Source organism: Providencia sp. PROV202, assembly GCF_028479565.1.
Lineage (GTDB): Bacteria > Pseudomonadota > Gammaproteobacteria > Enterobacterales > Enterobacteriaceae > Providencia > Providencia zhijiangensis.
In genome coordinates, this window is sequence record NZ_JAMPNV010000001.1 from 1 (window position 1) to 199,188 (window position 199,188).

General features: G+C 41.3%; 180 protein-coding genes. 66 read left to right on the forward strand and 114 right to left on the reverse strand.

Translation table 11 applies throughout. The annotated features are described in order from the left end of the window. The 4 genes from rsxC to PR799_RS00020 form a co-directional block, all read right to left on the reverse strand. The coding region (gene rsxC / locus PR799_RS00005; RefSeq protein WP_272520931.1) for an electron transport complex subunit RsxC at positions 1–1,771 on the reverse strand (1,771 nt) is incomplete at its 3' end. Then, positions 1,764–2,366 (reverse strand): electron transport complex subunit RsxB, encoded by a 603-nt coding sequence (gene rsxB, locus PR799_RS00010; protein WP_154626947.1) that lies wholly within the window; start codon positions 2,364–2,366, stop codon positions 1,764–1,766. The genes rsxB and rsxC, both read right to left, overlap by 8 nt. Further along, positions 2,366–2,947 (reverse strand): electron transport complex subunit RsxA, encoded by a 582-nt coding sequence (rsxA, locus tag PR799_RS00015; RefSeq protein ID WP_154603759.1) that lies wholly within the window; start codon positions 2,945–2,947, stop codon positions 2,366–2,368. Before rsxA ends, rsxB begins: the two co-directional genes overlap by 1 nt. A gap of 87 nt (positions 2,948–3,034) precedes the next feature. Further along, a complete protein-coding gene (locus PR799_RS00020; protein WP_272520932.1) occupies positions 3,035–3,475 on the reverse strand; it encodes a DUF2569 domain-containing protein in 441 nt (146 codons plus the stop codon). Between the two features lie 129 nt (positions 3,476–3,604). Between PR799_RS00020 and PR799_RS00025 the strand changes: the two genes are divergently transcribed. After that, entirely contained in the window at positions 3,605–4,648 is a 1,044-nt protein-coding gene (locus PR799_RS00025) for an oxidoreductase (protein ID WP_272520933.1), read from the forward strand. A 57-nt stretch (positions 4,649–4,705) separates the two neighbouring features. Beyond that, positions 4,706–5,683, forward strand: coding sequence for a bile acid:sodium symporter family protein (locus PR799_RS00030; protein WP_154599237.1), 978 nt, complete (start codon positions 4,706–4,708; stop codon positions 5,681–5,683). A gap of 178 nt (positions 5,684–5,861) precedes the next feature. On the opposite strand, the gene add is transcribed toward PR799_RS00030, so the two are convergent. The 3 genes from add to manA all read right to left on the reverse strand — a co-directional run bounded on the left by add (position 5,862) and on the right by manA (position 9,938). Further along, on the reverse strand, positions 5,862–6,863 hold the full coding sequence (add, locus tag PR799_RS00035) for an adenosine deaminase (protein ID WP_272520934.1): 1,002 nt from the start codon (positions 6,861–6,863) through the stop codon (positions 5,862–5,864). A 149-nt stretch (positions 6,864–7,012) separates the two neighbouring features. Then, positions 7,013–8,653 carry a YdgA family protein gene (locus PR799_RS00040; RefSeq protein WP_154626941.1) on the reverse strand — a complete coding sequence of 547 codons (1,641 nt, stop codon included), beginning with the start codon at positions 8,651–8,653 and terminating at the stop codon, positions 7,013–7,015. Between the two features lie 109 nt (positions 8,654–8,762). Next, a complete protein-coding gene (manA, locus tag PR799_RS00045) occupies positions 8,763–9,938 on the reverse strand; it encodes a mannose-6-phosphate isomerase (protein ID WP_272521032.1) in 1,176 nt (391 codons plus the stop codon). A 178-nt stretch (positions 9,939–10,116) separates the two neighbouring features. Here manA and fumC point away from each other — a divergent pair, with 178 nt between their 5' ends. Next, positions 10,117–11,514: a class II fumarate hydratase gene (gene fumC / locus PR799_RS00050; RefSeq protein WP_036947899.1), complete on the forward strand. Its 1,398-nt coding sequence runs from the start codon at positions 10,117–10,119 to the stop codon at positions 11,512–11,514. 59 nt (positions 11,515–11,573) lie between these two features. Here fumC and tus read toward each other — a convergent pair whose 3' ends face one another. The 3 genes from tus to PR799_RS00065 form a co-directional block, all read right to left on the reverse strand. Then, on the reverse strand, positions 11,574–12,479 hold the full coding sequence (gene tus, locus PR799_RS00055) for a DNA replication terminus site-binding protein (RefSeq protein ID WP_272520935.1): 906 nt from the start codon (positions 12,477–12,479) through the stop codon (positions 11,574–11,576). 153 nt (positions 12,480–12,632) lie between these two features. Then, positions 12,633–13,205 (reverse strand): lytic polysaccharide monooxygenase, encoded by a 573-nt coding sequence (locus PR799_RS00060; protein WP_272520936.1) that lies wholly within the window; start codon positions 13,203–13,205, stop codon positions 12,633–12,635. A 114-nt stretch (positions 13,206–13,319) separates the two neighbouring features. Continuing rightward, complete coding sequence (locus PR799_RS00065; protein WP_272520937.1) at positions 13,320–14,582, reverse strand: MFS transporter; 1,263 nt, start codon at positions 14,580–14,582, stop codon at positions 13,320–13,322. 112 nt (positions 14,583–14,694) lie between these two features. Between PR799_RS00065 and PR799_RS00070 the strand changes: the two genes are divergently transcribed. The 3 genes from PR799_RS00070 (at position 14,695) to bioD (ending at position 17,750) form a co-directional block, all read left to right on the forward strand. Next, the gene (locus PR799_RS00070) at positions 14,695–15,600 is read left to right on the forward strand and encodes a LysR family transcriptional regulator (protein ID WP_036947913.1); all 906 of its coding nucleotides are present in this window, start codon (positions 14,695–14,697) and stop codon (positions 15,598–15,600) included. A gap of 119 nt (positions 15,601–15,719) precedes the next feature. Further along, positions 15,720–16,931: an ROK family protein gene (locus PR799_RS00075; RefSeq protein ID WP_272520938.1), complete on the forward strand. Its 1,212-nt coding sequence runs from the start codon at positions 15,720–15,722 to the stop codon at positions 16,929–16,931. 141 nt (positions 16,932–17,072) lie between these two features. After that, positions 17,073–17,750 carry a dethiobiotin synthase gene (bioD, locus tag PR799_RS00080; RefSeq protein ID WP_036947919.1) on the forward strand — a complete coding sequence of 226 codons (678 nt, stop codon included), beginning with the start codon at positions 17,073–17,075 and terminating at the stop codon, positions 17,748–17,750. A gap of 101 nt (positions 17,751–17,851) precedes the next feature. Here bioD and PR799_RS00085 read toward each other — a convergent pair whose 3' ends face one another. The 4 genes from PR799_RS00085 to PR799_RS00100 all read right to left on the reverse strand — a co-directional run bounded on the left by PR799_RS00085 (position 17,852) and on the right by PR799_RS00100 (position 22,144). Beyond that, positions 17,852–18,223 carry a DUF1283 family protein gene (locus PR799_RS00085; protein WP_006659792.1) on the reverse strand — a complete coding sequence of 124 codons (372 nt, stop codon included), beginning with the start codon at positions 18,221–18,223 and terminating at the stop codon, positions 17,852–17,854. Between the two features lie 90 nt (positions 18,224–18,313). Then, entirely contained in the window at positions 18,314–19,060 is a 747-nt protein-coding gene (gene ydfG / locus PR799_RS00090) for a bifunctional NADP-dependent 3-hydroxy acid dehydrogenase/3-hydroxypropionate dehydrogenase YdfG (protein ID WP_154603768.1), read from the reverse strand. A gap of 119 nt (positions 19,061–19,179) precedes the next feature. After that, complete coding sequence (locus PR799_RS00095) at positions 19,180–20,808, reverse strand: mucoidy inhibitor MuiA family protein (RefSeq protein ID WP_272520939.1); 1,629 nt, start codon at positions 20,806–20,808, stop codon at positions 19,180–19,182. Positions 20,809–21,022: 214 nt separating this feature from the next. After that, entirely contained in the window at positions 21,023–22,144 is a 1,122-nt protein-coding gene (locus tag PR799_RS00100; RefSeq protein ID WP_272520940.1) for a ribosomal protein uL16 3-hydroxylase, read from the reverse strand. 491 nt (positions 22,145–22,635) lie between these two features. Between PR799_RS00100 and PR799_RS00105 the strand changes: the two genes are divergently transcribed. After that, positions 22,636–22,767 carry an alanine-tRNA synthetase second additional domain-containing protein gene (locus tag PR799_RS00105; protein ID WP_272521033.1) on the forward strand — a complete coding sequence of 44 codons (132 nt, stop codon included), beginning with the start codon at positions 22,636–22,638 and terminating at the stop codon, positions 22,765–22,767. Here the strand turns inward: PR799_RS00105 and PR799_RS00110 are convergent. The 3 genes from PR799_RS00110 to PR799_RS00120 are packed head-to-tail and all read right to left on the reverse strand — an operon-like array spanning position 22,757 to position 24,163. Then, entirely contained in the window at positions 22,757–23,458 is a 702-nt protein-coding gene (locus PR799_RS00110; RefSeq protein WP_272520941.1) for an ArsR/SmtB family transcription factor, read from the reverse strand. The genes PR799_RS00105 and PR799_RS00110 overlap by 11 nt on opposite strands. Continuing rightward, on the reverse strand, positions 23,427–23,849 hold the full coding sequence (locus PR799_RS00115) for an amino acid-binding protein (RefSeq protein ID WP_272520942.1): 423 nt from the start codon (positions 23,847–23,849) through the stop codon (positions 23,427–23,429). Before PR799_RS00115 ends, PR799_RS00110 begins: the two co-directional genes overlap by 32 nt. Continuing rightward, on the reverse strand, positions 23,849–24,163 hold the full coding sequence (locus tag PR799_RS00120; RefSeq protein WP_272520943.1) for an antibiotic biosynthesis monooxygenase family protein: 315 nt from the start codon (positions 24,161–24,163) through the stop codon (positions 23,849–23,851). The genes PR799_RS00115 and PR799_RS00120 overlap by 1 nt, the downstream gene beginning before the upstream one ends. Positions 24,164–24,384: 221 nt before the next feature. Between PR799_RS00120 and PR799_RS00125 the strand changes: the two genes are divergently transcribed. Further along, positions 24,385–25,101 carry a sulfite exporter TauE/SafE family protein gene (locus tag PR799_RS00125; protein ID WP_272520944.1) on the forward strand — a complete coding sequence of 239 codons (717 nt, stop codon included), beginning with the start codon at positions 24,385–24,387 and terminating at the stop codon, positions 25,099–25,101. Here the strand turns inward: PR799_RS00125 and PR799_RS00130 are convergent. Together PR799_RS00130 and yjjJ are read right to left on the reverse strand one after the other, a co-directional pair. Further along, complete coding sequence (locus PR799_RS00130) at positions 25,090–25,977, reverse strand: LysR substrate-binding domain-containing protein (RefSeq protein WP_272520945.1); 888 nt, start codon at positions 25,975–25,977, stop codon at positions 25,090–25,092. The two genes, PR799_RS00125 and PR799_RS00130, sit on opposite strands and share 12 nt — an antisense overlap. A gap of 49 nt (positions 25,978–26,026) precedes the next feature. Then, positions 26,027–27,340, reverse strand: coding sequence for a type II toxin-antitoxin system HipA family toxin YjjJ (yjjJ, locus tag PR799_RS00135; protein ID WP_272520946.1), 1,314 nt, complete (start codon positions 27,338–27,340; stop codon positions 26,027–26,029). A 597-nt stretch (positions 27,341–27,937) separates the two neighbouring features. Between yjjJ and PR799_RS00140 the strand changes: the two genes are divergently transcribed. Together PR799_RS00140 and PR799_RS00145 are read left to right on the forward strand one after the other, a co-directional pair. Next, positions 27,938–28,360, forward strand: a complete 423-nt coding sequence (locus PR799_RS00140; RefSeq protein WP_272520947.1) for a MerR family transcriptional regulator — start codon at positions 27,938–27,940, stop codon at positions 28,358–28,360. 87 nt (positions 28,361–28,447) lie between these two features. Next, positions 28,448–29,638: an MFS transporter gene (locus tag PR799_RS00145; RefSeq protein WP_272520948.1), complete on the forward strand. Its 1,191-nt coding sequence runs from the start codon at positions 28,448–28,450 to the stop codon at positions 29,636–29,638. 48 nt (positions 29,639–29,686) lie between these two features. On the opposite strand, the gene PR799_RS00150 is transcribed toward PR799_RS00145, so the two are convergent. Next, entirely contained in the window at positions 29,687–30,385 is a 699-nt protein-coding gene (locus PR799_RS00150; RefSeq protein WP_272520949.1) for a DUF3592 domain-containing protein, read from the reverse strand. A gap of 396 nt (positions 30,386–30,781) precedes the next feature. Here PR799_RS00150 and PR799_RS00155 point away from each other — a divergent pair, with 396 nt between their 5' ends. Then, positions 30,782–31,876: a porin gene (locus PR799_RS00155; protein WP_272520950.1), complete on the forward strand. Its 1,095-nt coding sequence runs from the start codon at positions 30,782–30,784 to the stop codon at positions 31,874–31,876. 70 nt (positions 31,877–31,946) lie between these two features. Here PR799_RS00155 and gss read toward each other — a convergent pair whose 3' ends face one another. Then, positions 31,947–33,824 (reverse strand): bifunctional glutathionylspermidine amidase/synthase, encoded by a 1,878-nt coding sequence (gene gss, locus PR799_RS00160; protein ID WP_272520951.1) that lies wholly within the window; start codon positions 33,822–33,824, stop codon positions 31,947–31,949. 173 nt (positions 33,825–33,997) lie between these two features. Next, the gene (locus PR799_RS00165) at positions 33,998–34,261 is read right to left on the reverse strand and encodes a DUF3811 domain-containing protein (RefSeq protein ID WP_132495964.1); all 264 of its coding nucleotides are present in this window, start codon (positions 34,259–34,261) and stop codon (positions 33,998–34,000) included. Positions 34,262–34,405: 144 nt separating this feature from the next. On the opposite strand from PR799_RS00165, the gene mnmH reads away from it, so the two are divergent. Continuing rightward, positions 34,406–35,500 (forward strand): tRNA 2-selenouridine(34) synthase MnmH, encoded by a 1,095-nt coding sequence (mnmH, locus tag PR799_RS00170; protein WP_272520952.1) that lies wholly within the window; start codon positions 34,406–34,408, stop codon positions 35,498–35,500. A gap of 82 nt (positions 35,501–35,582) precedes the next feature. On the opposite strand, the gene PR799_RS00175 is transcribed toward mnmH, so the two are convergent. The 3 genes from PR799_RS00175 to PR799_RS00185 all read right to left on the reverse strand — a co-directional run bounded on the left by PR799_RS00175 (position 35,583) and on the right by PR799_RS00185 (position 37,230). After that, the gene (locus PR799_RS00175) at positions 35,583–35,993 is read right to left on the reverse strand and encodes a hypothetical protein (RefSeq protein WP_272520953.1); all 411 of its coding nucleotides are present in this window, start codon (positions 35,991–35,993) and stop codon (positions 35,583–35,585) included. 21 nt (positions 35,994–36,014) lie between these two features. Beyond that, positions 36,015–36,662, reverse strand: a complete 648-nt coding sequence (locus PR799_RS00180) for a homoserine/threonine efflux transporter (RefSeq protein WP_132495961.1) — start codon at positions 36,660–36,662, stop codon at positions 36,015–36,017. Between the two features lie 109 nt (positions 36,663–36,771). Then, positions 36,772–37,230 (reverse strand): YaiI/YqxD family protein, encoded by a 459-nt coding sequence (locus tag PR799_RS00185; RefSeq protein ID WP_154626918.1) that lies wholly within the window; start codon positions 37,228–37,230, stop codon positions 36,772–36,774. Positions 37,231–37,390: 160 nt separating this feature from the next. Here PR799_RS00185 and PR799_RS00190 point away from each other — a divergent pair, with 160 nt between their 5' ends. Continuing rightward, complete coding sequence (locus PR799_RS00190) at positions 37,391–37,687, forward strand: hypothetical protein (protein ID WP_272520954.1); 297 nt, start codon at positions 37,391–37,393, stop codon at positions 37,685–37,687. 48 nt (positions 37,688–37,735) lie between these two features. Here the strand turns inward: PR799_RS00190 and PR799_RS00195 are convergent, their stop codons facing one another. The 3 genes from PR799_RS00195 to PR799_RS00205 form a co-directional block, all read right to left on the reverse strand. Continuing rightward, positions 37,736–38,761, reverse strand: a complete 1,026-nt coding sequence (locus tag PR799_RS00195) for a threonine aldolase family protein (protein WP_154626914.1) — start codon at positions 38,759–38,761, stop codon at positions 37,736–37,738. A 102-nt stretch (positions 38,762–38,863) separates the two neighbouring features. After that, on the reverse strand, positions 38,864–39,505 hold the full coding sequence (alkB, locus tag PR799_RS00200) for a DNA oxidative demethylase AlkB (protein WP_272520955.1): 642 nt from the start codon (positions 39,503–39,505) through the stop codon (positions 38,864–38,866). Between the two features lie 55 nt (positions 39,506–39,560). Continuing rightward, positions 39,561–40,439 carry an EamA family transporter gene (locus PR799_RS00205; RefSeq protein WP_272520956.1) on the reverse strand — a complete coding sequence of 293 codons (879 nt, stop codon included), beginning with the start codon at positions 40,437–40,439 and terminating at the stop codon, positions 39,561–39,563. Positions 40,440–40,523: 84 nt separating this feature from the next. Here PR799_RS00205 and PR799_RS00210 point away from each other — a divergent pair, with 84 nt between their 5' ends. Beyond that, on the forward strand, positions 40,524–41,009 hold the full coding sequence (locus PR799_RS00210) for a MarR family winged helix-turn-helix transcriptional regulator (RefSeq protein WP_272520957.1): 486 nt from the start codon (positions 40,524–40,526) through the stop codon (positions 41,007–41,009). A gap of 49 nt (positions 41,010–41,058) precedes the next feature. Here the strand turns inward: PR799_RS00210 and PR799_RS00215 are convergent, their stop codons facing one another. The 5 genes from PR799_RS00215 to PR799_RS00235 all read right to left on the reverse strand — a co-directional run bounded on the left by PR799_RS00215 (position 41,059) and on the right by PR799_RS00235 (position 51,781). After that, entirely contained in the window at positions 41,059–43,113 is a 2,055-nt protein-coding gene (locus PR799_RS00215) for an SWIM zinc finger family protein (RefSeq protein ID WP_272520958.1), read from the reverse strand. After that, a complete protein-coding gene (locus tag PR799_RS00220; protein ID WP_272520959.1) occupies positions 43,110–44,270 on the reverse strand; it encodes a VWA domain-containing protein in 1,161 nt (386 codons plus the stop codon). The genes PR799_RS00215 and PR799_RS00220 overlap by 4 nt, the downstream gene beginning before the upstream one ends. Beyond that, positions 44,263–46,836 carry a DUF5682 family protein gene (locus PR799_RS00225; protein ID WP_272520960.1) on the reverse strand — a complete coding sequence of 858 codons (2,574 nt, stop codon included), beginning with the start codon at positions 46,834–46,836 and terminating at the stop codon, positions 44,263–44,265. Before PR799_RS00225 ends, PR799_RS00220 begins: the two co-directional genes overlap by 8 nt. Positions 46,837–46,899: 63 nt before the next feature. After that, positions 46,900–48,009, reverse strand: coding sequence for an ATP-binding protein (locus PR799_RS00230; RefSeq protein WP_272520961.1), 1,110 nt, complete (start codon positions 48,007–48,009; stop codon positions 46,900–46,902). A gap of 37 nt (positions 48,010–48,046) precedes the next feature. Further along, complete coding sequence (locus tag PR799_RS00235) at positions 48,047–51,781, reverse strand: DUF4132 domain-containing protein (protein WP_272520962.1); 3,735 nt, start codon at positions 51,779–51,781, stop codon at positions 48,047–48,049. Between the two features lie 388 nt (positions 51,782–52,169). Here PR799_RS00235 and PR799_RS00240 point away from each other — a divergent pair, with 388 nt between their 5' ends. The 3 genes from PR799_RS00240 to PR799_RS00250 all read left to right on the forward strand — a co-directional run bounded on the left by PR799_RS00240 (position 52,170) and on the right by PR799_RS00250 (position 54,329). Next, complete coding sequence (locus PR799_RS00240) at positions 52,170–52,601, forward strand: RidA family protein (protein WP_272520963.1); 432 nt, start codon at positions 52,170–52,172, stop codon at positions 52,599–52,601. A gap of 44 nt (positions 52,602–52,645) precedes the next feature. Further along, positions 52,646–53,614, forward strand: a complete 969-nt coding sequence (locus tag PR799_RS00245) for a threo-3-hydroxy-L-aspartate ammonia-lyase (RefSeq protein WP_272520964.1) — start codon at positions 52,646–52,648, stop codon at positions 53,612–53,614. Between the two features lie 85 nt (positions 53,615–53,699). Continuing rightward, the gene (locus PR799_RS00250; RefSeq protein WP_272520965.1) at positions 53,700–54,329 is read left to right on the forward strand and encodes a helix-turn-helix transcriptional regulator; all 630 of its coding nucleotides are present in this window, start codon (positions 53,700–53,702) and stop codon (positions 54,327–54,329) included. Between the two features lie 54 nt (positions 54,330–54,383). On the opposite strand, the gene PR799_RS00255 is transcribed toward PR799_RS00250, so the two are convergent. After that, on the reverse strand, positions 54,384–54,581 hold the full coding sequence (locus PR799_RS00255) for a hypothetical protein (RefSeq protein WP_272520966.1): 198 nt from the start codon (positions 54,579–54,581) through the stop codon (positions 54,384–54,386). A 26-nt stretch (positions 54,582–54,607) separates the two neighbouring features. On the opposite strand from PR799_RS00255, the gene PR799_RS00260 reads away from it, so the two are divergent. Together PR799_RS00260 and PR799_RS00265 are read left to right on the forward strand one after the other, a co-directional pair. Beyond that, the gene (locus tag PR799_RS00260; RefSeq protein ID WP_154626912.1) at positions 54,608–54,883 is read left to right on the forward strand and encodes an MFS transporter; all 276 of its coding nucleotides are present in this window, start codon (positions 54,608–54,610) and stop codon (positions 54,881–54,883) included. 136 nt (positions 54,884–55,019) lie between these two features. Next, entirely contained in the window at positions 55,020–55,913 is an 894-nt protein-coding gene (locus PR799_RS00265) for an alpha/beta fold hydrolase (protein WP_154603808.1), read from the forward strand. A gap of 64 nt (positions 55,914–55,977) precedes the next feature. Here the strand turns inward: PR799_RS00265 and PR799_RS00270 are convergent, their stop codons facing one another. From PR799_RS00270 to PR799_RS00280, 3 genes are all read right to left on the reverse strand, one after another. Then, positions 55,978–56,862 carry a 4Fe-4S binding protein gene (locus PR799_RS00270; protein WP_272520967.1) on the reverse strand — a complete coding sequence of 295 codons (885 nt, stop codon included), beginning with the start codon at positions 56,860–56,862 and terminating at the stop codon, positions 55,978–55,980. Positions 56,863–56,965: 103 nt separating this feature from the next. Then, positions 56,966–57,628, reverse strand: a complete 663-nt coding sequence (locus PR799_RS00275) for a CerR family C-terminal domain-containing protein (RefSeq protein ID WP_154626906.1) — start codon at positions 57,626–57,628, stop codon at positions 56,966–56,968. Positions 57,629–57,665: 37 nt separating this feature from the next. Continuing rightward, positions 57,666–58,931 carry a M24 family metallopeptidase gene (locus PR799_RS00280; RefSeq protein ID WP_272520968.1) on the reverse strand — a complete coding sequence of 422 codons (1,266 nt, stop codon included), beginning with the start codon at positions 58,929–58,931 and terminating at the stop codon, positions 57,666–57,668. Between the two features lie 285 nt (positions 58,932–59,216). Here PR799_RS00280 and PR799_RS00285 point away from each other — a divergent pair, with 285 nt between their 5' ends. After that, positions 59,217–60,374 (forward strand): iron-containing alcohol dehydrogenase, encoded by a 1,158-nt coding sequence (locus PR799_RS00285; protein WP_272520969.1) that lies wholly within the window; start codon positions 59,217–59,219, stop codon positions 60,372–60,374. 68 nt (positions 60,375–60,442) lie between these two features. Here the strand turns inward: PR799_RS00285 and PR799_RS00290 are convergent, their stop codons facing one another. Further along, on the reverse strand, positions 60,443–61,852 hold the full coding sequence (locus PR799_RS00290) for an MFS transporter (protein WP_272520970.1): 1,410 nt from the start codon (positions 61,850–61,852) through the stop codon (positions 60,443–60,445). A 102-nt stretch (positions 61,853–61,954) separates the two neighbouring features. On the opposite strand from PR799_RS00290, the gene PR799_RS00295 reads away from it, so the two are divergent. Continuing rightward, positions 61,955–62,767, forward strand: coding sequence for a helix-turn-helix transcriptional regulator (locus tag PR799_RS00295; RefSeq protein ID WP_272520971.1), 813 nt, complete (start codon positions 61,955–61,957; stop codon positions 62,765–62,767). 266 nt (positions 62,768–63,033) lie between these two features. Further along, on the forward strand, positions 63,034–64,221 hold the full coding sequence (ydeE, locus tag PR799_RS00300) for an efflux MFS transporter YdeE (RefSeq protein WP_272520972.1): 1,188 nt from the start codon (positions 63,034–63,036) through the stop codon (positions 64,219–64,221). Positions 64,222–64,324: 103 nt separating this feature from the next. Here ydeE and PR799_RS00305 read toward each other — a convergent pair whose 3' ends face one another. The 3 genes from PR799_RS00305 to PR799_RS00315 form a co-directional block, all read right to left on the reverse strand. Beyond that, positions 64,325–65,731: an aminotransferase-like domain-containing protein gene (locus PR799_RS00305; RefSeq protein ID WP_272520973.1), complete on the reverse strand. Its 1,407-nt coding sequence runs from the start codon at positions 65,729–65,731 to the stop codon at positions 64,325–64,327. A 502-nt stretch (positions 65,732–66,233) separates the two neighbouring features. Further along, a complete protein-coding gene (gene ada, locus PR799_RS00310; RefSeq protein WP_272520974.1) occupies positions 66,234–67,298 on the reverse strand; it encodes a bifunctional DNA-binding transcriptional regulator/O6-methylguanine-DNA methyltransferase Ada in 1,065 nt (354 codons plus the stop codon). A gap of 76 nt (positions 67,299–67,374) precedes the next feature. After that, entirely contained in the window at positions 67,375–68,559 is a 1,185-nt protein-coding gene (locus PR799_RS00315; protein ID WP_272520975.1) for an MFS transporter, read from the reverse strand. 107 nt (positions 68,560–68,666) lie between these two features. On the opposite strand from PR799_RS00315, the gene PR799_RS00320 reads away from it, so the two are divergent. Beyond that, the gene (locus PR799_RS00320; RefSeq protein WP_195848218.1) at positions 68,667–69,566 is read left to right on the forward strand and encodes a LysR family transcriptional regulator; all 900 of its coding nucleotides are present in this window, start codon (positions 68,667–68,669) and stop codon (positions 69,564–69,566) included. Here the strand turns inward: PR799_RS00320 and PR799_RS00325 are convergent. Next, a complete protein-coding gene (locus tag PR799_RS00325) occupies positions 69,563–70,405 on the reverse strand; it encodes an AraC family transcriptional regulator (RefSeq protein ID WP_154626888.1) in 843 nt (280 codons plus the stop codon). The two genes, PR799_RS00320 and PR799_RS00325, sit on opposite strands and share 4 nt — an antisense overlap. Positions 70,406–70,584: 179 nt before the next feature. On the opposite strand from PR799_RS00325, the gene PR799_RS00330 reads away from it, so the two are divergent. The 3 genes from PR799_RS00330 (at position 70,585) to PR799_RS00340 (ending at position 73,760) form a co-directional block, all read left to right on the forward strand. Beyond that, on the forward strand, positions 70,585–71,127 hold the full coding sequence (locus PR799_RS00330; protein ID WP_272520976.1) for a GNAT family N-acetyltransferase: 543 nt from the start codon (positions 70,585–70,587) through the stop codon (positions 71,125–71,127). A gap of 200 nt (positions 71,128–71,327) precedes the next feature. After that, positions 71,328–72,755 carry a Na+/H+ antiporter NhaC family protein gene (locus PR799_RS00335; RefSeq protein WP_272520977.1) on the forward strand — a complete coding sequence of 476 codons (1,428 nt, stop codon included), beginning with the start codon at positions 71,328–71,330 and terminating at the stop codon, positions 72,753–72,755. A gap of 15 nt (positions 72,756–72,770) precedes the next feature. Further along, positions 72,771–73,760, forward strand: coding sequence for a D-cysteine desulfhydrase (locus tag PR799_RS00340; RefSeq protein ID WP_272520978.1), 990 nt, complete (start codon positions 72,771–72,773; stop codon positions 73,758–73,760). A 45-nt stretch (positions 73,761–73,805) separates the two neighbouring features. Here the strand turns inward: PR799_RS00340 and PR799_RS00345 are convergent, their stop codons facing one another. Continuing rightward, positions 73,806–74,729 carry a DMT family transporter gene (locus PR799_RS00345; RefSeq protein WP_272520979.1) on the reverse strand — a complete coding sequence of 308 codons (924 nt, stop codon included), beginning with the start codon at positions 74,727–74,729 and terminating at the stop codon, positions 73,806–73,808. A 107-nt stretch (positions 74,730–74,836) separates the two neighbouring features. Between PR799_RS00345 and PR799_RS00350 the strand changes: the two genes are divergently transcribed. Beyond that, a complete protein-coding gene (locus tag PR799_RS00350; RefSeq protein WP_272520980.1) occupies positions 74,837–75,703 on the forward strand; it encodes a LysR family transcriptional regulator in 867 nt (288 codons plus the stop codon). A 1-nt stretch (position 75,704) separates the two neighbouring features. On the opposite strand, the gene yqfB is transcribed toward PR799_RS00350, so the two are convergent. Together yqfB and PR799_RS00360 are read right to left on the reverse strand one after the other, a co-directional pair. Beyond that, the gene (gene yqfB / locus PR799_RS00355; RefSeq protein ID WP_181477151.1) at positions 75,705–76,034 is read right to left on the reverse strand and encodes a N(4)-acetylcytidine aminohydrolase; all 330 of its coding nucleotides are present in this window, start codon (positions 76,032–76,034) and stop codon (positions 75,705–75,707) included. 73 nt (positions 76,035–76,107) lie between these two features. Further along, positions 76,108–77,043 (reverse strand): acyl-CoA thioester hydrolase/BAAT C-terminal domain-containing protein, encoded by a 936-nt coding sequence (locus PR799_RS00360; protein WP_272520981.1) that lies wholly within the window; start codon positions 77,041–77,043, stop codon positions 76,108–76,110. Between the two features lie 522 nt (positions 77,044–77,565). Here PR799_RS00360 and PR799_RS00365 point away from each other — a divergent pair. Further along, a complete protein-coding gene (locus tag PR799_RS00365) occupies positions 77,566–78,354 on the forward strand; it encodes a GNAT family N-acetyltransferase (protein ID WP_154626871.1) in 789 nt (262 codons plus the stop codon). A 70-nt stretch (positions 78,355–78,424) separates the two neighbouring features. On the opposite strand, the gene ddlA is transcribed toward PR799_RS00365, so the two are convergent. Both ddlA and PR799_RS00375 read right to left on the reverse strand, forming a co-directional pair. Then, positions 78,425–79,528: a D-alanine--D-alanine ligase gene (gene ddlA, locus PR799_RS00370; RefSeq protein ID WP_272520982.1), complete on the reverse strand. Its 1,104-nt coding sequence runs from the start codon at positions 79,526–79,528 to the stop codon at positions 78,425–78,427. A 135-nt stretch (positions 79,529–79,663) separates the two neighbouring features. After that, positions 79,664–80,539: a LysR substrate-binding domain-containing protein gene (locus PR799_RS00375; protein WP_272520983.1), complete on the reverse strand. Its 876-nt coding sequence runs from the start codon at positions 80,537–80,539 to the stop codon at positions 79,664–79,666. Between the two features lie 202 nt (positions 80,540–80,741). Here PR799_RS00375 and PR799_RS00380 point away from each other — a divergent pair, with 202 nt between their 5' ends. Beyond that, on the forward strand, positions 80,742–81,365 hold the full coding sequence (locus PR799_RS00380) for a LysE family translocator (protein WP_154626865.1): 624 nt from the start codon (positions 80,742–80,744) through the stop codon (positions 81,363–81,365). 6 nt (positions 81,366–81,371) lie between these two features. On the opposite strand, the gene PR799_RS00385 is transcribed toward PR799_RS00380, so the two are convergent. Both PR799_RS00385 and PR799_RS00390 read right to left on the reverse strand, forming a co-directional pair. After that, positions 81,372–81,851, reverse strand: coding sequence for an NUDIX hydrolase (locus tag PR799_RS00385; RefSeq protein WP_272520984.1), 480 nt, complete (start codon positions 81,849–81,851; stop codon positions 81,372–81,374). A 28-nt stretch (positions 81,852–81,879) separates the two neighbouring features. Then, entirely contained in the window at positions 81,880–83,217 is a 1,338-nt protein-coding gene (locus PR799_RS00390; RefSeq protein WP_272520985.1) for an aminotransferase-like domain-containing protein, read from the reverse strand. A gap of 86 nt (positions 83,218–83,303) precedes the next feature. On the opposite strand from PR799_RS00390, the gene PR799_RS00395 reads away from it, so the two are divergent. From PR799_RS00395 to PR799_RS00405, 3 genes are all read left to right on the forward strand, one after another. Then, positions 83,304–84,215: a DMT family transporter gene (locus PR799_RS00395; protein WP_272520986.1), complete on the forward strand. Its 912-nt coding sequence runs from the start codon at positions 83,304–83,306 to the stop codon at positions 84,213–84,215. Between the two features lie 112 nt (positions 84,216–84,327). Then, a complete protein-coding gene (locus PR799_RS00400; protein ID WP_272520987.1) occupies positions 84,328–85,419 on the forward strand; it encodes an efflux RND transporter periplasmic adaptor subunit in 1,092 nt (363 codons plus the stop codon). Continuing rightward, positions 85,416–88,502, forward strand: coding sequence for an efflux RND transporter permease subunit (locus PR799_RS00405; protein ID WP_272520988.1), 3,087 nt, complete (start codon positions 85,416–85,418; stop codon positions 88,500–88,502). Before PR799_RS00400 ends, PR799_RS00405 begins: the two co-directional genes overlap by 4 nt. Before the next feature lie 60 nt (positions 88,503–88,562). Here PR799_RS00405 and PR799_RS00410 read toward each other — a convergent pair whose 3' ends face one another. Continuing rightward, entirely contained in the window at positions 88,563–89,381 is an 819-nt protein-coding gene (locus PR799_RS00410) for a tetratricopeptide repeat protein (protein ID WP_154626861.1), read from the reverse strand. Between the two features lie 165 nt (positions 89,382–89,546). Continuing rightward, complete coding sequence (gene leuE / locus PR799_RS00415) at positions 89,547–90,188, reverse strand: leucine efflux protein LeuE (protein WP_154626859.1); 642 nt, start codon at positions 90,186–90,188, stop codon at positions 89,547–89,549. Between the two features lie 460 nt (positions 90,189–90,648). Between leuE and PR799_RS00420 the strand changes: the two genes are divergently transcribed. The 3 genes from PR799_RS00420 to PR799_RS00430 all read left to right on the forward strand — a co-directional run bounded on the left by PR799_RS00420 (position 90,649) and on the right by PR799_RS00430 (position 92,231). Continuing rightward, a complete protein-coding gene (locus PR799_RS00420; protein WP_154603839.1) occupies positions 90,649–91,350 on the forward strand; it encodes an AzlC family ABC transporter permease in 702 nt (233 codons plus the stop codon). Then, complete coding sequence (locus PR799_RS00425) at positions 91,347–91,661, forward strand: AzlD domain-containing protein (RefSeq protein WP_036948090.1); 315 nt, start codon at positions 91,347–91,349, stop codon at positions 91,659–91,661. The genes PR799_RS00420 and PR799_RS00425 overlap by 4 nt, the downstream gene beginning before the upstream one ends. A 102-nt stretch (positions 91,662–91,763) precedes the next feature. Next, positions 91,764–92,231, forward strand: a complete 468-nt coding sequence (locus tag PR799_RS00430; RefSeq protein WP_036948092.1) for a DUF1456 family protein — start codon at positions 91,764–91,766, stop codon at positions 92,229–92,231. Positions 92,232–92,292: 61 nt separating this feature from the next. On the opposite strand, the gene PR799_RS00435 is transcribed toward PR799_RS00430, so the two are convergent. The 5 genes from PR799_RS00435 to PR799_RS00455 form a co-directional block, all read right to left on the reverse strand. Beyond that, positions 92,293–93,183 carry a LysR family transcriptional regulator gene (locus tag PR799_RS00435; RefSeq protein ID WP_272520989.1) on the reverse strand — a complete coding sequence of 297 codons (891 nt, stop codon included), beginning with the start codon at positions 93,181–93,183 and terminating at the stop codon, positions 92,293–92,295. Positions 93,184–93,227: 44 nt separating this feature from the next. Continuing rightward, on the reverse strand, positions 93,228–94,187 hold the full coding sequence (gene accA / locus PR799_RS00440) for an acetyl-CoA carboxylase carboxyl transferase subunit alpha (RefSeq protein ID WP_272520990.1): 960 nt from the start codon (positions 94,185–94,187) through the stop codon (positions 93,228–93,230). A 107-nt stretch (positions 94,188–94,294) separates the two neighbouring features. Continuing rightward, a complete protein-coding gene (locus PR799_RS00445) occupies positions 94,295–94,816 on the reverse strand; it encodes a GNAT family N-acetyltransferase (protein ID WP_272520991.1) in 522 nt (173 codons plus the stop codon). Between the two features lie 19 nt (positions 94,817–94,835). Then, a complete protein-coding gene (locus PR799_RS00450; protein WP_442959898.1) occupies positions 94,836–96,263 on the reverse strand; it encodes an AMP nucleosidase in 1,428 nt (475 codons plus the stop codon). 503 nt (positions 96,264–96,766) lie between these two features. Next, a complete protein-coding gene (locus PR799_RS00455) occupies positions 96,767–97,675 on the reverse strand; it encodes an AEC family transporter (protein WP_272520993.1) in 909 nt (302 codons plus the stop codon). Positions 97,676–97,892: 217 nt separating this feature from the next. Between PR799_RS00455 and PR799_RS00460 the strand changes: the two genes are divergently transcribed. After that, positions 97,893–98,432, forward strand: a complete 540-nt coding sequence (locus tag PR799_RS00460; RefSeq protein WP_154626849.1) for an NADAR family protein — start codon at positions 97,893–97,895, stop codon at positions 98,430–98,432. 58 nt (positions 98,433–98,490) lie between these two features. On the opposite strand, the gene PR799_RS00465 is transcribed toward PR799_RS00460, so the two are convergent. Further along, the gene (locus PR799_RS00465) at positions 98,491–98,949 is read right to left on the reverse strand and encodes a GNAT family N-acetyltransferase (RefSeq protein WP_154626846.1); all 459 of its coding nucleotides are present in this window, start codon (positions 98,947–98,949) and stop codon (positions 98,491–98,493) included. 102 nt (positions 98,950–99,051) lie between these two features. Here PR799_RS00465 and pdxR point away from each other — a divergent pair, with 102 nt between their 5' ends. The 3 genes from pdxR to PR799_RS00480 all read left to right on the forward strand — a co-directional run bounded on the left by pdxR (position 99,052) and on the right by PR799_RS00480 (position 101,788). Beyond that, a complete protein-coding gene (gene pdxR, locus PR799_RS00470; RefSeq protein WP_272520994.1) occupies positions 99,052–100,539 on the forward strand; it encodes a MocR-like pyridoxine biosynthesis transcription factor PdxR in 1,488 nt (495 codons plus the stop codon). A gap of 95 nt (positions 100,540–100,634) precedes the next feature. Next, positions 100,635–101,216, forward strand: coding sequence for a YebB family permuted papain-like enzyme (locus PR799_RS00475; protein ID WP_272520995.1), 582 nt, complete (start codon positions 100,635–100,637; stop codon positions 101,214–101,216). Between the two features lie 245 nt (positions 101,217–101,461). Continuing rightward, positions 101,462–101,788 carry a hypothetical protein gene (locus tag PR799_RS00480; RefSeq protein WP_272520996.1) on the forward strand — a complete coding sequence of 109 codons (327 nt, stop codon included), beginning with the start codon at positions 101,462–101,464 and terminating at the stop codon, positions 101,786–101,788. A gap of 107 nt (positions 101,789–101,895) precedes the next feature. Here PR799_RS00480 and ahpF read toward each other — a convergent pair whose 3' ends face one another. The 6 genes from ahpF to PR799_RS00510 form a co-directional block, all read right to left on the reverse strand. Continuing rightward, a complete protein-coding gene (gene ahpF, locus PR799_RS00485) occupies positions 101,896–103,470 on the reverse strand; it encodes an alkyl hydroperoxide reductase subunit F (protein ID WP_154626838.1) in 1,575 nt (524 codons plus the stop codon). A 126-nt stretch (positions 103,471–103,596) separates the two neighbouring features. Further along, positions 103,597–104,160: an alkyl hydroperoxide reductase subunit C gene (gene ahpC, locus PR799_RS00490; protein ID WP_006659869.1), complete on the reverse strand. Its 564-nt coding sequence runs from the start codon at positions 104,158–104,160 to the stop codon at positions 103,597–103,599. 221 nt (positions 104,161–104,381) lie between these two features. Continuing rightward, the gene (locus PR799_RS00495; RefSeq protein ID WP_272520997.1) at positions 104,382–105,509 is read right to left on the reverse strand and encodes an ABC transporter permease; all 1,128 of its coding nucleotides are present in this window, start codon (positions 105,507–105,509) and stop codon (positions 104,382–104,384) included. Positions 105,510–105,511: 2 nt separating this feature from the next. Beyond that, entirely contained in the window at positions 105,512–108,268 is a 2,757-nt protein-coding gene (rbbA, locus tag PR799_RS00500; RefSeq protein ID WP_272520998.1) for a ribosome-associated ATPase/putative transporter RbbA, read from the reverse strand. Continuing rightward, positions 108,265–109,335 carry an HlyD family secretion protein gene (locus PR799_RS00505; RefSeq protein ID WP_272520999.1) on the reverse strand — a complete coding sequence of 357 codons (1,071 nt, stop codon included), beginning with the start codon at positions 109,333–109,335 and terminating at the stop codon, positions 108,265–108,267. The genes rbbA and PR799_RS00505 overlap by 4 nt, the downstream gene beginning before the upstream one ends. 401 nt (positions 109,336–109,736) lie before the next feature. Beyond that, positions 109,737–110,213, reverse strand: a complete 477-nt coding sequence (locus PR799_RS00510; protein ID WP_132495902.1) for a GNAT family N-acetyltransferase — start codon at positions 110,211–110,213, stop codon at positions 109,737–109,739. Positions 110,214–110,641: 428 nt separating this feature from the next. Between PR799_RS00510 and PR799_RS00515 the strand changes: the two genes are divergently transcribed. Continuing rightward, complete coding sequence (locus PR799_RS00515; protein ID WP_272521000.1) at positions 110,642–112,387, forward strand: ABC-F family ATP-binding cassette domain-containing protein; 1,746 nt, start codon at positions 110,642–110,644, stop codon at positions 112,385–112,387. A 191-nt stretch (positions 112,388–112,578) separates the two neighbouring features. Here the strand turns inward: PR799_RS00515 and PR799_RS00520 are convergent, their stop codons facing one another. The 5 genes from PR799_RS00520 to PR799_RS00540 all read right to left on the reverse strand — a co-directional run bounded on the left by PR799_RS00520 (position 112,579) and on the right by PR799_RS00540 (position 118,229). Beyond that, positions 112,579–112,833 (reverse strand): DEAD/DEAH box helicase, encoded by a 255-nt coding sequence (locus tag PR799_RS00520; protein WP_272521001.1) that lies wholly within the window; start codon positions 112,831–112,833, stop codon positions 112,579–112,581. A 1-nt stretch (position 112,834) separates the two neighbouring features. Continuing rightward, a complete protein-coding gene (locus PR799_RS00525) occupies positions 112,835–113,338 on the reverse strand; it encodes a PadR family transcriptional regulator (protein WP_272521002.1) in 504 nt (167 codons plus the stop codon). A gap of 306 nt (positions 113,339–113,644) precedes the next feature. Next, entirely contained in the window at positions 113,645–114,793 is a 1,149-nt protein-coding gene (tyrP, locus tag PR799_RS00530) for a tyrosine transporter TyrP (protein ID WP_272521034.1), read from the reverse strand. Between the two features lie 82 nt (positions 114,794–114,875). Further along, positions 114,876–116,816 carry a pyridoxal phosphate-dependent decarboxylase family protein gene (locus PR799_RS00535; RefSeq protein WP_272521003.1) on the reverse strand — a complete coding sequence of 647 codons (1,941 nt, stop codon included), beginning with the start codon at positions 116,814–116,816 and terminating at the stop codon, positions 114,876–114,878. Between the two features lie 402 nt (positions 116,817–117,218). Beyond that, positions 117,219–118,229 carry an NAD(P)H-quinone oxidoreductase gene (locus tag PR799_RS00540; RefSeq protein ID WP_272521004.1) on the reverse strand — a complete coding sequence of 337 codons (1,011 nt, stop codon included), beginning with the start codon at positions 118,227–118,229 and terminating at the stop codon, positions 117,219–117,221. A gap of 342 nt (positions 118,230–118,571) precedes the next feature. Between PR799_RS00540 and PR799_RS00545 the strand changes: the two genes are divergently transcribed. Together PR799_RS00545 and uspE are read left to right on the forward strand one after the other, a co-directional pair. Continuing rightward, positions 118,572–119,327 (forward strand): FNR family transcription factor, encoded by a 756-nt coding sequence (locus tag PR799_RS00545; RefSeq protein ID WP_006659880.1) that lies wholly within the window; start codon positions 118,572–118,574, stop codon positions 119,325–119,327. A gap of 126 nt (positions 119,328–119,453) precedes the next feature. Next, entirely contained in the window at positions 119,454–120,398 is a 945-nt protein-coding gene (gene uspE, locus PR799_RS00550) for a universal stress protein UspE (protein WP_132495897.1), read from the forward strand. A 187-nt stretch (positions 120,399–120,585) separates the two neighbouring features. On the opposite strand, the gene pntB is transcribed toward uspE, so the two are convergent. Together pntB and pntA are read right to left on the reverse strand one after the other, a co-directional pair. Beyond that, positions 120,586–121,974: a Re/Si-specific NAD(P)(+) transhydrogenase subunit beta gene (pntB, locus tag PR799_RS00555; RefSeq protein WP_036948336.1), complete on the reverse strand. Its 1,389-nt coding sequence runs from the start codon at positions 121,972–121,974 to the stop codon at positions 120,586–120,588. A 13-nt stretch (positions 121,975–121,987) separates the two neighbouring features. After that, positions 121,988–123,517, reverse strand: coding sequence for a Re/Si-specific NAD(P)(+) transhydrogenase subunit alpha (pntA, locus tag PR799_RS00560; RefSeq protein WP_272521005.1), 1,530 nt, complete (start codon positions 123,515–123,517; stop codon positions 121,988–121,990). Between the two features lie 388 nt (positions 123,518–123,905). Here pntA and ydgH point away from each other — a divergent pair, with 388 nt between their 5' ends. The 3 genes from ydgH (at position 123,906) to PR799_RS00575 (ending at position 126,962) form a co-directional block, all read left to right on the forward strand. Beyond that, on the forward strand, positions 123,906–124,856 hold the full coding sequence (gene ydgH / locus PR799_RS00565) for a DUF1471 family protein YdgH (protein ID WP_036948148.1): 951 nt from the start codon (positions 123,906–123,908) through the stop codon (positions 124,854–124,856). A 319-nt stretch (positions 124,857–125,175) separates the two neighbouring features. Further along, positions 125,176–126,567 carry an amino acid permease gene (locus PR799_RS00570; RefSeq protein WP_154626820.1) on the forward strand — a complete coding sequence of 464 codons (1,392 nt, stop codon included), beginning with the start codon at positions 125,176–125,178 and terminating at the stop codon, positions 126,565–126,567. 155 nt (positions 126,568–126,722) lie between these two features. Then, positions 126,723–126,962 carry a hypothetical protein gene (locus PR799_RS00575; protein WP_272521006.1) on the forward strand — a complete coding sequence of 80 codons (240 nt, stop codon included), beginning with the start codon at positions 126,723–126,725 and terminating at the stop codon, positions 126,960–126,962. 242 nt (positions 126,963–127,204) lie between these two features. Here PR799_RS00575 and hrpA read toward each other — a convergent pair whose 3' ends face one another. Then, positions 127,205–131,104 carry an ATP-dependent RNA helicase HrpA gene (gene hrpA, locus PR799_RS00580; protein ID WP_272521007.1) on the reverse strand — a complete coding sequence of 1,300 codons (3,900 nt, stop codon included), beginning with the start codon at positions 131,102–131,104 and terminating at the stop codon, positions 127,205–127,207. A 222-nt stretch (positions 131,105–131,326) separates the two neighbouring features. On the opposite strand from hrpA, the gene PR799_RS00585 reads away from it, so the two are divergent. Beyond that, on the forward strand, positions 131,327–131,926 hold the full coding sequence (locus PR799_RS00585) for an FMN-dependent NADH-azoreductase (RefSeq protein ID WP_272521008.1): 600 nt from the start codon (positions 131,327–131,329) through the stop codon (positions 131,924–131,926). 49 nt (positions 131,927–131,975) lie between these two features. Here the strand turns inward: PR799_RS00585 and PR799_RS00590 are convergent, their stop codons facing one another. The 4 genes from PR799_RS00590 to PR799_RS00605 all read right to left on the reverse strand — a co-directional run bounded on the left by PR799_RS00590 (position 131,976) and on the right by PR799_RS00605 (position 135,901). Then, complete coding sequence (locus PR799_RS00590) at positions 131,976–132,305, reverse strand: YdbL family protein (RefSeq protein ID WP_272521009.1); 330 nt, start codon at positions 132,303–132,305, stop codon at positions 131,976–131,978. Further along, positions 132,302–132,487, reverse strand: coding sequence for a YnbE family lipoprotein (locus PR799_RS00595; protein ID WP_036948339.1), 186 nt, complete (start codon positions 132,485–132,487; stop codon positions 132,302–132,304). Before PR799_RS00595 ends, PR799_RS00590 begins: the two co-directional genes overlap by 4 nt. Before the next feature lie 38 nt (positions 132,488–132,525). After that, positions 132,526–135,156, reverse strand: coding sequence for a YdbH family protein (locus tag PR799_RS00600; RefSeq protein ID WP_336298629.1), 2,631 nt, complete (start codon positions 135,154–135,156; stop codon positions 132,526–132,528). Positions 135,157–135,391: 235 nt separating this feature from the next. Then, positions 135,392–135,901: an AAA family ATPase gene (locus PR799_RS00605; protein ID WP_272521011.1), complete on the reverse strand. Its 510-nt coding sequence runs from the start codon at positions 135,899–135,901 to the stop codon at positions 135,392–135,394. A 276-nt stretch (positions 135,902–136,177) separates the two neighbouring features. Between PR799_RS00605 and PR799_RS00610 the strand changes: the two genes are divergently transcribed. Then, on the forward strand, positions 136,178–137,176 hold the full coding sequence (locus PR799_RS00610) for a 2-hydroxyacid dehydrogenase (protein ID WP_272521012.1): 999 nt from the start codon (positions 136,178–136,180) through the stop codon (positions 137,174–137,176). A 14-nt stretch (positions 137,177–137,190) separates the two neighbouring features. Further along, the gene (locus PR799_RS00615; protein WP_154626799.1) at positions 137,191–137,628 is read left to right on the forward strand and encodes an META domain-containing protein; all 438 of its coding nucleotides are present in this window, start codon (positions 137,191–137,193) and stop codon (positions 137,626–137,628) included. 82 nt (positions 137,629–137,710) lie between these two features. On the opposite strand, the gene grxB is transcribed toward PR799_RS00615, so the two are convergent. Further along, the gene (grxB, locus tag PR799_RS00620; RefSeq protein ID WP_154626795.1) at positions 137,711–138,355 is read right to left on the reverse strand and encodes a glutaredoxin 2; all 645 of its coding nucleotides are present in this window, start codon (positions 138,353–138,355) and stop codon (positions 137,711–137,713) included. 626 nt (positions 138,356–138,981) lie between these two features. On the opposite strand from grxB, the gene PR799_RS00625 reads away from it, so the two are divergent. Continuing rightward, a complete protein-coding gene (locus PR799_RS00625) occupies positions 138,982–139,293 on the forward strand; it encodes a helix-turn-helix domain-containing protein (RefSeq protein ID WP_132495890.1) in 312 nt (103 codons plus the stop codon). A 232-nt stretch (positions 139,294–139,525) separates the two neighbouring features. Here PR799_RS00625 and PR799_RS00630 read toward each other — a convergent pair whose 3' ends face one another. The 8 genes from PR799_RS00630 to PR799_RS00665 all read right to left on the reverse strand — a co-directional run bounded on the left by PR799_RS00630 (position 139,526) and on the right by PR799_RS00665 (position 148,609). After that, complete coding sequence (locus PR799_RS00630; RefSeq protein ID WP_272521013.1) at positions 139,526–140,542, reverse strand: fimbrial protein; 1,017 nt, start codon at positions 140,540–140,542, stop codon at positions 139,526–139,528. Then, the gene (locus PR799_RS00635) at positions 140,533–143,007 is read right to left on the reverse strand and encodes a fimbria/pilus outer membrane usher protein (protein ID WP_272521014.1); all 2,475 of its coding nucleotides are present in this window, start codon (positions 143,005–143,007) and stop codon (positions 140,533–140,535) included. The genes PR799_RS00630 and PR799_RS00635 overlap by 10 nt, the downstream gene beginning before the upstream one ends. Positions 143,008–143,015: 8 nt before the next feature. Further along, positions 143,016–143,717, reverse strand: a complete 702-nt coding sequence (locus PR799_RS00640; RefSeq protein WP_132495887.1) for a fimbrial biogenesis chaperone — start codon at positions 143,715–143,717, stop codon at positions 143,016–143,018. Positions 143,718–143,805: 88 nt separating this feature from the next. Next, the gene (locus PR799_RS00645) at positions 143,806–144,381 is read right to left on the reverse strand and encodes a fimbrial protein (RefSeq protein ID WP_154626787.1); all 576 of its coding nucleotides are present in this window, start codon (positions 144,379–144,381) and stop codon (positions 143,806–143,808) included. Between the two features lie 1,667 nt (positions 144,382–146,048). After that, positions 146,049–146,492, reverse strand: a complete 444-nt coding sequence (locus tag PR799_RS00650) for a YcgN family cysteine cluster protein (protein WP_224061158.1) — start codon at positions 146,490–146,492, stop codon at positions 146,049–146,051. A gap of 17 nt (positions 146,493–146,509) precedes the next feature. Continuing rightward, positions 146,510–147,166, reverse strand: coding sequence for a fumarylacetoacetate hydrolase family protein (locus PR799_RS00655; RefSeq protein ID WP_272521015.1), 657 nt, complete (start codon positions 147,164–147,166; stop codon positions 146,510–146,512). 20 nt (positions 147,167–147,186) lie between these two features. After that, entirely contained in the window at positions 147,187–148,290 is a 1,104-nt protein-coding gene (locus tag PR799_RS00660; RefSeq protein ID WP_272521016.1) for a lytic murein transglycosylase, read from the reverse strand. Between the two features lie 49 nt (positions 148,291–148,339). Next, on the reverse strand, positions 148,340–148,609 hold the full coding sequence (locus PR799_RS00665; RefSeq protein WP_154626776.1) for a YcgL domain-containing protein: 270 nt from the start codon (positions 148,607–148,609) through the stop codon (positions 148,340–148,342). Positions 148,610–148,738: 129 nt separating this feature from the next. Between PR799_RS00665 and minC the strand changes: the two genes are divergently transcribed. The 3 genes from minC to minE are packed head-to-tail and all read left to right on the forward strand — an operon-like array spanning position 148,739 to position 150,603. Then, on the forward strand, positions 148,739–149,464 hold the full coding sequence (gene minC / locus PR799_RS00670) for a septum site-determining protein MinC (protein ID WP_154626774.1): 726 nt from the start codon (positions 148,739–148,741) through the stop codon (positions 149,462–149,464). Between the two features lie 23 nt (positions 149,465–149,487). After that, complete coding sequence (gene minD, locus PR799_RS00675) at positions 149,488–150,303, forward strand: septum site-determining protein MinD (RefSeq protein ID WP_036948201.1); 816 nt, start codon at positions 149,488–149,490, stop codon at positions 150,301–150,303. A 3-nt stretch (positions 150,304–150,306) separates the two neighbouring features. Further along, on the forward strand, positions 150,307–150,603 hold the full coding sequence (minE, locus tag PR799_RS00680; protein WP_036948203.1) for a cell division topological specificity factor MinE: 297 nt from the start codon (positions 150,307–150,309) through the stop codon (positions 150,601–150,603). Positions 150,604–150,676: 73 nt separating this feature from the next. Here minE and PR799_RS00685 read toward each other — a convergent pair whose 3' ends face one another. The 9 genes from PR799_RS00685 to PR799_RS00725 form a co-directional block, all read right to left on the reverse strand. After that, a complete protein-coding gene (locus tag PR799_RS00685) occupies positions 150,677–151,456 on the reverse strand; it encodes an energy transducer TonB (RefSeq protein ID WP_272521017.1) in 780 nt (259 codons plus the stop codon). 52 nt (positions 151,457–151,508) lie between these two features. Continuing rightward, entirely contained in the window at positions 151,509–154,541 is a 3,033-nt protein-coding gene (locus tag PR799_RS00690) for a TonB-dependent receptor domain-containing protein (protein ID WP_272521018.1), read from the reverse strand. A gap of 18 nt (positions 154,542–154,559) precedes the next feature. Continuing rightward, the gene (locus tag PR799_RS00695; RefSeq protein ID WP_272521019.1) at positions 154,560–155,969 is read right to left on the reverse strand and encodes a surface lipoprotein assembly modifier; all 1,410 of its coding nucleotides are present in this window, start codon (positions 155,967–155,969) and stop codon (positions 154,560–154,562) included. A 102-nt stretch (positions 155,970–156,071) separates the two neighbouring features. Next, the gene (locus tag PR799_RS00700; protein ID WP_272521020.1) at positions 156,072–156,839 is read right to left on the reverse strand and encodes a Slam-dependent surface lipoprotein; all 768 of its coding nucleotides are present in this window, start codon (positions 156,837–156,839) and stop codon (positions 156,072–156,074) included. Between the two features lie 519 nt (positions 156,840–157,358). Beyond that, the gene (gene rnd, locus PR799_RS00705) at positions 157,359–158,480 is read right to left on the reverse strand and encodes a ribonuclease D (RefSeq protein ID WP_154626763.1); all 1,122 of its coding nucleotides are present in this window, start codon (positions 158,478–158,480) and stop codon (positions 157,359–157,361) included. A 127-nt stretch (positions 158,481–158,607) separates the two neighbouring features. After that, positions 158,608–160,296 carry a long-chain-fatty-acid--CoA ligase FadD gene (fadD, locus tag PR799_RS00710; RefSeq protein WP_272521021.1) on the reverse strand — a complete coding sequence of 563 codons (1,689 nt, stop codon included), beginning with the start codon at positions 160,294–160,296 and terminating at the stop codon, positions 158,608–158,610. Positions 160,297–160,629: 333 nt separating this feature from the next. Continuing rightward, positions 160,630–161,232, reverse strand: coding sequence for a Slp family lipoprotein (locus PR799_RS00715; protein WP_154603886.1), 603 nt, complete (start codon positions 161,230–161,232; stop codon positions 160,630–160,632). Between the two features lie 231 nt (positions 161,233–161,463). Further along, the gene (gene tsaB / locus PR799_RS00720; protein WP_154626758.1) at positions 161,464–162,159 is read right to left on the reverse strand and encodes a tRNA (adenosine(37)-N6)-threonylcarbamoyltransferase complex dimerization subunit type 1 TsaB; all 696 of its coding nucleotides are present in this window, start codon (positions 162,157–162,159) and stop codon (positions 161,464–161,466) included. Between the two features lie 103 nt (positions 162,160–162,262). Further along, positions 162,263–164,188 (reverse strand): ATP-dependent DNA helicase, encoded by a 1,926-nt coding sequence (locus PR799_RS00725; RefSeq protein WP_272521022.1) that lies wholly within the window; start codon positions 164,186–164,188, stop codon positions 162,263–162,265. A gap of 148 nt (positions 164,189–164,336) precedes the next feature. Between PR799_RS00725 and PR799_RS00730 the strand changes: the two genes are divergently transcribed. Both PR799_RS00730 and cui read left to right on the forward strand, forming a co-directional pair. Next, positions 164,337–164,684 carry a RidA family protein gene (locus PR799_RS00730; protein WP_036963562.1) on the forward strand — a complete coding sequence of 116 codons (348 nt, stop codon included), beginning with the start codon at positions 164,337–164,339 and terminating at the stop codon, positions 164,682–164,684. 438 nt (positions 164,685–165,122) lie between these two features. Continuing rightward, positions 165,123–165,569, forward strand: coding sequence for a colicin immunity protein Cui (gene cui, locus PR799_RS00735; RefSeq protein ID WP_230088584.1), 447 nt, complete (start codon positions 165,123–165,125; stop codon positions 165,567–165,569). Between the two features lie 27 nt (positions 165,570–165,596). On the opposite strand, the gene PR799_RS00740 is transcribed toward cui, so the two are convergent. The 3 genes from PR799_RS00740 to mdtJ all read right to left on the reverse strand — a co-directional run bounded on the left by PR799_RS00740 (position 165,597) and on the right by mdtJ (position 168,350). Further along, positions 165,597–166,913, reverse strand: a complete 1,317-nt coding sequence (locus PR799_RS00740) for a colicin-like pore-forming protein (protein ID WP_272521023.1) — start codon at positions 166,911–166,913, stop codon at positions 165,597–165,599. A gap of 674 nt (positions 166,914–167,587) precedes the next feature. Further along, positions 167,588–167,920 (reverse strand): multidrug/spermidine efflux SMR transporter subunit MdtI, encoded by a 333-nt coding sequence (mdtI, locus tag PR799_RS00745; protein ID WP_211885489.1) that lies wholly within the window; start codon positions 167,918–167,920, stop codon positions 167,588–167,590. Between the two features lies 1 nt (position 167,921). Then, positions 167,922–168,350 carry a multidrug/spermidine efflux SMR transporter subunit MdtJ gene (gene mdtJ / locus PR799_RS00750; protein ID WP_036948234.1) on the reverse strand — a complete coding sequence of 143 codons (429 nt, stop codon included), beginning with the start codon at positions 168,348–168,350 and terminating at the stop codon, positions 167,922–167,924. 655 nt (positions 168,351–169,005) lie between these two features. On the opposite strand from mdtJ, the gene pdxK reads away from it, so the two are divergent. After that, entirely contained in the window at positions 169,006–169,854 is an 849-nt protein-coding gene (gene pdxK, locus PR799_RS00755; RefSeq protein ID WP_036979355.1) for a pyridoxine/pyridoxal/pyridoxamine kinase, read from the forward strand. 124 nt (positions 169,855–169,978) lie between these two features. Next, positions 169,979–170,197 (forward strand): hypothetical protein, encoded by a 219-nt coding sequence (locus tag PR799_RS00760; RefSeq protein ID WP_154626750.1) that lies wholly within the window; start codon positions 169,979–169,981, stop codon positions 170,195–170,197. A gap of 71 nt (positions 170,198–170,268) precedes the next feature. Here the strand turns inward: PR799_RS00760 and zwf are convergent, their stop codons facing one another. Further along, positions 170,269–171,744 (reverse strand): glucose-6-phosphate dehydrogenase, encoded by a 1,476-nt coding sequence (gene zwf, locus PR799_RS00765; RefSeq protein WP_154638197.1) that lies wholly within the window; start codon positions 171,742–171,744, stop codon positions 170,269–170,271. A gap of 458 nt (positions 171,745–172,202) precedes the next feature. On the opposite strand from zwf, the gene PR799_RS00770 reads away from it, so the two are divergent. Together PR799_RS00770 and pyk are read left to right on the forward strand one after the other, a co-directional pair. Further along, entirely contained in the window at positions 172,203–173,048 is an 846-nt protein-coding gene (locus PR799_RS00770; protein WP_272521024.1) for a MurR/RpiR family transcriptional regulator, read from the forward strand. A gap of 200 nt (positions 173,049–173,248) precedes the next feature. Continuing rightward, positions 173,249–174,691 (forward strand): pyruvate kinase, encoded by a 1,443-nt coding sequence (pyk, locus tag PR799_RS00775; RefSeq protein WP_036948247.1) that lies wholly within the window; start codon positions 173,249–173,251, stop codon positions 174,689–174,691. 61 nt (positions 174,692–174,752) lie between these two features. On the opposite strand, the gene PR799_RS00780 is transcribed toward pyk, so the two are convergent. From PR799_RS00780 to znuA, 8 genes are all read right to left on the reverse strand, one after another. Further along, positions 174,753–175,775, reverse strand: coding sequence for a fimbrial protein (locus PR799_RS00780; RefSeq protein ID WP_272521025.1), 1,023 nt, complete (start codon positions 175,773–175,775; stop codon positions 174,753–174,755). An 8-nt stretch (positions 175,776–175,783) separates the two neighbouring features. After that, positions 175,784–178,297, reverse strand: coding sequence for a fimbria/pilus outer membrane usher protein (locus PR799_RS00785; protein WP_272521026.1), 2,514 nt, complete (start codon positions 178,295–178,297; stop codon positions 175,784–175,786). A gap of 3 nt (positions 178,298–178,300) precedes the next feature. Next, entirely contained in the window at positions 178,301–179,098 is a 798-nt protein-coding gene (locus PR799_RS00790) for a fimbrial biogenesis chaperone (RefSeq protein ID WP_272521027.1), read from the reverse strand. Then, on the reverse strand, positions 179,016–179,537 hold the full coding sequence (locus PR799_RS00795) for a fimbrial protein (RefSeq protein WP_154626733.1): 522 nt from the start codon (positions 179,535–179,537) through the stop codon (positions 179,016–179,018). Before PR799_RS00795 ends, PR799_RS00790 begins: the two co-directional genes overlap by 83 nt. 186 nt (positions 179,538–179,723) lie before the next feature. After that, entirely contained in the window at positions 179,724–180,581 is an 858-nt protein-coding gene (locus PR799_RS00800; RefSeq protein WP_272521029.1) for a LysR family transcriptional regulator, read from the reverse strand. Positions 180,582–180,801: 220 nt separating this feature from the next. Then, on the reverse strand, positions 180,802–181,776 hold the full coding sequence (lpxM, locus tag PR799_RS00805) for a lauroyl-Kdo(2)-lipid IV(A) myristoyltransferase (protein WP_154626728.1): 975 nt from the start codon (positions 181,774–181,776) through the stop codon (positions 180,802–180,804). Positions 181,777–181,893: 117 nt separating this feature from the next. Further along, entirely contained in the window at positions 181,894–183,219 is a 1,326-nt protein-coding gene (gene mepM / locus PR799_RS00810) for a murein DD-endopeptidase MepM (protein ID WP_154626725.1), read from the reverse strand. 29 nt (positions 183,220–183,248) lie between these two features. After that, a complete protein-coding gene (gene znuA, locus PR799_RS00815; protein ID WP_154626723.1) occupies positions 183,249–184,208 on the reverse strand; it encodes a zinc ABC transporter substrate-binding protein ZnuA in 960 nt (319 codons plus the stop codon). A gap of 72 nt (positions 184,209–184,280) precedes the next feature. Here znuA and znuC point away from each other — a divergent pair, with 72 nt between their 5' ends. Together znuC and znuB are read left to right on the forward strand one after the other, a co-directional pair. Beyond that, positions 184,281–185,048 carry a zinc ABC transporter ATP-binding protein ZnuC gene (znuC, locus tag PR799_RS00820; protein ID WP_154603903.1) on the forward strand — a complete coding sequence of 256 codons (768 nt, stop codon included), beginning with the start codon at positions 184,281–184,283 and terminating at the stop codon, positions 185,046–185,048. Next, positions 185,041–185,826 (forward strand): zinc ABC transporter permease subunit ZnuB, encoded by a 786-nt coding sequence (znuB, locus tag PR799_RS00825; RefSeq protein WP_006659943.1) that lies wholly within the window; start codon positions 185,041–185,043, stop codon positions 185,824–185,826. The genes znuC and znuB overlap by 8 nt, the downstream gene beginning before the upstream one ends. Positions 185,827–185,959: 133 nt before the next feature. Here znuB and ruvB read toward each other — a convergent pair whose 3' ends face one another. From ruvB to aspS, 6 genes are all read right to left on the reverse strand, one after another. Beyond that, positions 185,960–186,970, reverse strand: coding sequence for a Holliday junction branch migration DNA helicase RuvB (gene ruvB, locus PR799_RS00830; protein WP_036948275.1), 1,011 nt, complete (start codon positions 186,968–186,970; stop codon positions 185,960–185,962). Between the two features lie 16 nt (positions 186,971–186,986). Beyond that, positions 186,987–187,604, reverse strand: a complete 618-nt coding sequence (ruvA, locus tag PR799_RS00835) for a Holliday junction branch migration protein RuvA (protein ID WP_006659946.1) — start codon at positions 187,602–187,604, stop codon at positions 186,987–186,989. An 84-nt stretch (positions 187,605–187,688) separates the two neighbouring features. After that, complete coding sequence (ruvC, locus tag PR799_RS00840; protein WP_036948281.1) at positions 187,689–188,210, reverse strand: crossover junction endodeoxyribonuclease RuvC; 522 nt, start codon at positions 188,208–188,210, stop codon at positions 187,689–187,691. A 225-nt stretch (positions 188,211–188,435) separates the two neighbouring features. After that, the gene (locus PR799_RS00845) at positions 188,436–189,179 is read right to left on the reverse strand and encodes a YebC/PmpR family DNA-binding transcriptional regulator (RefSeq protein WP_154626719.1); all 744 of its coding nucleotides are present in this window, start codon (positions 189,177–189,179) and stop codon (positions 188,436–188,438) included. Between the two features lie 30 nt (positions 189,180–189,209). Then, positions 189,210–189,644 (reverse strand): dihydroneopterin triphosphate diphosphatase, encoded by a 435-nt coding sequence (gene nudB / locus PR799_RS00850; protein ID WP_154626717.1) that lies wholly within the window; start codon positions 189,642–189,644, stop codon positions 189,210–189,212. Next, on the reverse strand, positions 189,644–191,413 hold the full coding sequence (aspS, locus tag PR799_RS00855) for an aspartate--tRNA ligase (protein ID WP_272521030.1): 1,770 nt from the start codon (positions 191,411–191,413) through the stop codon (positions 189,644–189,646). The genes nudB and aspS overlap by 1 nt, the downstream gene beginning before the upstream one ends. A gap of 352 nt (positions 191,414–191,765) precedes the next feature. Between aspS and PR799_RS00860 the strand changes: the two genes are divergently transcribed. The 5 genes from PR799_RS00860 (at position 191,766) to cmoB (ending at position 194,917) form a co-directional block, all read left to right on the forward strand. Then, positions 191,766–192,104: a DUF4377 domain-containing protein gene (locus PR799_RS00860; protein WP_036948292.1), complete on the forward strand. Its 339-nt coding sequence runs from the start codon at positions 191,766–191,768 to the stop codon at positions 192,102–192,104. 72 nt (positions 192,105–192,176) lie between these two features. Next, complete coding sequence (locus PR799_RS00865) at positions 192,177–192,581, forward strand: NUDIX hydrolase (RefSeq protein WP_154626708.1); 405 nt, start codon at positions 192,177–192,179, stop codon at positions 192,579–192,581. A gap of 105 nt (positions 192,582–192,686) precedes the next feature. Continuing rightward, on the forward strand, positions 192,687–193,085 hold the full coding sequence (locus PR799_RS00870) for an MAPEG family protein (protein ID WP_154626705.1): 399 nt from the start codon (positions 192,687–192,689) through the stop codon (positions 193,083–193,085). Between the two features lie 108 nt (positions 193,086–193,193). Continuing rightward, the gene (gene cmoA / locus PR799_RS00875; RefSeq protein ID WP_036948300.1) at positions 193,194–193,946 is read left to right on the forward strand and encodes a carboxy-S-adenosyl-L-methionine synthase CmoA; all 753 of its coding nucleotides are present in this window, start codon (positions 193,194–193,196) and stop codon (positions 193,944–193,946) included. Then, the gene (gene cmoB, locus PR799_RS00880; RefSeq protein WP_154603909.1) at positions 193,946–194,917 is read left to right on the forward strand and encodes a tRNA 5-methoxyuridine(34)/uridine 5-oxyacetic acid(34) synthase CmoB; all 972 of its coding nucleotides are present in this window, start codon (positions 193,946–193,948) and stop codon (positions 194,915–194,917) included. Before cmoA ends, cmoB begins: the two co-directional genes overlap by 1 nt. A gap of 101 nt (positions 194,918–195,018) precedes the next feature. Here cmoB and PR799_RS00885 read toward each other — a convergent pair whose 3' ends face one another. The 3 genes from PR799_RS00885 to PR799_RS00895 all read right to left on the reverse strand — a co-directional run bounded on the left by PR799_RS00885 (position 195,019) and on the right by PR799_RS00895 (position 197,241). Then, positions 195,019–195,447, reverse strand: coding sequence for a hypothetical protein (locus PR799_RS00885; RefSeq protein WP_154626702.1), 429 nt, complete (start codon positions 195,445–195,447; stop codon positions 195,019–195,021). Positions 195,448–195,747: 300 nt separating this feature from the next. Next, the gene (gene cutC / locus PR799_RS00890; protein ID WP_154626699.1) at positions 195,748–196,509 is read right to left on the reverse strand and encodes a copper homeostasis protein CutC; all 762 of its coding nucleotides are present in this window, start codon (positions 196,507–196,509) and stop codon (positions 195,748–195,750) included. A gap of 177 nt (positions 196,510–196,686) precedes the next feature. Next, positions 196,687–197,241: a VOC family protein gene (locus tag PR799_RS00895; protein ID WP_154603912.1), complete on the reverse strand. Its 555-nt coding sequence runs from the start codon at positions 197,239–197,241 to the stop codon at positions 196,687–196,689. Positions 197,242–197,416: 175 nt separating this feature from the next. Here PR799_RS00895 and argS point away from each other — a divergent pair, with 175 nt between their 5' ends. Beyond that, positions 197,417–199,147 carry an arginine--tRNA ligase gene (argS, locus tag PR799_RS00900; protein ID WP_036954545.1) on the forward strand — a complete coding sequence of 577 codons (1,731 nt, stop codon included), beginning with the start codon at positions 197,417–197,419 and terminating at the stop codon, positions 199,145–199,147. Positions 199,148–199,188 lie beyond the last annotated feature (41 nt).

Genomic DNA, 199,188 nt, shown 5'->3' on the forward strand with positions numbered 1-199,188 from the left:
TAACAGGTTCTGAAGTCTGTTGCGCAGCCACTTTCTTGGCTTTCGCTCGAGCAATAGCCGCAGCAACAGCGGCTTTGCGCGGGTCATCTCCCTCTGCGCCGCCTGCAATCACTGGGGTGTCAGATTGGGCTTGCTCTGCAACTTTTTGCGCCTGTTTAGCACGAGCTTGGGCTTTACGCGCTTCTCTTGCTGCAATAACGGCACTATTATCCGGCAATTCGCCCGAAATAATTTTTATTGGTTCAGAGGTTGATGCTTTCTTCGCTTTAACGCGAGCCAGCGCCGCATTAACCGCATCTTTATCCGCAGTATCCACTTGAACCGCTGCTTTTTTATGGCGCTCTTCACGGGCAAGTTTTTCGCGTTCCATTCGCTGCTGTTTGGCTTCAAAACGTAGTTTCGCTTCTGCTGAACGACGTTCTTCTTGGTCTATCTCGCGAATTTCAGCTTTTTCTTGGCGATAATATTGCACCAACGGAATATTACTTGGGCAAACATAAGCGCAAGCGCCACACTCAATGCAGTCGAAGAGGTTATGTTTTTGCGCTTTTTCGTGTTCGTTGCCTTTACTAAACCAATATAATTGCTGGGGCAGTAATCCCGCAGGGCAGGCATCAACACATAAACCGCAACGAATACAGGCTTCTTCGATGGGCTTTTCACCCATTTCTTCTTGGGTAGGAACCAATAAACAGTTACAGATTTTCACCACCGGCACATTCAGATCCGGCAGCGTAAAGCCCATCAATGGGCCTCCCATAATCACCATTTGCTCATTTTCCGGTTCAAAACCGGATTGTTGAAGCAGATGCTTAACTGGAGTGCCTAAACGCGCCCAGAAGTTACCGGGTTGTTTAATCGCTTCGCCCGTCACTGTCACGACCCGCTCAATCAGTGGTTGACCATCAATCACCGCGCGTTTGATAGCAACGACGGTACCGACGTTCTGCATTAGCACGCCAATTTGGGAAGAACGTGCACCAGAAGGGACTTCTTTTCCGGTTAAGATTTTTGTGAGCTGTTTTGCGCCACCCGATGGATATTTTGTTGGGATCACGCGCACAAAAATCTGTGTATCTATAGGCGTCAGCGCACGTTTTAATGCCTTGATAGCTTCAGGTTTATTATCTTCAATACCAATCAGAACTTGGTCTGGATTGAGTAAATGTTGTAAAACGCGGCAACCTTCGATGACCTCTTGGGCATGCTCTTGCATTAAACGGTCATCTGCGGTGATGTATGGCTCGCACTCAGCAGCATTGATAATCAATGTCTTAATGGCATCTTTACCGCCTGCTAGTTTAGAGGCCGTTGGGAAACCTGCGCCGCCTAAACCTGCGATCCCTGATTGCTCAATCTTATTGAGTAAATCGGCGCGTGAAAGTTGTTGGAAATTAGGTTCGGGCTGCAAAGGTGCCCAAGTATCTAAACCATCAGATTTAATTTTGACACACAGCTCTTTTAACCCAGAAGGGTGAGCGGTAACCATCGGCTCAATGGCAACAATGGTTCCTGATGTTGAGGCGTGGACGGGGACTGTGCGACCCGTACCTTTGGTGAGCGGCTGCCCTTTAAGTACAGTATCACCAACTTTAACAATCAGTTCACCTTCAGGCCCTAAATGCTGTTGCAGCGGAATAATCAATTCATCAGGGACGGAAGCGACTCGCATAGGCGTTTGGCTGGATTGCAATTTCATCTCTGGCGGGTGAATACCGCCATCAAAGTCCCAAACATTATCTTTTTTCAACCACTTAAATAAATTAAGCATGGGAACCCTCTTTAGCTGAAGAAAGAGGTGCATCCGTAATGTTTTTAACGGGGATGGTGTTTAAATCCCATTTCCAGTTAGCGGTTGTGGTTTTAACCGGTACCATTTCAATACAATCCGTAGGGCAAGGAGCTACACACAGGTCACAGCCTGTACACAAATCTTCAATCACGGTATGCATAGCGCGAGTGGCGCCCACAATGGCATCCACAGGGCAAGCTTGAATACATTTGGTGCAACCAATACAGTTTTCTTCATCGATGACCGCCACTTTACGAACGGGGTTTTGTGCGTCTTCATCACCATCAATAGGTTGAGGATCCACGTTCATCAATTCGGCTATTTTGAGCATGACTTGCTCGCCACCAGGGGCGCATTTGTTAATCATCTCACCGTTATTGGCAACGGCTTCTGCGTAGGGACGGCATCCCGGATAACTGCATTGACCACACTGGCTTTGCGGTAAAATCGCATCCAGTTTTTCAACAATCGGGTCTTCTTCAACTTTAAAACGTAATGAGGCATAGCCTAAGATCAGACCAAAAATCAGCCCGAAAACGGCTAATATGCCAATCGCAATCCACAAAGACATCATTAGAATTTCACCAAACCACTAAAGCCCATAAATGCAAGGGACATTAACCCTGCCGTGATCAGGCCAATTGACGAACCTTTAAAAGGCGCTGGGACATTTGCGACAGCCAAACGCTCGCGAATCGCAGCGAAAAGCACCATCACAAAAGAGAATCCGACGGCGGCGCTAAAGCCATAGACCGCAGATTGCAAGAAATTATGGGATTGGTTGATGTTTAATAAAGCCACTCCAAGAACTGCGCAGTTAGTGGTGATCAGCGGTAAAAAGATCCCTAATAAGCGGTATAACGTTGGGCTGGTTTTTCTCACAACCATTTCGGTAAATTGCACAACGACAGCAATCACAAGGATAAAGCTCAGTGTACGCAAATAGACTAAATCTAGTGGGATTAAGATCAACGTATCGATTAGCCACGAACAAATAGAGGCGAGGGTCATAACGAACGTCGTCGCAAACCCCATCCCAATGGCAGTTTCTAGTTTTTTTGATACGCCCATAAATGGGCATAATCCCAAGAATTTAACGAGGACAAAGTTGTTGACTAACACTGTCCCAATAAAAAGTAGAAGATAGTCGGTCATTTCATAGCCTGAAGAGAGAAAAAAGCCCAAAAACTGACCGCAGTCAGTTTAACGGAGGCTATGATATCAAAGCTATTTTTGTGATGCTTATCGATCTTGTGTGAAAGTCATTTTCACGCGTTTAGAAACTTTCATATACGGTACGAAAAATGCAGCGCCTAAGAGTGGCCATGCAAGGATTTGCAAGGCTGCCTGGTCATCAATCGGGGAAAAGGCGAAGGTTTTTAGCCCAATTAACATTAATACTAATAGCCAGATAGTAAAACGACGGGGGAAGTCGCGAGAACGTTTAAACATCAATTGCGCTACATGCACGCTAAATAGTGACATAGCGAGGCTGATAGCGAATGACAAATACCACTGAGGAGTAATGAAACTACTCCAGCTTTCAACGGTGGTTACAATCTCATAGAACTTAATGCAGTACATCACGGTCATGCTGCAAGCAGCAAATAATGTCAGCAGTAAATAGCTAGCAGGGACTAATAGCCAGCCAGTAATGCGGTCTGCGTTATAAACAGAAGTCATAAATAAGGGATCCGTTATCACTAAATAATACAGATAAATAATAATCCTATCATAGATTTATTTGCTAATTGATTCATTCTGATGGTACTTTTTTAAAATAGCAAAATATGCCACTCATGTGAGGTCAATATGTCCAAACCAATTAAAGTCGGGATTGTTGGATATGGTTATGCCAGCAAAACATTTCATGCCCCATTTTTAGCCATGTTAAAGGAGTTTGAATTAACCACAATCTCCAGTAGCGATGCGAGCAAAGTCCATGCCGACCATCCTAATGTTAAGGTAGTGGGCACACCAGAAGAGCTGTTCGCAGATGCTGAAATTGAACTGGTGGTGATCCCAACCCCGAATGACACTCACTACCCATTAGCCTGTAAAGCGCTAGCAGCGGGTAAACATGTGGTGGTCGATAAACCCTTTACACTCGATGTCAAAGAAGCCGAAGACCTTCAACAACGTGCTGAAAAATCAGGTAAATTGTTGTCGGTTTACCATAATCGCCGCTGGGACTCGGGTTATCGCACCGTGAAAAAAATCCTGCAAGATGGTTGTTTAGGTGAGATTAAATATTATGAATCTCATTTTGACCGTTTTCGTCCTGTGGTTAGACAACGCTGGCGCGAAGCCAATATTCCAGGGGCAGGAATTTGGTACGATTTAGGACCGCACGTTATTGACCAAGTCCTGCAATATTTTGGCAAGCCAAAAGCGATTACGGTGGATCTCGGTATTATTCGTCCAGGTGCAGAAGCGGTAGATTATTTCCATGCAATGCTGGATTACGCAGATAAAAAAGTGGTTCTACATTCAACGACGGTTGCTGCTGCGCCAATGCCAATCTATACCATTCATGGAATGAAGGGTAGTTATGTGAAATATGGTCTGGATACTCAAGAAGATGCGTTAAAAAGTGGCGCTATTCCTCAAGGAGAGCATTGGGGGAAAGATCCGAATAATGGTATTGTGACCCTGTCACAAGGTGATGAAATGGTGACGAAGCCGTGGAACAATGAAAAAGGCAACTATGGCGGCTATTATGAAGCCATTTATGATGCTATCCGCCTCGGTAAGCCAAATCCTGTGACGCCAAGTGAAGCCATCGATATTATGAAACTGATTGAAGCCGGTATCGAATCAGCGAAAGAAAAACGTACCATCGAAAATATTTTCTAAGGTTCAACGTTGAAGATAAAGCCAGTTAACACTGGCTTTTTATTTGTGGAAAATCGAATGAATTTATTAGCAAAACTTAAAATAGACTCTTTTCTGTTGATCATGATTGGCGTGGTTGTCATCGCCAGTATTTTCCCATGTGAAGGGGAAGTTAAAACTGTTTTTCAGCACTTAACCACAGCGGCAATCGCGCTACTGTTTTTTATGCATGGCGCTAAATTATCCAGAGAATCTATCGTTGCAGGGATGGGGCACTGGCGGCTTCATTTACTGGTATTTGCCAGTACTTTTATTCTCTTTCCTATTATCGGTATCGCGTTACGTTTCATGGTGCCTCATTGGATGTCACCGACGGTATATATGGGATTCCTCTATTTATGTGCATTGCCAGCAACCGTGCAGTCAGCGATTGCATTTACCTCGGTAGCAGGGGGCAACGTTGCCGCCGCGATTTGTAGCGCTTCGGCATCCAGCATTTTAGGGGTTTTTCTCTCACCCGTTTTGGTGGGGGTATTAATGGATACCGACGGCAGCCAAGCTATGGACACCCTGAATGCGATTGGCTCAATTATGTTGCAATTAATGGTGCCATTTATTGTTGGGCATCTATGTCGTCCGTTAATCGCCAACTGGATTAATCGTCATAAAAGGTTGGTTAATACCACTGACCGCTCATCAATTCTTCTGGTGGTTTACGTGGCGTTTAGTGAAGCGGTTGTGGAGGGGATTTGGCAAACTATCGATGCTTATTCATTGTTTATCATCACATTAGTTTCTTGCGTTGTGTTAGTGGTGGTGATGGTGATTAACGTGATGTCAGCGCGCCTTCTTGGATTTAGCAAGGAAGATGAAATTACCATCTTGTTCTGTGGCTCGAAAAAGAGTTTAGCGAACGGTGTGCCGATGGCGAACGTTTTATTCCCAGCGGCAACAGTGGGGATTATTTTGCTGCCATTAATGATTTTCCATCAAATTCAATTAATGGTGTGTGCGGTGATAGCCCAGAAATATGCCAAACGATTAGAAAAACAATAAGTAGCATGATGAGGCAGCGATAGCTGCCTTTATCAATGTGTCAATTTAGTTACAACATACTAATGGGTTTGATACTATAAATGAATTAGCAACAGAGATTACTTGAAATGTCGAAGGGTTAAATAGGGCAGAGAAGCGTCACTGCCCTAGGATTGGTTATAGGCGGTTATAACGGGGATTATCGGCTGGCTGCTTTACGCATTAACGCAACTTTTTCGCTCTCAGAAAGGAATGCCATGGTTAAACCATTACGTTGAGCCTGCTCAATTTCAGACTGTGTTAGGCCCGCTTGTGGTGCTGCCACATTATATTCGTATGGCAGCTCAATACCTTGAACAGCAGGGTCATCGGTATTAATGGATGCTAATACACCGTGGGATAAAAATGCTTTCAATGGGTGCTGAGCGAGTGAAGGAACGGTGCTGGTTTGAATGTTTGAAGTTAAACAGCTTTCAATCCCAATATTATTCTTGGCTAAAAACTCAATCAGTTCAGGATCTTCAATGGCTTTTACGCCATGACCAATACGCTGAGCGCCTAAATGCTTGATCGCATGCCAAATACTGGCTGCGCCCGCGGCTTCACCAGCATGAACGGTAATATTGAGTCCAGTATTACGCGCTTTGGTAAAATGCTCTTCAAATAGGGCGCCTGGGAATCCTAACTCATCACCCGCTAAATCGAGAGCGCACAGTTTATCTCGATGAGCGAGAAGGCCGTCTAATTCAATAGCACAAGCTTGCTGTCCAAATGTACGGCTTAAAATACCAATCAGATTGACTTGGATATCATATTGGCGACAACCAGCGGCAATACCATCAATCACTGCGTCAACAACACCTTCAACAGGAAGCTGGTGCTTCATGGCCATATAGTAAGGGGAAAAACGCAATTCAGCATAATCGATGCCTGCGTTGAACGCATCTTCCACGTTTTCAAATGCGACGCGCTTACAAGCATCTAAATCCGCGAGGACAGCAACACCCCAGTCCAGTTTAGTCAAAAAGCCCACTAAATCGGCTTCTTGTCCCATAATTTGAACGTGAGGGCGTAATGCTTCAATTTCATCGGCTGGAAGCTGAATATGATGTTGTTGTGCAAGGGAAAGAATGGTTTCAGGGCGAATATTGCCATCAAGGTGGCGATGTAAATCCGTGAGTGGGAGTTGTTTGTTTATCACAATAAATGATCCTTATAGATATATTGCCTCCATTTTGTCTGTAATTGAGTAAAAATCAATGAAAAAGAGGGTGATAAAAAGAAAAACGCCAGTCTGTGTGACTGGCGTTTACCTGATTTATCTTAAGGATAAATTATCTTAAGAATCAATTACTGTGCAGCTGGCGCTTCTGCTGGTTGTTCTGCTTCAATTGCAGGTTCTGCAACTTCTGCACCATCAGCAGGTTGAGCTTCTTCTTCGTAACCCATTTCATCTTCTGCGCCTGGCATCATTTTCATCTTAGTTAAGAATTCAGCTAAGGTATATTTGTCGTCGTTGAAGGTCAGGTCGTTACCAGAGAATTTAACAGTCATGGTTAAATCGTTTTCGCTGTCGATCATCCAAGGGTGTTTTTTCTCTTTTGCTTTTTCTGCGCGTTGTTCATCAGTCATGAACATTTCTTCGAACGGGTTAGAGAACATATCTGCAGTCAGCATTTGTTGAACGCCTGCGAACTCTTCAGAAACTTGTTCTTGAACCGCTTTCTTATCTTCTGCTGATACTGCTACGCCGCCATCTAAGATCATCGCTTGAGTCATTGACTCAATGATCATTGGCTTGTTCAGTTTCATGCTGAAGTCAAAAGAAGTGATCAGTTGCTTGAACGCTTCATCCACTTTGTTTTGCATCGCTAACGCAGTGATTTCGTCTTGATTCCACTTGTTGAATGTGATGCTTAGGTCGATAGAACTTTGACCAGCGTCGTTTTTCCAGTAGAACGGGCTCATAGTGAATACAGGCTTGCTTTTCATCAGCTCAGGCAGAGTGGTGGTCATCATCTGCATTGCGATTTTTTCGCTAACTTCACCTGGGTTGCCTGTTGCTAAGCCATCAGCCAGTGCTTGGTTGTATTGCTCAACAAATTTGCCTAATGCTTTCGCATCTAATTTTTCGATAGCAACAGTCAGCTCACCAGAACCTAAGTTTTGCTCTAACGCTTTTACATCGCTGATTTTGTAAGAAATGCTACCTTTAACATCATCACCGTTGATAGAAGTATCACTTGAAACGTCTAAGTTTTTGAACGAGAACTTAGTCTCAGGGATGCTAACATCAGTATCTGCGATCACGAAAGATTGAGTACCAGTATAGAAGCCGTGCTGAGATTTCGTTACGTTAGAAACCAGCTTCAGGCCTTTCATAGTGAGAGAGCCTTCTTCCTTGGTGCTGCTAATGACTAAGCTATCAGTCACTAAAGATGCATCAACGGTGCTTAAGTCAGAACCGGTTGCGATATCAAATTTAGCACCACTGAAAGAGAACTTACCGTCATCTTTTGTGTATTCGAGAGGGATCAGCTCAATGCTAGAATCCACGTTTTTGCTGTAACCGATAACCGCAGAACCATGCATGAATGGCTTGCCTTTAGTCGCTTCAAACAGCTCTTTAGTTACTTTAGTGTTCGCTAATTCAACATTTACTGCACCCAATTTTGGCATCAGGTTGAATTTAGCCACTTGAGATAATGGCAGCGGGCCGTGTGAGATATCCGCTTTAAAGACGATGTTTTCGTCAGCAGAAGTGGTTGAAGTAATGACGATGTCTGCTTGAGAAGAGAACACACCACGTTTGTAGTTCTCTAATTTAAAGACAACATCAGCACTTGGATCGTTAGCGGTGATAAACGCATTGGAATTCGTAATCACTTTATTCAGTTCAGCTTCGACTTTTGAACCTGTGTACCATGATGCGCCAGTCCATACTGCGCCCAGAGCAACGATAACACCTACCGCAACTAATGACTTTTTCATTATCAACATCCATCCTTTCAGTACGTACAAAACGTACTTATGTAAAAATAATATAAGTTTTTATTACCCGTTTGGCTGTGTGTACCAACGGCTAAATACAGAATACGACCTAAAAATTAAATACTCGGGCTAATTGACCATTTCCTTTAATAGAAATGTTATCCTCATAAGCAGGTAAGAATACAGATTCACCAGAATTCATGTTTATTTCTTGATTACCTGATCGCAATACTAACTTACCTTCAATACAAAACAAAATTGAAGCAACATGGTTAGTTATGGATAACCCCGAGCAGTCAATAGAATATATATTAAATGAAAAATCTTCTACTGGGATCTTATATTTCCAGACATTTCCAGATTTTTCGGGGATATTGAACAAATCCTCAGCTTTAATTGATTTAAAATCAATATTATCAACCAGTTCTTGAACATCGATATGTTTACTGGTTAATCCCGCTCGTAAGACGTTATCTGAATTAGCCATGACTTCTAACCCAACACCTTCTAAATAGGCGTGAGGGGTTCTAGCGGCTAAAAACATGGCGTCACCTGGTTGTAATTCAACGATATTTAGCATTAAAGGTGTAAATAAACCATTATCGTCTGGATATAAGTTCACCATTTGTTTAATTGAATTCCAAGGCTCTCCTTGTTTGCTATTCAGTGCGGCTTTTAATACCCCTATAGCAAGATCTTTTTGCTCGCCTGTTAGATTAAGAATTTGTGCAAATAGTTTTTTAAGTCGTTCTTCACTTGGTGTTTGGACAAATAGTTGGATTTCAGGGTGAGCGGCAGCAATAAAGCTGAATAATTCGACAATTTCATCTATAGGACGAAATGCATTCATTGCTTTAAAAGACGTTAAGGCATAAATCAGCTCTGGTTTATGATTATCATCTTTATAATTACGGATAGGGGAATCTAACGGGATCCCTTGTGCATTTTCTTTAGCAAATCCTATTTCTGCATCATGTTTATTGGGATGAACCTGAACAGATAGCGGCTGCGCAGCACACAGCACTTTAAATAAATAAGGCAGGCGGCCAAAGTGCTCGGCAATATGTTTACTCAGTATTTTCTCTGGGTTTTCGTTAATGAATGCGTTTAACGAGATCTTCTGATGTGTTAAGGGGGATATGATCTCAGAACTGGCTTTGGGGTGAGCGCCCATCCAAAGTTCAGCCATCGGTAAATTATCCGGATTAGGGTACCCATACAGTTCATTGAGGGCCGTTTTACTTCCCCAATCATAGTGTTGGATTTGGTTAATCATTTTTAGCATATCAAATCTCTCTTTTTGCAAAAATCAACTAATTTCCTTTTTACTACAGCACAATAAGCTCGACCAAGTCTCATAATTGAAATTCAATTTGTGGCATTATACTGCTCGGTTATTTGCTTACCTGCAAGCAGATGATTCTATAATTAATTATTCTGAATATGTACCTAAGGAGCTAGTAATGGCAGCCACTCGCATTGAAAAAGACTCAATGGGACCAATTGAAGTACCTGCTGACCACTTGTGGGGCGCGCAAACGCAGCGTTCTTTAGAACATTTCCGTATCTCTGTAGAGAAAATGCCTGTTGCTCTGATCCACGCATTAGCCGTCACGAAAAAAGCGGCTGCAAGCGTGAACATGGATTTAGGTTTACTGCCAAAAGATCGCGGTGATGCGATTATCGCTGCGGCAGACGAAGTCCTTGCTGGCAAGCATCCAACAGAATTCCCTCTCGCTATCTGGCAAACCGGTTCTGGTACTCAAAGTAACATGAACATGAATGAGGTACTTGCTAACCGTGGTAGCGAAATCCTCGGCGGACAGCGCGGTAACGACCGTCTGATCCACCCAAATGACGATGTTAACAAGAGCCAAAGCTCTAACGACGTCTTCCCAACAGCAATGCACGTAGCGGCCGTTGTCGCGATGCGTGAGCATTTGCTGCCAGAACTGAAAGTTCTGCATAAAACCCTCGATGCGAAAGCAAAAGAATTCAAAGACATTGTTAAGATCGGTCGTACGCATTTACAAGATGCAACGCCATTAACATTGGGCCAGGAAATTTCAGGCTGGGCGGCGATGTTAGCCCACAATGAAAAACATATTGAAAATGCAGTGCCACATGTTTGTGAGCTTGCATTAGGTGGTACGGCTGTTGGTACAGGGCTGAATACTCACCCTGAATATGCGGTTCGTGTTGCAAAAAAAATCGCTGAATTAACCGGCCAACCGTTTGTGACGTCACCGAACAAATTTGAAGCATTAGCAACCTGTGATGCATTAGTTCACGCACATGGTGCATTAAAAGGCTTAGCGGCATCTTTAATGAAGATTGCTAACGATGTTAGATGGTTAGCATCGGGTCCTCGTTGTGGTATCGGCGAAATTTCGATTCCTGAAAACGAACCAGGCAGCTCAATCATGCCAGGCAAAGTTAACCCAACGCAGTGCGAAGCATTAACCATGTTGTGTGCTCAAGTTATGGGTAACGATGTTGCAGTTAACATTGGTGGTGCTTCAGGTAACTTTGAATTGAACGTATTCCGTCCAATGGTTATCGATAATTTCTTACAATCTATCCGTTTATTAGCTGATGGTATGCGTAGTTTCAACGAACACTGTGCGGAAGGTATCGAACCAAACCGTGAGCGTATCGAGAAATTACTGCACGAATCTCTGATGCTGGTGACTGCACTAAATACCCATATCGGCTACGACAAAGCAGCTGAAATCGCGAAAAAAGCGCACAAAGAAGGTCTGACTCTGAAAGAATCTGCTCTGAAATTGAACTACTTAACTGAAGCTCAATTTGATGAATGGGTTCGTCCAGAAGATATGGTTGGCAGCATGAAATCGTAATAATCTTTATCTAAGATAAGGTTTTCAGCCCCTGAACTAGAAATAGAGCAGGGGCTTTTTTATCGCTCTATATACAGATTTAAGCGTGGTATCAGTAATTCAACTGGCTTAGCTTTTGGGCGATTACGCAGTGCGATACTGTCTTGATGATAATCCGCCAACTCCCCCAGTTTTATGTCACTCAATGCTTTATCAACAGCAAAAACCAATATCGGCGTGGCACAAGAATATTGAGTCTGTTTCTGCGTTTCTTTGTCCCAAACTCGGGCGATAGGTTGAACTTTTACCGGGCGCTGTGTTTTTAGAATGCAATCATGGGGAAGGGAGCGAACTAACTGGATCTCAGTTTCTAACTGTAACTGCCAATGTTCGCGCTGTAAATGAGCTGGTGTTCTTCCACTTTCTAAACTGGCTTGCAAACGGTTGAGCATTTCTTCTTGAGTCACTTTATTGATCACTTTCTTATTTGCCCACCCAAAACGAATGGTATCGGGGTCGACAACAGAGGTGAGGGTTCGATAGGTATTCAGCGTAAGTAGTCCATGCAAGCTTTCTCTTATAAATTCAAAACGATGAACCTCATCAACATGGGTCACTATCTGCTTTATGTCTATTTTTAATTGGTTGATATCAAAAATTAACTGCTGAAATTGTTTATATTCAGCATAAGAGGGAGCCAAACAAATCGCACCCGGTAAACGTATCGCGGTTTTATTGCTAACTAATTCTGATTTTTTATGAATAAATAATAGCTTAAATAGTTCTGTTGTTTGGGTGATTGCGTCGTGTCCCGTATGTTTATCCACAAAGATAGAATTGACATCATTGTTTTCATCCCCTTTAAGGGTTTCCGGTAAACTAAATACGGCCGCATTGATATCTTTTTGCGCCTGAAGCAATTGGCATAGCCGATTAATATTCGACTCTAATAGATTGAATGAGCTAATTAACTGTTGTTTGGACATTTTGAGTATTCAACCCTATATTTAGTTACAACATTCTTTTTGTTATAAAACAAAAGTAACATTAACATCTGTGTTTATAAACTGGCATAAACAGGAAATTAAGGGATAGCGAGGTAGGGTATTATACTATCCCATCATGGAATTTTCTTACTGTTATTTTTTATAATCTACTTCTATATCAATGACTTGATAAAATGCATTGGCTGTATCATCTATGGTCCAAACACTTAAAACAACATGATAACCTTGATAATTTTGAGGGAGCCTGCAATTGTGTTGCACTAAACTCGCCGGCATCTCCACTTTTTCGTATTTGCAAAATGGTGTTAATTCAAATTGCGCTCGAGTTAATGGCTCACTTGGGCTCCAATCTTTTCGCGTAATAAAATATTCCCATTTAGTTGTTTTGTGGATAGCAGTTAAGCGCCAGAAAAAATCAAAATCGGGCGTTTCTATTAACATTCGAGCCCAACGAAAAGGTTGCTGAACATCGAGAGGCGAAAAAGCCGCAATACCTGCACTGGCAATTTTGCCGTCAATCGGCCCTTTTTGAGGAAAACCTTTCAATCCTTCAACCGATTGAGGTTCATACTGGACAGCGCCACAGTTTTTATTGGTTTGTAATTTACACAGGTAGGCTCGGCTTGCGGGATACTCGATATAGCCATGAGGCAGGGCAAAGTAGCTATAGCAGAGTAATAAAGGAAATAATAATAATTTTTTCATTGAAGATCCTCATCATTGATTAATTTATATATTTTCTATTAACCATGATGAGGATGTGAATTCTAACCTTTAGCAGCAGTTAACTTATTGGATTATTCGGTAATTTATAAGTCACTAACATTTTGTTTTTAACTTATATGCGATACCTACGCCGGCCAGTAGAAGCACTGCAATAAATAATGCGACGCCATTCCAGCCATATGCCGACCAGAAAAAACCGCCCAATGTACCGGCTATACTGGAACCCGCATAGTAGCTAAACAAATAGAGGGACGATGCTTGTCCTCTTGCCCGTTTAGCGCGACGTCCCACCCAGCTACTTGCAACGGAATGCCCGGCGAAGAATCCGGTGGTCAATACTGTCATGCCTAATAAAATGACCCAAATATTACTGTGTAACGTCAAAATTACGCCGATTAACATCATCGCAATGGCAGCAATTAAAATTCGCCCAAAACCATGTTTCTGGGTCAAGCTCCCTGTTTTCGTCGCACTGTAAGTTCCTGTTAAATAAATAACAGATAAGAATCCCACAACAGATTGACTAAAATTATAAGGTGATTCAAGTAAGCGGTATCCAATGTAGTTATACATGGTGACGAAACCGCCCATCAAGATAAAGCCCTCAACAAATAACCAGGGCAAACCCGTATCACGTAGATGTAAATGTAAGTTAACCCAAAGGTTTTTAGGTTTGAGAGAGCTTGCACGAAAGTGTTGGGATGGTGGTAATAAACGCCAGAATCCAATCGCCGCCAACAACGCCAATGAGCCTAAAATCACAACCGCGACTCGCCATGAATAAAAGTCGGCAATTACCCCTGTCATTAAACGTCCGCTCATTCCCCCAATAGAGTTACCACTGATATATAAGCCCATCGACAGTGCGACATAGCTCGGATGAATTTCTTCGCTCAAATAGGTCATGGCGACGGCCGCTACACCACTAAGCGATAACCCCACTAATGCACGGGCGATCAAAATCCCTTGCCAGCTTTCCATTATTGAGCTCATTAACGTAAAAAGCGCAGCACAAGTCAAGGAAATGACCATCACGTTTTTACGACCAATTGCATCGGAAATAGGGCCGGTGATCAGTAACCCCAATGCCATTAATCCCGTACTTAAGGAGAGTGATAAACTGGCAGTCGCCGGGGAAATATTAAAGTCCGCGGACAACATTGGCAGAATAGGTTGCACAAAGTACAGCAACGCAAATGTTGCAAAACCCACAGTAAAAAATGATAGCGTTACACGTAGATACAGTGCATCGTCCCGTTGAATATAGTGTTTTTTCGGGGCGGCATTGGTCAAGGTTTTGGTTTGTTTTCCTTGGAGAGATTGGCTCGTTGAGAGGCTATTTGACTGCTGTTCCATGTAAATTCCTTGACGACTAGACGGACTTGATTTCGATCAAAGAATAGAAACTTTCTATTTTTTTGTCTAATATATTAATAATACATAATGATACATTTAAAATATCAATCAGATGAACATCGAATTACGCCACCTACGTTATTTTATTGCTGTTGCCGAAGAGCTACATTTTGGACGTGCGGCTGAGCGCTTGCACATGTCTCAGCCACCATTAAGCCAGCAGATCCAAGCTCTTGAAGAAATGGTGAATGCCAAATTATTAGAGCGCAATAATCGCAATGTTGCCTTAACGCCAGCCGGTGCCATGTTTCTCAAAGAAGCCTACCAAATTTTAGGGCAGGTCGATGCGGCAGCGACCAAAGCGGCTCGGATGGAAAAAGGGGAACTTGGCGAACTGTCTATTGGCTTTACGTCCACAACGCCGTTTATGCACAAAGTCACCATGAGCCTGCGCCAATACCGAGAAGCATACCCTGATGTTTCCATTCATATGCATCAAATGAATACGAAGCAGCAAATCCCGCCTTTAGTGACCGGGCGCATAGACATTGGCATCATGCGCAATACAATATTGCCTGAACAATTGGACTATCAATTATTATTCAGGGAGCCTTTCATGGTTGCGGTTTATGAAGGGCATCCTTTACTGGCTTTCGAAGAAAGTGGTGTCGATATTAAGCAGCTTGCGGCTTACCCGTTAGTTTTCTTTGAGCGGGAAGTGGGTACGGCGCTGTATGATGAGATCAACCAATTATTAGCCTCTGAAGGGGTGGTTCCTACTATTTCCCAAGAAGCGGGGGAAGCCATGACCATTCTAGGCTTAGTGTCTGCTGGAATGGGAATTTCTATCATCACTGAATCCTTTACACGAATGAAGATTGACGGCGTGAGATATCTAAAACTCGCGAATATTCAAGCTACTTCAGAGGTCTGGTTAGTCTACAATACACGACGAACGCCACCTGCTGCAGCTAAAAAACTGACTGAGTTACTGCTGCACAATATTGTGGGTATATAAGGCGTAGAATTTGAAATGATTAACGAGAGTTGCATCACGTTTTATATGTAAATGTAGCCGCGTTTTCATTTGTATCAGGCATAATCAATCATAATTTATAACGATTTCTGAGTGTTAAGATGATAAACCAAACGGGGAATACCGACCAAATAAAGCAATTAAATACTGGGCTTGTGTACCGAATTATTGCACAGCATGGTCCTATTTCCCGTATTGCGTTATCAAAACAGTCTCAATTGGCCCCAGCGAGTATCACCAAAATTACCCGTGAACTGATGGATGCTCACTTGATACAGGAACGTGAATTTCCAGTATTAGGGTTAAGAGGACGTCCAGCTGTTGGGTTAGTCATTGAAAGTGAAGGCTGGCAATTTTTAGCCATTCGAATTGAACAACAACACGCCATCATTTCGTTAAAAGAAATTAATGCTAAAACCCTCACAGAAAAAAGCTATCCTTTTGATGTAAAAGGCAATCAACAATTTAGTGATCGGTTATCGGAACTGATTGGTCTGTTTTTCGAAGAAAACGCATCTCACTTAGAAAGAGTCACGGCGATCAGTATCTTATTAGATGGCCTCTTAGACTCTTATTCAGGGGTTATTCATAGGTTGCCTGACTACCATGTTCACCAACTGGATATTGGTGAATTGCTAACAGAAAAAACAGGTCTGCCCGTCTATCTTCACCCAACTGTTAATGCCCTGGCTATCGGCGATCACCTCAAATATTCAGAGTCTCGGCCACAAAAAAATATTATTTATCTACAAATTCAAGATGTGGTTAATATCGCGGTGCTGAATCACGGTTATTCTTTGGATTCAATAACACATCAGCCTATATTATTTGCACATACTCAAACTGATTCAGAAAGACCACAATCTTGCTATTGTGGAGGAAAGGGCTGCTTAGAAACTAAGATAGCTATTCCTGCAATTATTCAGCAAGCAAGGGAATTACTTGCAGATTATCCCGCATCCATCTTGCATAAAGTGAGCATCGATATTAATACAATTAGTCGAGGTGCAATAGAAAATGATCCATTATGTATTTTATTACTCGATATAACAGCCAAGCGCCTTGCTTACCCATTAGCAATGATGATTAATTTATTTGGAACTGAATTGATTTTAGTTAATTCCCCTTTAACTGATGAGCAAAATTACTGGCTTACTCGTCTACAATATTTTATCTCTTTATATGGGAACCCTCTTTACAGTAATAAATTAACGCTTGATAAATCAATAATTTCAATTAAAGAAAGTGAAACGGCATTAATTCAGAATGCACTTTATGATGGCTCACTGTTGTTGCAATTACTGCAAGGCTAATACAATTTGATAAACTTCTCACTATCTTACACAAAATTGAGCTAACGCAAACTTATCATTTCCCCATTCCCATAAACTGAATTCATATCATTTTTATAGCATTTTGCTGACCTTAGTCTGTCACTTCAGGATAGAACAACCATGAACAATCTATTTATTACCGGGACAGATACAGATGTCGGGAAGACGGTATCGACACTAGCAATATTACAAGCACTTAATAATCAAGGTATTAAAGCCGTAGGGTACAAACCTATTGCAGATCAATGTATCGATACACCTGAAGGGAAGCGCAATAAGGATGCACTTCTTATTCATCGTGTTTCGCAAGATCTTGTCTCGTATGATGAAGTTAACCCTGTCAGACTTGGCGATAATTACAGCCATGAAAACAGTATCGATTTTAATAAAATCAACAAAGGGTTAGATCACCTTCATGAGCAAAGCGACATAGTCGTTATCGAAGGTAATGGCGGATGGCGTTATCTTCTTGATGATAATACTTTTTATGCCGATTGGCTGAAAAAACAATCTGTTGGCGTGATCTTAGTCGTTGGAATTCAGCATGGGTGTGTCAATCATGCATTATTGACAGCTGAAGCTATTCGAGCGGATGGTTTACCGTTAGTCGGTTGGTTAGCCAATAGAATCAACCCAGGCTTGGCGCATTACGCTCAAATTATCCAGCGTATGCAACAACATATTAATGCGCCATTATTGGGTGAAATTCCTTATTTATTGCGTCCTGAAGAAAAAGAATTGGGACATTATTTAGATGGTGAAAAACTGCAAGAGTTTGTTTCGGTTCCTGCATTTTAATCTTTATATAAATTTTAATTTAATATCTAAGCAAAAGGGCGCAAATAGCGCCCTTTGTTTTACCGATACAGTCTATTTTCAGCTATATAGTCTATTTTCAACTATGGATTGATAATTGGACGGCCTGAGTTAACATCAAGGCAACGTTGAGTATTTGGCTCCCAATACGCATTAAGATTCAAACTTTTCTCACATTTATCTTTCGCATCAAATGCGGCATCAATCTTATCAAACTCTTTTTCGGTGCGGCGGTTAACTTTAGAACGCAGCATTTTAGTCTCATCCCACTGTTCTTTATCTTGTCGCGCCTGTTCTTTATTCAACGGGTCATTACTACCATTACCGACAGAAACACAAGTGCTACCCGCAGCGCATGATGTATTAGCTGCTTGCGCCGCATTAACCCACATCAAAGGGAGGCAAAAGCAGATTGCAGCCAGACCATTTTTGATAAATTTTTGTGACGTGCTCATGTAATTTCCTTTCATTTCAATACTCGCTCTATACCCAGAGTATAACTAATAAACAATAATGCCGTCTTTATAGAATAGTACGAAAATTTATTATTGTTTATGTACGGTTAAGCCAGCAAATGTTTGGCACACTGGCATTAATTCCAGTGTATTAACGTTCATATGAGCCGGAAGTGTTGCCACCCAATAAACTGTTTCTGCAATATCTTCAGCAGTAAGGGCATCCGCGCCTTTATAGGTATTTGTGACTTTTTCATCATCACCTTTGAAACGGACATTTGAAAACTCAGTTCCACCGACTAATCCTGGCTCAATATCGGTCACACGAATTTTTTTGCCCACTAAATCTGCACGTAATCCTAAGGAAAATTGTTTTACAAACGCCTTGGTTGCGCCGTAAACGTTGCCGCCTTTATATGGCCAAGATGCGGCTGTAGAGCCAATATTGATAATGTGCCCGTGATTCTTTTCCACCATACCTTGCAGCACTTCATAAGTCATATTGACTAAGCCTTTGGTATTTGTGTTGATCATGGTTTCCCAGTCATCCGGATTTGCATCAAATGCGGGCTCTAATCCTAAAGCAAGCCCCGCATTATTCACTAAAAGGTCGATGTTTTTTAAGTGGGAGGGCAAATTGGCGACAGCGTGTTGAATGGCTTTTCGGTCTTGTACATCCAGAGTTAATGGATAAAATTTATCACCCAATTCTTGATGTAATGCATTTAATCTTTCAGTTCTGCGTCCTGTCCCAATCACAGTGAAGTTATGCTGAATAAATTTGCGAGCAATAGCTTCACCAAATCCTGATGTTGCGCCGGTTACTAGAATAATCATTAGGTACCTCAGGTTGTTATCGTTGTTTGTTTTGAATCATTCTAACCTTATTATTAAGGGGCTTCCAAGCCCCTATTTAGTTCTTTTACACCGATAAAATAATTAACTTATTTAGCGAGTTATAAGCCATTAATCTGCTTATTTTTAGGGTATTTCAGCGTATAACTTAACGGTAACTCGACGGTTTCTTGAGGTTTAAGCGTTAAATCCCATTCAATCTTATTCTCTGTTTCATCCAATTTTCCGCCTTTATATTCAGGGTTGAGTATTTTAATATCAGTATCTCTGCTCGTTGGGAGCTGGTCGTAAACAGATAGTTTAATGTCATTTTTCCGCGTATTACGCACCTTAATTAAGAAACTTTCTTTTTGCTCAACTGTGGAGCCCATAAAGGACGGTTTTTTACGCATAGCCGCATTATTCACACGAGAAATTTGAATGTTATCATCCACGCCGAATGGAATATCGAGAGTCTCAGTTAATTGCCCTGAATTTACGTAAAAATCACCGACATAACTGTTCATAAAGTAAATATTTGCAGGGCCATTCAGTAAATTCAGTGTATCCCAGTCATCAATTTGTGCTTGCAAATAGACTTCTTCAGCCATTTTTGGTGTTGATGTATAACGATATTTTGCATCAATATCCGCTTGCTTAATGGTAATAGATTTTGCTTTAGGGGTAGAAGCTAAGCTAAAAGGCAATTCGATGTTGTAGCTAAGATTCACGCCATTGGTATTGGTTGACACATAGTTTGCCATACCCGGGCTGCGTTTTTTTACTGTCGAGAGTTCCGCTACTGGCGCAGGTGCTGCTACTTCCATGTCCATGGTCGCGGACATTTTTCCATTCATGTAGCCTTGATTATATTGATCGTAAACTGACAATATCCATGGTGCTAAAAATGGTGGGGTGATATTGCGTGTTGGATTGGCAGAGGAAAGGGTGAGTTTAACTTTATCCCAGTCCAAGCCTGTATTTTGAATGACGTCAGCTTTATAGGTAATATTGACTGGTTTATCAATATCTTTAGCGCGAATATCATAACTTGGAGACCAACCGGCATCGGGGGTAACATACGAGATTTGCATGTTGGCACTCAAATTTTTAGGCGTATCAACCGTCAACACAATTTGCGTCTGCTCACCCATATTATCGGGAAGAATTCCTTCAAATTTTGCCTGCAATAACGCTTGTTTCTCTGTCAATTCATCAATCTGCTGCTGATACCTTAAGTTCTCACTTAATATCGCAGACATTTGCTTGCGAATAAACTCCAATTTAGATGCAGACTGCTCAAGGGATAATGTCGTTGTTTCACCAAAAAAACGCTGATCTTTCAGTAAAGCGAGTTGGTCATCACCCACTTTTATTTTGATATTAAGCGCTGAAATTTGCTTAGTGACCTCGTCTATTTGAGCTTTTAAACTTGCCGCTTCACCTGTGTAAACGGGTTCTACCGCCACGGTTTGCACGTCAATTGAGCGAATCAAAACATCTTCATTATCTAAGCTAATAGAAAGGCTTTTTTGATCAAGATGATCAGCAACATTGGTAAAAACCAGTTTACTTTCGCCTTGCGGTAAATTAACAGTGGCGCTATTCGTTAACTCAGCGCCGCGTAAAAAAATCGTGGCTTGATTGAGCTTAAGAGAGTGCAAAAGCGGCGCTGATTCAGCAAATGCTTGCCATGACGCTAATGCCGATACAAATAAAATTCCTTTGGTGAATTTGCGAGTGACAAACATATTGATACTCCATTAGCTGGATAAATTAGTTTTCTTGATAGTTTTTAATCATATTGAAATTTAATCAGTTGAGATAACAGAATAAGCTTAAAGTAAGATTCTATTTATAAAGAACAATCAGAATGGTTGGCTGATCTTTTAGGTTTGAAAGTAGGGGGAACGCTGAGATAAAACACCCGTTTGCAGGTGTTTTATCTTGTTAGGCTGATGTTATTTACTCTTCGAAATACCAATATCCCTGATTGATAAATTCGGTCAACTCAGCGACAAAAATTGGGTTCTCCAATGCTTCACCGAGTTCATTCATTCCGACTTCCGTAAGCTGGCATAATGCGTCGGCACCCTTTATTTCGGAGGTATTCCAACCATCTGAATTCACGAAGAAATAATCTCCGATGCGCATAACACGCAATCCACTTAGTCGTATCAATTTTTCACCGGTATTCAAAGCGCTCAGTACTTCTTCCGGCTGATACGGTGGTTCTGCAGGGGCAATATCCAGCTCATGGCGAGGGGTGGTTGCAAAACGGCCTAACCACTGTTCAAAATCACCGGGTTTATTGACCATTTCAATCATCATGGCTCGTAGGCGTTCCACCTCATGAGGTTCCATAATTCCCGCATTTTTACTGACTTTCAGATCAGGATCACCATAATTTATTCCGCCCAAATCCTGTTCCAGTGCATAGTCTGCAAAACTGCTCAGCAGATCGCGTCCGGTCGGACCTCGAAAGCCGACAGAATAGTTCATGGTATCTTCGAAGGTAAAACCATCGTGAGGGAATCCCGGCGGAATATACAGAATATCTCCCGGTGCCATTTCTACATCAATAATCGGCTCAAACGGATCGACATGCAATAATGCGGGATGTGCGCAAAATTGACGCATGGGAAGGGCGTCACCGACTCGCCAGCGGCGGCGTCCCATTCCTTGGATGATGAAAACATCATAGTTATCAATATGTGGCCCAACACCACCGCCAGGCACCGAATAGGAGATCATCAAGTCATCAAGACGCCATTCAGGCAGTACGCGGAACGGTTTCACCAGTTCAGCGGCAGGCATATGCCAATGGTTGACGGCTTGCACCAGCAGCGACCATCCTTTTTCGCCTAATTCGCTGTAGTCCTCAAATGGGCCATGGCTTGCTTCCCATTTGTTATCAATAAAACTGACTAGACGGCTGTCAACTTCCGGCTCCATCGCCAAACCGGCCAGTTCATCGGGAGTGATAGGGTCGACAAAATCAGGAAATGCATTTTTCAACACAACGGGTTTTTTCTGCCAGTATTTTTCTAAAAATTCAGGCCAGTTAAGGTTCAGTTTGTTAGCCATGTGACCACATCTATATGAGTAAGTAAGCCAGTCATTATAGAAGTAATGCAGCGGCATATTTTTGTTTGGCGTCAAACTTAGTATTTTGGATGTTCCATTTGCTATTAAATAAAGTATTAACATATTCATAATGCATTGAGGTGTTCTGTCATTTAAAAGCACCGATGACAAAATGGGTAAGGAAGTTCAATCGTCAAAGTTAACAACGTCAAATTGATCCCCGAGCTCACATTAAATCTCACGGAACTTTAACTGACGGACATGAAGCAACGACTAAAAGCTTAACTGGTCATAGATAAAAGGCAGTTTAAGCGATAAACGAATCAACACGATTAACCAGCCAAAATGCTGGATTTCATTATTTCATACTTAGGTTCGCATAATGCATATTATGTTAAATAAGATATATAAACTGATAATACCTTATACCTATCTCTCTCTACTGCTTATCGGGGTTCTTCCATTGAACCCCAACCTACAGATACTGGAAAATTGAAGGATTTTCTAAAGTCCCTTGTGGTGGTACACATGTCAGGTCTACTGCTGAAATTAGTACCATTCGGTTAAAAAAAGTGAATATCGGCAAAGGAAAAGAACGGGTCGAAATATATCTTAATGATTAATTTCAAAGTATTTAGCAAACGCCCTATGCCCTTTTTTACTGATGGTAATTTCTCTATAACCGGCATGTCTGAACAACCATTCTTGTTTTTCAGCATGCACAAGAAAAGCGGCTCCAACTTGCCCACCAAGATGAAAACGTCGTTCGCTCCAATCTAAACACGGACAACAAACCTTTGTTGAATTCTTGAAATTAAGATTGAGCCCCATAGTTCTAAAACTCTCAATACCCAATAACGTAATCTCAGATCCATTCTCAGTGATCCATTCTTTCTGGTTAAGTGAATCAAAAATACGAACAGCCACTTCGCCGGCTAAATGGTTATAACAAGTTCGAGATTTTCTTAAGTTAAGCGGTGTCGTTATTTTGGCTTGGGATACATTGCTTGCAGATAGTCCCATAATACTTTCAATGATATTGGCAACGCCTTCATTCGCAATTTGAAAATAGCGATATTTTCCTTGTGCAATAACCGTAATCAGTTTGTTGTCTAATAACTTTGTTAAGTGGCTGCTCGCGGTTGAGGCTGAAATTTCCGCAACAACGCCCAGCTCCGTTGCTGTCCACGCCCTTCCATCCATTAAAGCACAAAGAATTTTAACCCTCGAACTATCAGAAATAGCCGCTCCAATCGCGGCTATTGAGGATTCTAATGTGGGTTTACCCTTCACTTTTAATATTTTTATGGTCATTCAAAAAATTCTCTACGGCCCAAGGACGCGTGACTAACTCAGCAATATCCACTTTATCGGTAATCAGTATTAATTGATTAGCATGATCGCTATATTGCACTAAAATATTCACATCATGATTCGCTAATATTTGCGCTATTTCGCCTAACTCTCCGGGTTTTTCCTGTCTTAATTTACGAATAATCGGCTTGTTAATTTCAACAGATAATCCCATTGATTCTAAAACAGTTTTCGCTTTTATCCCATCCTCAACAAGAAAATGAGCATGGCTTTTCCCATCGATGGTAAATACACCGCCACCTTCCAAACCTACATGGTTATTACCTAATGTTTTTCCTAACAGTGCCAATTGCCCAGGTTTACCGTCTAAAACCACATGAATATCAAACATTATTGTTTATCCTTTTCAAATGCATATTCTCTAACCATATTAACAATACTGATTTTGTAAAAATCAAAAATCGTTTCTCGACCTTCTTGCTGAGCATTCATGTGCAAAATATTTTGTTTCCATTGCAAAACAGCTAACTCATTTTCCCACCATGACAGTGACAATATCTTGCCCTCGTTCGATAAACTTTGAAAACGCTCGATTGAAATAAACCCTTCAATATCGCTCAATAATGGCTTTAACTTTTCCGCTAAAGATAAATAGCGTTCCTGTTTATTCTGTGCAATACGTGCTTCAAATATCACTGCGATCATTTCATGTCTCCTTGTTAACCGCTAAACAGGTTATCAATCTCGTATTCATGTCACTTCGATAACTATCGAAATGACAAATATTGATGGCAATAATAGCTGTAGATTGCTGAAAACCCTGATCTGTATTTTCCGAAGCCCCCCTAAAAATAATCCATATAGGTTGTTTTTATTTTATTGATTACCCTTTAAGCAATACTCATCAATTCAAAGGTAAACCCTATATGGCGTTAATTTTATTGATCTTCTTTTTAGCGGGATTTGTTAAAGGAGTCATTGGGCTAGGCTTGCCAACATTATCAATGGGTTTATTAACGACGGTCATGGAACCCGCTGTTGCAGCAAGCATTCTGATTATTCCATCTTTCATCACTAATATATGGCAGCTTATGATCGGTGGTAAGTTTTTAAACTTAGCTCGACGATTTTACTTATTTATTATCGCCATTTTTATTGGCACTGTTTATAGCCCATTACCAAAATTGAGCTCAGCATCAGAATGGGTATTTCCTGCACTAGGTCTGGTATTAATCATTTATGGACTGGCCGCCATGTTACTCCCTAAATCGCCAACATCGAGTAAAAATGAACGATGGCTATCCCCATTAATTGGTTATATCACTGGGGTTATTACCGCAGCCACGGGGGTTTTTGTTATCCCTGCCGTTCCTTATTTACAATCATTAAATCTTAATAAAAATGAATTAATACAAACATTAGGTCTCGCGTTTACCGCGTCAACAATTGCGTTATCCATCTTATTAATAAGGGAAAATAGTAGTGAGACTATAGATTATTACACCTCTTCAATTGCGCTTATTCCAGCAATTATTGGTATGTACGCAGGTCAATACTGTAGAAATTTTATTAGTGAAAAAATATTTAGACGCTGTTTTTTCTTTGGGTTAATCGCATTGGGCGTTTATATGTTATTCAAGTAAAAACTTAACAAACTCATCCATATAACTCGGTAATTCATCAAATCTTCGGGCGCAAATATACAATTTGCGCTTTGCCCATTCATCAGATAAAGGAATGATATTTCCTGGATATATTCCGATAAACCGAGATATTACTTGTCTCGGTAAAATGGCATAGCCAAGCCCTTCACTCACTAATTGCATCACCGCATCCATTGTTGCTAAACGCATACGATAATTTAATGTAGTCCCCAAGTTCTGTGCATGATGGTCAATATAATCCTGCAAAGCATTGCCTTGAGAAAGCCCAATAAAATCATGATGGTCAATTTGGCTGAGTGAAAAGATGCTTTGCTCATTTAAATCATTAGATTTAGATAATGGCGCGAAAATAACCAAGTGGTCATCACACAAGAACTTAAATTCCAAGTCATATAATGACGACGGATTTGCAACAATCCCTAAGTTTGCCATTTGATTATTGAGGCTACTGATGATTTTTTCACTCGGCATTTCACGGATCCCAACGCTAATATTCGCATGTTTTTGCAGATAATCCGCTAATTTTTTTGGAAGAAAACCAGCTTGTGCTGAAGAGTTGCATAATAAATCAATATACCCTCGTAGACCTTGGCTGTATTGTCGCAATTCACTGCGCATATGGTCGACTTGCAATAGCACCTGATTCGCATGATTTAATAATGCCAAGCCTGCATTTGTCAGTTTTATTCCCGACGAAGAGCGCGTCAATAATAAAACACCAAGCTCATTTTCCATGCCTCGAATACGTTCACTGGCTGATTGCAAACTTAAATTAGATAAATTAGCCCCTGCTGTAATACTCCCAGCTTTGTGGGTATTTACAAATAACCGTAAATCAACCATATCAAAACGCATAGTCGCTCCGAAAATGTTTATAACCCATACTTAAGGCTAAGTTTTAGCATCATAGCTCATCAGCAAGTCGTGATATCCGCGAATTAGCCTCATCGATGTGACCGCGTAACGTTTTTAAGCATAACGCAAAGTTTTCAGAAAAACAGTCACAATCATTGGCTAAAGCAAAAAACGTCTCAGCTAACTCCAACGCTTCCCGCCAAGTTTCTCCACCGATCCCCTCACGTAATGTTACTGGCCTAAGGGTATTAACGATTTCACCACCCGACTTAGGCGCAAACCCCATCGGTAACATATCGTAAGCTGGTGCAAGATGGTATGGGCGGCCATGACTACTAATAAACGATAAATTACCATGATGCATATCGGTATTGCCGATGAGCATACCGAATGCCCAAAGCCGTGCTGTACTGGTGATAGCATCCGGATGTACATGTTTTTGCTTAACTAATTCATTGACTAATACAGGCCAAGGCTCCCTTGCCCGCCCTACAAATTCTGCATCCAGAGCTTGTAAAGAAAAAAGCCCCCGACGGCCGAGTAAACCAACGCGATCGAAGCGAGGAATTTCAAGGAAGCGTTGTCCTTCAAAATCAAACACCTCTGTTTCTACTCCTAGAACCTTTAAAGCAAGGTGCTCCGCTTGTAGCAGATCACGCCAACGCTCGCTGATAGGGTTATCATCTTGCGCCGTAAATTTTACAATGACATGCCCTCGCTCTGTGTAAGTACAAAACTTTGGTTGCTCGCCGCCTGCGGATGAGCCTGGAGCCTCTCCCGAGCTAACCGCTCGCGCTAATATTGGATACACAGTGGCTCGATCAACAGGAGTTGGTGTCTGCATTTCCAGAAATTGGTTTCTTGCCTGCTCCCCAATTAATAAGTTCCCTACAGCATCATGCCCATGAACGAGTAAGGCTCTTATAATATCGGAGTCTGACCAGCGATCTGGATTTGGCGATATTCCAAGCTGCGCTGAATAGGCGGATGCATAAGCTCGACCAAGGTATCCTTGTGGGCGCATATCGAATAGCCACCATGGTAAACCATCACTATGAAGGCATACACCGTCAACTTGCTCCATAAAAAATCCATCTGGATAAACAGGAATCAACTGACCTAGAGGCCGTAATGTCCCCTCTTCTGTGATGCGATAAATAGGTGCAGAATTAAACCCTCGAAACGTATCACGTAATGCATATTGAATAGAGGATGCAGCTCCAATCCGGACAATATCATCACCTAATGCTTTTAGTGCTCGAGACAAAGTTGGCTGACTAATATTCATAATATCAGTTAGTTGCCTTGCTTTCATTGGTCCGTTACGGAGTAACTGGCGTATCATCTCAGAGCGATTGATCATGGTATTAGCCGCTTAATGAATAAATAAATGAATAGATGTATGAATAGATGTGTGAATAGATAATTTAGCAGCTATTTTCGGTATTGTCATCTTTCTGGGCTATCTAACTTTTACTCTATCAATCATCCTGATATTCAGGATCCTATATCAAAAATTATCTGATTTTTAAAATGAGCTTGATTATTTATATTGTCGTCTATCCCAAGATAAACAAAATAATTAAGGTTTAGATATGATTACCGCTATCGTAAAAGCGACTATTTTAGCTGATAAAAAGATGAACTTAGGTGTATTGCAGACATTTTACAGTATGAATATTCACATAAAGAAACTGGCTGCCTTCAATATGAATCCTTTATTGATGGAGAAACATTTATCACGATTGAGTGCTGGGAAAACCGAGACGTTCTGGATATTCATTTAGCACAAGAACATGTCAAAAAATATGTTCCGTTAATGAAAGCATGCATTGAAGAAACGCAGACAACGCAATCATCTGTCTCATCATTGACTATTTTGGTGTACATTTATCAAAGTAATTCCAAGTCCGAATTTATCGCCATTAGCTATAGGATACTCATTTCAAGGTCAATCATCATGAAAACGCTCACTATTACTCGCGTTGCTGAATTAACCGGCCTTACCTCTGCAACTATTCGCTTCTATGAAAGCAAAGGTTTGATTCAACCGATTGGCCGAAAAGGTTTAACTCGGTTGTATGCCCCTGAAGTTCTTACTCATCTTTCCCTTATTATTCTTGCTAAACAGGCTCAATTTTCACTGGATGAAATAGCAAACATGCTAAAACGCCTGCCAGAAAATGGAATTGAACGCCCTATTTTGCGAGAAAAAATAGATGAAATTGATCAGAAAATCCAAGAGCTCCAAAAGCTTAAACAAGGGTTACAACATATCGAACAGTGCTCAGCAGATAACCATTTACAGTGCCCTAAGTTCCAAAAAATTCTCTCTACCAGCTTAAAACAAAATATCGCAAAATTGGCCAAAAACCTCGCTTGACTTAAAGTTAACTTTAAGTTGTATCATCCGGCATATTCGTTTTCTCCCTCTACTATTGTTGATTTTTATGAACAATAAGGAATGATTATGCCTCGCTCAGTTTTTTGGCTCGCCGCCGCTCTCGCATTATTTACAACGGGTAATGCCCTCGTTCTTTCTGTTGCTGTGCTGATTGGTTCGCAATTAGCGGATGACCCAGCCTATGCAACCATTCCTCTATTGTCACAATATATTGGCTTGATTTTAGCCTCCATTCCCATGGCGCATTTTATGATGCGATTTGGCCGTCGAGCTGGCTTTATGTTGGGAAACATTGGTGGATTAATGGGCGCAATTTTCGCTATTTCAGGTATTTACACTCAAAGTTTTTGGCTATTTTCTCTTGGAACTTTTTTTACAGGTATCGCGATTGGTACAGCTCAACAATATCGCTTCGCCGCTTTAGAAGAAGCGCCAATTGCCCTTCGTGCAAAAGCCGTCGGATTAGTGATGAGTGGTGGTATTGTCGCGGTATTAGTGGGGCCTACATTAGCCATGTCAACACGTACGCTTATTGCACAATACCCATTTATGGGCACCTTCGCAGCGTTGACGATAATTTATATTTTGGCATTTATACTTTTATTAATGATCCCGTTAACCACGCAACATAAAACACTATTTTCTGCAGATGTTCCGCAAGCGCGTACATATTCAAAACTCTACTCCCAGCCATTACTTATTTTAATCGCTTTCGTTAGCGCAATAAGCTATGCATTAGTAGTTTATATGGTTGGAGCATTTCCATTGGCAATGAAAGCTCAAGAATTTACATTCACTTCCATCGCCTTTGTTTTCCAATGCCATATTTTGGGTATGTTTGCCCCCTCCCTTTTTACTGGGCATTTAATCAGCCGTTTTGGGGTAAAGCCTTTCTTGTGGTTGGGAATAGCCTGCCTGATGGTGGCGAATTTATTAAATTTAACGGGGGCCAGTTATACGCACTTTTTAATATCAATGACACTAGTAGGACTTGCCTGGAACTGTATTTTAATTGGCACCACACACTTATTACCGCGAACATACCGCGATCATGAACGAGCTAAAATACAAGGAATGACCGATTTTCTTATCTTTGGTTTTGGTGCTATTGGTAGCCTATTAGCGGGTGTCACTTTTTATTTTGTCGGTTGGCAAGTGACCAATATGATAGGATTTATTGTTGGGGTGGCTATTTTCGCTGTGATGTTATTGCTTCGTCGTAGTATGGATAAAACATCCGAATTGGTTAAATCTTAGTTTAAAATAACCGCCTCGAATTTTAATTCTTCAAGGCGGTTCCCTTCACTATTTCATTTTTGGCAAAAAGCTCACATCCATATAATATTTATTGGCATTATTCTTATCGAGGTAAATTGTGACTGTTTCTCTATCAATATACGGCGATGGGTCAAAATAAATATTTTCACTCTTATAGCGCTTGATTGTATTCGTGCTTTTATCATGCACATCCGCAATAATTTGATATGGCGACTGCTTGTTTATCTGGATCATTGTATTTTCTTCAACCCCAGTAATTTTGACTTGGATTGGAGTGCCTTCACGTAATAAGCGCGTAATTTTCTTTTTGCCTACCATACCAAAAGCAAACGGAACACCACCAATTAATGTAAATACAACGCCGAAAATACCACAGAAAATACTTAACGCATAAATACCAAAGAAGGAATTAATCACAGCATCGTGGGGGTTAGCTGGATCATACAACACATCAATAGATTGCCCTATGCTGCCACGATAGCTACTGCTGCCCATTGAAGAGCGAAATTCAATTTTTTGCTTATCTTGCGTGCTAAATTCAATAATAGGGAAATAACTTTTTGATTTATCTTCAGAAACACTGACATCCAGATCAGTAATAATCCCTGTTGTTTCTACCCCATTTTTTGTCATATTCATGCTGGAATAGAGCGAGAATGCGGTACCAAGCAGAAATAGGATACCAATCACTAAAAAAACCGTAAATATAATATTTTTAATCTTCACCCTTATATTCCTTTAGTTGAGTTTTCATTCGCCTCTATTATGGTACAAATCGATAATTAATTTCAGATAAGTAAGAGCTAAAGGAAATATTTAAGACTGTTTACCCATTCAAAATATTCATTGATGAATAGGTTAAGATAGGAATCTAGAGGTAATCGCCCTCCTTCACTATACGATAATCCTGAAACCCCCTTCCTCCATCCGCACTCCCCAAATAGCTGTTTTACGAAATAATTTGCGAGTAATTATAATTAGTTCAGTGAAATCGACTTATTGAATGATTCTCATTTAATTATATATTGCCTGAATTGATACCTTCCGTTGATAATATGCGCGGTTTATTTTCCATGCATACACAAAATCAACTGTTTTATACGCGGTTTAAAGGATTTTTATATGAAATACAATAAATTAGCAACATTTATCACAACTCTGGCAGTTGCAGGCGTAGCTAACGCGGCAGAAGTTTATAACAAAGACGGCAACAAGTTTGATGTCTATGGACAAGTTGATGTTCGCCACTATATCGCCGACTCAAAAAGTGGTGAAGATGGTGATGATTCACGCGTTCGTTTAGGATTCCGTGGTGATACTCAAATCAACGACCAACTCACAGGTTATGGTCGTTTTGAATGGGAAACTCCAACCAATAAATCAGAAAGTGACCATGAAAACCAAAACCGCTTAGCTTATGCTGGTTTAAAATTCGCTGATTTTGGTTCTTTGGATTACGGTCGTAATTACGGTGTGAACTACGATGTCAATGCATGGACTGATGTTCTCCCACTTTGGGGCGCGGATACCATGGATCAAGAAGATAATTTCATGATGGGTCGCAACCGTAACTTATTGACTTATCGTAATAATAATATGTTCGGCTATGTTGATGGCTTAAGCTTTGCCCTACAATACCAAGGCAAAAATGGCGATCAGAATAAATCCTCTGGTGAAGATGCACTAAAAAATAACGGTGATGGTTATGGTTTATCAACCGCTTATGAATTAGGTTACGGCGTCACCTTAGGGGGAAGCTATGCAAACTCAAGTCGTACACCAAACCAGCGTGATGGCGCTATTGGTGCAAAAGGCGAACGTGCGCAAGTGTGGAACGTCGGGGGTAAATTTGAGTGGGAAGACCTTTACATCGCAGCCATGTATGGCCAAGCACTGAATGCAACTCGCTACGGAGAAGATGATGCCGAAGCTGTTGCCAATAAAACAGAAAACTTAGAAGTTGTTGCGACGTATACCTTAGATTTCGGCTTAACCCCTTCAATTGGTTATAACCAATCTAAAGGGAAAGATCTTGGCGAATATGGCAGCAAAGACTTAGTGAAATATGTGGCTGTTGGCGCAGCTTATGAGTTCAACAACAACATGTCCGCTGTCGTTGATTACAAAATTAACTTATTGAATAAAAATGAGTTCACTCGTGCTCACAATATCAATACGGATAATGTCTTAGGTCTGGGCTTAGTCTACCAGTTCTAGTCTATATCTCGAAAGTGGCGCTATCTTCAGTATTCAAGATAGCGCCATTTCTTTGCTTTTATTCTTATTTTTACTGACTTTGCTTCAGATAGTCATCGTCTTCAAGCACCCAAAGCGGTTCTATATCGCTGTCCTTCTTAATGACTAAAGAAGGATCAGAACGTAAACATGCGCCGCCATAATGCCCACCCACCGTAAATGTACAGACCTGAATATAACGTTCTGCCACTTTCGGTAAACACCATAATTGCTGATAAACATTCTCTTGATGGGCAAATTGCCCACAAGTTTCATCCAGAATATCGTCTTGATGATCAACCAGCCCAATGTTATTACCACAACGCCCTGCGATAGGCTTCACGGCATACCCTGTTTGGCGTAGCTCATCATTAATCTCAAAATCCGTATCCAATAAATATGGATGATGCGGAAATAGTGACCATAGAATAGGTAGGATTGATTTATTCCCAGGGATCACCGTCCATAACGGTTCAAAAACACGAATTTCTGGACGCAACAGCACATCAATCAGCCGGACATCATTATGATGTGGGTGACCGGTTAAAATAGGTAGACCAGAAAGGTCACTTTCGCTCTCTTGGCGTAACTGCTCCAGAGCGGTTTCCCATGCCCATGTTTTCCATACACATTGAAGAACTCGCCCTTCACCATCCACCACTTGACCCGTTTCATTCCAAACCAACTCATCCAAACCATGGATGATTTTGCATTCAAAACCTGCTGCCGTGATGGATTGAGCCATAAATAGCGCGTGATAATCCTCTTCACTATCTTTATCTTGCATGATGTGAATAAACGGTTTTGCAGTGGTGTGTTTCCATGTATCCGTAAGTAACTCTTGCAGTCGTTCACCTGGATTCCAGCCCGCGGTGATATCGCCTACTTTTGACCATTTATTAATAATTAACCCGGTTTCAGTATGGCAAGAAGCTGAATCCGCATTGTATTCATAAACTTTCAATCCACGATGGTCCATACAAAAATCAAGGCGACCCGTCACCATATCATGACGGCGGTTTTGCCATGATAAACGCAAACGTGGCCAGAGAATGTCGGGGATATTGAAAAGTTTCAGTAAGTTGTCGTCTTTAAGGACTTTTTCAGTCGCATGCAAATACATCAAGTGAACTTCATTTGTTGCCTGCATTAGCTGATTTTCAGCCGTGCTGGAAATCGTGAAATATTCGTGAGGGTTGGCATTCAGTTTATGCCCATGGTTAGCCTTTATATAAGCTAATTCAATCGGGTTAGATTCATCTAACCAGCTTTGATTGAAGTTGATTTGGCTACCCAACTGAGCCGCGTGCAGCTCCATTAATTGTGGATTAATTTCAGGTTCTTTATAAGCATACTGGTTATTATCCGTTTGTATCATCCAACCGAGGATCGTCGTATCGGTGAATGTATCAGACAATGTATAACTTCCATTATCGACGCTTAGAGGGAGTTCTCGGGTCCACTGCTGTCCGGCAGGGAGTTTATGGTGTAAAACATTTTGCTCAACAATTCGTACTTTATTATCAATAACTTGAGTAATAATCGCTACATGCCCAGTATGCTCAAATTCACCGCCTTCCGCCCAAATCAGTAAACTTCCTGCAGTGGGTTTCATTTGGCTGCCATTTTGATACGCACGCAATGGCAATATGCCGTCATCCACCACATGACGTAAGAAACGTAATGCAAAAATCTCATATGCCATGCCAACATCGGTGAATACCACACCATAATTGAGATAGAGAAAACGACGAGCGAATTCAACGCATTGCCATTTATATCCCATATATTCATTATTGATATAACTGCGAAACGAGATATCGTCCCGCTCACCCAGATCGGGAATGGAACTGTAATCGGAAGAGTAAATTGCAACACCACCGGGGGCGTAGCCAAGTAAAGTGCCAAACGGTTCGTGTTCTTCTGTCATGACCAGACTCCTATTACAGCTCACTGATATTATTTAAATCGCAATTATAAGGATGCTAATAATCAGTATACGCCTGTCATAATCAAAACACTGCGTTTTTTCATGGCATAAAAAAAGCACCTACTTAATAGGTGCTTTGTGGTGTTGATGTTGAATTTACGACAAAAAACTTGTTAGCGATAACCGCGAGTATGGTTATTAGATGACCAGTTGTAGGTCGCATTGCTTCCCGTTACGCGCTCTTTTTTCTTCTGGGTTCTTAAGGCTTTGGCTTCTTTTTCAACTTCAGCCGAGATTTCGGTAATGATCAATTTTTTGACTTTGCTTTCTTCTGAATTGGTCAACTCGCGCCCTAAACTTTTACGCTCTTGAGCCAGTCGTTGCCTCACCCGCATTCTTTGCGTTTCAGTCATCTCTTGCAGTGTTAGGGTTTTCATGTCATTACTCCTTCGAAAGTTGAAAGACGACTTCCAATATAGCACTTCGTTCTCTTTTCGTCCTAGATAAGGTGCCATCATCCCTATTTAGGAGTATAGTAGCCTTTATCGAAATCCGAATTGATATGAATCATTTTATTTATTATGGAATTAGCGCTCTCCACACCCGAAATTCGCCAGATCCTTGCTTCTGACACCCCAATCATTGATGTTCGTGCCCCCGTTGAATTTCAACAAGGTGCCATGCCATCGGCACTCAATTTACCCTTAATGAATGACGATGAACGCACCGCCGTCGGGATCTGTTATAAACAAAAAGGCTCCAACAAAGCAGTCGAGTTGGGTCATCAATTAGTCTCTGGTGAATTACGTGAAAATCGAATTAATGCGTGGAAAACGGCGTGTCAACAACACCCAGAAGGTTATCTCTGCTGCGCTCGCGGCGGAATGCGCTCCCATATAGCCCAACAATGGTTAAAAGACGCGGGCATTGAATACCCACTTATCAATGGTGGCTATAAAAACTTACGCCAAACGACTATTGATGCAATCGACGAATTAGCTCAGCGTCCAGTCATATTAATTGGTGGTTGTACTGGAAATGGCAAAACGCTATTAGTTCAAGGGCTTGAAGATAGTATTGACCTAGAAGGTATTGCCCATCATCGAGGCTCTTCCTTTGGTCGTACTTTAGAAGCCCAATTTTCACAGGCTACGTTTGAAAACCATTTAGCGGTTTCTATGTTAAAAAAAGCCCCCAATCACAACCGGTGGGTACTTGAAGATGAAGGACGAGCCATTGGGGTGAACAGCCTTCCTGATTCACTACGCCAAGCAATGGAAGCAGCAACAATTGCAGTGGTTGAAGACCCCATTGAGCGTCGAATGGAAAGGTTAAAAGAGGAATATTTTGACCGAATGACCCACGATTTTCTTGCCGCATTTGGTGAAGAACAAGGTTGGAATGCCTACAGCGAATACCTACACCATGGTCTACACGCCATCCGTAAACGTTTAGGTTCCCAGCGAGCGATTGAGCTAACTAAACTACTTGATGATGCGCTGATTGCTCAACGTAAAACAGAAAAAACAGACGTTCATTTCTCATGGCTTACACCACTACTTCATGAATATTATGATCCGATGTACCGCTATCAGTTGAGCAAAAAACAGGATCGAATTGTTTTCAAAGGGACATTTGAAGAAGTCACTGAGTGGGTAAAATCCACCGCTCAGTAATGTTACACATATTCTTCAATATCAAAGTAAGGTGACACTGTCACCTTACTGACCACTTCAAGCCTGTTTAACGTACTCCTGTTTAGCGTAACAGTGCACCCACTAAAAATAGTGAACCTAATATCAAACAGAAGCCCGAACTGACATACCAAAATAGGTCGCTATTACCTTTAAAGCGGCTTTTGATCAGTGGAAATATTGCCGCTCTAATTAAAAATACAGCAGCAATGGCAATGAGAATGGGTTGAGTAAAGGGTAAAGAAAAAGAACCTTGAGCTGCACTGAATGCGTACAACCCCCAAATGGTTAATACCGTTCCGACAAAAATCGCCGTAAATGGTGGGTACCAGTGCCCTTCTTGAGATTGTTTAACGATCCGTTCCCCTGCTCCGAGCCACTTAAATCCAGCTGCGCCCCAAACCAGACACGCAAAATGCAATAGTGCAACAATCCATGTCAACACAGCAGCTAAATACAATGCAGTTATTCCCATTTATAACCCTTTCAGTGAAGCTTATTTTTTAAAGGCAATCTCAGTAATACCTTGGTAAATTAATTTAGAAGCTAACCCGCCTAAAATCAATCCGACCACTTTGCCTATCACTTTATGGATACGGGAATACGTTCGTCTTACAGAAGAGAGTGAAAATGTCTGGCATAAGATAATACGCCAAATTAAAGAAGCCACCACAATTCCTAACCAAATCACAAGCTTAGTCCACAATGGTGTCGAAGGTGAAATCGTAGTAGAGAAAATACTCATGAAAAATAGAACGGTTTGAGGGTTAGATAAATCAGCAATTAACCCTCGACGAAAATAAACGCCCGTTGGAAAATTTTCTGTATTTTTTTCGGTGGCAAGAGACAGTTGCGTTTTATTTCGAAAGACACTGATCGCGTAATATAATAAATATAATCCACCCAAAATCTTAATCAGAGAAAATAGCGATTCAAACTGCGTCATTAATGCCACCAGCCCAAATAGCCCTAATCCTGAATAAATTGCATCCCCCAGAACAACCCCATAACCACAAGTTAATCCGGCTTTTTTACCTGAACTTAATGTCGTTTGAACTACCGTAAATAAGTTGGCACCAGGGTTAAAAAAGGTCAAAACAAACAAAAACAAGGTGATCAGAATACTGTGTAGTGGATCCATCATGGTGTCTCACATTAGCGGAGGATTTTTTTATTATAGACAGGGATAACCCTTCGGGATGCAATCTACGTCAGGTTATTGAAAATCCACCGTATGTGAACGAACGAAAAAACTATCCCAACGATTTTCGACGTTGCAGCAACCACTTATCTAACTCATTAGCAAATTGCTGGCGATCTCGTTGGTTTAAGCTAGCGGGTCCACCGGTTTGCACACCGCTAGCACGCATCGTATCCATAAAGTCTCTAATGGTCAGACGTTCACGGATCGTGGCTTCACTGTAACGTTCACCTCGGGGGTTCAACGCCACCGCGCCCTTTTCCATCACTTCCGCCGCCAATGGAATATCAGCTGTAATCACTAAATCACCAGCCTGTACACGTAAAACAATTTCATTATCTGCGACATCAAACCCTGCTGGAACTTGCAGTGTCTTTAAAAATAAAGAAGGAGGAACCGACAAACGCTGGTTCGCCACAAATGTAATTTGCACTTTTTCTCTATCGGCCGCGCGATATAACACTTCTTTAATCACTTTCGGACACGCATCCGCATCCACCCAAATCACCATATTGACGTTAACCTATCGATTTTATTTCTAGGAATGAATTGCTGCACATCATAGCATGTCATCAATCCCTTAGGAGGAACAAACTGCCGTTTCTTGGCGGTTGTCGAACAAATAGATGCTGAAATGAACCAACGTTTGACGCTGTCATGCCTATTTAGAAATGGCGCTCGAGCCTGAATATCAGCAAGTGATTTTACGGGATGCTAAAGCGGTGTTAAGGGAAGCCATCGCAAAGTCTAACTTACAGTGCGCGGATGCCATTGAAAAGATCATCACCAAACTGGTGGAGGATAAAATCATTGCCAACGTAGAGCCTCGCGCCCTCGCAGCATTACTCAATGGAGGCTTGTCCGAAGCAGCGTATTGGATAGCACAAGATAAGAGTGAAACGCGGCTAAAACAGAGTATTGCCAGTATCGATATACTACTGAACGGATTAAAAAAACCAGCAGAATAATAACAAAAGTAAGCCCGCTATATGGGCTTACCCGTTATTGACTCAAGATTAACGCAGTGATTTAAATACGCGAATAAATTTCTCGACATCTTCTTCGCTTGTGGACCATGACGTACACAGACGCACACAGGTTTTGCCCGCTTCCGGCGCAGGCATACTGCTTAAAATATAATGTTCCAGCAATTTCTTCGCTAAATCATCCGGTAGCACCACAAACACTTGGTTTGATTCAACTGGCGCTAAGAACTCAAAACCTTGCTGAGTAAAGAATGCGGCTAAATGCATCGCCATCTCATTGAGATGCTTACCCAGTTTGAAATAAAGGTCATCTTTAAACAGCGCGTTAAATTGAGCCGCTAATAACCAACCTTTCGCCTGCAATCCCCCTTTTTGCTTGATACTAAAGCGGAAATCAGATTTCAAGCTTGGGTTTAAAATCACTAGGATTTCACCGGTCAGTGCACCAATCTTAGTACCACCGATATAAAAAACATCCGTCAATTGAGCGATATCTTCAATCGTTACGTCGCTCGCATGGGACATTAAGCCGGAGGCTAAACGTGCGCCATCCATAAACAGCCATAAACCATGCTCATCACACACTTTACGCAGCGCAACCAGCTCATCTTTACGGTACACAGTACCAATTTCTGTGGAGTTACTGATATACACCAATTTTGGCTGTACACAATGCTCATCGGTATGATGTGCCAAAACTTGCTCAACCAGCGCTGGGGTTAACTTACCCGATGCTGAAGGAACAGTGAAAACTTTATGCCCTGTGGCTTCAATTGCCCCCGTCTCATGCACTGCAATATGCCCTGAATCTACCGCGATAGCCGCCTGATGAGGTCTTAATACATGGGAGATGGTAGTTAAATTGGTGATCGTGCCACCATTAAAGAAATGGATATCTGCATCTGGGCGCCCAATGCGCTGTTTCACTTGCTCAGCTACACTGGCACATAACGTGTCGGTACCATACCCTTCAAAACGCTTCCCCGCTAAGTTATTAAGTTCTTCCATCACTGCTGGGTGCGCTATTTCATTATAATCATTAATAAAGCTGTACATTGGCAACCTACCGTTAACTCATGTTGTATTAAAAATAAGCCAACAGTTATATGCGTATATCATTCAATGTTCAATGATATTTTTTAGATGATTACCCTCGCATTATATTACTGGTTGCGAGCGACGAAATGTCAGATTAAAGCGGTAAGCCCCAAGTTGAGGATGAACGCCTGATTTGATTTGGCGTACACCGTGATAATTGAGCCGTGATCGTCCGCCCCACACTAAAACATCCCCATGCTCCAGTGGAATTGCTTGACGTGGAGATTCTCGTGCCTGTCCACCAAAATCAAAGATAGTGGGCAACCCTAATGAAAAAGAGACTATCGGCTGGGAAAAATCCGCTTCATCCTTATCTTGATGCAGTGACATTTTAGCTCCCACACCATAGCGGTTAACTAGGCAGGCATCTGGAGCAAAATGAGAAAAGCCGGCTTTTTCAGCGGCATTTATCGCCAACTGTTTAAATAATGCGGGCATGCTGGGCCATGGCTGCTGAGTTATCGGATCGGCAAAGGAATATCGGTAGCCTTTATTATCCGTAACCCAGCCCCAATCACCGCAATTGGTCATTGCCACAGACATGGCGTACCCGCCAGGGGTTTCCATATGACGCAAAGGTGCTTGAGCAATCACTTCATTCAATGCAGCTAATAACGGCTCTCCTTGCCCAAGCAAAAAACCTTTAAGGAGATAAGCATCGGGCGCAATCTCAATCGTATTCTCTTCATCAGGAAATAACATAGTCACCACTCAGTAAAATGGGTGTCTACCTATATAAATAAGACACCTTGACCATTTAAGCGGCTTGTTGCTGCCTTTTCAAGGCCAATTTACGCTCTGCTTTTTGGCTACCCCAGACGCTGAGTAAAATCACCAACATGCCGAGAAACTGTAATGGGCTTAATTGTTGGTCGAGCCACATCCATCCCAGAATAACTGCGCTCATTGGGCTTAAGAAGCCCAGCGATGCCACTGAACTGGGTCCTAAGATAGCGAGACCACGGAACCATAATGCATAAGTCAATGCGCCGCCAACCAAGGTTAAATAACTCAGACCCGCGATATTTAACAAACTCAAGGAAGGTAACGCAGGTTCAAGTAATAGCGCGAAAGGCAGTAAGACTAACCCGCCTGCGGTTAATTGCCACGAGGTAAAGGTTAAGGCGGAAACGGGCGGCTGCCAACGACGGCTCAGTACTGTTCCTGCAGCCATAGAAAATGCCCCGGCTAAGCCCGCAATAATCCCCGTTAAATCTAACGCAGCACTTGGCGTCAATAATAAAATAGCCACTCCGAAAATACCGCTCAGTGCGGCAAATATCGAAATACTCGATAGCGGGCTGCTTAATAACCAACGGCTAAGGAATAACACAATCAGCGGCTGAATTGCCCCCACTGTTGCCGCCACGCCACCCGGTAAACGGTATGCAGAGATAAACAATAACCACCAAAATAGAGAAAAATTTAAAATGCCGAGAATAAACACCCGTCCCCACCAAATTCCTTGAGGCAATTTGCGTAAAAATAGCAACAGCAGCAGCCCTGCGGGCAGTGCGCGTAGCATCGCTAACGTCAGGGGCATCCCAGCAGGCAGCATTTCCGTGGTGACCAAATAGGTGCTTCCCCATACAATCGGTGCTAATGCCGTTAAAAACAGAACCCAATATCTATTCATGATCACGCTCACGTTGATTTATCTTGAGGTCAAGATAAATTCAAACTACCTTGACGTCAAGATAGATTATTGTATGATTTGCCGATGGATAGAATAGATAAAATCACTCAACAGTGGGAACGTGAACGCCCCGACCTTGATATCAGCGCCATGGGGCTGATTGGTCGCCTAGGTAACGTTGCCCACCACCTGACCCGTGAAATGGAAAAGGTATTTGCCCAATTTGGTCTAAATCGATCAAGTTTTGACGTACTCGCCACTTTGCGCCGTGCAGGTTCCCCTTACACACTATCACCCAGCGATATGCTAGCGACCTTGATGGTGACGTCCGGCACCATGACCAACCGCATCGATCAGCTCGAGAAAGCCGGTTATGTCGCGCGTCATGTCAATCCTGATGATGGGCGCGGTTTTTTGGTGAGTTTAACAACGGAAGGGTTGGATTTAATTAACCAAGTGGTCACCGCCCATACTGAAAATCAATCCCGTTTGGTGGCGTCACTGACGAATGAAGAGCAACAAGCGCTTAATCAGCTATTACGGACGTTTCTCAATCATTTAGAATCATGAAACTTTTAGAGGGGAATTCCTTTTCCTCTCTCTATTTTTAAGCGCTAAATTAGCTATTCAATTCAAATGGCATCAATTTTTGCGAACGCTCAAATTGATCGCAAAGATACACCAAACGCAGTAAATTTTCGGCGGTTTGATTTTCTCTTTTGACGTAATGCGCCAGTTGCTTAGCAAACCACAACATCCCCAAATCCTGCAATGTACTGACCACAAAGTTTAACTCGTCCATTTGACTTGCTGATAACTGCGCACGCCCCGTGCAGCTTTGTGTTTCCAATACCGCCAAGATTGGACGGGTAATCTGCTGTGCCAAGGTTGGCACTGGCGCAAATGCTGTGCGGTCTTGCTGCTTTTTCGCCATATATTCAGCAATCGACGTCATAAACTTGGAAGACTGTTTTTTACGAGGTACCGATTCAAAGTCGAGATAAAATAACTCAATACCCTGCTCTTTTTTCAACCAGAGGGTTTTCGGCGTAAGCTGTAGTTGTTGCTGAGAGACGCTGACTTGAACGGATACCGCACTAATTTCCCAACCTTTCTGAGTGATAAAACGCAACTCTTCAATTTTGTGATTTTCCGTACCTTGCCAGTCTAATCGCAAAAATGCCCGATTCTGATTTCCATCCAGCACTGCCCAACTGACACACTGCTCTATTTCATTCCAATGCAGCGGTTCGTAGCTGTCGATATGCAGCACAACCGGTTCAAACTGGGCATCATCGGTGAGCGCATTGAAATAGGTCGTTGCCGATTTCCAATCATCAAACCCCAGCTCACTTTTCAATGCTTGGTAATCATCGAATGAAATGTGCGGCGCTTGGCTAACTGCATAGCTATCGCCGCTAGCCGCAAGTTTGCCCTCATCGGATAAGCGTGGATTGTGCAATTCAAAGCCACTGCTCATCAGGCTATCTGCCGTTTGTTTCCAAATGGCTAGCGTTTGCCAGACAGTGTAACGGGTGAAATTCGAGTCAAGGGTATTAGCTCGAGCTTGGCTACACTGCACCACTTTTTTCTCTTGTTTATCCCAAAAACTAAATGTTCCCCCGATAGCGCCACTTTGGGTTTGCCACCACTCGGCATGAATCGGGATCAAAGAAAGAATGTCCGTTTTACTGTCATATTGGCGACGACCAAAGGCGCGCAATAGTGCAAGTTTATCGTCGCTGGCGTGAGTTAATTGGTAAAGATAGCCACTGATCTGCGCGATAAACCGCAAAACTTGCCCTTCATCCATCGTGAAATGGCGCTGGGCTAATAATTTCACTTGATAGCTTAAACGCTTTAAATAATTGGCTAAGCGAGGCAAACCTTCCGCACGCGCTGACATATTCAATAAATGCAATTGCGCGGCGCTGCTTTGGCTTATATGGGAAAGCCCCTGACGCAGCATATCGTGAATAAAACGCTGGATAGTCGCAATCACCGCATGCTCATCGGCGCTCAATGCTAGCATGGTCTCGCGGTTAGGCATAAGATCGTCAGGCCAATTCCACGGCTGATTATGTTGAAGAAAGACCTTAGCGATCGCTGCCAAATGTAGGGCTTTTTGCTGCTTCTCAGGTAATGATGACAGCATCCCTTGAAAACCATTACCCCGAATATAGATAATTGGCTCGTCGTACTGAGGGATCGTGATTTTCAGTTGGTTAGCTTGGTCGTCTAAGATCACGGTGTGATCTTGCCAATCCTGTAAGATCTTCACCGCCAAGCGGCAATCGGGCTTACTGTTTTGCTTAATTAATGTGGGAACATCGAATGCCAACAGCTCAGGTAATAGTGGTTCAATATCGACAGACTCCGAACTATCTTCTGTAGAATCAATCGATTGTTCATCGCTGTTTGTTTGTACCCAAAGCACCGCGGCTAGAATATGTTTGCAGCAACCCGAAGCCGAACAGTCGCAGCTGGCTTTTTGAACCCCTTGAGGATCTAACGTAACGTTCTGTCCATCGCTGGTAAAAGTTCCATCCGCTAAACAAATCGGAGAAACTTTACCACTTTCCAGATCCTTACGAGCCCGGCGCAGCACTCCGACGTTGGCAAATACGGCCAATGCATCATCATCATAATGTAAATAAACGGTTTTCCAACTCATTGCATCACCTCAGCCAACCAGTGAGCGAAATGCTCTGGGGTTAACGCCGCCACACTCATACCGCGATCCGCCAGCTTCTGGGCAATCTCCGTATCATAAACCGGTAATGCATCATCATCTAAAGCGGCTAATCCCAACAATTTCACTTGCTGGCTATTCAAGCGCTCAGTGCAATTGAGCAGATTATTCAACGCCCCGCCTTCTTCAAAGTCGCTGATCAACGAAATCACCGTGCGTTTCGGATTGCGGATCAAGCTCTCGCAATAATGCATCGCTTTGGCGATATCGGTTCCCCCACCGAGCTGCACGGTCATTAATACTTCCACCGGATCATGGGCCAAGTGGCTGAGATCCACCACTTGGGTATCAAACACCACCAAAGAGACACGCACCGTTGGCAATGCCGCTAAAATACTGGCACACACCGCCGCATACATAATCGAACTCGCCATCGAGCCACTTTGGTCGACGCACAAAATCACATCCCATGGCAAATGCTGTTGCTGGCGGGAGTTAAAATACGGAGTTTTAATCACTAAGCGCTGATTTTGTTGATCATAATTCTTTAAATTCGCAGCAATGGTGGCTCGCCAATCAAAATTACGACTATTGGGGAGTAGCGATCGCTTAAAACGGTTACGACGTCCCGTTAACGCTTGGCGAAACTGATTACGCATCTGGCTTAAAATATCATCCACCACTTTGCGAATAATATTCTTCACCGCATCTCGCGTGTCTTCGCTCATTTTACCGCGCAAACTTAATAATGATTTCGCTAAAGCTTTGGTGGGCTCCATCGCATTCAATGCCTGCGGGCTTTTTAATAAGCTGCTGATTTCATAACGCTCTAATGCCTGTGACTGCATTCGTTCAAACGTGCTGTTCGGGAACAATTTACGGGCTTGATTCAGCCAGTTCACTGCTGTCAATTGGGAAGCATCTAGCGAGCCATGGCGCCCACCTTCTTGGCGTAAACCGCGACGTTGGTATTCACGACGATATAAAAAATCCAATGACCGCTCGATTTTGAGCTCATCGCCATTTAACGCCGCCTGCCCCAGTGCACCATCCGCATATTGACCTAAAATAAGGCGCCAGCGTTTCGCTAATTGAAGTTGTTCTTCAGTTAATTGCGCCTCTTCTGGCTGCTTATCCATGAGATAGCCCCTCATTTTGCAGCGCAAACCACTCGGTTAACCCTTGGTTTTCAAGCTGATGCTGAATTTTTTGTTCTAATTCCATGGCTTGGAGTAATTGTTGCTGATTAAATTGTGTCTGATGGAGAGTTAAATCTTGGGTATCCATCGATAATTTTTGCGCGACCACCCGCGCCATTTGCGCATTCTGTTTCGGGGTTAATTGGCTAAAAGCAAAACGCAGATCCGGTAACACTTGCAAGAAACGTTCATCATCCCACTCACCCAATAGTTCATTGAGTAACTCTATTAATAGAGGTAAACGCACAACCAATTCCGGTGCAGTACGCATAATGCCAATGAAGTAGCCGATGGCCAGTTCCGGGTCGCTACCTAAACTGAACGTCCGCTGAATTTCCTGGGTCAGTACCGATTCATCAATTTGGCCACCAAGATAACGAATAGCATCAACCGCCCCTTTAATCAGCGGCGCGTGATTAAGGCCCCCATCCAACCGGCTCAATTGTGCATAAAATTCTGTGGAATAATCCGTATCGCGGCTTATTTCCGGCATAAAGGTAATTAATTCGCGGCAAGACTGTAACGCATTAAAATAGTGCTCTTGCTGCTGTTCGTCCCCTTGGGCCACCTGATCTAAGCAGAAAAAGGTCTGAGAGAGTACTTTATCAATCCGCTGTTTGATGCCGGTTTCTTCTTCAAGATCAAAAAAGCTACGCCCGCGCCATAGATGCACCAGCTTATGACCACAGGCCACTAATGATTCAAACTGGCTATCGTGCTGAATATAACGGTCTAATAAGGTAAACAGCGTTGGAATGCGCTGATGAAGTCCAATCAACGCAGCCTGCATCAGCAATGTCACCGCGCTTTGACTCGAACGGCTGACGCCTTGTTCCTCAAGCTGTTTTTCCATCGCTAAAATTTTATTCAGTGCAATGGCTTTTAATTGCGTGCCTTTTTCAGAAAGCGCGATCAGCTCCCCTTCCACATTTGGCGTCCACGCGTATTGCCACTCTTCAAACAGTAAATCCATCTGGTTACCCGAAAGAAAATTAGGGCCAGAAAGCGGTTTCGCGAAGTGGATCTCTAAGAAACTCAAAAGATGCAGAAAACGGCTGCGCAAGCGGTGTTGCTTATTGCGATAAACGTCTAAGCGACTAACTTTGGCTAATGTGTCATCCAATTTAAAGCGAAAGCCTTTCGCCAATGAATAGGTTTCAGACACCAATGGCGGTGTGATGGTGCCTTTGGGGATCTGCCCTAAGGTAAAGCCAGAAAAACAGGTTTTGATTTGCTGCCACAGTTCATCTTGGCTTTCATCTAAGCTGCCTTTGATAAATGCACTTTGCAGCCCATCCAATAAATCATAGCGACCCGCGCCCGTGTGCCCACGAAATGCGGCAAGTCTCAAGCTCTGTTCTGCGGCGAGTTTGACGGATAAGAATCCCGGCGCTGCATCAAATTGCTTTTCTCGTAACACTTCAGCCACGTAAGCCAAAAACTGAATACCGAGCTGATTTCGATATGCTGCCGTAGCAGCCACTTTTTGCTGAACCTGATCTGCTCGCTGCGCCAACAACCCTTCCCATACTTTTTGATAAAAGGCTGGCGAAGGCATGCCGGAGGCGTAACCATTCAACGCATCGAGCCGGTCAAAGCTATAACGGATAAGCCAAGCGCTGTCGCGTTCTGCCAACTTTTGCTGAGCCGTAAATTGCTTTTGTTGCTCGGAAGAGAGTTTAAATTGCTGTGCCGCAGCCTCCCCAAGCCCTTCAAGCAGTGCCAAGGTATGAAACCCGCCCGTCACGACCACAATTTTCGCGTTTGGCTCTGTTGCTTTAATGGTTTGAATGTGCGCTTGCATATGGGTTTCACGCTGAGTTGAACCCTCCGAAGCCAGTACTTCCGGTTCGTAATCTAAACGAGCCAATGCACACCAAATAAAGGTATCACGGAAGAAATCAGTCCAATTGGCAACCGAGGTTAATGGACGCAACTCAAACAAATGTTCCCACAGTTCATCGTGATCACGGCACCCACACTTTTTTGCTAACTGAGCAATAAATAAGCTATGGGCAAGGTAGCGCTCCCGTTGTAGGCTTTGATGTTGGCTTTCGCCTTCCTGGTCAAGTTCTACTTGCGCGGTCCATGGTAAATCGATAAAACGCAATTGTGCTTTATGCTGCTGCCCAACATGTAGCGCTTGCCATTCAGGGGAATATTCGCAAAAAGGGAAATAGGCCGAACGTGTGACAGCGTCACTTCCATCTTGCTCGGCAGTCGCATTTTTTAGGGTAGTTTGCCCCATAATCGCCACTGGTGGTCGAGTCTCTTTATCCAATAAACCCGCGATTAATGGGTTAAAACTGTCGGGACCTTCTATCAGCACGTAATCAGGCTTAACCTGCTCAATTAAGCTCAATACGCTATAAGCACAGGCGGGACTATGGTGACGAACAGGGGCAAAATAGAGCTGTTGCTCCCCCAGTGTTTTCCACTGTTCAAGCGCCAGCTGTAGCCGTTCTGGCAATGTGATATGTTGCAATGTGACCGTTGATAAACTCACCGATGATGTCTCTTATTGAGCCAGTGTGGCAACACGCTGTTTGCCACACTGGGATAACTCAGATTATTGCCAGAATTCACGAGATGCATCGAAAAAGGCTTTCCATGCTTCGCTCTGTTTCGCACGTTCGCGAGCAACGTTATCAATGTAATAACGCATCCGTTTGATATCATCTGCATTATCTTTGAGTACCACACCAATCAGCTGGCGCGCGACCGCGCCTGCGCTCAGCGTGCCATCCCCTAAATAGTGCGCTTCCAATGCACAGGCATAGGCGATATTAACTGCTTCTGCCGTAGACATCACCGCATCTGGGGTTTTAATACTCCCGCCATCTTTGGTATTGCCTGAACGTAATTCTTGGAACGTCGTGACTAATAATTCGATCACATCTGTTGGGACAGTCACTTTGCCATCCAGCTCGCCAAGTTCAACGGTCAATTGTTTGTTGATCAGTTCAATTTCAAATGCCGGATCTTGGATGGGTTTGACGGTTTCGAAATTAAATCGACGCTTGAGTGCCGATGACATTTCATGCACACCGCGGTCACGTAAGTTAGCAGTACCAATCAAGTTAAAGCCTGATTTGGCGCTGATCCGCGCATTATCTTTCATTTCAGGGATCATCATTTGCTTCTCAGACATCATACTGACCAGCACGTCCTGAATTTCAGGTGGGCAGCGAGTGATCTCTTCAAAGCGCACAATTTTGCCTTGTTGCATTCCTTGGTAGAGTGGCGAACTGACTAATGCCTTCTCAGTTGGACCTTCCGCCAGTAATAGCGCGTAGTTCCACGAATATTTAATATGATCTTCCGTGGTACCCGCCGTGCCTTGAATGGTTAAACCGGAGTCACCGCTGATCGCCGCGGCTAATAACTCGGACAGCATGGATTTCGCCGTACCCGGCTCCCCTACCAGCATTAACCCTTGTTTACCCAGTAAGGTCACAATGGCGCGATCTACTAGCGCATCGTCACCAAAAAATTTGGGGGTAATTTGCAGTGCTTCATCCCCAAGAATAAATTGACGTACCGCCCGCGGGGAACGTAGCCAACCTTGTGGTTTTGGGTTGTCTTTATCCGCTTGGGTTAATCGTTCTAATTCATCCGCAAAGCGTACTTCTGCGCTTTCACGCAGAATACTTTCCGTTACTTTTTTTGCCTTAGCCATGTCAATATCCTAAATTTATGCGTCGATTACTCAATGATTACCAAGGGGTTTTCTTTTCCCATTCAGGGTCAAAACCGCTACAGGCATCCGCGATTTTCAGGTAGTCCGCATAGCTTTCTGCTAATAAGATCGGCGGTACGTTTTTCAGTTCCACATAGCCTCTATCCCATGAACTTTTTTGTGCTTGGTCGAAACTCAAGGAGTACAATACCGCAGGGATATTTTCTTCTGGGACATAGCTACCACTGAATTCCATATATACATAGCAATCTAGGCTGGAGAAATATTTGAAGTAATGACAGAAGCTTCCACCGTCTTCCGCTTGACCGCGCTGATACCCCATTTTGGTTAACACGCCGCGTAAGGTGAAGGTATCCGTTAGCCAGCCTTTTCTATCTTCGATTTCGGTTAGTGTTAACGCCAGATCTGGAATGGTGTGATCCATCTGCGAGAATAGGAATTTAACTTTGTAATCTTTAAAGTGGACAATCCACGCTTTACGGTCTGCATCAGACAGTAACGCCGCATGACCCAGCTTGATGCTGGAATCTGCGCTTAATTCGACTTCATCATCATCGAGGTTCAATAAGCAACCATCATCGGATGGGCGGAATTGGTTGATCACTTGGCCATCTTTCACTTCTAACCAAACCAGTCGTTCAATCAATCCACGCATCACTGGGTGATTTTGAATGTATTCCTGCCAATCTGCAGTACTCCACAGACGCTCTGCACACATCGCTTCATACAGACGCGCAGTCTGTAATTCAATAACTTGCTTAAGCTCTTTTTTGCTGGATGTCAGGAGTTTTTTCGACTCTTTAATCAACTCTTCGTTGTCGGTTTTACGTGCCGCGGGCAACGCTTTAATCTCTTTACCTTCTGGGTTAAATAACACCAGTTTTTGTTGGGCATCGAGTTTAGCAGTAAATGTGCGATCGCCATATTCCAGTACTAAGGTGCCAGTTTCGTCCATACCTGCAGTTGGGATGGTTCTATCTGCCAGTTCATCCGCGCTCCAACCGTTACGCTGCGCAATGTCAGAGACTAATCCGCGAGCTTTTTCTTGGACCGATGCGGTACGATAACGACGCGATAATGACAGTAATAGCTGGATGATCAGCGGATCGTTACTGACGGCAATCGCGTCAATCATCGCTTCAATTTGAGCGCGACGCTGGTAATGGTCTCGCATATAGTTACGCAGCATAGTTACGGCAACATGTCCCTCCACACCACAAATCAGCGCAAGCATCCCTTTTTCACTGATCGCCGAGCCTAAATAACGGCCTAAAACTTCGTTTTTAATTTCGTTGATGGTCTGCTCGAGTGTGAAGTTCTCATACTTGGCATAATATTCTGGCCAGCGTTTTACCCAATCTTGGTAGTTTTTCAAGCGTGATGGAGCGTCTCTTTCGGCTTCTGCCATCGCCGCTTCCAGTGATGGTCCCGCCACATCTTGGCTAATAAAACTATTAAGAATAAAACTGCCTAACTTACGCTGGCTGTCTAATGACAATAAGCTGATATAGCGCTGTAATAGGCCGTTACCCGCTGGCATTTTTAATTTCACCGCGAGAATGATCCACCAGCGGATGATATCCGCATCCACCTTTTTATTATCTTGCCAAGTCATGTCTGGGATGGCATCCAGATCAAACCACGCCATGCTAGCCGGTGCCTTGGCTTTTAAGCCTTTTTGCGCTTCAGCCAACAGAACTTTCGGGGCTAAGTAACCAGAAATATCTTCGCCAAATTGCTCTAACGCCGTTAATAATGCGGCTCTAACCACTTCGCGCTTCTCTTTTTTCAGCAACGCGTACAGCGGTTTTAGTGAATCTGGGTGTTTCAAGCGAGCTAACCATTCGATGGCAGTGACGCGGATCTCTTGTTTACCAGAATCCAATCCTTCGGCCGCATTGACGTGAATGCTTGGTAAGGTTTCCAGTAGTTTTTGAGCGCTTAGACGGTGGGTTTTATTTTCACCCAATGCCAGTTCCATAATGCGAGGAATGAATCGCGCAGGAATGGTTGGGTATTTCCCTAAAATAGTGACTGCATTAGACGCATCATACTCTTGGTAATAACGGTGCCCTTGGTGCTGCGGGATAAGACCCAGCGCTTCACTTAAGAAATCAGGGTACTGCATAAAGAACGGCCAAATTTGTTCCGGTGCTCTAAATAATCCTAATCCATCACTGTATGAACGCAGGCATAAGTCAGCAATTAAGCGGCTCGCATTTTTAAAATGGCACTGCTCAAGCCCTTTTTCTAATTGACGTAAATCGAGCTGCGACAGGATGCGGACGGGAACTTCACGAGTGAGTTGATAGTGAGAAAAATGCTCAACATCAGAGCGGTTATGACTCAGTAAACGCAACGCGTGGAATAGCGTGAATTCCGGTAAATTATTAATGCGCTCTTTGTGCTTGATGACATTATATTCATGATCGGTGATCACCCCGACACCCGAGTTTAATTTAGCGAGTAAACCAGCACACTCATCTTCACTGTGTTGACTGAACTCTTTGTAATGGCGTTGTGACCACGTGTATTTATGCTTTTCTTGCTTATTTTCTTCCAGTTCACGCTCAGCATTTTCTTTCGCTTTTTGCAGCATTTCACGGAAGTTAGATACCAAAATATCGACTGCGCTTGCTGGCAGTGGCGTATCGTCCATCGGGATAACGTCTGGAATTTCTACCGCTTCCACTTCGCTCGCACAATCCATCACATCAAAACGAGAAATCGCACTTTCAATACTCTTGAGGACAGTTTTGTTGGTTTCCACTTTCAATGCCGCTTCAAGAATATCTCTATCTTTACCAATACGGGCAAACAGATCCGCCGCTTGCGTACGCTGTTTCGGTGTTCCTTCAAGCAACACTTTGGTTAAATGGGTTTTAACTGCCTCTTCCGGCAGAATAGACATCACTGGCTCAGCCGCTGAGCGCACGGTTTTCAGTGAACTGGTTGCCAATAACACGAGAATATCGGCAAACACACTATACAGCGCTTCGTCTTTTTTCAGCGTATCAATCAATTGAATCTGACCACAAGCGGATAAATTGCTCAGCAGGCTTTGGCGAATAAAATCTTGCTCAGCAATTAAGTATTCTTTCAAACCTGGAATAGCGAACAATAAAGCCATATTTTCGTAGTGATAATCAGACAGGTTTTGTCGATCAAAAATACCGTATAACAAAGTGTTACCCGCTTGTTCAGCTTCATTTTCCACTAACTGACTGAGCAGATCGTAGTTCCAGTGTTTACGGTGTTCATATTTAGCATGGCGTGAATTTTCAAAGGTGGTTACAAACGCATCACACAGTAAATACAGCATCCAAGACGGTAACTCTGGCGTCAGAATTTTGATATTCACCTCTTGGCAAGCCGCCGCGATCACTTTTGCAAAACGCGCGATCTGTGCTGGCGTAATATCATCACCCACTTTGGAATACAGTTTATGGCGGGCATTCTTACCTTGGCGGATCACTTTGCTATACGAGCCAGCATCAAAACTGTGGCTTCCCCACCACCAATCCACCGTTCCCGGTTTGTCTAATAATATTGTGGCTTTCTCTTTGTCCAACTGCCCCAGTTTCATGAGAATTTCAGGGGATTTACCCTCTATCACATAATCAAAGAGCGATTTGGGTAAACTTTCTTCAAATGCAGCGAAAGGAAGCAGGGATTCTTGTAAATATTGTAATCCTGCGGATTCCCCTTTTTCGCCATAAATAGCCAGAAGGTCAAAGGTAATTTTAGCCATGTTAATTTCCTAAATGTAGTTATATAACAACTTCTTATCATTTTTAGTTATTCATCTCAATTTGATTATTCTTATTCCTGATTATTTAACTTTACTGCTTAATTATTCATCTGGAATTAAATACCAATAATTTAAATATTCCCCCGCTATTTTCCCAATTCTTGCGTCAAATCCTCCCTATTATGGAAGATTGGTCAGTAATATATGACGTTGTGAGCAAAATACCGCCTATAACAATTTTTCCCATTTTTAGACTGATCTGCACAGATATCATCGGCAAATTGACGAAAATTTTTAGTTCATTTAAACAGCAAAAAAGCCATTGACTAAACATGTAGTCTAATATTAGATTAATTGTATAAATCAAATTTCCGAATGAGGAAAATCAATGAGCCAAAATACCGTTTCTACCAATATCGTTTACAGCAATATTGTTTACACTAATGCTTCCCAGTTGATTCCACCAAGAGGGCACTATTCACACACCGTCACGGCGAATGGTTTCGTGTTTGTATCGGGGCAATTGCCCACGGATAGCCAAGGAAATGTGCATGCGGACGCTCCCTTTGCCGAGCAAGCTGAACTGGTATTAGCAAATTTAGAAGCTTGCTTATCTGCCAGTGGTGTCGGTCGGCAACAATTGGTTCAGGTTCGGGTGTATATCGCGGACATGGACAATTGGCCGGTGTTTAATCAAATTTATGCCAATTGGATTGGCGAGTTTCGTCCTGCTCGCGCTGTTGCGGGTGTCCGTGAACTGCATTTTGGTGCGGGGGTCGAAATTGAAGCAACCGCTGTAGCGGCAAGTTCATTGTTATAAAAATCAAGTTATTACCAATCAGCCATTTAATAATGGGGTATATCATGTCTGAATTAACATTACCGACCTATCAAGATGTCGAAGCCGCAGCACAGCGTATTGCAGGTATTGCACACAAAACCCCAGTGATGACGTCCACGACAGTCAACAATGAGTTTGGCGCTGAGTTATTCTTTAAATGTGAAAACTTCCAACGTATGGGGGCATTTAAATTTCGCGGCGCGTTAAACGCCCTTTCACAGCTCACCCCTGCGCAAAAGAAAACGGGAGTTATCGCATTTTCGTCAGGAAACCATGCGCAAGGTATCGCGCTGGCGGCGCAAATTTTGAAGATTCCGGCCACCATTTTAATGCCAATTGACTCTCCAGAAGTCAAAGTTGCCGCCACCCAAGGCTACGGCGCTAAAGTCATCAGATTTGACCGCTATACCCAAGATAGAGAGCAACTCTGTCGAGAGCTAGCTGAAAAAGAGGGATTGACCATCATCCCACCTTACGACCATGTGGATATCATTGCGGGTCAAGGTACTGCCGCGAAAGAGCTGTTCGAGGAAGTTGGCGAGCTTGATGCCTTATTTGTTTGTCTCGGCGGTGGTGGATTACTGTCTGGTTGTGCGTTGGCAGCACGAGCTTTATCACCAAATTGCAAAATTTACGGTGTGGAACCTGAAGCGGGCAATGATGCGCAGCAATCTTTCCGTAGTGGGAAAATCGTGCATATTGAAACTCCGAAAACTATCGCGGATGGTGCTCAAACTCAACATGTTGGAAACTACACATTTGAGCTGATCAAACAGAATGTGGATGACATTTTAACCGTGACCGATGCGCAATTAGTCGATCGCATGAAGTTCTATGCTGAACGCATGAAAATGATTGTGGAGCCGACCGGTTGCCTCTCTTTCGCTGCCGCCTTGAAAATGAAAGAACAGCTGCGCGGCAAACGCATTGGGATTATTATCAGCGGCGGAAATGTGGACATTAAGCGCTTCGCAGAATTAATGTTAGCTTAAGCAATTTATGCCCCTTCTCTATTAGAATTGAAAAAAATAGTTTAATATTTAAAGAGATATCCAAAATAGACGAAGGGGTAGAGTTATGGCTAAGCCACAAGAAAACAGTTTATTGGCACAAATTGAAGCCATAGCACAGGGGTTAAGTGAAACCTTCGCCCCTTTCTGTGAAGTGGTTGTCCATGATCTGAAAAACCCTGAGCATTCGATTATTTCGATTCATAACAATCTATCTGGTCGTAAAGAAGGTCAACCGACAACCGAATTGGGTCTCGCCCGTATTGAATCCGCCGATTTCCCCAATATCATCGCCAATTATGCCAATCAATTTCCAGATGGGCGCCCAGCCAAGAGCACATCCATCGGCATCAAAGATGAAACTGGACAATATGTTGCTGCTTTATGCCTCAATATAGATATGACCCAATTTCGCAGTATGCAAAGCATGCTGTCACAATTTACAGAAGTGGGATGCAGCCCCGTTAAAGAGCATCTGGAACCTAATGGCAGCGAAGCAATCCGTACTCGCATCGATCAATATGCGGCTTCCATTGCCGCCACTCCGCGTACCTTGAAAGCGGATGACCGTGTTGCTTTAATCGAAATTTTACGCAAAGAAGGCCTTCTTGATATTAAAAAATCCATGGATACCATCGCGCAACACCTTGGAGTTTCTCGGGCTTCGGTCTATTTATATGCCAAGAAAGACAGTTAAATGTCCCAAATCGCTTTTTTTGCCAGCATTCATCGATCAATGTTAGGAAGTAGCTCACTTTAAGCGGCAAATAACGTTTTGTGAGATATATGCGCAACTCGATGATTCTTGAAGAGAAAACTCACTCAATATTGAACGCAGCCGCCCTTGCTGAATAGCGGTTCCCATTAAGAAAGCCCCTAATTGGCAAATCCCCTCACCTTCAATACTGGCATCCAAAATTGCCTGTGTGTCATTCAATGTCAGGCGCATATATATTCTTTCCAATGAGTGTAAGGATGGCATGGTCCACTATGGTGCTTTGGGGAATTGCTTATGGTGGCGTATCTGTCACTTTAATGACTTGGATGATGCGTTACAGCGCCCATAATATTGAAGCCACAAGCTCCCTGTATATTGCCTTTTTTAATAGCGGAATCGCCTTAGGCTCTGCGCTTGGCGGTGTTTTCGTCTCACTGTATGGGTTAATTGGCAATTTACATGTTGCGGTATTGTCATTTGTGGCTGCGCTTACGCTGTTAGGGATCAATTATTACCAGAAAAAAGCTCGCTAAGTTCTCTAACAAAGTCGATTTATTATTAATAACTAAAGTAAATGGCGTTTAAATTAGTAACGATTGTTTTTTTTAGCGCTAGCCTTTCTTGCTGAGTTATTGCATAAATAGCTATCACCAAAAATAGGGAAATAAAATGACAAAAACAGCACCATTAACACTGTATTACGATACCTTTGGTCAGCCAGAACACCCAGCAGTCGTACTTATTGCAGGGTTAGGTGGGCATAACATTAGTTGGACATCAGAATTTTGCCAACAAATTGCCGATGCAGGTTTTTATATTATTCGTCCCGATAACCGTGATGCGGGTTTATCGCCACATTTAGATAATTACCCGCCACTAAATATTGGGGAAATGGCTGAGCGCTTACAAAACGGCGAGCATGTCGATGTTCCCTACACCTTATTTGAAATGGCCGATGATATTATCGCCTTGCTAGATAGCTTATCCATTGAGAAAGCCCATATTGTAGGGCGTTCAATGGGGGGCATGATAGCGCAAGTGGTTGCATCAAAAGTTCCGAACCGCACTCTTTCACTTTGCCCAATTATGTCATCAACGGGCAATCCTCAATTGCCGCAAAGCGAGCCGGATGTCATGAAAATGCTAATGTCTCCTAGCGTAGATCCTAAACAAGATTTTGACGGCTATGTTGCTGGGCAACTCGCATTTTACCGTCGTATTGGTTCAACGTGCGTGCCGTTCGATGAAGAAAATTGCCGTGACTATATTACACAAGCATTCCAGCGTAATTACTCCCCTGAAGGAACTAAACGTCAGTTAGCTGCCGTTGCAGTAACGGGTGATTTAAGACCTCTCCTCGGTGCCATCACTGCCCCAACGCTGGTGATCCACGGTTCTATTGACCCATTATTCCCCGTCACTTCAGGTCAAGATATTTTTGATAATATTGAAACGGCAAAATTAGAAGTAATTGAAGGTATGGGGCACGATACGCCAGCCGCATTAAACCCTCAAATTGCTGAAATGATTATTGAGAATATGCGAGAAAGTGAAGTGAATTAATAACGTTAAGTTTGTAAATAAGCGCCTGAATAAAGGCGCTTATTTTATACATTAAATTGTGTATTTATAACCAGCCTTGCTGCTTATGTTGTGCGCAAATTGGGCACAGAGTTTCTTCCGCAGTCCATGCCGAAAAAGGTAATTGGCATTTTTGGCATGCCCCATCGAAATAATGGAAATGCTGTGGTTCGCTATTTTTTGCAACATGAGGATGAACTTGAATTGATTTTGGGAAACAGACCACTTGGCAACTCATACAGCCTGTACAACGCTTATCGTCTAAACTAAATTGATGGTCTTCAAGCTCTATCGCCTGCTCATCGCACACTTTCGCGCACGCGCCACATAAAATGCAGCTCCCCGTATCTAATGCAATATGGAACCAGCTATCTTCAGGATAAAACTGTTTTCTGGCATTCAATCCCGTTTTGACCTTGCCACTGTCTAATGGCTGACTATCTAATTTTTGACGAAAAAGCATTCTACGACGCCCACTGTCCACTTCAGCAGGTTTGGTGATGGTCAAACTCCAAATAGGCTCTTGTAATGCTTCCAATTTTAAATTTAATGCAGCTAAGGCAGGCAACCATTTGTCGACCAGCGGTTCAGGAATTTGTATACCTCGAATGGCATATTGACGATGCCAAACAATCAGTTCTTCAGGGCTGGCGAGAGGTTCATCATGGCTGATAACCAAAAAACCATTTTGGTAGGTTCGTTCATGGGGGGCAATATTATCAATCGCATCGACTGGACAGGTAAACAGGCAGTTACCGCATTGATAACACAGTTCATTATCAATTTTCGCATCCATAAAACCAAAAGAAATCGCGCCCACTGGACAACTGCTCGCACAGTTGTCACAAACACTATTTTTCAAGCGCTTATGGACACACTTTTCATTAATAACAGGTTCTGGAGGAAGATCTAGTTGAATGAACCGCCGCATAATTTATTCGTTTACCTTTAATGTCTACCCTTGATAATTAAGCTTAATCGCTTTCTATCATCTTAATGCAACGGCTTAAAATTAACATGACATAAATTAAAAATTAACGAGATATGATGGCATTACACGCAAAGATACTCACTTGCTCTAGGATTTTATCCAATAAATCTTTATCAATATTTTTTTGATTCAAGCGTTTTAAGAGTGATTTTTTCGCAATCACAAATCCCAAAATTTGCCCAATTAAAGCATGTGCTGAAATAATCGCCGTCGCCTGATCTTCATTCGTAATAAATTGGATAAGTGACGTTAATCGAGAATGAAAAGGCTCAATAAACTCTTTAAAAATAATCTCGGTGTTTTCGGTAGGCTCCAACTGCTCTCTTAGGATTAATATGGAATAATATTCATGCCCCGGCGACAACAACGCTAATCCCAGCCCTTTTATTAATAACCGGAGTAATGATTCAACCTCGGCTACCTCATGGTTTGCCCGTGATTTTAACTGCTCAAACTGCACATCAAATACGCTCACATTGCTCATTTGGGCAAGATCTGCCGCAATTTTATGGATAACAGCTGCATAGACCCCCATCTTTCCACCCATATGATAAGGGATGGCAGATTGGTTAACTCCCGCACTTTCAGCCAGTTGACGAGTTCTTACGCCATTAATACCATAAAGAGCAAACTGTTTGATGCCTTCATTGATTAATTTTTCTTTCGTCAACTCCGAAGAGAGTGTGTTCTTATTTATTTCTGTCATATGCAGCTGAAACCCTAATTACATTAAATGAGACATATTATACGTCGGCACGCATTAAATGCGTCGAATTATTATTTAATTCTATCCCCTTGTCTTTTCCCACAATCACGGTACCGCCTAAATTACATAAATGATAATCAAAGGCACAATTAGGTTCAAACGCAAATGTCATTCCTGCTTTTAAGGCTAATTCACGCCCAGGATTCGGTAACCGGCTTATATACCCATATTTTTGTGCTAATGGTAATATTTCAATTCCGGGAGCCATACCAAAGCCAATTGGTCCATAAGGATTAATGCTATGAATAAGCGGATGAACATGCCAACCTTTTGCCTTTAATAATGGTTGTTCCATCTTGTCCACCAACTCCCCAAAGGTAATGCCTTCTTTGAGATTCTCTACACCTATCTCATAACATTCTCGCGAAACTTGTGCTGCTCGCTCAATATTAGGGTGTATTTTCCCGACCGCCACCGCAGCTTGATGCTGAGTTTCATACATCCCATACAATGCGAAAATTTCAGTTAATACGATATCTCCATATTGTATTTCCCGTGGTTTTTGCGAGCGATATTGCCATGCAGGTTGCCCCCAACCTATATATTCAGGGCCTGACCCCATCAAAATTTCCGCCGTAAATCCCCCCATCGATAAACATGTGGAGGTCACAGCCGCGGCGATATCTGCTTCGGTATTTCCGGGGATAGCTGTTTTACGCATCGCTTCACTCATAGCTTCACCAATCATGGCTGCATGTTTGATATGCGCGATTTCTTCATCACTTTTGACTGAAGCTAATTGGAAAAAGGCTTTATAAACCGGCACAAAACTCACATTCGGTAACTGCTCCTTAATACCAGATAACGTATTAAATGGCATTGCGCCATCGAAATAGAACGGCGGATATGGCTCAAGACCAATTACGCCTATCTGAGCCTTCGTCGATACCCCTAACTGAATCAAAATATTGCCGATATTACGCCCTGTTTTTCCTACCATGATCTGTTCTGGTGAAATCCATTGCATATCATTACGCATAGATGCTTGCATATGATCGGCCACCATCATCGGCGCAAATGTCACCACTATCGGTGCTTTATCTTGGTGGAACAGCACCACAGAGCCCAGCCTGTCATTGGTAAAATAATGGTCGATACAAAATGGCGCGGGCGCAGCCGATTCCCTATCGCCATACACCATCAAAACTTCAAGATCATGCGCTTTCATAATTTGGCGAGCCAAATTCCATCGTCTATCGCGCTCTTGTAAGGTAAATGCAGCGGGTATCATTGAATTCATCATAATTTCCTCGTTTATATTATATTTAATTCATTCGAATGAATTAAATATTGATCGCAATGATACTGAAATCAAATTAATCATGAGCATTAAGTGCTATCTATTGAAAATTACTTGCCAGAAAACGGATAACGAGTTGAAAATACAGCGATAAATAAACCAAGTTCCAATCAAACTTTTTGATCATCATTTGAATAGTTTCGAGTGTATACTAGTGCAATCTCAACGTTTTTAACCCTAACCGATGCCAAATGACATCCCCTACCATTCCCAACCAAAGGTTTGTATATGAATAATTTTGAGTTTTACAACCCAACGCGCATTGTTTTTGGTGAAGGTAAAATCAGTGAATTGGACCGATTGGTTCCCACGAATGCAAAAGTCCTTGTGCTATTTGGCGGTGAAAGTGCTCGCAAGAATGGCACCCTCGATGAAGTTGCTAACGCATTGAAAAATCGCCAAATTGGCTATTTTGGTGGGATTGAAGCTAACCCTCGCTATGAAACTTTAATCAAAGCTGTCGCGCAGATTGAACGCGAAGGTTATGATTTTTTACTGGCCGTTGGCGGTGGATCCGTCATTGATGGCACTAAATTTATCGCTGCAGCAGTCAATTACGCTGGCGATAAATGGGAAGTAGTGACCCGCGGTGGCGCCACTATTGCACACGCATTACCTTTTGGTACAGTGTTGACCCTCCCTGCAACTGGCTCTGAAATGAACAAAGGCTCTGTGATCACCCGTGAGGAATTACATGCAAAATTAGCCTTTATGAGTGACAAAGTTTTCCCACAATTTTCTATTTTAGACCCCGTTAAAACCTACACATTACCGCCTCGCCAAATCAGTAATGGGGTTGTGGATGCGTTTGTACACGTTATCGAGCAGTATCTCACCTACCCTGTGAATGCCAATGTTCAAGATGCATTTGCTGAAGGTTTACTGAGAACCTTGATCGATATTGGTCCGAAAGCCTTAGCAAATCCAACCAATTACGATGTTCGCGCCAATTTAATGTGGACAGCAACATTAGCGTTAAATGGCTTAATTGGTGTTGGCGTACCTCAAGACTGGGCTACCCACATGTTAGGTCATGAAATCACCGTTCTCTACGGTTTAGATCATGCCCAAACCTTAGCCATCATCCTACCGTCCTTAATGGAAGAAAAACTGCCTCAGAAACAAGCGAAAATGGCACAGTATGCGGAACGTGTCTGGGATATCCGTGACGGTAGCGAAAAAGAAAAAGCACTCAAAGCCATTGAATTAACAAGAGACTTTTTCGAATCAATGCAAGTGAAAACACGCTTTAAAGATTATCAGCTCAACCAAGAAATCGTAGAGCCTTTAGTCGAAAGCCTTGTGGCGCATAGCATGGTGACTCTCGGAGAACATCGTGATATTACCCCTGAAGTGAGCCGCCGAATTTATCTCGCTTCATTATAATGACCGCATTTTATTGAAAGGTTGAAGGTTCGAAAGAGCGCATTCCCTTGCGCTCTTTTTTTAATGATTCAACAGGGTTTAAAGTTCGCTTTCGTAACCAACCATTTCAGCAACAACGCAGCACATATCGCCATTACCACATTGAAACCCAAGCTTAAACATGTTGCTTGACGTAAAGTTTCCAGAGAATTTCCATCTTCGAAATGAATCAATCCATACTGTAAGATCACCGAAGCGACCGTCGCACCAACGGCTGCGCCTACTTGCTGTAATGTAGCCGTCAAACCTGATGCCATTCCCGTTTCCCTGTGAGACACTTTGGAAAGAACCAAATTAAGCATCGGTGTCATGATCATGCCTTGAGTAAAGCCAATCGCACATAAAATGGGGGATAACGCCCAAACTCCGGTACCAAGTTGGCCACCACTTAACGCGACGATTAACAAAAGATAGCTTGCCCCATACAGGATAGCTCCCCATAACAGGGTTTTATCTCCCCAACGGTAAACCCATTTGGGTGTCAAAAAAGACGATACAACGAATCCAATGCTGGAAGGAACAAACACCAATCCGGCAATAAGAGGCGTTAAGCCAAACCCATTTTGCAGCAGAATAGAGAGTAACAAAGGAAATGCTGATGATGTTGCATACACACTCATGACGACCATTAGCCCAATAATAAAAGGTATATTGAGCAAAATTCGCATACTGAATAAAGGTGTTAATTGGCGTTTTTCTCGCTCAATTTCGTAATAAACAAAGCCGCCTAAAACCAAACAACCCACAGCGAATAACCCGCTACTCATCATATTCCAGCCCCATACTGGCAACATTAAAAACGGCAATAATCCACAACCAATGCCAACACTGGATAACAGCACACCTAACCAATCAAGATTAACTTGCAGTTTATCCCCTTCGAGTAAATAACGGGAAAACCCTAATGCAATAACGCCAATCGGTAAGTTAACCAGAAAAATAGTTCGCCATCCTAGCCCAAAAAGATCAAGCGTAATTAACCAACCACCCAATGCCTGCCCCGCAATTGCAGCTAAACCTAATGTCATGCCTAAATAACCAAACGCTTTTTTAGCTTGGTATTCTGTAAAGTTAATCCGAATACTGGAATACACCTGCGGGAAAAGTAGCGCGGCAGATAATCCTTGAATAAGACGAGCGACAACGAGCAATGTGGCAGTCGGTGCAAGCGCACATAATAATGATGAAAATACAAACCAAAACATTCCAACCCGATATAGCGTTCGCTTACCAAAAACATCTCCCAGTCGTCCCCCTGTGATCAGCAATAAACCGAAAGCTAGCTCATAACCGACAATAATTAGCGTTAATTCTGTCAAATTAGCATTTAACGATTTCTCGATACTCACGATGGCGACATTCACCACAAACAGGTCAAATATGGTGACAAACCCGGCCAATAATAAAACACCTAATGCCGCTTTTTGTTGTTGATTCATAGTACACTCATTAACCAATACAGATGAATAAATGAGGACTATAATCAACCTATTATCCTGTTACAATTTAACCATTTATACTATTACTAAAAGTATTAGGCTATGAAAAATAGACAACGAACTCGCCCTGAACTTGCCAATTTTTTAAAAAACAAACGTGAAAGCGTATCGCCAGAACAGGTAGGTTTGCCCTGCTCCACGCGCCGCCGTACTCCAGGATTACGCCGAGAAGAAGTCGCTGCATTAGCGGGAGTTGGGCTAACTTGGTATACGTGGCTAGAACAAGGGCGTGAAATTGGCGTTTCTAATCAATTTTTAGACAGCCTTTCTCAGGCATTACGTTTGAATAGCGCAGAACGCCAGCATTTGTATCTGCTTACTCAAAACCGTGAACCAAGAGCTTCAGCGAATACTGAGCATACGGTTCCTCCTGCAATTTCACGATTAATCGCAGATTTTCCGAGTCACTATTTATGCTATGTGCTCAATCTGCACTGGGATGTATTGGCCTATAACTCACAAGCAGACGAACATTTCCATTTCTCAGAAGCCGAACCTTACTACCGTAATTTTTTGTATTTATTGTTTATGGATCCGCGTTATCAAGAGCGATTTGCAAACTGGTCACAGGTCGCACAGCAACTATTAGCCAGTTTCCGCCGAGATTATGCACGCACCAAACACGATCCTAATATTAAAAAACTCATTGAAACGTTAAGTACAGAATCATCGACATTCTATGATTTATGGCATCGCCATGAGATTTACCAGCCGTGTACTGGAGTCCGAGATATTATTTATCAAGGTCGCGCTCAGCAATATGATTACACCTCGCTGACTTTTGATATTGAGAAAGGCAACCGACTCTTGGTTTATATGCCAATTAAATCGGATGATGAGTCAATAATTAATTGATTTTTTATGCAGTTAAGCTGATAGCAGATAACTCTACTATCTGTTCCGTCGCTATCTTTAGCCAGATAATTGGTTGGCAATGGCACAATAGCATGATCAAAATATTGTTTTGATTTCCCTCCCTAATAACCCGTTTCTTAGTGCCGTAATTTTATGTATTTTATATAACAAAATTACATAAAACATTTTTATAACAATCGTTTTTATAGCTATCGTTTTTATAACAACCATTTTTATAACAACAATGTACTCCTAGGTCGTGAGCCATGTTTTCTAAGTCCAATATCTCGAATACTGCCCTGCTCGCGTCTTCGCTGCTATTAACCATCGGGCGCGGTGCCACATTACCATTTATGGCGATCTATCTGACACGCCAATACCATATGGCGATCGATATCGTCGGTGTTGCTATGACTATCGCCTTAACGGTCGGTGTGTTATTCAGTATGGGATTTGGCATGTTGGCGGATAAAGTCGACAAAAAACGCTGCATGCTTATTGCCGTGATCGCCTTCATTTGTGGATTTATCGCAATTCCGCTCATGAACAATGCACTATTGGTGATTATATTTTTCTCACTAATTAACTGCTCTTATTCGGTTTTTTCGACTGTTTTAAAAGGCTATTTTGCAGATACGTTGTCATTATCCTTAAAGACTAAAGTATTTTCGCTCAATTACACCTTTATTAATATCGGTTGGACGGTCGGGCCACCAATGGGCACATGGTTATTAATGTACAGCATTAATTTACCTTTTTGGCTAGCAGCAGTTTCCGCCGCCGCCCCAATCTTTTTTATCCAGCGGTTTGTTCAAAGCACCAAACCTGCTAGCCATGTTGATGGTCAACCTCGAGTGTGGAACCCCAAAGCAATGCTCCACGACCGTGCATTGGCTTGGTTTATTCTCTCCACTTTTCTTGGTTCACTTGTATTTGGCTCTTTTACCACGTGGATCTCCCAATATGTGATCACTGTAGCTAACAGTGATTTTGCACAAGCGGTGATTGGCGTGATTTTACCCGTCAACGCCGTCGTCGTTGTTACATTGCAATACACGGTTGGCAAACGCATTACGCAGGATAATTTAAGACGCTTAATGACCATTGGTAGCATATTCTTTTTAGGGGGATTAGCGGTCTTTATGGGATCTGGAGATAACCTCTACTTATGGGCGCTAGGCTCATTTATCTTCACTTTGGGTGAACTGATTTACGCGCCAGGCGAATATATGTTAATTGACAGCATTGCCCCAGAAGGCATGAAATCCAGCTATTTTTCTGCTCAAGCGTTGGGGTTACTTGGCGGGGCATTTAACCCAATGATGACGGGTTTCGTTCTGACTGAACTTCCTCCGTATTTTATCTTTATTATCTTAATGGTGGTGACAGTGCTGGCATGGTTAAGTATGCTTAACGGCATGCGAATTAAAAATAAACAAACTCTCGCATTATAAATAATCATTGCGATAAACGTGACCTGCAGTCCAAGTGATCTTCCTTATGTTTAATTGCCCGCTAATGCCTAACATTAGCGGGTTTCTTTTTTTTATTTCCGCCCTATTTCAGCATGCTCATTTTTAAAGTTTCCCCGAGAATTTTTATCGCGTTGCGCCGTCTTGGGATCAGTTCTAAAGCATAGTTAATACGCAGATGGTTTGGGTAACAATCGCCTGTAGCAAAGTGGGCACCCGTCAATACCGTCACTTTATTGCGATGCAAAATCTCCATCAATTTCGACGTATCTGTGGCAGGATGCTCGACCCATAATGAAAATCCACCTTGAGGGCGAGAAATTCGAGTATTAGCAGGAAAATGTGTTTCAACTAATTCGCGATATTGGCACTGTAATTCACGATATTGCTGACGCATTCGGCGTAAATGCAAAAAATAGTGCCCTTCTTTTAAGAAATTACTCATCACTTGCTGCATAAAAACTTCGCCAGAACAATGCGATAAGTATTTTAAGTGCATAACTTTCTCTTTGTATTTACCGGGGATGATCCACCCCGTCCGTGTTCCCGGTGCAACGGTTTTAGAAAATGAACTGCACAGAATCACATGACCTTCGGTATCCAGAGATTGGATCGTTGACGGTCGCGGATAGGCATAAGCAAGAGGTGCTAGGCAATCATTCTCGATAACTGTACCTTGATATCGATTAGTCATCTCGAGCAACCTTTGCTTATTCTTTTCCGGCATAATACTGCCCATCGGGTTATTGCACGTCGGCGTGACCACCACCGCTTTGACCTGCCAACATTGGAAAGCTTCTTCTAACCTATCCAAGTTAATCCCTGTTTGGGGATCAACGGGAATTTCGATGATTTTACGGCCCAGCCCATAAAGCGTTTGCAATAATCCAGGAAACGTCGGTGATTCAACAGCAACCACATCATTAGCTTGTGTACATGCTTGAATTGCAATAGAAAGTGATTGATGGGCACTGGTAGTTGTCACGATATCATCGGGGGTAAATGACTGACGATAATCGGACACATGATAGATTTGCTCCCTGACTGCTGCTAACCCTTGTAAGCTATCATACTCAAGTGTTAGCGGATTACGACGTCGTGCCACCATGTTCATTTCTTGCCATAGCGGTTCTAAGGTTTTATCTGCAATATTAGGTACCGCACACGATAATGATGTGACTCCTGCACGCTCTTCAACACGCAGGAAGTCCATCGTCGGGTTCCATTTATCAATATGAACAGGCTTTTGAATATAGTTAGCCACTTTAGGCAATGGTGCTGTGGCCTTTTCAGGGATCACAAAATAACCCGATTTCGGTACTGCATAAATGAGCTGACACCGTTCCAGTTCACGATAAGCCAGTTGAGCCGTGGTGATGCTCACATCATGGCAGCGACTAATATCACGTACCGACGGCATTTTCTCCCCACCAAGAAATTCCCCTCGATGGATTTTGCTCTGCAGCATTTGGGCTATTTGTTTATAGAGCATCGCACTCATTTCCTTAAGATCGAATCCCGTATCTGTAATGTAATACAGATTTCGCCGAGATGATCTGTATTTTACAAAAAAGTCAATCTGTCACTTTTTTAAGTCAATTACTCATGCGAAGCTAAATAAACAAAATACAGCAATAGGATTTTATTTATGGAATATGAAAAAAACATAAAGGGCAAACCATACCCGAAATTTATATTAGTTCAACCCATCACCTTCATATTTCGGTGGATAACATCATTATTTATAAGGAAAAAATATGAAAGATATAAAAACCAAAAAATCTAAGGGTATATTTAAAAAAACCAAAACGATTTTAATTAAATTAATTTTTGAAGGATATAAAACAGAAACTGCACACTATAATAAATAGCAAAAGATAATTTCACTTCAAAATAAACTATCTAATTAGAGAATATATATGCTTTTTATATTAAAAATTGCTGCGACAATAGCAATCTTGGCGCAGCTTTATTCTTTTTCAAAACAGGCTTTATTATTTTTTCGCTGATTCTTTTAGCAATAATGCGCGCTTGCGATCGATCCCCCAGCGATATCCCGATAATCCACCATCCGTTCTCACCACTCGATGGCATGGGATTGCCACCGCTAGCATATTCGCACCACATGCATTCGCCACAGCTCTAAACGATTTAGGTGCCCCCATCTTTTCTGCAATTTCACGATAGCTCACCGTTTTCCCTGCAGGAATGTTTCTTAACACTTGCCACACTCGTTGCTGAAATGCAGTTCCTCGAATATCCAAAGGAAGGTCAAAACCTATTTCCGGAGCTTCAATAAACCCAATGACTTTAGAAACCACTTGGTCGAATGCTTTATTTCCACCAATTAACTGAGCATGGGGAAATTTATCTTGTAAGTTATTTAGTAATTGCTCAGGGTCATCGCCGAATAAAATTGCACAAATGCCTATCGGACTTTGTGCAACAAGTACATTTCCAAGCGAACAGACCGCCAGCGCAAAATAGATTTGGCTCCCTTCACCACCGGATTTCCATGCCGTCGGCGTCATGCCCAATCGCGAATTTGCCGTTTCATAAAAACGACTGTTCGAATGAAAACCCGCATCATAAATGGCATCAGTGATCCGCTCATTTTCCTGTAATTGTGCTTGTACTTTCTGATGAAGATGAGCATCACGATAGGCTTTAGGCGTTAACCCAGTTTGTAATTTAAATAATCGATGAAAATGAAACGGGCTTATTCCGACATAATCAGCTAACTCAGCCAATGTATATTTCTGGGTGTTTTGCTCAATATACCGACAAGCAAGCTCAATTTTTTCTTGATAAAACTGAGCTTGCTGTGACATTTCATGACGACGACGTTTTCCCGAATGAAACCCCTGTTTTATCGCTTGCTCTTCATTATCAAAAAACAGCACATTATCTCTCTTCGGTAATCGTCCCGCAGCGGATGGATGGTTATAAAGTTTCGATGTTTTCACACCATACACAAAATAACCATCTGCGGCTTTATCTCGTAGTTTCAGCGCATTCCAGCGCTGCTCATCTGTGACCCATTGATTTTTCGTCGACATATATTTAACCCTTTACTGATTTCACCGTGATCAGTATCTCTGGTTATTATATGCCGAACACTCTAAACCTTGCTTTTTAATTCGCGTTACAAACCATTTCCTGCGTTTGTGTTTCACTGTTTTTTCGACGTACGATCAGCAGAATTACCATAAACCCGATTATCGCCAATAATGCCCCCATAAAACTCATCGTCGTGTAGCTGTAACCATGAGATAAAATCGCCGCACCGACAGCCGCCCCAATGGCATTTCCCAAATTAAATGCGCCAATATTCACAGAAGATGCTAGCGCTTGTGCGCCAACGGCCGCATTCATCACTAAAATTTGAATGGGTGGAACAAGTGCAAAACTAACAATACTCCAGAATAATAAACCCACGGTAGCCCCAGCGATATTTGTCGCAATGATCGGGAACATCACCATGCTTATTGCCGATAATACAAACAAAGTTAATAAAGTTGGATATAAGTTTTTATCCGCAAAATAACCACCAAGATAATTACCGATACTAAAACCAACACCAATGACCATTAACATCATTGTAATTGTCTGGTCTGATGCCTGAATGAAACTCATCAACATTGGTGTTATAAACGTATATAAGGTAAACATTGCACTTGCTCCGAGTACCGTCGATAACATACCTAACATCACTAATGGGCGTCTTAAAATACGCAATTCATTTTTAACGTTAACCTGGCTACCTTGTAAATGCGCAGGAATAGCAAAAATTAAACTGGCGATCGTGAGCAAGCCAATACCCGAAATTAAATAGAATGCCTCACGCCAGCCGATTAATTGCGTTATTTTAGTGACTAATGGCACTCCACCAATACCCGCAATGGTCAACCCCATAAACATCGCTGCAATCGCACTCGCTTGTTTACCTGCTGGAACTACGCTGGCCGCCACAATGGCACCTAAACCAAAAAATGCACCGTGGTTTAGGCTAGTAATCAACCTTGAAAGTGACAGCGTCACCAAGTTAGGCGCTAAACCCGATAATAAATTCCCCACGGTGAAAATAGCCATTAAAAAAACCAACGCAACCTTTGGACGCTTACTCACTAATAATAACGTCATGATCGGTGCTCCAATCATCACCCCCAGCGCATAAATCACGACAATCGCGCCAACAGAAGGAATACTTTCGTTAAGATTTTCAGCGATATAGGGAAGCATTCCCATCGGAGAAAACTCAGTAATACCAATGGCGAATGCCCCAACAGATAACGCGAGCAATGCAGTATTTATTCTCATTTTTATACCTTATAAACCAATCTCAATTGACCGGCGGCAATTCTTCCATATTGAAAGAGGTTGAAAAACCCATTATGGTGAGAATAACTTTTGCGAGAAATGCAATAATGAAAATTACACTAGAAGAGCTCCAGACATTTATCAGCGTGGTCGATTACGGCTCCATTACAGCGGCAGCCGACCAGCAATGTATGACGATATCCACCGTTAGTCGTGCATTATTGCGTTTAGAAGAGAAAGTGAAAACCACACTACTTTACCGAACCACTCGCGCCATCAAACTCAGTGATGAAGGTGCTGCATTTTTGCAAAAAGCGCGAGAAATAGTTCGACTAGCTCAAGAGGCCGAGGATTTGCTATCCGCTCGCCAATCGATTCCATCAGGTAAGCTACGCATCGATGCATCTACCCCGTTTTTAACCCATGTTATCGCTCCGCTGATCCCACTATTTTATGAACGGTACCCCCAAGTTGAGTTAGAAATAAATAACTATGAAGGTGTGACAAACCTATTAGAGAAAAAAACGGATGTGGCGTTTAGAATTGGCACATTAAAGGATTCTTCACTCAGTGCAACACTATTGGGTTATACCCAGAAAAGGCTAGTTGCTAGCCCCGCTTACTTAGAAAAATATGGAATACCGGAAACGATAGAAGATCTCCATAAGCATTGCTTACTCGGTTTCACAACACCTGAGTCATTAAATTATTGGCCACTCGAAAACGCCGATGGCAGTTTACTCAAAATTACCCCCCATATCGCCTGTACCAGCGGCGAAGTCCTGCATCATTTAGCGCTACAAGGAACGGGTATTCTCTCTTCTTCCGATTTTGTAAGCTTAGATGCTTTTGCCAATGGCGGGCTTGTGAAGGTGCTAGAACAAAAAACGATAACAATGAAACAGCCGATTAATGCTGTCTATTATCGTAACCAAGCCGTTTCACCAAGGCTTCGCTGTTTTATTGATTTTATTAAAAAACATTCGACAAAAATCGATCCGAGTTAATTCTTATTTACTCGTTTTCTAAACTCACTTAATGTCGCGCCAGTATGCCGCTTAAAATAGCGGCATAAATACGAGGTATCTTCAAAATTTAATTCATCAGCAATCCCCTGAATGGTGAACGTCCCTCTCTCTAACAGAGCTTTAATTTCTAAAACCACTTGCCTATCGATCAGCGCCTTGGGCGGGTCATTGAAAAAATCCTTCACAATTTGCGATAAATAAAACGGTGTAATCGCAAGTTGATTCGCATAGAACTTAACCTCTCTTTGCTGTTTACAATGTTGGGTTATTAACGCCCAAAATTGCCAACATAATTGTGATTTACGGCTACGCTCATCTACAGCATGAGATTCGGCATAATCGACCTGATTTGCAATTTCTAAAAAGAGATTTTGTAAATGTTGGCGTAATTGTAATTTTCCATACTCCGCACGTTCTTGTTGGTAATACAAAAATAACTGATACCAATGTGAAAATAGTGTGGATTGTGCCAATGACATCGATAAGCGAGGTTGAAAATTAAAATAGGCAAACAATGAATTAGGTAAAACAAATGCGATATCGGTGGCAAACGTCTTATCAATATGGATGTAATCAATAATAAAATTCCGAGAACGCTTTTGTAGCATAACAAAAGTGTCGTCATACAAAACAAAGAGCTCATTTCTGCGTAAGGCATAGCGCTTAAAATTAATATTGAAAATCCCAACCCCTTGCCTACAAATACATAGCGTCACATAGTCTGGAGACAATACTGTATTTTGCCATCCTTCCAGTGTCGTCGAGCCAATGCTGACTACCCCTTCCCATACAGATTGATGCTGCTGTAGCTCTTTCATGTTTAATACCTTCACATTTCACCCACGCATTAGCTTTATTGCACTATTCTACACAGTTTCTCTCAAAAATTAGTTTTCAAAAGTACCCAAAATACCGAAATTTAACCATTATAAAAAGCAAATAAATACCTAAAATAAGAGGCGTGACTATTAAGGTAAGGCAATTAAGAGAAAACAATATGATTCTATATACACAAAGGCTGATTTTACGCCCTTGGAATATTACTGACGCGGCAGACCTTTATCATTATGCAAAAGACGAACGCATCGGCCCTATTGCAGGCTGGCCGCCTCACCAAAGTGTCGAAGAAAGTGCGGAAATTATTCAATCCATTTTCATGCGTGATGGTGTATTTGCCGTTGCATTAAAAGAAGACAATAAAGCTATTGGCTTGATTGGTTTATCTATCGGAAAAGAGAGTAATTTTCCAATTGGAGACAACGATGCAGAAGTGAGTTATTGGATAGGTGTACCATTTTGGGGAAAAGGTTTCATTCCTGAAGCAATCAGAGAAATCATGCGACATGGATTTAAAAATCTCAAACTGGATAATTTATGGTGCGGTTATTTCCAAGGCAATCAACAATCTAAAATTGCTCAAGAAAAATGTGGCTTTCAATATTATGCGACATTAGGCCCACAATTTATTGAGCTTATTGGCGAGACAAAGACAGAAGAAATTAGTCGTATCACTTATCAGCAGTGGCAATCTCAAGTTTAATTTCTCTTATTACGCTATCTCCCAAAGATAGCGTACCCTTCAATACCATAATCTTGCAGATTATCTGACTTTAAGCATGGATTTTGTAACAATCTACTGCAATATAATGAAAATATCCGACAGCCCACTTCCATCAATGCTATGATTTCCTGATACTTACAAACTACACGTCATACAATAAAAATATCCAAGGTAAACACATGCACGACTATGGTATTTGGACAATTATTACGCCAATTGTCACTATCCTTTTGGCTATTCTCACTCGACAGGTGATGCTTTCATTAATGCTCGGTATTTTAGTCGGTTTTACCGTCATTAATGACCACAATGTATTACTCGGTATTCGCGGAACGGTGGATGGCATCATCGATACATTTTCTTCTGCTGGCAATACTCGCACCATCGTCTTTATGGTTATGATTGGTGGGATCATGCGCCTAGTGGTCGTCACAGGTGGCGTTCGAGCATTAGTTCAGTTACTGACAAATAAAACAAAATTAATTAAGAATAGAACGGCGACACAATTACTTGCCATTGTCATCACTGCCTTAATTTTTATTGAAAGTTCCATTAACCAACTAGTCGCGGGAGCATCCACTAAGAATTTAGCCAGACAATATGGCGTCGCCCCAGAAAAGATGTCCTATCTTATTCAAACAGCCTGTGTTTCCGTTTGTTCATCCGCCATTATAAATGGTTGGGGTGCGGTGATTATGGGCCTCATTGGTGTGCAAATTTCCCAAGGTCTTATTTCAGGTGAACCCTTCGATATTTTGATTAAATCTATCGGCTACAACTTAATGGCATGGCTATCATTGGCCACCATTTTATTCTATGTGTTCACCAATATTTCGTGGGGACCAATGAAAAAAGCCGAAATGAAATATCAAGAAAATTTCATGGCAGGAAAATTAGCCGAGTCTTCGCTTAAAAATGAAGAAGAAGAGATTATTGAACATCCAAATGCCCATTCAGCCTTGAACTTTTTCATCCCTATTCTTTCGACTGTTTTAATGGTTCCTGTTGCCTTATATATCACAGGTGATGGTGATTTCAGCAAAGGGAGCGGCTCAACATCCGTTTATTGGGGCGTTATGTTCGGTACCGCAGTTTCTTTTTGTTGGTTTATCGGAAGAAAGCTATTAAATATTGATAGCTTCTTTAAAGAGCTATTTATTGGCTATGCCAGCATGTTAAAAATCAGCTCAATTATGATTTTAGCTTTCCTCATGGGAAATGTATCTTCTGAACTGAATACTGGCGCCTATATTGCTGAGGTTACCCAAGGTATTATGGCACCCGGTTTTTCTATCGGTTTTATCTTTATCATTAGCGCCATTATGTCGCTGGCTACGGGCACCTCATGGGGAACCTTTGCCATTATGATCCCGATTGGTGTCCAATTAGGGTTATCCGTCGGTATGCCAATTGAATATATGATTGGCGCAGCCATTTCAGGATCTATTTTCGGTGACATGACCTCACCTATTTCTGCAGATGCCATTGTTGCCTCTATGGCCACTGATTGTGATCATATTGAACATATCCGTACTCAAATGCCTTATGCATTAGTCACAGCAAGCTTCGTACTTGCCATTTATCTCTATTTAGGCTTTACCAATTAATACAGGGGAATTTAGATGTCTCTTCAACAAAAATTAACTCAATTCGCAAAAGTTGACTTGCTTAAAGCATCGACCCCATTGAATCGACTCGATAATTTATCGCGTTTGTATGGCCGAGAAATCTACATTAAACGCGATGATATGACACCGTTGGCAATGGGCGGAAATAAGCTGCGTAAACTCGAGTTTTTAATGGCGGATGCCCTAGCCCAAAATGCAAAGATTATTGTAACTGCGGGTGCAATTCAATCTAACCATGTTCGCCAAACTGCTGCTGTTGCTGCCATATGTGGGCTAAAATGTGTCGCTCTATTAGAAAATCCCATTCAAAGTGAAGACAGTAATTTCCTGCATAATGGAAATAAATTACTGACCGACTTATTTGGCACTCAATGCGTCATGTGTGACGAATTAACCGATCCACAAGCACAAATGGCAGAGTTAATTAAATCGTTAGACTTGCAAGATGCTTATATTGTCCCTGTCGGCGGCTCCAACGGTTTGGGCGCGCTAGGTTATGTTCAATGCGCGATTGAAATTGCCCAACAAAAACCTACCAATATTGAATTTGATAAAGTGATTGTAGCTTCCGGTAGCGCGGGAACTCACGCAGGTTTAGCAATTGGCTTACAAGAATTACTCCCTGCTTCACAACTCATTGGTGTCACCGTTTCTCGTAAACAACAAGATCAAGCGCCAAAAGTTGAAAAACTGCAAAATGAGTTAGCAGAATTACTGCAAATTAAAAAAACACCTGAAATTACACTTTGGGATGATTTCTTCGCACCAATGTATGGCATGCCAAATCGTGGTGGTTTAGATGCAATAGCGTTATTAGCTCAAAAAGAAGGGATCCTTCTTGACCCCGTTTATACGGGAAAAGCAATGGCGGGTTTAATTGATTATTTAGACAACTCCACTGAAAAAACACCGGTATTATTTGTCCATACTGGCGGAGCTCAAGCCCTGTTCGCTTATTCAGAAATCAACAAAACTATTAAATAATGAATATCGCTCTATGGAGTCAGCTATTTCCATAGAGCGCCTATTTTATACTCGAGGTTTATTGGTTAGCCATAACCCGAAGATAATCACAACTCCACCTAATAGCGCAGAGAATGTAATTTCTTCATTTAAAAACAACGTTCCTATTATTACCGCCGTCAACGGATTAAGTGCAATAAATGAACCAGCCCCAGCTGCACCTAACAGGTCAACACCTTGGTAATACCAAATATAAGCTAATGCAGAGCCTAATACACCAAGGTATAACAGGCTCATAACATCGATATTTGTTAAATGTGTCATCGCGCTAAGTGTTAATTGCCCCGTGATACTTGACGCGATAACCAATAATACGGTTCCTAATAGCACAGCATAAGCGACCGTATGTATAGCTCCAATTTCACGGATCACATTTTTACCCGCCACAGTATAAATACCCCAACTCACCACGCAGCCCAATATGGCAAGATCCCCTTGGTTTATTAAAAAGCCACTCGCATCTGAATTCTTCCCTGAGAGTAATATGATGGCGCCTAATACACAGCAACTAATCCCCACGCCTTTAATTTTCGTGATTTTTTCGCGCCATAATAGGTAGGAAATTAACGCAATCATTGCGGGGTTTATTGCAACTAATAATGCTGCTCGTGATGCCGGAATAAGCTGTAATCCATAGAAGAAAAATACCTGATAGACAAATACGCCACTACATCCCAATATTAGAATTTGAAAAAACTGACGCGAATTCACTCTAACCCAACCAATGCGAGTACAGCTCAGCAAAATGACCAATGATACACTCGCAAAAATAAAGCGAACCGTCGCGGAAAATAATGGTGATATATCGGTTTGTAACACCCTACCAGCAATGAACGTTCCTCCCCATAAAATCGAGACACAAATCATTTTCAGAACAACAATATTGACTGACTTTTGTTGAACTTGCCTTTTTGTTATTTTTAATTCCATCGCGATATTCCCCATCCAGATCAGATATTGTGCACTTTATTGACTCAATCATTCGATACAGATAAGGTATTTGTTATCAAAGATCATAATCAAATGAGTATTCACTCATGACACTAAGCCAACTGGAAATATTTACCCGTGTTGCTGAGCTAAAAAGTTTTACCTTGGCGGCAATGTCTTTGAGTATTTCCCAATCTGCGGTTTCACATGCCATTAAATCTCTCGAAAAAGATTTCAATGTCAGTCTATTTACGCGGGAACAAAATCAAGTCACTCTGACCGAAATTGGTAATACGCTGTTAAACCGCGCCCAACATATACTGAGTCTTCAAGAAGCAATGCGGCAAGAAGCGCTAGCATCCAATGGATTAAAGAAAGGTGTTTTACGGATAGGATCTTTCGGCCCCGGCTCTTCAACAGGTATTCTTCCCCCATTATTAAAGGTCTTTCGTCAGCAATACCCAAGCATTGAAATTATTGTTGATGAGGGCGACGATGAGAGCGTGGCTCAATGGTTACAAGAAAAGCGCATAGATATTGGTGTTGTGGTCTTGCCAGATGAACGATTTGATACTTTTCCCATAAAGCACGACCAATATGTGGCTATTTTGCCGCTAAACCATCCATTGACTCAGTACAACGGGGTTACACTAAAACAATTGTGTGAGTACCCTTTCAACTTAACTCAAGCCGGCTCAGGTAAAATTGTGATGGGACTATTTTCTGCACAAAAGCTAACACCTAACATTCAATTTAGAACTCGCCAGCTTCTTAGTACTTTTTCATTGGTTGCACGAAATGAAGCCGTATCGATTGTGGCTCAACTCGCAATCCCCGAAAATATTAGCAACATCGTCGTAAAACCATTAATTCCCCGCGTGACTCGGGATATTGCCTTTGCTGTTAATAATTACAGTGATGCGTCTCCAGCCACAAAAGCATTTATCAAACTGGTGAAAAAACAATTATCGTGATTTAAGCGCTTGCGGTTGTTAATCGATAATGAATAACATACAGGCAGTTTTCAGTGGGATAAATTTCACGAATTAAGGCTTTCAACGTCTCTAATGTCATCGCTTCTTGAGTTGCGTGATACTCGGAAATATCATCGTAGTTTAGTGGCTCAACAGAAAGTATTTCAATGTCGGTATAATACTTGCCTGTTTCTAAAGCATGTACTTTGACAACCGAGCCTGGTACGTAATGACTCTCGCTTTCATCACGAATGGTGATCACTTTTTCACCGGAAACAACTAGTGGTAATAAACGCTCAAAGAACGTGATGGTTTCGGGGATATTATTCACAGATATTCCTTAATCTTCTCTTAATTCAACAAATGCTATCCCATAGTGACAGCAATCTCAATTTCCTCCCGAGTTATTTTTTGATATTTAATTTTGTATACCAATCCTGAATATCAGCAATAACCACGGCTGTCTGATTATTGTCATGACCATCTTTAAAATAATGGTCTAATGTGGAATAGGTTTTATACGTAATATTTGGGTTATTAACCTCACTCATCATTTTTTGTGAACCTTCCACGTCCACATTAATATCGGTGAGCGTTTGGATCACTAAATGGGGTTTACGAACACCTTGAAGTAGTTTTTTATTATCTATCGTTAAGGCTTCATACCACCAATTTTGCCCGTGATTACTGGGAAATTGGTCATCGTCTAAATGGTCATGAAAAACCGCATCTGCAAACTGGTTAAACCCTTCTATTTCACCTTGTGCTTCTTCAGCAGGTAAACTTTTATTAATGCTGTAAATCACATCATTAATAAAAAATTGTCCGCCACCATTTAGCGAAATAGCAGCATCAATAAAATCAACTCTAGACGCAATAATATTCGTAACTATCGCCCCTTCACTACCGCCCAATATAACAATATGCTGATACTGATTTTTCAACTGGTTCAGCACAGCAATATAGTTATCCACTCTTTCAAAATAAGAGTCGCTCTTCATATATTCTACAGGGCAATCCTCTTCTAAGGCATTTGGATCATCTAGCCCCACATCAGGTGTTAAGCCTGTTTTTTCTACTAAAAGCACATCACTATTAGGTAATACTCCCCTAAAATTCTTAATCATATTTTGGTTATTAACGACACTTTTGCAGTCGGAGCCTTGGATTAATACCAATAGTTCTTTAAAGGGGTTAGAGTCACTTTTAAGCAGGTAATAATGAGTCTCTTTGCCATCGTGTTTCAGTATTTGTCTATCAAAAACAAAAGGATTTTCAGCTGATTCGGCAAACACTGAATAACTCACTAAACACAAGGCGGCTAATATAAATTTTTGCATTACCTTAACGTAACCTCAGTCATCTTTTATTTTTCAAAAACAATACATTGAAGAATATAACGTTTACAACTCTATTTATCTTATTTACGTCACTCTATTTAGCATATTTATGCAGGTACGATCTCTTTATTTCTACTATCATAATGAAGAAATTAGTAAGATAATCTCATTGAGTTACAAAGCTTTTTATATATTTACATGGCATTTTATAGAGTAAATGTGCAATGTAAGATAGCATTAAATGACAATCTATCTGCATATCGCACAAAACGCCTTAATTCATCTTCAAATTTACTTTATAGATATTGATTAATGACACTGAAAACGTTGCACAAGAGTGGGATCCAAAGCCAAAGATAAGATGACAACTGCCGCAACGGTTGCTGATTTTAAAGGTTTAGTTATTATCAATAGATAGATCACAAAAGCTTTACTGCCAATAAGTTAACAGAATTTTACATGGGGTCAGATTTGTTATTTACTCCATTTTGACTAACACATTTTGTATCAGGTAACTGACTAATGAACATACCGCTCTACTATTTGCGACATTACCAATCGATCGAAAAGACGTTTTGGACTTCGATTTGTGAGCACAGTATCCAGATTGCACAACATACAATTTGTTATTTAACGCCATTAAATTCCCCGGCGTTCAATTTTATCTATCTGCAACCCGACTCTACTCATCATGCTTTTATGCAAGCATACAACCTGTTCGTATCGCAGAAAAAGAACCACACTTTGGTGATACCCGAAGAGATGCTGCCAAAAGTCGTCAAAGATATTGAAGCTCTTAACTATAAACGTGACAGCGTCACGACAGCCATGGCGCTAACTTTGTCACAGCAAAAAGAAGTTGATTTGCCTGATAATCAGGTAGATATCGTGCTCGCAAACCATGATTTATCCCTTTGGGCTAAACCATTAGTTTCTGCGTTCTATCTTTCAGAAGAACACGATACGGTGATCCAAGAGTATGTTCGCTACCACGAAGATGCCCTGCAGCAAGGCGCACCACAGTTCCATTTCGTCTTATTGGTCAATGGAGAACCCGCAACATCCATGACAGTGACCATTGAAGGAGAATTGGCGCGTTTCGACGATATCGGTACTGAACCTAAGTTTCAGGGTAAAGGCTATGCTTCTCAGCTTATTGATTATGCTCTCGCATTTTGTCGTCAACAACGAGTCGAACATTGCTTCTTAGATGCTTCAGAAGCAGGCTTTGATTTATATAAAAAATTTGGATTTGAGCCGTTATTCCGTTACATCAATTATGTTTGGTGTAATAAAAACGAAGTGAATTAATGCGTTAGCTTTAGAGTGATATTGCCGATAGCAGTCTGCTATCGGCAACGTTTTCGAGAAATATCAGAGATTAAATGTCATCACAGGCTGTTTTTAATGCGGCTGTTTGCTGGAATTTTTCAATCCCAAGTTCAATTAAACGACTGATCAATTCTTGATAAGTCATACCGCCTTGTTGCCACAGTTTCGGGTACATACTGATATTAGTGAACCCCGGTAATGTGTTGATTTCATTAATCACAACATCATTTTTTTCAGTTAAAAATACATCAACACGAGACATTCCGCTGCAGTTTAAAGCTTGATAAGCTTCAAGCGCAATTGTACGGATCTTTTCACTCACATCTTGCTCTAAATCCGCTGGAGCAACAACAGACGCGCCATTTTCATCAATGTATTTAGTGTGATATGCATAGAAGCTGTCATGCAGTACGATTTCACCGCATGGGCTAGCTAATGGATGTTCATTTCCAAGCACAGCACACTCGATTTCACGCCCTTTTACTGCGCTTTCAATCAGCACTTTTACGTCGAATAAGAATGCAAAATCTAATGCCGCGTTAAACTCGCTTTCATTATTAACTTTACTGATCCCAACCGATGAACCTTGGTTAGCTGGTTTAATAAATAATGGTAAGCCCAGTTTCTCAACCGTTGCAGCATAGCTGATTTCACCACGACCGCTTTTCAGCAGCGTAATAAATGGTGCAATGTGCAGCCCTGCATCCCTTAAAAGGCGTTTGGTGACATCTTTATCCATGCAAGCTGATGAGCCTAGAACACCCGGTCCAACAAACGGCAGATTCACCATACGCAGTAAACCTTGTAAAGAACCATCTTCACCTAAGTTACCGTGGACAATTGGGAAAATAACATCAATTTGCGGGAGAGGTTTAGCATCTTCTAGAGAAATGAATTGTTCACTTTGTTTGCCCGGAACAACGGCAATGCTGCGCTTTGGAGTATTTAACGCGATATGAGCGGGATCATCACCATGTAACAGGAAGTTCGCTTCATCATACTCATGCCATTGCCCTTCTTTATTGATACCGATGAGACAAACATCAAACTTATTACGATCTAATCCATTAATAATATTTTTAGCTGATTGCAACGAAACTTCATGCTCAGTGGATTTACCACCAAAAATGACACCAACCCGAATTTTGCTCATTATTTACTCCAACATAAAGACATCAAAAACGATTCTGGGAAATATAGCACGCAGCGAAATAGTTAGGGCATAAAAACTTCACTACGCAAGTAGGTTCGGTGATTAAATAACCAAACCCTTAAAATTATACAAATTTTATGCCGATTGCTGAGTCAACAATAGGCTTTGATTCACGTTTGTTTCCAACCATTCCATAAAAATAGCTGCTGGGGTGTCTGCTTTTATTTCTTTAGGTGAAAGCAAGTAATATGCCGAACCATCTTCAATAAAACCTTCTGGAGCCATTAATTGTTGTGTGTTCATTTCATCAGCAACCATTAGGAACGATGCGATAGCAACACCCTGTCCTGCTAATGCAGCCTGCAAACACAGGTAGAAATGTTCGAAATTAATTTGTTTATTATGTTGTAAATTGATGCCACTACGGGCTTGCCATGTACGCCAAACATTTGGCCGTGAGGCTGGTACAAGCAAGTTCATCTCATGATAGGGCTGGCTATCATTTTTCTTGATGATACCCATCCATTCCGCACATATTTTCTTCGCATAAATATTGTCATCCCACGTGAAATCATTACGGCGAAGAGCAAGATCAACTCCCGCCTTATTAAAATCAATAGGACCACCAGCGGCAATTAAATGCACGGTAATTTCAGGATATTGCTGATAAAAATCGGTTAAACGAGGGATCAGCCATTTCATTGCGATGGTCGGCTCACACGATAAACTAACAACTTGGTTATGAGGACGCTGAGTCATTTTTTCGACGGTATCAGAAAGTTGTTGGAATAAATGCGTCGTCGTTTGAAATAACAATTTACCTTCTTCTGTTAAAAAGATAGCTCGGTTACGTCGTTCAAACAGTAAAACACCGAGATGTTCCTCCAGAAGCTTTATCTGTCGACTAATTGCACTGTGCGTAACATGCAGCTCTTGCGCTGCTTTAATAATACTTTCATAACGCGCAGCAACATCAAAAAAACGCAACGATGTTAATGGAGGCAATTTCATAGAATTAATGTCTTCATAAGATTAAGAGGTTCATAAAATTAATAGCTTCACAATTAAATAGGTAACGAAAACTGACAGGTTTCATTGAGAATAAATCGCTTTTTCTCTATCTGCAATCTATTGATAATCAGCAAATCAAATTAATCAAATCTATTTTCCACCCAGAAATTAAGTCAGTTTTTATTACCATTAGGACCCCACTATGAATGAAATTATCGCTGTTGCCACCATTACTATTTTGGCGGTTATAAGCCCTGGCCCTGACTTCGCTATGGTTACCAGAAATAGCTACTCCTATGGCACCAAAACCGGCCTATTCAGTGCTCTTGGTATTGCTGCTGGAGTGCAAGTTCATGTGCTGTACACCATTTTTGGCGTGACTCTAATCATTATGAGTTCCCCTACATTATTTATGGCAGTCAAACTCCTTGGCGTCGCTTATTTGGTGTATATTGGTTTTAAATCCTTAACAAACAAAACAGCAATTAACGCCAGCGATGACCTTAATCCGGCATCAAGACCCTCTTCATTTTCTGCATTTAAAATGGGTTTTTTAACCAATGCGCTCAACCCTAAGACGATGTTTTTCGTTGTTTCGGTCTACACCCAAGTGCTCCAAGCGGGTAACTCTCAATGGCTAAACTTCAGCTACGGATTATTTATTTCTTTTGCACATTGGGTTTGGTTTAGTTTAATTGCTCTATTTTTTGCAGCACCATTGATTAGAAATAAAATTCTTAAATATCAATTTATTATGGATAGAGTTATTGGTGCCTTATTAATTATGCTAGGTATCTCTTTGCTCTTTTTTAATATTTCATCATGACTGAATTCATTTCGAATGCGCCGAACCATTTTGAAAGTATTCATTAACCATAATAGCGAGTTCATACACATCTTTAGGAAGATTCAAGTCATTCATTTTATTCAGAGAAACCCAATGAAAATCCGCATTGCATTGGGTTTCTTCGTCTATTAGCTCACAGAGATAAACCATATCGATATGCCAATGATCTCCTTGGCGTTTATCTGCAATGAATTCTTTTAAAATAGCGAAAGGAATCGGTAAAGAGAGAGTATTCTTTGAATCATTAACCTTCGAGTATAACGGATAGCGACAGTCAATTACTCGGCACCGCAAACCTGTTTCTTCAAACACTTCACGAACAACGGTATCTTGTGGTTCTTCATTCGGGTCAATGTGGCCACCAGGCGGTAGCCAAATACCTAGCTTAGGGTGCTCATGTAATAGAAATTCTCCTCGGGAACTACAGATCATCGCCGTCGCAGTAAAATGTTTGATATGTTCCACTATTTTTATTCCTTCATACTTATCATCTTTATAAATCAATCAAATACAATACAACACGCCTAATTGCTTCGATTGCCACCGCCAACTCTTCATGGGTTAAGGTGCTAATGGCTATTCTTAACGCCTGCGGTACTGAGTTTGATGTGCAGTAAGACTCTGCACTGCTAATTGCTATATTTTGCTTTTTTAATTCACTGACTACTGCATCGGCACGTACGCCATCAGGTAATGGTAACCAAACAAAGTAACTGGCTGGATGCGCAATATAGGGTAAATCCGTAAAAACTTTCTGAACTATTGCTTGTCGTATTTTTGCATCCCGCCGCTTATCTCTTTCAATACTATCGACCTCACCTTTTTCAATCCAATCACAGAGGATAGCAGTGGTTATTGCCGGTGTATTCCATGTTGTAATTCGGATAATACGCTCGATATTTTCAATATATTGCTGGGGCGCCAGTACCGCACCGACACGTAAGCCTGTTGCAATATTCTTCGAAAAACCTGTTGTATAAAATGTAATTTCAGGTGCCAGCGTTGCTAATGGTACAACCGCTGGCCGCTGTAAAAAGGCATAAGACCCATCTTCAATTAAGAAAAATTGGTGACGTTTGGCTAAGCCCACCAGCTTTTTACGTTCCGATAAACTCATCACCCAGCCTAACGGATTATGCAGTGTCGGCATCGCATAATAGGCTCGAATTTTTCTCTGTTGGCATAACTTATCCAAAGCTTGTAAGTCCGGACCATTTTCTGCCGTAGGAACGGATATAAGCTCTAAATGGTAGATTTTTGCAAGAGCTTTAAACCCCGGATAAGTTAAAGCATCGACGGCAATAATATCTCCAGGACTGAACATACCTAAAATAATGGTTGCTAAACCATGTTGCCCACCACTGACTAAAGCGACGGTATCTACCGTTGCATGAGTTAATCCACGCTGTTTTAAGTATTTAGCAACTGTCTGCCTTTCATGCTCTCGCCCTGTATGCTGTTGATAATAAAGAATTCCTTCCAAATCACCCCCAACCGCTATTTCCCGTAACGATTCCCGTAATAGTTTGGTTTGTTCTTTCGCAATCGGATAACTAAAATTCAGGTCTAATGTATTTTTAGCGACATCTTGCTCAATACTTAATTTGGGCAATAGATTGATATCTCGAACAAAGGTACCACGTCCAGTTTCCCCGATGATCAAGCCCCGCTCAATAAGCTCTCGATATACTCGCGAAGCTGTGACTAAAGAAATTCCCGATTTTTCCGCAAAATGGCGATGTGTTGGGAAACGAGTTCCCGCTTTCAATTCGCCACTCATGATCTGCGCTGAAAGCAAATCAACATACTGCTTATAACGATTCTGAGTCATGAAATTGTACCTATGACAATTTTTTGATTGTCATGATTATGTCGATTAGCTTAGCAAAACTCAATTACAAGTAATAACGGTCAATTATGAATCAAAGTAAATCATTAATATCGCACGGTGCTTCCATAACGGCTCCCTCTCATACCACTCGCGGTTGGATCAGTGGCTTTATTGGCGTTGCTATTTTTAGTGGCTCACTTCCCGCAACCAAACTGGCTATTAGTGGATTTTCACCTGATTATTTGACCATTCTGCGGGCTACCATCGCTGGGATTTTGGCTCTGATCGTTTTGATAGTTCTACGCCAAAAAATTCCAACAAGACAAAATTTGATTCCTCTTTTTATCGTGACATTTGGTGTGGTACTTGGCTTTCCATTCTTAACTGCGATTGCATTACAGTACATTAGCTCATCTCACTCCATTGTATATTTAGGACTGCTTCCTTTGTCTACCGCTTTATTTGGCGTTTTACGAGCAGGCGAGCGCCCTCGCAAATTGTTCTGGTTGTTTTCAGTCATGGGAAGTTTATTTGTAATCGGCTTCGCAATTCTTCAAGGAGCCACTCACGCATGGCAAGGTGACTTATATATGGTCATTGCTGTGATTGTCTGTGGATTGGGCTACGCAGAAGGCGCGGTACTTTCAAAATCATTAGGGAGCTGGCAGGTGATTTGCTGGGCGTTGGTTTTAGCGTTACCCATCATGTTGATATTCAGTATTTTGCGCTTACCCTCAACGTTTTCTACTGTTCCATTTGAAGCATGGATGGGCCTAGGTTATGTCTCTCTATTTAGTATGCTAATTGGTTTCTTTTTTTGGTACCGAGGGCTTGCTGAAGGCGGAATTTCGGGCGTCAGTCAATTGCAACTCTTACAACCATTTATTGGCTTAGTACTTTCTGCTTGGCTACTTAATGAAACTGTTAATAGCATCATGATCATGTCTACGCTTGGTGTCATTTTGTGTGTTGCAGGTTCAAAACGTTTCTCACGTTAAGTATTGAAATACCTAACCTTAACGGAAAATTAAGGTTTAACTTTGGTTTATGGTAATGCTGAGGCGATTTCATTAATTTACCCTCAATATCACGATTAGAGTTTATCGATTTATGAAACGTCTTAGTATTACCTCTTTGTTATTCTACATGCTGTTTATATCGCCAGTTTCACTTTCTGAAACCATGCGATTAAATGTGACTTCACCTAAGCAAATGCCCTATGTGGAAACGTTGACCTTACCGGGCACATTCGTTGCAAAAAATGAGATTGCGATCGGCTCACCTTTGCAGCAACAAATGGTGATTGATGTACTGGTTGAAGAAGGTCAATGGGTTGAGAAAGACCAACTACTGGCTATATTAGAATCCCCACTCCAAAATGCATCTGTAAGTCAGTTACAAGCTGAAACTGAAAAAGCCACAGCCTATATTAAGCAGCAAAAAGCCGTGGCAGAACAAGCGCAGAAAGAACTCTCTCGCCTTGCGCCTCTCGCTAAAACTGGCGTTATTTCTGCTAATGATTTTGAAAAAGCAAAATCTGAGTCTTTAGCGGCGAATGCGCTATTGGAAGCTAATAAAGCGGAATTTCGTCAACTGCAAGCACAGCTTTCCAAAGAGAAAAGTCAGCAAGATAAATCACGGATCGTGGCACCCATTTCTGGCGTTATTAGTGAGCGCCATGCTATCCGAGGAATGCTAACAGATAATCAGCTACTGTTTAAAATTATTGAAAATGGTGAAATCGAATTTGATGCATTGGCGCATATTTCAGAATTAAAACGTTTATCAAATCTGACGTCTATCCAATTAAAAACGCCTAACAATCATCAAATAGCTGGAAAGTTACGTTACTTAGCACCGAAAGTAGATCCTATTTCACAGCAAGGAAAAGTTCGTATTTCCCTCGCTGAAAATAAAGACAACCTGCAAGCCGGAGAATCAGGTACGGCGATTATTTCCAATTCAGAAAAACTGCAAACTACGCTTCCATACAGCGCCATTCGAACATTAGATAATGGTGAACGCGTTATTTTTACTGTTGTTGATAATAAAGTGAAGCAGCAAAAAATAACGACCGGAAAAATTCATGATGGCCGTATCGAGATTTTGTCCCCTATTTCGAGTGATACCGTTGTTGTCACCAATGCCCAAGCCTTTTTAACTGAAAATGATACTGTGACCCCAGTCAAGGATAGTCAATGAAACTCCAGCTATCTTCATGGGCAATCACACGCCCCATTCCTACTATCGTTATGTTCTTAGCGCTCACAATTGCAGGTATATTTTCTTTTAATCAATTGCCTGTGACTGCAAACCCGGTAGTTAATTTTCCAATAGTCACAGTGACCATTACGCAAGATGGCTCATCCCCAACGGAAATGGAAAACGCCATCACGAAACCCGTTGAACGTGCGGTCTCTGGTATTCCAGAGGTCCGTCATATTACCTCAACCATCACTGAAGGCATTTCTACCACCACTGTTGAATTTGATTTAACCGTGGATGCCTATATTGCAACCAATGATATTCGTGAACAAATCGCACAAATCCGCAGTGATTTGCCGCAAACGATTGATGAACCATTAATTAACCGTATTGATATCGAAGGTGGTGCAATATTACGTTACGCCGTTTCATCAGATAGCCAATCCCTCGCTGATTTATCTTGGTTTATTGATGATACAGTCAGTAAGCAGCTAATTACGGCTCACGGAGTACAAAAAGTTAGCCGCCTTGGCGGTGCTGATAGCGTTATTCGCATCGAGCCTGACGCCGATAAACTTGCAGCATTACAATTGTCTATTCTAAGTATTAATGAATTACTTAGAAGTGTGCATCAAAATTCCGCGGGTGGTTCGTCTAAATATAATGACCTACAACATACGATTCGGATTTTAGGTGAAAAAAAGAACGTTGATGAGATTAACGATATTCAATTGCCTATTGGTAATCAACAGTGGATTAAACTCGGGGATATTGCTGCAATTTATCAGGGTCAAAAAACAGCCAAAACTATTGCGCAATTAAATGGTAAAGATGTGGTTGGATTTGCCGTATTTCGCGCTAAAGGCTCCAGTGATACCGAAGTAGCAAATAGTGTTGAACATGAGCTTGCACAATTAAAACTGAAACACTCTGATATTTCTATTCAGCTTGTTTCATCAACTGTGAAATATACAGAATCAAGCTACCATTTAACGATCCAAACCTTATTAGAAGGTGCATTTTTAACCGTTATTATTGTTTTCTTCTTTTTAAAAAGTTGGCGAGCTACCTTAGTCGCGGCGATTGCATTACCTTTATCTATTCTTCCCACTTTTTTGGTATTGGCAATATTTGGCTATTCACTTAATAGTATGACGCTGCTTGCATTGACATTAGTCATCGGTATTTTGGTCGATGATGCGATTGTCGAAATTGAGAATATTCAAAAATACATAGAGCGAGGCGAGCGCCCTTATTTGGCGGCTTTAAAAGCCTCGGACGCGATAGGTTTTGCCATTGTCGCCATCACACTCACTATTGTAGCGGTATTCTTACCCGTCAGTTTTATTGGCGGCTTTGTTGGTAAATACTTTGTGCCTTTTGGTATTACCGTTTCCGCGGCTGTTTTATCTTCATTACTAGTAGCTCGATTAGTCACGCCATTAATGGCAGCCTATGTCTTATTACCCGCAAAAAATAAAGCGATCGAACATTCTGTACCTAACTGGATCAATCGATATTCTCAATTGTTAGTGATGACATTGAAACATCGCAAGCTAGCCCTTTCATTCGCATTTATATTTTTGATTGGTTCAATCTCCAGTATTACTTATCTGCCTATTGGCTTTATGCCTGAAGGCGATATTAGTGTTAGCCAGATTGAAGTGGAATTACCGCCGGGAACCCCTGTCGAAGAAACTCAAAAAGCGGTTAGGAATATGGCTGAACAATTGAAATCACGTACTGAAATAAAGTCAATTTATACCATTGCGGGGATCAGTGATGACGCCGATGGAATCGCCCAGCATAAAGGTCAAATAATTCTGACACTAACAGACCCAAATGAACGTGAAATGTCACAAAAACAGTTTGAAAACTCAATTTCGCACCTATTACAACAAACTCCAGATGCACGCTATACCTTCAGCAATAGCGAAGGAAATAAAGAATTTTCATTGACCTTTACAGGAGCTGATCCCAAAGAGCTAGAAATTCAAATGCATAAGCTTCGCGATGCAATTGCCAACGTAAATGGCATTAATAATGTGCGTGTTGTTAAACCACTTTTACGTAAAGAGCTGATTATTTCCCCTGACCTGCAAGATTTAGGAAGAACTGCAGTTAATGTAGAAGAAATCGCCAATACATTAAGAGTGGCAACAATGGGAGAATCAAACTCTCGTAGCGCTAAATTTAATTTACCGGATAGGCAATTAACGTTACAGGTTATTTTACCCGACAATCAAAAAAACGACGTAAGCGCGTTGCGTAATCTCTATATTCGTAGCGGTAATGATTTAACTGTGCCGCTTAAATCCGTTGCTAACATTAATTTTAACGACGGACCATCACAGATTGACCGCATAAATCGCGCAAGGAAAATGTCTATTGAAGGTAATTTAGATGGGTTATCACTTGGCGAAGCATTAGAACGCGTTGTCGAACTTCCTGAATATCAATCACTACCAAAAAGTATTGAGCCATTAGAGTATGGTGATATGGAGTTCATGCTCGACATGTTTGAACGTTTTAGTACGACAATGCTTTTCAGTGTACTGTTGGTATTCGCCATACTCATTATTCTGTTTAAAGATTTTATGCAACCTATAACGATTTTGGTGGCACTACCATTCTCTATCGGGGGAGCCATTATCGCCTTAGTGTTATATGGTGCGATGATAGATCTTCCTGTCATTATTGGTATTTTAATGTTGATGGGGATCGTCACCAAAAACTCGATACTTCTGGTGGAGTTTATTCTTGAAAAAGAACGAACTGGTTTAAATCGACAACAAGCTATTATCGAAGCAGGTCAGGAGCGAATTCGTCCAATTATTATGACTACTTTTGCCATGATTGCAGGCATGATCCCCCTCGTGCTCACAACAGGAGCCGATGCAGGATTTAGGGCGCCAATGGCAGTTGCGGTTATCGGGGGGTTAATGAGCTCAACGGTGCTCAGCTTACTGTTTGTTCCCGTTATTTATAGCTTGATGGATGATTTGAAAAAGAAAACATTACCACTATTGGCAAAATGTACCTCTGTCACTCAATCTGATAGAGATGTAAAACGCTGGTAGGAATAATTGCAATAATTTGGCTCTCCACACCAACGATGGAGAGCCAATAACGAGATGTTTTTACTGATTGTTTTTAAAACCTAACTTACTGTTTTTTAGTTTTACAGCCGTTTGATACCAGTGCTTATTATAATTCTGTGCTGCCTTGGGTAAAAGTGAATAGGTTTTAATCACTTCATCAATTAATGGCATCGCTTCAATCACTCGTTTTTGTTCAAATAAAAACTCAGCGTAAGCAACCTTGTATTCAATATGGTCGCGATGACTTAATAAGGCACGAAACTCATTATCAGCTTCAGTAACCAACCCTAAGCGTACTAAAGAACGAGCATATAAAAAATGCCCCGTATTCGAGTTGAACGTTGGATTTTTTTCACACAATAGGTCTAACGTCTCTTTACAACGCGCGTATTCCCCCGCTTCATACAGTGCATCCGCATATTTCAACATAATATCCGGTGAATACTGATTAATTCCTTGCAGTGATTCTTGATAGTATTTAATCGCATTTTGATAGTCACCTTTATCGGTATATGCGTCTGCGAGTGTTACACAACTATTCGTGGTCGGATTTAATTCATACTCTTTTAGAGCTTGATTGATGCTTTTATTGGGTGCTAATTGTTTTTTAATCGCTCTTTCTAATTTATATCCATGGCGGGAATAGCGCATAGCCGGCATCCAAATGACCAGCGCATAAACAACCGAGCCCAAAATTGGGAAAACAAATAAAATGAACAACCAATAAGAGTTTTGATTACTCTTTATTGAATGGACCGCAAAATAAATCGCAGGAATAAAATAGATTAATAATCCCAGAATGTGCATAACAACCTCAATGAATATCAACTCGATGGTTTTGTATATGGCCGTACTCATACTTCCTTGTACAGCGGCTTGCTTAGTCGTGACTAAATTAGCACCATGATGACAGGCATCACTCTGAAGGCAAACAGGAAAAAACCTGAAAAGATAAATTAGAAACAAAAAAATAGCTGGCTCATTCGCCAGCTACCCTATAATAAAAATATATAAATCAACAGATTAGGCTGTTAATGCCAATTTCGCACCGAACATTAAAAAGACGGCACCAATACAGCTATTTGAAAATTTAGATAATTTTTTATTGTGTTTTACCATGTTGGTCACTGCAACAGCACCAAATATCAGCATTGATAAATAAAACATGCTGCATGCTTCTAAAATCACGCCGAGCACAAAAAACGGCACCCCTGCACTTGGGTACGCTGGGTCAATAAATTGAATGAAGAATGAAACATAAAAAATGATCATTTTTGGATTTAGCAAACTTAAAAAGACGGCTTTCTTATACGTCCCTTTTGTTTCTAATATGATCCCATCGACATCTGTTGCAGATTCTTTTTTATGCAATACTGAATATAACGTTTTAATACCTAAGTAAAATAGGTAGGCAGCACCTGCATACTTGATCACGCTAAAGAATATAGGAGATGTTTTGACTAAAGACGCAACACCTAAAAATGATAAAAAAATGAGCAATGCATCACCAGTAAAGACACCAAGTGCTGCTTTATAACCATTTTTTACACCATATTTTGCACTACTCGTTAAAACAAATAGAGAATTAGGGCCTGGTACCAATGTAATAAAAATCACACCGATAAGATAAGTCCATAAGTTTGTAATACCTAAATTTTCAAGCATAATAAACCCGCTAACTCAATAAAAGTTATAACAATTAATTCACATCCTTACCTAATGGATAATATGATACACACCTTTATTTTTTAATGAAAGATATCACCACCAATACTTTCATATATGAAATATAAACCTATTAATTAAGCGTTAAGATGGAGTTTTAATGATGTTTTACATGTTAAAACTGAAGCTAAATTCCGAACAAAAACACTTAAACAGCAGCGAGCTGAAAATATTTTTAAAATGATATAAAACTTCATAAATTAAATAAAAGTAAGTTATTAATGCTAATTAAAGCTTGTAGGTAGAGATAGTGATTTGTTCCACATTTCACGATATAACAATGGATGCCTACAGCGTATCGAATAATGATTTTTACTCTAAATACCTGTAGTTAAATCAACATTGTCTTTGTTTAGACTTTTATTTAATGAATGACATTTCAACATACAGGTGCACATCAATGTCGTCTCAACAACCAAAGCCATGGCAACGCGCAATGATGGATGGAGCTGTCCACACATTACCCTTAAATCTTGCAGTTATTCCGTGGGGGATTCTTGCGGGTTCCATGGCCATTGAAACAGGGCTTTCTTTTTGGCAAAGCATCGCAATGTCTGCCATGGTTTTTGCAGGCGCAGCTCAGTTAGTCACTCTAGGTTTGCTCAATTCAGGAGCTGGCTATATTACGATTGTGATTTCTGTTTTCTTTATTACATCGCAGCATCTTTTATATGGGTTAACCATGCGTCCTCACGTAAAAGATTTCACGACACCACAACGTTTAAGCATTGGCTTTCTATTAACTGATGAGCTATTCGCCATTAGTGCAGCCAAGCGACAAGCACTCAGCTTTGCCTATTTATTTGGTGCGGGGTTTAGTTTCTATCTTGTGTGGTTAGTCACCAGCCTATGCGGCATTGTGATGGCAAATTTGGTGGGTGATTTAAGTAAATTACATTTAGATTTCTCAGTTGTCGCGACACTATTAGCCATTGTCGTTCCACTCACTAAAAAAATAAGTACCGCCTGTGGTGTTTTATTTTCATTAATTACTGCAATTGCCCTATCGATGTATTCGATCAGTAGTGCAATTGTAATTGCCGGCGTTGGTGGGATGTTTGTTTCTGTTGGTGTCTCTCGTTTATTAAGGGAAGAAAAATGATCTGGATTTTAATTATCAGTTTAACGGCTGTTGTTTTCTCTCTGCGTTATATTTTTCTGATCCCTCAACTACCAATACGATTACCATTAATTGTACGCCAAGCACTCAGTTATTCTGCGCCTTGTTTGCTTACTGCAATTTGTGCCCCTGTCATTTTATTAGAAAATCATGAATTACGTAGTTTCCCTGATAATCCTTATCTCTGGGGAGCGCTATTTTGCGTTGTAGCAGCATCTTTACTGAAAAATATGTTGGTCACTGTCGGATTAACTTTAGTCTTTTTCTATGGACTTATTTACTTTATGGGCTAACCAATAATTTATAAAGCATCGGTAGCTACCTTTGCTTTATAATGACGTTTCATGGCTAATAGAAGCCTATTTTTTTAATCGATCCGTTGGATAATTACCCCCATGCTAAATAATTACGTTTTACGAAGTGTTCGTTATATGTTGGATTTGAGCGATGCTCAGATGGTTGAAATCGTAAAACTTGCAGACTTTTCAGTCACAAAAGAAGAAATGAGCCTTTGGTTAAAGAAAGATACCGACCCCGACTACGTTGAATGTAGTGACCTTGTGCTCGGTCATTTTCTGAATGGGTTGATTTATCATCGCCGTGGTAAAGATGAAAGTCGCCCAGCGCCAGAAGTTGAAGATAGAATCAATAACAATATTATTTTCAAGAAATTACGTGTTGCCTTTGAACTGAAAGACGTTGATTTACTGGAAATCTACCAGTCTGTTGATTTCCGAGTGTCAAAACCAGAATTAAGTGCTATTTTCCGTAACCCAGAACATAAAAATTATCGTGAATGTGGCGACCAACTATTACGTTACCTATTAAAAGGCTTAACGTTACGCCTACGAGGAAATAAATAGTTCATTCAGATCACCATAATGTTTACGAACATTATAGTATTAGGCTGATAGCAATATCAGCCTAGATATTTTTCAGTAAGTAACTTAAAAAAGTATCAACTTTCGGTGAAAGTGAACGTTTTGAGGCGTAAACTGCGCGTAACTCAATCGGTGCTGGATACATATCATCAAAACTCACTTCCACCAACGTTCCCGCTTGAATTGCGCTTTGGCATCCCTCTTTTGACAGAATAGCGAATCCCAATCCATTGAGTGCAGCTGCACTGGCAAGAATACCGCTGTTCACACGGTACTGACTGTTTATACTGACTTTTTTTATCTGTCCATGATGAGTGCTAAAAACCCAAGGTTGCCCTTGCAGCGCACTAAAACTCGTGATGCAGGGCATCATTCTGAGTTCATCCACGGTGCTGGGTAAACCCTGTTTTTCAATTAACTGCGGGGCTGCAACGACAACACTCTCCCATGATTTAACCAATTTTGAGTGGTAGCTACTATCCATCAACGCTCCACGATGAAAAGTCAGTAATAAATCCACTTCATCACCAATAACATCTAAAGGCGCTAGTTGCGTGTCACAATGAATGGCAAGACCCGGATGGGCAAGCACAAATTTAGCCAGTAAATCTGCAAATAATACACTGCCAGATTCACTTGGAATCGTTAGCCGCAAAGTACCGCTTAATGTTTCTGAGGCGCTAATTTGTTGCAAGGTTTCATCTAATTCTAAATACAGTTTTTGGCTCTTATTTAATAATAAAGTACCTTGCTCAGTTAAGCGCATTTGCCGTGTGGTTCGTTCAATCAATCGGCAATGAAGTTGAGTTTCAAGCTGCTTAATTTGCCGGCTCACATTCGACGTTGGCATCGAAAGTTGTTTTGCTGCATTTGCAAAACTTCCCTGAGTTGCCACCGCAACAAATACCTTCAGTAAATTAAGGTCAACAGACATGGCATAGCCTAATTTTTGTGTTCACTAATTCCTCACTAATAACATTAGCAGTAGCCAATTGCCATTATTTTTTGATAGCGCTGCTCCAACAACGTACCCTGATTTAATGCACTCAGCTGGCTTAAATCGTGAATAAGTTGCTGCTTCAGATTTTGTGCAGCTAATACATAATTTCGATGTGCTCCACCTAACGGCTCAGGAATAATCGTGTCAATAATTCCTAGTGCTTTTAGTCTCGGCGCGGTCATTCCCATCACCTCAGCCGCAACTTGCGCTTTTTGGGGATCTTTCCATAAAATAGAGGCGCAACCTTCTGGAGAAATTGCAGCGTATGTACTGTATTCCAGTATATTAATTCTATCACCCACTCCGATTCCTAGAGCGCCTCCAGAACAACCTTCTCCGATGATCACACAAATAATCGGCGTTGTTAGGCAAGACATTTCCTGAATATTGCGCGCAATCGCTTCTGCTTGCCCACGCTCTTCAGCGCCAACACCAGGATAAGCCCCTGCAGAATCAATGAATGTAATAACTGGCAGCTTAAATCGTTCCGCCATTTTCATTAATCGAAGTGCTTTTCGATATCCTTCAGGGGATGGCATTCCAAAATTACGTTTTACTTTTTCCTTCGTATCCCGCCCTTTTTGTTGCCCCATTACCATAACTGGGCGACCGTCTAAACGCGCTAATCCACCCACTAACGCTTTGTCGTCAGCAAATGCTCTATCCCCCGCTAATTCCTGAAACTCAGTAAATATAAGAGAAATATAGTCCAATGTATAAGGACGCATTGGATGACGAGCTAATTGCACAATTTCCCATGCACCTAAAGAAGAGAAAATATTCTCCGTGAGGGATTGGCATTTCTTTTCTAATAATTGGATCTCCTCATCAAGCTTTAGTTCTGATGGATGACCCCTTTGCTTAAAGGCATTTAATGCTTCAATTTTTTCATGAAGCTCAATAATGGGTTTTTCAAATGCAAGAAAATGGCTAGACATAGTGACCTTAAAATCGACCAAATAATTTTAAGAGTCTACTGAGAGGATCAATCCTATTCTATAAATAAGAATAGGATTGATAGTTATCAAAAATGGGATAATGGCAACTAAATAAGATTTTTACGTAATAATACCGAGATGCTGCCGTTCATAAACACCTCTTTATCTTGCGTATACCCTAACTTTTCAGCGACACGCAGTGACGGTATATTTTGAGGCCCTATAAAGCAGATGCTTTCTTGGTGTTTTTGCTCCGCGATCAGCCAAGACAATGCTGCTTGCATCGCCTCCGTCGCGTAACCTTTACCTTGATATTCAGGCGCAATCACCCATCCCGCTTCAGGGATCCCTTTAACGTGGGGTTCAACAATGCGATGAAAATCGGCAAATCCGAGATCACCCACATAATTTCCAGTCGCTTTTTCTCTCACCGCCCAATAACCAAATCCGAGTAAAGGCCAAAGTCCGCCATATGCGAGCATACGCATCCATGATTCGCGCTCCGTTGAAGGAACACCGCCAATATGCTGAACCATTGAGCGTTGTCCCCATAATTGCGAAAGTGCTGAAAAATCACTAACCTCATGTTTTGCTAAAATTAATCTATCTGTTTCAAGTTTAGGGATCACGTATTTCCCCTCCTCTAGATTATCTAAATGGCGGCTCGTCGAATGTTCTTAGTTTTCGGGAATGCAGCTTATCACCTTCTTGTCGTAGCAGGTCAATGGCACGGATCCCAATTTGTAGATGCTCCGATATTGCGCCTTCATAAAAACTATTTGCTTGTCCTGGAAGCTTGATTTCTCCGTGAATCGGCTTATCTGATACACAGAGTAATGTGCCATAAGGGACACGGAAACGGTAACCTTGTGCGGCAATTGTGGCACTTTCCATATCCACCGCAACGGCTCGACTGAGGCTGAATCTGCGGGCGGTTGCAAAAAATCTTAACTCCCAGTTACGATCATCCGTTGTGACCACCGTTCCGGTACGTAAACGCTGTTTAACTAGCTCACCAGGCATATTACTCACCTGTTTAGTAGCGTCATATAGCGCCCGTTGAACTTCAGCAATACTTGGAATAGGAATATCTGGTGGTAATACATCATCTAAAATATGGTCATCGCGTAAATAGGCATGTGCTAAAACATAGTCACCAATTTTTTGGCTTTCTCGTAGCCCGCCACAATGACCAATCATTAACCACGCATGAGGGCGCAATACAGCTAAATGGTCACAAATGTTTTTCGCATTTGCTGGACCAACGCCAATATTCACTAATGTAATTCCTACACCATCACGTGCAATCAGATGATATGCAGGCATTTGAAATTTTTTCCACGTTAAATCGGATGTGGCAAATTGCGGATCGGCATTTTCAGCGGTTAAATAGTTATGTCCTACACAAGATAAAGCGATATAGCGGCTTTCTGGGTCACGAATTTGCTCACAGGCCCAATTCACAAACTCATCAACATAGCGGTTGTAGTTAGTAAACAAAATATAAGGCTGAACATGCTCAGGCGGTGTGCCCGTATAATGTTTTAATCGCGCTAAAGAGAAATCTACGCGTAGTGCATCAAAGTGGGATAATGGCATATCATCCGTCACATGATACAAACCATCCGTAATATCATCACTGATATGAGAGAGATCGGTGATAGGAAAATGAGCAGCTAAACTGCTACTCATACTTCTATCAAGAATTAAATCTGAACCATCGATAACGAATGGATATGGAATTTCAGTTTTAGACGGACGAACTGCAAAAGATACGTCATAGTCTTGTTGAAAAATGGTCAATTGCTCAACAAGGTAAGCTCGAAACAGGTCTGGTTGGGTTACAGTAATGCTGTAATCTCCCCGCTTCACAAAACGGGCATAAGCTCGCGTTTTTTCGCAATGGTCAACCTTTCCTTCCCAAGTCACACATAACTCAGGGTAGGCAAACAACCCATTTTCTCGGGCGTTAGCATCGGGTAACGTTCCATTTTCAACATAGGTTGCAATGGCATTTCTCAAGGCTTCAATGGCATTTGAATAGAGTAATGAGAGTGTTTCGATTGTCTCTTCTATAGAAAGATTTTCATATTTTCGGCATTGTTCCAAAGACACGCTTAACTCCTTATCAAATGACGTAAAATTTACGCCTTCAGTGTATGTTATTCATCGAACACTCACAAGAAATTGCATTTAATCCTTAAAAACTTAATAAGTTAAAATTTTCTTTTATTCTATTTATTATTTATTATTTATTTTTAAATATTGCTAATTTCGTACTTAACTTAATATAAAGAAAATGTGTTTTAATTGATTTCAATATAATGATTATGGATTATTTAATAGTCCTTACGCTAGTTAAAAATATAAAACACACACCTAAAAATATTTACACTGTTATTTATTAAAGAGATTAAATTGTAATTAAGAATACTATTAAATAGTGACTAAATGTTTATTCTATTATATTTAAAAGTAATACTATTTCTCTGTAGCTTATAGTTCCAATGTTTATGAACGCGGGTATAAATACTTAAAAGGTGCTTAATTATGATGCTACTTTTTATATAAAAACAATATCATTGGATGATTAATGTTAAAACTAGCGGTAATGTAATCACGGCAAGAATAGTTTGGAAAGTAATAATCCCTGCCATTAATTGGCTATCACCATTAAGCTGCTTAGTTAAAATATAAGAAGTTGGTGCAGTAGGAATGGAGAAAAAGATCACCAAAAGCACACTTTCTAATGTTGGTAATTCAAATAAATAAGCCGTAAATGAGGCTAGCACTGGCATAACAAGTAAGCGAAACAATGTTGAAAGCATAATCGGTTTAAATTCTTTTCTGAGCGTTGCTGTTTGTAATGCCCCACCAATACAAATTAACCCCAAAGGTAAGCTGGCTGCTGCCAATAATTTTAAAAATTGATCAGACCCAAATGGTAAACCTATCGGTAATAAATTTAATAATATTCCGATGACACAAGAAATAATCAATGGGTTTTTCACAATAGGCAAAGCTAGCTGCTTTAATGTGACTTTCTTTCCTGCACTTAGCGATAGGACCGCAATGATATTACAACTGGGAACTAGAATCGCCATAATCACCGCAGAAATCGCAATCCCTTCCGATCCCAAAAGATCCGCAACAATCGCCAATCCTAAATAAGTATTAAAACGAATAATTCCTTGAATGTGTGCCCCAAATCGTGGAATTGGCATTTTAAATAAATATTTATTTACCACGACAAGCAGTGAACTTACCGCAAGGATGAAAAAAATGGCGCACGCTAGATAGGGTAATTTGGGATTATTGAGCGGTGCATTCGCCAAACTGTTTATTAATAATGCAGGGAATAAAATAAAGTAATTGAGTTTTTCCGCGCTGGGCCAAAAATCGGCAGAAAATAGTGCTGTTCTACGTAAAACAAAACCCATTGCGATGAGAGCAAACAATGGCCACAACACGAGTAAGATCTTTTCCATGATTAAGAAATTCTTTTTTTTCAAACCATTATGAATTGATAAATGTGACTATATCGTTAAAATCAATGAGATGTTAGTTAAAAAAAGCGATGCAGATAAATACATTTCCAGAGTGTGAGCTTTATTCAAAAATACAGTGCAGGTTATTCCGATAGCCAATACATTTATTTATCGTTACTCTCACTAAATCTCATTATTATTTTTTCAAGTTAGTCCTATGGATATAAAAAACCTTTGTAAGCTCTACCGAACAGGTAAAAAATTTAAATATGTCTTTTTCTGGGGACATCAATCAAAACAACAACAAGTCACGAAAAGCTGTTTTAGCCAATGGTACCCTGCTCCTTTTATCGTTGATGGTAACCGTTTCGCCAGTGCCGAACATTTTATGATGGCAGAAAAAGCACGTTTATTTGGCGATAGTGAAATTCTGCAAAAAATTATCAATGCTCCGAATCCTGGGGCTGCAAAAGCCTATGGGCGAGAAGTTCGTGGTTTTAAGCAAGATATCTGGGATGCAAACCGATTTGATATTGTTGTAAAAGCTAATTTAGCCAAATTTTCTCAAAATGATGCGCTAAAGCAGTTCTTATTGGCAACAAATGAGCGTGTCCTCGTGGAAGCGAGCCCTGTCGATAAAATATGGGGAATTGGTTTAGCGGAAGATGCGGAGAATATTGAAAACCCACTCACGTGGAAAGGCTTAAACCTATTGGGCTTTGCATTAATGGAAGTACGGACACAATTAGCCAAGTAAGATTTTCAGCACAAATATCCCGCTGTTAAAAAGCAGCGGGACTTCACTTTAAATATTCTTATAGTGGCATTCTGTATTCAATAACGCCTGGTTTTTCTGCGACCCAATTGTATAGCTTTTGTCCGCGTAAATTGGTTTCCTGGGTATGCCAATATAAACGTCCACATTGTTTCTGCTGCGCTTGTTGCTGAACAAACTCAATTAATTGTTTTCCCACATGGCGACCACGAACTTCAGGGGTCACATAAAGATCTTCTAAATAACAAAAATCATTTTCGGCCCAAGTGGAGCGGTGGTAAAGATAGTTAACAAAACCAACCACTTTGCTACCTTCTAATGCAACAGCGCAGTACATCGGCTCTTTTTCATCAAAGAAACGCGCCCATGCTTTTAAGGTAATTTCTTCGCTTAAATCCACTTGATAAAATTTTTGATACTCCAACCAATAAACTAACCATTCTGGGTAGTGATCAGGGGAAACAAACTCAATAGATACCAGTAGTTCTGCATTATTCATAATAACCCTTCCATTTGTAGACATATAACTGAATGAGGTTATAGTACAGAGCTATCTGGTACTGTATAAGATACACTTTTGTTATTTATTTAGGATCCACTTATGAGAAGAAAGCAACAAGCTCAGTTCCCACTATTATTGATTGAACAGGGTCGAATTAATGAAGGGGTTTACCATACGATCCGCAATGCAATATTAGATGGACGAATTGCTGCTGGCCTAAAATTACCTTCGACTCGAGCACTAGCCGAGATGATGTCAATTTCTCGTAACTCAGTCATTGCAGGGTTTGAACGTCTAATTGATGAAGGTTATTTATACTCAAAGCAAGGCTCAGGAACCTATGTTTCTGCACTGATTCCTGATGAGCTAGTGCGTCCAATCAACACTAAACAAGCGACCTCCAAACAAGAAAATCCTGCACTTTATCTGAACCCCGTGTTGAATAACCTTCAACCACTTTGGGAACAATCTCGCCCAAATACCAATAAGCGCTCAATATTTAATATTGGCGTTGGTTGTGTTGATCAGTTTCCCCATGACCTATGGGGGCGATTACTCGGGCGAGTTTGGCGAAAATCCAAGCATGATATCACGCACTACAATCACCCTGATGGCTATATACCGCTCAAAAAATTACTGGCTAATTATGTGCGTTCAACCCGTGGCGTTCATTGCCATGAAAAACAAATTATTATCGTCAATGGAACCCAGCAGGCAATAAATTTAGTAGCTAAAGTCTTATTAAAACAAAACGATACTGTTTGGCTCGATGACCCAGGTTATGACAGTGCTCGTGCAATTCTAGCCGCCGCCGGCGCCAATATTTCACCAATCCCTTCAGATCATGAAGGAATGAATGTTGAGTACGCTGCCACACATCATAGTGATGCCAAACTGATTTACACTACGCCATCTCATCAGTTTCCGCTTGGAACAACCTTAAGCTTACCTCGCCGCCTCGCATTATTAGATTGGGCGCAACAAAATAACGCTTGGATATTTGAGGATGATTACAACAGCGAGTTTCGTTTTTTATCCAAACCGATCCAAGCCTTGCAAGGGCTGGATAATCATCAACGCGTTATTTATGCTGGTACATTTTCTAAAATGATGTATCCCGGTTTTCGCCTTGGATTTTTAATTGTGCCAGAAAATCTGAGTGACGCTTTTACGATGATGAAATATTACAGTGACAGTCATTGTAGTTATTTAGAACAAGCCGCTTTAGCCCAGTTTATTCAAGAAGGTCATTACGCGAGACATATTCGTAAGATCCGCAAAATTTGTTATGAACGCCAAACTGTTTTTTGCCAATCCATCAATCAATATCTCCCGCATATTTTTAATGCACAGATGAATGATTCTGGGATCCATACCGTCTGCTGGGTGAAAAAAGGCTATAGCTTAGAGATTATCCTAGAGCAGTGTCGTGCCCTTGGTTTTGGAGCTCAACCGCTATCTCGTTATTGCATTAGCAGTCAAAATAATGATGCTATTCTATTTGGATATGCTGCCCATACCAAGCACGAGATCGTCCACAATATTCAGTTATTAAGTGAGGCACTGGCGAAAATATACCCGAGTTAAACAGAAATGATATTCACCGCTATTCCGATTGTCGACGGTATTGAACGACTTATAAGATGACCTCAATGCAATTTTTCACCCTATTGAGGTGCACTATGACAAAAATAAATTACCCTTATGAACTCGAAGTCGGCGACATTGTTTTCACCAGTATCGGCACTGAAGTTTTCCGCCAAATCGCATCCGCATCAAAATGTTGGAGTAACCATGTTGGCATGATCATCGGCCATGATGGAGAAGACTATTTAGTGGCAGAAAGTCGTATTCCGTTATCGACCACCACCACATTATCCCGTTTTATTGCCCGCTCATCTGAGCATCGTTACAGTGTGCGCCGCTTATCAACACATTTAACTGAGGCACAAAAACAGGCGTTAGTAACACAAGTTTTTCCACGATTAAATAAGTTTTACCATACTGGATTTAAATATGATTCATCGCGCCAGTTTTGCTCAAAATTTGTATTCGATATTTACCAATCTGCCTTATCTATTCGCATTGGCGAAATCGAAACATTCCAAGAATTGTTAACAAAAAATCCGAGTGCCAAATTAAAGTTCTGGAAGCTATGGTTTATTGGTTCCATTCCTTGGGAACGCACGACCGTCACCCCGGCCAGCTTATGGCATCATCCAGAGCTTTCTTTGGTGTACCGTAGTCACGAAGATATTCATTAATTCCTCACTTTAACAACCGATTGATTGACTCTTCCTACACAGATAAAGAGCCCTGTTCCACAGGGCTTTAGCGAGCAACCCAACGTTTTTAGGAGTAACTTCAGCACTATCTTTATACTATTTTTTGACTCTCTTTCCTCATCAAAATACCCTCCTACCCATACACCGATTTTTATGCCCATTCGTTTGTTCAAAACGCAATTAATGGATGAGCGCGTTCAGTAAAAGGATTGAGGAGAAACGCAATGGCGAATCAATTCCGAGAAAAACAAACCCCTTTAATGTTATTCGTCTCTTACAACGATGATTCATTTAAACAGCCTCACCAAAGGGTATCTCATGGGGGAAATAATATGGACTCAAAGTTAAATAGCTTAGAAAAAGAGATCAATAAAATGAAAAATGATCTGCATGAAGTCAAAACCAATATCGCCGTGATCAAATCCAACTATTCCACCAAAGAAGCTCTAGCCGCTAGCGCCAATAAAATCATTTTATGGTTTGTGGGCAGCGTGATATTGACGCAGTTACTGCCAATGGTGGTGAGAGTTATCGATGTGTGGGTGAAGTGATTAGTACTTATATTATTGAAATTACCTTTCTTATCTTGATTTTTAGGCTCACAAAAAAAGGCACTCGCCCCCGAGTGCCTTTTGGCTACAACCCGCTAAACTATGAGCTATTCAGCGGTTCTGGTACTTGTGCGGATAAGGTAGTCAAAGGCGCTAAGTGCGGCTTTTGCTCCCTCTCCGGCGGAAATGATAATTTGTTTATAAGGCACTGTTGTACAGTCACCGGCGGCGAATACGCCCTTCACGCTGGTTTCATTACGTGCATCGACTTCGATTTCGCCCATACGATTGCGAGCAACGGTATCACCTAACCAATTGGTATTTGGTAATAAACCGATTTGAACAAACGCGCCTGCCACTTCCAAAGAGTGCACGCTTTCATCAGTGCGATCTTTGTACTCTAAGCTAGTCATCTTGCTGCCATCGCCTTTAACTTCAAGGGTTTGAGCATTCAAAATAATATCGATATTGCTCAGGCTGCGAGCTTTGTCTTGTAACACGGAGTCCGCTTTCAATTCTGACGCAAATTCCAATACCGTCACATGCTCAACGATACCCGCTAAATCGATAGCTGCTTCGATACCGGAGTTACCACCACCAATTACCGCAACACGTTTGCCTTTAAACAGAGGACCATCACAGTGAGGACAGAATGTCACTCCTTTTGTGCGGTACTCTTGTTCGCCCGGAACACCCATATTTCTCCAGCGTGCGCCAGTGGCGATAATAATACTGCGTGCCTTCATCACACCGCCTGATGCGGTTTCGATTTGGTGATATCCGCCAATTTGTTCAGCAGGGATAAGCTTAGTGACGGATTGACCATCAATCACATCCACATTGTAGCTATCCACATGATTTTTCAGAGAACCAGCTAAAATTGCGCCTTCAGTTTTCAATACCGAAATATAGTTTTCGATATCAACGGTATCCATGACCTGTCCACCGAAGCGCTCACCGATAACACCAGTACGAATACCTTTCCGCGCAGTATAAACCGCAGCGGATGCACCCGCAGGACCACTACCGATGATCAGAACTTCAAATGGGTCACGTTCGCTAATCGCTTTTGCCGCACGCGCGTCAGCATTGGTATCCACCTTGCTCACGATTTCGCTTAATGTCATACGGCCTTGACCAAATTCTTTGCCGTTTAAGAAAACAGCGGGCACACCCATGATGTTGCGTTCGTCAATTTCGTTTTGGAACAGCGCACCATCAATCGCCGTATGGCTGATGTTCGGATTCAATACCGCCATTAAATTCAGCGCCTGCACAACGTCAGGGCAGTTATGGCAAGATAATGAATAGTAAGTTTCAAAGTTAAAGTCGCCTTCCAGCCCTTTCACTTGATCCAACAATTCTTGCGCTTCTTTGGATGGATGACCACCCACTTGCAGGAGAGCCAGCACTAAAGAGGTAAATTCATGGCCTAATGGTGAGCCTGCAAAACGCACGCCAACATGAGTCCCTGGGTTGGTGATTAAAAATGAAGGTGTTCTTTGTGCGGCATCGCGCTCTTCACGCACAGTCACCTTGTCAGACAGCGACGCAATTTGTTCAAGTAATTGTTTTATTTCAATTGATTTTGCGCTGTCATCTAAATTCGAAACTAACTCTACGGGTTTAGTTAATCTTTCCAGATAGGCTTTTAATTGAGCCTGTAAATTATTATCGAGCATGTAATCCCCTTGGTCATAAAATCGGGTACATATACCCGTCGAATAGCCCGTTGCAGGCTTTTACTTAATTGTGTTTAGCGCCTGCAACGTGGCTTATTTTGCAATATTCTTATCGAGGGTTATCGATTAGATTTTGCCGACTAAATCTAATGATGGAGACAGTGTTGCTTCACCTTCTTTCCATTTAGCTGGGCAAACTTCACCTGGGTGGCTTGCAACGTATTGAGCAGCTTTAACTTTACGCAGTAAGTCAGCAGCGTCACGGCCAATGCCTTCCGCAGTGATTTCGATAGCTTGGATGATACCTTGTGGGTCAACAACGAATGTACCACGGTCAGCCAGACCTTCGTTTTCACGCATGTTTTCGAAGTTACGAGTCAGAGCACCTGTTGGGTCGCCGATCATCGCGTATTTGATTTTACCGATGGTTTCAGAGCTTTCGTGCCATGCTTTGTGAGTAAAGTGGGTGTCAGTCGATACAGAATAGATATCTACGCCCATTTTTTGGAATTCAGCGTAATGGTCAGCAATGTCGCCTAATTCAGTTGGGCAAACGAAAGTGAAGTCCGCTGGATAGAAGAAGAAAACGCTCCATTTACCCGCAACATCTTTCTCTGTTACTTCGATAAATTTACCGTCTTTAAAAGCTTGATTAGAAAAAGGTTTGATTTGAGTATTAATTAATGACATTTGATGTCCTCCTGTTTGGTTGACTATTAAGTTACTGTTTCGCAGAGACTTAATCCAATCAGTCGTTGCTATCGATTTGATAGGCAAAATCTAATCATTAATTAAAAATTGATAGGCATAGCATTTTATAGGTGCAACATTAGAACGCTTGCCGATAAAATCCGCAAGCGTTTTGTGAAAAATAACGCGATGTGATTTGATGCGATCTAATGCAATAAAAACTATGCCATCGTAGCGATGGTTTTGCGAAAGCGCATTAATGCGAAGCTGAAAAATACGCTACCAATGACCACTAAAATAACAAACTGTGGCCATACAATTTGGAATCCTGCACCACGATATAAAATAGCTTGTGCCAGGCTAACAAAGTGTGTTGTCGGCATGGTTAGCATGATGTCTTGCACCAATTGCGGCATGCTTTCACGGGCAGTCATCCCCCCTGAGAGCATGTTTAATGGTAATAACACTAAGATCATCAATAGACCAAATTGAGGCATTGAGCGCGCAATCGTCCCCATAAAAATACCAATCGATGTGGTGGCAAACAGGCTGAGTGCAACCCCACACATAAACAGTAGAATCGACCCTTCAATCGGTACTTGCAGCAAGGTTTTCACCACCAGCAATAGTGAGACTGCCGAGGCAATCAGTACCACTAATCCCATCGACCAAATCTTTGACATCATGATTTCAAAAGGCGTTAACGGCATCACCATTAAGTGCTCGACGGTACCATGCTCACGTTCCCGTATCAGCGCTGCACCAGTTAGAACAATCGATAACATTGTAATGTTGTTAATGATAGCCATCACCGAACCAAACCAAGACTGCGTTAAGTTTGGGTTGAACCGCATACGCACTTCCAGATCGACGGGTAAACGCCCTTGGCTACGGTATTTCGCCAGAAATTCGTTCACTTCTCCTAAGGTAATATTTTGGATATAGCTATTACCCAAAAAGGCCTGACTCATGCGTGTTGCATCGATATTAACTTGCAATTGAGGGTGACGCCCTGCAAGTACATCCCGTTGAAAGTTAGGGGGAATATCAATTGCAAATGTATAAGCGCCTCTGTCCAGTAAGCCATCTATTTCATTCGGCACAATATCCGCTGGCGGCAAGAAATACGGTTCATAGAAACTATTAATAATACGATTTGAAAGCTGGGATTTATCCTGATCAGCAATGGCTATCGGGGCATTATGCAGCGAGCCCGGCGTCACTGTTGCAGAGGAATAAATCGAGACAGTGAACGCAAACACAATCAGCGCCAGCATTGCCTTATCACGCCCTAAGCTTCGTAACTCTTTCACGCCCAAGTTAAAAATATTCTGTATTTTACGGAACATCCCTATGCCTCCTGCTTTTTCAGGAAATAAACACTCAAGCCAATCACAATCGGGATCGTGATGGCTAGCGGGATAAATGAGGCTTGTAAATCAAAGAAATTAAGCCCTTTAGAGAAGGTTCCCCGTGTAATGGTCAAAAAGTGGGATGTTGGGTAAATTTGCCCTACCCAGCGACCAATCCCTTCCAAGGAAGAAACAGGGTCAATCATGCCGGAAAATTGAGTTGCGGGGATCAAGGTAATAATTGAGGTTCCGAAAATGGCTGCAATTTGGCTTTTCATAAAGCAGGAAATCAGCAGCCCCATTCCGGTTGCAATGGTGATATATAAAAATGCAGCTAAGCTCAACGACAAGAAACTGCCTTTAAATTCCACACCAAAAACATAGACAGATAAAATGCAAAGTAAAACAAAGTTGAACATCCCTAAAACAATATAAGGCAGTTGTTTACCGAGCAGGAATTCTAATTTGGTGATCGGGGTGACATAAAGGTTAATAATTGAGCCCAACTCTTTTTCACGCACTACACTGAGCGCGCTGAGCATCGCAGGGATCATCATTAATAATAGAGGAATAACGGCGGGAACAATCGCCGGTAAGCTACGAACATCCGGGTTATAACGATAGCGTGTTTCGATATCAATAGCCGGAATTCCTGCAACACCTGCTGGCTGACGCGCCGCCATCGTGCTTAACCATGCTAAATGCATCGCTTGCACATATCCACGCACCGTTTCTGCTCGGTTTGGCATCGCGCCGTCTATCCACACCCCCAGTTTAACGTTATTGCCCTTGGCTATATCACGGGCAAAATTAGGCGGAATTTCTATGGCTACGGTTATTTTCCCACTGCGCATCCCTGATTCGAGCTGCTCATAATCCCGCAATGGAGGCTGTTCAATAAAGTAGCGAGAACCCGCCAAATTCAGGGTATAACCTTGGCTTAAGCCGGTTTGATCTCGGTCGAGTACAGCAAAACGTAGATTTTCCACGTCCATGCTGATCCCATATCCCATGATGAACATCAAAATCACCGTTCCTAATAACGCCAATGTGGAACGCACGGGATCGCGCCGTAACTCCATCCCTTCACGAATGCTATAACTAAATAAGCGTCGTAAACTGAAGCGTTTTTTGAGTGCTTCCGCCGCTTGCTCTTTCAGTTTTGCATCCACATGAAATTCAGGGGCAGTCTCTTTGCCTGTATCTTTATCGCCAACCGCATCCCGTAAGTAGGCAATAAACGTGGCTTCTAAAGTGTCTAACCCGCGCTTTTTAATCAGGTTTTCTGGCGTATCGCAATCCAGTACTTTGCCCGCATGCATCAATGAGATACGGTCGCAGCGTTCCGCTTCATTCATAAAGTGGGTGGAGATAAAAATAGTGACGCCGTCACGTCTTGAAAGGTCGACCATTAAGTTCCAGAACATATCCCGCGCGACGGGGTCAACCCCGGAAGTTGGTTCATCAAGGATCAGCATTTCCGGCTGGTGGATAACCGCCACAGCCAAAGAGAGGCGTTGGCGTATTCCTAGCGGCAGGTCATCAGGGAGTGTTTCTCGCACATCGTCCAAGTCAAAACGCTGGCACATTTCATCAATGCGCTGGTTAATTTTATCTTCGGGAATGTGGAATAGCTTGGCGTGTAATTCAAGGTTTTGCTGAACACTTAATTCGCTGTACAGGGAGAACGCTTGGGACATATACCCGACGCGCTTGCGGGTTTCAATGTCTTTTGGGTCAATCTCTTGCCCAAACAGCCACGCTTGCCCTTCGCTGGCTTGTAATAAGCCTGTTAACATTTTCATGGTGGTGGATTTACCGCACCCATTGGAACCTAAAAAGCCAAAAATCTCCCCCTTCGGAATTTTAAAGTTCACATGATCCACCGCCACAAAATTACCGAAACGCATGGTTAAGTCCTGAGCTTCGATAGCGATAACATCATCATCTCGTGTATCTCGAGGCGGGATCACCACTTTTTGGTGACCAGCGCGTTTTTCTTCAGGTAACAACGCGATAAAAGCAGCTTCAAGGTCATCACAACCCGTTTGGGCTTTTAATTCAGAAGCATGCCCAGTAGCCATCACCTTGCCGTCATCCATAGCCACCAACCAATCAAAACGCTCCGCTTCTTCCATATAGGCCGTGGCCACCAGCACGCTCATATTGGTTTGGCGTTCTCGAATACGGTCAATAAGATCCCAAAACTGCGCTCGAGATAAGGGATCAACCCCCGTTGTCGGTTCATCAAGAATCAATAAATCTGGGTCATGAATTAGCGCACAACATAACCCTAGCTTTTGCTTCATCCCGCCCGATAACTTCCCTGCAGGTCGGTCTTTAAAGGGGGCTAGCCCCGTACTTTCAAGAAGATCCTGAATGCGATACGCACGCTCTTCGTTGGATTGCCCAAATAATCTGCCGAAAAAATCCACGTTCTCGTACACGGAAAGCGTATGGTAAAGGTTTTTCCCTAATCCTTGAGGCATATAGGCAATTTTGGGGCAGACATTGCGACGATGGTCGCTGTTATGCATATCGCCATTGAGTACATTGACTTGCCCCTGCTGGATCACACGGGCGCCTGCAATCAGTGACATTAAGCTTGATTTGCCCACGCCATCGGGGCCAATCAACCCCACCATTTTTCGAGCAGGAATTGCGAGAGTGATGTCATCCAACGCACAGTTATCACCGTAATGTTGGCTGACATGCTGTAAATCAACAATCACATCATCCATCAATTTATCGGTCATTCTGGTAATCTCACCTCAAGATCGGTTGGCCATGCGGCTTGTGCATCTAAACGAACGTACGCTTTTCCAGGTAAACCTGTTTTGACATATTCAAGGTGTTTTTCCAGTAATTCAGGGGAAATACGCGCACGAACACGGAACATTAATTTCAAACGTTCATTTTGAGTTTCCACTGTTTTAGGCGTAAATTGTGCAACACTAGCAACGAATGAGGTTTTGGCTGGGATCACAATATTCGGGGCGGCATCGAGAATAATATGAACTTCACTTCCAAGAGCAACCTTACCAGCTTGTTCTGTTGGCAAGAAAAAGGTCATATACACATCACTTAAATCAACCATATTCAGCACGCGCCCACCCGCACCTAGAACTTCACCGGGCTCTGCAACTCGATATTGAATACGGCCATTACGTGGTGCTTTTAGAATACTGTCTTCTAAATCAGCCGTAATGCGTCTTTCTGTGGCCGTTGCAGCTTCTACGCGGTTTTTCGCTTGGACAATCCCCGCTTGTGCAGAGTCAATGGCAGCGGTGGATGCAGCAACTTGGGCCTTTGAAGCTTCAAGTGCAGCCTTCGAGCCTTGCATTTGTGCTGTATCATCATCCACTTGCTGTTGAGAGACCGCTTTAGTTTTAACCAAAACACGAGAACGATTTAACCGTTTTTGCGCGGCATCTAACTCAGCTTCACGTTGACGGACTACGGCTTGAGCCGCCAGTTTTTCACTTTTGCGCTGTACTAACCCTGATTCTGCCGTGGCAACCGCACTAATGGCTTGGCGTAACTGAGCTTGTACTTCATGAAGTTGTTCCTGTAAGGCGCGGGTATCCATACGGGCGAGTTCTTGCCCTTGTTGGACAAAATCCCCTTCTTTGACAAGGATGGTATCGATTCGTCCAGCTGTTTTAGTCGCAATATCTATCTCAGTGGCTTCAATTCTGCCATTACTTTGTGCGAACCCTTCAGGAAGACTACTCGAATTTTGGCTCCAGTAGTAATATCCGGCCGCCATAATTGCCAGAATCAAAATAAGATAAAACGATACTTTGCGCTTATTTATTTTCATACCATCCCTTCTCTATTCATTGAATAAATTAGTGAACCACAGTTGTTTTTGGTCGTTAATTAAATTAATTAGTCACATTACAAAACTGTTTTCTCTTGAAATAAATATCATCTACATTTTATTTTTTTATTATTTTTATAACAGACAAAGTCTATATAACAGCCATTTCATGAGGCTATCTTATTATTTATTATAACTTTATCAGAATTTGGCTTAGGTTAAGTCGCTATATATCACAAAAAAGTCATCCACTCGAAAAAAGGGATTGTTTCAAGTGTAGATAGGAATATAAAAAAGTAACAATAAAGCCAGCAACGTTATTTGCTGGCTTTGGTTTAGTAATGAAAATATTATTTAAGCGTTAATGTTTTTCTAGCAGTTAATATCGCTTTGCTAGCAAATTAATTGGCAAACTTCGCAATTGTTTCAGCATCCATACGATATCGTACCCATTCGTCTTGTGGTTGTGCTCCGATGCTTTGGTAAAAATCAATGGCTGGCTGATTCCAATCTAATACGCTCCACTCTAAGCGCTGGCACTGACGTTCAAAAGCCAATTTGGCAATGTGCTTGAGGAGTTTTTTCCCTGCCCCCGCCCCACGGCACTCAGGTGAAACGTACAAATCTTCTAAATAAATCCCATTATTGCCTAACCATGTTGAATAACTGGTAAAAAATACGGCATAACCCGCCGGTTTACCGTCAACGTAACACAGTAACGCTTCGGTTTTGGAATCTGGTGCGAACAATGAGTTTTCAATATCAGCAACACTGGCTTTTACTTCATGACGCGCTTTTTCATAGACGGCTAACTCAATAATCATCTCTAAAATCAACGGGGCATCTTCACGGGTTGCCGTTCTAATTTGTATATCCATTATTATCTCTCTTGTTGTTTGAGGCTCAATTTTAACCATCGATGGCGCTAAACCCTAACACTCAGCAGTTTTATTCATCAACGCAACGCCATTATAAGAATGATTTATAACCAATGATTCATAGCAATGATCCACAACAACAGATAAACAAAATGAATGGCTGCTATTGCTCTAAAATCCTTCTCTTTGCTATCATCCCCGCATTGTTCAACCGAAATATTGAAAATAAAAAAGGAGGCTAATCTTATGCTGTTGTGTGATCTTATTGAATACTCACACTTCTTTGGTAATCGCCAGAGCTCAGGCTTTCACAGTGTTACACTGCGATAACCCTGCCTGAGCAAAGCAGCTAAAGAGTCTTTTCTCAGCTTACTGGGTTGTCGTATCGACGATACCCGGCGTTTTTACGCCTAGAATTTGAGTAAGCTATGAGCACATTATTATCTGTAAAATCATTAAACTACGATACATCCACCACCTCATTACTGTCTGATATCAGCTTCACTTTACTGCAAGGTGACCGTATTGGTCTGATTGGCCACAATGGTAGCGGCAAAAGTACCTTATTAAAGCTGTTAACTTCCCAGTTATCACCAAATAGCGGGCAAATTACCTATGCTAATCATTGTGTTACGGCATATATCGAGCAGCATCTTCCTGCGGAAGTCGCCCCGTTAACCTTGATAAATGCGCTACTGCAAAAACTGCCTACACAAGAACATCTTTCCGAACGTTGGCGAGCAGAAGTGCTATTAACGGAATTGGGATTTGCACCTCATCAGTGGGAGCAATCAGCAAATGCCATTAGTGGGGGTCAGCATACGCGTTTACTGTTAGGACGCGCGTTAATCAGCCAGCCTGATTTATTGTTGTTAGATGAACCGAGTAACCATCTGGATTTACCTACCCTTATTTGGTTAGGGAATTTCCTTCAAAGCTGGAAAGGTAGCTTTGTGTTGGTTTCTCATGACCAATCCTTGTTGGATAAGGTGACAAACAGTACGTGGATTTTACGAGATAAAACTCTGCATTTTTATCGGCTTCCATGCAGCCAAGCACGCCAAGCATTAGCAGAAACCGACCGCGCCGATGAGCATCGCTTTAACGCCGAGCAAAAGGAAATTGACCGTATTGCTTCAAGTGCCAAGCGGTTAGCCATTTGGGGTAAAGTTTATGATAATGAAGGGCTTGCCCGAAAAGCGAAGCAGATGGAAAAGCAAATAGATCGTTTAAAAGAGGATCAAACAGACCTCACTGAAGGCTATCAATGGCAATTGTTGCTGAACGGCAAAGCGATTCCTGCCGATCGAGTGCTTGAGTTGGATAATACTCAAGTCACCACGCCGGACGGACAATTTCTGTTTTCAGTCCCCTTTTCGCAAGTGAAAAGCGGTGACCGAATTGCCATTATGGGCGCCAATGGTTGCGGAAAATCCACGTTATTGCGTTTGATTTGGCAGCAATACCTCGCGGATTTGCGTTATGAAACTCAGTTAAAGTTTCACCCAACGATTTCAGTGGGTTATTACGATCAGCAGTTAGAACAATTGAATGATCACGATAGTTTAATCGATGCATTGCGGCATTTTGCCCCTCTCACCGATGAACAACGAAAAATGGCGCTGATCAGTGCAGGTTTTGTCTATTCTCGCCATCAGCAAAAAGTGGCAACGTTAAGTGGTGGCGAACGCGCGCGTTTGTTATTTATTGGGCTCAGTTTGGCGCAATACGCGTTAATTTTGCTGGATGAACCAACAAACCACCTTGACCTTGAAGGTAAGGAAGCATTGAGTGAGCAAATATCCCAATTCGAAGGGGCGCTATTGGTGGTTAGCCATGATAAATGGTTAATTGAGAATAGTTGCCAGCGTTATTGGTATATTCACAATAATCGCTTGGAGGAGTATCTGAGTCTTGAGGAAATTTACCTAAAGATAGAGAGCCAATCAGCCTTATCAGAGGACGAATTAGAAAAGAATCAGACCCGTTTGATTTCTGAAAATATACCCGAGGCCATTGCTCATTCTCATGAAGATGACCTTCTTGAACAACTGTTGGAATTGGAGGAAAAGTTGGCAGCCGATAAACAACGTAAAGTTGCACATCAGAAGCCTTTACTTCAGCAGCAGTGGATTGAGGAAATGAAGCGAATTCAAACTATGCTCGAGATCTAAAATAATAAAGCCCCTAGCTGCCAACGCGCACTAGGGGCTTTTTCATTACTTCAATGACAAAATAATACCGTGACAAAATAATTATTAATAAAGTAACGCAAATCTTTATCGGTGAAATGGAGACCAATCACCCTATTTACTCTCATTTTATGAATAACTGTTTTGCCACTCTGTGTTACATGAAACTCAACTTAATATTTCTGTTTTTTTGCTCGCTTAAAGTATGACATCGGCACACTTGGGCAAACTACCTCTTTAAATTTCACCTTACTCTTCGGCGCAGAATCTGCCGGTTTTTCTTTTGGCTCAATTTGCTTATTTTCTTCCGGCTGCATCACTTGTTCTGGCTGCATCACTTGTTCTGGCTGCATCACTTGTTCTGGCTGCATGGTTTCTTTCATATGAATTTGCTCTTTAACTTGGATAATATGACGGGTTTTTGCCATGTTATTTTCCTTCTACTACGTTCTCTTCTGAAATTAATAGCGCCGCATTCACTTGTTCAATGCGCTTCACAGCTTGATTGATAATGTTGACCACTTGGGCGGATTCTTGTTTCGATAACTGTTGTAAAACAATTTTGTGTCTGAGTAATGACTTGAATTTATCAACCGCTAACTCAATTTCATTGGCAAATTGATTTCCGGCTTTCAGTTCTTGTGCATAATTTAGCTTCATTTTCACTTCAGCAAGAATTTCTGCCTTTAATAGTAAAAAACAGCGACCTTCCGGCGTAATGGCAAAGCATTTACGCCCTTTGCCTGTTTCTTTACTGGTTGAAATAAAACCCACCTCTTCCAACAATGTCAGTGTCGGATAAATCACGCCAGGGCTTGGACAATAAAATCCAGCCGTTCCTTCACTAATTTTTTTTATCAGTTCATAACCATAATTCGCACCATCTACGAGTAAATGCAAAATATAAATACGCAGTTGTTTTGGATTAAACATGCGCCGAACACTTTTACCCTCGCATAGACATGTATAGAGGGTTTTGGGATTGTCCATTTGATCTCTCAGTGAATGTGCAAAAATTAAAAACCGATATATCTAATATCATAATCGGTTTTCTGAATAATGCCAGAATTAGATATATCTGTTTTTATCATTACGTGCTAATGATAACCATTATCATTATGATAACGAAAAAATTGGCGTCTTCGCGTACAAAAAGTGTTTTTAGTGATCTTCGTAAATGAAAAAAGCCAGTTCTGCGAGAGAACTGGCTTTCTAAATCAAAACAATAACTCGTTAGTGTTAGCCAATATCAGGCAGAACTTTGAAAACAATACCGAGCTGGATACCAATAACCGCAATACCACACAGGAATACAATCAATAATGCAGGCTTGCCACCGAGTACTTGATACTTACGAGGGTTAACATCTCGTGATTTCAGAGCCATCGCACTTGGCAGTAATAACGCTAAGATAGACAGCGCTATTGCCGCATAGCCTAATGCCATCACGAAGCCTTTCGGATAAAACAAGGCAAAAACCAGCGGTGGTAAAAAGGTAATTAACCCCGTTTGAATACGCCCTGAAGCGTTATCCTGGCGCTTAAACAAGTCTGCTAAGAAGTCAAACAAGCCTAACGCAACCCCAAGGAATGATGTGGCTAATGCTAAGCTCATAAACATTTGAGCGACGAGTTCAGTTTTACCTGACTGCGCAACTGCTTTAATGGCTTCAAGCAATCCATTTAACCCTGAGTTTTCAGCTAAAATCCCCACAAAGGTACTTGTACCAATGCTGCCCAGCGTAGCGATTTGCCATAAAATATAGGCAACTAACGGAATCGCACTTCCTAAGATAAAGATAATTCGCAGTTTTTTGACATCACCGCCCATATATTTCACGACACTTGGTACACTTCCGTGGAAACCAAATGATGTAAAGAAGACAGGGATAGCTGCGAGGATCAGGATTTTTTCTGTTGGTGAAGAGAGCAAGTTCACTTGTTCAACATGCGGGAACATCATCGCAAGAATGATCACTAAAAACACAATCTTGGCAGTAAATAAGATGCGGTTAATAAAATCGACGGACGAGGTACCAAAGCAAACCACCCCACCACCGATAATGGTAAAGATGACAATCCCCATCCAATCTGCCATTTCAATGGCAAAACTGCCTTTCAGGTTTGAAGTAATAATTTGCCCTGCGCCTGTCACATACGCGGCGGTTAAGGCATACATTAAAAACATCATACTGAAACCAGTAATGAACTTCCCACCAGAGCCTAAATAGCGCTGAGCAACACTACCTATCCCCGTTTCATGAGATTCATGTTGGTAAACCTCAACCAACAATAATGCGGTGTAGCACATTAGCGCCCACAACCCAAACAACATCACTAAACTCACTGAAAACCCGTTACTTCCCGCTGCAATTGGCATCGCCAACATTCCAGCGCCGATCGTAGTACCTGCAACAATAAAAACACTACCAAGTGTGCGATTTTTCATATTGAGATCCTAACAAAATTAATTAAACACTAACTTTTTGAATGGAATGATTACGTTTATTTTCTTCATCAATGAGCTGTTGTAGTTTGTCTTCAAAGATGTTTCTTAATTCATTCCAGTAGCTTTCGAAGTGCTGTTTATCACGCAGGCAATGGGTCATAATTGCGGCCCTTAATACATAAATTGAGTGGACTTTATGCCATTCCTCTTCCTTGAAATTCGCCTCTAGACACAGATTCTGAGGATTATCACCGTATTCTTCATGGGTTAGTGATGTAGACGAGGTTAAAAAGTCATTTGCATAAGTACGTCCTGCCGCATAAGAGCAAAGTTCATACAAACGTTTATTTAACTGGTTTTGCTTCTCTAATGAGGTATTGCCCGTCTCCCTGAACATAAAGTTGATCATGTGGAAATCCGGTGCAGGCATCGCCGCCAACGTAAACTCACGCCCATCAATGGTAAACGGCTCGCTGGCATTGATTTTCTCAATCATCCAATTAGCGGTTGTCACCCCTGCTGCGATGACTTTGCCATACCCCAATAAGTTCAGCGGAACTAACCGATGTGCAGCCCATACTGCCGCTGCCGTCGCACCTGCTTTTGAGCCTTCCATAATCGATGAACCCAGTAATACATTCTGTTGTTTATCGGTTTTACGGCTACTTTCTTTCACTTCTTCAAACACATAGGCTGCATGATAGGAAATCAAATCGACAATGCGTTTGTCCTTCATGCAAATCGCCCCAGCTGCATAAGGGATAAAACCGACTTTATGCGGATCGACTGTAATGGAATCAGCTTGGTTTAAAGCGCGGAAGCTTTGATAAACATCGGGCTTTGGCCAAACGATATCTGACGGGAAAACACCTTCGTTATGGTAACGTTCAATAAGTGCATCATATTCAAGGAATTGATTGTTTTCATCACGGAACATCGCACAGGCATAACCTGCATACGCAGCATCAATATGCACATAGAATGAAACGCCAAAGCGTTGTTCACATTCTTCGCGTAATTTGATGACTTCAGCGACGTTATCAATAGCACCTGTTTCAGTGGTCCCGACAACAGCCACCACTGCAAGAATAGGCTCGCCCTTTTCAATCAGTGAGAAAACAATGTCACGCATTTGCGAAACATCCGTGCGATAACGTTTATCCACGGGAAGTTGAACAATATTTTGCTGCCCTAACCCTAAGATATCCATCGCTTTCATCCACGAATAATGCTTGGATTGCGGCACTAATAATTTACCGAGTTTACCTTGTTCAACACCAGTTCCTCGGCAAGTCAGATTACGGATCTCTTCAAACAATCCTTGCTTTTTCAACTCATCAATCAGATCCAGTACATCACTAGTTCGCATATTCAGTAATGCGGTCTCTGAAATATCCGTTAAAAGTTGTTTGGCTTGAGGATGGGATGCCATGGCTAAAGGTAAGGTTTTAATGTTTCTCGCGACCCATAACCCTTCATAGTTAGCCACTGTGCCACCAGAGGTAATGTGCCCCCAAGATTTTTGTACGTCATACCCAAACATACCGCATAAATCTAACCCCGCTTCGATTTCTAATACCGTCGTCGTTGGCGAAGATTCTTGTGCGCAGTTATTTGGGTTGTACATCATTGCCATGACATACGCGAGATTGGAGATCATCAGCGTATCCGCGTTCATATGCCCCATGTAACGCGGTGAAAACCAAGGCACTGACGTAGTTTTCAACTTCGAGGAAAGCTGATTAAGGATACCTTCAGTGCGATATAACGTATCCCGATATTCCGGTGCATATCTATCGACGGTAGTAATTAAATCGGGATCTTCGGGATGATAACCAGAACGCCAATGCATATGCTCAGTCACTGCGTATTCCATCATTTCTCTAAAAAATACCGCATTTTCAGATTTAGGTCCGAGGAACAATGCATCGACGTTCATGTTTTTATTTTTAAAATTATTCATTATCACTACACCTTCAAACTACAGCTGGCTGGCACCAGCTGCATTAAGTTACTCAACTTATTATCATTGGAAAGTGCAATAACGGGGGGATGTCTGTGTCGAATGACAACTTGTTAATGATATGACTAGACTTATATCCTTAACCTATATTCAGTAGTAGACAAGCCGTTAATGAGCCAACTTGCCTATAGATATAATTCATCTTCATTAAAACATTAACAAACTCATCTTAATTTTGTTCGGATTTGTGGACAGACACAAAAATTCAAAAATTAATTATCTGTAAAGAGATATTTACGCTTAAAAGACTTGATAATGTAAATTATTTGTTATAAATAGAAAATAATAACATACGTAATTATTATCTAATAATATAAACATTAAAAAATAGTTAATTCGTAGCTAACTGTTTACTAAAATAATTTTACCAATCAAATCCCCTGATTCCATATGGTGATGTGCGCTTTCCACCTGACACAATGTGTATATTTTGTTAATAATTGGCTTTATCTTACCGCTCTGTAGCATTCCCCAAACTTGCTGATGCAGCTCTTTAGCGATTTGCGCTTTCTCTTCATTACTTCGAGAGCGCATTGTTGATCCTGTATGAATTAAACGTTTTACCATCAATGGCATCATGTTCAGCTGAGTTGGGTTTCCTTTCATCATGCCAATTTGGATGATCCGTCCAAATTTTGCGGCTACCACGTAATTTTTGCTGACATAATCACCGCCAATAATATCAACGACCATATTCACACCATGATGATTTGTATATTCCTGAGTGACTTTCACAAAATCGTCTGTTCGGTAATTAATCACACAATCCGCACCGAGTGATTTCGCTGCTATCGCTTTATCTTCTGAGCCAACCGTCGTTATCACCTTGGCACCAAATGCTTTTGCGAGCTGGATAGCAGTACTACCAATACCCGAGGTACCACCATGAATAAGTACTGTATCCCCTTGTTTCAACTGCCCAATCTGGAACATATTCGCCCAAACAGTAAAAAAGTTCTCTGGGATAGCCGCCCCTTCTTCAAAGGATAAATTTCCTAATGACAAAGCGATATCTTGGTGCACTAGGCAGTACTCGGCGTAACCACCACCTGCCACAAGCGCACAAATACGGTCACCTATCGTCCATTGCGTCACATCATCGGCTTTAGCAACAACGGTACCCGATACCTCAAGTCCCATGATTGGCGATGCATCTGGCGGTGGTGGGTATGATCCTTTACGTTGAAAAATATCAGGGCGGTTAACACCTGCCGCTTCTACTTTAACGATTAAATGGCCAGGAAGGAGTTTAGGGAGCGGAATCTCTATTAGCTGCAGTTCATCCGAAACACTTGGATCAATAATGTCGACAGCTGTCATTAATGGGGGCAACGACATCAAATTGTTACTCATTATGACCTCTTTTTATAGGTTAATAGGAAAAAATGATATTTTTCTGTTTATTCTTGTGTTAATTTAATGCTAATAAACTATGTAAAATAAAACATGTTTTTACTATGTTTTTTATCCCTCTTTTTATATATTAAATTTATGTATTTAATATAGGTCAAATTATGCAATTGCTAATATCCTGTAAATTAGCATGATCTGCTGAATCTATTAGATTAGTAAATTTAGCATTCTTTGCTTTTTTATTTAATAACTCGTTTCTGTCTTATATAGCCCTTACCTGTTCAATTATCTTATGCTAAAATTGACTCATATCAATAATTTTAACCTGATTGAGCATTTAATATGATCCCAGAAAAAAGAGTTGTTCGTCGCATCCAGTCTGGTGGTTGTGCTATTCATTGCCAGGATTGCAGTATTAGTCAGTTGTGCATTCCTTTTACACTGAATGAACACGAACTGGATCAACTCGATAATATTATCGAACGTAAAAAACCTATTCAAAAAGGCCAAGCTTTATTTAAAGCAGGCGATGAATTACGTTCTTTATACGCTATTCGCTCTGGCACAATTAAAAGCTACACGATTACTGAAGAAGGCGATGAGCAAATCACAGGTTTCCACTTAGCGGGCGACCTCGTTGGTTTTGATGCCATTATTCATACACAGCACCCAAGTTTTGCTCAAGCGCTAGAAACTTCAATGGTTTGTGAAATTCCATTTGAAACGCTAGACGATTTATCTGGCAAAATGCCTAACCTGCGCCAACAAATTATGCGCCTGATGAGCGGTGAAATTAAAGGGGACCAAGAAATGATCCTCTTATTATCTAAGAAAAATGCGGAAGAGCGTTTAGCTGCATTTATTCTTAATCTATCTCATCGTTTTGCTGAGCGTGGTTTCTCACCAAGAGAATTCAGACTCACCATGACTCGTGGTGATATTGGTAATTACCTTGGCTTAACCGTTGAGACAATTAGCCGTCTGTTAGGTCGCTTCCAAAAAAGCGGTATGCTCAGCGTTAAAGGTAAATATATTACCATCGACGATATGGCAAAACTAACTGATATCGCTGGTAAAGTATCCCCCGTTTCTTGCTAATATTCCTATAAACGGGTCACAAACTTTGTGATCCGTTGTTACTTTTTAATCACATTTCTTGCGTATTTATCCCCAATAACATAGTTTAGAGTGATGGAACTATCCGTTTATTGAGAGGATGTCAGCATGGCTAACTATAAAAATCTTTTAGTTGCAATCGACCCAAATCAGGATGATCAACCGGCATTAAGGCGTGCAGTTTATATCGTACAGCGTAATGGCGGACGGATAAAAGCCTTCCTGCCTATCTATGACCTATCTTATGACATGACTACCCTGCTTTCTCCTGAGGAACGCAATGCAATGCGCAAAGGAGTGATCAGCCAAAAAGCCGCGTGGATCAAGCAACAAGCCCATTTTTATTTAGAAGCGGGTATTGAGATAGAAATTAAAGTCATTTGGCACAACAAGCCTTATGAAGCCATCATTCAGGAAGTAATTAGCGGTCAACATGACCTACTACTGAAAATGGCGCACCAAACTGACAACTTAGAGTCCATCATTTTTACCCCACTAGACTGGCATTTATTAAGAAAATGCCCGTGCCCTGTTTGGATGGTGAAAGATAAAGTTTGGCCAGATCACGGCTCCGTAGTGGTTGCGGTGAATCTTTCTAATGAAGAATCTTACCATGATGACCTAAATATCAAGTTGGTTGAGAAAACCCAAGATCTCGCACGAAGGATCATTAAAGAGCAGGAAATTCATTTAGTCAGCGCTTACCCAATTGCACCAATGAACATTGCCATTGAACTGCCTGATTTTGACCCAAGCTTGTATAACAATGCCCTACGCGGCCAGCATCTGATAGCCATGAAGAGCCTACGGCAAAAGTTTGCAATTGATGAGAAATACACCCATGTTCGTGAAGGGCTACCTGAAAAAATCATTCCTGACATGTGTGAGGAACTACATGCGGGTGTCGTGGTTCTCGGCATATTAGGTCGTACTGGGCTTTCTGCTGCGTTCTTAGGAAATACGGCGGAACATGTTATTGATAAGCTAAAATGCGATTTATTAGCGATTAAACCTGATGGCTTTGTATGCCCTATTAGTGCCGCGGATGATTAATTAAATTGGCGATAACTATCAAGTTTAGAAGCTCATAAATGGGTATATTTGTGAGCTTTTTACCATTATCTTCTTAGTGGTCATTCACAATTACTCATAATTCGATTAATAATAAAAAAGAAAATATTCAGATATAAAAACGCCCTGAATTCAGGGCGTTTTATTTTATATCGTCAATGATAAGTAATTACAGCGCTTTTAAAATTGCATCCACGCTGGCTTTCGCATCACCAAATAACATTTGAGTGTTTTCTTTAAAGAACAGTGGGTTTTGTACCCCTGCATACCCTGTATTCATTGAGCGTTTAAACACAACGACATTATTCGCTTTCCAAACTTCTAACACAGGCATACCCGCAATTGGGCTGTTTGGATCTTCTTGCGCCGCTGGATTCACGGTATCATTCGCACCGATAACCAGCACCGTATCTGTTTCGGCGAAATCATCATTGATTTCATCCATTTCTAATACGATGTCATAAGGAACTTTCGCTTCTGCTAACAGTACGTTCATGTGCCCCGGTAAGCGCCCTGCAACTGGGTGAATACCGAAGCGAACATTGATGCCACGTTCACGCAGTTTTGCCGTAATATCATGCACCGGATACTGCGCTTGAGCCACCGCCAAACCATAGCCTGGAGTGATGATCACTGAGGTTGAGTTTTTCAACATTTCAGCGACTTCTTCTGCTGTGGTTTCGCGGTATTCGCCCATCTCTTCTTCAGAGCCAGTTGATGAACCATCAGTACCAAACCCGCCAGCAATAACACTGATAAACGAACGGTTCATCGCTTTACACATAATATAAGAAAGGATAGCACCCGATGAACCAACTAAAGCCCCTGTTACGATCAGTAAGTCATTACTGAGCATAAAACCTGCCGCTGCCGCTGCCCATCCTGAATATGAGTTCAGCATGGAAACCACCACTGGCATATCTGCACCGCCGATAGAGGCAACTAAATGCCAACCGAAGGCTAATGCAATCGCAGTCATGATTAGCATCACGAAAACTTGCAGGCCAACGCTGTCAGTTTTAACGAAAATAACCAGCAAAATAAATGAAACGACTAAGGCCGCAAGGTTTAATTTATGGCGATTTGGTAACATCATCGGCTTAGATGACATTTTTCCTGACAGTTTGCCATAAGCCACAATTGAGCCTGTAAACGTGACCGCACCGATAAAAATACCCAAGAAAACTTCCGTTAAATGAATATTTTCCATCACGCTGCTGGCGTGACCTTCACTTGCAATAAAGCTGTTGAAGCCCACAAGTACCGCTGCTAAACCCACAAAACTGTGCAAAATAGCAACCAGCTCAGGCATTTCGGTCATTTCAACTTTTTTGGCTAAACGAATACCAATCACGGCACCGATCACCATTGCCACAATCATCCAACCCACATTGGCGCTATGAGGCCCCAAAATGGTGGCAATCAGGGCAATCCCCATACCGATAATGCCGTATGTGTTCCCGCGTTGAGAACTTTCATGGCGAGATAGCCCCGCGAGGCTGAAAATAAATAGGATAGCAGCAACGATGTAGGCTGCTGTCACAACTCCACTTGACAACATAAGTTACCCCTTATCCCTTACGAAACATTTTTAACATGCGTTGAGTTACTGTGAACCCACCGAAAATATTGATGCTTGCGATCAAGATCGCAATAAAGGATAAGAAACTTACCCAGCCACCACTGCCAATTTGCAGCAATGCACCAACAACAATAATCCCTGAGATGGCGTTAGTGACCGACATCAACGGGGTATGCAGCGCATGGGTGACGTTCCACACCACGTAGTATCCCACCACACAAGCCAGCGCAAAGACGGTAAAGTGCGATAAAAACTCAGCTGGAGCTGAGTTGGCGAACCATCCAAACAGGATGATAGCCAGTGCCATCAGTGCCATCTTGGTTACCGGTGACATTTTTTTCTCTGGCGTTTTCACCTTTTCAACGGCTTTCGGCTTCGCTTGTGGCTGAGCTGAAACTTGAATTGGCGGTGCTGGCCAAGTAATTTCACCTTGCTTGATAACAGTAACGCCGCGAATGACTAAATCATCAAAATCAATCGTGATTTCGCCATCTTTTTCTTTGCACAACAGCTTCATCAAGTTAACAAGGTTGGTCCCATATAGCTGAGACGATTGCGTTGGTAAACGGCTTGGTAAATCGGTGTAACCAATGATTTTGACACCATTCTCAGTGACAACTAATTTATCCGCTTGAGTCAACTCGCAGTTACCACCCGTTTGTGCGGCAAGGTCAACCACCACACTGCCCGGCTTCATTGATTCGACCATCTCTTTGGTGATCAATTTCGGTGCTGGTTTACCCGGAATAAGCGCTGTCGTTACAATAATATCCACGTCTTTTGCTTGCGCAGCAAATAGCGCCATTTCTGCCTTAATAAAGGCTTCAGACATCACTTTCGCGTAACCATCACCGCTACCTGCATCCTCTTTAAAATCCAATTCGAGGAACTCGGCACCCATACTTTGAACTTGCTCTTTCACTTCTGGGCGGGTATCAAATGCTCGAACAATCGCGCCTAAGCTACCTGCCGCACCGATCGCAGCCAGGCCCGCCACACCCGCACCGATGATCATCACTTTTGCTGGCGGTACTTTACCTGCAGCAGTAATTTGACCGGTGAAGAATCGCCCAAATTCATGAGCTGCTTCCACAATCGCGCGGTAACCGGCGATATTTGCCATTGAACTTAATGCATCGAGTGATTGTGCCCGAGAAATACGCGGCACTGCATCCATTGCCATTACGTTGATATTACGGGCTTTTAGTGCCTCCATTAACTCAGGATTCTGCGCCGGCCAAATAAAGCTGACTAAAGTCGCCCCTTCTTTTAATAAAGGTATTTCGTCCGACAATGGTGCATTCACTTTAAACACAATATCTGCAGAAAATGCGCTCTCACGGTCGACAATTTCTGCACCAGCTTGCTCATAAGCTGCATCATCAAAACTTGCTAAATGTCCCGCATTTTGCTCGACACACACCGAAAAACCCAATTTTAACAATTGGGTAATTGTTGATGGTGTCGCGGCAACACGCGCTTCATTGGCAAGTCGTTCTCTTGGTATACCAATTCGCATAATATTCCCTTTTCAAAGCTCGAAGTAATCTATGTTGTAGGTTATTCGCCAAAAAAATGACTGCCTTATCAAAAGGAAAAGTCCTATTTTGTCGTTGAACAGCTGTAAAATGTCCTAATAACCTACTGAAATTAGCCTTATTGATCCATAATTGATCACGATTCTAAGACAGTAAATGGAATTCACCGTGGAAATCTTAGTTTTAGGTCAATAAAATACTGGATACTTTAAAAAAACTGGTAAATTTGACTAGTCAATCATTATTTGTGTCTTATTAAAATAAAATAGTGCGACAACATGGGCAGTTACGTGTAATAATCACCGCCATGTGTTACCACTATTTATTCAGCATGTTTATAATAAATTGCGCAAGGCGGAAGGATTTTGTATGAAGCTGAAAACTACGGTCATCGCAGCCGCGGTGCTATCATTAACTAGTATAACCGCTACACAGGCGGCTGTTGAATTAACGCCAAAACAGGCTACTGAATTACAACCTTATGAGCGTATAACCGTCACTGGGCGTTTTAATGCTATCTATGAAGCATCCGATGCAGTTTCCCGTAGGGCTGATAAGATGGGGGCTTATGCCTTTTACATTCAAAGCCTTGATGATATAGGTGACAGTGGCAACATGCGTGTTGTTGCTGATGTGTACGCAAAAGATGCATCAAAACGTGAAGAATCTGCTCGCCGAGTTTTCGGTGGCGTTGAAGAAATGTCTAAAGCGGACGCAAAAGTGTATCAGCCTTTTGATGCTGTCACAGTAAGTGGTTTCTACCCATCTGAACCTGACTTATACGAAGCAATTGCGAAAAAAGCCAAAGAAAAAGATGCAGCCTCATTTTATGTGGTTCGTAACGTAGCCATGAATGACGGTGGTAATACTTTAGCAACCGCATATATCTATAAGAAAGATGCACCTAAGCGCCAAATTCAAAAAGAAGAAGCGGTTGTTCCTGCTGATTCAGAAGCGGGTCGTGCGCTGTTAGCGCAAGGTGGTGAAGCTGCTGATAAAGTTCTGATCCCGGGCGTTGCAAGTTCTGAAGAACCAACCGAAGCTGTTGGCCGTTTCTTCGAAACTTCCTCAAGTCAACCAGGTCGTACTAGCGTGACATTACCAAGTGGCTATGTTATTGAAGAAGTGAACAAAACAGCCGCAGCCATGATGGTTCCATTTGATTCTATTACCTTCTCCGGTTATTACACCAATACCCCTGAAGTTCGTTATCAAATCGCCAAGCGTGCAGAAGCTAAAGGTGCAAAATACTACCATATCACTCGTGAATGGCAGTCGAATGGTGGCAGCGTCACCATCAGTGCAGACCTGTTCAAATAATTAGATAGCTCTGTTTTGTTATGAAAGCCAGCTTAAATATCAAGCTGGCTTTTTTTGTTTGCGCTGCCATACTTTTTTATAACCTCGAGTGAGCAGTTTATAAAATGTGTGCCTATTTGCCATAAACAACGAAAGTGAATAAAACATCTTGTTCTGTGCATATTTTCCCATTGCATCTGTCGCATTTCATTCGTAGAATCCACACTCTAATTTAGCAGGCGATCCAACTGGATTTAAAAGCTGTGACAGTGAATCCATTTATAGCATTGCTATCTTAACGTGATTTTAACTTTTGATTGCACAACAACCAGGATATACATTGAAAAATACATTAAGCCTTACTGCACTCACCGCGCTAGTTCTTAGCTCAATGGTTGGTGCTGGTGTATTTAGCCTTCCGCAGAATATGGCTGAAGTGGCAAGCCCATTAGCATTAATTATCGGCTGGTCCATCACGGGCGTCGGGATCTTATTTCTTGCATTCTCTCTTTTATTCCTTTCCAGAATTCGTCCTGATCTGGATGGTGGAATATTTACTTATGCAAAAGTAGGATTCGGTGAGTTTATTGGTTTTTGCTCTGCATGGGGCTATTGGTTGTGTGCTGTTGTCGCCAACGTTTCTTATTTAGTCATTGTTTTTGCTGCGATCAGCTTCTTTACTGACACGCCGGATAACATTGTGTTTGGCGATGGAAATACTTGGCAAGCTCTAATCGGTGAATCTATCTTACTGTGGGTTGTGCATTATTTAGTTCTTCGCGGTGTGCAAACAGCTGCGGGGATCAACAAGCTCGCCACGATGGCTAAATTAGTCCCTCTTGGGTTATTTATCGTACTCGCATTCTTTGCCTTCAAGCTCGATATTTTTGATGCCGATTTTAGCGGCATTGACCTTGGTATTCCCGTTTGGGAGCAAGTTAAAGACACCATGCTGATTACTTTGTGGGTCTTTATTGGTATTGAAGGTGCTGTCGTCGTCTCCGCTCGCGCGAAAAACCGCCGAGATGTCGGTCTAGCCACTATTTTTGCGGTAAGCTCCGCATTAATTATCTACATTCTTGTCACGCTTTTATCACTTGGGATCATGCCTCGAGCCGATCTGGCTGAGATTAAAAACCCGTCGATGGCAACATTAATGGTTTCTTTAATTGGCTCTAGTGGTGACATCATTATTGCAGCTGGTTTGATTATCTCTGTTTGTGGTGCCTATTTGAGCTGGACAATTATGGCGGCTGAAGTTCCGTATATTGCCGCACAATACCAATCATTCCCTAAAATTTTCAATAAATTAAATAAGAATGATGCGCCATCTTCTTCGTTATGGTTCACCAATGGTGCAGTTCAATTATCTTTAGTGCTGATTTGGTTAAGTGGCAGTAATTACAATACCCTGCTAACTATCGCTTCAGAGATGATTTTGGTTCCTTACTTTTTAGTCGGTGCCTTCTTAGTAAAAGTTGCTTATCAACGCCATAGCAAAGCCCTGCTCGCGGTTGGTTTTGTTGCCGCTGTCTATGGATTATGGCTATTGTACGCGTCAGGATTGATTAACTTGATGCTCTCTGTGGTACTTTATGCACCAGGGATCATTATTTTTCTGTATGCTCGTTCACAACAAACAGCAAAAGCGCCATTGAAGTTAATTGAGAAAATTTTAGCATTTGGGATTGCGATAGCCTCAGTACCAGCTTTATATTCCCTGTTAGCGTAATCCACTCTTTATTAATGAGCTAAATTTAACCCATTGAATTTAGCTCGTTTTTTATTATCTTTATTTCCCCCTGCTCAACCCCCACGTTTTTTACAATTTTCATTCTTTTTTGTGATGTAGTTTTTGAATGACTATTCACCAATAAGGAAACTCAAATGCACGTAACCTCACTGCGTACAGTCACATTTGCTGATTTCCCTGCTTTCATTCAATTATCGTCAGAAACGGCACATTCAATGGCACAAAATATAGCCACTGTAACCCAATCATTCCCTACTCAGCCACCAAGTCCCTTTCAGCAAAAATTACCTCAAATTAAAGCGCAAGATCGTATCGAAGGCTCTCAATTTAAATTAGCAACTCAGCAGCAAATAGAACAAGCTATTGAGCGATAAATCCCAAACAGCGCTAGCTTGCTAAATATATTGCGATATATTGCGGACAACTCAGTTGCTAATGCAGAAATAGTACAAATTCATTAGTATGTTGTAACTAAAAAAGAGTTAAATATAAGTAGTAAAGCTTACCCGCAATCAATCTCACAAAAAAAATACGCGAGTGGTACAGTTGCCACATCGCGCATTAATTATCTTATTAGCCAATAAATTATCATCAGCCTAACACTATCAACCCCAAACTACAGTTGCTGCGTTAAACTTTCCATGGTTTGAATTATCCGTTTATCCGAAATCGGATATGGTGTCCCGAGTTGTTGAGCAAACAAACTCACTCGCAACTCTTCAATCATCCAGCGAACTTCCTGTACTTCTGGTAACTGCTTTTGCAGTGGCGTTAGTTTACTCACCCACTGCTGCCACATGGTTTGAACGTGTTCAACTTTGCTCATCTGAGCGCGGTCACGATTTGGATCGATGGCTAACTTTTCTAATCGGCGTTCAATACCGTTTAAGTAGCGCAAAATATCCGGTAATCGCTTCCAGCCCTGCTCTGTCACAAAACCTTTAAATACCAACCCAGACATTTGCGCTTTGAGATCAGACAATGCGAGCGCCATCGAAAAATCAACGCGACCTTTCAATCGTTTATTGATAGCAAACACCGCCGTTAAGATCTGTTCAACTTGCTTAGCGATATTCACAACCACATCATTCAATTCTGCTCTCGCGTACTCTTTTAATGATTCGAATTGCTCTTCTGTCCACACCGCACCGCCATAGGTTGCAATCAGCTGATCAATACCGCACGCGATACAATCATCAATAAGCTCAAGCACCTTGCCATAAGGGTTAAAATAGAGCCCCAATTTGGATTTATTCGGTAGCTTTTCATGCAAGTATTTGATAGGCGAAGGAATATTTAACAGTAATAATCGACGAATTCCGCCCCACATTGCTTGCTGTTGCTCGAATTCAGTTTCAAAAACACGGATCCCTACACTGTTCTTTTCATCCACTAATGCAGGATAAGCTTTAACTGAATATCCTCCCCGTTTTTGTTCATAACGTTGTGGTAACTCGCCGAAACTCCAAATATGCAAGCCACTTTGTTCAATTCCATCATCCACAACTTCGGACAGTGTTTCTTGCACTTTTTCCTTAAGGCTATCTTTTAAGGCATCCAGATCTTGCCCTTCCGCGATGGTTTTATTTTTGTCATTCACCACTCGATAGGTCATTTTTAAATGCACTGGAAGTTGGTCTAATTGCCAAGCCTCTCGCTCTACCGTTACTCCCGTCATTCGACGCAGTTCACGTTCTAGCTTATCTAATACACTACCTTCAGGAGTTGGAACTCGCTCCAAAAATGCAGAAGCATAATTTGGCGCAGGCACAAAGTTCCGACGAATAGGTTTAGGCAATGATTTGATTAATGCAACGATTAATTCGTGGCGTAAACCCGGTACTTGCCAGTCAAAGCCCACATTTTGTACCTGATTCAAAATGGCTAATGGGATATGAACGGTGACGCCATCAGCGTCAGTACCGGGTTCAAACTGGTAGCTTAAACGGAATTTGAGATCGCCTTGATACCAATAATTCGGGTAATCAAGCGCCGAGACATTCCCTGCATCTTCTTTGATCAGCATGTTTTTTTCAAAACTGAGCAAATCAGGTTGCTGTTTTGATGCGGTTTTCCACCATTTATCAAAATGGCGAGAGGAAATCACATCATTCGGGATACGCTGGTCATAAAACGCAAATAACGTTTCATCATCCACTAAAATGTCACGACGGCGTGATTTGTGTTCCAAATCTTCCACTTCTGATAACAGTTTTAGGTTAGCTCGAAAGAAAGCGTGACGGGTATTCCAGTCGCCTTCCACCAGCGCATGACGGATAAATAATTCACGACATAATAATGGATCAATCGAACCATAATTAACTTGGCGTGAAGCAACAATCGGCAACCCATATAAAGTTACTTTTTCCGATGCTGTCACAGCACCTTCTGATTTTGACCAATGGGGCTCGCTATAGTGGTGTTTTACCAAATGTTCAGCTAGCGGTTCAATCCATTCAGGATCAATGGAAGCCGCAATCCGACCCCACAACTTTGATGTTTCAACCAGTTCAGCGACCATTGCCCACTTCGGTGGTTTTTTGAATAAACCTGAGCCTGGGAATATAGTAAATCGTGCATTCCTCGCTCCCGTAAACTCGTGTTTTTCAGCATCTTTCTGGCCGATATGCGAGAGCAATCCTGCCAATAGCGAGACATGAATACTGCGAAAATCTGCCGGTGCACTGTTGATTGCAAACCCTTGCTCTTTCACGACTTGGCGTAACTGAGTGTAGAGATCTTGCCACTCGCGAATTCGCAAATAGTTAAGGAAATCCTGACGACACATTTTTCTAAATTGTGCGTTAGATAATTCCTCTTGCTGTTGCTTTAAATAGTCCCACAGATTTAAAAATGCCAGAAAATCCGATTGCTTATCATGGAAACGTCGATGTTTTTCATCAGAAGCTTGCTGCTTATCCAGCGGTCTTTCTCGGGGGTCTTGAATCGATAATGCCGAAACGATCACCATTGTTTCGCGTACCGCGCCATACTTTCTGGCTTCAATCACCATTCGCGCTAAACGCGGGTCAACGGGTAATTGTGCTAACTGGCGTCCGATATCGGTTAATCGATAACCTTTATCTGCATCTTTATGAGGTTGGATCCCACCAAGCTCTTCCAGTAATTTGACACCATCTTGAATATTGCGCTTATCCGGTGCTTCAACGAATGGAAATGCCGCGATATCCCCAAGCCCGATTGAGGTCATCTGTAAAATGACCGACGCCAAGTTGGTTCTCAGGATTTCAGGATCGGTAAACTCCGGTCGAGATAAGAAATCTTCTTCAGAATACAAGCGGATACAGATACCGTCCGAAACACGACCACAGCGCCCTTTACGCTGATTAGCAGAGGCTTGCGAAATCGCTTCAACAGGTAAGCGTTGTACCTTGGTGCGATAACTATAACGGCTGATACGCGCATAACCCGTATCAATCACATACTTGATCCCCGGAACCGTCAGCGAAGTTTCTGCTACGTTAGTGGCAAGGATAATTCGGCGGCCACCATGAGGATGGAAAATTCGGTTTTGCTCACTGTTAGATAACCGAGCAAATAGCGGTAGGACTTCCGTATGACGCAGTTGTAGCTTGGATAGCGCATCGGCGGTATCACGAATTTCACGCTCACCACTCATAAAAATCAGAATATCGCCGGCACTTTCGCGTCCTAACTCATTAACCGCATCGATGATACCGTCAATTTGGTCGCGTTCACTGTCATTATCATCCCCCATAATTGGGCGATAACGCACTTCAACCGGGTATGTCCGCCCTGAAACTTCAACAATTGGCGCATGACCAAAGTGTCGAGAGAATCGTTCTGGATCAATCGTCGCTGATGTAATAATGACTTTTAAATCAGGTCGCTTAGGCAATAATTGCCGTAAATACCCTAAAATAAAATCAATATTTAAACTGCGTTCATGGGCTTCATCGATAATGATTGTGTCGTATTGCAGCAGCAATTTATCATTTTGCAATTCTGCCAGCAAAATACCATCCGTCATTAATTTAACTTGGGTGATATCACTCACTTGGTCACTAAAGCGAACTTTATAACCGACATTGGTTCCTAATTCGCACTCTAATTCTTGTGCAAGGCGTGAAGCTACTGAGCGAGCCGCTAATCGCCTTGGCTGAGTATGACCAATAAAGCCCTTCACGCCACGGCCAAGCTCTAAGCAAATCTTAGGGATCTGCGTGGTTTTACCTGACCCTGTTTCACCCGCGATGATCACTACTTGATGCTGATTAATCGCATCAAAAATAGCTTGTTTCCTTTGGCTAACGGGTAAGTTTTCAGGGTAAACAATTTTCGGCATATTCAGGCGTTTTTTCTCAACCTTCTGTTTTGCCTTTTCAATATCCCCTTTGATGACATCGATAACTGCCATACGGGATTTTTGATCTTGTATTTTTGCAATACCGTGAAGGCGCTTCTTCAATTGCCACTGATCACGCAGTGATGTTTGTTCAATGTCAGCATGTAATGCTGATAGAATGGGATCCATTCTTAAATCCTTATTTTTCAATTCATTATAACGCCACTCATCAACCTATAATCATGTGGTGGCTAAAGATAATATTTAGGTTTGTTTTATGATTTTAGTTATCTCATACAAATACCATCAGTTTTTTTGAAGTATGGCTTCTAAATTTCTTCCTATTAATCTGCCATATACCGAGTATCATCATTATCTGATGAGATAGACACATGAGTTTCGAGGAAAATAATGAGTAAAGTACTACTATTGAAATCAAGCATTTTGGCAGATTATTCACACAGCAATAAAATGGCTGATTATTTTGTACAACAGTGGCAAGAAAAAAATCCCGATGATGAATTTATAGTTCGAGATTTAGTTAACCAGCCTATCCCTGCGATTGATGGCGAAATTTTAGCAGCTTTTGCACCTACTGACACTAAAACCGAGCAGCAACAAGCACATTTAGACCTATCCAATCAGCTCATTGATGAGATTAAACAAAGTGATGTTCTGGTGATCACCGCACCAATGTACAACTTTTCCGTGCCGTCTCAGTTGAAACATTACTTTGATTTTATCGCCCGTTCAGGGCATACCTTTAAATATACCGAACAAGGTTCTGTGGGTTTATTAACCAATAAGCGTGCATATGTTCTGACAAGCCGAGGCGGGATTTATAAAGATACACCAACGGATATCATGGTGCCTTACATCACCCTATTTTTGAATTTTATTGGTATTACAGATATTGAATTTGTTTTCGCAGAAGGTACTGCATTAAGCGCTGAATCCGCAGAGAAAGCGCAATCACATGCGAAAAACCATATTGATTCACTGATTGCTTAGCAGTAGGCCTCGTTAAATAGTGCGCACTATGTTAGTTTTCGTGCGCATTTTATTTTTTCTGCATCCATTGCCCATTAATACTGCGTACATATTCTCCCGTCGGCGCCCGTTCAACCAATTTCTGCCCAGCCATTCTTGCGACATCATTGGTTTTAAGCCCATTTTTATCAGCAATTTCTGTATATCGATTTTTCCTTTCCGCATTGATATGTTCAACCAATTGCTTTGCATCTGCACTACTTTGGTCAATTACCGCCAAATATCCCGATAAGGTTTCCCCCACCATACCATGAGTTTTACCTTCTTCCACCGTCAGAGCAAATGCAGAAAATATGCTTAATGTGGAACATAACGTGACGACTTTAAACCAGTTCATCATTTTGCAGGTACCTCACCGAATAGATCGCTGTTTTCCTTTAATAACTCTTCAACTTGTCGGTCAGCTTTAATTTGGATTTCATGTTCAATCTTAACATTCATATTGATGTTAATTGGCTTATCTGGCGTAGCGACTTCTACGCGTAAACATGCCGTTAATAGCGATGCCATTGCCATCATCATGATCAATTTTAATGTTTTCACGTTAGTCCTTTTCTCTTCTATATATTCTTTTCGAGCCATTCTTCTAAGCCAGTACCAAAACGTAAACTGCGCCATAACTGAAAAATATTCTCTTCATGGTGATAATTTAAGTGAACTTCACGCTTCTTGGCTTCTTTGGTGTTATACCCTTCAAGAATAGTCGACATAGTGAGCAATCCCAAGTTTGTAACATTCACATCGGTACGACTGCGTTGAATTTCAAGATATTGTAGCCATCCAATCGCCGATCCTGCTGAAATATTATCTTTGGCAATAGACTCCACAAAATTGGTATCTAAGCGTAATGTCAAAGGTCCGTTATTTTCCATCCATCCCCCTTTAATAATCCAATCAGGATTATTCAGGTAAAATGGCAACTCACCATTTACTCGGCCAGAAACAGCAAATTGTGAAACTTTTAGTTTTGTGAATAGCTCGCTAAGCTCCACTTGATGGACGCTAATTGTTGCCGGTTTATTTTGTGGCCAGCGCAGTAAATCGAGATTGATTTCCCCACCTAACATTTTAAAACCAACATTGCTAAGCTGGATCGGATGAGTCTCAGTCGGCGGATACGTTCCTGATAAATCCGCTTTGATATCGGTGAATTCAAATAAATTCGAGACGTGCTTAATGCGTAACTCAACGGGTGATTTTTCACCTAATGTCCAGGTGCTATTATGCAATTTCCACGGTAAGACAAAATCCAAACCATTAAGCTCGCCATCCTTCATCCATAAACTCGTATTTTGCACTCGCCAATGTCCACCAGCAATAAAACCATTTTCTGGTGTCATGGAAAAAGCAGCTTGAGAAAATAGTTTACCTTCACGTAATTCAATACCTAGGTCTTTCGGAATTAATGTCTGAAATGCTTTAACTGACTGCTCAGGCCAACGTGCTTCACCACGCAGACGTTCACCGTCCCAGCGTCCAAATATAACAATAGGTCCTACTTGTCGGGTACTTAAATCCCCTTTCAACTGAAAACTGGCTGGGGATGTACCTTTAAGTTCTGCATTCGCCGTAATTTTAGGCAAATAGCTATCTGCACAAAATAACATTCGATTACTGGTTAATTGTAATGCGCCATAAAAATCCGCTTTTGCGTGATCTCGCTGCCAAACCAACGGGGATGTCAATTTAAGACGTGGAGCAGACATGGAGAGTAAACCATATTTAATTTGGTCAAATCCCGTATTTAAGCTATTGAGCGTTAATTGTGTATCTTGCCAACTCCCGTTGCCTTTAACATCCCAACGAGCCGCTAACGCAGGCAGTTGAGCATTACCCCAGTAATTCCAGAACCATTTACCTTTATCAATATTAAATTTATTCGCACTGCCATCGAGATGAATATTAAAGTCACCCCAATATTGTTCCTTTACCTTTAAAATTGCTTGTAAGCGCCCCGAAATTCCTTCGGCATTTAACCGGGTACCCGCCAAAGGTAAGCGTATTTCTCGTAACAGAATCGTCGGTGAAACCCGCCCATAGGCTCTCAATAACGAACCAGGCATAAATGCGACGGTGGGTGAAACCAACTGGCCTGCAATTTTCGCTGGCAAATTAATATCCAGTACCATGTCATCGTATTTCACTTGACCGTTGAGTCTAAAATCAATATCCGCATCGAGGAGATTGATACGACTAGGCTCAAGCGTAAGGACTAAGTTAGCTTTTCCTTTTTTCGCATCAGTCAACATGTTCAAACGACCTGAAACCACAAACTCACTCAGGGTTTGATTCCAGTTATCAATTTGAAATGCAATTCCACCATGAAGTGGAATTTCTCCATCATCCCAGCGCCATTGCCCATCCGTCACGGTCACTTGTGATGATGAAACCTGCCATGGAAGATGGAATAATTCGTGTTGCTGCTCAAGATCTGTAACGGTCAGTAAGCCTTGATCGCGCTGCCAATGCAGTTTTGTATTTAAGCGTTTATTTAACTCAATAAGCTTAAATTGGGCTTCGATATCTCCCGTTTCGGGCAATTGAGCCGTCGTCAGAGGTAAAGCTAATTGCGCTGTTAATTCAATATGTTGAGGCTCTTCTTGTGGCTTATTTTGATCCACTTCTAACGCTAATGCGCTCTGAGGTAACATCGCCGAAAATTGTTGTATAATCAGTTGATTTTGCGAATTAACAAAAGAAGAAACCTGTACATTTTCCCCTTGATAATTCAACATAAGTGGCGAATCAGCGGTACTGCGTAACCATAAACTGCCTTGATACTGCTCCCAAGAATGCAGTGTGATTTTATCAATGACGAGTGAAAATTGAGGGATAGCATCCAGTATCTCGGTGATGTTTATAGGAGAACTTGGTGACTCCTCACTCGTTTTGATGCCATCCAAACATTCCGCATTAACATCAAGCCCATCAACTTTGGCCCTAATCGGGAAAAAAGAGATTCGGGCATTCGTTAGTGTTGCAAGAGAACAATTATTTGCACTTAATCCCACACTCGGGAATCTAATTTGATGATTAACAAGTTGTGGTTCAGAAAGTGACAGTGTCACTGGTGTGGGTAAAAAATGTTTAGCAACAACGGGCGCCCAACGGGTTAATGTTGACCATAATATGATTAGGAGCACAACACTCACCCCTAATAAGAAAAACAGTATTTTTATTGCCCGTTTCATGAAAATTCTCTGAGCATCATCTTCATGAAGCAGCGATGAATATCATTGATGAGATGGATGAAAATAAAGTGAAAGGGTGCATTGGCACGAGTAGTTCGACGACTTGCATTGCGATGTAGGTCATTTCCATAATAACTTTCTCTATTTAGATAAATATATTCTAATCTTTTAAAGCAGAAATGAACAACTTAACCCTATCCGTTCACTCTGTTACTTTATTATTTTCAGTCAGTTCTTAGTGATTATGCGATGCTGCATGGTTTGTCATTTCACGAAAGCATGATTGTGTATCATGCACAACCTTCACTTTTTCGGCAAACATCGGATTAGCTGCAAAAAAATCATCCAATCGCTGATCAAATTGCTTAGCGAAATGCAGTAGCTCTATCGTATTCATGAAGGTTTCTTTTGGTCGCCCCCCCTTTAATTGCGATATTAAAAAGCGTTTAATGATCCGATACGCGCAAACTCGATAAGGAATGTTGAGCCTAATAATTAATGAACTATCGGCAAAAAAAGGTGCTAAACGCTTGTCATAAGAGCCTTCCATTATCCAGCTTTCTTTAGATTTGATCTCCGAAATCAGCGACTTCATAGTTTCCGGCGTATTTTTAACATATTCCGCTTGGGTTTTATCCCAATAAATTTCATCATAAGCATATGCGGGGAGACTAAATTCTTCCGATAACTTTTGAGCGAGCGTTGTTTTTCCTGCTCCCGATATACCAATAATGCAAATTTTCACGCTGCTCCTTAACTTTCTTTATTCTTTAAAACCAATCTATTCTGTAAAAGAAGAAAAATAAAACTTAACAGTTGCATTATGTTAACACTAAAAATGGCTGTCTTTGTTAAAGATAGTGAGCAAACGAAAATCAAACGTAAACAGTAAGATATTTTCTTAATTTAGAGGTGATTTACGTCACTAATTGCCTTATTCTGAATGCATATTTTTGTAGGTTTGTTTGTTTTACCTACAGCTTGTCATTTATTGGTTCCTATAAATTATGGAGTTCCTCTGATGAAAATTGTTTCCTATAGCACCAAACAGTATGATCGCAAACATATGGAACAGGTCAACCAACAATCAGAGTTTAATTTTAATATTGAATACTTTGATTTTCCATTAACGGTTCAAACAGCCAAAAACGCCGTCGGTGCTGATGCAGTCTGCATTTTTGTTAATGATGAAGCGAACCGTGCTGTGCTGGAAGAGCTCGCGGCTCTCGATGTCCATATTCTCGCGTTACGCTGCGCAGGCTTTAACAATGTTGATTTGGATGCCGCCAATGAGTTGGGCATTCAAGTCGTTCGCGTCCCGGCTTATTCCCCTGAAGCTGTTGCAGAACATGCTGTTGGCATGATGCTATGCTTGAATCGCCGTATTCATCGTGCGTATCAACGTACTCGAGATGCTAACTTTTCTCTTGAAGGTTTAACTGGCTTTAATATGCATAACCGTACTGCGGGTATTATTGGTACGGGCAAAATTGGCCAAGCCACACTACGAATTTTAAAAGGTTTTGGGATGCGCTTACTGGCTCATGACCCATACCCTAACCAAGCCGTCCTTGATCTGGGTGCCGAGTATGTCGATTTAGATACCTTGTATCGGGAATCCGATGTTATTTCTCTGCACTGCCCTTTAACACCGGAGAACCACCATTTACTGGATGAAAATGCATTTAATCGCATGAAATCGGGCGTGATGATCATCAATACCAGCCGTGGAGCATTAGTCGATTCTGCGGCTGCTATTAATGCACTTAAATCCCAAAAAATTGGCGCATTGGGCATGGATGTGTATGAGAATGAAAGAGATCTATTCTTTGAAGATAAATCTAATGATGTGATTCAAGATGATATCTTCCGCCGATTATCTTCTTGCCATAATGTCTTATTTACTGGTCATCAGGCGTTTTTAACCGAAGAAGCTTTAACAAGTATTAGCTTAACAACACTGAGTAATATTCAACAAATCAGTCGTGGCGAAAGCTGCCCGAATGTTGTGAAGCCTTAGCAGGATCTTGCATCATGAAAAGATTGATCCCGCTCACTCTCTTTGGTTTGTTACTTGCAGCTTGCCAAACCCATCAAGTAAAGGCAGGTAGCAGTCAGCAATCCCTTGAGCAACAGCTGATGCATCATAATTTTGTCTTAACTGAAGTGGATGGTCAGCGCATTGCCAAAAAACAGACCGCGCCGTCCATTTCATTCGGTGAAAAATTGTTTGTCTCTGCCTCTATGTGTAATGACTTTAACGGAATGGGCGCAATTAATAATGCAACATTGAAAGTTAAAACATTAAGTAAAACAGAATTAGAGTGCGTAGATGAGGATCTTTCACGATGGGATACCTTAATTAACCGTATGTTAACAAATGGTGCAACAGTAACATTAACCAAAGATCATTTAACGTTGACACAAGGGCATTATAAACTTGTTTATACCTTGAGTGATTATATGCAGTAATTCTGCCTTTATTACAAAATAAAAAACCGCCATTTTTAATCTGGCGGTTTTTTTATCTTATTCTATTGCTATCCGTTAAAGGCTACTTAGCTTGGCTGAATAACAAATTAATTCCCGTCGCTTTTGATGTGCGATCCATATAGTCATGAATTGTGGTGCTAAAACCTATTTCTTTCACAATACTTAAGCTGCGCAGCACAGGGAAAATAATAAAATCGTTAATATCCACAAGTGCTTTGTTACGCTTTTCTAGCCATACATCTAATAGATCCATATGCGGCTCTAACTCAATCAACAGCGTGTGCGTTTCTTTACGCAGTACGGATAAATTATCCCCATGAAACTTGCTAACACGCTGGATATATGCGGTTTTAGCCGCCTCTGTCGCTATCTCAGGAAATTCAGATTCAGTAAAACGTGGTGTCACTAATTTAGATACCGTCGAAGAAACTGCTTTATACCAGCTATCAATTTCAGGGCTAATTTCTCCTGCAGCTAAACGGGGTTCACTTAATTGGTCAACATAACGCACAATATCTAAACTCTCAGGTAAATAGCTACCATCTTCTTTCTCTAGAATAGGTACCATTTTGCGTCCTATCATACGTGTTGGGGTTTCGATATCGTTATCCAACAAAATAACTTCTTCTACCGCAACTTTTTTTAAGCCAAAAATCATTCTGGCACGAACACAAAATGGACAATGATCATAGATATACAGTTTCATGTTACCCTCGCACACTCAGTGATAAAGCAAATTAAGTTAACTCAAGTATACTTGATCTTTATACTTAGTGTAGCGTTAAAGAAATTTCTTTTTTATTATTTCATATAATGGATTTAGTTATATTTAATTATAAAAATCAAATAAAACAAAATACAAATTAAATTTTAATTCACAAATAAATCACGATATTGTATTTTAAATTCATTAATTTATATTTTCATTTATATTCAAAATAAATAATTTTTAAGGAGATGGGAAATATAGAATATCTCCTAACCAACAAAAAAAGTTCCAAAATGGAACAATTTAACCAAACCAATCAATATATTAAACAATTAGATTACAAATAAGAAAATGTCGATTTTATTAAATAGACAGGTTTAACCGCATAATTCTAGCGGGATATTCTTATTGTTATTTCAATTCAGAATATTCAAAATGGCATTACAGCAACAAGCCTCAAACTTTTGAATATTACTATCGTTAAATGAAAGACTATCATTGAAAGTTAAACACTTTAATTTGACGTTAAATTTAATTATTAGCTTTTAAACCAGCTTGTAATTTAATATAATATATAGTGAAAACGACTGATAATAACCTTAATAATAAGTTGAGTATGTCATATGGACATTCATAGTGTCATTGGTCTTAGAATAAAAAACCGGAGAAAAGAGCTAGGCTTGTCAGGTGCAAATCTAGCCAATAAGTTACATTTAAGTCAGCAGCAAATATCGCGGTATGAAAATGGAGTCAACAAGATCCCGATCGACCATCTGCTTGATATTGCTGAAATTTTAATGTGCCCAATCGAATGGTTTTTTAACGGTTATAAAAGTGAAATTAATAATAACGATGACCATTCATTCGATATTCCGAATAGAGAATTACAATACGCAGCAGAAAGTGTAATTATTCCATCTAAACATCACGCATAATAATCTTTTTTTGATTATCTAAAAGTACCCAGTTAAGGATAATGTAATAATTAATCTTTATTGATTAAAATTAGCCTCCTGGGTATTTATTTCTTTTGAAAAATTAAAATTGCATATTATATATAATAAAACATCCGACCTCACACCACTGGCCAGCATTAATTTAAAAATAAAAAAATCGCATGTTTTTTATTAAAAATATGCGATTCATTATAGAAAATTAATGTGCTTTTTAATCGTAGGTTACATTGAAAACCAAATGCGACCGAACATCACCTGCCGAAATCGCTCTTTCATAAGGAAAATATCGAGCTGTTAAAGGAAAAATTAACAAATCATCTTGATTATTCACTACGGTACCTACTTTATAACTACGAGTAAAACTTAATGGTGCTTTACTATTTCTCTCTATCACTTGAATACCAACACCCTTTGCACCATTAGTTCCAGCTTCTTCATTTCTTAGTACACCATTAACATCACTAGCCGAAGCGTTTCCACGAAAATCAATATTAAATGTAGTTAATCCTGAATAGGTAATTCCACCGTTACACTCCATGGTAATATCAAAATCAATCTCTCCCACAGGTGCTTGATAAGCGGTCAATTGATTGCGCTTTATCGGCGCGAGTGTCACATTCTGTTCTCGTCCACCATTGATTAAGCAAGATGGCGATACAATGGTGATTGCATTTCCTTGTAGATACGTCCGAATTAGCGGATCCGTATTATGCTTGTAACCATATTCAGTGTACTGCCCATTGGCAATTGTGCCAGAACCTGTTTTTCGTGCAGTTTTTATCAACGTTAATGTGAACGTTGAGTTTTCAAGGTATACGCTTACACCATTTCGCCCGCCGTAAATCGTATGAGTACCGGGATAGAGAATATTGACTTGGTTTCCACCTCGTTCAAATTTCATTCCTATCCCTGGGATACTGGATTGATAAACGCCATCACCTAAATGACGCAGGCCGCCCATCACCACTTCAGCTTGAAGCGCATTCGTTCCATAGCATGTTAAATACGATTGATAGCCATTAGTACGCATAGGCCATTGTTTTCTCATAATAACCCCTCCAACAGGAAGGTTTGGATCAACAACAACATTGCCTAAAGTCATATTGAGATCTATTGGTCTTACATTCTTGCGATAACAAACATCTGCATATCCGAAAGCTAATGCATACTGAGTAGTAAGGAGAACACCAGCACCAATTAGCCAGCGCCATTTTTTGATCATTGACATAGACTCTCCTGACTGTTTTCCGCCGTTAATGGGAACGAGCACTCGCCGCCTTCCCACTTTACTGTCGCAAGTTTAGATTCATTATTACTGATAAAAACGGTACCACCTTGCCCTACAACACCAATGTAATTCCCTTGTGGGTCCAAAACATTGGCACCAAATGGCAGCGCTTTATTGTTTGGTCGAACGACGCTATACACCGCATTTTTCTCAATTTTCGTATCAAAAACAACTTTTACAACACTACCCTCATACGGTACAACTTGCGCTGTGGTGCTGTTAAACACGATGTCTTCTGGGCTACCTTTCGGGTCAATGTCGACATTATTAATACGATAAGGACGAACATAAGGAGCCAACGCATACCCATGGCTATCAATTTTGGTATTCTGTGACCCCATGATAGAAGCCCCTTCCGCGCCTTTCGCTTCTATTAATGCAATCGTTGAAGAGGTATTTGGCGAGAATGTGACTCCACCAGCATGCACCACCATTGATCCATTAGCTGAAGCACCATATTGGCGATAACCATTACCTTGGCTGTAGTTCGCATTCGTATTCACGACTGAAGTTTGGTATCCCGTGTTCAGTGCAAAGTTACTATTACCGTGTTCTTCAATCGACGTATTTAAACCATAAGTCCAATTATTTTCTGTATCAAATGATCCATTAACACCCACTTGTGAAGAACCAAATTTATCATTATTAAAGATGGTGTTTGAGGTAATGGCAGCGTAATTACGATCCCCGAAATAGAGCGGGAAATTCACATTTAAACTCACACGGTCATCTTGCGTTCTTTGCGTATTATCTGAATAAACTCGCATAAATGAGATGCCATACGAAAAGCGTTCAAATTGATTGTTGTAATTTAATTGATACTGTTTTTCGATACCGCTACGGTTCCAATAACTTGAAATACGCCCAGTGAAATAGAAGCTTCCTAAGTCGTACGGTAAATTTTGGTTAATTGTGTAGCTAAAACCGTTTTTCTCGCGCCCTAATGAGCTATCTATTCCTTTCTTATCTGCATCAATCGTGTAAAGCGCATTAGAAAGACTATAATAATCTTCTGTTGAATAACGGTATGCCGCTAGCACAAGGTTTGTGTCAGTATCAGAAAATAACTTGTTGAAAGTAAACCGGTAGCTTTGCCCCATATCCGTTTTTTGATTGAATACAGTTCTTGATTGAGTAACATCCACGGCAACCGCACCAATGACTGTATTCACTCCCGCACCTAACAAATAAGCCTGATAATCATCAAATGCAGTGACACCACCATACAGTGTAAAAGTGTTATTTAAACCGTGCTGCAAAGTACCTTGCATAATGAACGGCTGGTTACTGATACCTTTAGCATCTGATTTACCGCCGGACAGTTGATAACGGGTATAACCGGGACGTAGTAACTGCGCCATCGACGTATAAGGCACACTAAATGAAGACTCACTTCCATCGGCCTCTTTGATAGTTACGACAAGGTCATTACCATAACCAGATGGGTATACATCATTGAGGTTAAATGGCCCTGGGGAAACTGAGGTTTGATAAATAACGACATCGTTTTGTTTGACGGTAACAAGGGCATTGCTTTGTGCAACACCACGAATTTCAGGTACAAAAGAACTCATGCTATCAGGATACATCGTATCGTCAGTGGCAATTTTAGCCCCTAATAAACTGATACTGTCAAACATATCCCCATCAGTATAAAACTGACCAGCGGTTGCTTTAGACTTCAATCCAACAATAGGACGTTGTAAATAGGTTTGGTTACTGTGCCAATTAGCACCCTCTTTACGTTGCCAATTTAAATTTCCAATATGCTTTAATAACCAACCGTCATAACTTAACCCTGCATTTAATCCGAGATAAGCACTCGCATTATTGTTACCGTTTGAGTGACTATCATAATAGTTACTCATATAGCCCAAATTCAATGCAGGGATCCCTGTCTCCCAGAATTGTTCAGAGACATAGCCACGAGATGATTTCTGCTCATAAATTTGAGGAACAGAAATATCAACTCGTAACGTTGATGAATGAAATGTGTCGCTAACATCAGGGTCACTATTCCACTGAGTTAAAAAAAGGCACTCTTGACTATCGGGTTTTGCCGTCGGTGCAAATTTTTCGATATTAATACCCAAGTCAGATAACAGAGCTGGGGTATAGCAAGTTCCTAACTGTCCATTTTCTTTTGCGACGAAATCAAGGTCGTATCGCCCTTTCCAACTCCCATTGGTATACACATCAACGGAATATTTTCCTGGGCCGATCCCTGTCGTATTAAATCTGTCAAAATCAACGTTTTCTTGACTACCTATAATGAAACCGCTGTTAAATTCATACGTGGTATCTTCTTCACTCCAAGCATAAAACGAAGGTAAAGCACAGACTGTGACTAAACCTGTCACTGAGAGTAAGTTTGTATATTTATTTTTTAACTCTCTCTGCTTCATTCTAAATCCTATTTAACGGTAGTTTTTACCGCTACATCTGAGCCGTAATCATTGATATTGTTAATAATAATCTTAGTTCCTGACGTCAGTGCACGCTTGAGCGTCACCGTCGACTGGCTTTTAGGCTCTAAAAAAATTGTTTCATTATTCAATCCGTTAGAACCATCAGTAGAAATTTTTGTAATAGTAATAAAGTATGGTGACGGGTTGCCGATATTAAGTTTGCTGCCATCTGCTTTAACAACGAGTTGTTCAGGAGCAAGCTCGCGACTACCTAGGCCTGATGGGCGATAGAAAAATTTAAAACGAGAACGAATAGCCAATTGCAGCACATTTTGATTTTCTTCTGCTTTATTTTTGACCATTGGTGGAATATCTAATAGATTCAGCCACCATAAGGATTCTCTGTCTTGCGGTAAGGCGGATTTATCCATCAGCTTAATGCGGATGGTTTGCCCACCTTTTGCTTCAATTCGGGAAATCGGCGGCGTGAGTTGAAATGGCGTTTTAATGGTATCAGGTGTTTCAGATGCATCACCTGTATCAAGCCATGTTTGAGCCATAGCAGGACGGTCAGCCGTATTATTTAATTGGATAGTGATTTCTTTTTCATCGCTAGGATAAACAAAACGAGTACCGTTAACGATGATGTTATTTGCAAATGCTGTCACACTAGACAGTAAGCAAAGACTAAATAGAATGGCTTTCATGTGGGCCTCAAAACAAAAAGCGGCAGTTAACCCACCGCTTACTAACTCATGCTTTTATCGAAAATGCCGATAAAAACTGACTGAAAAATTAGTTATAAGTAATTTCGTAAGTCGCGTAGCTTTGGATTTCCCCCGCGCTTACAGTGTCAGGAGTTGCTGTAGAGTAACCAACATAGTAAGTGAAACGGGTATTGCTACCGTTTTTCTCACCAATTGCTTTTGGTTGGCTTGCTTGACCTGGGAAAATTTTAGTGGTTTTTTCGCCATCAGTAGACAGTGCTAATTGGATGTTTTTAGCGCCGTTAACAACGGTGTTAGCTAAGCTACCGTTAGTATTAGCGGCTAAGTTACCACCAGTCCAACGCACACCTAAACCTGCAGTATCAGTAACAGGTTTGCCGCTTTGTGCACAATCACTGATTTCGATAGCAAAAGTTTTTGGTTTTAAAATAGTGTTAGCGCCGCCGTTTTTAACTTCTTGTAAAGAAACAGGTGCTAAATACACAGTTGCATCGCTGCCTTGACCATCAACGGAAACGTTACAAGAAACATCCATTACTTTACCGTTAAAGTTAACTTGGCCACCGCCAACGGAAGTTGCTGCATTTGCTGTTGTGAAACCAAGAACTGTTGCTGCGATAGCAGTCAGTAAAACTTTTTTCATTTTCAATTCCTAAGATGAGTTTTTTATTTATTGCTTATACAAATTATTAAGAGGTCTTTTATTCATTCTTGGGTAACAGCAAAAACAGAGTCCGACCGTATTAAAATACAGCCAGAAGTCAGCATATTTAGAGCTTCAACGGATCACCGTAATGCGCACATAAGCAATAGCTCAGTGATATCTGTTTTTGACCAACAAGTTGTATGACCACTAATTCGAAGCAAAGAATACATAAAAACTTATGTGTCATTAAATCGTTTTTACCTTAGCTTCTTAACAATTTGATAGGTGTGACCTATTGCAAATGATCTATCAATCGAAATAGTCAATATATTAATCACACTTAATAAGTCATATTTAGAGGGTGAATTAGATAATTACAAGTCACATACTTAAATGCATAACATTTAAATTTGTTTTTATAAGATATATGAGATTTTTGTGAATATTTTAAATTTGCGATATAAGTTAAATTTTGTATTTTTATTTACATTTAGACACTTTTTCTATTCTTTTAATTACAAAATGAATTCACCCTATACGTGTTAAAAACACGTAATTGATAAATTATTCTTATGCAATTACTCGATGTTCATATTGAAACATTTGCCAATAAATAAAATTAAATATCGAATTATTATTCTAATACCCAATTAACTCTAAATGAGAGTAAAAGAATTATCTATAACTTTATTGCGCCTTAGGTTGAAGTAAAAATTTATATAACAACAATTTCTTAGTGACTAACACTATCATAGAGGGAATAGAAAAAACGCGGTAAAGAGGCAAGGAAAATATTTATGATAAAAAATCATAAATACCGCAAGATAATGCTCCTGTCATATAATAAGGCTTTGACAATTTAATCTTATTAAGAGTATCAAGGTATGAGGCTATGTAAGCGGAAATAATCATTTCTGATCTAACAATACTAAATAAGTGGTACTTTTTAGCCAAAAACTTGATCTGCGTCAAAATTTGACACATTTGCGTAATTCAGTGATATATAAGGTTATTTTTCAAAAACAGCAATTCGACCAAATTTATAAAAATTGCCTAAAAAAAGCATATTAGGAATATTCCTAAAAACGCATTTTGTGAGTTTCTGATTTACCTTATGTCTTCATTTTGAACAAAAAAGCATTTAAAGCTAAGTGCTAATCGATTTTAACACTACCTATTCTACTCATCTTTTCAATAAACTAACGTGACAATAACGTTAATCATAGTTCTATTTAGATAACATTGACTCATTAAATTAGTTCTTCAATGACAATAAGATATTTGAGCACAATAAGACAGAAAAAGTATATTATTTCAACATCCTACTGAATATTACTTAAAATCATCACGTGTGTTAATTAGGCTGACCAAATATTATTTAAATATCACTCTACTTTTTATTAAAAAATATTTAACATTTGAACATTGCTAAATATAAGCCAAATTTGTTCTCGTTTTTGAGTAATTTATTTTAATAAGCTCCTCAAAATACAAATTTCTTATTTATAACAAAAGATTTTGACAGGCGGGCAAAACTGATGGTTCTTTATTCGATTTGTCGTTTTTCATCGAATTGAGGGCTTTGAATCTAGTTAAAGGCGCAGGATAAAAAAACCGCTCCATATAAATGAAGCGGTTTTTTAGAAAAGTCCATTAATGATGCATTATCTGGCGTTTGGTCGGTTCATAATATGATCTTCCCACTCTACCACATCAATTTCTCGTACTGCGATATGGCGAACTGAGATACCTTCATTATGCATTGCAGCTTTTGAACCGGTTTTCAATGGATGCCATGCAGGAAGCGGTTTTCCTTCCATTAACAAGCGGTATGCGCAGGTACTTGGTAACCAAGCAAATGTTTCCAGATTATCCCGAGTCAGTTTTATGCAATCTGCTTCATATTTGAAACGATCTGCATAATGTCTGCACTGACAGGTTTTAATATTTAACTGGTTGCAAGCCACATTAGTGAAATAGATCTCATCGGTGTCCTCATCCATTAATTTATGCAAGCAGCATTGCCCACATCCATCACAGAGAGACTCCCACTCTTCATCGGTCATTTCATCTAAGGTTTTAACCTGCCAGAAAAACTGAGACATAATACTGCAAAATCCTATACTTAAATGACTCTAGTGGTCAGTGAACTATCATTAATCGTTAGCTTTAACATATCCCCAGAAGCCAATGGCCCCACACCTTCCGGTGTTCCAGTTAAAATAACGTCCCCAGGACGCAGGGTAAAGAAACGGGACATATAGCTAATTAGCGGTAAAACTGGTGTGATCATATCACGGGTTGAGCCAGACTGACGAACCTCGCCGTTGATTTCTAAACTCAGTGACATATTTTGCAGGTCACTGGTACCACCGACGGGAATAAATCCAGAAATCGGGCATGAACCATCAAAAGCTTTGCTTTTTTCCCATGGCTGCCCTACTTTCTTAAACTTTGCCTGTAAGTCTCTTAAGGTCAAATCAAGTGCTACCGCATAACCGGCAATTGCACGAGCAACCCTATCTTCATCCGCATTTTTAAGAGGCATACCGATCAAAATCGCCATCTCAACTTCGTGGTGAACCGAGCCTAATTCTTTAGGAATAACAATTGGCTGGTTCACATCACACAGGGCAGTTTCCGGTTTAATAAATAAGACAGGCTCCTCAGGTAATGCTGAACCCATTTCTTTAATATGTTTGGCATAGTTACTGCCCACACAAACTACTTTATTGGCAGGGAAGTCTAATAAAGCGCCTTGCCAGTCGCGATGTTGATACATGTCGGTAACTCCTATTATCGTTATTGTATTTTTGCAGCGATGCCATCCGCCATCATACAAACACTTAATGCGAAATAATATGAACGATTCCAATGCATAATCGTGCGGAAGTTTTGGGTCACTAAGAATGTTCGACCTTCAGGGTCATCAGGAATAACCACCCATGTTTTCACACCTGGCGAAAGTTGAGAAAATGCAGGTAATTTCACCCCTAATTTTTCCCACTCCTGAACGGTTTTCCCTTGTTCCGTTTTAACCCCTTCTAAACTACGGTTAAAATCAGCAGGTAGTGAAACTTGATAGCCCCATGGTAATGCAGATTGCCACCCTTCGGTGGATAAATAATTGGCAACTGAAGCAAAGACATCGGCTTTGTTATTCCAAATGTCCATTTTACCGTCACCATCACCATCTGCGGCATAGGATAAATAAGAAGTTGGCATAAATTGGCTCTGCCCCATCGCTCCAGCCCATGAACCTTTCAGTTGCTGATCTTCTGGGATATAGCCTTTATCCATGATTTCCAGTGCGGCTAATAATTGCTTACTAAACAGTGCTTCACGACGCCCTTCAAAAGAGAGTGTGGCAAGTGCTGAAATCACATCTTCTTTACCTTGTGAACGACCAAAACCACTTTCGAGTCCCCATAAAGAGACAATGTATTGCGGCGGCACGCCATATTTTTGGCTAATTGCGTTTAATACAACTTGGTTTTCATAGTACTTTTCAACACCCGCATTAATACGAGATTGTGGTAAGACATTTTTTAAATAGCTGGCTAACGTCACTGTTGCGCGTTTTTCAGGTTGCCCTTTATCCGCTTTTACGACACGTTCAAGGAAATAAATGTTAGCAAAGCCACGATCAATCGTAGATTGTTTGATACCTTGAGCCACAGCATGTTGTTTCAGCAATTCCACATAAGCGGGGAATTGTGAAGGTTCACGTTGCTCAATTGGAAAAGCTTTATCTAGCGCGATAACTTCTTTCTCAATCGCAGCTTCTTGTGCCGTTGTCAGAATTCGAGTTTCGTTTGCTTGAGTTGCAGCTTTTTGAGTCTGTGGAGCACTACAACTTGCTAAAAGCACACCAGCGACTAATGTATATAATAACGTTGGCTTCATTTTTATCCTCCTGACGATAATGGCTTTTTAAGGATCATCCTAAATTATCTTAGTCGTTTAATTCGCGATACTCAGAAAGTAAATTTTCAACCGGAGGTGGGAATTGCAAGTAGTAACCAATGTCTTGGAGGTCAGCTCGAACTCGCTCAATGTCCGCATTTGCTAGCTTTTCACGTTTATCCAATGAAATTAACATTGAAAACTGTGGTTTGCCAAATTGCTTGAGGAGTTCTTCTGGAACGCGTGAAAAGTCATCTTTCTTTTCGACATATAAATAAGTTTGATCACGGTTCGGGCTTCTATAAATTGCACAAATCATTATATTTAACTCTTTTTCTTGGTTCGTAAGCTTGCTTGAAGTATGCAGTAACTATAACATGCTATTGTTTTACTGAGTATCTTCACCCGAGGATTGTTTCGGAAATTTTAATTTGCTGAGTCTAGATAGATGCCACAATCGCCAATAGAACTTAAAGGCAGCAGTTTTACTCTTTCAGTCATTCACTTACACAGTGAAGAGCCTAAACTCATCAAAAAAGCGCTGCAAGACAAGGTCAATCAGGCTCCTGATTTTCTTAAAAATGCCCCAGTTGTTATTAATGTTGCAGAATTAACTCACCACGCGGATATGTACAGTATTCACAAAGCGATTGTCTCTGCTGGTCTTCGAATTGTGGGCGTCAGTGGTTGTACTGATCCACTGTTAAGACAAAAGATCAATGAAGCGGGCTTGCCAGTGCTTATTGAAGGTAAAAGCAAAAAAGCGCCAGAACCTTCAACAGATGACGTCTCTTTTGCGAAATCTGATATTGCCCCGCAACCTGCTCCTATCGAATCTGCTTATCGCAAAACCCGTATTATCAATACTCCTGTTCGTTCAGGTCAGCGTATTTATGCGCCAAATAGTGATCTCATCGTCACAAGTAATGTTAGTGCAGGTGCAGAATTATTAGCAGATGGTAATATTCATATCTATGGCGTTATGAGAGGTCGTGCCCTTGCTGGTGCCTCTGGTGATATGGAAAGCCAGATTTATTGTACTCATTTGCAAGCAGAGCTAGTGTCCATTGCAGGCGAGTATTGGTTGAGTGATCAGATACCTACTGAATTTCTCGCCAAAGCAGCTAAACTTTGTTTAGTTGATAACAAACTTAATATTGAATACTTAAATTAGACCTTATTTACAAGGAATTATTCATGGCACGCATAATTGTTGTTACTTCTGGTAAAGGTGGCGTTGGTAAAACCACTTCAAGCGCGGCCATAGCTACCGGCCTAGCTCAAAAAGGGAAGAAAACCGTAGTTATCGATTTCGATATCGGTCTGCGTAACCTTGACCTAATCATGGGGTGTGAACGTCGAGTAGTCTATGACTTCGTTAACGTTATCCAAGGTGATGCAACTCTTAATCAGGCGTTAATCAAAGATAAACGCACTGAAAACCTTTATATTCTTCCTGCATCACAAACTCGTGATAAAGATGCGCTGACTCGTGAAGGTGTTGAAAAAATTCTGGATGAACTCAGCAACGAAATGGCGTTTGACTTTATTATCTGTGACTCTCCTGCCGGTATTGAGAGTGGCGCATTAATGGCGCTGTATTTTGCTGATGAAGCCATTATCACAACTAACCCAGAAGTCTCTTCTGTTCGTGACTCAGACCGTATTTTAGGGATTTTATCCTCTAAATCACGCCGCGCAGAACAAGGTCAAGACCCAATTAAAGAGCGTTTATTGTTAACTCGCTATAACCCAGGTCGTGTGACTCGTGGTGATATGCTGAGTATGGAAGACGTTTTGGAAATTCTGTGCATTCCATTAGTGGGTGTGATCCCAGAAGATCAGTCTGTTTTACGTTCATCAAACCAAGGTGAACCTGTCATTCTGGACTCTGACTCTGAAGCAGGACAAGCATATAGCGACTGTGTAGAACGTATTTTAGGTGAAGATCGCCCTATGCGTTTCATTGAAGAAGAGAAAAAAGGCTTCTTAAAGCGTCTATTTGGGGGATAAATAATGGCTTTATTGGATTTCTTTCTGTCGAGAAAAAAGACGACAGCAAATATCGCAAAAGAGCGACTGCAGATCATCGTTGCTGAACGTCGTCGCGGTGATAGTGAGCCAGCTTATCTTGCTGATATGAAGCGAGATATTTTGCAAGTTATTTGCAAGTATGTTCAAGTTGACCCAGAAATGTTATCCGTACAATTTGAACAAAAAGATGATGATATTTCTGTTCTCGAATTAAACGTCACCCTTCCTGAAGCGGAAGAAGGTAAAGACGTTAAAGAAGCAAAACCAGCAGAACAGTAATATTGTACAATGCCGCTATATCGCTATATTTATATAACGCCATAGCGGCTTGATTTTGTTATCGATTTCAGTATCAGTCTAATTTGAAATTGATTTTTAATATCATTTTACTGTTCATATTTTCAGGTGGCTTACCGAGTGGCTTGCAACGCTTAATCGCATCCAATATCGCCTGTTCGAAAAATTGGCTTTTTTCTGAATCCACCACTTTCACATTGACCAACTCGCCTTTCTCTGTGACATCAAACTGAACTTGAATATCCCCTTGCATACGCATTTTTCGTGCTCGTCGCGGGTACTGTTTATGGCTATCAATTTCCCGTTTGATTTGGTCTAAATAGCGCTGTTTGGCATTAGTGTTATTTTCACCATCAGAAAAATGTGATAGATCACCTTGCTGCCCTGCTGCTAAAGAATTTGCTGTGTTTTCGCCTTCTTTTGCTTTTTGGGTTTGCAAATCATCCCGAGAACTTTCTTTCTTGGTTTTTTCTTCCGGTTTAGCCTTATTTTTTACAAGATTACGTTTTTCAGATTTCACCTCTTTGGGTATTTTATCAGCGACGGTATTTGAGGCATTATCTTGATGGCTACGCTGCTTGCTGACCTTGATATTCGCGTGCTCAAACTCCTCAATGGCATTGAGTTCACCGCCAGTTACCGATTGGCTTTCTTGGGGGATACTCACTTGTTGCTCAACTAAAAACTGGGTTAACGCGACGGTCACCACTGGAGAAATCAACGGCGCAGTCATTTTGAATGACAATGAATTGAATGCAAAAAAACAGAAATAAATAATGGTGCCGTGTAATAAGCCAGAAAGCGGTAATCCATAATAAATTCGAAAATAATTCATGGCGATATTCCTAATCAGCCCCCAGCAAATATGCTTTGCTGGGGGCTGAGCCTTAGAAGTGACTGGTCACACTTAAACGAAGGGATCTTCCCGGCGCAGGCATCATGCTACGCGTCAATGGGTCAATGTAATATTCGTTTAATACGTTAGAAGCTAACAACTCCACTAACAGGTTCTTATTCACTTGGTAGGTAACATAAGCATCCGTGACAAATACCGCATTCCAACTCATCGGGGTATTGTTCAAAGGTGAATAAGAAGGACCGAACTTGCTCGCCATCTGTGCTTCATCTTTGTTTTCTGTCTTGGCGTGATACCGAACACGCCCGCCGACTTCCAAACTTTCATTAAAGAATCGCATACCGAGATTAGTATGGATACTGTATTTAGGCTGTAATTGGGTTCGGAGATAACCGTTTGGGAAGCCGCCTTCCGTACAGATTGACCCTTTGTATTTGTTCAACGGGTCTAAACGAGCCATCGAAGCATCATCACAGACTTCATTTTTCAGCCGGAAATCTACCCCTATATCGCCAAAGAAACGCCCATTATCATAGCGAGCTAACACTTCTAATCCAGCAGTTCGGTGCTGGTCCATTTGTGCAAAAACCAAATTACCATCACGGTCAAACGCGTTGTCGATAATATTATGGTAATAGTTGATTCTAAAATCAGCGGCATTTTCTGCTTTTACCCAACTTTGCAAGTTACGTACATAACCGATTTCAAAAGTATGGCTGCGCTCTGGTTTAAATGGACGTGTTCTTATGGAACCCTCACCAGCCCCTGAAAACCCAATCGTATCTTCAAAAATACTCGGCATTCTGACAGTTTCAGCGTAGCGCGCAAACACGCGGTCATTATCAGAGAGGTAGACAGATCCCCCTATTGATGGGCTCCATGCAGAATTAATGCGCTTACCCGGTTTTTTATACTTTTCGTTCTCACTGACTGATATATAGTCCCATTCTTTATTTGGAGCGCGATAGGCTATGATTGCTTTGACTTTTTTCTGGCTAATCGGGTCAATCACTTCTTCTGAGAGATCAATTTCTCCGTTATAGAATGGGTTATTCTCCGTAGTGAGCTTGCCACCTTCATCCACTCGCCATTTGATATAGTCGAATCCGGTAATACGAAACCCCTCATACTCTTCATGGATTGTAGAATAGTGCTCGGCTTTTTTTAGGGAATACTTAGGGAGTGATAACGCTTCGGCGACAAACCACTCAATTTTAGAAACACCAATGGTACTATCCGGCCAGAGGCCTATCTTATCGTAGCCATCAAAAGTACGCCCTTTGTTATCCACATACTCTCTCACTTTACGCGCTTCCTGTTCCGTTAACGGTCGAGAGTATTCAAAATTCATGGCTTTCTCAATTTGATGCACAGCAAAGCGCTCATCTTTGACTTTTAATCGACGTTCCCTTAATAAATCTCGCGACCAATAATTTTGATACTGAATACCTGCATTGACATTTAGCCAGTCCGTTGGTCGCCAATCCAATCTAATGGCTCCACTGTACTCTTGACGCTTTCCTTCGCGTGGAATCGCTCGAAATACGTTATATTTAGGCACTTCAGCATTAGGGTCATAAATATCATCATGACTGTGAATTTTCTCATTCGTAAAATTACCAATGAAAGTCACATCAAAGCTAGGCATTAATTGGACCTTATTAGATAAAGAAATACCTTGCCTATCATTGAGTTGACTCAGTTTTATACCATCTACTAGTTTTCCATTAACATATGGATTTCTGTAAGTCATATCGGTAGACCAGTCATACTCCATTGCTTGCCTAGGTAAAGCGCCTGCTGTATTGGAATTTAAGTCCATTTTTGTTAGCCAATAACTTAACTGAAAATCAAAAAACGGCTGGTCACTAGGTTTAAATCCATAGTTAACATAAAAAGAACCTAAACTAAGATTTGCTAAAGGCCATTGGGGAATTTCTCCTGCCAAATCATGAAAACGAATTTGTGAGGGCATAATTTCCCCATAATGGCTTTTTGTATGCACATAGCCGAGGGAGACACTCTGTGATTCAGAGAGTTGCATATTCATTTTTTGAAGAAAAGTTTCGATATTACTGGAGGTATTCCCCACTTCTTTGGTCGGTAAGTAGACATTGGCAACAAAGGGGACATTAGGATCTAATGTTTTATTTGAATATCTATTATCTCGAGTGACAATAGGCTCGCGGAAATAGTTTGCACCATGACGCCCTGCAAAATAGTTACCTTGGTTTCGGTGACTATAGGCAAATAGCAAGTTAAATTTATCTTGTCGTAATCCAAGCGCTACTCGCATCGCGCTGTCTTTTAAATTAAAGAAATTAGAACTTCCTGGTTGATCTGGCTCTACAGATGTCTCAGGATCACGGAACATCACTAATGATAAACTGTCATTATAATGATTAACTAAACTCTCCATCAGTTCTGGGTCATCGCGGTAATCGCTTCCAAGATGCAATTGCTTCATTCGTGGTTTTGTCGAATTAGTGCGTGTTTCCAATTTAAGGTCGACAGCAAAACGTTCATCTGATGGGACTACATCATCAATGCTAAGGGTTTTTACTGCTACTCCACCACCAATAGAGGTACGAATATCACGATCTAGCATCGGGCTTTTTATTACGGTAATACTGCTGATCATATTGGGGTCAACATAGTTTCGGTTATTAGCCCCATTGTAGCCACGCCACACTGTGATGGCTTGCTCCGTGCCATCCACCGTAACAGGGACGCGTCCTTGACCTTGAATGCCTCGCACATTTGGGTCTAACGCCCCACTATTACGTGCATCTCCGCTATAAACACCGACACCGTGGTTCAATATATCGGCGGGGTTAGTGCCTTTATAACGCTCGGCTGCTTCTTTGCTGATATAGATATTTGATTCATCTTTATCATATTGGTCATCCGCACCCTTTTGATCCCGCATTTTAATCGTATCAGTCTGGTCTTTTACCTGTATATTGCCCACCTGTTCCCTTGAGCTGGCATAAGACGAAAGTGAAATGACACCCATTGTTAACCCTGTGGCAATTTGCATTGCCACCACCGCTGTTACTTTCATATTAAATCTCAATACGAACTAAAACGTTTTACTTAAATTTAAACCCACTTCGCTTTTATTATAGGAATAGCTTATTTTTGCACTGCTATCATTAAATTTATAATTAACATACAGTGTTGGTGTTAATGATAAAAATGTGTGACCTAATAGCGTTATTTGGCTATTTAGCTCCCAAGATTCATCGCTACGTTTTGTATTAAGCGCACTGTCGAAATCAAAAAAATCATGGTTACTGCTTGTTAGTTTATTGATTAACTTATTCGTACCAAATATATTAATTGACCCTACTGTTAGTCCTGATACTTGATAACTGTCACTTTTATATTGCTCAATGTTTTTACCACCATATAAATTTGAAAATAAGCTCCATTGTGGATTAACCGAATAAATTGCCGTTATACTGTAATTAATATCATAACCTGATCGTGATGTTCGTTTGCCAAAGAAAGTCTGATTTTTATACGTTAGATTGGATAGCAAATAAAGCTTATTACTGGGAGAATATGCCCCCGTAATACTCGCGCCGACACTGTAATGGTCAAACAAATGCCCACGCCAATTAATATCTACAATAGGTGAAAACGTGACCTTCTTATTCCCATAAAGATACTGATAGCTTACTGATGAATAACTTGAAAAACGCCTTTTTACTGAGCGATGTGGGTATTCCCATACATGTCCACCTATACCAGCTAACAGCGAGTGCCCTCGATATTGCCAAAGGATTTTATTGGCATTTCCTGAAAATCCGTACACCAAACCGGATTTGATTTCGCTACCTTGCATGCACCACACTATGCCACATTGCTGTTCCTTGTTACCGTGAGCCTCAGTATAGTTTGTGTCATACTTTAAATCCGCATTGAAATTTCCCTGCCAATGAGCTCGATTTTCTAATGCTATAATTTCATTATCTATCTGTTTTATTCGCTCTTCAGGTAAACCTACTCGATATTTGTTTTTTATTTTCTTGTATAACGTTAATGCTTCACGATGATAACTGTTTTTTATATACACATGCGCTAATTTCATTTCAGCAAACACTGAATTAGGGTTTCCATTAACTATTTTTAAATAAAATTTTAGTGCTAATAGGTAATCGCCATTAAAATAAGCTCTCTCCGCTGAAATATAATCCACCATACCTTTATCGTGATTTTCATCACTTAGATAATCAGGTAATAACTCATCGATTTTGTGGAATTGCTGCCGATTGACTAAATCATAAAGAATAAAACCAAGGTCGTCGACATTTTTATTTATTTTAAGTGGAATTATAATTGACGAGTTACTTCTTGTATTATTTATTTCAGTTAAAAATCCTATTACTTGTTCATATTGTTGTTGCCCATAATTTTGTTCAGAAAATGAATTTACAGAAAACAATAATAGAGTTAATACTTCAATCTTGTTAATTATTTTTTTCATCTCTATTTCCTTTTCTTTTCCCATAAAAATACAGGTAGGCAAAATAATTTTTGCCTACCTGATAACAATGATATTGCTAAAAAAGAGTGCTAAATAAAGAGATTACTCTTCGGTTTGGCTGCCACCAAAGGCGGTATCATGTTTGTGATTATCATTAAATACCAACACACCACCAACATGTTCCGCATTCTCACCAAAGAAGCGCCCATAACTCAAACCTGTATTCTGCTGAGTATTTTCGAAATTTTTAACAATGGCATCTCCAGAAAACGACCCACCATCCATTATTTTCCCTTTAAAATCATACTGATGCGCAGTTCCTTGTAATGAACCAGTATAGTCTTTATCCCCAAAGTTCGCCTCAAAACTACCTGGAAGCTTTTTCTCACCATCATATTGGTTAATTCCTGCAATGGTGTAAGTGGCTTTACCTTCGGTAGGGACTACCGTTGTGGCGTCTTTACCAGAGAAGAAGGCTGTATGTTTAGCATCGTCTGAATCACCTGTTTGTGACCAATCCCCATAATAAACCTCGGCATCTGCGATTTTAGAGAACTGGAATTTCCCCATATCGACATTACCGTGTGGTGTTCTAGGAACAACATAGACATTGCCCTCTTTTGGGATCATAACCAATCTGGTCAAACCAGAAAATGAAATTCTTTTCCCATCAGCTTTATGACGATAACCAATGCCCGGTGAACCAACTTCACCACCATGCGGGTTTATAACTGATTGCGTTACTCCTACAGTTACATCCGATCTTTCTGTCTCATACGTTTGGCTCTGTGCAGATTCAGTTACCGCACTTGCACAAGTTGAAACACCCACCAACATAGCAATTAATGTAACTTTAGTACTTTTATTCATATTCAATTTCCTTATTTTGAAAATAACAAATTAAAAGGAGATGATGCTTTTTGCTCTGTACTCTTGGACGTATTTGCGGGCCCACAAACTGGAAATGATTTTATGAGAATGAGTTTTATTTACAAATAGAGGAATTATAATTCAATTAAGAATCATTGTGTTGGAATGATATTTTTTCTTTTTATTTTTCAATGAACTATAAAACAATCCTCCCCCTACAAATGTTAATCATCGCTGTAATGGGTTATTTTAAGTTCTATTTTTATTTATATTGGCTATTTTTTAAGAGTGATTACAGAATTGAAATGCATTAAATAGTGTCATTAAGATTAATGAGCGGTGTTATTTTTAGATTGGTGCTAAATAATAATCTTCATTATTTGAAGAAGAATAAATATTGAGTATTGACTGGATGAGAATAAAACTTATTGAAATGAGTGACAAAATGCCCAAGAAAAAAGGTACTTTTAAAATGACATAAAGGCGCAAATTTATCGCTATTTTGCGCCTTTATTATGATTACGCTTGGCTAAGTAATTGGGTTAATGGCGCTTCCAGTAACCGGCCTCGCCAACCAGCAAGCAGTTCAGGCTGACAGGATTTCTCTTTTAGCCCCCAATGCACCGCTAATAACTGGTTAATTTGTCTCCGAGAGGCTAATAACTCTGGGTTGAATTTTTCATTCTCGGCGATCTCTTTCACCACCCCTTTGATCTCTTTAAAAATGCTTTTGTATTGGCTCTGCTCAGTAATATTAGCAACGGGTGCTGGATACTGGCTGGCGTCCAGTTTCTTCGCTTCTTCGACAATACTTAACAAGCGGCGACCATGGCAGCGAATTTCTTGTCCAGATAAACCCAGGGCATCCAATTCACCTAAAGAGCTCGGTAAATAACGCGCGACTTTCCACAAATTTTCTTCTTTAATCACGAAATTGATCGCCATATCCCGCGCTTTTGCTTGATCCAAACGCCATGCCGCCAGCAGCTGTAAGCAAGCAAGTTGTTCATCGCGTAATTGCCACGCATTCGTAATATTTAAGTAGGCTTTTTCAGGCTTGACTGTTTTTTGGCGACGAGCAACCACACGCTGGCACTCATCTTGGGCATCAGCTAAATAGCCTGCTTCCGTCACTTTTTCCATCAAGATTTTAGCCAGTGGCAGTAAATAAAGCACATCCGCCATCGCATAATCACACTGCTTCGAACTTAATGGGCGGGCAAGCCAGTCTGTTCGAGATTCGCTTTTATCTAACTCGACACCCAGATGTTCCGCCACCAGCGTAGCAAAGCCACAGGAAATGGGATAACCCAAAAATGCCGCGACGATTTGGGTATCTATCATCGGTTCTGGCACACAACCAAAATCATGCATAAACACTTCTAAGTCTTCGCTGCCTGCATGTAAGAATTTCAATTGGTTTGGATTGATTAACAGCGCCTTAAATGGGCTAAAATCCGTCATTAATAGCGGATCAATCAGTGAAACCTGTTTTCCATCATACAACTGCAATAAACCCAGCTGTGGGTAATAGGTTCGGGTGCGAACAAACTCAGTATCTAATGCTAACCATGGCGCATCACTGGCCTCTTGGCAGACTTGGGCTAATTCGCTATCTGTGGTGACTAAACGGTAATTCAAAACAAGTTTCTCTTTATTATAATTTGGTTAAGTGTATCTGACTGACACAGTAACGCCGGTAAAAACCGGCGTTACACACATTGCTTTTGTTAATTCATCGCCTAATTAGCTATTCATCGCTTACTCGCTATGACGGTGATTTTTCTCGTGCTTGCTGCTCTTCGGCTCGTAGTTCTTTTCGTAGAATTTTTCCTACGTTAGATTTCGGCAGCTCATCACGAAACTCAAAAATTTTCGGGACTTTATAAGCCGTTAGTGAACGACGGCAAAATGTTTTTAGATCTGCAGCGGTCAGAGCTGAATTTTTGGTGACCACAAAAACCTTCACCGCTTCCCCAGTACTTTCGCTTGGCACCCCAATTGCAGCACATTCGATAACATCAGGATGCATGGAAATAACATCTTCGATTTCATTCGGGTAGACATTAAATCCAGAGACAATAATCATATCTTTTTTGCGGTCAACAATACGAATATAGCCTTCGTCATCTATTTCGGCGATATCACCAGTGGCTAACCAACCATCAACGATAGCTTCACTGGTCGCATCAGGGCGATTCCAATACCCTTTCATCACCTGCGGGCCTTTTACCCACATTTCCCCGGCAGTACCGCGAGGAACTTCATTCCCATCATCATCTAAAAACTTCACATCCGTTGATGGAACAGGTAACCCGATACTACCACTATAAGCTGTTAAATTATATGGGTTACCAGAAACTAATGGGGAACATTCCGTTAAGCCATAACCTTCAAGTAAATGCCGTCCTGTCAGCTCTTGCCACTTCTGAGCAACCGCTTTATGGACCGGCATTCCGCCTCCAACTGACAATCTTAAACGAGAAAAATCAAGCTTTTGGAAGTCTGGGTTTTGCAACCATGCATTAAAGAGCGTGTTAACACCCGTGATTGCTGTAAATGGATAACGGGATAATTGTTTCACCGTATCTGGCACATCTCGCGGGTTAGTGATAAGCAAATTCACCCCCCCCACACTGATAAACAATAAACAGTTTACGGTAAGCGCAAAGACGTGATAAAGCGGCAGTGCCGTTACCACATATTCATGACCGAAATGTAATACAGGGCCATAAGCGGCTTTGGCTTGGGCTATATTCGCTAACATATTGCGATGTGTTAACATTGCACCTTTAGCTACCCCTGTCGTGCCACCGGTATATTGTAAGAATGCTAAATCTTCGCCAATAATATTCGGCTTGATATATTGCATTCGATAACCTTGATGCATGGCGCGACGGAATGAAATGGCATCCGGCAAATTGTATTTTGGAACTAACCGTTTTACATATTTCACCACAAAATCCACAATTGTGGCTTTCGGACGCGGTAGCTGATCCCCTAAGCGGGTTAAAATAACGTGTTTAACTTTGGTATTAAAAACGATTTTCTCTAACGTATGCGCAAAGTTAGAAACGATAACGATCGCTGTCGCCCCGCTATCATTTAACTGATGCTCTAACTCTCGTGGAGTATACAGCGGGTTAACATTAACCACCACCATACCTGCACGTAAAATCCCAAACAGCGCAATGGGATACTGCAGCAAGTTTGGCATCATTAAAGCAACTCGGTCGCCCTTTTTAAGACCCAATCCATTTTGTAGGTATGCGGCAAATGCGCGGCTTCTCTCTTCAAGTTTACGATAGGTCATTACGGCGCCCATATTAATGAACGCCGGCTGATCCGCATATTGAGAAACGGCATTTTCAAGTAACTCTGCTAATGACGCGAAGTCATCAGGACTTATTTCTTCAGGTACATCAGCAGGATAGTTTTTTAGCCAGATTTTTTCCAAAATGTTACTCCTGAATTTAGTGAGTTATTATTTTACACAACCCTTTAACAAATTATTAACTCATTGTACCAGTTTGAAAATTAGACAATGTTAAGGTTGAGAGCTATATCACTAAATAAATTTCATTCCTTCGAGATAAAAATAAGGCGGTCAATGCCGCCCTATTCAACTTATGATTAATTCACCAGAACTTTAGTCTGCTTATAACTCGTAATTATACACCGTTGTCAGGAATTTTTGGAGAATTAAGCAGTTAATAGTCCACTCCCGCTCAGTTTCTTTATAAAAAAAATCCTAGCTTAACTAGGATTTTTAGCAGAATAATACTATTGCTTAATCTTCCGTTAAATACGTCTGCACTTGGGCAGGCCCCACAGGGTATCCATAGCCCCATCCCCAAGGATGATTATAGTAATATGGGGAACCATAATACCCGTAACCCCATGGACCTGCCGGCGGTGGCATCATTACACTTTGTGCAATACTCCAACGCTGGAAGCCAGTGACATTCATTGTCACATACTGATAAGGTACCTCTCCGATTTTCCCTGCTTGTTCTCCAGTTATGTTACCCACAACAGTGACATAGCGGTTTTTAAAATCGTTTGGCTCAACAAACCCATTGATATACGCGTAAATACGACCAAGCGACGGAGAGTTTAATTCAGGTGCAGCGTCATATTTATTTAATGTCATGACGGCTAGCTCAATCCGCGTTCTTTTCGGCTCATTAAAGACAGACAGTACTTTACCACCGAAACGTGCTTCTTGACCGATATACATCTCCGGTGCATTTTGTACCGACTTAAGATTATCTGCAGGATTAGGTACCGACCCCTTAATAGACTGAGGGATTGATACACAACCTGCTAGCGCTAATATGCCCGCAAGTAATAGCGTTTTCATTGCTGAGCGGTAGCTAAATTGAATTTTCATTTACCACCTCCAATTAGCCGTCATTATAAAGTGAGAGAGTTCGTATTAAAACTGCTGGTATTCCTTATCACATTATATGTGCAATCCAATTTTTATTAACGCTTATTTATTCAATAATAGCTCAATTAAACACCGATTCTATATCTTAGATTAAAAAAATAGCTATCGGTTTTACCCTGATAGCTATTTTTTTCATTTTATTTCATTCGACAAAAATCATGCTGCTTCTATTTATTCGCGACCCGGTAATTTTTTCCAAGTCACTTCATTACGCAAGTAAGTCGGTTCGACATTCTCGACCGCAGTCACTTTTCCTGCCTGCCACAGCTGCTCTGCAATTGGCAGCATATCTTGCGCTGCGGGTAATGTGATTAGGCTGTCGGTCAACAATGGGCCTTCTAATAATTCAGGATAAGCCGCCCAGCCCGTTCCTGCATGACTCCATTGCCCTTCTAATTCCGTAAATTTTAATTTGAAATCAGCGGGTAGCATCACAGCTTCCGTTTCTTCACCTAACCAGAAACCGCGTTCATCGCGTTGATATTGCGCACAATAGATTTCAGACATTCGCGCATCAATCGCCACCAGCACACGGGAACTATTCGTTGTGCGGTATACCCCTTGTGCCAGCGCCATCAAAGAGGAAACACCGATCATGGGTAAATCGGCACCCAGCGCTAGTCCTTGAGCAATGCCCACTCCAATTCGAACCCCAGTAAAGCTACCCGGGCCACGCCCAAATGCTAGTGCATCTAATTGATTTAGTTTAATGCCAGCTTGCGCCAGTACTTCTTCTACCATCGGCAATACTTTTTGAGTATGTTCGCGAGGAGAGATAGCAAAACGCGAAATAATTTCACCGTCGCACAGTAATGCGACAGAACAAGCTTCAGTGGCTGTATCAACAGCTAGAATACGACTCGACATGCCTAAACTCCGGCAAATATTAGGTTTTTTGTTGTCGCCTTATGACGGCAACCTGAAAGATGGGCAGTATCTTAGCATAAACCGCCCACGGGATTGCATAAAATTAGTGTTTCTCAGTCGCTTCCGCGCGCTTTGTTGCCAAAAATTCAATCGCTTTATTCAGATCTCGCGTACGTGGCGAAGGGGGTAAGCTTCGCAAAAACACCTCTCCGTAAGGGCGTGTCACGAGCCGATTGTCACAAATCACAATAACACCGTAATCTTTTGTGTCGCGGATCAACCGCCCAACCCCTTGCTTTAATGTGATGACGGCATCGGGTAATTGAACGTCGGCAAATGGGTCTCCGCCTCGGAGTTCACAATCTTCAATCCTAGCACGTAATAGCGGGTCATCCGGTGCAGTAAACGGGAGTTTATCGATGATCACGCAGGTCAATTCATCCCCTCGGACATCCACCCCTTCCCAAAAACTACTCGTCGCCACTAAAACCGCATTCCCCGCGGCAATAAATTGAGCTAACAGTTTATTTTTGCTGCTTTCGCCTTGCATAAGGACAGGCAGCGTAAGCGATGCTTTAAATTCTTCTGCAAGTTCTCGCATCATCAAATGTGAAGTACATAAGAAGAAACAACGACCTTGGTTTTTTTCGATCAGTGGACGCAGCATATTCGCCAATTTCTGTGCACTTCCCCGTTGATTAGGTTCAGGTAAAAATCGCGGGACACACAGTAAGGTTTGGCTTTCATAATCAAAGGGGCTAGCAAGCAACAATGTTTTCGCGTCACTAAGACCGAGTCTGTCTGTAAAATGGCTTAACTTTTCGTTCACGGAAAGCGTCGCCGAGGTGAACACCCAACTAGCCGGCGTACTCGCGATCATTTCACTGAATTTATCAGCGACAGTGAGTGGTGTTAAGGCTAATAAAAAGTGACGTCCGTAGCTCTCAAACCAGTAACTATAACCCGGAATGGTGACATCCTTTAAGCGGTTAAGACGGTTGCGATAAATCGTCACGCGCTCGAAAATAGAATCCAAACTTTGGGAGCGTCCTAATGACGTTTTGATAACTTCATAACAGAGCTCAAGCGCATCATCGAGTAGCGTTAACGCCCGCTGAACTTCCGACAATTTCAGTAATTCCCGTAAATTACCTCGGAAGCTGTTTTCCCCTAAATTAAGGCGAAAATCCAGTGTGCTTTGCGTCAGTCGATCAGCACTTTTTTGCAATTGGGCTTGGTCTTTTAGCTCTGTACGATACGTCATGATCATATCGCGAGCTAAATCTAACAATTGCCGGCTACTGAGTTGCTGACCAAAATATTGGCTTGCAATATCAGGGATTTGATGGGCTTCATCGAAGATCATCACATCTGCTTGGGGGATCAACTCCCCAAAACCGGTATCTTTCACCACTCTGTCTGCCATAAAAAGATGGTGGTTAACGACCACAACATCGGCATCAAGAGCTTTACGACGTGCTTTGAGTACAAAACACTCTTGGTAGCGGGGGCAATCGCTGCCTAAGCAGTTATCGTTGGTGCTAGTGACTAAAGGCCAAACGGGGCTATCTTCAGCAATATCATGGCAGGTACTGGTATCCCCTAGTTCTGATTCAATGGACCAACTGCGTAATCTCACAACCGCAGCGAGGATCTCCGGTTCGAGGCTACCTCCACCTAGGGATTGCTGGTCTAACCGTTCAAGACACAGATAATTTGAGCGTCCTTTTAATAGCGCCGTTTTACCTGTGTAGCTCATCGCATCGATAATTGTAGGGAGGTCGCGGTGATAGAGTTGGTCTTGTAGTGCTTTCGACCCCGTAGAGACAATCACTTTTTTGCCGCTACGTAATGCAGGGACGAGGTACGCATAGGTTTTTCCTGTTCCTGTCCCCGCTTCAGCCACCAGCACATGCTGCTGCTCAATAGATTGAGTAACCGCGTCAGACATGGTGACCTGCGCAGCTCGAGGTTGGAAACCGGGAATTGTTTTTGCTAGAAAGCCATCTGCTGAAAAGTCGTTAGACACTACGAACCTATATTGCTTACCGTTGATGGACACACTTTACCATGAGTTCAAGATGGCTGCTGAGCTAATTATCGTTTCATCAATGAACTGATTTTCATCATAGTAGCAAACTGATATCCTTGTTCAGCATTGATAATAAGGAACAATTATGACTATTGAACGCATTGACCCAGATACCCGTTGGTCTGAAGCTGTTATCCACAACAACGTGGTCTACTACACTAGCGTCCCAGAAAAACTGGATGGCGACATTATTATTCAAACCGCAGATACCTTAGCCGCTATTGATGTCATGTTAAGCCGTGTGGGTTCCGATAAAAGCAAAATTTTAGATGCGACTATCTTCCTTGCAGATAAAGCAGATTTTGCTGGCATGAACCAAGCGTGGGATGCATGGGTTGTTGCGGGCAGTGCACCTGTTCGTTGCACTGTTCAAGCGGCACTGATGAAGCCAGAATATAAAGTTGAGATCAAAATCGTTGCGGCGATTGATTAGTCTTAATTGATACTTGAAAAAGAATCATCAGCCAAATGGCGCTCACCTTAAGTGAGCGCCATTATTTTTTTAACGGGATAACTTGACCTTTCATTTTCTCACTTCACTTATTTTTTCAGTTTCATTGCGTATCGCCATATGACGGCAGTAACGAGCTTTGGCCTTTATTTTACCTATCCATTTGATTTATTATTAAAAGTAAAAATGTATTATTTAGAGTCTTTACTGTTTCTCATATTCTTTTTTCATCTCAAATGAAATGTGTATTTCTCTACACAGTAGGAAGTAATAAATCTTTACATGAAAATAGGAATGAATATTATTATCACCATCATGTGAAGTAGGAATTCTAAAATGTCTTTCAAGATCAATTCAAGCTTAGTTTTTATTATTACCATTTTGCTGGGGGCTATTCCTCTTTCTGCTATATGGTTACACATGATACCCAACATAGTAATAATAAACATTAGTAATTGGATAGGTGAGATACCTGTAATTTACTCAGATTATTATCGAAATGAAAGCTATCTATCCGCTTTATACTGCAAAATGGCACCTTTTTTTTCCATTCCATACTATTTGATTGTATGGAATTCTATAGAAATAAAAAAAGAACATTTTAAATTATATAATAAAGGGATAGTTACAACCATATTTGGTTATTTTAGTATAATTTCAATCACTTTTATTATTACATATATTAATTACTTCTTAAACTATAACATGTCAAATGGAAATGTAAATTTACGCTCAATTTCTGCTTTTGAATTTACTTCATTCCTTTATTATTACGCTATCTTTATATCAGTCTTCACCATTACTTGCGCTACAGTAAATGCATTTCTATTTCTACCTATTAAATATAAAAAATTAAATACAGAATAATTCATAATTATGAATTTAAAAATACCTTTATGGAATAATTTCTTTATTTATTGCAGCAGCAAAATCAGCATCAATATAAGATGTAATCACAGCGGTTAATATGATGGCAGATACAGATAAAAGTGTTACTGAAATAGTAACCGGTAATAATAAGCTTAGGCTTGCTGATGTAAATGCTAATACAATAGGTGATGCAACTCCTGCTAATGCCATAGCTTCAATTTCCAAAACTAGAGGTCTCCAGTTTCCCGTTTCAAACCCCTCTTCAACCTTAGTTTTTATTTTTTCAAATTTCAAAAATTTATCCGCAAGCTTAAAAGAGCCACCTAGTTTATATAAATTCTCCGATAACTTCTTTCCATCTATAAATTTTATAGCCTGAGAAATGGCGGGAAGGTCTTTCTTATGAACTTTAAGGTATGGGTGATTTATTGTTCTCTCTAAAATTTTTAGCGCATCACTTGAATTTTTTATTTTTTTACCTTTAAAATTATTTAATTCATTAATTATTTTATCAGATGCAACCTTATATTTATCTCCAATAATTTTAGATGTTTTATCACCAATATCTGAAATTATTTCTGATGCTGTCTTAATAGCTTCATTTATTTGTAATTTTATTATTTCCTCTTTGGCTTTACCTTGAATTTTTTTCAATTCCTCATCAGCTTGCCTTTTGGCTATTGCTTCATCAATAATAGTATCTAATGCTAAATAGCTTTCTAAATCCTTAGGCATCATTTTGTAAAAACTTTTAGAAGCTCTATTGAAATCATTTTTTCTCAAAGCATCTATCATTTCAGGGTAGTTTTTAATATTTCTAGCACCATCTAAAGTATTTAAATATGTTAATACCGCAGATGTTTTAGAATTAATCTTACTGAATATTGAACTCTTAATGTGTTTATCAATATATATTTCCTTTCCATTTACCACCTTCCTATTCAACATATCAAATAAATTCATATACTTTGAAAACATTTCCTGCCTAATCTTTAGCGTTGTAACAATGCCATTTTTTTTAAGAACACCCGCGAGTTGATTTTCAACTTTATTACGATACTCATCAAAAACCTTTGTAAATGGAACTCCTATCGTTTGGCTTTTAACCATTATTTTTTTAAGCTCTTTATCATTAGGCTTTTTTAGTAAATCATCGCACAATCTTTTAAAATAGACACAATTTACCTCACCACACACAGGACAAATCATATCTTTCTTCATGCAGTATATATTCACCGCATCACTTAATGAAATATTTCCATATTCTGTAGAAGCCGTTCCATCATAAATCAATCTATCGTGAAAATTACTATGTGGGGTTACTATCATTACATCATTCATGATATTTCCTTTCTATGAGCATAAAAAATAAATATATTTATTAAATAAAATCAAAATCAATCGCATGCAATATATAAAATATAATAGTCTTCATTATAAAAATGTAAATATTATCTTCATTGCTGATTTTTAAAAATAAACATACCTTTTCAGTCATTCCATCTAAAATATGATAGATATAAATAAATTTTCTACTCTGAAGGGGGTAATGCTTTTTTTCATAAAAATGAATTAATAAAATAAAGAGAATCTAATTTTTCACAAAAACTAGTGAATACTGTAGTAAATCCATTTTTGAAAATGATGTCTTGATTGAATTGTAAAATAGCCACTACAACTAGTGTCTTTACAATTAACGGATATATCAAAGAGTTGACTAGACTGAGCTATTGAGATGCTATAATCCTCACTTAAACGCGTTTGGTAACCTTTAATTGTTGCGTTACCTTGCCCACAGGCCGCCGAATAGCTGCTATTGGGAAAATAAATAGAGATAAAATTATTTTCATTAACGTATGAATAAATAATCATATATTATTCTATGGACATTAGATCAATATTTTAAAATTTTCATTTCACTAAAATTATTAACTTTAGATGTAATTATATATTAAAAAGCTATTAATACTATATTGTAGAATAAGCACTAATAGCTTTAAGAATTGTATTATCCGTTACGACATTTTAATCAATACCATACCGATAAGTAGGAATACTAGCCCACCCCAGCCTTTATAGTTCAAGCGCTGATTAAACAGGATCCAGCCGGCAGCAACTGTGGCGATTAAACCGAATGCTCCCCATAAGGCATAAGCGACTGACAGTTCGATTCCCTTCACTGCCTGCGCCAGTGCACTAAATGCCCCTAATACGGCAATGAGAGACAAAATTCCTAACCAATAACGTCTAAAACCATCCGACATTTTTAAAAATACGTTGGCAAGAATTTCCAGTACCACTGCGAGGATCAAAAATGCCGCATGCCACCATTCAAATTGACTGGCCATATTACACCTCCGATTTAGCGGTCTTTGTCACTAAAGCTCGGGCTTTGGCGGAATCAACCGCATTTTTAGCAGCTTGTTTTACCTTCTGAGCTGACTGGCTAACAGTCGCTTTTTTGGTGCCTGATTTGATCAATGCAATACCCGTGATCAGGAAAACTAATCCACCGACTTTCATCGGTGACAGTGATTCTCCAAACCACAGCACACTGAAGGTAGTGATCAACAGAACGCCAACCCCTTCCCACATCGCATAAGCGACACCCAGTGCCACTTTTTTTACCGCAACCGCCAGTAAAATATAGGAAGTCGCAATCATCACATACATCACTGCCATGCCAGTGAAATCACCGCTTACACTGGCATGTTTCATTGATAACGTACCAATGACCTCAGTCACGATAGCTAATGCTAAAAATATCCAATAAATCATTATAGTATCCCTCTAGATACAGCTTCGCCATAGCCTGTTTTTTGAACAAGATAGAAAGGCAATGAGCTTGATGCTTAAGCTTTAAGCTGTTTAAAATTCAAATAAAAACAAAAGAATGCTGATTTTATTCAGCGGATTGAATAATCTAGAAGGACGCTATAATGCGCCACACCAGTGATGCTCACTGGAAAGAATAGCGGAAAGGAAAAGCTTGTGTGTTGATCTTCTTTGGGACTTACTGATCTTTATGCTAGTCACGCTAAGCATGATATCTCATTCATTTCATCGGATGGACATCCATCCAAGTTACTCCGAACCCTCATATAATTGTTAGTTTCAAGCTATTTCTATCATGCCAAAATTATTAAGTCAATGAATACAAACACTTTTTGAATTCCTCATATTTATGCATAAATATTCATTAATATACTAAGCAATACAGTGGCAGCGTCTATTTTGCGAATAATTCCGTTATTTTTCTCGCATTTATTTTTAGAGGATCTAAGCAAAAAAATTTTTTATCACCCTTTTTTATGCTGTAACCATCCCATTCAATATGAATTTTTTCGGTTACCATTGACAATCAACGCCAACACGCTTCTTATCGTGTTATCCGTTAGAAAATAGCAATAATGAACACCAATAAGAGAGAGTCATGGATACCTTTACGCTAACGTCAAATAGCTTTCAAAACGCCGCCGATGCCACCCCACTTCCTTATGATGTCGTCTCCATTCAATCACAAGTTGTGTATGGCAGTGTCGGTAATAGCATCGCTGTGCCTGCATTGACCAAACAGGGATTACGCGTTGCTGCGGTTCCCACCGTTATTCTAAGCAACACACCCCACTATGCTACTTGTTATGGTGGAGAATTACCCGGTGAATGGTTTCGCGGTTATTTACAAGGCTTCGTTGAACGCGGCAGCTTAAACAGCGTTAAAGCCATTTTAACGGGTTATTTAGGTTCACCAGATAAAGCTCACGACCTTGCAAATTGGCTCGCCTCTGTGCGTGAGCAACACCCTAAAATGCCCGTCATTGTCGACCCTGTCATGGGAGATGAAGATAGTGGCTTTTATATTCCTCCAGCGATTGCCGATGTTTATCGTCATGAAGTCATCCCACTCGCGACGGGAATTATCCCGAACAAATTTGAGCTTTCCACACTCAGTGGGCAAGAGATCAATAATCTAGACGATGCCACCCGTGCGGCTCGCTCGTTGCTTAAAGGTCACACTCAGTGGGTCATTATTACAAGCGCTTTCCAACCTGATGATGAAAGTATTGAAGTGGTTTGCGTAACTAAACAGGATGTCGCCGTTATTCGCCATAAACGTTACCCTGTCACTCCAAAAGGCACTGGTGACCTATTCGGCGCTGAGCTTACGGCTCAATTATTAGCCGGTTTATCGGTTCCTGATGCGGCTAAAATGGCGTGTTTACGTATCGAGCAAGGCATCATTCATATGGCTGCGACAGGTCGAAGTGAATTAGTACTGTAATCACGTAATTTTAGGGTTATCTGGATAAATAATATCGGGATAACCCTCTTATTATGAAAGATAAATTGAATCACAAACGGCATACTTCTATTCCGATTCATGAGTGACTATAAAGGATTAGAAAATGCTATTGAAGTCTATTACCCATCGCCCCATTCCTAAGAATCAGCAAGCTAAAATTTCTCATTTAAAAACAACTTTAGAATTAGATAAATACTGTATGGTTGACATGAAAAACACAACAAACTCATTTACTTTGAATACTGGTGAGAAGCAGTTAAATCTTCGACGAAGTGAAGTTCAATGGCTAGCGATGATTGCTAACATGGAAGGCAAAATATAAACCATGTAGTGATAAAATAATGGCGGGAATTATTCCGCCATTTCTTCAAGATACTTTATATGAGCAAAATATTACTCAAACTCATTCCACGAACGACCATCACGAGCAATCATTGCTACTGAAGCAATTGGCCCCCAAGTTCCCGCTTGGTACGGCTTAGGCGCGTCGTTATCCATTGCCCACGCTTCCATAATGGAATCGACCCACTTCCATGCTTCTTCCACTTCATCACGGCGAACGAACAATGCTTGAATACCGCGCATGGCTTCTAATAATAAACGCTCGTAAGCATCCGCAAGATGCGTTTGGTTGAAGGTTTCAGAGAAGCTCAAGTCCAGTTTAGTGGTCTGTAAACGGTGTTTATGATCCAAGCCTGGCGCCTTGTTCATAATTTCAATATCGATCCCTTCATCTGGCTGTAGACGAATGGTCAATTTGTTTTGTGGTAAATCTTGGTAGCTTTCAGAGAAAATATTCAGTGCCGGCTTTTTAAAATAGACCACAACTTCTGAACATTTTGCAGGTAAGCGCTTACCCGTACGCAGGTAGAATGGGACGCCTGCCCAGCGCCAGTCATCAATATCCACACGTAAAGCCACAAAGGACTCTGTCTGGCTTTGCTTGTTGGCGCCTTCTTCTTCTAAGTAGCCTGGTACTTTCTTACCTTGCACAAAGCCCGCAGTATATTGACCGCGTACCGCTTTCTCACGTACGTTTGTGTGGTCAATGCGACGTAAAGAACGCAGCACTTTCACTTTTTCATCACGAATACGGTCAGTGGTTAAGTCTGCAGGCGGTGACATGGCAATCATCGTTAAAATCTGCAGCAAATGGTTTTGCACCATATCGCGCATCTGACCAGCTTGGTCAAAGTAACCCCAACGACCTTCGATACCGACTTCTTCCGCAACAGTGATCTGCACATGGTCAATGGTGCGATTATCCCAGTTATTAATAAACAGTGAGTTCGCAAAACGCAGTGCCAGTAAGTTTAAAACCGTTTCTTTACCTAGATAGTGGTCAATTCGGTAAACTTGGCTTTCATCGAAATATTTAGCCACTTCGTTGTTAATCTGCTGAGATGAAGCTAAGTCTGTTCCTAATGGTTTTTCCATTACCACGCGGTTCGGTTGCTTGTTCAGCCCTGCATGACCCAGTCCCTGACACATTTCACCAAATGTACTTGGTGGCATCGCGAAGTAGTGGATGGCAGGTTGTTCGTCTTGTTTGAGCATATCCGCTAAACGAACGAAGTTATCGGTTTCACTGACATCTAAATTACAGAAATCTAAGCGGGCGCTTAAACGCTCCCACAGAGCAGGGTCTAGCTCTTCTTTCAAAAAGTCATTTAAGGCTTTTTGCACAAATTCTACATAATCGTTTCGTTCCCATTGGGCACGACCAACGCCGATAATACGAGTATCTGGATGGATATAACCTGCTTTTTCCAGTTGATACAGTGATGGAAGTAACTTGCGACGCGCTAGGTCACCTTTAGTGCCGAAAATAATCAGGTCACAAGCTTGAGCAGCATTATGTACCGCCATGTTGGTTCTCCTCAATCTGCGGAATTTAGAAACTATCTGATTAGAGCCCAGAGAAAACAAGGGAGTATTTCACTCTAATGAGATAGGTTCTGAGTATCGTTTTTATAAAAATACAATCGGTTGCCTGCTAATGTACCCGTTTGCTCCTGCTCAGTAAATATTGATGACGCTGGTCACAGTTTTTATGCTGAAAAATACAGCATACCCAGACATCAATAAAATTTTTTATCACTGAATGCTTCCAGCTTTGTTGGAAAATCACGGTTTATGTAGCGAGTTTACTCAGTTGAAAATTAGATACGGGTCATATTTTCGTAAAAAAGCCATTAGTTACGCTCAGTGCATAGATAGCTTACAGCCAACACGTAGTATATTTTCAGTCATATCCGGATGTTAATGCCACCATACGCTGATGGCAGAAATATTTCTCCTTTTGCTGAAATAGGCACTTTTGCTATATGAATATTTTAGAACAAATGAAAACTAGCCTCGATTTTTTGAGTAAATCAGAAAAAAAAGTGGCGGAAGTCATTTTAAGTATGCCCCAAAGTGCTATTCATTTAAGTATCGCTGCATTGGCCCAATTGGCGGATGTCAGCGAGCCTACCGTCAACCGATTTTGCCGCAAAATGGAAACCAAAGGGTTTCCTGACTTTAAATTAAAATTAGCGCAAAATCTCGCCAATGGCACGCCTTACGTTAATCGCCATATCGAAGAGACAGACACCGTCAATACCTATACTCACAAGATTTTCGAATCCGCAATGGCCGGGTTAGACAATGTCAAACATACCCTCGATACTCATGTCATTAATCGCGCCGTTGATTTACTGACTCAAGCGCGAAAAATCAGCTTTTTTGGGTTTGGGGCTTCTGCGGCGGTTGCCCACGATGCGATGAATAAATTTTTCCGTTTTAATATTCCAGTCATATACTTTGATGATATTGTCATGCAACGCATGAGCTGCATCAATAGTAGTGAGGGGGATGTGATTGTGTTGATTTCTCACACAGGACGCACAAAAGCCTTAGTCGATATGGCGCAACTCGCTCGCCAGAATGATGCGACGGTCATCGCAATTACCTCTGAAGGTTCTCCTCTCGCCAAAGAAGCCAACTTATCGATTATTATTGATGTCCCTGAAGATACGGATATGTACATGCCAATGGTCTCTAGAATGGCACAGCTTGCCGTCATTGATGTATTAACCACTGGATTTACTTTGCGTAGAGGCGAAAAATTTAGAGATAACTTGAAACGGGTCAAAGAAGCGTTACGCGATTCGCGGTTTGATAATGTCTGAAAGATGGAAATGACAATGTTAAAAGCGGTTTCTTAATTCTACCGGGCCCAAAGAGTTTTTATTCTCCCGATGGCTTTAAGAAATTTGCTGTATATAATAGCTGTGCTCGTGTCAGCACCCCTATTTGCAGTAAATAGGTTTCGAAATGGAGTGAAATGGTTTCACTTATATTTGTACCATTACAGGTCACGGAGTAATACATGTCTAGACGGCTTAGAAGAACTAAAATTGTTACAACCCTTGGTCCAGCAACCGATCGTGATAATAATCTAGAAAAAATTATCAATGCTGGGGCTAACGTTGTTCGCCTTAACTTCTCTCACGGAACTCCTGAAGACCACATGGCGCGCGCAAATAAAGTGCGTGAGATAGCGGCTCGATTAGGGCGTCACGTCGCTATTCTTGGGGATCTACAAGGTCCGAAAATTCGTGTTTCTACTTTTAAAGACGGTAAAGTTTTCCTCAATGTTGGTGATAAATTCACACTGGATGCCTCATTAGGTAAAGGTGAAGGCGACCAGCATAAAGTGGGTATCGACTATAAAGGTCTGCCTGCTGACGTTGTACCTGGCGATATTCTCCTACTGGATGATGGTCGCGTGCAGTTAAAAGTTCGCGAAGTTCAAGGTTTACAAGTTTTCACCGAAGTCACTGTTGGTGGACAACTTTCCAATAACAAAGGCATCAATAAACTCGGTGGTGGCTTATCCGCAGAAGCGCTGACAGAGAAAGACAAAGCCGACATTATTACCGCCGCTAAAATCAATGTGGATTTTTTAGCTGTCTCTTTCCCACGCTCAGGTGAAGATCTGGATTATGCTCGCCGTTTAGCGCGTGATGCAGGCTGCGAATGCCAAATTGTTGCCAAAGTTGAACGTGCTGAAGCAGTTGCGACTGACGACATTATGGACGAAGTGATCCTTGCATCTGACGTTGTGATGGTTGCCCGTGGTGACTTAGGAGTTGAGATTGGTGACCCTGAACTGGTTGCCGTACAGAAGAAATTAATTCGTCGTTCCCGTCAGTTGAACCGCGTGGTGATCACTGCAACTCAAATGATGGAATCGATGATCACCAACCCAATGCCAACTCGTGCAGAAGTGATGGACGTGGCAAACGCCGTCTTAGATGGAACCGATGCAGTGATGCTATCTGCGGAAACTGCCGCAGGACAATACCCAGCGGAAACAGTCGCCGCTATGGCTCAAGTCTGTTTTGGCGCGGAAAAAATGCCAGGTCTAAATATTTCAAAACACCGTTTAGACGCTGAATTCGAAAGTTCAGAAGATGCGATAGCAATGTCAACCATGTATGCCGCTAACCACCTAAAAGGTGTTAAAGCGATCATTGCGATGACTGAATCAGGTCGTACCGCACGTATTATGTCGCGTATTAGCTCTGGCTTGCCAATTTTTGCGATGTCTCGCCATGAAAAAACATTGAACCAATGTTCACTGTATCGTGGTGTCACCCCCGTATTTTGCAGCACGCATACTGATGGTATTGCGGCAGCAAGTGAGGCCATCGCACGATTACGTGACAATGGCTACTTGATGGTTGGTGATACGGTTATCGTGACTCAAGGTGACCAAATGGGCACCATCGGCAGCACCAATACCTGCCGTATTTTAGTCGTTGAATGATAATCTAGCCGTTCAATTTATCGTTATAGAGGGAGCTTAGGCTCCCTTTTATTTTGTCATCTCAATGATATTGCAGATTGAATTGCAACGTCCCATCTGCCTTTCCCCCACGTGTTTTCTCTGCAGTTTGAATATAGGCCGCTTCTAACGGAATAACGTAGTGTTGCGCTTGATTTAAGCGGGAAACTTGCACCATTTGATTCAGTTTAATGGGTTTTCCTTTGTGTTTAATTTGAATGCCAAAGCCTTTTGCAGTTTTCTGATGATTCGGATTATTGAGTGCAATCGTTCCACCTAATCCACTCGCATCAGCCATTCCCATAAAACGGATCTTTATTGGCGAGGATTCATCACATTCAAGCTCAATTTTGAATCGTTTACGGCTATTCGAAACTGTCATACCCACCCCATTGGCGCCTGACTTTTCCACTTGACCAAAGGCGACATTGACTACCCGATTTTTCACTTCACATCCATTAGCAATCACATTAATCGGTGACAACCAAATTTTTGGCTCAACATTTCCAAATGCATCCTGAGTAATAAACTTATCATTAAACACAATCAACATCGCGGCACTAGTCGATTGTAATAATTGAGAATTCACTTGAGGGCGGATTTTATAGAATGCGGCCTTCAAAGTAACACTGTAATTGCCCCTTGATTCGCTACTTGGGCACAGTAAACGATTCGCCGGATTTCCATCGCGGTTATTTTTACCATTCACATATCCCCTCGCTGAACACGGGCTATTAACTGAACCGTGCAATGCAAAGCCGATACCTGAGAGGCCAATTTCTTTAATGGCACCGACCCCAGCAATCTGATAATGATCATCAAAGATCCCGGGTAAATTAATTCCCACTCGCGTTGTCCCCGATTCATTCCACCATACCCATGGCGTATAAGTTCCCAGCTCTATTGTCGCAATGTGTGAGTTAATAGGCGCATTTTTAGGAACATACAACGCTTGAGATATCGGTACCGTGTAAGATGAAAATTCAGCTCGATAGTCTGCGAGAATTCTTGGTGAGAACAGCAACATAATGGCGTAGATAGCGCTGGAGATAGCAAATTGTTTCATAAGCCTCCTTATTGGCAAGTCCCTTCGATAAATTGGATATTTGGATTGTTCAAATCAATCTGAAGAGGCAACTTGCACTGCTGTGTATGCGCATCTCCCCACTTAACTTGAACAACGCTCTGCGCAGGAACCCCGCTCAAATAAACTTCTCCGTCATTCGCTACAATGCCCGATGAGACGATATGCTGCTGTTCGAGAATATTAACTTGAGTACCAAATCCGAGTAACTGGCTATTTTTCTTCAGTTTTAATACCACTCGCCCACCACGCTTCGCTTTGAGATCCACCAAAACAATTGCACCGCTTGTGGGAACAACAGTTGCTGAATTCAATTCCACATCATCATTACCCTTTAACGTCGAGGTATCTACGCTTACTTTATTGCGCTCATAGCGCGTTAACATCGGGATCACCGCATACCCTTGCCCATTGGTATGCAGTGAAGGCACGTTATTCACTTTCAAATTATCAATATCTTGCGCTTTAACCAGTCCAATGGCATCGGAAAACGCCCGTGAAGCAGTCACTCCATCTTGATGAAATAACAGCGATCCAGTCGCCGCAGCATGAATAGTTTGATATTCGGGGGCATAATCCCAACCAGCGCCAAATTCACCGTGAGAGGTTAAATAATTACCACGAATACCATGGCTGAATTGTCGATTTTTATGATGATATTGTTGAGTAATATCGTATTGTAATTGATTGGCATTGAAGGCTGAGCCATTCAAGCTAACTGTACTTATTCCGCCGGCATTACGGCTCGTGTTGTGGCTATAAACACCCCAGTACGCATTTTCTTTCCAACGAAATGGCATACTGCAATTAAAGGAGAACAATTTATCCACCCTATGGGGATTATTTTGTTCAGAATGAGAATAGGAAAAACTGTAATTAATAGATTTATACTGAGAGCTAAAACTGACCGTAAGGTTATTATCGGCCCCTGACTGTCCCCAGTACTTTTGCTGATATCCATTAATGTTTAAAGATCCCCATTTCCCTAACGCTTGGCTCAAAGCAATCTGTAACCGTTGTTTTTTTGATATTCGGTCAATGCTTATGGCTTGAAAAAAGGCATGGTTTATATCTGGCTCTAAAGCGTATTGAGCGGATAAATTCAGTCCCGTCGCTGTATTTTGAATATATTTGGTATATTGAAAACGGTAGGTTTGATCCGTCATTTTTGCATATTGCTGCCAGTGTGATTGTGAGTATTTCATATCCAGTGAAATCCCCCCGAAATAACCTAAACTCACTCCAGTTCCTAAAACATAAACTTGTTCATCTTCTGAGATAAGCGCACCACCTAATAACGACACATTGCCATAATTTGCTAAATTGATTGGCAGACCATAGATCCCAGAGAATTGAATAAAATAAGGTTTTTGCGTCCCTTTATCTTCTCGATATTTTCCAAGTTCAATGCTGTATTTTAATGAACCTTCCCTTTGCATGATGGGAGCATTAGAAAAAGGTTGGGTAAATGTTCTTATTGAACCATTTGCTTCGGCGACCATAACCTGTAAATCGCCACTGAACGACGTTGGATAAAGGTCATTCAATATAAATTCCCCAGCAGGTACCGACGTTTGATAAATAATCTGGCTATTTTGGCGAACAGTGACCACCGCATTAGTATTTGCAACACCATTAACGACAGGAGCAAATCCACGGCGACTTTGCGGTAACATGCTTTCTTCCGACATTAGCTTGATACCACGATATTGAAAAGCATCCATGATCCCGTTATCAGACGCTGTTTCTCCAATAATTAAATGACTTTTAAAATCACGAATATCCCGCTCTAAGAAGGTTTGCAAACTATGCAAAATAATCTTTTCATTCGTGTCATTGTAATAACTATGATTACGTAGCCTCCAAGCGCCCCAGTTAATTCCATTTCGTAGACCTACATAAATATTTTGTTGTCTGTTTGGGCTTCCCCACGCTCGATTAAACCGTGCTGAATAGTTAATAAACATCCCGTTGACCCCATCGTCCCATTCAGCGGCGTCAATATAGCCTCGGCTCGCCATTTCCATAGCAATTTGAGGAATACTAATATCTAATCGGTTTGAAAAGAAATCATGGTGAATGTCACTACCATCAATTAATTGCTTAATATCTAAAAATTTGTCGATTGAAGAGATTTCACTTTCTTGTAATAACATTGAAGGTTTGACACCCCAACTTATTAACTGATCTTTATTTATCTTGGGTTTTAGTTTTTTTTCTTCATCATCGTAAATAAATTCAATCAATTCATCTGCTATTTTATTTCCATTAACATAAATATTGACCTGATAACGACCAGGGAGTTGCCCTTCTGTTGTAGAGAGATAGTTTAATATTAAAGGGTCTGATAGCTGATTTTCAATTCCTGTATTAACTGCATTGATATCAAATAGTTCACTTGCGCAGAGGATTGATGGAAACCCAATTGATGAAAGAAATGTAATCTTAATAAAAATGATTTTCTTACTGTACAACCAGTTTTTGATTAAATGGTGTGTTTCCATACACTAGCTCTTGGTTATTTTCTTTTCCACAATAGCACCATAGTCATTGATAAATTCGACAGTAACTACATGCCCCTTATCCATTCTTCTTTTTAAAATATAATTATCTACCCATGGGTAGACCATTTTCGTTCCTTTGATACTCTCACCATTAATTAAAATACTTTTAATTGATAAATGATATGGTGTTTTATTATTGATTTTTACTCCATCATTCTCTTTTGTTAAAATTATATTTTCAAAATTCAATGGTTCAATATCGTTTGAACGTAGAAAAAGCTTAAACTGAGAATTAATAATAATCTGCAGCTCATTTTCAATACTCTCATCCTTAGGAGGGATTGATTTTATATTTAATAAAAATATTTTCTCTTGATTAGATGAAAGTGACTGACCTAAATACGCAATTCTTGCTGCTCCATAACTGTTTGGCTCAACACGAAATAAAGCTGGTGTTGCAATAAATGGCGCTTTAATATCTTCATTAAATCCTGTTACCCAACTTTGGATTAGAAAAGGTTTTTTTTCATTACTATTAAAGATTGGAATTGAAATTTCTCGTTTATTATCCATATAAACAAAACGAGTTCCTCCTACGCTGATCCCAGAAGCAGATGCTAAAGAAATAAAACAGAAAAAAAATAAAACAGCTGAATAAATTATTTTCATATGAGAGCCAACATAAAATAAGTATGGGTGACAAACGTCACCCAGCATATTATTGATATTGAATACTATAAATTGCGCTGCTATTCGCTTGCCCCGCCGTTGCTGCACCTGTAGCTTTAAATGCTGCAACATACTCCAACTCTGCCGAATTTCCTGCTAAAGCAACCTCTTTGCTATCTTCGTACAATTTAATCTGAGAAGTTGCATTTTTTTCATACAGGGCGATACCCACGTTTTTTGCTGTTCCAGCACCATGATGTAACGCCAGAATATCTTGGTCAACCGCATCACGGTTTCCAGCGAAATTAACCGTGACTTTGGTATCTTCAGGGCAATCCACAAGTTTAATTGTGAAATTCGTTAACCCAGCCATTTCTCCAGCGGAAGATAAACTTTTGGTTGATACTCGACCAAGATCAACATTTAAGTTACGTGATTGGCTATCTACGGTACAAGCTTGCTCCGTTATTTCTCCCGTAAAATTAATCACACCAGAAGCAAGCACTGTCGGTGCCATCGTGATAGCCAAACTCACTCCCAATAAATTTAGAGCTTTATTTAGAATATGCATAATATTTCCTATAAATAGAATGTATGTTTTTAAATTTATCTTTCGAAAATGAAATATAATCTATATTTTTTGTTCGCCAGAAATATAGCATCACCATTCAATTAAGTTAATGAATGGTTATATTGAATTTTTTTAATCTAAATCAAAAATACTTATATACTTTATAGAATAAATTTAAAACTAAAATCAATTAGTTTCATAATCATTAAATAGGTAATTTATGATTATATCATTTATTATGGGGCTCTTATTTCTATACATATAGAATTGGTATCTAAAATTAAAAATATCATTCTCAACTTCTTTTAGGATATTCTCCTCTATCAATTCATGAATAATATCCCTTGGAAACCAAGAGTAACCGACTGAATTCCTAGTTAATTTAATCGCTGTTTCAGTATTTGTGACCTTAACGGTTTGGTGACTTCGTATCTTATCTTGAAAAGTAGTAGACAACACTATATGCGGTGTTTTTTCCAGTTTATGTCTAATTTTATCTTTCGTGCATCGCTGTAAATAATGATTAGGTTCTGTAACAAGAACTGCATCAACCTCCCCTAAAAAGATGGGATTTAATGAACTTACATAATGATGAGATATCAATAAATCAAACTCTTTGGATAATAAGATATCTTCTCGATTGAGAAGTGTTTTAGTTAGTTCAACATCATAGTCTTTTCTACTTTTTATTAGACTTCCAATTTTCTTTAATAGGTCATCACTGCTATATAACGAATCTATTATTATCTTTATTTTATTGTTTATTTTTTTATTTATTAATTTCGCGGCTATTTCTAATGCAATCGCTTTATTGGTTACTTCTCGTGATAATGTTAATAACGCTTCACCCTGTTCTGTTAATACGGCGCGTCGTTTTTCTACTACAAAGATTTCAATATCTAATATTTGTTCTAGTTTACTAATGGTATAACTAATCGAAGATTGTGTTTTATGTAATACTTCAGCCGCTTGCGCGAACCCACCATAATCGACCACAGCTTGCAAAGTTATCCACTGGTCTAATGTTGTTTTCGTTTTATCCATAATGTCTCCAGCCCATTATCTTCCCTTACTTTTATCTCGAGAAGAATATAACAATGTATTTAGAATATCACTCCTCAGCCTTGGACTTTTAGCATTATTTTAAAGTCACCTTTTAAATTAAATTTATTCTCGAATGATATATATAATAAATATTTAGCCCCTAAAAAAACAAAAGCCACGGAGATTATTACCGTGGCTTTTATGATACTGGAAAAGATATCTAGCGATATAAATCCTTTCGTTGATAGGGTTCTATCTCACCTTCCTTGCGCGTTTTCAAGAGCTTAAGGATCCACGTATATTGCTCTGGATTAGGTTCAACTAAAAACTCTAACTCCTCATTCATTCGACGCGCAATATAGTTATCATCTTGCCCATCAATATCATCCATTGGTTCACGAATATAGATATGTAATTGATGATTAACGTGATCGTACACCGGAAATAAAGGAACAATTTTCGCTTTACACACTTTCATCAATCGACCGATAGCGGGTAAGGTCGCTTTATATGTGCCAAAGAAATCAACAAACTCACTGTGCTCTTCCCCATGATCTTGGTCTGGTAGATAAAAGCCCCAGTAACCTTGTCTGACCGATGCAATAAAAGGTTTAATTCCTGCTTCACGAGAATGAAGTCGCCCACCAAAATGGTAACGCGCCTTGTTCCACAAATAATCTGCGACGGGATTTTTCTGGTGATGGAACATAGCCGCCATATTCTGCCCCATCGCAGCTAATAGCATGGCAGGAGCATCTACTGCCCAGCCGTGAGGAACCATAAAAATCACATTGCTTTGCTGTTCCTGCAGTTGCTCAATAATCTGTTTGTTATGCCACTGCGTACGCGCTAATGTACGTTCAGCACCACGAACACACAACTCCGCCAACATAACAAAAGATTGCGGCGCGGTTTCAAACATGCGATCAACCAATACCTCTCTTTGCTGTTCAGTCATGTCAGGAAAACAATAGAGCAAGTTAATTTTTGCACGACGACGAGCGCTTTTTGCCAAACGACCAACCCACTTTCCTATTTTAGCTAACATGGGATCACGGACTTTGACAGGAATGTACGCAAGCGCAACAAACACAGCCGCTCCCATCCAAACGCCCCAATATTTAGGTAATAAATAGGATTTATGAAACGTTGGCACATAGCCCTTTTTGCTGTCGGTATCTTGTTCTTTATTCATGTTATACCCAAGAAATCACGGCTATTTTGATAACCAAAAATGAATGTGTAAGAGCATTACAAAAAAAACTGGCAGACACAAGTATCTGCCAGTTATTGGATGAAGAAACTGAAATGGTTATTTCAATTTAAGCTGAGGTTTAGTCTCTTTGACCAGCTCTAAGTACTCTTTACGTTCTTTACCTGTTAAACCACCTGAGCTTGGTAATTTCGCAGTCAGTGGGTTGACGGCTTGCTGGTTAACCCACATTTCGAAATGGAGATGTGGTCCTGTAGAACGTCCAGTATTACCCGATAATGCAATGCGGTCACCACGCTTCACTTTCTGCCCTGGTTTCACCAGCAATTGACGTAAATGCATATAACGCGTGGTGTATTGGCGACCATGGCGAATAGCAATAAAGTTTCCTGCTGCGCCGCTGTATTTCGCTACAATCACTTCGCCATCACCAACCGCTAATACTGGCGTGCCCACTGGCATTGAGAAGTCGACCCCTTTATGTGGTGCTACACGGCCAGTTACAGGATTAACGCGACGTGGGTTGAAGTGCGATGAAACTCTGAACTGCTTAACCGTTGGGAAACGCAAGAAACCGCGTTCTAAACCATTACCTTCACTGTCATAATAGCGACCATCTTCAGCACGGAAAGCGTAGTAATTTTTACCGCCAGACTGTAAACGCACACCAACTAGTTGACTCTGTTCATGAGTCCCATTGAGCATCTCGCGGCCCATTAAAACGGTAAACTTATCGCCTTTTTTCAGCTTGCTAAAGTCCACCTGCCACTGTAATGCTTTGGTAACTTCACGGCCTTCTGTACGAGTCAAACCCGCTTTCTTTGTGCTTTGAGCAAACGTTCCGTCGATAGAACCGCTCATCACGCTGTTTGTCCAATCGCCTTTACGGATCTCTTTCACTTCTTCAAATTTGTTGGTTGCCCCAACACGTTTGAAGATACGCGTTTCACGGCGAGAAACATCCCATGTTAAGGACTCTAATTCGCCGTCCGTATTCAATGTCCAGCTAAGGGTTTGACCGATTTTTAAATTACGTAATGATTTATGTTGGTTTGAAAGTGTCGCAACATCACCAGCTTCAATACCAAACTGGGTCAAAATAGACGATAAATTATCGCCACTTGAGACAACATATTCATGTGCGAGCGGTGTACCATCCGCATCTGACGCATCGGTGTCGCTATCTGCAACACCTTCATCGGGTAACTGTTCGCTACTATCTTGAATTAAATCATCACCTTCTGCCTCAATCGCAGATTGAGAAAAAGGAATGACGGTATCAGGAGAACTGTCACTTTCATACGTGGTAGGGATATGTACAGGCCGCCAAATCGCGACGGCCATGGTAGCGACAGTGAGCGTGCTCAACACAATTTTATGGGTCTTGGACAAGCCGTTAAATGCTTGCACAATACCACTTGCCATTTGCTGCACTTTAAACTATTCCTCTATGCTTAATTCAGGCAGCTTGCGTATTGTTCTGATAATTGAGTCAGAAACTTCATGTAGCTATCTGGTCCAATTGCCAGCCCACTACCGAGTGGGTCGAGAGTACCCATCTTGACTCCCGTATTTTTCGCTACGCTTTCAATAACCGCAGGTCTGAATTGTGGCTCAGCAAAAACGCATTGCGCTTTATGCTCAACCAGTTGTGTTCGTATTTGATGCAATTTTTGGGCACCGGGCTGAATCTCAGGGTTTATCGTAAAATGCCCTAATGGAGCGAGCTGATAGTGTTTTTCAAAGTAGCCATAAGCATCGTGAAAAACAAAATACCCTTTATTTTGAGCCGGCTTTAAAATACTAGCAATTTTCTTATTGTTTTGCGCCATGTTTTCTTTGAATTTACGAAGGTTTACGTCCAGCTTATCTTTCTGAGCAGGATAAAGCTCTACTAAACGCGCGTAAATATCATCGGCTGCCAAATTTGCAATATCTGGAGACAACCAGATATGCATATTATACTCACCATGGTGATGATGTTCGTGATCCGCATCATGATTAGGTTCATCGGCATGTTGATGGCTATCTTCCTCCTCGTGGTTTTCGGCCATTAATAAGTTATGAATATTTTTCTGCTCTGCCAATGCCAGACGTTTATTCTGGTCTAACACGTTGATTGGCTTCTCTAAAAACATTTCTAATTCAGGTCCAACCCAAACAAATAAATCAGCCTGTTTTATCTTTTTTAAATCCGATGGTTTCAGTGCATAATCATGTGGCGAAGCACCATCTGGAAGTAAAACTTGTGTATCAGTGACACCATCAGCGATCCCCGCAGCAATGAAGGCTAAAGGTCTAATCGATGTAACGACATCGGCGTTGGCTATTGGCAACATCGATGCGGTTAAAACTGAGGTTAACGTAGCTTTGCAGATGAATTTACGGGTAATAAGTTTCGATTTGTGTATCATGAACATTTTCCGTGATCTTAAAATTGAAATGTTATAATATAACACAACTTGATTTCTGCAAGATGTTTTCATATGCAACCACTACTATCTTTAAATAAAATCTCAGTCTCATTTGGCGATAAACCCGTATTAAAGGATGTCACTTTTGCACTTAACAAAGGTGATATCGTGACGTTATTGGGGCCTAATGGTGCTGGTAAATCTACGATTGTTCGCGTGGTATTGGGGCTATTAGCGCCCACATCAGGCACTATCAGCAGAGCCTCATCACTCTCTATTGGCTATGTTCCACAAAAACTGCATTTAGATACCACCCTACCTCTAACCGTGAAGCGGTTTATGATGTTAAAGCAAGGTGTCCGCACGGAACATTTATTACCCGCTCTCGAACGGGTTAAAGCCACGCATCTTATTGATCAGCCAATGCAGAAACTCTCGGGCGGTGAAACCCAGCGCGTTCTGCTTGCGCGTGCTTTGCTCAATAAACCTGACTTGTTGGTTCTTGATGAACCCGCCCAAGGCGTCGATATTAATGGTCAAGTTGCGTTGTATGACTTAATCAATCAATTGAGAACTGAACTCGGTTGCGCGGTTCTTATGGTCTCTCACGACCTACATTTAGTGATGGCAAAAACGGACCAAGTTTTATGTATCAACGGGCACATTTGTTGCTCAGGTACCCCGGATGTCGTCTCTAACCACCCAGAGTTCGTCGCTATGTTTGGCTATCGCGGCGCACAGCAACTGGGTGTTTACCGTCATCAACACAATCACCAACATGACTTAGAAGGTAATGTGATCTCATCCCACCAACATAGCAAGGATTGCCACCATGATTGAGTTACTGCTACCTGGGTGGATTGCAGGTATGTTACTCGCGATTGCTGCCGGCCCTTTAGGTTCCTTTGTGGTTTGGCGCCGTATGTCCTATTTTGGGGACACCCTCGCCCACGCATCTTTGCTAGGTGTTGCCTTCGGTTTGCTACTAAACATTAATCCCTTTTACGCCGTGATCGCAGTGACTTTATTATTGGCCCTGATCCTCGTATGGCTGGAAAAACGTCCTCAACTCGCCGTGGATACGTTACTCGGCATTATGGCTCACAGTTCCCTCTCTTTAGGGCTGGTTGTTGTCAGCCTAATGGCAAATGTCCGCGTTGACCTAATGGCTTACTTATTTGGCGATTTGTTATCAGTAACATACGAAGATATTATAACGATTTTAATTGGCGTGGTTGTCGTTTGTGGGTTGCTTTTTTATCGATGGCGGGCGCTTTTATCAATGACAGTTAGCTCAGAGCTAGCTTTTGTGGATGGAATTAATCTCCAGCGTTCTCGCTTATTATTGATGATGGTGACTGCATTAACTATCGGGATTGCGATGAAATTCGTGGGTGCACTGATTATTACCTCTTTGCTGATCATTCCCGCTGCCACCGCCCGACGTTTTGCCAAAACGCCTGAGCAAATGGCACTCACTGCGATTGGTATTGGCATGATTTCCGTTACTGGCGGATTAACCCTATCAGCATTTTACGATACTCCCGCAGGGCCATCTGTTGTACTCACCTCCGCTATTTTGTTTATCTTAAGTTTGTGCGTAAAAACGAAAAACTAATCTCGACTGCAAATAACAGAGCCACCAATACAAGTTAGCCTCAAATAAAAAGCCCTTGAGTCATTTTTCATGCTCAAGGGCTTTTTCGTGATACCACATTTAATTATCTTTGTATTAAAGACGCTTTTTTGGGTTAAACCTCTTTCGGCGTTAATCCAAAATGAGAATAAGCGTGGGCTGTTGCCATACGCCCTCTTGGCGTTCGCTGGATAAAACCTTGCTGAATAAGATAAGGTTCAAGCACATCTTCGATGGTCTCACGCTCCTCGCCAATCGCAGCGGCAAGGTTATCAACACCCACTGGCCCCCCCATAAACTTATCAATGATGGCCACCAGCAGTTTACGGTCAAGATAGTCAAAGCCTGCCGCATCCACATTCAACATATCCAGCGCTTGGCTCGCAATCAACTCATCAATACTGCCATTGCCTTTCACTTGAGCAAAATCACGCACACGACGTAATAAACGATTGGTGATCCGTGGTGTACCTCGAGAACGCATCGCGACCTGCAATGCCCCTTCTTCGGTGATATCCAGCCCCATATACTGAGCGCTACGTTTTACAATGTGCTGCAAATCATCAACTTGGTAAAACTCTAATCGTTGTACAATTCCAAAGCGATCACGTAGTGGCGAAGTTAATGAGCCAGCCCGCGTAGTAGCGCCAATTAACGTGAATGGCGGTAAATCGATTTTAATGGAACGTGCCGCAGGGCCTTCACCAATCATAATATCCAATTGGTAATCTTCCATGGCAGGATACAAAATTTCTTCAACTACTGGCGAAAGGCGATGAATTTCATCAATAAACAGGACATCGTGAGGTTCAAGGTTAGTCAGCATGGCTGCCAAATCCCCTGCTTTTTCTAATACAGGCCCTGACGTTGTTCGCAAATTAACGCCAAGCTCATTGGCGACAATACCCGCTAATGTGGTTTTTCCTAACCCTGGAGGCCCAAAAATTAATAGATGATCAAGCGCATCACCCCGCATTTTGGCTGCCTGAATAAATATTTCCATTTGATGCTTAACTTGCGGTTGCCCAATATACTCATCCAGTAATTTAGGGCGGATCGCGCGATCAATGGCTTCTTCTTCAGAATGCAGCACTTCAGCAGTAATTAGGCGATCAGCTTCAATCATCGTATTAATCTCTCAATTAAAGTGCTGCGCGTAAGGCATCACGGATCAGGGTTTCAGAATCGCTATCAGGTTTCGCGACTTTACTCACCATACGGCTAGCTTCTTGCGGTTTATATCCCAGCGCAATCAAGGCAGCAGCCGCTTCGGCTTCAATATCTGCTTGGCTTGGCCCTTGGCTCTTCACGCTTGGTAAATCAATATCGCTCACTGAGTTGAAAAGATCCCCATTCAAGCCTTTGAAGCGGTCTTTCATTTCGACCACTAAACGCTCGGCAGTTTTCTTGCCAATACCTGGTAGTTTCACCAGAGAGGAAATCGCTTCTTGCTCAATGGCAGACACAAATTGCTGAGCGGACATACCCGATAAAATCGCGAGTGCCAGTTTAGGGCCTACACCATTAACTTTAATCAGCTCTTTAAATAGTGCGCGTTCTTGCTTGTCATTGAAGCCATACAGCAATTGCGCGTCTTCTCGCACGACAAAGTGGGTAAAAACTATGGCTTCTTGGCCAATTTCAGGTAATTCATAGAAACAGGTCATTGGCATATGAACTTCATAGCCAACACCTTGTAGCTCAAGTAACACAATGGGTGGTTGCTTTTCTAACACGATGCCACGTAAACGACCTATCACACTGAACCCCTTTAATTTGATTAGCGTCTTAAATTTTGACTCTGGTGTTTATACCACAAAAAATGCTGGATGCATATCCAGTCTTCATCTTAATCTTCCGCGAGTTAGCACTAAACGCGGGTCGCCGACTTTCAGTAGGTTTTGATTAAAATGGCAATGCGTGATAGCAATTGCCAGCGCATCCGCAGCATCAGCCTGAGGGCTTGCAGATAACTTTAGGATAGATTTCACCATATGTTGAACTTGGCTTTTTTCTGCCGCGCCCGTTCCCACAACGGTTTGTTTGACTTGGCGAGCCGCATATTCAAAAACGGGAATATTTTGGTTTGCTGCCGCGACAATCGCCACACCACGTGCCTGCCCCAACTTTAGTGCTGAGTCCGCATTCTTCGCCATAAAGACTTGTTCAATGGATAAAACATCAGGTTGGTACTGGGTGATAATTTCCGAGACTCCCGCATAAATACGCTGCAGACGGCTTGGCAAATCATCAACTTGAGTACGAATACACCCACTTCCGAGATAGAGTAATTGCCTACCTTGTTGGCGAATAACACCGTATCCTGTGATCCGTGAACCAGGGTCGATACCCAGAATAATCGCCATATAAAACCTATAGTTGCCCTTTATTAATTTTCATATCATCTTATCCCCATCTAATGGCTGCCACAATGGCAACGAGGGAATATCACCATTTCCACCGAGATTTCAGTGTAAATAGCATTCCTGCCATCATAAATATAGCAAATAAAAGAAAAGGTGAAGATGGGAGAGGCGTTAGAGAAAACAGGCTGGACACAGCCCGCTTTCTCTACGCAGACATCGTCTTAATTACAGTTGCTCAGCAACCTCATCAGAGATATCACCGTTATGATAAACTTCCTGTACGTCGTCTGAATCTTCTAGCATGTCGATCAGGCGCATTAATTTTGGTGCTGTTTCAACATCAAGTTCTGCCTTAATCGATGGGATCATAGAAACTTCAGCGGCTTCGCTAGTGAAACCAGCAGCATCTAGTGCGTCTTTAACAGCACCAAACGTTTCAAAGGTGGTGTAAACATCTATTGCACCATCATCGTAAGTTTCAACGTCGTCAGCACCCGCTTCCAGTGCTGCTTCCATCAGTGCATCTTCGTCCACGCCCGGTGCGTAAGTGATCACGCCACGTTTGGTGAACAGGTAAGATACAGAACCATCAGTCCCTAAGTTACCGCCCGTTTTAGTAAACGCGTGGCGAACTTCGGATACGGTACGGTTACGGTTGTCACTTAAACATTCAACCATAACCGCTGTGCCGCCAGGACCGTAACCTTCATAAATGATGGTTTCCATATTATCGTTTTCATCATTACCCACACCACGCGCAATCGCACGGTTTAATGTGTCGCGGGTCATGTTGTTTGATAATGCTTTGTCCACAGCAGCACGCAAACGTGGGTTAGTTGCGACATCGCCGCCGCCTAAACGTGCTGCAGTGACCAGCTCACGAATAATTTTAGTGAAAATCTTACCGCGTTTTGCGTCTTGCGCCGCTTTACGGTGTTTGGTGTTGGCCCATTTACTATGACCTGCCATGAAATATCTCCAAAAACGTCAATAAAATAATTAAACAGCAAATTCTAAAATAGCCTGGCTGTTGCTCCACGATTTTGTCAGCTTTGCCGCCTTTTGCGGTTCAAGCCAACAAAACTCTGTGTGTTCAGTCAGTAATGGCGTTTGTTCATCACTCAGCACCAATTTAAACCAATGTTCTTTACAGTGGGTTACATCCGGTGCGTAACGATGCCTGAAATGCGAGAAAATTTCAAAGATGATACTTTTCGACAAATCATGTAACTGACTTGGTTGCGGGTTAAACCCCGTCTCTTCTTTGATTTCGCGAAGCGCTGCATCCGCAGCACTGTTTTCATGAAGTTCCAAACTTCCGGTCACTGATTGCCAGAAGTCTGGATCATCTTTACGCCGCATCATAAGCACCCGCCCCGTGTTTTCAGCCACCATAATGACTAATACCGACTCTGGGCGCTTATAACTTTTCATTACTCTTCTTCTTTCGCCACAACTGCAATCGCTAACTCAGTCAACGAATCTGGGTTTGCATAGCTTGGCGCATTGGTCATTAAACATGCCGCTGCAGTCGTTTTCGGGAAGGCAATAACATCACGGATGTTATCAGTTCCAGTTAACAGCATTACTAAGCGGTCTAAACCAAATGCCAAACCTGCATGTGGTGGCGTACCATATTTCAGTGCATCTAACAGGAAGCCGAACTTCTCACGCTGTTCTTCTTCATTGATACCTAAAATACCGAATACAGTTTGTTGCATTTCACTACGGTGAATACGGACAGAACCGCCACCCACTTCGTAACCATTGATAACCATATCGTAGGCATTCGCAACAGCATCTTCAGGATTCTTCGCCAGATCTTCCGGTGTGAAATCTTTCGGTGAAGTAAATGGGTGGTGCATTGCGGTTAAGCCGCCTTCACCATTTTCTTCAAACATTGGGAAGTCGATAACCCACAGTGGTTGCCAGCTATTTAGGTTGGTCAATTCGAAGTCACGACCTACTTTCAGGCGTAATGCGCCCATGGAGTCAGTCACCACATTTTTCGCACCCGCACCAAACAGGATGATATCGCCATCCGCTGCGCCAGTACGTTCGATAATTTGCTCGATAATTTCTAAGCTTAGGAACTTCGCAACTGGGCTCTGAACGCCTTCTAAGCCTTTCGCGCGTTCATTGATTTTCATCCACGCTAAGCCTTTTGCACCATAAATGCCCACGAAATTGCCGTACTCGTCAATTTGTTTACGGGTCATTGCTGCGCCACCTGGCACTTTCAGGGCTGCAACACGACCTTTAGGATCATTTGCTGGACCTGCAAATACGGCAAATTCAACATCTTTAACGATATCCGCAACATCAACCAGTTCCATTGGGTTACGCAGGTCTGGTTTATCTGAACCGTAACGACGCATCGCTTCTGCGAAAGTCATGATCGGGAAATCGCCTAAATCAACGCCTTTCACGTCAAGCCACAGATTGCGGATCATACGCTCCATCACTTCGCGAACTTGTTCCGCGCTCATGAATGAGGTTTCCACATCGATTTGGGTAAATTCAGGTTGACGATCAGCACGTAAATCTTCGTCACGGAAGCATTTTACGATTTGATAGTAACGGTCAAAACCAGACATCATCAGCAACTGTTTGAACAGCTGAGGGGATTGTGGCAATGCGTAGAATTTGCCTTTATGAACACGGCTTGGTACTAAGTAGTCACGCGCCCCTTCTGGCGTCGCTTTGGTTAGCATTGGCGTTTCAACGTCCATAAAGCCTTCTTTGTCCATAAAGTTACGAACAAAGCTGGTAATTTTCGCGCGAGTACGCAGACGGTCTGACATCTCCGGACGGCGTAAATCTAAATAGCGGTATTTTAAACGTCGCTCTTCCGTGTTGGTTTGATTGCTGTCTAACGGCAGAGGTTCAGATTTGTTAAAGACTTCCAGTCCTTCAGCAAAGATTTCAATTTCACCCGTAGCCATATCTTTGTTTTTCTGGCTATCTGGGCGCGCACGTACTGTACCTGTGATTTGGATGCAGAACTCGTTACGCAGTTCTGACGCTTTCTCAAATATGTCTTTACGCTCTGGATCGAAGAAAACTTGAACGATACCTTCACGGTCACGCATATCGATAAAAATCAAACCACCTAAGTCACGACGGCGGTTTACCCATCCACAAAGAGTGACCTTCTGGCCTTCATGAGCGATATTTAATTGCCCACAATAATTAGTACGCATACTCTATCCTTTTACTCAGCTTGTTGTGCTTTTGCTTGCTGCGGGAATTTGGCATTTAGCTGAAAATTCAGAATGTCAAAAAAGGCAGACATTATATAGGAAATTCTGTTAGACAAACAGTTTGCTATACAGCTTAACTGCGAAATTGATACAAAAAAACCATCTCCAATCAATAAAAATGGCTCTTATCTATCAAAACGATCGTAACTAATCTAAGAAAAGTTGCTCATCTAATTGATGATTAAAATCTGATTGTTTGTTAGAACACAATTTTTTTGGGAATAATTACCCGTTTCATTTTGCTATAATTACTCATATTCAGACACTTTTGCCTGAAACTAGAGGAACCTTTATGAAAAAAATTCTACTCGCATCATCTCTTCTTGTTCTGCTTGCAGGATGCCAAAATGGAAATAATACCAATACAATGAAGCCCACCAACAGCAACAATAAAATCTTTTATATCGACTCCTCTCTGGCTGACTGTGTCGGCGTTGCACCGATGAAATGCATGAAAGTGAAAGAAAAACCAACAGATGATTGGCAATATTTTTACTCATCCATTCAAGGATTCAGCTATGAACCGGGCTATAACTACGTGCTAGAGGTTCAACAGTTTGATGTGCCTAACCCACCCGCTGATGCCCCAAGCATCCGTTATGAGTTAGTCAAAGTTATCGAGAAAAAATAATGTCGACGCAGGTGTAAAACCACCTGCCCTTTTCTGTGAGTCACGACAAACGACAACGCGTTAAGGCTAAAAATGAGCACTAAAATCATTGATAAATTAGGTTTAATTACCATTCAGAATGGCAAAGTTGCCATGGTACGTTCCCATAATAAAACCCTATTTTATATTCCTGGCGGGAAACGTGAGCAAGGTGAAACGGACCAACAGGCACTTTCTCGCGAAATCGATGAGGAACTCACATTAACCTTGCACCCTGAATCCATCCGTTTCTACGGAGAATTCACCGGACTGGCTGATGGCAAACAAGATGGCACACAGGTTTGTATCCGTTGCTACCAAGCCGATTATGACGGCATCCCTCAACCCGCGGCTGAAATTGCTGAATTAGCGTGGCTAGATTCCAATGATGTAGATCGCTGCTCTATCACTGCAATTGCTGTCTTAGCGCAACTCAAAGCGAATAATCTCATTAAATAATTCAAAAATGAATTATCAATAGCGATATATTTCTATTTGTAGATTTACTGATTAGGTTTTAAAATTTAGAAAATTTAATTTATCTCCATAGAGGTAGAGTAAAAAATGGTCAGTTCTTTATACGCTGTACTAGGAGCCTTACTGATACTGAGATTATCATTCCATGTCGTAAAGCTAAGAAATCAGTACCGTGTGTCTGTTGGCGATGGTGGGTTTTCTGAATTACAAACCGCTATCCGTGTGCATGGCAATGCCATCGAATACATTCCAATTTCATTAATTTTATTACTGTTAATGGAAATGAATGGCGCCAAAGTTTGGATGATCCATGTTTGTGGCATTCTGCTAATTGCAAGCCGCATGCTCCACTCTTACGGTTTAAAAAACCATGACTATTCACAACGTCGGATGGGAATGATGGGGACTTATCTGGCTCTCGCCTTGATGGTCATGGCCAATGCCTATTATCTACCTTGGGTACAAATGGTGTCGTTCTCCTTTTAATTTCCTTAGCTTCTGTGCGGATTGTTTTTCAGGTTCTATTGTTTTCAGGTTAGATAGCTTTCTGCTACAATCCGCCACTACTTTTGTTCTGCTAATTAATACAAGTCTATGTCAAGTCAGGATCCAAACCATAAAGATAGCCTTTTCTCCGCGCCGATCGCCAATTTAGGTGACTGGAAGTTTGATGAAAAAGTGGCTGAAGTTTTCCCCGATATGATCCAACGTTCTGTACCGGGTTACTCCAATATCATCACCATGATTGGGATGCTAGCGGGTCGTTTTGTGACGCCAAATAGCCAAGTCTATGATCTGGGTTGTTCCCTTGGTGCCGCAACCTTGTCTGTTCGTCGAAATATTTCAGTGGAAAACTGCAAAATCATTTCTGTCGATAATTCACCCGCTATGGTCGAACGCTGCCGCCGTCATATTGATGCGTATAAAGCACAAACGCCTGTCGAGGTTATCGAAGGCGATATTCGCGATATTCATATTGAAAACGCTTCTATGGTTATCCTTAACTTCACATTGCAGTTTTTAAATCCCGATGACCGTGAAAAATTGCTCACTAAAATTTACCAAGGGTTATTACCCGGTGGCATTTTAGTGTTATCTGAGAAATTTAATTTTGAAGATAAGCAAATTGGTGAGTTGTTATTTAACATGCACCATGATTTCAAACGCGCCAACGGGTATAGCGAACTCGAAATCAGCCAAAAACGCAGTATGCTCGAAAATGTCATGCTCACCGACTCTGTCGAAGCGCATAAAGCTCGCTTAAAACGCGTCGGATTCACACATTGTGAAGTCTGGTTCCAGTGTTTTAACTTCGGTTCATTATTAGCATTAAAAGAGGGGCAGTAATGATCGATTTCGGTCGTTTTTATCAACAAATTGCCGTTGGCCCTCTTAGCCATTGGTTAGAAACCCTGCCCGCTCAACTGGCGGCATGGAAGAAAGAAGGTCTACACGGTGGGTTTTCTTCATGGGAGAAAATGTTAGATAACCTGCCTGTAATGACGCCGACCCAGTTAGATATTAAAAATAGCGTTACTGCGACGCGCGACCCAGAATTAACCGAAGGCGAAACTCGCCGTTTAAACAATATATTAGGGCAGTTGAAACCATGGCGCAAAGGGCCATTTTCCCTATATGGCGTCAATATCGATACCGAATGGCGTTCAGATTGGAAATGGGATCGCGTTTTGCCACATATTTCCCCATTGAAAGGCCGCCATGTGTTAGATGTGGGCTGCGGAAGTGGCTACCACATGTGGCGTATGCTGGGCGAAGAAGCGGAGTTTGTCGTCGGTATCGATCCTACCGAACTGTTTTTATGCCAATTTGAAGCTGTTAGAAAACTGTTAGGTGATGACCAACGCGCACATTTACTGCCGCTCGGTATCGAACAACTGCCTGCATTAAAAGCCTTTGATACCGTATTCTCTATGGGCGTTCTGTATCATCGTCGCTCCCCACTCGACCATTTATGGCAGTTAAAAGACCAACTCGTCAGTGAAGGTGAGTTAGTGTTGGAAAGTTTGGTCATTGAAGGTGATGAATTCCAATGCCTGATCCCCGGCGATCGCTATGCACAAATGCGCAACGTTTACTTTATTCCTTCCGCCAAAATGCTCAAAGTGTGGTTAGAAAAATGTGGTTTTGTCGACGTACGCATTGTTGACCAAGCCGTGACTTCGTTAGACGAACAGCGCCGTACAGAGTGGATGCCAACGGATTCGTTAGCAGAATTTTTAGACCCTAATGATCAAACCAAAACCATCGAAGGGTATCCAGCCCCTCTACGTGCGATTTTAGTGGCGAAAAAACCATAATATTGTCAGGCGGCAATTCTCACTGACCGTACATAACAAAACCCCCAAAAGTTTATCGACAACTCACGGGGGTTTTTATTTTTGTGCCACAAAAATAACGACTACAAATTATTCATTAAATACTCTTCAACCGCTTTTGCGTCATTAGCCGAATCAAAGTCCATGCCTAATGATAGCGTGCCATCTTTTAACTCAATCGCTCTAGGCTTGGTATAGGAATAGGTAATGTTTTTGATTTTCTCACCGACTGACTGTTTTGCGAGTTCAGAGTGTTCACAGACATTGGCTATTCCCTTGAGCATCTCTTTGCTATAACCATCGATACCAATGGTTTCGAGTTGCTCTTTTGAAAAGGTTACCCAATCAAAGTTCGCTTTAATGTCTGACCCACAGGTATTATTTAATGCAGAGATTTGAGAGGAAACTTCCGTTTCATACTTTTGGTGCTTCTCTTTTTCAGCTAATGAAAAAGCAAACGAGGAAGTTGTGATGAGCAAAAGTGATGAAGTTAAGACAATTTTTTTCAGCATGATTTTTTCCTTAAAATTCATTCCGCGGTTTTTAGTTTTTACTCAGTTCAAAAATCTAAAAACAAAGGGCGGTATTTAACCTCCCTCAGACCATAAACAAAACCCATCAGGTTTGGGAATAGCTCTTTTGGGTTGTAAAATTAACAAGGAAAATCAATTTATTGATTTTCGCCTGATAACACAAAGAGGGAAAAACCACGCTTTTATCCCTCTTTGTCATCAACCTCAGGGAGGTATTTAACCTCCCTATCTTAACTCTCCCTATCGTAAATTCAGTCAGTCCTATTCCGAATTTATGATTTATGCAGGCACTTTTTCCGTTATAGAAATAAAGTCCATCATCGCTTCCACCGTTGGCCCATCCACACAGTAGTGTGTGAACTCATCGGTTTCACTGTTTGAAGCCATGGTTACACCCGCTTTGCGGTAATTCATACTGGAAGGAACTGTTTTCCCTGCGGAGCTGTGCACTTCCGTTAGACCAATTTCCATAAACTTGGTCATATTCGCCAACCGAACTCCCGCGCCAGCCATAATGATTGGACCATTCATTTCACGGCTTTTTTCGTGCAACTCTTTCAGTAGTGGTAAACCTAATTCAGCACTTTGTTGCTGACCGGATGTTAAAATACGTGCTACCCCAAGGTTTTTAAGTTGCTCTAATGCCAGTAACGGATTGATACACATATCAAAAGCACGATGGAAAGTAATCTCCATTCCATTCGCAACTTCCATTAAGGTCTGCATCCGTTCGATATCAATGCGCCCTTCTGTATCTAAGATCCCCACCACTGCGCCAGGAAACCCCATCTCCTTGATCATCTGTAAATCCTCACGGATCACATCAAATTCACTCACGTTATAGCAAAAATCACCACCACGAGGACGAATAATGGGATGAACTGGAATGTGAAGTTTCTCTCTTGCCAGTTTTAAATAGCCGTAGCTTGGTGTTAGCCCCCCATCTGCAGCCCCCGAACAGAGCTCAATGCGATTTGCACCATATTCTTGCGCGACTTCAGCGCACTCTATACCAAAACAGCAAATTTCCAGTTTCGCCATGAAGATCTCCAAAATGGTCATAAGCTCAGTAGAATATGAGCTGAAAATTGAGGGTCAAAACGTACTTTTTATTAGGCATTCAACTAACTATGCCACTTTTTGTTAAATGTTATCTGCGTGATATCACACCATTTAGAGTTGGCTCTAAATAATGATCAATAACGTTAATTGCATCACTTATTTTTCGCTTTCAACGATGTTTCTAAGGGAAAACGGGTGATATTTGAGGGTAATTAAGCCGTTTGTCACGGCCAAAGTCGGATTTGGCAGTCTTTCTTGCTGACCTTTAGGTTGACTCACTTTATAGGAGTATCCTTCCGGTAGCGTGTCCGGTAATAAACGACGCGCTGTCTCTTCCAATAATTCTGGCGCGACCTCAATGACCATTTCAATATGTTCCCAGCTCTCTTGAGGATAGGTTTTATCTTTTGGAAAAGGGAGCTCAATAATATAGACATCCTGCCCAGCGATTTGAATCGGCTTTTTCAGATCATAAAGGCGAATTGGGCGACCGTTAATCAGGTTATCAGAAAGTAATTCAGCGCATTGTAATAGCCCGTCATGCCAACGCTCAGCGGTTTCCTGATGGTGGCAACGCACGGAAATGTGGTCAATCACATAATCGGTCAAGGAAAGATTGAGAGAGTGCGCCATCGCCGCAACCTTTTGATCAAAATCAGGCAGGTCGCACCATAGATCATTTAACTGAGGAATTTTATCGAAATCTAGCATTAACATGACTCTATAAATAGAAAACAAAGATAATAAAAAGTGAAACAATCGCCAGACTGTAGCACGACTCCCCCAAAATATGGTATAAAACCTGCCGTTTTTTCTCTTCCACCTTTTAGTTACGCCCATGAAATGGCACAATGCGGTAACTATGTTCGTTATTTAAGGTAATCCGGTGAATATTCAGGCTATTCTTTCAGATAAAATCAGTGCTGCAATGCTAGCAGCGGGAGCTCCAGAAGGCTGTGACGCCCTTGTTCGTCAATCAGCTAAAGCGCAATTTGGTGACTATCAGGCTAACGGCGTGATGGGAGCTGCGAAAAAAATGGGTCTGCCTCCCCGACAACTGGCCGAGCAAATTGTTAGCCAATTAGATCTCGAAGGTATCGCATCAAAAATTGAAATCGCCGGTCCCGGTTTCATCAACATTTTTATCGACCCAACATGGATTGCGACTCACGCAGAAAACGCGCTGACCAGTGACCGTTTAGGCCTAGCACCTGTTAAAGCCGAAACCATAGTGATTGATTACTCCGCGCCTAACGTCGCGAAACAGATGCACGTTGGTCATTTACGCTCCACCATTATTGGTGATGCTGCGGCTCGTACCCAAGAATTTATCGGTCACAAAGTGATCCGCGCTAACCACGTGGGCGACTGGGGCACACAATTCGGGATGCTCATTGCTTACTTAGAAAAAGTGCAAAATGAAGATGCCAGCGACATGGCACTTTCAGATCTCGAAGAATTCTACCGCGAAGCGAAAAAACATTACGACGAAGATGAAGACTTTGCCGTTCGTGCTCGTGGTTACGTGGTGAAATTACAATCTGGTGATGAATACTGCCGCAAAATGTGGCGTAAACTGGTTGATATTACCATGCAACAAAACCAAGAAACCTATCGCCGTTTAAACGTCACGTTGACAGAAGACGATGTGATGGGTGAAAGCCTGTATAACAGCATGTTACCGGGTATCGTTGCTGACCTAAAAGCCAAAGGTTTAGCCGTAGAAAGTGAAGGTGCAACCGTAGTTTTCCTTGATGAATTCAAGAACAAAGAAGGCGAACCGATGGGCGTTATCGTCCAGAAGAAAGATGGCGGTTTCCTGTACACCACCACCGATATCGCCTGTGCAAAATACCGTTATGAAACCTTGCATGCGGATCGCTCCTTGTATTACATCGACTCCCGCCAGCATCAACATTTAATGCAAGCTTGGACTATTGTCCGTAAAGCGGGTTATATCCCAGAATCCATGGCGCTTGAGCACCATATGTTCGGCATGATGTTAGGAAAAGATGGTAAGCCATTCAAAACCCGTTCAGGCGGTACTGTTCGTCTATCTGACCTGTTAGATGAAGCCGTTGAACGTGCTCAAACGCTGATCCGTGAGAAAAACCCGGATATGGCAGAAGAGGAATTGCTGAATCTTGCTAATGTCGTGGGTATCGGCGCGGTTAAATATGCAGATCTGTCTAAAAACCGTACCACTGACTACATTTTCGATTGGGACAATATGCTAGCCTTTGAAGGTAATACCGCGCCATATATGCAATATGCCTATACCCGCGTTGCCTCTATCTTCAAAAAAGCAGACATTACCGAAGCGGATTTAACGCTCCCAATCGTATTAGAAGCGCCACACGAAATGGCATTGGCAACGCGCTTAATGCAATTTGAAGAGACAATCTTAACGGTTGCGCGTGAAGGTACGCCACACGTTATGTGTGCGTATCTGTATGACTTAGCCGGCCTGTTCTCTAGCTTCTACGAACATTGCCCTATTTTATCCGCAGACACCGATGCCCAGCGTCAAAGCCGTTTAAAACTGGCCTTATTAACGCAAAAAACCTTAAAAGCGGGTCTGGATACATTAGGTATCGAAACCGTCGAAAGAATGTAAGTTTTATTCTTTTGTTTAAAGCCCACTTCGGTGGGCTTTAA

What these genes read in the sequence shown, in the direction of transcription:
- bioD (WP_036947919.1), top strand. Translation starts at nt 17,073, where the DNA reads ATGAACAATCTATTTATTACCGGGACAGATACAGATGTCGGGAAGACG.
- PR799_RS00795 (WP_154626733.1), bottom strand. Translation starts at nt 179,537, where the DNA reads ATGCATATTCTAAATAAAGCTCTAAATTTATTGGGAGTGAGTTTGGCT.
- ruvC (WP_036948281.1), bottom strand. Translation starts at nt 188,210, where the DNA reads ATGGCGATTATTCTGGGTATCGACCCTGGTTCACGGATCACAGGATAC.
- PR799_RS00095 (WP_272520939.1), bottom strand. Translation starts at nt 20,808, where the DNA reads ATGTTTGTCACTCGCAAATTCACCAAAGGAATTTTATTTGTATCGGCA.
- PR799_RS00265 (WP_154603808.1), top strand. Translation starts at nt 55,020, where the DNA reads ATGACAAAAACAGCACCATTAACACTGTATTACGATACCTTTGGTCAG.
- PR799_RS00600 (WP_336298629.1), bottom strand. Translation starts at nt 135,156, where the DNA reads ATGAAACGGGCAATAAAAATACTGTTTTTCTTATTAGGGGTGAGTGTT.
- ahpC (WP_006659869.1), bottom strand. Translation starts at nt 104,160, where the DNA reads ATGTCATTAATTAATACTCAAATCAAACCTTTTTCTAATCAAGCTTTT.
- PR799_RS00085 (WP_006659792.1), bottom strand. Translation starts at nt 18,223, where the DNA reads ATGAGCACGTCACAAAAATTTATCAAAAATGGTCTGGCTGCAATCTGC.
- PR799_RS00375 (WP_272520983.1), bottom strand. Translation starts at nt 80,539, where the DNA reads ATGAAATTGCCTCCATTAACATCGTTGCGTTTTTTTGATGTTGCTGCG.
- PR799_RS00590 (WP_272521009.1), bottom strand. Translation starts at nt 132,305, where the DNA reads ATGATGAACTGGTTTAAAGTCGTCACGTTATGTTCCACATTAAGCATA.
- znuA (WP_154626723.1), bottom strand. Translation starts at nt 184,208, where the DNA reads ATGATACACAAATCGAAACTTATTACCCGTAAATTCATCTGCAAAGCT.
- PR799_RS00635 (WP_272521014.1), bottom strand. Translation starts at nt 143,007, where the DNA reads ATGAAGCAGAGAGAGTTAAAAAATAAATATACAAACTTACTCTCAGTG.
- PR799_RS00435 (WP_272520989.1), bottom strand. Translation starts at nt 93,183, where the DNA reads ATGTCTGTTGACCTTAATTTACTGAAGGTATTTGTTGCGGTGGCAACT.
- PR799_RS00780 (WP_272521025.1), bottom strand. Translation starts at nt 175,775, where the DNA reads ATGAAACAATTTGCTATCTCCAGCGCTATCTACGCCATTATGTTGCTG.
- PR799_RS00165 (WP_132495964.1), bottom strand. Translation starts at nt 34,261, where the DNA reads ATGAAAACCCTAACACTGCAAGAGATGACTGAAACGCAAAGAATGCGG.
- PR799_RS00060 (WP_272520936.1), bottom strand. Translation starts at nt 13,205, where the DNA reads ATGAAAAAATTATTATTATTTCCTTTATTACTCTGCTATAGCTACTTT.
- tsaB (WP_154626758.1), bottom strand. Translation starts at nt 162,159, where the DNA reads ATGTCGAGTCGTATTCTAGCTGTTGATACAGCCACTGAAGCTTGTTCT.
- PR799_RS00430 (WP_036948092.1), top strand. Translation starts at nt 91,764, where the DNA reads ATGCTAAATAATTACGTTTTACGAAGTGTTCGTTATATGTTGGATTTG.
- PR799_RS00400 (WP_272520987.1), top strand. Translation starts at nt 84,328, where the DNA reads ATGAAACGTCTTAGTATTACCTCTTTGTTATTCTACATGCTGTTTATA.
- PR799_RS00235 (WP_272520962.1), bottom strand. Translation starts at nt 51,781, where the DNA reads ATGGCTAAAATTACCTTTGACCTTCTGGCTATTTATGGCGAAAAAGGG.
- PR799_RS00845 (WP_154626719.1), bottom strand. Translation starts at nt 189,179, where the DNA reads ATGGCAGGTCATAGTAAATGGGCCAACACCAAACACCGTAAAGCGGCG.
- PR799_RS00515 (WP_272521000.1), top strand. Translation starts at nt 110,642, where the DNA reads ATGAGCACATTATTATCTGTAAAATCATTAAACTACGATACATCCACC.
- PR799_RS00115 (WP_272520942.1), bottom strand. Translation starts at nt 23,849, where the DNA reads ATGTTTGATATTCATGTGGTTTTAGACGGTAAACCTGGGCAATTGGCA.
- nudB (WP_154626717.1), bottom strand. Translation starts at nt 189,644, where the DNA reads ATGAAAAGTTATAAGCGCCCAGAGTCGGTATTAGTCATTATGGTGGCT.
- PR799_RS00270 (WP_272520967.1), bottom strand. Translation starts at nt 56,862, where the DNA reads ATGCGGCGGTTCATTCAACTAGATCTTCCTCCAGAACCTGTTATTAAT.
- uspE (WP_132495897.1), top strand. Translation starts at nt 119,454, where the DNA reads ATGGCTAACTATAAAAATCTTTTAGTTGCAATCGACCCAAATCAGGAT.
- accA (WP_272520990.1), bottom strand. Translation starts at nt 94,187, where the DNA reads ATGTCTAGCCATTTTCTTGCATTTGAAAAACCCATTATTGAGCTTCAT.
- PR799_RS00610 (WP_272521012.1), top strand. Translation starts at nt 136,178, where the DNA reads ATGAAAATTGTTTCCTATAGCACCAAACAGTATGATCGCAAACATATG.
- mdtI (WP_211885489.1), bottom strand. Translation starts at nt 167,920, where the DNA reads ATGGCCAGTCAATTTGAATGGTGGCATGCGGCATTTTTGATCCTCGCA.
- ddlA (WP_272520982.1), bottom strand. Translation starts at nt 79,528, where the DNA reads ATGAGCAAAATTCGGGTTGGTGTCATTTTTGGTGGTAAATCCACTGAG.
- PR799_RS00465 (WP_154626846.1), bottom strand. Translation starts at nt 98,949, where the DNA reads ATGAATAATGCAGAACTACTGGTATCTATTGAGTTTGTTTCCCCTGAT.
- minC (WP_154626774.1), top strand. Translation starts at nt 148,739, where the DNA reads ATGCCACAATCGCCAATAGAACTTAAAGGCAGCAGTTTTACTCTTTCA.
- PR799_RS00185 (WP_154626918.1), bottom strand. Translation starts at nt 37,230, where the DNA reads ATGGTGATTTGGGTGGATGCGGATGCGTGTCCGAAAGTGATTAAAGAA.
- minE (WP_036948203.1), top strand. Translation starts at nt 150,307, where the DNA reads ATGGCTTTATTGGATTTCTTTCTGTCGAGAAAAAAGACGACAGCAAAT.
- rbbA (WP_272520998.1), bottom strand. Translation starts at nt 108,268, where the DNA reads ATGACCGATAAATTGATGGATGATGTGATTGTTGATTTACAGCATGTC.
- rsxB (WP_154626947.1), bottom strand. Translation starts at nt 2,366, where the DNA reads ATGATGTCTTTGTGGATTGCGATTGGCATATTAGCCGTTTTCGGGCTG.
- tus (WP_272520935.1), bottom strand. Translation starts at nt 12,479, where the DNA reads ATGTCCAAACAACAGTTAATTAGCTCATTCAATCTATTAGAGTCGAAT.
- PR799_RS00340 (WP_272520978.1), top strand. Translation starts at nt 72,771, where the DNA reads ATGTCTCTTCAACAAAAATTAACTCAATTCGCAAAAGTTGACTTGCTT.
- PR799_RS00615 (WP_154626799.1), top strand. Translation starts at nt 137,191, where the DNA reads ATGAAAAGATTGATCCCGCTCACTCTCTTTGGTTTGTTACTTGCAGCT.
- PR799_RS00885 (WP_154626702.1), bottom strand. Translation starts at nt 195,447, where the DNA reads ATGCTGAAAAAAATTGTCTTAACTTCATCACTTTTGCTCATCACAACT.
- PR799_RS00365 (WP_154626871.1), top strand. Translation starts at nt 77,566, where the DNA reads ATGAACATACCGCTCTACTATTTGCGACATTACCAATCGATCGAAAAG.
- PR799_RS00390 (WP_272520985.1), bottom strand. Translation starts at nt 83,217, where the DNA reads ATGACTCAGAATCGTTATAAGCAGTATGTTGATTTGCTTTCAGCGCAG.
- PR799_RS00520 (WP_272521001.1), bottom strand. Translation starts at nt 112,833, where the DNA reads ATGGCAAAAACCCGTCATATTATCCAAGTTAAAGAGCAAATTCATATG.
- PR799_RS00410 (WP_154626861.1), bottom strand. Translation starts at nt 89,381, where the DNA reads ATGAGTACGGCCATATACAAAACCATCGAGTTGATATTCATTGAGGTT.
- PR799_RS00215 (WP_272520958.1), bottom strand. Translation starts at nt 43,113, where the DNA reads ATGAGTTGGAAAACCGTTTATTTACATTATGATGATGATGCATTGGCC.
- yjjJ (WP_272520946.1), bottom strand. Translation starts at nt 27,340, where the DNA reads ATGATCAATCGCTCTGAGATGATACGCCAGTTACTCCGTAACGGACCA.
- PR799_RS00540 (WP_272521004.1), bottom strand. Translation starts at nt 118,229, where the DNA reads ATGAGTAACAATTTGATGTCGTTGCCCCCATTAATGACAGCTGTCGAC.
- PR799_RS00145 (WP_272520948.1), top strand. Translation starts at nt 28,448, where the DNA reads ATGCCTCGCTCAGTTTTTTGGCTCGCCGCCGCTCTCGCATTATTTACA.
- PR799_RS00730 (WP_036963562.1), top strand. Translation starts at nt 164,337, where the DNA reads ATGACTATTGAACGCATTGACCCAGATACCCGTTGGTCTGAAGCTGTT.
- PR799_RS00505 (WP_272520999.1), bottom strand. Translation starts at nt 109,335, where the DNA reads ATGAAAATAAATAAGCGCAAAGTATCGTTTTATCTTATTTTGATTCTG.
- PR799_RS00425 (WP_036948090.1), top strand. Translation starts at nt 91,347, where the DNA reads ATGATCTGGATTTTAATTATCAGTTTAACGGCTGTTGTTTTCTCTCTG.
- PR799_RS00125 (WP_272520944.1), top strand. Translation starts at nt 24,385, where the DNA reads ATGGCGTTAATTTTATTGATCTTCTTTTTAGCGGGATTTGTTAAAGGA.
- PR799_RS00220 (WP_272520959.1), bottom strand. Translation starts at nt 44,270, where the DNA reads ATGGATAAGCAGCCAGAAGAGGCGCAATTAACTGAAGAACAACTTCAA.
- PR799_RS00075 (WP_272520938.1), top strand. Translation starts at nt 15,720, where the DNA reads ATGATAAACCAAACGGGGAATACCGACCAAATAAAGCAATTAAATACT.
- PR799_RS00030 (WP_154599237.1), top strand. Translation starts at nt 4,706, where the DNA reads ATGAATTTATTAGCAAAACTTAAAATAGACTCTTTTCTGTTGATCATG.
- PR799_RS00190 (WP_272520954.1), top strand. Translation starts at nt 37,391, where the DNA reads ATGGCGCTCGAGCCTGAATATCAGCAAGTGATTTTACGGGATGCTAAA.
- PR799_RS00320 (WP_195848218.1), top strand. Translation starts at nt 68,667, where the DNA reads ATGAAAATTACACTAGAAGAGCTCCAGACATTTATCAGCGTGGTCGAT.
- rsxA (WP_154603759.1), bottom strand. Translation starts at nt 2,947, where the DNA reads ATGACCGACTATCTTCTACTTTTTATTGGGACAGTGTTAGTCAACAAC.
- pdxK (WP_036979355.1), top strand. Translation starts at nt 169,006, where the DNA reads ATGGATACCTTTACGCTAACGTCAAATAGCTTTCAAAACGCCGCCGAT.
- PR799_RS00315 (WP_272520975.1), bottom strand. Translation starts at nt 68,559, where the DNA reads ATGAGAATAAATACTGCATTGCTCGCGTTATCTGTTGGGGCATTCGCC.
- PR799_RS00525 (WP_272521002.1), bottom strand. Translation starts at nt 113,338, where the DNA reads ATGTTTAATCCAAAACAACTGCGTATTTATATTTTGCATTTACTCGTA.
- PR799_RS00205 (WP_272520956.1), bottom strand. Translation starts at nt 40,439, where the DNA reads ATGAATAGATATTGGGTTCTGTTTTTAACGGCATTAGCACCGATTGTA.
- PR799_RS00395 (WP_272520986.1), top strand. Translation starts at nt 83,304, where the DNA reads ATGAATCAAAGTAAATCATTAATATCGCACGGTGCTTCCATAACGGCT.
- pdxR (WP_272520994.1), top strand. Translation starts at nt 99,052, where the DNA reads ATGAGAAGAAAGCAACAAGCTCAGTTCCCACTATTATTGATTGAACAG.
- PR799_RS00025 (WP_272520933.1), top strand. Translation starts at nt 3,605, where the DNA reads ATGTCCAAACCAATTAAAGTCGGGATTGTTGGATATGGTTATGCCAGC.
- PR799_RS00305 (WP_272520973.1), bottom strand. Translation starts at nt 65,731, where the DNA reads ATGCTCTATAAACAAATAGCCCAAATGCTGCAGAGCAAAATCCATCGA.
- PR799_RS00065 (WP_272520937.1), bottom strand. Translation starts at nt 14,582, where the DNA reads ATGGAACAGCAGTCAAATAGCCTCTCAACGAGCCAATCTCTCCAAGGA.
- cutC (WP_154626699.1), bottom strand. Translation starts at nt 196,509, where the DNA reads ATGGCGAAACTGGAAATTTGCTGTTTTGGTATAGAGTGCGCTGAAGTC.
- PR799_RS00250 (WP_272520965.1), top strand. Translation starts at nt 53,700, where the DNA reads ATGGCTAAGCCACAAGAAAACAGTTTATTGGCACAAATTGAAGCCATA.
- PR799_RS00260 (WP_154626912.1), top strand. Translation starts at nt 54,608, where the DNA reads ATGGCATGGTCCACTATGGTGCTTTGGGGAATTGCTTATGGTGGCGTA.
- PR799_RS00325 (WP_154626888.1), bottom strand. Translation starts at nt 70,405, where the DNA reads ATGAAAGAGCTACAGCAGCATCAATCTGTATGGGAAGGGGTAGTCAGC.
- PR799_RS00180 (WP_132495961.1), bottom strand. Translation starts at nt 36,662, where the DNA reads ATGATGGATCCACTACACAGTATTCTGATCACCTTGTTTTTGTTTGTT.
- PR799_RS00100 (WP_272520940.1), bottom strand. Translation starts at nt 22,144, where the DNA reads ATGGCTAACAAACTGAACCTTAACTGGCCTGAATTTTTAGAAAAATAC.
- PR799_RS00290 (WP_272520970.1), bottom strand. Translation starts at nt 61,852, where the DNA reads ATGAATCAACAACAAAAAGCGGCATTAGGTGTTTTATTATTGGCCGGG.
- PR799_RS00040 (WP_154626941.1), bottom strand. Translation starts at nt 8,653, where the DNA reads ATGAAAAAGTCATTAGTTGCGGTAGGTGTTATCGTTGCTCTGGGCGCA.
- PR799_RS00800 (WP_272521029.1), bottom strand. Translation starts at nt 180,581, where the DNA reads ATGGATAAAACGAAAACAACATTAGACCAGTGGATAACTTTGCAAGCT.
- aspS (WP_272521030.1), bottom strand. Translation starts at nt 191,413, where the DNA reads ATGCGTACTAATTATTGTGGGCAATTAAATATCGCTCATGAAGGCCAG.
- lpxM (WP_154626728.1), bottom strand. Translation starts at nt 181,776, where the DNA reads ATGAATAAAGAACAAGATACCGACAGCAAAAAGGGCTATGTGCCAACG.
- PR799_RS00240 (WP_272520963.1), top strand. Translation starts at nt 52,170, where the DNA reads ATGAGCCAAAATACCGTTTCTACCAATATCGTTTACAGCAATATTGTT.
- PR799_RS00360 (WP_272520981.1), bottom strand. Translation starts at nt 77,043, where the DNA reads ATGCAAAAATTTATATTAGCCGCCTTGTGTTTAGTGAGTTATTCAGTG.
- pyk (WP_036948247.1), top strand. Translation starts at nt 173,249, where the DNA reads ATGTCTAGACGGCTTAGAAGAACTAAAATTGTTACAACCCTTGGTCCA.
- ruvB (WP_036948275.1), bottom strand. Translation starts at nt 186,970, where the DNA reads ATGATTGAAGCTGATCGCCTAATTACTGCTGAAGTGCTGCATTCTGAA.
- hrpA (WP_272521007.1), bottom strand. Translation starts at nt 131,104, where the DNA reads ATGGATCCCATTCTATCAGCATTACATGCTGACATTGAACAAACATCA.
- PR799_RS00285 (WP_272520969.1), top strand. Translation starts at nt 59,217, where the DNA reads ATGAATAATTTTGAGTTTTACAACCCAACGCGCATTGTTTTTGGTGAA.
- PR799_RS00480 (WP_272520996.1), top strand. Translation starts at nt 101,462, where the DNA reads ATGGCGAATCAATTCCGAGAAAAACAAACCCCTTTAATGTTATTCGTC.
- PR799_RS00685 (WP_272521017.1), bottom strand. Translation starts at nt 151,456, where the DNA reads ATGAATTATTTTCGAATTTATTATGGATTACCGCTTTCTGGCTTATTA.
- PR799_RS00695 (WP_272521019.1), bottom strand. Translation starts at nt 155,969, where the DNA reads ATGAAAAAAATAATTAACAAGATTGAAGTATTAACTCTATTATTGTTT.
- PR799_RS00625 (WP_132495890.1), top strand. Translation starts at nt 138,982, where the DNA reads ATGGACATTCATAGTGTCATTGGTCTTAGAATAAAAAACCGGAGAAAA.
- PR799_RS00510 (WP_132495902.1), bottom strand. Translation starts at nt 110,213, where the DNA reads ATGGATATACAAATTAGAACGGCAACCCGTGAAGATGCCCCGTTGATT.
- ydeE (WP_272520972.1), top strand. Translation starts at nt 63,034, where the DNA reads ATGTTTTCTAAGTCCAATATCTCGAATACTGCCCTGCTCGCGTCTTCG.
- PR799_RS00630 (WP_272521013.1), bottom strand. Translation starts at nt 140,542, where the DNA reads ATGTCAATGATCAAAAAATGGCGCTGGCTAATTGGTGCTGGTGTTCTC.
- PR799_RS00195 (WP_154626914.1), bottom strand. Translation starts at nt 38,761, where the DNA reads ATGTACAGCTTTATTAATGATTATAATGAAATAGCGCACCCAGCAGTG.
- PR799_RS00895 (WP_154603912.1), bottom strand. Translation starts at nt 197,241, where the DNA reads ATGCTAGATTTCGATAAAATTCCTCAGTTAAATGATCTATGGTGCGAC.
- minD (WP_036948201.1), top strand. Translation starts at nt 149,488, where the DNA reads ATGGCACGCATAATTGTTGTTACTTCTGGTAAAGGTGGCGTTGGTAAA.
- PR799_RS00790 (WP_272521027.1), bottom strand. Translation starts at nt 179,098, where the DNA reads ATGTTGCAGCATTTAAAGCTACAGGTGCAGCAACGGCGGGGCAAGCGA.
- pntA (WP_272521005.1), bottom strand. Translation starts at nt 123,517, where the DNA reads ATGCGAATTGGTATACCAAGAGAACGACTTGCCAATGAAGCGCGTGTT.
- PR799_RS00865 (WP_154626708.1), top strand. Translation starts at nt 192,177, where the DNA reads ATGAGCACTAAAATCATTGATAAATTAGGTTTAATTACCATTCAGAAT.
- PR799_RS00130 (WP_272520945.1), bottom strand. Translation starts at nt 25,977, where the DNA reads ATGCGTTTTGATATGGTTGATTTACGGTTATTTGTAAATACCCACAAA.
- PR799_RS00535 (WP_272521003.1), bottom strand. Translation starts at nt 116,816, where the DNA reads ATGAATAATTTTAAAAATAAAAACATGAACGTCGATGCATTGTTCCTC.
- PR799_RS00700 (WP_272521020.1), bottom strand. Translation starts at nt 156,839, where the DNA reads ATGAATAAAAGTACTAAAGTTACATTAATTGCTATGTTGGTGGGTGTT.
- PR799_RS00595 (WP_036948339.1), bottom strand. Translation starts at nt 132,487, where the DNA reads ATGATGATGGCAATGGCATCGCTATTAACGGCATGTTTACGCGTAGAA.
- PR799_RS00770 (WP_272521024.1), top strand. Translation starts at nt 172,203, where the DNA reads ATGAATATTTTAGAACAAATGAAAACTAGCCTCGATTTTTTGAGTAAA.
- grxB (WP_154626795.1), bottom strand. Translation starts at nt 138,355, where the DNA reads ATGAAACTGTATATCTATGATCATTGTCCATTTTGTGTTCGTGCCAGA.
- PR799_RS00350 (WP_272520980.1), top strand. Translation starts at nt 74,837, where the DNA reads ATGACACTAAGCCAACTGGAAATATTTACCCGTGTTGCTGAGCTAAAA.
- PR799_RS00860 (WP_036948292.1), top strand. Translation starts at nt 191,766, where the DNA reads ATGAAAAAAATTCTACTCGCATCATCTCTTCTTGTTCTGCTTGCAGGA.
- manA (WP_272521032.1), bottom strand. Translation starts at nt 9,938, where the DNA reads ATGCTAAAAATGATTAACCAAATCCAACACTATGATTGGGGAAGTAAA.
- PR799_RS00120 (WP_272520943.1), bottom strand. Translation starts at nt 24,163, where the DNA reads ATGATCGCAGTGATATTTGAAGCACGTATTGCACAGAATAAACAGGAA.
- PR799_RS00110 (WP_272520941.1), bottom strand. Translation starts at nt 23,458, where the DNA reads ATGACCATAAAAATATTAAAAGTGAAGGGTAAACCCACATTAGAATCC.
- cmoB (WP_154603909.1), top strand. Translation starts at nt 193,946, where the DNA reads ATGATCGATTTCGGTCGTTTTTATCAACAAATTGCCGTTGGCCCTCTT.
- ydgH (WP_036948148.1), top strand. Translation starts at nt 123,906, where the DNA reads ATGAAGCTGAAAACTACGGTCATCGCAGCCGCGGTGCTATCATTAACT.
- PR799_RS00475 (WP_272520995.1), top strand. Translation starts at nt 100,635, where the DNA reads ATGACAAAAATAAATTACCCTTATGAACTCGAAGTCGGCGACATTGTT.
- PR799_RS00380 (WP_154626865.1), top strand. Translation starts at nt 80,742, where the DNA reads ATGAATGAAATTATCGCTGTTGCCACCATTACTATTTTGGCGGTTATA.
- PR799_RS00295 (WP_272520971.1), top strand. Translation starts at nt 61,955, where the DNA reads ATGAAAAATAGACAACGAACTCGCCCTGAACTTGCCAATTTTTTAAAA.
- ydfG (WP_154603768.1), bottom strand. Translation starts at nt 19,060, where the DNA reads ATGATTATTCTAGTAACCGGCGCAACATCAGGATTTGGTGAAGCTATT.
- PR799_RS00495 (WP_272520997.1), bottom strand. Translation starts at nt 105,509, where the DNA reads ATGTTCCGTAAAATACAGAATATTTTTAACTTGGGCGTGAAAGAGTTA.
- PR799_RS00345 (WP_272520979.1), bottom strand. Translation starts at nt 74,729, where the DNA reads ATGGAATTAAAAATAACAAAAAGGCAAGTTCAACAAAAGTCAGTCAAT.
- PR799_RS00175 (WP_272520953.1), bottom strand. Translation starts at nt 35,993, where the DNA reads ATGGGAATAACTGCATTGTATTTAGCTGCTGTGTTGACATGGATTGTT.
- PR799_RS00785 (WP_272521026.1), bottom strand. Translation starts at nt 178,297, where the DNA reads ATGGAAACACACCATTTAATCAAAAACTGGTTGTACAGTAAGAAAATC.
- PR799_RS00020 (WP_272520932.1), bottom strand. Translation starts at nt 3,475, where the DNA reads ATGACTTCTGTTTATAACGCAGACCGCATTACTGGCTGGCTATTAGTC.
- PR799_RS00660 (WP_272521016.1), bottom strand. Translation starts at nt 148,290, where the DNA reads ATGAAGCCAACGTTATTATATACATTAGTCGCTGGTGTGCTTTTAGCA.
- PR799_RS00760 (WP_154626750.1), top strand. Translation starts at nt 169,979, where the DNA reads ATGCTATTGAAGTCTATTACCCATCGCCCCATTCCTAAGAATCAGCAA.
- PR799_RS00455 (WP_272520993.1), bottom strand. Translation starts at nt 97,675, where the DNA reads ATGGAAAAGATCTTACTCGTGTTGTGGCCATTGTTTGCTCTCATCGCA.
- PR799_RS00070 (WP_036947913.1), top strand. Translation starts at nt 14,695, where the DNA reads ATGAACATCGAATTACGCCACCTACGTTATTTTATTGCTGTTGCCGAA.
- znuB (WP_006659943.1), top strand. Translation starts at nt 185,041, where the DNA reads ATGATTGAGTTACTGCTACCTGGGTGGATTGCAGGTATGTTACTCGCG.
- PR799_RS00330 (WP_272520976.1), top strand. Translation starts at nt 70,585, where the DNA reads ATGATTCTATATACACAAAGGCTGATTTTACGCCCTTGGAATATTACT.
- PR799_RS00575 (WP_272521006.1), top strand. Translation starts at nt 126,723, where the DNA reads ATGCACGTAACCTCACTGCGTACAGTCACATTTGCTGATTTCCCTGCT.
- PR799_RS00640 (WP_132495887.1), bottom strand. Translation starts at nt 143,717, where the DNA reads ATGAAAGCCATTCTATTTAGTCTTTGCTTACTGTCTAGTGTGACAGCA.
- PR799_RS00665 (WP_154626776.1), bottom strand. Translation starts at nt 148,609, where the DNA reads ATGATTTGTGCAATTTATAGAAGCCCGAACCGTGATCAAACTTATTTA.
- ahpF (WP_154626838.1), bottom strand. Translation starts at nt 103,470, where the DNA reads ATGCTCGATAATAATTTACAGGCTCAATTAAAAGCCTATCTGGAAAGA.
- PR799_RS00230 (WP_272520961.1), bottom strand. Translation starts at nt 48,009, where the DNA reads ATGGCTAAGGCAAAAAAAGTAACGGAAAGTATTCTGCGTGAAAGCGCA.
- PR799_RS00245 (WP_272520964.1), top strand. Translation starts at nt 52,646, where the DNA reads ATGTCTGAATTAACATTACCGACCTATCAAGATGTCGAAGCCGCAGCA.
- PR799_RS00405 (WP_272520988.1), top strand. Translation starts at nt 85,416, where the DNA reads ATGAAACTCCAGCTATCTTCATGGGCAATCACACGCCCCATTCCTACT.
- PR799_RS00155 (WP_272520950.1), top strand. Translation starts at nt 30,782, where the DNA reads ATGAAATACAATAAATTAGCAACATTTATCACAACTCTGGCAGTTGCA.
- PR799_RS00740 (WP_272521023.1), bottom strand. Translation starts at nt 166,913, where the DNA reads ATGAATGATGTAATGATAGTAACCCCACATAGTAATTTTCACGATAGA.
- PR799_RS00645 (WP_154626787.1), bottom strand. Translation starts at nt 144,381, where the DNA reads ATGAAAAAAGTTTTACTGACTGCTATCGCAGCAACAGTTCTTGGTTTC.
- alkB (WP_272520955.1), bottom strand. Translation starts at nt 39,505, where the DNA reads ATGTTATTTCCTGATGAAGAGAATACGATTGAGATTGCGCCCGATGCT.
- mnmH (WP_272520952.1), top strand. Translation starts at nt 34,406, where the DNA reads ATGGAATTAGCGCTCTCCACACCCGAAATTCGCCAGATCCTTGCTTCT.
- PR799_RS00585 (WP_272521008.1), top strand. Translation starts at nt 131,327, where the DNA reads ATGAGTAAAGTACTACTATTGAAATCAAGCATTTTGGCAGATTATTCA.
- tyrP (WP_272521034.1), bottom strand. Translation starts at nt 114,793, where the DNA reads ATGTTGGCGATGCCAATTGCAGCGGGAAGTAACGGGTTTTCAGTGAGT.
- PR799_RS00690 (WP_272521018.1), bottom strand. Translation starts at nt 154,541, where the DNA reads ATGAAAGTAACAGCGGTGGTGGCAATGCAAATTGCCACAGGGTTAACA.
- PR799_RS00210 (WP_272520957.1), top strand. Translation starts at nt 40,524, where the DNA reads ATGGATAGAATAGATAAAATCACTCAACAGTGGGAACGTGAACGCCCC.
- cui (WP_230088584.1), top strand. Translation starts at nt 165,123, where the DNA reads ATGATACCCAACATAGTAATAATAAACATTAGTAATTGGATAGGTGAG.
- zwf (WP_154638197.1), bottom strand. Translation starts at nt 171,744, where the DNA reads ATGGCGGTACATAATGCTGCTCAAGCTTGTGACCTGATTATTTTCGGC.
- PR799_RS00140 (WP_272520947.1), top strand. Translation starts at nt 27,938, where the DNA reads ATGAAAACGCTCACTATTACTCGCGTTGCTGAATTAACCGGCCTTACC.
- ada (WP_272520974.1), bottom strand. Translation starts at nt 67,298, where the DNA reads ATGTCGACGAAAAATCAATGGGTCACAGATGAGCAGCGCTGGAATGCG.
- PR799_RS00715 (WP_154603886.1), bottom strand. Translation starts at nt 161,232, where the DNA reads ATGAAAATTCAATTTAGCTACCGCTCAGCAATGAAAACGCTATTACTT.
- PR799_RS00655 (WP_272521015.1), bottom strand. Translation starts at nt 147,166, where the DNA reads ATGTATCAACATCGCGACTGGCAAGGCGCTTTATTAGACTTCCCTGCC.
- PR799_RS00255 (WP_272520966.1), bottom strand. Translation starts at nt 54,581, where the DNA reads ATGCGCCTGACATTGAATGACACACAGGCAATTTTGGATGCCAGTATT.
- PR799_RS00335 (WP_272520977.1), top strand. Translation starts at nt 71,328, where the DNA reads ATGCACGACTATGGTATTTGGACAATTATTACGCCAATTGTCACTATC.
- leuE (WP_154626859.1), bottom strand. Translation starts at nt 90,188, where the DNA reads ATGCTTGAAAATTTAGGTATTACAAACTTATGGACTTATCTTATCGGT.
- PR799_RS00545 (WP_006659880.1), top strand. Translation starts at nt 118,572, where the DNA reads ATGATCCCAGAAAAAAGAGTTGTTCGTCGCATCCAGTCTGGTGGTTGT.
- PR799_RS00420 (WP_154603839.1), top strand. Translation starts at nt 90,649, where the DNA reads ATGTCGTCTCAACAACCAAAGCCATGGCAACGCGCAATGATGGATGGA.
- gss (WP_272520951.1), bottom strand. Translation starts at nt 33,824, where the DNA reads ATGACAGAAGAACACGAACCGTTTGGCACTTTACTTGGCTACGCCCCC.
- mepM (WP_154626725.1), bottom strand. Translation starts at nt 183,219, where the DNA reads ATGGCAAGTGGTATTGTGCAAGCATTTAACGGCTTGTCCAAGACCCAT.
- znuC (WP_154603903.1), top strand. Translation starts at nt 184,281, where the DNA reads ATGCAACCACTACTATCTTTAAATAAAATCTCAGTCTCATTTGGCGAT.
- PR799_RS00870 (WP_154626705.1), top strand. Translation starts at nt 192,687, where the DNA reads ATGGTCAGTTCTTTATACGCTGTACTAGGAGCCTTACTGATACTGAGA.
- cmoA (WP_036948300.1), top strand. Translation starts at nt 193,194, where the DNA reads ATGTCAAGTCAGGATCCAAACCATAAAGATAGCCTTTTCTCCGCGCCG.
- mdtJ (WP_036948234.1), bottom strand. Translation starts at nt 168,350, where the DNA reads ATGATTTATTGGATATTTTTAGCATTAGCTATCGTGACTGAGGTCATT.
- PR799_RS00460 (WP_154626849.1), top strand. Translation starts at nt 97,893, where the DNA reads ATGGATATAAAAAACCTTTGTAAGCTCTACCGAACAGGTAAAAAATTT.
- fumC (WP_036947899.1), top strand. Translation starts at nt 10,117, where the DNA reads ATGGCAGCCACTCGCATTGAAAAAGACTCAATGGGACCAATTGAAGTA.
- PR799_RS00275 (WP_154626906.1), bottom strand. Translation starts at nt 57,628, where the DNA reads ATGACAGAAATAAATAAGAACACACTCTCTTCGGAGTTGACGAAAGAA.
- PR799_RS00280 (WP_272520968.1), bottom strand. Translation starts at nt 58,931, where the DNA reads ATGATGAATTCAATGATACCCGCTGCATTTACCTTACAAGAGCGCGAT.